Origin of the sequence: Rhodoferax fermentans (genome assembly GCF_002017865.1) — a bacterium.
GTDB lineage: Bacteria > Pseudomonadota > Gammaproteobacteria > Burkholderiales > Burkholderiaceae_C > Rhodoferax > Rhodoferax fermentans.
In genome coordinates, this window is record NZ_MTJN01000002.1 from 4,059,405 (window position 1) to 4,287,562 (window position 228,158).

Genomic DNA, 228,158 nt, shown 5'->3' on the forward strand with positions numbered 1-228,158 from the left:
CGCTGCAGGCTGCTGGCGTCGAGCAGCAGGCCGTCGGGGTTGCGGCCATCGGCGTTCAGCACCAGCTGTTTGATCAGGCGCGCCGCACCGGCACCGGTGGCCCACAGCGCCACCGACATGCCTGCCGCTGGTGTGCCGTGCATGGTGTCCAACACATGTGTACTCAATCCCATGGATGTTTCCTCAAAATAAGGTCAAAGTGTATGGGTCCTGAACGACGCAGCTATCATGCCAGCCAACCCTGTCTGACGCTGATTTCACACCATGAGCCACTACAACAGCACCCTACCCTACCCACGCGATTTGAAAGGCTACGGCCCCCAACCACCCCACGCCCAATGGCCCAACCAGGCGCGTATTGCGGTGCAGTTTGTGCTGAACTACGAAGAGGGTGGCGAAAACTGCGTGTTGCACGGTGACGCAGGCAGCGAGCAATTCCTCTCAGAAATGTTCAACCCGGCCAGTTACCCCGAGCGCCACATCAGCATGGAGGGCATCTACGAATACGGCTCACGCGCGGGCGTTTGGCGCATCCTGCGCGAGTTCGAGAAACGTGGCCTGCCACTGACCGTGTTTGGCGTCAGCATGGCGCTGGAGCGTTACCCCGAGCTGGTGCAGGCCTGCCAGAGCCTGGGCCACGAGATCGCCTGCCACGGTTTGCGCTGGATCCACTACCAGAACGTCCCCGAGGCGGTGGAGCGTGAACACATGGCACGTGGCATGGAGATCCTGACCAAACTCATGGGTGTGCGCCCGCAAGGCTGGTACACCGGGCGCGACAGCCCCAACACCCGCCGCCTGGTGGCCGACTTTGGTGGTTTTGCCTATGACGCTGACTACTACGGCGACGACCTGCCGTTCTGGATGGACGTGAAAAAAACCGACGGCAGCCTGGCGCAACAGCTGATCGTGCCCTACACCCTGGACTGCAACGACATGCGTTTTGCCCTGCCCCAAGGCTACAGCCACGCCGACCCGTTCTTCCAGTACCTCAAGGACACGTTTGATGCGCTCTACGCCGAGGGTGACCCCAATGGCCTGAACGCCCCCAAGATGATGAGTGTGGGCATGCACTGCCGCCTGCTCGGCCGCCCCGGGCGCATCACCGCGTTGCAACGTTTCTTGGACCACATCGGCCAACACGAGCATGTGTGGGTGTGCCGCAGGCTGGACATTGCGCGGCATTGGCGCTCGGTGCACCCGTATGACGCGGCGGTGGTGGCCTGAGATTTGCTTGCCTCCATACCTGCCTGACTGAAAGGTGTTTTTTGGCCTCTGGCCCTGATACCACCTGGATTTAGTGCTCTGATGGATGTAGCGTTTGGACTGCATCTGCCGCTGCCTTAAAGAACCCAAACCATGCCACTCACCCTGGACCAACTCAACACCGCCACCCAACAAGAGGCCTTGCAGCTGCTCGACGGCCTGTACGAACACAGCCCCTGGATCGCCGAGGCGGCACTGCAGCAGCGGCCCTTCCAGTCGTTGGCCCAGCTCAAAGCCTTGCTGGCCGAGGTGGTCACCCAGGCACCGCGCGAGGCCCAGCTGAACCTGATCCGCGCCCACCCTGAACTCGCGGGCAAAGCCATGGTCAGCCAGAACCTCACTGCCGAGTCCACCAACGAACAAGCCAAAGCGGGCCTGACGAACTGCAGCCCGGCCGAATTTGCCAAGCTGCAGCAGCTCAATGCCGACTACAACAGCCAATTTGGCTGGCCCTTTATCCTGGCGGTGCGCGGGCCACGTGGCACCGGTTTGAGCCGGACCGAGATCATCGCCACCTTTGAGCGCCGTCTGCACAGCCACCCGGACTTTGAGCTGCAGGAATGCCTGCGCAACATCCACCGCATTGCCGAGATTCGCCTCAACGACAAGCTTGGTCTCACCCCCACACTGGGCAACGCGGTGTGGGACCAGCAGGAACAACTCGCCGAGTTTTCGGAACCCGGTTACAAAGAAAACGGCCAGCTCACCGTGACCTACCTGACGGATGCCCACCGCGCCTGCGCCGAACACATCCAGGGCTGGATGCTGGAAAGTGGGTTCGATGCTGTGCACATCGACGCGGTAGGCAATGTGATCGGGCGGTATGAGGCGCTTGAAAAAAACAGTAGCAGCTCGCCCTTATCCCATAAGGACCATAGCCCCAAAACACTGTTAACTGGCAGCCACTATGACACCGTGCGCAATGGCGGCAAATACGATGGCCGCCTGGGCATTGTTGTGCCGATGGCCTGTGTGCGTGAGTTACACCGCGCCGGGCGGCGCCTGCCCTTTGCGATTGAGGTGGTCGCGTTTGCAGAGGAAGAAGGCCAGCGGTTTAAAGCCACGTTCCTGGGCTCCAGCGCGCTCACCGGCAGTTTTGATGCCGCCTGGCTGGACCAGTTGGATGCCGATGGCGTGTCGATGCTGGCGGTTTTGCAACAGGCTGGGCTCGGTGGTGCGGACAAAAGCGCCGCTCTGCAAGCCATCAACGCGCTCAAACGCGACCCGGCGCAGTACCTGGGTTTTGTCGAGGTGCACATCGAACAAGGCCCGGTGCTTAACACGTTAAACCTGCCGCTGGGTATCGTCACCGCGATCAACGCCAGTGTGCGTTACCTCGGCGAGGTCACCGGTGTGGCCAGCCACGCCGGCACCACCCCGATGAACCAGCGCTGTGACGCCGCCTGTGCGGTGGCCGAACTGGCGCTCTACCTGGAGCAACGCGCCGCGCAGGACGGCGACTCGGTGGCCACCATGGGCCAGCTCAACGTGCCCAGTGGCAGCATCAATGTGGTGCCGGGGCGTTGTTGCTTCAGCCTGGATTTACGCGCACCGAGTGACCGCCAGCGTGATGCGCTGGACGCGGATGTGCGCGCCACCCTGGCGCAGATCTGCCAACGCCGGGGGCTGCAGTTCTCGCTGCAGGAAACCATGCGTGCCAGCGCCGCCCCGAGTGACGCCCTCTGGCAACAACGCTGGGAGGCTGCCGTGGCGGCACTGGGCCTGCCCGTCCACCACCTGCCCAGCGGCGCCGGGCATGACGCGATGAAATTGCACGAGCTGATGCCCCAAGCCATGTTGTTTGTGCGCGGCCAAAACGCCGGCATCAGCCACAACCCGCTGGAGTCCACCACCAGTGATGACATGCAGTTGGCGGTGGAGGCGTTTATGCAGCTGCTGGAGCAGGTAGTTTGAAACTTTGGCCTTTGTCTGACTTGGCCGAACACAGCGCAGGCTGTGAAGACAGCCTTGATCCAGCGTTTTTGGCACACCCCGCGAGGCGGGGCCTGTGGGCAGCTTCCTCATACCGGGGTACCAGAAATCGTCAGCCACCCACAGGCCCCACCTCGCTCGCAGCCCAGGTGATTCGGACAACCAAGGTCACTCAGATCGAACTGGTCACCAGCCAACTTTTTGAATTGACTTTCGGTATCCACAACCCAAGTAGAACCACCCACAGTTTCGGCGCAGCAGCCGGTGGGGGTGGCCGCCGATTTCTGGTACCCCAGTATGAGGCGGACGCCCCCACCCGCTGCTGCGCAGCGCGGACCAGAAACTCCGGCGAACATGCCCCCTTAAACCGCCAGACAGCGTGCGCAAAAACGTGACGCGACCCACATCACACCGCCCTAGAACATTGAACCCACCCCGAGATACCCATGACCACTGAAAACCAACTCGACGCCTGGATTGACGCCCACTTTGACGAACAGGTGGCGTTTTTGCAGCAGCTCATCCAGGTGCCCACCGACACACCACCCGGCAACAACGCGCCTCACGCTGAACGTGCCGCTGATTTGTTTGAGGCCATGGGTCTGAAGACTGACAAACACCCGGTGCCCGCCTCGGACGTGCAGGCGGCCGGGCTGCAGAGCATCACCAATCTGATCGTGCGCCGCAACTATGGCGACGGTGGCAAAACCATTGCGCTCAACGCGCATGGCGACGTGGTGCCGCCCGGTGAAGGCTGGACACATGACCCCTATGGTGGCGAAATTGTCGACGGCAAGATCTATGGCCGCGCCGCCGCCGTGAGCAAATGCGACTTTGCCACCTACGCCTTTGCCATCCGCGCGCTGGAGGCGGTGGCCAAACCAACCCAGGGCCAGATCGACCTGCTGCTGACCTACGACGAGGAATTTGGCGGTGAGGTCGGCCCCGCCTGGTTGCTCTCTCAGGGGCTGACACACCCGGACCTGATGATTGCCGCTGGTTTCAGCTACCAGGTGATCACCGCACACAACGGCTGCCTGCAGTTGGAAGTGACGGTGCACGGCCAGATGGCGCACGCCGCGATTCCCGAGTCGGGCGTGGACGCTTTGCAGGCCGCGGTGAAGATCCTCAACGTGCTCTACGCACAAAACGACCTCTACCGCGCCACGATCACCTCGCAGGTGGCGGGCATCACCCACCCCTATCTGAACGTGGGCCTGATCTCGGGCGGCACCAACACCAATGTGATCCCCGGCAAGGTGACTTTTAAGCTTGATCGCCGCATGATTCCTGAGGAAGATGCTACACAAGTCGAAGCAGCTCTGCGCCAGTTGATTGCCGACACCGCTGCAGCCTCACCCGGTGTCACGGTCGACGTGCGGCGCATTTTGCTGGCCCAGTCGATGAAACCACTGCCGGGCAACCAGCCATTGGTGGACGCGATCCAGAAACATGGCCAAGAAGTGTTTGGTGAACCGATTCCCGCGCTGGGCACACCGCTCTACACCGATGTGCGTCTGTTTGTCGAGCGCGGCATCCCCGGTGTGATCTACGGCGCCGGGCCACGCACCGTGCGCGAGTCCAACGCCAAACGCGCTGACGAACACCTGGTGCTGGACGACCTGCGCCGCGCCACCAAGGTCATCGCCCGCAGCCTGCACGACCTGTTGTGAGCCGCGACGGCCGTGTCCGGCCGGGCGTTCGACATTCGTCAACTAAAATTGACAGTTTCTCACCTGCGGCGCCAACCGTGTCGCAGGTGCTTGGGCCACCTGCCAGCTGCTAAGGCCAGACTTTTGCCAGACCACCGACCTGATGCGCCAAGAACACGAGATCAACCACAGCTTTGGCCGCGAATCGGTCAACCCCACTGAGCGCCGCGACCGTATCCGCACGGTGTTCACCGCCGTGGCCCCGCGTTACGACCTCATGAACGACCTGATGAGTATGGGCATCCACCGCCTGTGGAAACGCAGATTAGCCCGCTCGGTGCGAGATGTTCAGGGCCAGGTGATTGATCTGGCTGGTGGCACTGGCGACGTGGCCAGGCTGCTGCTTGCACCTGGGCGCCAAGTCACCGTGTGTGACCCCAGCCTAGCCATGATGCAGGTCGGCCAGCAACGCCCCGACATGGTCGGCATCCACTGGCTGGTGGGAGAGGCTGAACAACTGCCGCTGACAGATACCAGTGTGGACTTGCTCACCGTGTCCTTCGGGCTGCGCAACGCGACGCACCTGGAGCAGGCGCTGGCCGAAATCCACCGCGTACTCAAACCCGGTGGCCAGTTTGTTTGCCTGGAGTTTTCGCAACCCGCATTCTGGTTAGCGCCGTTTTACAACCTGTATTCCTTTTTGGTGATTCCGCGCCTGGGTGCGCTGGTGGCCCGCGCGCCGATTGCATACCAGTACTTGGTGGAGTCGATCCGGCGTTTTCCCAACCAGCAGGGTTTTGCCGATCTGATGCGCCAGGCGGGTTTCACAAACATCCGCTGGAACAACCTGTCCTTTGGCATCGCCTGCCTGCACTATGGAACCCGCCCTCAATGAAATCTGAACAGATGCTGGGGGTGCCCTCCTCTCGCCTGCTGGTCTGGTGGACCGCGATTCGCCCGCGCACCCTGAGCATGGCCGCCACCCCGGTGCTTCTGGGCTCGGCCTTGGCCTGGGCCGATGGCGCCGCGCCGCTGTGGCCGGTGTTTGTGGTGACGCTGCTGTGTGCGCTGCTGATCCAGATCGGCACCAATCTGCACAACGATGTGGCCGACTTTGAGCGGGGTGCCGACCGGCCGGACCGCATCGGGCCGTTACGTGTCACCGCCGCAGGCTGGGCCACACCGCAGAGTGTGCGCCGGGCAGCGGCCTTGAGTTTTGGGCTGGCACTGTTGCTGGGCCTGCTGCTGGTGTGGCAAGGGGGCTGGCCGATTCTGGCCATTGGCATCTGCTCGCTGATTGCGGGCTGGGCCTACTCAGGCGGGCCGTACCCGATTTCACACAGCGCACTTGGTGAGTTGTTTGTGCTGGTGTTTTTTGGCCTGCTGGCCGTGGCGGGCAGCCACTGGTTGCAAAGTGAGAGCACCACATTGGCGCCCTGGCTGGGTGGCGCGGTGGTGGGCCTGCCCGCTGCGGCGGTGCTGCTGGTCAACAACTACCGCGACCACGAGGCCGATCTGCGCCAGGGCCGTTTGACCCTGGCCACGCGCCTGGGTGATGCCGGTGCAGCGCGTGCTTATGCGGTCATGGTGCTGCTGCCTTTTGGGCTGGTGCTGGCTTTGGCTTGGGCTGGGCACACCGGCGCCATGCTGGCCTGGCTGGCGATTCCCTACGCGCTCAAACTATTGCCCCAACTACGCCGCCAGGCATCGGGCGCGCAGCTGAACCAGCTGCTGGGCGCCACCGCCAAACTGGGGCTGTTGCTGGGCTTGTTGCTATCGGTGGGGGTGTTTTTGTGAACCCTGCGGTGGTGCAGACCCTGTTGCCACTGGCGCTGGCCTTCATCATGTTTTACCTGGGCCTGACCCTGGTGCTGGCCGATTTCCGCCGGGTGGCGCAGCGGCCCAGGGCGCTGCTGGTGGGGCTGGTCGGGCAGATGCTGCTGGTGCCGCTGGCGGGTTTTGCCGTGGCCACTTTTGCCGGGCTGGACCCGGTGATGGCCGTGGGCCTGATGGTGCTGGTGGCCTGCCCGGGTGGGGTCAGCTCGGGCCTGCTGACACATCTAGCGCGGGGTGACACCGCGTTGTCGATCTCACTCACTGCGGTGACCAGCCTGGCCTCGATGCTGAGCTTGCCGCTGATCATCAACGCCGCGCTGCATTTTTTCATGGGCAGCAGCCTGACAGCGCAATTGCCGCTGTTCCCGATGGTGCGCAGCATTTTCTTGCTGACCACCCTGCCTGTGCTGCTGGGCATGGCGCTGCGCTGGCAATTTCCGAAGCTGGTGGCGCGGCTGGAACCGGTGGCGTCCAAGTTGGCCACCAGCTTGTTCCTGCTGATTGTGCTGGCCACCTTCTGGGACCAGCGTGCCGTGTTGTGGCAACACCTGCCCACGCTGGGCCCGGCCACCTTGCTGCTCAACGCGCTGATTCTGGGCGCGGCCTACCTGCTGGCCACGCAGGCGCGGCTGCAACATACCGACCGCATTGCCATCGTCACCGAATGTGGTTTGCAGAACTCTGCGCTGGGCATTTTTGTCTGCCTGCAATTGCTGGCCTCACCCGCGATGAGCGCCCCCAGCGTGGTTTATGCGCTGCTGATGAATCTGGGGGCGATTGTGTTTGTGCTGGTGATGCGCCAGCGCCGCAGCACGGCACCCGCTTAGTTGGGTGCGGCGCGGCGGCCGTGCCCAAACAGCCGTTTCACCCAGTCACCAAAGTCATCCACCACGGTGAACACCGCCGGGATCACCAGCAGGCTCAGCACGGTGGAGGTCATCAGGCCACCAATCACCGCCACCGCCATCGGGCTTCTAAAGCTGGCATCGGCACTGCTCCAACCCGCCGCAATCGGCAACATGCCTGCACCCATGGCCAGCGTGGTCATGACAATCGGGCGGGCGCGTTTGTGGCAGGCGTCCAGCAATGCGTCCACCCGGCTCATGGGCGCCACCACCGGGTGGCCGTCGCTGCCGTCATGGCCACGGCGCGCCACGATGGCGTACTCCACCAACAGGATCGAATTTTTGGTGGCAATACCCATCAACATGATCAGACCAATCAGCGAGGGCATCGAAAAACTCTTGCCCGTCACCAACAGCATCACAAACGCACCACCCAGCGAGAGCGGTAGCGCCGTCAGGATGGTGAACGGGTGCAGGAAGTTCTTGAACAGCAACACCAGCACGATGTAGATGCACAACACCCCCGCCAGCATGGCCAGGCCAAAACCGGTGAACAGCTCACCCATCACCTCGGCATCACCCAGCGCCAGCTGTTTGACACCCGGTGGCAAGGCACGGATCGAGGGCAGCTGGTCCACCGCAGCGGCCACATCCCCCAGCGGCACGCCCGAGAGTTCGATGTCGAAGTTGATGTTGCGCGAGCGGTTGAGCCGGTCAATCGCTGCCGGGCCGTCGGACAGCGTCAGGGCGGCCACCTGGCTCAGCATCACCGGGCCATGGGTGCCGGGCACACTCAGGCGGCCCAGCAGGGCCAGGTCTTGCCGTGCCGCATCGGTGAGCTTGACCACAATCGGCACCTGGCGCTGGCTCAGGTTGAGTTTGGCCAGGCCCGAGTCGTAGTCGCCCGCCGTGGCAATGCGCAGGGTTTCACCAATGGCGCTGCTGGTGACGCCCAGGTCGGCAGCGCGGGCAAAGTCGGGGCGCACCACCACCTCGGCACGCACCAGGCTGGCACTTGAGGCAATCTGCCCCAGGCCGGGAATGGTGCGCAGGTCTTTCTCGACCGCGTTAGCCGCTATCGCCAGCGCCTGCGGGTCGTCGCCGCTGAGCACCAGCTGGAACTTCTCGCCACTGCCACCCAGGCCGACCTTGCTGCGCACACCAGGCAGCTCAGCCATGGCCGTCCGGATGTGGTCCTCAATACCCTGTTTGAGCGGGCGGTGGCCGCGCTCGGTCAACAACACGGTGAGTGTGGCCTTGCGTACCTCCGCCGCGCTGCCACCCTGGAACGGGTCGGCACCGGCCGACCCACCGCCAATGGTGGTGTAGACACTTTTCACATGCTCCACCTTCATCAGCAGCAAGCGCGCAGTCTCTGCCGCCGCACGGGTCTGCGCCAGGGTGGCGCCCGGTGGCAGCTCCAGGCTGACCTGGGTCTGTGAGTTGTCGTCCGGCGGGATAAAGCCCTTGGGCAAGAGCGGAATCAGCAGCAGCGAGCCCACAAAAAAGACGCCCGCTGCCGCCATGGTGAGCCAGCGGTGATTCAGCGCCCAGGCGCTCCATCGCAGGTAACGCGCCATCCACCAGGGGTCTTTGTGGGCACGCGGGCTGGGTTTCATGATGTAGGCGGCCATCATCGGGGTCAGCATACGCGCCACCACCAGCGAGGCAAACACCGCCAGCGCCGCTGTCCAGCCAAACTGGCGGAAGAACTTGCCCACCACCCCGCTCATGAACGCGGTGGGTAAAAACACCGAGATCAGCGTGAAAGTGGTGGCAATCACCGCCAGACCAATCTCATCAGCGGCTTCCATGGCCGCCTGGTACGGCGGTTTGCCCATGTGCAGGTGGCGCTCGATGTTCTCGACCTCCACAATCGCGTCGTCCACCAGCACCCCAATCACCAGCGAAAGTGCCAGCAGGGTGACGATGTTCACCGAAAAACCCAGGTAAGCCATGCCAATGAACGCGGGCAGCACCGACAAAGGCAGCGCCACTGCCGATACCACGGTGGCGCGCCAGTTGCGCAAAAACAGCCAGACCACCACCACCGCCAGAATGGCGCCTTCGTACAACAGCACCATCGAGGCATCAAACTCCTCGGACACCGGGGTGACAAAGTCAAACGCTTCGGTCAGCTCCATGTCGGGGTGCTGGGTCTTGAGTTCTTGCAGCGCCAGCTGGATCGCCGCGCCCACCTCCACCTCGCTGGCGCCCTTGCTGCGGGTGACTTCGAAACCGACCACCGGCACACCGTTGAGCAAAGCAGCTGAGCGTGGCTCGGCCACGGTGTCGCTGACCTCGGCCACCTGATCGAGCCGCAGCCGCCGACCGTCACTGAGTGAGATCTGCAACTGCGCCAGCTCAGCCGCTGTTTTGACACTGACCACGGTGCGCATCGGTTGCTCGCCGCCACCCAAGTCGGCGCGGCCACTGGCGGTGTCTTGCTGCGTCTGGCGCAACTGGCGCGAGATCTCGGCCGCCGTGGCGCCCAGCGCCTGCAGCTTGATCGGGTCCAGCGCCACCGTCACCTGGCGCGTGACCCCACCCACCCGGCTGATGGCACCCACGCCTTTGACCGACAACAGGCGGCGCGTCAGGGTGTTGTCGACAAACCAGCTCAGCGCCTCGTCGTCCATGCTGGGCACCCGCACCGCAAACGCCAGAATCGGCGAGCTGGCCAGATCCATCTTGCGCACCACCGGGTCGTTGACCTCGGTGGGCAGGTCGGCACGGACACCTTGCACCGCAGAGCGCACATCGTCCACCGCTTCCTGCGTGGGCTTTTCCAGATGGAACTCAACGGTGATCGACACACTGCCGTCGTTCACTTTGGTGTAGATGTTTTTGACACCCTGCAGCGGGGCCACGGCGTTCTCGAGTTTGCGGGCAACCTCGGTCTCCAGCTGCACCGGTGCGGCCCCCGGCAAAGCGGCAGAGACGATGACCATGGGCAAGTCCAGGTCGGGCATTTGCTGCACCTTCATGGACCGGAAAGACAACAAACCGGCAACACTCAGCAGCACAAACAACATGGCTGCCGGGATCGGGTTTCGGATGGACCAGGCGGAGACGTTCATCTTGAATACTCATTAATTGCTAGCTGCTTGCCCTGGTGCTACCTGGGCTGGTGTGCTTTTTTCTTTGGAAAGCGTGGCGCTGGCATCCACCACGCGCACCAGGTCACCCTCGGTCAGGAAACTCACACCACTGGCCACCAGCCGATCCTCCGCCGCAACGCCAGCCAAGATCTCGACCTGCTCACCCAGCCTGCGGCCGGTTTGCACCTTGCGCTGGCTGATCTTGTTGTCGGCCCCCACACGCATCACGTAGCTGAAGCCGTCACGCACCAGCACCGCACTGTGTGGCAGGGTCATGGCGCTGGAGCTGCCCAGCGCAAACTCGCCCCGGGCAAACATGCCGGGTTTGAAACTGGCCGCCACACCTGTCGCCGCATTTCCGGCGCTGCCTCCCTTGGGGGCCGCCAGGTCCACATACACCAGGCCATTGCGGGTCTGGGCGTCCACCGTGGGTGCCACCATGCGCACCCGGCCCTGGGTCTGGGCGCCGCCCGGGGCGGTGACCAGCACCGGGGTGCCCACGGCCACTTGACTCAGTTCGCTGGAGGTCAGCTCGGCGCGCCACTCCAGACGACCCTGGCGGATCAGACGGAACATCTCGGTGCCCGCGCCCAGCACCGCCCCCACGGTGGCGCTGCGGCTGGAGATGATGCCCGCATCAGGCGCCAGCACCCGGGTGTAGCTCAGGCGCAGCAGCTGGGTGTCGAGCTGGGCTTTGGCCGATTCCACGCGGGCCTTGGCGGTGAGCTCCTGCGTCAGGTAAACGTTGATCTGCTGGGCGCTCAAGGCACCTGTGCCTTGCACAGCGCGGGCGCGGTCCGCATTGGCGGCGGCCTCTGCCGCATTGGCCGTGGCTTCACTCAAAGCAGCACGCGCCAGCGCCACCTCGGCTTGTACCGGCTCGGGCGCAAACCTGGCCAGCAGCTGCCCGCGTTGCACACGGTCACCCACCTGCACCAGCAGCTCTTGCACCCGCAGGCCACTGGCCTCGGCGCCAATGCTGGCCTCTTGCCAGGCCGCCAGGTTGCCATTGGCCGTGAGTTTGATCGGCAGGGTGCCCGCACGCGCCTGGGTCAGGGTTACCGTGAGCGCGGGTTTGCTGGTGGCGCTGGGGGCGACGGCATCGGCCGCAGCGGGCTGCAGGGCCAGCAGCACCAGGCCACCGGCAACCAGCAGACAAGCGGCCATCAGGCCCAGGGTGAGGGGTTTGAGTTGGATGAGCTTCATGACAAAAATCGTTGAAATACAAAAAGACGGTGACCGGAACAACGCCGCTTACAAGGCGGTGTGGGTCGTTGCGGGGCTTGGTGTTGGGCTGGGGGTGGACAAGCGGTCGGGCTCGAACCCGCCACCCACAGCGCGGTACAAGGCCACCCAGGCCTGCTGGCGCTCCAGCGCCAGGGTCAAGACGCTGGATTCGGCGGCCAGCGCGCTGCGCCGGGCATCCTCCAACTCCATCAGGCTGGCCAGGCCTTGGTCAAAGCGCTGCTGGGTGGCGGCCAGTGCCTCGGCATACCCTTGGGTGGACACCTCGGCATCCCCCTGGCGGGTCTGCACACTGCGCAGGGTCAACATGGCCTCTTCCACCTCACGCACGGCTTGGCGCACCTTGGCCTGGTAGGTGACCACGGTCGACTGGTAGGCTGCGTAGGCCGCCTGCACATTGGCTGCGCGCTGGCCACCGTCAAACAGTGGCAGGCTCAACGCCAGCGGGCCAAACGACCAGGTCGACACCTCGCTGGTGCCGGCGCCGCTGCGCACACGCAGGTTGCCAATGCTGCCATTCAGGCTCAAACGCGGCCACTGCTGCGCTTTGGCGCTGCCCACCTGGGCGCTGGCCAACACCACATCACGCTCGGCCGCAAACACATCGGGGCGTTGTGACACCACCTGAATCGGCAAAGACGATACGGAAAACATAGCTATCTGCCCTTGTTTCACCTGGGATAGAGCCAGTTTTTGCCTCAAATCAGGCTCAGGCACCGCTGTCAGCGCCACCAGGGCTTTGACATCGAGTTCACACAAGCGGGTTTGCTGGGTCAGGCGGCTGTTGGCCTCGGCGGCGCTGGCGCGGGCTTGCGCCCCCACCGACGGTGCGACAAACCCGGCCTGGGCGCTGATGGTGGTCAGTCGCGCGGTTTCCAGCCGCGAGGCCGCGTCACGCTCGGCCACACCCAGCTGGCGAGTGCAACTGGCAAAGCTGTAATAGGTGTTGGCCACCTCGGCGGCCACCAACACCCGGGCGTCGTGCCACTGGGCCTGGCTGCCTTCCATCTGCGCCTGGGCTGCGCGACTGACCGCGCGGTTGGCGCCAATCAGGTCCAGCTCCCAGGCGGCTTGCACACCAAGCTGCGAGCTGGTGGCCACCGGCACATCGGGCTGGCTGACACCCCGGCTGCTACTGGCCTGGGCGCTCAGGTTCGGGATCAGCGCGGCATTGGCGGTGGCCTGGTTGGCGCGGGTAGTGGCAATACGACTCACGGCCTGCGCCACCGACGGGCTGGCGGCTTGTGCCGCTTCAATCAGCTCGACCAGCAGCGGGTCACCCTGCTGCTGCCACCAGTTCGACAAAGAGGACACGGTGCCCTGGTGCGGCAACGGTGCCTGCCAGGCAGGCGCCACCACCATCGGCACCTGGGCCGGTGGCATCAGGTTGGCGCAGCCAGACAGCGCCAGCACGGTGAGGGACAGGCTGGCAAAAGGCTTGATTCTGAAATTCATGGTGAGGGGGAAACAGGCTGAGGCAATGGACGGGTGGCAGACTCTGCCGTAGTGGCTTGGCAGCTTGATGACATGGGGGGTGAGGCAGCGGTGGCACCCTGGCGACGCCTGGCCTCGGCCTCCACCATGGCCATGCCATAGATGACCAGGCGGTCGCAATACACATCGATCGCCTGTGGTGTGGCCAGCAGCGCGGGCCGGATGGCGGCCACCACGTCGCCCGCCACATGCGGCGTGGTGCCCAGACCCATGAACGTGAACACGAGACGATGAATGTCGTCATCCGCCTCGGCGACACCCAAGTGCTGGCACAGTGCCGCCATCAGCGCCGCGTGCGTCGGTTTGAAGTCGGTCTCGATCTCTTCGGCCCACAAACCGGTGGGTTCCAGCATTTCGCGGAAATGCAATTTCATACAACGCTGCATCGCCTCACCCAGTTTGAGGGGTGCCATCACCCCCCGCAACATACCTTGCAGCGCGGGCTCCAGACCACGCTCGGCGCCGTCCAGAATGTCATTGGTCAACTGGGGGTTGGTGCGCTGATCAAAGTACACGGCACGGTACAGACCGGCCTTGTCACCAAAGTAATAACTGATGGCCGCGACATTGGCGTGCGCCGCCAGGGCAATCTCCCGGATCGATGTCTTGGCATAACCCTTGTCGGAAAACAGCACCAACGCCGCATCCATCAGGCGCTGACGCGCCTCAATGCCATCACTGCGCACGGCGGTGACAGCTGTGGTTGCTGGCGGCGGTGTCCCGGCAAGCCGGGTGTCGGGTGAGTCAGGTGCGTGTTTCATGCAGGGCATTGTAGCCAACTAAATCAAACGTTTGATTTAACTAGGTTGCCAGCAGGGTGAAGGTTTTCCGTTGAGCGGACGCGCTTTGGGGGGCAGGAGATGGGTAGGGGCGGCGGCCTCATACTGTCAAATGCGCAGAAAACGAAGTTTCGGCGCAGCCAAATCGGCCGCCACCCCTACCCATCTCCTGCTGGCGTGCGAGGTTTGAACTCGATACAAGGAACCCAAAGGCAAGGAGAGGCAGATGACCGAGATGCAGCGGGAGCGGTCCTTCACCGTTATCCCCCAAACAGGGGATTTCAAGCGCATATCGGTGGTGTGAGAATTGCTCGATGGTCAGATAACCCTGCTACGCAGGCACTGCCGGGCTTTTTGCTATTTTTAGTGGAGCGAACTACTCATATGGAACAAGCGCATGTGCTGGGTTTTGTGGTGAAAGCAGCTACGTTGTATCGCATGAATTTGCGGTCAATATTACGATGACAATTTCAATGAAGCTTGGCATTCAGTGGAAACTTGGACGGCAAGACTGGCTGATACTGATCGCAATATCAGCCCTGCCATTAGCTTACGTGCCACTCCGTTCGCATTACGGTGAGGGTGTCGCCGTGCTTGTGATGACACCGACCTTGCCATTTGCCCCCATCGGCTGGTTCTTCGCCGAAATGGCCAGCACATTAGCACCATCGCCAGAAATGAAGCCTTGGTTTTATGGTGTTGGTTTCTCGCTCGGCGTGTTGGTCTGTGCTTACATATGCCTAGCCAATTGGCGCTATCACCACTCAAGGAAATAACATGCCTAACATTGCGTTCGTGTGGGACGGCTTCGCCGCCCCACAATTTCAACGTTGGGCCTCTACATGAAGCATCCTCGACCATCGCCGCCGTCAGACGCTCCACCTGGGACGGTTACGCTGGGTGGCCCTATTGGTTGGTTCTCTGCGGCCCTCCATGTCACGGCTAACGAACTCCACCCCGAAGAAGTTTCACGGTTGTTTGGAGTGGAACCGACTGCGTGTCAAACCAAAGATGTTCCGTTGCAACGAGAAGACGGAAGCACAAAGAGAGTGCCAAAGTTTGGTCGCTGGACACATTTACTGAAGTCGGCCCAAACCGATGAATGGGACATTGAAGCAGCAATCGAAGAGCTTCTTGGCCGCCTTCCTCGGGAACTTGAGGTCTGGCGCCAAGTTGCAACCCTTGGTGCACTTCGCATTTCTGTTGGCCTCTCCCTATCTAGCGGGAATGAAGAGTTTGAACTTGGCCCCAAACTCATGCAGTTTCTGGGTGAGCGGAACGTCGGCATCTATTTCGATGTTTATGCAGAGAATGAAGACTAGCCAAGGCCCAACCCATCATTCGAGCGGACCTGCGCGAAAAGCCGCGCAGTCCGCTCAATTCAAACGTTGAGGCTGTAAAAAAAGTGTTTCTGGCACGACGTTTGCGATGAATCCTAGGAAGGAGATCGCGACCCCATGGCCCGCTACAAACCCCAAGATCACAACAGCCTGCTGCTACCAGTTGTCTTGTCTGAACAAATTGTCCCCGGCAGCTTTGCCTTCGCACTGAACTAGCTGGTAGACAACGAACTTGACCTCAGCGCCCTGGATGCGCGTTTCAAGAACGATGAAATCGGAGCCAGTGCCTATGCCCCGCGTGTCATGCTCAAGATCGTCTTGCTGGCCTACAGCCAGGGCCTGATCTCCAGCCGAGTCATTGCGCAAACTGTGCACGCAACGTCCAGTTCATCGCCATCAGCGGCGACAGCCAACCCAGCCACACCCACATCGCCAAGTTCGTCTGCAGCCTGAGTGAACAAATCAAACCCCTGTTTGCCCAAGTCCTACTGACCTGCGACGCCCAAGGCCTGATCGGGCGCAACATGTTCGCCATCGATGGCATCAAGCTCGCCTCCAACGCCAGCAAAGAACGCAGCGGCACCCATGAAGAACTGCGCCACCGCGCGGATCGCCTGGAGCAAGCTGCCACCAAGATATTGACCCTGCACCAAGCCCAGGACAAGCAAGGCAGTGAACAGACGCTGGAGCCAAAGCGCCAAGCCCGTATTGACGCCCTGCGCAAAGAGGCCGCACGCACGCGGGAGTTTCTTGCCACGGCGCCCAAGCGTCTGAACCGCAAAGGCCAGGAACTCAAGACCAACATCACCAACCCTGAGAGCGCCAAGATGGCCACTAGCAAAGGCGTCATCCAAGGCTATGCGGCTCAAGCCGCAGTTGACAGTGCAAACCAGATCATCATCGCAGCTGATGTCATTGGCTCAGGCTCCGAGCAAGCCATGCTGCTACCCATGATTGAGTAGGCCACCCCATTTCGCACGCCTGACACCTTGGTCACAGCTGATGCGGGCTACCACAGTGATGCCAATGTGCAACACCTCATGGCGCACACCATCCCCGCATTGATAGCCGACAACCAGATGCGCAGCCGCGATGAGCGCTTTGCAAAGCAAGACAAATACAAAGGCAAGCCAGACCCGTTGTCGCAGAAGAAAGCAACCGGGCAACCCAAGCCAATCAAGAAGTTTCAACCCAAAGACTTCACCTTCAGCGACAACACCGCCGCCGCCTGCCCAGCAGGGCAACTGATGAGCAGCCCAGGCACCATCTACTTATCAGCAAAGGGGTTGCCGTACCAGACCTACACCGCCAAAGCGGTGGATTGCAATGCCTGCGTACTCAGTGACCAATGCCTGAGGGGCCCCATCAAACCCAATGATGGACGTGGCCGTCAAGTCACACGCTTCGAAGCCAAGGCAGTAGACAACACCCACCCCAGTGAGCGCATGCGCCAGGCCATTGACTCACCTCGGGGCAGGCAACTCTACAGTCAACGCTTTGGCACGGTGGAGCCGGTGTTTGGCAATATCCGGCACAACAAGCGCATGACCCGCTTGAACCACCGAGGGCGTGCCAAGGTCAACACGCAGTGGAATCTTTACTGCATGGTGCACAACATTGAGAAACTGGCCAAGACGGGGTTGGGGCAGACAAGGTGTCAATAGGGTGGAAGGGCCTCGAAAGTGCCGTGAGGCGCAAACCAAGGGCAAATTGCGGCACACTGCAGTCAAGATCTCCCACGCCACAACTTTCGATTTGCCCGCGCTGCTGTACCAGCGGGTGGCGCGTGGAAAACGTGTTTTTTTACAGCCTCGTTACAGCGCAAAACCATAGTATCTGGATGACCGCTGTCTGGAAATATGGAAGTCAGCTATCAGCCTCAAGCTGACTTTCCCCACCCTCAACGCATCCAAAACTGTTGAAGGCGGGTGGTGGGCTAACCGGGCGCAGAACCCATTCGCGTGGTGAGACTGGCGGCGCACCACCCTCATCAACAACACCCCAACAAACGCCCCACCAACACCGTCTCCCGCGAGGGGGCCGGAGAACGGTTACCCCGCCGTCCGCCTGGCGCCACGCGAACCAGCGGTTCAAAACACTACAGAAAAGTTAGCAACCCGCCCTTATAAAACAAGGGCGAGAGAGCATTTTTTCATGCAAGCAAGAACTACCGGATCAAAAACGCCAGCACCTTGTCGGCGAACTTGCCATACGGTGGCCAGAGGAATTTGAGCGTGCTGAAACGCGTCTGGTAGAACACCGGGCGCATTTTGGAGAAGGTCTCAAAGCCTTCATACCCGTGGTAGTGGCCCATGCCCGACTCCCCTACCCCGCCAAACGGCAGGTCGTGCTGGCCGACATGGAACAGCGCGTCGTTGACCGAAACACCGCCACTCATCACATGGTCGATGATGTGCTGCACTTTGGCTGCGTCGTAGCTGAACGGGTACACCGCCAGCGGGCGCGGGCCAGCGTTGATGCTGCTGATCACCTCGTCGAGCCGGGTGTAGCTGCGCAGCGGCAGGATCGGGCCAAAAATCTCGCGTTGCAACAGCAGGCTGTCGGCGGGTGCGTTGAGAACAATGTGTGGCGCGATTTTGCGTGTGGCTCGGTCAAAGGCCGGGCCGTCCAACAGCGGCAGCACCTGCGCGCCCCGGCTGCGGGCATCATCCAAGGCGGAGAGCAGCCGCTCAAAAGCACGCTGGTCGATGATGGATGTGTAGTCGGGGGAGTCCAGGCGCGGGTAACGCTGGGCCACCAGTCCACGCGCCAGGCTCACAAAGGTCTCCACCTTGGCGGCGGGTAACCAGGCGTGGTCCACCGTGGTGCAGATCTGGCCCGCGTTGAGCAGCTTGACAAACAAAATGCGCTCGGCGGCGAGTTGGAGCGGAAAGTCGTCACACACGATGGCAGGCGCCTTGCCACCCAGCTCCAGCGTGACCGGGCACAGGTTTTGCGCGGCAGCGGCCATGACCGCTTTGCCGGTCTGGCCCGAGCCGGTGAACAGCAGGTGGTCGAACTTGAGTTTGGAAAATTCCACACCCACACCGCCGGTTTCGTCAAAAAAATGCAGCTTCTCAGGCGGGAAATAGGCCGGCATGTGCTGGATCAGGTAAGCCGCCAGATGGCGCGAGTTTTCGCTCATCTTGACCATCGCCCGGTTGCCTGCGGCAAAGATGTAAGACAGCGGCACCAGGCTCAGGTTCAGCGGAAAGTTCCAGGGCACGATGACACCCACCACACCGAGAGGCTGCAGGATCACCCGATTGCGCGCGCCCAGAAAGTTGCGCCAGTCCACATGGCGGCGTTGTGGCCGCATCCAGCCACGCAGGTGTTTGAGGATGTGGTCAATGCCATCCACCGCCGGGAACACCTCGGCCAGCAGGGTCTCGTGGCGCGAGCGGTGGCCGTAATCCAAGCTGATGGCCTCACACAGCGCGTCCTGGTGCTCGCGGATGAAGCGCTGCAGCGTGCGCAAATCTCGCTGACGCTCAGCCAGGGTTGGCACAGGATGGGCCAGATAGGCTTGGCGCTGCAGGGCCAAGGTGTCTTGCAGCGGACTTGGCTGGGGGGTGTCAGGGTCGGTCATGGTTTGGCCAGTTTAGGCCGCAACGTCATGCAAGGGAATGACGCGCGACCGGTTTTGAACGCGTCGCTCTAACGACTATTTGGCAGCCAGGTCGCCCCACAGCTTGCTCAGGCGCGCATCACGCCCGCAGCTGCTGCGGTAAAAGGCGTAACGCACCGCGTTTTTCTTGTAGTAGTCCTGGTGGTAATCCTCGGCCGGGTAAAACTCGCTGGCCAGAAGAATCTGGGTCACGATGGGCTCCTTGAACGGTTTGACCTTGTCCAGCGCCGCTTTGGAGGCTTGGGCCTGGGCCAGCTGGGCGCTGTCCAACGCAAAGATGGCGGTGCGGTAGGGTGTGCCGTGGTCGCAGAACTGGCGGTCTTTGGTGGTGGGGTCGATGGTGTGCCAGAAGTGGTCCACCAGCTGGCGATAGCTCAGCTTGGCCGGGTCAAAAACAATTTTGACCGCCTCGGCATGGCCGGTGGTGTGGCGGGACACCTCCTCATAACTCGGGTTGGCAGTTTTGCCACCGGTGTAGCCCGAGGTGGTGGAGATCACCCCGGGCAGCTTGTCAAAGTCAGCCTCCACACACCAGAAACAGCCCCCGGCAAAAATGGCCACCGCCTGGGCAGCTGTCGGAGTAGACGGCGCCGGGGATTGCGCCTGCGCCCGACCGGCACACCACACAGCAGCCCCCAGCAGCAGACAGTTGGCCAGGGTGTGCCAGCTGCGGCGGCGCAGCAGGTGTTGCGGGGCATAGAAAACGCTTGAAACAGGTGTCATGCCAGGTCTTTCCGCAGGCCGAACAGGTGCCGTCGGCATCAGCGTCTGGAAGATACCCGTTTGAAACACCGGCGTGGTTTGTGCCACCCAAAGGCCGTGAGCTGCTGCTGGCTTTGGCCACCAAAAGCCCGGCCGGGCGCCGGGTTTCCAGCACAATGCGGCCTTCTTTTGGCCCACACACCGCGTATGACTGCTTCTGCCCCCCAATCCCCCTGCCCCACCCTGGTTGCCTGGCTGGGTTATGGCGGGCTGATCCCGTTTGTGGCGCTGGCCGCTGCCAGTTGGCTGGACCCGGCCCATGTGGCCACCTGGGTGCCGGGGCTGCTGGCTTACGGCGCAGTGATTCTGAGTTTTGTGGGTGCGCTGCACTGGGCGTTTGCCATGACCCACCCGCAGCTGCAGGATGCACCCAAACACGCGCTTTACCTGTGGAGCGTGGTGCCCTCGCTGCTGGGCTGGCTGGCCCTGATGATGGTGCCCAAGGCGGGCGCCTTGCTGCTGATCGCCGGGCTGCTGGCGCACTACCGGCAAGACCTGCGCCTGGCGCGGGTGATATCGCTGCCCGTGTGGTTTTTGCCACTGCGCCTGCGGCTGACGGTGGTGGCCTGCCTGTGCCTGGCGGTGGTGTTTGTCACCGCCCGCTGATGAACTCTCATCTGACCCGAAGGAGCCCACCATGACCACCGACACACGCTGCTGCGGCACCGGCACCTGCCTGATCAATCCCGAGGGCCTGTGCTGGTGTGGCCAGCGCTGGAACGGTGACCAGATGTGTGGCCCTGGCTCTGAGCCAAATCAGCCTACAGCCCTTATAGATCAAGGGCAAACAGCTGCAGAAGTTGCAGCAAACCAAACCACCAACACCATCACCAGTCCAGGCTGACGCCCATGGCCTACAGCCTGGTCTGGTTCAAGCGTGATCTGCGCCTGCATGACCACGCGGCCTTACACGCCGCCAGCCAGCGCGGGCCGGTGCTGTGCCTGTTTGTGATTGAACCCAGCCTGTGGGCGCAGCCCGATGCCGCACACCAGCACTACGCTTTTTTGCTGGAGACTTTGCGTGAGTTGGCGCGCGACCTCAAAGCCCTGGGCGGGCGCCTGCATGTTCGCACCGGCGAGGTGACCGAGGTATTGGCCCAGTTGCACACGTTGGCACCGTTTGAGCACCTGTACTCGCACGAAGAAACCGGCAACGCCGCCACGTTTGAGCGTGACAAAGCCGTGGCGCGCTGGTGCCGCGCCCAAGCTGTCACCTGGCAAGAGTTGGCGCAATTTGGGGTGGTGCGCCGCCTGAGCGACCGCAACCATTGGCTGCGCCATTGGCAGGCCCACACCACCGCGCCGCAGCTGCCCTGCCCCGAACCCGGCGCGCTGGCGTTTTGGCCCAGCCCCTGGCCCACACAAGCGGTGCCCAGCGCACACGCGCTGGGGCTGGACGCCTGGGACCCGCCGCAGCGCCAGCGCGGTGGCCGCAGCATCGGCCAAGCCGTGCTGGACGACTTTTTGAACCAGCGCTGCCGCCAGTACCGGGGCGGCATCTCGTCACCATTGTCGGCACCCACGGCCTGCTCGCGCCTGTCACCCTACCTGGCGCTGGGCGCCTTGAGCCTGCGTGAGGTGGTGCAAGCCACCCAACACAAGATGCTTCAACTCAAGGAGCAACAAGCCTATGCGGCAAAAGGGCTGGAGGCCTTTTTGAGCAGATTGCACTGGCATTGCCACTTTATCCAGAAGCTCGAATCCGAACCCGAGCTGGAGTGGCGCAACCTGCACCGCGGCTACGACGGCCTGCGTGAGCACGACGTCAACCCCGCGCATTTTGCGGCGCTCACCGACGGCCGCACCGGCTGGCCGATGGTGGATGCCTGCGTGGCCATGCTGCGCGAGACCGGCTGGCTCAACTTTCGCATGCGCGCTTTGCTGGTGTCGGTGGCCAGCTACCCGCTGTGGCTGCATTGGCGAGAAGTGGGCCAATGGCTGGCGCGGCAGTTTCTGGACTACGAGCCCGGCATCCACTGGAGCCAGATGCAGATGCAGGCCGGTACCACCGGCATCAACACCACCCGCGTGTACAACCCGGTCAAACAGGCGCAAGACCACGACCCGACGGCAGTGTTTGTGCGCCGCTGGTGCCCGGCGCTGCGTCGTGTGCCCGACAGCTGGGTGCTGGAGCCCTGGCGCATGCCCGAGAGTGTGCAGCTGGCCTGCGGCGTGACAGTGCGTGCCGATGCACCTGCCGGTGCACCAGACGCCTGGCCGCTGCCGCTGGTGGCACTGGACAGCGCCACCCGCCGCGCCAAAGACCGCCTGCACAGCCTGCGCCAACAGCCCGAGGTGCGCGCCGCCAAGGCCGCGATTGTGGACAAACACGGCTCGCGCAAAGAGCGTGATGGCCGCCCGCCCAGCCCCCGGCGGCGCTTGCCCCCGACCCCGGCCAGCACCCAACTGAGCCTCGGTTTTGATTGAGGCAACAACAGGACCACCCATGAAAATGCGCAAAAAGTCCGACCTGCCCAGCAAACTCTGCCCGGTGTGTGGCCTGCCGTTTGCCTGGCGCAAGAAGTGGGCGCGAAACTGGGATCAGGTGGTCTATTGCAGCGAGCGCTGCCGCCGCTCAGGGCCGACCACACCGGGCGGCCCTGGCACACGGTGACTTGGCGCGCCATTACCAACCCAGCCCCCACATGCCACCCCTGATCTACTGGTTTCGCAAGGACCTGCGCCTGACCGACGCCCCCGCGCTGGCGCACGCCATGCACTTGGCGCAGCGTGATGGGCAGCCGCTGCTGCCGGTGTTTTGCCACGCGCCGCCCAGCACCACACGCTGGGGGTTTGCGCGTGTGGGGCCGCACCGCCAGCGTTATGAACGCGCCACGCTGGACGACCTGGCCGCCAATTTGCAAGCCTGTGGCAGCCGTCTGCTGGAGCTGGCCGGCCCGGCCGCAACCACGCTGCAGGCGCTGTGCCAAACAGTGGGTGCCAGCCACATCGTCTGCGAGGACATCGCCGCGCCCGAAGAGCAGGCCGAGGTGGCCGCCTTGCGTGCCGCCGGTTTGACCGTCCAGACGCTGTGGCAGTCCAGCCTGCTGGCACCAGAGCAGCTGCCGTTTGCGGCGGGTGACTTGCCCGATGTCTTCACCCGCTTTCGCCAGCAGCTGGAAAAGGCCGCTGTGACACCCCCCGCGCCGCTGCCCCAACCCACCACACTGCCTGCCCCGCCCCGGCTGGAGACACCGGCGTGGCAGCTGTTTTACAAGCAATATCAGGCTTCAACCCTTATCCATCAAGGGCCAACAGCTATCAAAAATGGTGTGATCGAGGCACGCTCGTCCTACCCCTACCACCTGCCCGACTGGGCCGGGGGCGAAAGTGCCGCCCTGGCGCACCTACGCCGCTACCTGGCCAACCAACAACCCCACAGCTACAAAGCCACACGCAACCAGCTCAGTGGCACCGGTTTTTCCAGCAAGTTTTCACCCTGGCTGGCCTGCGGGGCGCTCTCGGCACGCACGGTGTACGCCGAACTCAAGGCCTTTGAAGCCGAATGGGGCGCCAACGAGGGCAGCAACTGGCTGTGGTTTGAGCTGCTGTGGCGCGACTACTTTCGCCTGCTGCACCACAAATACGGCGTGCGGCTGTACCACGCGCAGGGCTTGCGTGGGGCGCAGACAGCCCAGGCGGGCGCAGGTGTCGGAGCAGGTGTCGGTACAGCCTGGCGCCCGCACAACCCGCCCCCGCCGCGCGCCACCACCGCTGGGTCGCCTGAGCTTGCACGCTGGTGTGCCGGGCGCACCGGCACACCGCTGGTGGATGCCGCCATGCGCGAGCTGCGTGCCAGCGGCTACCTGTCCAACCGCCTGCGCCAGGTGGTGGCGAGTTTCTGGCTGTTTGAGCTGGGCGGCGACTGGCGCGCGGGTGCGGCCTGGTTCGAGTCCCAGCTGGTGGACCATGACGTGTACAGCAACACCGGCAACTGGCTCTACATCGCCGGCCTGGGCACCGACCCGCGCGGTGGCCGCCTGTTTGACGTGGCCAAACAAAGCCGCGAACATGACCCCGAGGGCAGCTACCAGCGGCTGTGGTTGGCGGACTGATCGGGCACCATGGCCCGCACCCACTGCCCGGTTTCAACCCCAATACAAGGCTAGCCACATGCCCACCACCGCCAACCCGCCAAGCACCCACACCCTGCGCCTGATCCTGGGGGACCAGCTCAACCCGCAGCACCCCTGGTTTGCCCAAGTGGACGCTGGCGTGGTCTATGTGCTGATGGAAATTCGCCAGGAAACCGACTACGTCTTGCACCATGCGCAGAAGATCATTGCCATTTTTGCCGCCATGCGTGCGCTGGCACGCCAGTTGGCGCAGGCTGGCCACCGTGTGCACTACCTGCAGATCAACGACCCGGCCAACCAGCACAGCCTGCCCGCCAACCTGGGCGCGCTGATTGAGCGCTACCAGCCCCGGCAGTTCGACTACCAAGACCCCGATGAATACCGGCTGGACCAGCATTTAAAAGACTTTTTTGCCTCTAGACCTTATGCAGCAAGGGTCAACAGCTCTCAGGTCGATAGCAAACATTTCTACACCCAGCGCCATGAAGCCGCTGAGTTGTTTGCCCAGCGCAAGCAGTGGCTGATGGAGCACTTTTACCGCCACATGCGCCTGCGCCACCGGGTGTTGATCGACGGGATGGACAAACCCGCAGGCGGCCAGTGGAACTTTGACGCCGAGAACCGCAAACCCTGGAAAGGTGCGCCCCCCGAGCCGCCCGACCTGCGTCCGCGCCATGACCACAGCACCCTCTGGGCCAGCATCGAGGCGGCGGGTGTGCAGAGTTTTGGTGAACCCAGCGCTGACAACTTGCGCTGGCCGCTCAACCGCACTGAGGCAGTGCAGCAGCTGGAGCACTTCATCTGCCACGCCCTGCCTCACTTTGGCGACTACCAGGACGCCATGAGCCGCAAGGCCTGGCGGCTGTTTCACAGCCTGCTGTCGTTTGCACTGAACGTGAAGATGCTGAACCCGCGTGAGGTGGTGGAGCGGGTCGAAGCCGAATGGCGCGCGGGCCGCGTTGAACTGGCGGCGGCTGAGGGCTTTGTCCGCCAGATCATCGGCTGGCGTGAATATGTGCGGGGCATTTACTGGGCGCAGATGCCGGGTTACGACCAGCACAATGGCTTTGAGCACAACACGCCGCTGCCCAAGTGGTTCTGGACCGGCAACACGCGCATGAACTGCCTGGCCGCGAGCATCACCGGCTCGCTGCAACACGCCCACGCGCACCACATCCAGCGGCTGATGGTGATTGGCAACTTTGCCTTGCTGGCCGGGCTGGACCCGCAGGCGCTGCACCGCTGGTACCTGGGGGTCTACATCGACGCGTTTGAGTGGGTGGAGCTGCCCAACACCCTGGGCATGAGCCAGTTTGCCGACGGCGGCCTGCTGGCCACCAAACCCTATGTGAGCAGCGCCGCCTACATCGACCGCATGAGCGACTACTGCAAAGGCTGCGCTTATGACAAAAAGCAGCGCCTGGGTGAGGCCGCTTGCCCGTTCAACGCGCTGTACTGGGACTTCTACCAGCGCAACGCCGACCCACTCAAAAAGAACCCGCGCATTGGCATGGCCTACCAACACATCGCGCGCATGGACGCTGACACACTGGCGGCCTTGCAGGCTCGCGCCAGCCAGATCCGTGGGCAGCTCGACGCCTTATGAGGCGACCACGGGCGCCGTGCCGCACTAGCGGGCGCGCCGCTGCTCTCGCAGCATGAACAGGTACAAGCCTTCGACCTTGTCGCGCGCCCAGGGGGTTTTGCGCAAAAACTTCAGGCTCGACGACACGCTGGGGTCCAGCGCAAAACACCGCACTGGAATACGCTGCGCCAAGCCGTCCCAGCCGTAAAACTCGGACAACTGGGTGACCATCATCTCCAGGGTGATGCCGTGCAAGGGGTTACGTGTTTGCGCCGGTGGCGCTTCAGGTTTGGAAGAAGCTTGATTCATGTCAGTATTTTGACGGGTCTTGGTGCTACAATGCCTGCCCATTGACGTTGGACACACCATACCAGAGGCCAGGTGACATGAAAGCATTCCGCTGGGACCCCTGTTTTTTAACGGGCCTGCCCACCGTTGATGAGCAGCACCACTACCTGATCGACATCATCAACCAGTTTGGCGACGCGCTGATGCGCCCTCAGGGTGCCAGCGCGGGTGAGATCGAGTCGCTGTTTCAAGAGTTGCAACGCTACACGGTCTACCATTTCCGTGAAGAAGAAGCGCTGATGGAGAGTTCGGGGGTCTATCCCGGCCACATCACCCACCACCGCCAGCAACACGCCCAGTTTTTGCAGGATGTGATGCACATGCATGCGGGCATGGCCGGTGACAACCGCGAGGCCGCCTCGGCCCTGCTGGGTTTTTTGTCCAACTGGCTGGCCTTTCATATCCTGGGCACCGACCGTCTCATGACCTGGCTCATGGATGCGGCCCGGGCTGGCACCCCGGCCGAAGAGGCGCTGGAAGCCTTCAAAAAAACGCGCGACCCCGCCACACAAGCGCTGCTTCAGGCCATGAGCCAGCTGGTCAGCCAGGTGTCCGAGCGCAGCCGCGCCTTGTATGAGCTCAACCAGTCACTGGAAGCCCGGGTGGCGCAACGCACGCAGGAGTTGTCAGAGTTGAACCAGCGGCTGGAGACCCTGGCCATGACCGATGTGTTGACCGGTCTGCCCAACCGCCGGCTCGCCATGCAGGTGCTGGAGAGCGAATGGCAGGCCGCGTCTGAACACGACATGTCGCTGTCCTGCATGATGATTGATGCCGACGGCTTCAAAACCATCAACGACAGTTTTGGCCACGACGCGGGTGACGCGGTGTTGCGCCACTTGGCGCGCACGCTGCAGCACTCGATCCATACCGACGATCTGTTGTGCCGCCTGGGTGGTGACGAGTTCCTGATCATCTGCCCCCACACGCCGCTGGCGGGTGCCTTGCAAACCGCCGAAAAACTGCGCCGCAAAGTCTCTGCACAACGGGTGACCGCCGGAGATGGCATCTGGCACGGCAGCATCAGTGTGGGCGTGGCCGCGCGCCAGGCCGACATGGGCCAGGCCCATGACTTGCTCAAAGCGGCTGACCAAAGTGTGTATGCCGCCAAAGCCAAAGGGCGCAACTGCGTGGCCAGTGTGCAGTCGGTGGCCGTTGCGTGAACAAATGGCCTGAAACCGGCCCAAACCAACTCTGATCAGCGCCAGTGCTTGGCCTCAGACTGGTGGCGCATCAGCGCCGTCGTCCGCTGCCACAGCGGCCTTGCTGACCAGGGTGAACACCGGGTGCTGGTTGGTCAGCAGCAGAAACATGGCAAAGATGGGGCCTGGCATGTTGCGTGGGTCAGTGGCACTCTCCAGCGCCTGCCAGGTGCGCGATTGTTGGCCGCCCCGACTGCCCGGCTGCACCGGGTAAGCCATCAACAACGCGGCCTCGACCTGGCTCAAGCCGGCCCGGGTGCGCGCCGCCTTGAGTTCTTCACCTGTGGGGTCGGGCATAAGAAGGGGCTGGGTCATGGGTTTCCTCTGTGAATAACTGGGGTGGCGTAGCCGGTGGGTGCGGGCCCTGCAAGCACCTTGGCCAAGTCAGGATGACGTGGCGCCCTGCGCACAAGCAGGCCGATTGTGTTAAACCTACGGCCATGAACGCTACCATCAAAATTGATTTTGTCTCCGACGTGTCGTGCCCCTGGTGCGCGATTGGTCTGAAGTCTCTCGAAACCGCGCTGGACCGCCTGCAGGATGAGGTCCAGACGGAGATCCACTTTCAGCCGTTTGAACTCAACCCGGACATGCCGCCCGAGGGCCAGGACATCACCGAGCATCTGAGCCAGAAATACGGCTCCACACCCCAGCAGCTGGAACAGGCCTCAGAGGCCATCCGGCAGCGCGGCGCTGACTTGGGTTTTGAATTCGGCATGGGCAAACGCGATCGCATCTACAACACCTTTGATGCCCACCGCCTGCTGCACTGGGCCGCGCTGGAAGGGCCAGCGGGCTCGCAACACGCGCTCAAGATGGCGCTGTTTTCCGCCTACTTCACCGAAGGCTTGAGCCCGGCTTCCCATGAGGTGTTGTTGCAAAAGGTGGGTGAAACGGGGCTGGACACCGAACGTGCTCAAGCCATTCTGGCGAGTGATGAATTTGCTGCCGAGGTGCGCGAGGCAGAACACTTCTACACCAGCCACGGCATCCGCTCGGTGCCGGCCATCATCCTCAATGACAAGCATCTGATCTCGGGTGGGCAACCACCCGAGGTGTTTGAACAGGCCTTGCGGCAAATCGCCGCAGAGTTGGCCAGGTAAGCTGCCCCGCCGCAACCAGGCCAGGTGCTGGGCTGCGGTCTGGCACCCACTCACACAGCAGCGGTCACCACCACCTCGATTTTCCACGCCGGGTCGGCCAGCGCCGCATGAACGGTGGCACGCGGCGGTGTGTGACCGGGTACCACCCAGGTGTCCCAGACTGCGTTCATGCCAGAGAAGTCGGCCAGGTCCGCCAGGAAAATCTGGGTCATCAAGATCTTGCTCTTGTCACTGCCAACACGGGCCAGCAGCGCATCCACAGCGGCCAGAACCTGCGCCGTTTGCCCCTGGATGTCCAGGCTGGGATCGGTGGGTACCTGGCCGGCCAGGTAGGCCGTGCCATTGTGGACCGCCACCTCTGAGAGGCGACTTCCAACATCCAGACGTTTGATCATGTTTTCTCCATAGGTGCTTGTTTCAAAACACCTGGAGTTTATTCATTGGTCCAACTGCTGCTGGGTCTGAGCCAGGGGGTGCTGATCAACAACCTGCATCCGAGTCAAAACGTTTCCCAATCCGACTCCGCCCCAGCCGCCGCCTTGGCAGGCGCCGGGTTGTTGCCCAGCGCGGGTTTGGGCGCTGTAGGCTTGCCAGCTGCCGGTTTGACCGAGGCCGCCAGCTTCTTGGGGGCGGGTGCCGCCGCTGCTGCCTTGTGCCCCAGCGAGGGCGCACGTGGTGTGATGTCACGTGGCGGGCGTTGGGCCATGGACAGTGCCTGGCCATCGGTCTTGAACACCGCCACCGCTTGTGCCAGCTGTTCGGCCTGATCACGCAGGCTCTCGGCAGCGGCCGCACTTTGCTCAACCAGTGCTGCATTTTGCTGGGTCATCTGGTCCAGGTTGCCGATGGACTGGTTGATGCCCGAGATCTCACTGCTTTGTTCACCCGAGGCGGCGGTGATCTCGCCAATCACATCGGCCACCTTGCGCACCGATTGCACGATGTCGTTCATGGTGCTGCCCGCGTCCGAGACCAGTTGGGTGCCGGAGGCCACTTTGGTGACCGAGGTGTTGATCAGCATCTTGATCTCTTTGGCGGCTTCGGCACTGCGCTGGGCCAAAGAGCGCACCTCGCTGGCGACCACCGCAAAGCCTCTGCCCTGTTCACCAGCACGTGCGGCTTCCACCGCCGCGTTCAAGGCCAGGATGTTGGTCTGGAAGGCGATGCCGTCGATGACGCCGATGATGTCGCTGATCTTTCGGCTGCTGTCGTTGATTTCTTCCATGGTGCTGACCACCTGGCGTACCACCGCCCCACCACGCTCGGCCACGCTGGAGGCGTTGGCGGCCAGGGAGCTGGCCTGGCGGGCGTTGTCGGCGCTGAGTTGCACGGTCTGGGTGAGGTGGTCCATGCTGGAGGCGGTGGCCTGCAGGTTGCTGGAGGTTTGTTCGGTGCGTTGGGCCAGGTCGTTGTTGCCTTGGGCGATCTCAGAACTGGCGGTGGCGATGCTGTCGGTGCTGTGGCGCACCTGGTTGACCATGGTGCCTAGCGAGGCGTTCATGCTCGAGAGCGATTTCATGAGGTCACCAAATTCGTCACTGCGGCTGGTGTCGATGGCCATGCTGAGGTCACCCTGGGCGATTTTGGCCGCCAGGTCGTTGGCAGTATCCAGCGGTTGGCGGATGGAGCGGATGAGCCAGGCGGCACCCACCAGGATACCAACCACCAGCAGCAGCATCATGGCACCGGTGAGGTAGATCAGGTTCTGGGCGCGGTGGGCAAACTCTTCTTCGGTGGCCAGGAAGGACTTTTCTTGCAGGGTGACAAAGTCGCGCTGGGATTGCTGGTAGGCCTGCATGGCGGGCTGGAAGCTGTCTTTCACAATGGCTGCGGCCTGTTCGGGGCGGCCTTCGGAGCGTTCCTTGACGGCAGCCGTGCGTGCCTCGATCATCTTTTTGCGGTTGGCCGCGATGACTTTCATCTGTTGGCGGTCGTCATCGGTGAGTTCGTCGTCTTCGATGGTTTTCTGGATCTTGCTGATCTGGGCGGTGGTGTCGGCCATCGCTTCTTTGAGGCCCGCTTCGAGTACCGGGTCATTGCTGAGCATGAGCGCCTGAGTACGTGCGGCATTGGTTTGCGTCAGACCGGCCCAGCGCAAGGAGGCTTCGATCCGGCTATTGAGTTTGTGGAGCACCTGCGCGCTCTGCGCGCGGTCTTCGGCGGTGCGGTAGGCCGTGTAGCCCACCACTGTCACCAAGGCCAGCACAATGAGCAACACCGACAGCCACAGCTTGGTGGTCAGGCGCAGGTTTTGAAGGTTCATGATTTTTCCTTAACAAATGAGGGATGGGCTGCACAAAACCCCTGACTGGCACGCAGATGCTGTCATGGCAACTTGGCCCTTTGAATAAAGCACACGACCAGCAACTCGCGCGTCCGTGAAGTCAGTACTGTGGTACGGCACGGTGACTGTCTGATGCATGTACTCACCTCTTTTAAAAACTACAAACATTAATATTTGTCAAAATTATACATAAATTGTAATTTTTTGCTTGCTGATTAGATTTTTGAAGGGCGTTCAACACCCCAAGGGGTATGCAACAGACACGACGCCCCATACGCCACAAGGCGTATTTCCCAAAGCCGCAGGCTTGCCTAAAGTCCAACCATCGCTGCAGAAAAGCCCGTTTTGTTACGTAGGCCAACCACAGCGACAACGGTTTCATCAACTTTGGAGTAGCCCACATGTCACTTTTGAATTCACGTCGTTTCACCCTCAAGGCGCTGTCGGTCGCCGCTGCGTTGTCGACCCTGTCTGCCCTGCCCGCACTCGCAGCTGACACCATCAAGGTCGGTGTGTTGCACAGCCTCTCAGGCACCATGGCGATTTCTGAAACCGTGTTGAAAGACACCGTGCTGATGGCGATTGACGAGATCAACGCCAAGGGCGGCGTGCTCGGCAAGAAGTTGGAGCCCGTGGTGGTGGACCCGGCCTCCAACTGGCCGCTGTTTGCCGAGAAGACCAAACAACTGCTGGGCCAGGACAAGGTCGCTGTGATTTTTGGCTGCTGGACCTCGGTGAGCCGCAAGTCGGTGTTGCCGGTGGTCGAAGAAATGAACGGCCTGCTGTTTTACCCGGTGCAATACGAAGGTGAAGAGCTGTCCAAGAACGTGTTCTACACCGGTGCCGCACCCAACCAGCAAGCTATCCCTGCCGTGGACTATTTGATGAGCAAAGACGGCGGCGCTGCCAAACGCTGGGTGCTGCTGGGTACCGACTACGTCTACCCGCGCACCACCAACAAGATCCTGCGCGCCTACCTCAAGAGCAAGGGCGTGGCTGACAAAGACATCGACGAAAAATACACCCCGTTTGGCCACTCGGATTACCAAACCATCGTGGCTGACATCAAGAAATTCAGCGCTGGTGGCAAAACCGCCGTGGTGTCCACCATCAACGGTGACTCCAATGTGCCCTTCTACAAGGAACTCGGCAACGCTGGCCTGAAAGCCAAGGACGTGCCAGTCGTCGCCTTCTCCGTGGGTGAAGAAGAGCTGCGTGGTGTGGACACCAAGCCACTGGTGGGCCACCTGGCCGCCTGGAACTACTTCATGAGCATCAAGAACCCGACCAACACCGAGTTCATCAAGAAGTGGAGCGACTACGCCAAGGCCAAGAACCTGCCCGGCTCTGACAAACCTTTGACCAACGACCCGATGGAAGCCACCTACATCGGCATCAACATGTGGAAACAAGCGGTCGAAAAAGCAAAGTCCACCGATACCGACAAGGTGATTGCCGCGATGGCCGGCCAGACCTTCAAGGCACCAAGCGGCATCGTGAGCAAGATGGACGAGAAGAACCACCACTTGCACAAGTCGGTGTTCATTGGTGAAGTCAAGGCCGACGGCCAGTTCAACGTGGTCTGGAAAACACCCGGCCCGGTGAAAGCCAAGCCATGGTCTCCGTTCATTGAAGGTAATGCCGGAAAACCGGATGAGCCTGCTAAAAAGTAAAAAAGGCAAAAACTCCCTCTCCCTCAGGGAGAGGGCCGGGGTGAGGGCAGGCATGACAAGGCACACAACGAAGTGAAAGCCACGCGTCAACCCTCACCCTCTCAGGGAAATTGCAGCGTGGGCATGGGCCACCGTGCCCACTCTACAGGTTCTGACCATGTTCAAAAAAATACTCCTATCCACTTTACTTTTGATAGCTGGAAGCGCTTATTCCATAACGGCTGAAGAGGTCAAAAGCATCACAATCGGCGAAACCGACAGCCGCGTCGAGGCACTGGCCAAAGCCATGCTGGCGGCCGACGACAAGACAGCAGCCTTTCTGCAAGCCCTGTCGGACGACGCTGTCAAAGTGGCAGGCGACAAGATTCTGGTGATCCAGGGTGACAAGGTGGTGGATGCGGTCACACAGGCCGAAGTCCCCCTGCCCGATGACGCCGAGGACGTGATCAACAACAACCGCATGCGCGGTGAAATTGACTCAGCGCTGGCGGCGCTCAAGTTGTTCTCCAAAGACGATAAGGTCCGGGCGGCGGCGGTCAAACAATTACAAAGCGACGCGGACGAGACCAAGCTGCCGCTGATCGAAAAAGCCTTGGCCACCGAGTTAAACACCAGCATCAAGGACCAGCTGAATCTGGTGCGCGCTGCCGCTCTGCTCGGTAGCGCCGATAAATCAAAACGCCTGGAAGCCGCCCAACTGCTGGCCACCAGCGGCCAGGCAAATACCAAGACCATGCTGCTGGCCCGGCTGGAAAACGAAACGGATGCCGAGGTCAAGGCCGCTCTGGGTGCAGCGCTGCGCCAGGTGGAATCTGCCCTGGCCTGGGGCGACAAGCTGGGTGCACTCTTCAGCGGCATCAGCCTGGGCTCGATCCTGCTGCTGGTGGCACTGGGCCTGGCCATCACCTACGGGCTCATGGGTGTGATCAACATGGCGCATGGTGAGTTGATGATGATTGGCGCCTACGCCACCTATGTGGTGCAGGGCCTGTTTCACACCTACCTGCCCGGCGCTTTTGACTGGTATCTGTTGGCGGCGGTGCCGGTGGCGTTTATGGCCTCGGCGCTGATGGGCGCGCTGCTGGAACGCAGCGTGATCCGTTTCCTCTATGGCCGCCCGCTGGAAACGCTGCTGGCCACCTGGGGTATCAGCCTGATGCTGATGCAGCTGGTGCGCAGTGTGTTTGGTGCGCAAAACGTGGGGGTGGAAAACCCGTCTTGGATGAGTGGCGGTGTGCAGGTGCTCGGCAACCTGTCTCTGCCCTACAACCGGCTGATCATCATCGGTTTTGCCATTTTTGTGCTGGGCAGTGTCGCCTGGCTGATTGGCAGGACACGCCTGGGCCTGTTTGTGCGTGGTGTCACCCAGAACCGGCCGATTGCGTCCTGCATGGGGGTCAATACCGCAAGGATTGACACCTACGCCTTTGCCCTGGGCTCGGGCATTGCCGGGCTGGCTGGCTGTGCGCTGAGCCAGGTCGGAAATGTCGGCCCAGACCTGGGCCAGGGCTACATCGTCGACGCCTTCATGGTGGTGGTGCTGGGGGGGGTTGGGCAACTGGCTGGCACCGTCTACGCCGCACTGGGTCTGGGCATTCTGAACAAGTTTCTGGAAGGCTGGGCCGGTGCAGTGCTGGCCAAAATCGCGGTGCTGGTGTTCATCATCATCTTTATTCAAAAGCGTCCGCAAGGGATTTTTGCGATGAAAGGCCGCTCAGCGGAAGCTTGATCATGAGTGCCTCTATGAAACCTGTTGTCTCCTTGCCCTCCCCTGCCCCCTTACTCAGTCGCACCGGCTGGGCAGCCTTTCTGGTGGCGTTGATCGTTGTCTGTGCGGTGGCGCCGGTGCTCAATCTGCTGGTGCCAGCAGGCAGTCTTTTCCACCTGAGTGACTACGGCGTTGGGCTGGTGGGTCGCATCATGTGTTACGCGATCTGCGCCTTGGCGATGGACTTGATCTGGGGCTTTACCGGCATCCTGAGCTTGGGCCATGGTCTGTTTTTTGCACTGGGTGGTTACGCGATGGGCATGTACCTGATGCGCCAGATTGGCCTGGACGGCAACTACAAGAGTGAACTGCCCGACTTCATGGTGTTCCTGGACTGGAAAGAACTGCCCTGGCACTGGACCTTTTCCGACAGTTTTGTCGCCACCCTGTTCCTGATCATCGCGGTGCCCGGGATCGTGGCTTTTGTGTTTGGCTACTTTGCCTTTCGCTCGCGCATCAAGGGGGTTTACTTTTCGATCATCACCCAGGCCATGACCTTTGCCGCGATGCTGCTGTTTTTCCGCAACGAGACCGGTTTTGGTGGCAACAATGGCTTCACCGACTTTAAACGCATTCTGGACATCCCGGTGGCCACACCCAGCATGCGTATGACGCTGTTTGTGTTGACCGGTATCACACTGCTGGGCTTCTTTTTGATGGCACGCTGGTTAATCAACAGCAAGTTTGGCCGGGTGTTACAGGCGGTGCGTGACGCCGAAACACGTGTCATGTTCAGCGGCTACAACCCGCTGGGTTACAAACTCACCATCTGGACCATCTCGGCCATGATGTGTGGCGTGGCCGGTGCGCTGTATGTGCCGCAGGTGGGCATCATCAACCCGAGTGAAATGAGCCCGGCCAACTCGATCGAGATCGCGATCTGGGCAGCCGTCGGTGGACGCGCTACCTTGATCGGGCCGATCCTGGGTGCCTTCATCGTCAGTGGTGCCAAGAGTTGGCTCACCGTAGCCTACCCAGAGTTCTGGCTGTATTTCCTTGGCGCGCTGTTCATTGGTGTGACGCTGTTCCTGCCCGATGGTGTGGTGGGGCTGGTCAAACGCCTGGCAACAACGGCGGCCGCCAAATCAGGAGACAAGGCATGACCCCCGAACTGATGGAGCAAAACGCGCGTCACGCCGAAGCCTACCGCGCGGCGCACCCCTCAATCAGCGGCAACACCGAGTCCGGTGGCCGCGAGGCAGGCTTCTCGCGCTTGGCCGTTCCCGGCGAAGTCGACGTGACTCACGGGCGCATCCTGTATCTGGAAGACGTGAGTGTGAGTTTTGACGGCTTCAAGGCCATCAACAAGCTCAGCCTGGACATCGCCCCCGGTGAGCTGCGCTGCATCATCGGCCCCAACGGCGCTGGCAAAACCACCATGATGGACATCATCACCGGCAAAACCCGCCCGGACGAAGGCCGCGTGTTCTTTGGCAGCACCATCGACCTGCTGCGTTACAAGGAGTCCGAAATCGCCCAGATGGGTATTGGCCGCAAGTTCCAGAAACCCACGGTGTTTGAACAACTCAGCGTGTTTGAGAATCTGGAACTGGCGCTCAAAACCAACAAGGCGGTGGGTGCGTCGATGGTATTCAAGCTGGACTCCGCGCAAAGTGACCGGCTGGCCGAGGTGTTGCACACCATCCACCTGAGCGAGTGTGTGTCGCGCCAGGCGGGTTTCCTGAGCCACGGGCAAAAGCAGTGGCTTGAGATTGGTATGTTGCTGATGCAGGACCCCAAGCTGCTGCTGCTCGACGAGCCCGTGGCGGGTATGACCGACGAGGAAACCGAACGCACCGCCGAGCTGTTTTTGTCACTCAAGGGCAAACATTCGCTGATGGTGGTGGAGCACGACATGAGTTTCATCAACACCATTTCGGACATCGTCACGGTGTTGTGTGATGGGTCGGTGTTGGCGCAGGGCACCTTGGCGCAGGTGCAAAGTGATGAGCGGGTGATTGAGGTGTATCTTGGAAGGTAGTGCTTTGTCTTTGTCAGACGGGCTTGCCCTGCCGGGCGGGTGTCGGGATATGCGCCCGACTGCGCAGCTGGTTTTCTCCATTTCGCCTGAGCGGCAAGCGGTTGCCGGGATGTGCGCCCGGCTGCGCACTCACTTTCTTTCGTTTCGCCGAAAGAAAGTAAGCAAAGAAAGGGCGACCCCACTGTCTGCGACCCGAAGCAAAGCTTCGGGCAACCTGAGTGATGCAGGTTTGGCGGGGAACCGCTCGAACTCGCTACGCTCAGACAATCGCGGTTCTCTTTCCCGCCAAACCCGCGCCACTCAGGCGCATACAGAGGGGACCCACAGAATACCGCTCGTGGCGCATGACGCCACATTGCGCGTGCACCCGACCGCTGGAACCAACCAGCGCTGCAATGCCCGGCTAGGCCGGGCGAGCAGTGCTGCGCAGGGCGCCGTGGTGCGTCGGCGAGTAGCGCAGGGATGGGCGGATCAGGGATCGCGATTGTGTGAGGCGAAGCCGAGTTCGAGCGAGACCCCGCCCGGAACGAGCAACGCAGCGTACCGGCACCCCGTGCCGGGCGACGCATTCGGCTCGCTTTTCTTTTGGGCACTTTTCTTTGGCGAAGCAAAGAAAAGTGCCTCGCCCGCCGGGGCGAGACCCGGCCAACCTGCGCAGCAAAAATCAATAAAAAACACCAACCTGACTTCGCTCGCCGCAGCAACACCAGGCCTGCGCAACCAAGAACAAAAAGGATAAAGACAGATGCTGAATGTCACCAACATCAACCAGTACTACGGCGGCTCCCACATCCTGCGTGATGTGAACCTGCAAGCCGAGCTGGGCAAAATTACGGTGGTTTTGGGGCGCAACGGTGTGGGAAAAACCACATTGCTTAAAAGCCTGATGGGCCTGATACCTATTAAGACAGGCGCTATCGAATTTAATAACAAACCAATTCAGAACGCCACCCCCTTCGAGCGTGCGCGGGCCGGTATTGGTTTTGTGCCGCAAGGACGTGAGATTTTTGCGCGCCTCACGGTCGAGGAAAACCTGCGCATGGGTCTGGCCTACAAACCGGCCAGCACACCGATTCCACCCGAGTTGTTCGAGCTGTTCCCGGTGCTCAAACAAATGCTGCAACGTCGCGGAGGTGACCTGTCTGGCGGGCAGCAGCAGCAGCTGGCCATTGCGCGCGCGCTGGCGGCAGGCCCCAAACTGCTGATGCTGGACGAACCCACCGAGGGCATCCAGCCCAGCATCATCAAGGACATTGGGCGTGTCATTCGTATGCTGGCGGACCGAGGCGACATGGCGATTGTGCTGGTGGAGCAGTATTACGACTTTGCCCAGGAGCTGGCCGACCACTATGTGGTGATGGAACGCGGCGCGGTGCGAGCCCAAGGACTGGGCCGCAACATGGAGGCCGACGGCGTCAGGCAAATGGTGGCGATTTAGCAGCCAAGCGACAGCTTGGGTACCATGGCGTTTTCTGGTACCCACCTCTTATGCACGCCACCCTGCTTTTTGCCCACGGCTCACGCGATCCGGCGTGGCACCAACCCCTGCTCAACATCGCTCAGCGCATGGGTGAACTCTCGCCCGGTACCTGTGTACGTTGTGCTTTTCTGGAGCTGACCCAGCCCGACCTGCCCAGCGCCGCCGCCGAGGTGGTGGCACTGGGCGCCAGCCACATCACCGTGGTGCCGATGTTCATCGGTGTGGGCAAACACGCCCGGCAGGACTTGCCGGTGCTGATGGCATCCCTGAAAGACACCTACCCGCAGGTTCAGTGGCGGCTCAAACCCTCCGCAGGCGAGGAGCCTGCGGTGATTGACTTACTGGCCCGACTGGCCCTGGCGTGAGGGTCAGCTAAGCGCTTGCAACAAGGCCTTGGCGGCGGGTTCTGATGAGGCCGGGTTTTGACCCGAGATCAACAAGCCGTCGGTCACCACATAAGGCAGCCAGTCTGCGCCTTTGGAGTACGCCCCACCGTTGTGCTGGAGCATGTCTTCCACCAAAAATGGCACCACATCGGTCAGGCCCACCGCAGCTTCTTCGCTGTTGGTGAAACCTGTCACCGATTTGCCAGACACCACCGATTGGCCATCCGCACTCTTGGGGTGGCGCAACACCCCCGGTGCATGGCACACGGTGGCCACCGGCTTGCCAGCAGCCAGCATGGTTTCGATCAACTGGATGGACAGCACATCTTCGGCCAGATCCCACAGCGGGCCATGGCCACCTGGGTAAAACACGGCGTCAAATTCCTGTGTGGACACTTCCGAGAGTTTGAGTGTGTTTGCCAGATGTGCTTGCGCAGCGGGGTCTGCCCGGAAGCGATGGGTGGCTTCGGTTTGTGAGGCCGGGTCATCACTCTTGGGGTCCAGCGGCGGCTGGCCACCCAGGGGCGAGGCCAGCGTGATCACAGCGCCTGCGTCCTTGAACACGTAATAGGGTGCGGCGAACTCTTCCAACCAGAAGCCGGTTTTGGCACCGGTATTGCCTAATTTGTCGTGCGAGGTCAAAACCATCAGTATTTTTTTCATGTGTTTCTTTCAGAGAGTGAAGTTGGGAGAAGTTTCTGTGTCAATCTTTGGCCACGCGGACAATCAGCTTGCCAAAGTTCTTGCCTTCGAGCAAACCGATGAAGGCCTGTGGCGCGTTCTCCAGCCCGTCAACAAAGTCCTCACGGAATTTGATTTTTCCTTGGGCCAGCCATTGGCCCATCTCCTTGGCAAACTCCGGATAACGGTGCCCGTAGTCGTCAAAAATGATGAAACCTTGCATGCGGATGCGTTTGGTCAGCAAGGTGCGCATCAACAAGGGGCTGCGGTCTGGCCCGTCTGGCAATTGGGTGGCGTTGTAGTTGGCTATCAACCCACAGACAGGCACCCGTGCCGACGTGTTGAGCAGCGGCAACACCGCGTCGAACACTTTGCCTCCCACGTTCTCAAAGTAGACGTCAATGCCTTGCGGGCAGGCCGCTGCCAGACGCGCTGCAAAGTCCGGGCTCTGGTGGTCAATACAGGCGTCAAAGCCAAATTCTTCAACCGCTGCATTGCACTTGCTCGCGCCACCAGCGATACCCACCACGCGGCAGCCCTTGAGTTTGGCAATCTGCCCCACCACGGAGCCCACGGCCCCGGTGGCGGCGGCTACCACCACGGTTTCCCCGGCCTTGGGCGCACCAATGTCCAGCAGCCCCATGTAGGCGGTGAAGCCGGGCATGCCCAGCACCCCCAGCGCCAGTGAGGGCGCGGCCACGGCGGGGTCGAGTTTGGTCAGGCCACTGCCGTCCGAGACGGCATAGTCTTGCCAGCCGGTATAGGCCAGCACCCAGTCACCTTCGCTAAAGCCAGCATGTTGGCTGCTGGCCACGCGGCACACTGTGCCCCCCACCATGGTGGCGCCCACAGCCACCGCCGCGGCATAACTGGCGGCATCACTCATGCGTCCCCGCATGTAGGGGTCCAGCGACAGGAAAACGGTGCGCAACAACAGCTGGCCGGGACCGATGTTCGGCACGCTGGTGTTGGCCAGATGGAAGTTGGCGAGTGTGGGGGCACCCACCGGGCGAGATGCCAGTTGGATCTGGCGGTTGAGCTTGGCGTTTTGGGTCATGTGAGTCTCTTTTGGGATGAATGGGTGGGCTCAGATTGGCGGGCTTATAGCGCCGCCTCGAGCACACGTCGGCTGACTGCCAGGCTCACGTCACCGTGTTCACCCAGCTGGGTCATGCCATGGGCTTGTAATTGCGCCAACACCAAGTCAACGGCGTCCTGGCCCAGGCCATAGGCGCTGAGCCGGGTTGGCAAGCCCATGCGCTCGAAGAAATCGCGGGTGGCCTCAATCGCGGCGCTGATGCGCTGCTCATCGCTACCACTCTGGATACCCCACACACGCTGGCCATACTGCAGCAGCTTGTCGTGTTTTTGGGCGCGCCGCTCATTCAACATGGCAGGTAACACCACCGCCAGCGTTCGGGCGTGGTCGATGTTGTACTTGGCGGTGAGTTCGTGGCCAATCATGTGGGTGGCCCAGTCTTGCGGCACGCCAGCGCCAATCAGGCCATTCAATGCCAAGGTGGCCGTCCAGACCAGATTGGCGCGGTCGTCATAGTCAGGCTCCGATGCACTCAGCAGGCGCGGGCCAATCTCGATCAGGGTCTGCAGCAGCCCTTCTGCAAAGCGGTCTTGCACCGGCGCGTTGACCGGGTAGGTCAGGTACTGCTCCACCGTGTGCACAAACGCATCGACCACCCCGTTGGCCAGCTGTTTGGCAGGCAAGGTGTAGGTCTTGGTCGGGTCCAGAATCGCAAACTGCGGATACACATGGCGGCTGCGAAACGGCAGCTTGGCGCCCAGCGCATGGCGTGTGATGACCGCGCCGTGGTTCATTTCCGAGCCGGTCGCCGGCAGGGTCAGCACCACGCCAAAGGGCAGAGCCTGGGTGATGTTGCCACCAAATTTGAGCAGGATGTCCCAGGCATCTCCCTCAAAGGGCACGGCGGCGGCGATAAATTTGGTCGCGTCAATCACCGAGCCCCCTCCCACGGCCAGTAGGAAGTCAAAACCTTGCGCACGCACCATCTCAACGGCTTTCATCGCGGTCTCAAAACTCGGGTTGGGCTCAATGCCGCTGAAGGTGCTGTGGGTGCGTGCACCTAGAGCCTCACGCACCTGCGCCAGGGTGCCGGTTTTCTCGGCACTGGCGCCCCCCACCAGAATCAGGACTTTGGCCGTGGCAGGTACCAGCTGGGCCAGGTCTGCGATGCGGTCCTTGCCAAAAGCGATGTGGGTCGGGTTGTAGAAATCGAAGTTTTTCATGGGAATGGGTTGGTAGAAGTGGGTGAATGAAGGAAGGTGAAGCAATAAATACAGTAGACCGGTCGACTATAAAGTGGGCAAAAAAAAGCGACTGTGTGGTGTGCCTCTTAACGGGCAGTTGAACCCAACACTTGTTCCGTTGCCATCAAGGCGTGTTCAAAAGGGGATGCATCACGGCGCAATTTGGCCAGCAGGCTGGCGCCCAGCCACAGCTCATAAAGCGTCAGGGCGGTATTGGCCGCATCCAGGGACAAGGCCACAGAACCATCGGCGCGCGCGTCTTCCAGGCACTGGGCAATTCGGCTGACCACACGGTCGGTCCCACCCCGCAAGGTCAGGCGCATGGCTTCGGAAATATCGGCCACCTCGGCACTGAGTTTGACAATCAGGCACTTGCTACCCGCAGCAACAGCATCGCAGCTGTCCGCGCCGATGTCGCATTGGCTGACGTTCCAATAAGACCAGTAGGTCATCAAGCGTTGCCGTGCTGGTGTGCCATCAGGCTTGAACAAGTTATCCAACCGGGCCAGATACGTGTCGATGTAACGGGTCAGCAAGACCTCGCCGAAACGCTCCTTGGAGCTGAAGTAATGGTAGAACGAGCCCTTGGGGATACCGGCCGCGCTCAATATCTCGGACAATCCGACGCCCACAAAACCCTTGTGCGCAATCAAACGCTCACCACAATCCAGGATGTGGTCTTTGGTGCTGTTGGATTCGGTTGCCATGTCGCAAGTGTAGCACAAGTAGACCAGTCGTCTAGTTAATTAATGTCTGCAACTTTTTGGGGTAACACCATGTTGATGCCACCCCCATGACCATGGCATCACCTCAATCGACTGGCACGCACATTGACACCCCAGCCTGACCGCGTTGCCAGCACGGGCTGGCGCTGTGGTGGTCCAGCGTGGGGATGCCGTCCATGCTGATGTTGGCCACCCGGGTGTCAAGCGCTGTGACACCCTGCTTGTCGAGCAACAAGCGCAGCACCCAGCCTTGGCGCTGGCGGGCGTTGTCGGTTTCTTTCATGACAAAGTTGCCCACGCTGTAGATGATGGGTTTGCCCCGGTAGTGTTCAATCTCCTGCGTCACATGCGGGTGTCCGCCAATCACCGCATCCGCGCCCGCCTCAATCATCAGACGAGCCAGCTGGCGCTGGCGCGGGTTGGACGTCAGCTCGTTCTCCCAACCCCAGTGCATCACCGGGATCACCAGATCGGCTTTGTAAGTTGTGCGCGCCTTTTGGATGTCGGCCACGACTTGCTCGTCCTCGCTCCAGGCCACACCGGGGGCGTTGTGGTCAGCCTCGAAACTGCGCGGCATGAATTCGCTGTACCCCAGCAAGGCAATACGCAGCCCCTTGCGCTCAAAAATCAGCGGTGTGTGCGCCTCGGCCAGGTTGTGGCCGCCGCCAAACTGACCCAACTGCACGCCTTTCAACAGCCCCAGCATCTCGGCAAAAGCCTCTCGCCCAAAGTCACCCGAATGGTTGTTGGCCAGCGCCACCGCGTCAAAGTGGCGTTTGAGCACCGGCAAGACACGCGGGTGCGCCCGGAAGGTGTAGTTCTTGTCACCCGCCGAGCCCGTGGTGGCCACCACACATTCCAGATTGCCCAGGCGGATGTCAGCCGCCTTGAAAACACCGGCAAAGTCGGCAAACGGATCACCGCCTTGCGCAATCAGCTCACCAGCGCTGTCGTCCAAAACAATGTCACCAGCAAATACCAGGCTCACCGGTGCGCTGGTGTCCGCAGCAAACCCGACCGAACAGGCCAGCAGCAAAGCCGCTGCCACGGCACGGCGGCAATTGGACATCACAACCCGGCTCATGGCTGGACCCCCTGCAAAGTGCAGCTGTAGATCAACTCACGCTCGACCGGGCCCGCGTACAGATGGTGGGTGCCTGTGAGTGGGTAAGCGGTCTCACCCGTCTGAAACGGCGGCAGATGGATGGCCTCGTGGATCAGCAGCGGCTGTTGGCGGGTGTCCAGGTAGGCGTAGAGCTTGACGTAGTCCACCCGGCTGCCCTGCCCCACCATCACCGGCTTGAACCAGAAACGCCCGCCAATGTCGACGGCAGGCACCGGGTAGGGGTCGGTCACCGGTGTCGCCTCCAGCACATGGGCGCTGCCCGCGTAGGTGACCTCGCAGCGCAGCAGCGGTGTCGCCCAGGCGGTGGCGCCAAACACCAGAGCGGCCATCAGGGCAAGGTGGGTTCTCAAGGGAAAAGGGAGGTGCATGGGGTGCGTTCTCGGGGAATCCAGGGTATCGGATCAAATGGGCCAAACGCTGCCTGTGCAGGCAGCATCAAGGCCCTGGCATCGACCACACGGCTCAGACATGGTTCAGGATCAGGCCAGCCAGCGTCTGACCAGACACCAGCGTGACGCCATGCTCTTTGGCAAAGGACTGTGCCTGCGCAGACACCTCCCCCAGGCTGATGTAGACGCAGATATCAACGTCCTGGCTGCGCCCGGTTGCCAGCAGTTCGCGCAAGGGTTCAACCCCATGTGCGGCGGCTTTCCAGCGTTTGGCACTGACCAGAATGGTGCGGCCCGAGAACGTCAGCTTGAAGTCTGCCGCCGAACCGGGCAGTGGGGTCACCGCATAACCCTGGTGTTCATAGGCCCGCTGCAGCAGCGCTGAGAACTCACGCCAGGGCATCGCCCCTGCGCGTTCCAGCGCCTGTGCCACACGCTTCGAGTTGGGTCCCTGCCCCTGTTGCCACGCGCGGTACAAACCAATGCCCAGAAAAGGCAAGGCTGCCAGCATCCCGAACGGACGGTATTGGGCGGGCAACAGCGCACCACTGGCCAGCACAATCACCAGCACCACCAACATGCTGGCCCACCAGGGCGAGCGCAGCAGAACGGCGTACAAGGAGTTGGAGGACATTTTCCATTTCATGACGGTACCCGGGATCTTTCAAGGAGAAAAAAGGCTGCAGTGTAGAGGGGTCGGGCAGGTTCAGACTTCAGGTCGACCAGATGCGTGGGCTCACCGCAGGCAGCTGCCAGAAATGGGCACGCCAGGCCACCCATACCTGGCGCAGCAGCAACATGGCGGGCTCCACCAGCGGCGACAACACCCGCAGCACCATCACCTGCGGGTTCGGGCAGCTCACACCCGCGCTGGCGTGCAGCGCATGGGCGTCAAGCAGGCTGCGTGCGAGCTCCAGCCCAGCCTCACGGCGATGGCGCTCCAGCGGACTGCCACTCACAAAAAACAGCGAGGCCATACACCGGTGGCCAGCCAGCCCCAGCGGGCCATCCATCAACCGTTTGTCTGTCGCATCGATACGGCCTCGCTCCAGCCAAACACCCGGCACCTCGATATGCTGCAAAAAACTGCCCAACTCAAACGGCAAGGCGGCGCTGGGCAGGCCAAAGGCGGTCACATCCCAGCCCATGAACTCAGCCTGGGGCGCCAGGTTCAACGTCAGGCGGTTTTCGGCACGGCACTGGTTGTAGGCCAATGCTTCCAACGGCAGCCACTCCAAGCGGGCCTGGTCCTGCAGGTCAATCCGTGTGCGCTGCAGCGCCAGCTCACCGGCAGAGCGGTAAAAACGGGTGGCGCCCGGTGTGGTGAGCAGGCCGTGGGCCTTGCCACTGGCGGCCACCGTCATGTCCAGCGTGTCACCACCCACCAAGCCACCGGGTGGGTGCACCAACACGTTGTGGCAAATGCCATCACCTTCCGGGTACAGGCTTTGCAAGATACGTAGCGGGCCATTGTGGCTGTGCCGCGCCACCGTGCGCTCTTGCTCTGAGGTGTAGCGGATGTCGAGTTGGGCGTGCCAGGTCATGGCGCCAGTTTAGGCGGAGCCACCTGGGCAGCCGTCCAGAAACTGCTGTGCAGGGCGGCAATTTCTGCCTCGACCTCAGGCACCGGGCCAATCACGCGAATCGTTTTTTGCCCGGCGGCAAACACCGTGCGGCACGGCAAATCGAGCGTCGGGTTCTCGGCATGGTTGCCAGTCAGGCCCAGCAGGCGGCGCTCGGTCAGCCCAAACACCAGCTTGCCAATGTTCGCCCAGTACTGGGTACCGGCACACATGGCGCAGGGCTCCACGGTGGTCACCAGGGTGCAGTCCCCTAAAAAATCAGGAGCATACTGCCCAGCAGCTATGCGGGCCAGCACCGATTCTGCGTGATTGACCGTGTCGACATTGCCTTGTTCCAGCAGCACCGTCTCCAGGTCAGGCGCGACCAGAATCGCACCAAACGGGTGGTGTCCTTGGTTCATGGCTTGCCGCGCTACCTCGTTGGCGCGCCGCAGGTGGCGGTTGACTTGGTCCGGGCTCATCTGTTGCGCCACGCTCAATGCCCCTGCGAGCCGCGATGTGCCCAGCCGGTGGTGTGTTTTTCGATGACGCTGAACAGCTCGTACATCACCATCGCCATCGCACCCACCACCACCAGCCCGGCAAAAGCCAGCCCCATCTGCATGGACGACCCGGCCGAAATCAGCAGGTAACCAATGCCTTCGTTGGCAGCGGTCATCTCACTGACCGTGGTGCCCACAAACGCCAGCGTGATCGCCACCTTGAGAGAGCCATAAAAATACGGCATGGATCGCGGCAGGCCCACCTTGATCAACACGTCCCAGCGTTTGGCACCCAGCACCCGCAGCACATCTTCCAGCTCAGGCTCCAGCGTCGCCAAGCCGGTGGCGATGTTGACCATGATCGGGAAAAAGCTGATCAAAAACGCGGTCAGGATCGCCGGGCCGACCCCGATGCCAAACCAGACCACCAGAATCGGCACAAACGCGGCTTTGGGCAAGGCATTAAACGCCGTCATCAGCGGGTAAACCGCCGCATAAGCCAGGCGCGAGCTGCCGATCACAAAACCCAGCAACACCCCCACCACAATGGCCAAACCAAAACCCACCATCGTCACCCAAAAGGTGCGCCAAGCGTGGCCAGCGATGACATCACGAAACTCCCAGAACTGCGTCCAGATGCGCCACGGGCTCGGAAAAATGAACTCGGACACGGCAAATGCCGAGCACAACACCTGCCACAACACAAGCACCGCGGTCAGCAGCAGCCAGGGCGACCAGATTTCCATTTGTCTTTTGTTCATAGGGTCACCAGAAGGGTTGGGGGCCAATGTCAGTATTGGGGTCTGTTCTGAGCGTCATGGCACAACGGATGCACCAGTTTGGCGCACAGCACCTATGTGGCCACGCAGTTCGTGCACGATGTCGCCAAATTCCTGGGTGTAGGTGATCTCCAGGTCACGCGGGCGCGGCAAGTCAATCTCCCGGCGCACCACAAACCGGCCCGGGCTTTTGCTCATCACATACACCGTGTCGGCCAGGAACACACTCTCGCGCAGGTCATGGGTGACCAGGATCACGTTGAACTTCTGCTCGGTCCACAAGTCGCGCAAGATGCACCACAACTCTTCCCGCGTAAACGCATCAAGCGCACCAAAAGGCTCATCGAGCAGCAGCATCTTGGGCTCGTGGATCAGCGCACGGCAGATGCTGGCGCGCTGCTGCATGCCGCCCGAGAGCTGCCAAGGGAACTTGTCTTCGTACCCTCCCAGACCGACTTTTTGCAGCAGTTGGCGCGCACGTTCCTCGTATTCCTTGCGTTTGGCTTTGAAGTGGCTGCGGTAGGGTTCCACAATTTCAAGCGGCAGCAGCACGTTGTCCACCGTGGTACGCCAGGGCAACAGGCTGGGCGCCTGAAACGCCATGCCGCTGATCTTGAGTGGCCCGGTCACCGGCTGCTGGTCGATCAAAATTTTGCCCATGGAGGGCATCTTCAAGCCAGTGGCCAGCTTCATGAAGGTGGATTTGCCACAGCCCGACGGCCCGACGATGGCGATGAACTCACCCTGGCGCACCTTGAGGTCAATCGCCTCCACGGCAAACTGGTTTTCCACCAGCAACTCATGGTTGTAGGCCAGCCAGACGTCTGAAAAATCGACAAACCAGGGGGATGGCTCTTTGTGCATGTTGATATAAGAAATAGGCCTCCAGCCCTTTTAATATAAGGGATATCAGCTATTGAATTTGAGTAACACCACCAGCCAGGTCTTGGCCTGCCTGCACCTGGACACACAGTCAGACCGGCCCAGCGACTAGCGCTGCGCCGACCCGTCGCTCAGCACTTATTTCTTGGGCAACACGTCCAGCACGGCCTTGGTCGGCAAAAAGCTGCCGTTCCAGACCTGTTCGGGGTTCACGCGAGTCTTGGTGTTAAAGGCGTCCGACACTTGGCTGGCCATCAAACTCAAGCGTGGGCCGTTGACCTGGCCAAACCCTTCAGCACGGGCGTTGGGGCTGTTGATCACGGTGTCAATCGCGAGTTTGAGGCGGCGGGTTTCCAGCTCCACATTCACGATGCCGTCACGCGCTTTCACATCCGCAATGGCTGCTGCGGGGTTGGTGATCACGTCCTTGGCGCCCTTGGCAAATGCAGCCAGAAAGGCTTTGATCGCGGCCGGGTTGTCCTTGATCATCTTGGGCGAAACGATGATGGCATTGCCATAGAGCTTGACACCAAAATCGGGGTACGGCAGCACCGTCACATCAGCGGCCTTGACACCCCGTGCTTCCAGGTTCAACAGGGAGGTGAAGGTGAAGCCGGTGATGGCATCCACATCACCGCGCACCAGCATGGTTTCGCGCAGCGGCGGGTCCATCGCGGTCCAGGCCACATTGGTCACGGCGTTGGCCTTGGCAAAAATCGGGAAGGCACGGCGGCCCGCGTCAAACACCGGGGCGCCGAGTTTTTTGCCACTCAGGTCAGCCGGGGTTTTGATGCCGGATTTTTTGAGCGCCATCACCGAGGCCGGTGTGTCGTTGTAGACCATCATCACCGCCACCGGCTTGTTGGGTGCGTCGGGGTTGTTGGCGTGGAACTCCATCAGCGCGGCCAAATCGGCAAACCCCATGTCGTACGCACCCGAGGCCACACGGGTCACCGTGCCACCCGAGCCGTTGCCGGCGTCAATCGTCACATCCAGCCCGGCGGCCTTGAAATAGCCTTTGGCAGCGGGGGTCACAAAAAAGGCCGCAGGGCCTTCAAAACGCCAATCGAGCTGGAACTTGATCGGGGTGGTTTGGGCCTGGGCCAGGCCCAGCACCGAGGTGGCAGCCAGGGCAAGAGTCGTTTGGAGAAAAAAGCGTTTGGGCATGGGGACCTCGTGAAGACAGAAGTTGAGCTTCATCAAGATAGCAATATCGGTGCCAGCCGGGCCTGAAACGCGGCATCAGCGCAGCCAGCCCGGTCCCTGCCTTGCAAAAGCTAGTGTTTACATAGCTACATCCCCTTTCCAATTAAGGGCTAGAGGCCAAAAATGCATAAAACCCCAGCAACCCGATCCGGGCGAAAAGCCTAGCGCCGCAGCTGGTTCAGCGTTGTCTCCAGCCACTTCAACACCGCCGGGTTCTGGCTGGTGGCGATGTTCATGCGCATGAAGGTGCTGGGGCTTTGTTGCGGTGAAAACAGCGCGCCCGGCGCCAGCAGGTAACCCGCCTCCAGCGCCAGCGCGGCCAGCGCGATGGTGTCCACCCCGGTGTCAAACCAGCCATGAAAACCGGCCTGCGGTCGACAATAAGGTGTCAGACCAAGTGACTCCAGCCGGGCAAAGGTCGGCTCGCGTAACTCGTCGAGCGCCGCATGCACACGCTGGCAGTGTTTGCGGTAGCTGCCTTCGGTGAGTGCCCGGTGCACGATGCGTTCGTTGATCTCGGGGGTGGCCAGTGAGGTCAACAGCTTCTGGTTACCCAGGGTTTCGGCAATCTCGGCCGAAGCGGCCAGATAACCCACGCGCACATTGGGCACCAGCATCTTGGAAAAACTGCCCAGGTAAATCACCCGCTTGAGCTGATCCAGGCTGGCCAGCCGCGCTGTCGGAATGCCGCTGGGCAAAAAGTCGGCGTAAATGTCGTCTTCCACCACAATCAGGTCATGGGCCTCGGCCACACGCAGGATCTGGTAGGCCGCCGCAGGCGTCAGCAGCAGGCCGGTCGGGTTGTGCAACACGGTGTTGAGCAGCAACATCTTGGGCTGGCAACTGGCCGCCAACTCGGCCAGCGCGGCCACGTCTGGCCCCTGCGGGGTGTAGGGCAGGCTGACCAGGTTGACCCCCATCATCGAGAGCGTGCCCAGCTGCGCCGACCAGGCCGGGTTGCCCACAATCACGCTGTCACCAGGGCGCAGGAACTTGCGCGCAATCAGGTCCACCGCCTGGGTCGCGCCCGAGGTGGTCAGGATCTGTGCCGGGCTGGCAGATATCTCCAGCTCGGCCAGGCGCCGCACGATCTGCTCACGCAATGGCGCGTAGCCCTGCGCCAGCGCCGCGTGTGACAGCTGCAAACCCGCCGTGGCCGCCACCGAACGCAGGCCACCTTTGATCAGCTCACCGCCACACAAATCGGGTGGCAGGTAACCAAAACCGGGCGCCTTGTCGGCGGCAATGCCACTTTGCATGTTGCGGACCAGCCAGCCCATGTCGATGGGCTGGACCCGCGCCGGGGTGGCCCGGGCCCGTTTGGGGCTGGCCGCTTGCTCTGGCTCACGCACAAAAAAGCCCGCACCCCGGCGCGCCTGCAGCCGCCCACGCGCCACCAACCGCTCATAAGCCTCGACCACGGTGAATCGCGAGACACCCCGCTCTGTCGCCAGCTGGCGCACCGAGGGCATGCGCATACCAGGGCGAAACACCTGCTGGCTCATGCGCAACTCGGCCCACTGCACGAGTTGGTCCACCAGCGTGCCCTGCCCGCTCAAGGCGCTGGCGGGATCAGATGACTTGAGGTGTTGCGAGCTGGCCGGATCTGGGGACGTGGTGTTCATGGCCTTGGATTGTATTGGTCAAAAAACCGGGCCAGTTATCTTAACTATCTTGGTCACTGTACTGGTACTGTACAGGTGCAACACCTACAGTGTGGATACCCGTTTTTCCGATGAACCCTCGCCTGCAAGGAGCACAACATGCAACAGATCGAACACTATGAATTGGCTCAGCAACGCGTTGTTGGCCTGACATTGCGTGCGGGCTGCACGCTGCGTGTGGACCACGGGCGGCTGTGGCTGACGCAGCCCGGTCAACACCAAGACATCTGGCTGCAGGCTGGCGAGAGCTGGACACAAGCCACCACCGGACTGGTGTGGCTCAGCGCCGAACCCAGTGCGAAGTTTGAGCTGGTCCATCTGCTGCAGCCCTGGCCAGCGCTGGCACATCTGCGTGCTTGGCTCCCAAGCTGGGTGCGCCGCCGGGCTTGGCCCCGGCAAACCATCCAGGTTTGCCAGTCATCTTAAAAAACATAGCTGTCAGCCCTTGATGTGCTTGGGCCAGAGGCCTAAATAATCCAGAGAATGCCATGAACATCCGTGCCGCCAGCCCCCAAGACGCCAGCACCCTCGCCTGGCTGATCAGCGCCGCCAACCGCGATGTGGCCACACAGTTTGGTTTGACTGTGGAGAACTGCCCCAAACACCCGTCGTTCTGCAGCGCAGACTGGGTGTTGGCGGGCATGGCGCGGGGAGAGTGCTACTTTTTGGCCGAGGACAGCACCGGCCCCATCGGCTGCGTGGCCTTTGAGCCCGCAGGCGCGGGGCTGGCCTATCTGAACCGCCTGTCGGTGTTACCCGCCCAGCAGCGCCAAGGTGTGGGGGCGCAGCTGGTGCAACATGTGTTGCAGGTGGCCAGCGCCGCCGCTTGCCAGCGCGTGAGCATCGGGGTGATTGCTCAGCACATCGCGCTGCAACATTGGTATGGCCAGCTTGGTTTTGTGACTGCCGAGACAAAACACTTTGCACACCTGCCGTTTTCGGTGACCTACATGCACTGCCTGGTGCCACCCCCTTGCGTTACTCGCCGAAACGCCCGTCGCGCATGTCGCTGAGCGCCTGGTAGATCTCCTGCTGGGTGTTCATCACAAACGGGCCGTACTGGGCAATCGGTTCACCGAGTGGCTGCCCGGCGATCAACAGCACCTTGGCATCGGCAGACGCTTCGATCACCACGCCATCGGCTTCCGGGCTGTTGGCCAGCAAGGCCATACGTTGCACCGGTACCGTCTGCCCGGCGATGCTCACCTCGCCCCGGTACACATACACAAAAGCGTTGTGACTAGCAGGCACCACCTGCTCAAAGCGCGATCCGGCAGGCAGATGGATGTCCAGATACAGCGGCGCGGTGGTCTCACGTGTCACCGCACCACCCACACCGTGGCTGTCACCGGCAATCACCGTCACGGCCACACCTTGTTCGGTGGTGAGCTTGGGCAGGTCAGCCGCCTTGAAGTCGCGGTACCACGGGGCCATCATCTTGTCGCGTGCGGGCAGGTTCAGCCAGAGCTGAAATCCTTCCATCACACCGTCTTCCTGCTGCGGGATCTCGGAGTGGATCACGCCGCGCCCGGCGGTCATCCACTGCACACCACCGTTTTCGAGCAGGCCTTCGTGGCCCGCGCTGTCGCGGTGGCGCATGCGCCCGGCAATCATGTAGGTGATGGTCTCAAAACCGCGGTGCGGGTGATCCGGAAAACCGGCAATGTAGTCGTCGGGCTGGTCACTGCCAAAGGCGTCAAGCATCAAGAACGGGTCCAGTCGGCGCTGCAGGTTTTGTGTCAGCACCCGTGTGAGTTTGACGCCCGCGCCGTCCGAGGTGGCCTGCCCGGCCACCAGACGCTCCACGCTGCGCGGATGGGCAACGGTGGTGGTGTGTACTGTGGTGTTCATGGCGTTATCCTTTCATTGATAGCAAGAGGCCCTTGTTTCATAAGGGCTAGAGCCGAATTTTGTTTATGACTCAGGCCAGTGCGGCCTGCAGGTCGGCCTCAGCCTTGGCAAAACCTTTATCGCTGGCCTCAGGGCCCATGGCCAAACCTTCGGCATAGATGAAGTGCACATCGGTCAGGCCCAGGAAACCCAGCACCGACTTCAGGTACGGCACCTGGGAATCGTTGGCCGTGTCACGGTACAGGCCGCCACGGGCCAGCGCCACATAGACCTTTTTACCGGTGAGCAGGCCTTCAGGGCCGTTGGCCGTGTAGCGGAAGGTCACACCCGCGCGGGCAATCGCGTCAATCCAGCTCTTGAGCTGCACCGGCACGCCAAAGTTGTACATCGGCACACCGAGCACGATGGTGTCGTGCGCCTGGATTTCGGCGATCAGCGCATCGTCCAGCGCCACACGGGCGGCCTGCTCGGGTGTGCGTTGCTCGGCCGGGGTGAACAGTGCACCCAGCGCGGCTTCGTCCAGCACCGGGTGGGGTGTCACCGCCAGGTCGCGCAGCGTCAGGGTGGCGCCGGGGTTGGCCACATGCAGGCGGGCCACGATGCTGTTGGCGACACGGGTGGAGTTGGCGCCTTCGCGGCGGGCACTGGCGTTGATTTGCAGAATGTTCATGAAAGGCTCCTTGGCTGAGGTAAGTTGGGGGCGATGGGTGTACTGTATTTGTTACCAATCTCACTGAGAAGACCTCAAACTGGATAACATTGTTGTCATGATGGAACAATCAAGCCCCCACATCGACCCCAACGACCTGCTGGTATTTGCCCGTGTGGCCGACCTGGGCAGCTTCAGCAAAGCTGCCGAGCGCCTGGGCTGGCCCAAATCGACCGTGTCGCGGCGCATCTCGGCCCTGGAGACCCAGCTCGGTGAACGCCTGCTGTTGCGCACCACCCGGCGCCAGACGGTGACCGAGTTTGGCCAGCAGCTGCTGGACCACGCACGCCAGGTGGCGCTGGAGGTGGACGCGGTGGTGGCCCTGCGTGAACAGCGCCAGGCCCTGCCGAGCGGGCGGTTGCGGGTCTCGATGCCGAGTGACTTTGCCAACCTGCTGCTGGCCGACACCCTGGCTGCGTTTGTGGCCATGCACCCGGGCATCTCGCTGGAGCTGGACTTGTCACCGCGCCGGGTTGACCTGCTCGGTGAGGGGTTTGATGTGGCGGTGCGTATTGGCTCGTTACCTGACGACAACCTGCTGGCAGCGCGGCGGCTGGCGGTGTTTTCCAGCGGCCTGTACGCCGCACCAGCGTATCTGGCCGAACACGGTGACCCCCAGACCCCAGCCGAGCTGACCCAGCATGACGCGGTGCGCCTGCTGGGTGGCAATGGCGAGCCAGTCCCCTGGACACTGACCCGTGGTGAGGAGCGCTGGCAGGCGGTGCCACCCGGGCGCGCCACCGCCAATGCGCCCGAACTGCTGATCCGCCTGGCGCGTGCCGGTGTTGGCATTGCGGCGGTGCCGGACTATTTTGCGCTGCCCGATGTGCGGCGGGGTGAATTGCGCCGTGTCTTGCCCGACTGGGTGTTGCCCAGCCCGGTGGCCTGGGCGGTGTTTCCGGGGCGCAAACTCATGCCCGCCAAAACCCGTGTCTTCATCGACATGTTGCAGACCGCGCTGGGTGGCAGCGACAGCGCCTTGGCCGAATGAACATTTGCATGAGGCATACTGCGCCCCCGCCGCAACCCGGCCTGGAACCCTGAGCCCATGACCTTAGACACCCCCTGCCCGTTTGGTGAACGCCGTTACAACGCCTGGAACGAACACGTCAAAACCCGTTACGGCGGGCGCGTGCAAAAGGTCTCGGTGCAGGCCGGTTTCACCTGCCCAAACCGCGACGGCCTGCTGGGCAAAGGGGGCTGCACCTTCTGCAACAACGACGGCTTCACCCCGGGTTACCTCGACACCCAGCAAACCATCACCGAGCAGATCAGCGCCGGGCTCAATTTCCTGCGGCGGCGTTACCCCAACACCCAGCGCTACATGGCGTATTTCCAGAGCTACAGCAACACCTACGGCGAGTTCGAACGCCTGCGTGCCTGTTATGACGAGGCACTGGCCCACCCCGATATCAGCGGCCTGGCCATCGGCACCCGGCCCGACTGCCTGCCCGATGTGGTGCTGGACTACCTGGCCGAGCTGTCACGCCACCACATCATTGAGCTGGAGATCGGCATCGAATCGTGCAATGACGCGGTGCTGGCGCGCGTCAACCGCGGCCATGACTTTGCCTGCAGTGTGGATGCGATCCAGCGCGCCGCAGCACGCGGGCTGGAAGTGACCGCGCACCTGTTGTTAGGCCTGCCCGGTGAGTCGGTGGACAGCATGCTCGACGGTGCACGGCAACTCTCAAACCTGCCGATCCACGCGCTCAAATTACATCAGTTGCAGGTGGTGCGTGGCACCTTGCTGGCGCGGGACTGGCGGCGTGACCCCGAGTCGGTGCCGCTGCTGGGGGAAGATGAATGCATCGGCTTGCTGGCCGACTTCATCGAGCGGCTGGCACCGCACATCCTCTTGCAACGTGTGGGAAGCGAGGTACCGCCTTCGCAAAAACTCGCGCCCGAGTGGAATGTGCGCCTGTCTGAGCTGGCGCCCCGCATCTCTGCCGAACTGACCAAGCGCGGCAGCTGGCAGGGTTGCCGTTACCAGCCGACTCATTAAAAACAATAGCTGCAAGCCCTTTCATTCAAAGGGCTAGAGGCAATTTTTATCTACAAACTCTCACAGCGCCACATAGCGCTCTTTGCGGTGGTTGGTGGCCAGGGTCTGGTTCAGCATAAAAGCGCCCAGCACCGACAGCGCCACATGTTGCCAATCCACCACCGCAAACGAGCACAACAAAATCACCCCGTCCATGGCCATCTGCACCCGACCGGCGCGCCAGCCAAAGTGGTCCTGCAGGTAGAGGGCCAGCAGGTTGAAACCGCCCAGGCTGGCGCGGTGGCGAAACAGGATCAGGATGCTCACCCCCATCAGCAACCCCCCCATGACTGCGGTGAACACCGGTGACAAGGTGTCAAAACTGACCACCCGGGGCAGCAGCGTCACGATCACCGACAGCAGGCCCACCGACAAGGCGGTCTTGAGGGTAAACGCCCGGCCCATGCGCTGCCAGGCCAGCACGTAAAACGGCACGTTCACCACAAACATCACCAGCCCGAAGCTCCAGCCGGTGGCGTAGTGGATCAAAAACGCCACCCCGGCCGTGCCGCCGGTGAGCAGGCCGGTGTGGCTGAACATCAGCACCGCAAACGACATGAACAGGGTGGCGGTCAACAGCGCCTGCACATCTTCACGGGTGCTGTGGCGCAGCGCTTCCAAGGCCTCGGGGCTCAGGGTCGCGGGAGGGACAGCAGGTGTGGGGGCGGACGGTGGCATGGTCGTTGGCGGGAAAGCGCCTGGCAATGGGCAAGGCAGGCATGGTAGGCGCATAACGGCGCAACAGGTTTGCATATTGATGCACTCAATCACACCCAAGTGCATAATTTGTGCATGAAAACTCAAATCAATGACGATTCACTGCTCGACAAATACGATGTGGCCTTGTTGAGTGCCTTGCAGCAAGACGCCAGCGCCACCCACCAGCAGCTCGGCGAGCTGGTGCATTTGTCACCCTCACAGGTCAGTCGACGCATCACCCGGCTGCAGGCCAGCGGCATCATCCGGCGCACCGTGGCGCTGCTGGACCCAGCGCGTATCGGCCTGGGTGTGCGCGCCATCAGTTATGTGACGCTGGCGCGCCACGGTGAAGACGAGGGCGCCGCCTTTGAGCAGGAAATCGCTGCCTTCCCCGAGGTGCTGGAGTGTTTTGCAGTGACCGGTGAGTCCGACTACATCCTGCAGATCGTGGCGGCCAGCTTGAACGACCTGTCCGAATCGGTGTTACGACGCCTGACCCGCATCAAGGTGGTCAACAACATCCGCTCCAACATCGTGCTGCAAAGCATCAAAAGCAGCACCGAGCTGCCGCTGGGGCAGGTGGGGCGCTGAACCTTTGTGCCGGGCGACTTGCTACATGGATTGAAGCGGCTCAGGCTTGTTGTACATGGGCTTGCGGCATAAAAGGCCAACAAGTACCAAGCCGGGTCAGCGTGGTTGCCTAGCCCGCCATCACCGCGCGCATGTCAGCCAGCAAGGCCTCCACCGATTCGGGGGCGGTGTCCCAGGCACACATGAAACGGCAACCGCCACCCGCGATGAACTGGTAGAACTTCCAGCCTTTGGCTTGCAGGGCTGCCACCGCCTCTGGCGGCAACTGCGCAAACACGCCGTTGGCTTGCGGCGGGTGCAAAGTGGTGACACCGGCAATCGACAACATGCCGGTGTAGAGTTTCTGCGCCATGGCATTGGCGTGGCGGGCATTGTGCAACCAGACGTCGTTTTCCAGCAGACCGACCCAGGGCGCAGAGATGAAGCGCATCTTGGAGGCGAGTTGTCCCGCCTGTTTCACGCGCCAGGCAAAGTCTTCAGAGAGTTTGCGGTCAAAAAACACCACCGCCTCCCCCACCGGCAAGCCGTTTTTGGTGCCACCAAAACACAACACATCCACACCGGCGCGCCAGGTGATGTCGGCCGGTGAACAACCCAGGTGAGCCACCGCATTGGCAAAGCGGGCGCCGTCCATGTGCACCCGCAGGTTGTGTTTCTGCGCCATCCAGGAAATGGCACGCACCTCATCGAGGCTGTAGACGGTGCCCATTTCGGTCGCCTGGGTGATGGAGACCACCTGCGGACGTGGGTAATGGATGTCGCTGCGTTTGGTCACCAGGGTGTGGATGGCCTCTGGCGTGAGTTTGCCCAGTTGCGCTGCGGGCGATTGGTTCTCGCCCACCAGCAGTTTGGAGCCGTTGGAGAAAAACTCCGGCCCGCCACACTCATCGGTTTCGATGTGCGCCACCGGGCTGCAGATGACCGAGTGGTAACTCTGGCACAGGGACGCCAGCGCCAGGGAGTTGGCGGCGGTGCCGTTGAAGACGTAGTAGACGTCGCATTCGATGTCAAACAGCTGGCGCAGCATATCGGTGGAGCGCTGGGTCCAGCGGTCATCACCATAAGCGGGTTCGTGGCCGCTGGCATTGGCTTCACCGAGCCAGTGCATGGCCTGAGGGCAGGCGCCTGCGTAGTTGTCACTGGCAAATTGTTGTCGGGCCACACGCTGGGTCGCGGCGGCATGGATGTTCGGGACTGTCACAAAAACATGGCCTTTCTGCCGGCAGCGTCGCCCAAAACCTGTTTGACCGCCACCCTGGCGAAGGCAGACGATAGCAGAACCGCATGCTGCCCTGCCGCAGGGCCGCGCGCTCAGTTGAGCATCATTTGTTTGCCCTGGCGCCGCAGCGACACCGCATCGGCCTGCTCCAAGGTGGCCTCCCCTGCGCGCAAGCGGAACAAACGCAGGGAACTGCGCACAGACTGCACCTGCTGCGACAGCGAACTGGCGGTGGCGGCCAGCTCCTCGACCATGGCGGCATTCTGCTGGGTGATGGTGTCCATCTGCACGATGGCTTCGTTGATCTGGGAAATACCCAAGGTCTGCGCCGCCGAGGCGCGGGTGATTTCATTGAGCACCGTGTTGACCTTGTCCACAGACTCCTGGGCACTGAGCATTCGGGTGAGGGCCAGTTGGGTCTGTTCACTGCCCACACTCACACGCGCGGTGGATTGGGTGATGAGCTGCTTGATGTCTTTGGCAGCCGCCGTGGTGCGCTGGGCCAGCGCCCGAACCTCCGAGGCCACCACCGCAAACCCGCGCCCCTGGTCTCCCGCACGGGCTGCCTCCACCGCCGCATTGAGGGCCAGGATGTTGGTCTGAAAGGCCACCCCCTCAATCAGCTGCATGATGTCGGTGATGCGCCGGGAAGACTCGGAGATATCCTGCATGGACTGGGCGACCGATGCCACGGCCTGGTTGCTGCGTGAGGTGACCTCACTGGTCTCCTGCGCGATGTCAGCACCCTGTTTGGCCGAGGCCGCACTCAGCTGGGCGGTGCTGTTGATCTGCTCCATGGACGCAGCGGTTTCCTCCAGGCTGGCGGCCTGCGACTCGGTGCGGGCGGAGAGGTCATGGTTGCCTGCGGCAATTTCCTGGACCGAGGTGCTGAGGCTGTCAATTTCATCCCGCACATCACTCACAACGGTGCGCAGGTTCACCGACATTTGCATCAAGGCCTGCTGCAAGTTGCGAAATACACCGCTGCCCCGCACAGCCACCTTGTGGGAGAGGTCGCCAGCGGCCAGCTGGTTGGCATCGCCCAACACATCGGACAACGGGCGGATGGTCATGTACCAATTGGTCCACACCAACAGTGCCGCTGCCAGGCCGGCCAGGGGCAACAAGGCCATCCAGCTCAGCCCGCTGGCCGCCGCCAATACCAGCAAGGCCATCAGCGCCACTTGCATCAGCGCGAGCCTGGCCACCAGGCCGGGATTCATCAGACGCAACAAACGGCCGACCACATCTGTTCGGACCACCTGCCCCCGGTGCAACCGCAGGGTCTGTTTGCCCGCCTTGGCTTGTGCCTGCATGCGGGCGTACAACTCTTCGGCGGTCTTGACAGACTCGGGCGAGGGCAAGGTCCGCACCGACAGGTAACCGGTGATCTGCTCACCATCCATCATTGGGGTCGCGTTTGCACGCACCCAGTAGTAGTCGCCATTTTTGCGCCGGTTCTTGACCAGACCACTCCAGGGTTGCTTGGCCTGGATGGTTTCCCACATGTCGCGAAACGCTTCCGCCGGCATGTCGGGGTGGCGCACCAGATTGTGGGGTTGCCCCAGCAGCTCGGCGGTGGCGTAACCACTGACCTCCACAAACGCGCTGTTGCAATACACGATGCGACCCTTGAGGTCGGTGACCGACACCAGGGTCTGGTTAGCTGGAAAGACATATTCCTGCTGGGAAACAGGCAAATTTTCACGCATGTACTGGCTCCTGATTCGAAAACTTCGGAAAACCAACGCGGTATCTTGTTGTTATGACTGAACTTGCTTCAGCCCCAGACAGCACGTTGTCAAGGTCGTGCTGCCGGGTGTGTAACCCCCGGTTACAAGCGGACTGTATCGCAGACTACGTCAAAGTGTTGCCCGGGTACAGCTGTGATTACCCTCTAGTGCTCAAAAAAACCACCCACCACCAGGTGTTGGTCCACGCGGGTTCAGGCCTGATGGACCTGGTTGCGCCCCTGCGCCTTGGCATGGTACAGCGCAGCATCGGCACGGCGGTAGAGCGTGGTGGTGGTGTCTGCTGCACTGACGGCGGCCACACCCAGGCTCATGGTCATCACCCCCAAGGGAAGGTTGCCGCAGTGTGTGATGCCCATGCCTTGAAAGCTGGCACGGATCTGCTCAGCAACAGCACCCGCCTGCTCTGCTGTCACCCCGAGCAACAACACACCAAATTCCTCACCGCCCAGGCGCGCAGGCAAGTCGAGCTCACGGCGCAAACAGCTGCGCAAACACTGGGCCACTCTTTGCAGGGCCTCGTCACCCGCCGGATGGCCATAACTGTCGTTGTATTTCTTGAAGTAGTCCACATCCATGAGGATCAGCGCCGCGGGTACCTGTTGCCGGGCATGCTGCGCCAGCATGTGTTCCAGGCGCTCATTAAAAGCGCGCCGGTTGGGCAGACCGGTCAGGACATCGGTCTGCGACAGGTTTTTGAGTTCCTGGACCTGATGACGCACCACGGCCACCAGTTCCCGGGTGTAGCGCGCCAGCGCCGCCATTTCGTCATGGCCACTGACGGTGACCTCCCCGGTCCAACGCCTGGAATCCACAATCTGCGCCAGTTCTTCACGCAAGCGGTTGAGTCGGCGCACCACCACCCGATCCAGCAACAGGACCAGCAACACCCCGCAGGTCAGAATCAGGGCGATCACCACCGCCTGGGTGGTGTCATAACTGCTGTTGGCCAACTGCGCGTGCCGACGGGGCCAAGACATGCGTACTTGGGCAATGTCGTTGCCAAACAAGCTGGTGATGGGGTAACGCAATTCAATGTCGTGCTCCTGCGCCAGCACCTGCACCAGCTCTTGGCGAAACACGTTGTCCACCACCAGCGGGGATTTCACAATGAGCGGCGCATTGGGCACATCCACAATGCCAAAACGAATGCCGGTGAGTTCAGACACCTTCTGGATCATCTCCTCGTTGAGCCATTGCCCGATCACCAGAAAACCACGCGGGCTCCCTTTGCCTTCGCTGTTGAGCACCAGGCTGAAACACACCAGTGCCACCCGCGACCTGGCCTTGATGGCACCGCAGCCACTGCCTTGGGGCGACAGACTCGCATACCCAGGGTAGGCATATCCGCGCTGCCGGGTTTCATCGGTCACTGGTGTTTCACCCTGCGCACCAGGCACCTCACTCATCTCCACCACCTTGCCATCCGGATCCAGCAGCAGCAGGAAGTCCACATCGGCCACCGTCAGGGCGTCCACTGTCAACTCGTTGTGGCGGAACTCGGGCGAGCGCCGTCGCAGGTGTTCATACAAGGCGGTCCAGTTGGCCCAGGACTTCAAGGTGCCGTTGACCTCCAGCGTGCGAGCCTGCAAGGTGTTCATCAGGCGGTGCAGTTCGGCCCGCGCCTCAATCTCTTCTTGCTGCGCCGCTTTCTCATGGCTGCCCCAGCGCAGAGCAATCAGGGTCAACAAGGCCAACACCGACAGGATACTGACCAGGTAAAGCGAAATTCTTCTTCTCAGCCCCAATTCAATGACTCCCGTCTGGTGTCTTGTGTGTCAATCCGGACACAAACCAACAATTGTCCATCATGTTGAACAAATGCACAAAGCCCTGCCGGCCAGCTGCAAAAAAGTAGAGCAACCGGCCCTTGATTTACAAGGGCTGGAGGCCCAAGATCTTTGCAAGAACACCTCAGCCTGCGGAGATCTGTGTCTGACGCGGTTCATCCACCCTGCCACGCGGTTCAGGCCAGGTGCACCCGATTGCGGCCCTGGGTTTTGGCTTGGTACAGCGCGTCGTCGGCCCGCTGGTACAAGGTCGTGGCGGTGTCTTGGGGCGTCACCACCGCCACACCCAGGCTCATGGTCATCACCATAAGCGGAGGATTGGCGACGTGCGTCAGGGCCAGCTCCTGCATCGCAAGCCGGATGTGCTGGGCCGCCGCACAGGCCTGCTCAGCGCTCACGCCTTGCAACAACACCCCAAACTCCTCACCCCCCAGCCGCGCCGGCAGGTCCAGCTCACGGCGCAAGGCGCTGCGCAGGCACCGGGCAATAACCTTGAGCGCCTCGTCACCCGCCGGATGGCCATAGGTATCGTTGTATTTCTTGAAATGGTCCACATCCATCAGGATCAGGGCAGCAGACAGCTTCTGCCGGGCATACTGCGCCAGGATGTGCTCCAAGCGCTCATCAAATGCCCGTCGGTTGGGCAGGCCCGTCAGGGCATCGGTTTGTGACAGATCCTCGAGCTCCTGCACCTGCTGGCGCACGATGAGCACCAGTTCATGGGTGTAGCGCGCCAGCGCTGCGAGTTCATCGCCACCGCGAATCGAGACCTCGCCCGCCCACCTTCTGGAATCGACAATGCTTGCCAGTTCCACCCGCAGCAGGTTGAGCCGCCGCACCACCACCCGATCAAGCAGCAACATTAGCAGGGCGCCACTGAGGACGATCAAGGTCAGCACCACCATCTCGGTGATGTCACTGCTGGTGTCCACCATTTGTCTCAACCTGCGAGGCCAACGCATGTGAATTTCGGCAATATCCTGCCCCAGCAAGCCGGTGAGGGGGGATCGCAGCTCAAGCTCCCGCTGGCTGTCATGCTCGATGACCTGCACAGCGTCCTTACGAAACATGTTGCTCGTCATTGCCGCTGCGGTTGCCGGTGGCGGCTCCTTCCGGGCTTGGGTGGGAACATCAACGATGTCGAACATCAGGCCTGTCACTTGGGACACCCGCCTGATGGTGTCTTCGTTGACCCATTGACCCAATGCAATGTAACCACGGGCATGCCCTTGGCCCTGACTGTTGAAGATCGGACCGAAACACACCATTGCCACCTGCGTCCTGGCCTTGATCGCACCACAGCCACTGGCGCCCTGCGACGACTTGACATAGGCGGAAAAATACACCGATTGCCTGATCATTTCTTCAGTCGCGGGCAAGTCTCCGCCAACACCTGGCACCTCGGTCATGCCAATCACATGCCCGGACAAATCCAGCAATGTCAGAAAGTCCACACCCGCCTCCGCCAGTTCCACCGCACCCAGTTCCTCTTCGAGAAACCGAGATGTGCTGCGGTCCACAACATAGTCGTACAGCTCGGTCCAGTTGGCCCAGGACTTCAACGTCTCCTTGAGTCCAAGCGTGCTCAACTGAAAGGTGGCCGTCAGCCGGTCAAAGTCATCGCGCGCCTCCGCCTCGTCAAGCTGGTCGGCTTTTTGATGACCGTGCCAACGCAGCGTCACCAGGGTCAACACCGCCAAAATGGACAGGATGCCAACCAGATACAGCGATATCCGCCTTCGTAGCCCCATGTCAGTTGCTCCTGTTATACCTGTATGGCCTTGCTCTGTGGACAAGTTTGAGAATTGTCCCCCATATCAGACGAACGCAATGCGTCAAATACTGGGCCAACCGGCTAGCGCTTGTCTGGATTGACACGGGGGGTGCGTTGATTGAACATGGCAAAGCAGGTGTGACCGACCGCAAGAACTCACACACTGTCTCAATAATCCATCACAGGAAACAACATGACACGTTCCATTCGCGGGCTGCTGCTGGCCGCTGTACTTTCGCTTATAGCGCCACTGGCGGCCCACGCAGGTTTGCAGGCCCTCAACCAGTTGTTTGTGTTTGGAGATTCACTCTCTGATGGGGGCAATTACGCTGGCCCAGGCGGACCGGGCACCTATCCGCCATCACCCTATGCCTCCACCCGGTACTCCAACGGGCCGACCGCGGTGGAATACCTGTGGCAGGCGTATCACCCTAATGACACCAGTTTCAAGCCTTCTAGCCTTGGTGGCAGCAATTACGCGCTTGGCGGCGCCACCAGCGGCAGCAACAACTTCAACGCCATTAATCCCCAAGTTCCTGCGGCCCTGCGGCAATGGTTTGGGTCGCAAGGCGGGGTCGGCAGCCAGGTCACGACCTTCGCCAACAATTGCGACGGGTGTTTTAACCCAGACCAGTCACTTTTTGTGGTCTGGGCCTTCCCAAACGACGTCTTTTACAACTCGGCGCTGGCGATGGCAGGGATGGCTGCGTTGTCACCCGAAGCCGTGATTACGCAAGGGGTAGCGAACATCAAAAGTGCCATTCAGGACCTGATCAGTGAAGGCGCGACCAACTTCCTGATTCCCAATATGCCCGATCTTGGCAACACGCCTGCCTTTCAAGGCAACAACGGCTTGACCGGCCTGACGCTGGCGTTTAACTACGCCCTGTCAGGCGCCTTGGCGGAACTTGACCAGACCATGAACAACAGCGTGGACATCACGCTGCTGGACAGCTTTGGCACGCTCAATGATGTGATCACCAACAAAGACAAGTACGGCATGAAAAATGTCACCCAGCAGTGTGTGCAACATCTTGGTGATGCGAACAATCCCTGCGACCCCGACAGCTGGCTGTTCTGGGATGGTGTGCACCCCACCAGCGCAGGGCACGCGATTCTGGGCGCCCAATTTGCCGCCGCCATCGATGTGCCGGAGCCCGCCAGCCTGTGGCTGATGACACTGGCCCTGGTGCTGCTGGGCTGGCGCTGGCGGGCACACCAGTTGCGTTTTGGCACGCAAGCCGCTTGGCGGCCGAAATCCCTGCCCGCGCCGGCCTGACACATCAAAAATGAGAGCTATCAGCCCTTGATAGATAAGGGCCGGAGGCCAAAAAGACTTGCAAACGCTGCGTTAACCCTCAAACTGCGGGTGCAGCTGTTTGATGCGGCTCATGACCATGGCGGCGGCGGCGGTGCGGGTCTCGACCCCCAGTTTGGCAAACACCCGCTCCAGGTGTTTTTTGACCGTCATCGGGCTGCTGCCAACAATGTCACCGATGTCGCGGTTGATCTTGCCCTTGACCACCCAGTACAGCACCTCGGCCTCGCGCGGGGTGAGTTTGAAGCTCAGCGCGATGGCCTCGATCACACTTTGTTCACTGAGCTCCTGCATGATGATCAGCCAGTCGCCCCCGCCCTCACTGTCACCAATCTGCTGGTGCAGCCGGAAGGTCAGGCGGTTGGCGCCATGCTCGACACTCAGACGTGGCGGCTCGGTCAAAGGCTCCTTGGCTTGCACATGACGGCGCAGCCAGACCAGCACCGGCTCGGGGGTGATCGGTGCGTCGGTGCCGTAATAACGCGCCAGCAGCTCCCGCGCCAGCGGGGTTTGCCACATCAGTTTGCCGTCGCTCACCCGCACCGTGATGCTGGCGTAACCAAAGGCGTCGAGTGCACTGCGCGCCTGGCGCCGCTCACGCGCGCCCTGCAAATGCACCGCCATGCGCGCCAGCACCTCCTTGGGTTTGATCGGTTTGGTGACGTAGTCGACCCCGCCGGACTCGAGCGCGGCCACCAGGTGTTCGGTCTCGGTCAGACCGGTCATGAACACAATCGGGATGTGGCTGGTTTGCGGCAGGCTCTTGAGGCGGCGCGCCACCTCAAAACCGTCCATGCCGGGCATCATCGCGTCGAGCAGGATGATGTCGGGCAAGACCTGGGCAGCGCGTTGTAAGGCAGCCTCGCCGTTGATGGCCACCAGCACGGTGTAGCCTGATTCATCGAGTGCGTCATGCAACACCGCCAGGTTGTCGGGCACGTCGTCGACGATCAGCACCACGTCGCTGTTGGCACGGTCCAGCGTGCGGTCCAGCAACGGGCGCGGCAAGGCGCTTTGCAAATTAGTTTTCGTTGGCATAACTGCTCAGTTGGCCCAACATGGCCTCAAACTGGAACTGCTTGGCCAGCTCACGCATGCCCGCTACAAAGTGGGCGCAATGCGGGTGGTTCAGTTCGATGGTGTCGAGCTGGTTCAAGATGCCGCGGTAGTACCCCAGCACCACCAGCTCACGCAGCGCGTCGACCTGCGGTTTGGGTGGAACCACCAGCTCGGCCACCGGTGCGGCCGTGTCCTCAGCCACCGGCACCGGGTTTTCCAGCCAGCTCAGTTTCAGGCGGCGCTCCAGCCAGTCCAGCAGGTCAATGTGGCGCACCGGCTTGAGGATGAAGTCCTCGCTCGGCACACCCAAGTCGTTGTCCAGCCCACGGTCAAACGCGTTGGCTGAAACAATAGCAACAAATGGCGCAGGATAAGGGCTATCAGCCAATAAGACACGTAAACGGCGGATGGTTTCCCAGCCGTCGATTCCGGGCATGGCCAGGTCCATCAGGATCACCTCAGGCAAGTAGCCAGCGGCCAACAGGTCCAGGCAGTCGTGGCCACTGGCGGCCGTGCGCACCTCAAACCCGAGCGGCTGCAATAACTTGACCAGCACCTCGCGGTCGGCCTCCTCGTTGTCCACCACCAGGATGCGTCGGCGTGCCCCCGCGTAGCCCCGGCGCGGGCGGCGCACAAACAGGCGGTTCTGGTGTTTGGAGGCGGGGGAATACACCGAGTGATCGAGTGCACTGCTGACCTCGGGCAAAAACAGCTTGGCCTTGAAGGTGGAGCCCACACCGGGTGTGCTGCTGACCGTCATCTGGCCACCCATCAGGTCGGTCAACATGCGGGCAATGGTCAGGCCCAGGCCAGCGCCGGGTGCGGCATTACCCGCACCCTGGGCACGTGTGAAGGGCTCAAAAATGCGTGTGAGTTCGGACTCGGACAACCCCGGGCCGGAGTCCTCCACCTCGATCACCGCCATCTCACGGGCATAACTCACTCGCAGCGTGACCTGGCCTTGGGTGGTGAACTTGATGGCGTTGCCCACCAGGTTGATCAGAATCTGACGCACCCGTTTTTCATCAGCACGCACCACGGTCGGCAGGTTGCCGTCCACCTCACAGCGGAAGGTCAGGCCCTTGGCTTGTGCCTCCAACTCAAACAGGCTGGCAATATCGCTCACAAAATCGGCAAAGAGCAGAGGTTTGACCAAGAGGGTGAGGCGCCCGGCCTCAATGTGAGCCATGTCCAGCGTGCCTTCGATCAGGGACAGCAGGTGTTCACCACCGCGTTTGATCACGCTGACCGCCTGTTTGCGGTGCGCCGGGATGCCCGCGTCTTCCCCCATGAGCTGGGCATACCCCAGGATGCTGTTGAGCGGTGTACGCAGTTCGTGGCTGATGGCACTGATGTAACGACTTTTGGCCTGGTTGGCCAGATCAGCGGCGGCGCGCGCCTCTTCAGCCACCTGTTTGGCGCGTTGTAATGCCTCGTCGGTCTGGCGGTGCAACTCGATCTCGCGCAGCAACAAATGGGTTTGCCGGTTGGACTCTTCCTGCGCCACCAGACGGCTTTTGTGCGCCAGCACCACCCACCAGGCCACCAGACCACCAATCAGGATCAGCGCCATGTAGGCCTTCAAGAAACCCGCGCGCAACACATCCATGGCTGATTGCAGCGCCTGTGGGCTGCTCAGGGTCTGGGCCAAGGTTCGGGTTTCCTGGTGGTAGAGCAGCCCGAACACACTGGCCAGCAGCGGCGCAATCACCAGCATCAGCATCAGAAAGGTGCCCAGACCTTTGTCAAGATGCGCCCAGGCAGGTTGCGGCAACAACCAGCGCAGAGCAGCCTGCCACTGGCTGGACAGGCTGGCGTGGGGTTTGCACAGGTCACCACAACGTGCATCGAGCGTGCAGCACAGCGAGCAGATCGGCCCCTGGTAAGCCGGGCAATGGGCCATGTCCGGCGCCTCGTACTCGCGTTCACAGATCACACAGGTGCTGACCTTCAGGCGCTGATAGCTGCCACTGTCTGCCTTGACTCCTTCTCCCTCTGGGAGAAGGTTGGGATGAGGGTTGGGCCGCGCCAAGTAGTATTTGCCACCCGTTGCCCAGGCCAGCAGGGGCGAGGCAAGCAACGCGGTGCCCAGGGCGATCAACGCCGAGAACGCCTGCGCCAGCGGCCCCAGAACACCCAAGTGGGCGGTGATCGACAGGCCAGAGGCCAGCACCATCGCCCCCACCCCCACCGGGTTGATGTCGTACAGGTGGGCACGTTTGAACTCGATGCCCGGTGGCGACAGGCCCAGCGGTTTGTTGATGACCAGGTCCGCCACCACCACCATCATCCAGGCAATCGCGATGTTGGAGTACAGCCCCAGCACCTCCCCCAGCGCGGCAAACACGTTCATCTCCATCAGCATGAAGGCGATCAGGGTGTTGAACACCACCCACACCACCCGCCCCGGGTGGCTGTGCGTCAGGCGCGAGAAAAAGTTGCTCCAGGCCAGCGACCCGGCGTAGGCGTTGGTGACATTGATCTTGAGCTGCGACAACACCACAAACAGCGCGGTGGCCGCCACCGCCCAGCCGTAGTTGGGAAAGACGTATTCATAAGCCGCCAGATACATCTGGTTCGGATCAACCGCACGCTCGGTGGGCACCGCGTTCTGGATCGCTAGGTAAGCCAGCAAGGCGCCGCCCAGCATCTTGAGCACCCCCAGGACCACCCAGCCCGGCCCACCCGCCAGCACACCCAGCCACCAGCGTCGGCCATTGGCTTGGGTTTTGGCGGGCATGAAGCGCAGGTAATCGGCCTGCTCACCCATCTGCGTCATCAAGGCCACCCCCACCGTCAACGCAGCACCAAAAAGCGGCAGATTAAAACCATCCGACGATCCTTTATCACCAATGTAGTGCGTCACCCCGGCAAAAGCGTTCGGGTCGCGCAGCAACACATAGACAAAAGGCACAACCAACATCACCAGCCACAGCGGCTGCGTCCAGACCTGCAGGCGGCTGATGGTCGACACCCCATGGGTCACCAGCGGAATCACCGCCAGCGCACACACCAGGTAACCCCAGCGCGGCGGGATACCCAGCGCCAGCTCGAGCGCATAGGCCATCACCGCTGCCTCCAGCGCAAAAAAGATGAAGGTGAAGCTCGCGTAGATCAGCGAGGTGAGGGTCGAGCCGATGTAGCCAAAACCCGCGCCACGGGTCAGCAAATCCATATCCACCCCATACCGGGCGGCGTAATAACTGATGGGCAGACCGGCCAGGAAGATGATCAGCCCGGTGGCCAGAATCGCCCAAAACGCGTTGACAAAACCGTATTGCACCAGCAGCGTGGCACCCACCGCCTCCAGTATCAAAAATGCAGCAGCACCCCCAAGCGCAGTCTGGGCTACCTGCCATTCCGACCACTTGCGAAAACGCTGCGGGGTGAAACGCAGCGCGTAATCCTCCAGGGTTTCACGCGCGACCCAGCCGTTGTAGTCCCGGCGCACCAAAGTGATGCGCTGGGGCGCTTTTGGTTCGGAATGGGGCACGGCAACAGAAGGGGGAAATACATCGTTTGTCACAGGCCAGAACGTGCAGTTTTCGTGCCACCTGCCATACCAGCCCTGCATACGGCACAGCTTTTGCATAATGCCTCGCATGGAACTCACACCTCGCGTTCGGACCGCATTTGCGGCCGCACGAGCTAATTATTCAAAGCATTGAGTGAAACGAAATAAATGGAATTAACCCCTCGTGTTCGGCACGCATCAGCGGCCGCACGAGCTAATGACCCCAGCAATGAGTAAAACGAAATGGAATTGACCCCTCGTGTTCGACCGGCATGGACGGTCGCACGAGCTAACGACCCCTGGATTGAGTGAAACGAAATGGAACTGACCCCTCGTGAAAAAGACAAACTCCTGCTGTTCACTGCCGCCCTGCTGGCCGAACGGCGCAAGGCCCGTGGCCTCAAGCTGAACTACCCCGAGGCGGTGGCCTTGATCAGCGCCGCCGTCATGGAGGGCGCACGCGATGGCAAAACCGTGGCCCAGCTCATGAGTGAAGGCCGCACGGTGCTGACCCGCGCCGATGTGATGGACGGCATCGCCGAGATGATCCCGGACATCCAGGTCGAGGCCACCTTCCCCGACGGCACCAAATTGGTCACCGTTCACCAACCCATTGTTTAGACACCCTTTTTGGGTTTACTGGAGTAATTCTGATGCGTCCATCCGCCAAATCGGCTCTATTTCTGATCGCTGCCTGCGTCCTGTCCACAGGGGCTAGCGCCCATACCGGCCATGGCACCCACAGCCTGATGGAAGGCCTGGCCCACCCGTTTGGCGCTGACCATTTGCTGGCCATGCTGGCGGTGGGCGTCTGGTCGGTCAGCGCCCTGCCTGCCAGCAAAGCCTGGCAAGGCCCAGCCACCTTTTTGCTGGCGCTGGTGTTCAGTGCGGTGCTGGGGGCCAGCGGGTTCACCGTGCCTTATCTGGAACACGCGATTGCGCTCTCGGTCACGCTGTTTGGTGCCATGCTGGTGCTGGCCAGCACACCGATGCCCAAGGCGTTTGGCTTGACGCTGATCGCGCTCGCAGCCTCGCTGCACGGCCTGGCCCACGGCGCCGAAACGCCCGAGACGGGTTTTGCCGGGTATGCGGTCGGTTTCCTGCTGACCACCGCAGCTCTGCATCTGGGGGGTGTGGGCCTTGGCCTGAGCATCCGGCGCTGGTTGAGTGAACGCAGCACCACCGTGCTGGCCAGCCTGGGTGGCTTGCTCAGCGTGGCTGGCTTGGTCTTGTTCAACCAAGTCTGAGGCTGTAGCGATGATTCCCGGCGAACTTTTCACCGACGAGGGTGAACACCCCCTCAACACCGGCAGGCGCACCGTCACGCTGGTGGTGACCAATGCGTCTGAGCGGCCGATCCAGGTTGGCTCGCACTACCACTTTGCCGAGACCAATGGCGCGCTCAGCTTCGACCGCGCGGCAGTCCATGGCATGCGGCTCAACATCGCCTCGGGGCTGGCGGTGCGGTTCGAGCCCGGCCAGCAGCGCACGGTGGAGCTGGTGGATTTTGCCGGTGAACGCATCGTGCACGGCTTTCGTGGCCTCGTCATGGGTCAGCTCTGATTTTTGGTACTTTTAGCCTCTGGCCCTTTTGCAAAAAGGGCTGATAGCTCTCTTTTTTGAAGGTAACACCATGGCCACGATTGGACGACGCGCCTATGCCGAGATTTTTGGTCCTACCACCGGGGATCGGGTTCGCCTGGCCGACACCGGCCTGATCATCGAGGTCGAGCAGGACTACACCCTGGCCGCAGGAAGCTACGGTGAAGAGGTGAAATTTGGCGGTGGCAAGACCATCCGCGACGGCATGGCGCAGTCGCAAAAGATGCGGTCTGAGGGCGCGGTGGACACCGTGATGACCAACGCGCTGATCCTGGACCACTGGGGCATTGTCAAGGCCGACATTGGCCTCAAAGGTGGCCGCATCGTTGCCATTGGCAAGGCGGGTAACCCCGACGTGCAGCCCGGCGTGGACATCATCATCGGCCCGGGCACTGAAGTGATCAGTTGTGAAGGCAACATCGTCACCGCGGGTGGCATCGACAGCCACATCCACTTCATCTGCCCGCAGCAGATCGAAGAGGCGCTGGCCAGCGGTGTGACGACCATGATGGGCGGCGGCACCGGCCCCGCCACCGGCACCTTTGCCACCACCTGCACACCCGGCCCGTGGAATATTGAACGCATGCTGCAAGCCGCCGACGCCTTCCCGATGAACCTGGGTTTCTTGGGCAAGGGCAATGCCAGCCTGCCCGCCGCCTTGCACGAACAAATCAACGCCGGTGTCATTGGCCTCAAACTGCACGAAGACTGGGGCACCACACCGGCGGCCATCAGCAACTGCCTGGATGTGGCCGACGCCACCGACACCCAAGTGGCGATCCACTCTGACACGCTCAACGAATCGGGTTTTGTCGAGAACACCATTGCTGCGACCAAAGGCCGGGGTCTGTGCGCCTTCCACACCGAAGGCGCCGGTGGTGGCCATGCGCCCGACATCCTGCGCGTGGTCGGTGAAGCTAACTTCTTGCCCAGTTCGACCAACCCAACCATGCCCTACACCGTCAACACGCTGGACGAACACGTGGACATGTTGATGGTCTGTCACCATCTGGACGCTGGCATTGCCGAAGACCTGGCCTTTGCCGAGAGCCGCATCCGCAAGGAAACCATCGCCGCCGAAGACGTGTTGCACGACCTGGGCGCGATTTCCATGATGAGCAGCGACAGCCAAGCCATGGGTCGGGTGGGTGAGGTCATCATCCGCACCTGGCAAACCGCCAGCAAGATGAAACAACAGCGTGGCTGGCTGGCGCCACCGCTGGTGCTGGGCGCGATCCAGTCCGAGGCTGCGCTGGTGGAACACAAAGAGCGCAACGACAACTTCCGCGCCAAACGCTATATCGCCAAAACCAGCATCAACCCGGCGATTGCCCACGGCATCAGCCACGAGGTGGGCAGCATCGAGGTCGGCAAATGGGCCGATCTGGTGGTCTGGAAACCGGCGTTTTTCGGCGTCAAACCGGCGCTGATCCTCAAAGGCGGCTTTATCGCGATGGCCGCCATGGGGGATCCCAATGCGTCGATCCCGACACCACAACCGGTGCACTACCGGCCGATGTTTGGGGCGTTTGGTGGCGCGCTGGCGCGTGGTTCACTCACCTTTGTGTCACAAGCGGGTTTGAAGGCCGGCATCCAGGAACGTTTTGGCCTGCAAAAAACCTTGAGTGCGGTGAAAAACATCCGCGGTGTGCGCAAACAGCACATGGTGCACAACCACTACCTGCCCACCATGGAGATCGACGCCCAGACCTACAGCGTGCGTGCCGACGGCCAGCTGCTGACCTGCGAGCCTGCGGTGAGCCTGCCGATGGCACAACGCTACTTCTTGTTCTGAGCCGCATGGACATCCGTATCGACGATTTGCAAGGCAGCGCGATCCAAGCCCTGCTGCAAGAGCATTTGGACGACATGCACTCAAGCTCGCCGCCAGAAAGTGTGCACGCGCTTGACCTGGCCGCCCTGCGCCACCAGTCCATCACCTTCTGGACCGCCTGGGACGGCGATGAACTGATGGGCTGCGGCGCGCTCAAACAACTCAGCCCGGAGCATGCCGAACTCAAATCCATGCGCACCGCCCGCACCCACCTGCGCAAAGGTGTGGCCCGCGCGATGCTGCGGCATATCCTGGCGGCAGCTCAGGCCAGGGGGTTCCAGCGCATCAGCCTGGAGACCGGCACCCCTGCGCCATTTGTCGCCGCCCAGAAGCTCTATGCCAGCGAAGGTTTTGTGGAATGCGGGCCGTTTGCCAGCTATGTGCTGGACCCGTACAGTGTGTTCATGACCAAGGAGCTTTGAGTGTGGCCTTCTCGGCCTTCACGTTGGACCCTTGACCACGACCAAACCTGCGCTTCAACGCGGCTGCATGTGGGTGCGAATCCAGGCAGCGAACGCGGCTTCTTCGATGTCGCCAGCGGCGACTGAGAGCATGGTGGTGACGCATTCCAGATCCGACGCCACCAGGTCAAAACCATTGAGCGCCAGAGACAGTTCCATCGCCACAAACGCGGTGCGCTTGTTACCGTCAACAAAGGGATGGTTGCGGGAAATGCCATAGGCGTAACTGGCCGCCAAGTCTGCAGCGTCAGGCATGCCGTAGCTTGCCAACTGCTCGGGTCGCGCCAAGGCTGAGTCCAGCAAGTTGGCATCGCGCACACCAGCACCGCCGCCGTGTTCGGCCAATTGTTCGTCGTGTACCGCGTGAATCAAGGCATGGTCGATCCATACCCAGGTTTGGCGTTCGGCACTCATTTGGCCAGTTCACGCAACACGTTACGGCGCTTTTTCATGATCGCCCGCGCCTCTTGCATCTGGACATCCAGCGTGGGGTCGTAGGGTGTCAGCGTGATGCCATTGGCCGCATCGGTCACAAACAAACTATCCCCCTTTTCCAGATTCAGCCGCGCCAAAACCTCTTTGGGCAAGATCACACCCACCGAGTTGCCGATCTGTGTGAGTTTGAGTGCGGTCATGGGGGTCTCCAGTTCAGGTTATAACGATTGTTAGTATATTGACCTGCACCTGAGGAGGCAAGTCTGGGCCAAACATCCACCCACCCACATGGCGGCAGAGCGTCGTGCTGGCGCAAACCCTTGCCAACGCGGTACAGTTATTGCTTTTCATCCGTACGCATTCCTCAGCTCATTTACCCATGATCCACGTCTCCAAACTCATCCCCCAAGGCGCCGGTCTGGCAGCAGTGCTGCTCAAACGTGCCAGTACCGTCGAGCTGGACTGGGATGTCCGCCAGAAAAGCCGTTTTGACGCGACCGACTCGACCGGGCGCCAGCTTGGCATCTTTTTGCCACGCGGCACGGTCGCGCGCGGTGGCGATGTACTGGTGGCGCATGACGGCTCCTTGATCAAGGTCTGGGCCGCGCCGCAAGCCGTGCTCAAGATCACCGCTTGCCCGGACCATGGCACGCCGTTTGACCTGATCCGCGCCGCCTACCACCTGGGCAACCGGCATGTGCCGATTGAGCTCAAGCCCGACCACCTCAAGATCGAGCCCGACCATGTGCTGGCCAGCATGTTGCACGCCATGCACCTGATCGTGACCGAGGTCACCGAGCCGTTTGAGCCGGAAAACGGCGCCTACGCCACCGGCGGCCATTTTGGTGGCCACCACCACGGGCATGAACACGACCACGATCACAGCCATGACCATGTGCACACACCACCGGCCAGCCCGGAGGCGCCTAAGCCCCACGTGCACGGCCCGGGTTGCGGCCACCACCACTGAGCACCGGCGAGGACATCACGCATGCACGACAGCAGCCTGATGCAGCTGATGTGGCTGGCCTCACCGGCCTTGCCGATCGGCGGATTCTCGTACTCAGAATGTCTTGAAGCCGCCGTCGATGCTGGGCTGGTCACTAGCGAAACAGAAGCAGCTGACTGGTTGGTGGAGCAACTCCACACCAGCTTGGCGCGTGCTGATCTGGCAGTCATCGCCCAGGCGATTCCGGCTTGGAAGCAAGCCGACCACACCCGCATCGCCCAGCTCAATGCCTGGGTTTTACAGACTCGAGAAAGCAGCGAATTGCGCGCGCAGACCGAGCAAATGGGCCGCAGCCTGCTGGAGTGGTTACGCAACCACACCACCGCCCAGCCCGAGCAAATCGCCCTGCTGGCCAGCCTTCAACCGACCTACCCGCTGGCCTTTGCGCTGGCTGCAAGTGCCACCGGTGCACCGCTGCGCGACTGTCTGCTGGCCAATGCCTTTGGCTGGGCCGAAAACATGATGCAGGCCGCGATCAAGGCTGTGCCGCTGGGTCAGAGTTCAGGCCAGCGCATCCTCTCTGCCCTGGCAGCGAACATCCCGGCGGCGGTGGACTTGGCGCTGGCTCTGGATGATGAGAACCGCCAGGCCTTCTCCCCCATGCTGGCGATCCTGAGCGCCCGGCACGAATCACAGTATTCAAGGATTTTTAGGTCCTAGCCCTTATATAAAAAGGGCTTGCAGCTTCACTTTAAATAGCACACCAACCATGACCACACCCCTGCACCACGTCCCCAACCGCACCAAAAAACTGCCACCTTTGCGCGTGGGCATTGGCGGGCCGGTTGGATCCGGCAAAACCACGCTGCTCGAAATGCTGTGTAAAGCCATGCGCGACAAATACGACCTGGTCGCCATCACCAACGACATCTACACCAAGGAAGACCAGCGCCTGCTGACCGTGAGCGGCGCGCTGCCGGCCGAGCGCATTTTGGGTGTCGAGACGGGCGGCTGCCCGCACACCGCCATCCGTGAAGACTGCTCGATCAACCTGGAGGCGATTGACCGCATGCTGGTGGACTTTCCCGATGCCGACATCGTGTTTGTCGAGAGTGGTGGCGACAACCTGGCCGCCACTTTCAGCCCCGAGCTATCGGACTTGACCATCTACGTGATCGACGTGGCGGCCGGTGAAAAAATCCCGCGCAAAGGTGGCCCTGGCATCACCAAAAGTGACCTGTTTGTCATCAACAAAACCGACCTGGCGCCGCACGTGGGCGCCAACCTGGAGGTGATGGCGGCGGACACCACCCGCATGCGCAGCACCCCCAAGGGGCTCAAGCCCTTTGTGATGACCAACTTAAAAACCCTGGCCGGGCTCGACGAGGTGGTGCGGTTCATCGAACAACGCGGACTGCTCGTCAACGGCTGAGACCGCGCCAGCGCTGAACCCTGGCAGGCTGGGTGCTATGATTTTGAAAAAGCACCACAAGGAGGCAGCAAGGTGAGTATCCAGCACGGGGCTTTGTCCCCCATCAGGACCCCTCGGTGATCCTGCCTGAGGACGACCTGTCCACCAGCAGCGCGCTGGTGATCGACGCCAACCCCACTTCACGCTCGATGCTGGTGTCGCAGCTGCGAGATTTCGGCATGGGCCGTGTGGTGCAGGCCGCCCGCTTGCAAGACGCCCGACGCCAGCTCGAATTTCGCAACTTTGACGTGGTCTTGTGCGAATTGCATTTTGACAACGAGACCATGACCGGGCAGGATCTGCTCGACGATTTGCGGCGCAACCAGCTGCTGCCATTTGCCACCGTGTTCATCATGGTCACCGGAGAAGCCACCTATGCCAAGGTGGCTGAAGCCGCCGAGTCGGCGCTGGACGGTTACCTGCTCAAACCCCACAAGGCCAACCAGTTGGCCGAGCGACTGCACCAGGCGCGTTTTCGCAAAACATCGCTGCAGGACATCTTCAGCGCCATTGAGGCAGAGGACTTCGAAACCGCAGCCAGCTTGTGCCAACAGCGATTTGAGAGCAAAGGCTTGTTCTGGTTATACGCGGCACGTGTCGGCGCCGAGCTGATGCTGCGCCTGGGCAAAACCGCGCAGGCGCAAAAACTCTACCAGGCGGTGGTGGCGGCCAAGACCCTGCCCTGGGCCAGACTCGGCGTGGCGCGTGCGCTCATGGACGAAGGCCAGGTGACCCGCGCCACCAGCGTGCTGGACAAGCTGATCAGCGAAGAGCCCAACTACACCGACGCTTACGATGTGATGGGGCGCGCCCAGTTCGAGCAGGGTAAGTTTGACGCGGCGCTGAGCACCTACAAACTGGCCAGCGACCTGACACCGGCCTCCATCACCCGGCTGCAAAACCTGGGCTTGATGAGTTATTACTGTGGCGACCGCCAAGGCGCAGAGGCCATGCTGGACCGCACCACCCGCATCGGTTTGTACTCCAAGATGTTTGACTGCCAGACCCTGGTGCTGCTGGCGCTGGTGCGTTTTGAGACGGGTAACCGCAAAGGCCTGCAGCGCTGCCGCGATGACTTTGCCCGCCTCATCAAACGCCGCCCTGGCAACGAACGCCAGGAGCGACTGAGCGGCATTGTGGAGGCACTCCATCTGATCGATCAGGGCCAATTTGTGCAGGCGGTGACGTCGATCCGCAGCCAATGCCAGCGCATCAAGTCACCTGATTTCGATTTTGAATCGGCCGCCAACCTGCTGGCCTTGCTGGCCCAGTTGGCCAACAAAACCATCCAGCTCGACGAGGTGGAACAGGTGGTGGACACGGTGGGCAAACGTTTTGCTGGCACGCGCGCCCTGGCCGAATTGCTGGCAGGTTCGGCGGCGATTTACCCGCCTTATGCCGAGCTGGTGCGCACAGCCCACAGCAGCATCCTCAAACTGACCGAAGCCGCAATGACCATGAGCATGCGTGGTGACCCGCAGGCGGCGGTGATTGAACTGATCCGCCATGGCCAGGAAACACTCAGTGGCAAACTGATTGAAACCGCATATCTGGTGATGCACCGGTATGCAGACAAGATCAAGAACGCCGCCGAGCTGGGCCCCATGGTGCAACAGTTGCGCACACACTACAACACCAAGATCACGCGCGCAGCATTGGGTGAACCCAAACGCCAGGCCGGAGGACTCACCTTGCGCGCCAGTGGCCATGCGGCAACCACAACTGCCACACCAAGCGCCGTGCCAGAGACCCTGCGCTGACGCCATGTCCGGCGGTTCAATCCGCTTCCATATAAATAGCTGTGTCAAAAGATCTGACAAGGGCTAGGAGCCATTTGGCCACATAAAAGTCGGCCAACGTCAACCCCACAGGTCCAGCGGTGGGTCGGTCACCACCGCACGCAGGATGTCCGAGCGCGAGATAAAACCCGCCACCAAGCCCTGATCGTCCACCACCGGCAGGCCCGGCAAACCGGTGTCGAGCAGCACCTGCGCCACCCGGCGAATGTCCGAGTCGGGCGCCACGCTGGGCACCGGTGTGACCATGATGTTGGTGACGTTCTGCAGCATCAGCGCACGCCAGGCCAGCGCGTGGCTATCGGGTGAGGGCAGGCGCTCGGGGTTGAGCAAGTCGGCCCGGGTCAGCAGCCCCACCAAATGGTTGTTGGCATCAATCACCGGGGCTTGGCCAACGCCTTGTTCGCTGAGCACCTGCCAGGCCTGCAACACCGTGGCGCTGTCCTTGAGACTGATGATGCGCGGGCTCATCAGGTCACTGACCCGGGTCAGGGGGTGGCGTACCGTGCTGCCGTCGCGCGTGTCGGTGTAGGCCGACAAGGCGCTGCGGTGGCCGTCATCGCCAGTGGCCTTGTTGGCCGCAGACTCCACAAAAGCGCCAAACGATTCGGCGAGTCGGTCGTCGCCCTGCTTTCCGGTAGGCAACAGTGCACGACTGCGCGTCAGGGCCCCCACACCACCGACTTGGCGCAACTGCTCCAAACTGCCGCGAAACAAACGCCCCTGCATGCCGTAGACCGAAAACATGGTGTGTGCATCTCCAAAACTGCTGCCCTGCGACAGACCCCGCCCAAGGCTGTGGCCCAGCGGCCATTGTGTCTGTTATCGACGCTGACACGCCCTGACTTGACCGATGCGGCAACCAGCACCTCAGGTTTTGGGCAAAAACAGCGCCTGCAGGTCGTTCAAAAAGTCAAAACCACGTGGCGTGGGCCGGGCGTGGGCCAGGTCGCTGGTCATCAGACCACGCGCCTGGGCCTCTTGTAGCGCCGCAGCAATGGCGTTGAGCGACAGGCCGGTGCGTTCGGCAAACAGCGGCAGCGCAAACCCGTCGGCCAGGCGCAGCGCGTTGAGCATGAACTCAAACGGCAACTCAGCACGTTTGACCTCGTTCTCCTGCGCGATGGCGCTGCCCGCCAGCGCTTGCGCCATGTAACGCGCCGGGTCACGCAGGCGCACCTGGCGCAACACGCGGTGGGCAAAACTGAGTTTGCTGTGGGCGCCAGCGCCAATGCCCAGATAGTCACCAAACTGCCAGTAGTTGAGGTTGTGCGCGCAGCGGTGGCCCGGCTTGGCGTAGGCCGAGACTTCGTAACGCTGCAGGCCAGCCGGACCCGTCAGCTCGGTGATCAAGTCCAGCATGTCGGCCGCCAGGTCGTCGTCCACAGCAGCGGGCGGGTGTTTGGCAAAGAAAGTGTTGGGCTCGATGGTCAGGTGGTAGATCGACAGGTGCGGCGGCGCAAACGACAGCGCGGTGGCCACATCGCTGCGCAACTCATCGAGCGTCTGGCCCGGCAGCGCATACATCAGGTCCAGGTTGAAAGTGTCAAAGTTGAGAGCAGCCTCCTCAAGCGCAGCAAGGGCCTGAGACCGATTGTGCACACGACCCAGGGTTTGCAGATAAGCGTCGTTGAAACTCTGCACCCCGACCGAAAGGCGGGTCACACCGGCAGCACGAAAGGCTTTGAAGCGGTCTTTCTCGAAGGTGCCGGGATTGGCCTCCAGCGTGATCTCGGCGTCCGCCGCGAGTTTCAGACGGGCGCGGATACCAGCGATCAGCTGGTCAATCGCTGTTGGTGAAAACAGGCTGGGCGTGCCGCCACCGATGAACACGGTTTGCACACTGCGGCCCCAGATCAGCGGCAGCGCCGACTCCAGATCGGCCATCAGCGCGTTGAGGTAATCCTGCTCGGGCAGGTCGGCCGCGCGCTGCTCGTGGGAGTTGAAGTCGCAGTACGGGCATTTTTTGAGGCACCAGGGCAGGTGCACATAGAGTGACAGCGGCGGCAAGCTGCCCAGTTGCAGCGTGCCGGGACGCATGTAGTGCTGGATGTCGTGCGGCTGCACCGGCTGCTCGGGGCTGCCTGGCTCGGAGTGGATGGGAATCATCTGTTCAGTGGATATGTTTCAGGGCACGGTCAGGATGCGCTTGTGGTGCTTGGGGTTGTGGTGCGCCCCGCGCGGCAGCCGCAGGGGGCGCCCGCCTCATACTGGGGTACCAGAAATCGGCGGTCGCCCCCTGCGGCTGCCACGCGATTCTGTCGGAACGCCAGCATTGGAGGTCCAAAAGCAGAATGCAGGATGGGTGATGACTTCAAAGCCTTGTTCGCTGAGTAGCCAAGCGCTTGACTTGGTGAGCGTCCAGCGAGGCGGGGACTTTGGGCGGCTGACGATTTCTGGTACCCCAGTATGAGGAAGCCGCCCAAAGGCTCCGACTCGCGGGTTGCACCAACGAAGTAGGCCAACAGGGGCAGTCTGGTGCCTCGTGCCCCTGGACTACCAAACAAAGCTCGCCGCGTCCGCACCACTCACAACCAGCGCTCGCGCATCAGCGCCACCATGGCGGCAGCCGCCCTGCCCCGGTGGCTGTGGGCGTTTTTCACCTCGGTGGGCAGCTGGGCAAAGGTCTGACCAAACTCGGGGATGAACATCACCGGATCAAAACCAAAACCGTTGCTGCCCAGGCGCTCACGCGCAATCTCACCCACCACACGCCCCACTGCCACCAGCGGCTCGGGGTCCTCGGGGCTGCGCACCGCCACCAGGGTGCTGACCATCGCGGCGCGGCGATTCTCTATGCCCGCCATCTGCTCCAGCAGCGCGCGCACATTGTTGTCGTCACTCTTGGGGTAACCAAACTGGGTGGCGTAATAGGCGGTTTGCACCCCGGGCAGGCCACCAAAAGCGTCCACACACAAACCGGCGTCATCAGCCACGGCGGGCAGGCCGCTGTGCGCAGCTGCGTGGCGCGCCTTGGTCAGCGCGTTCTCAATAAAGGTGTGGTAGGGCTCAGGCGCCTCCGGGATGCCCAGGCTGCCCTGGGTGATGAGCTCGAACCCAAGCGGCGCAAACATGGCCTGCAATTCAGCCAGCTTGCCGGGGTTGTTGGATGCCAAAACAATTTTCATATAACAAATTGGCCTCTAGCCCGCGTTTATCAAGGGCTGATAGCTATCAAATTAATAAGCAGCCTTTTGCAGTTGGATCAACTCACGGATGCCTTTGTCGGCCAGGGCCAGCAGCTGGTCCATCTCGGCGCGGGTGAAGGCGACACCTTCGGCAGTGCCCTGCACTTCCACATAGTGGCCAGCGCCGGTCATCACCACGTTCATGTCGGTATCGCAGGCCGAGTCTTCCACATACTCCAGGTCCAGCAAGGGTGTGCCCTGCACAATGCCGACCGAGATGGCGGCCACCGGGTTGAGGATCGGTGACTGTGTGATCTTGCCCTGTGCCATGAGCCAGTTCACTGCGTCCTGCGCTGCCACAAAAGCACCAGTGATGGCAGCGGTGCGGGTGCCACCGTCGGCCTGGATCACGTCGCAGTCGAGGTGGATGGTGCGCTCGCCCAGCAGCTTGAGGTCAAACACACTGCGCAACGCGCGGCCAATCAGGCGCTGGATCTCTTGCGTGCGGCCGGACTGTTTGCCCCGTGCCGCCTCGCGGTCGCTGCGGGTGTGGGTGGCGCGCGGCAACATGCCGTATTCGGCGGTGACCCAGCCCTCGCCGCTGCCTTTTTTGTGGCCGGGCACTTTTTCCTCGACCGAGGCGGTGCACAACACCTGGGTGTTGCCAAACGCAATCAGCACCGAGCCCTCGGCGTGCATGGTGTAGTGGCGGGTGATGCTCACCGTGCGCAGGGCGTCAAAGGCGCGTGCGCCTGAGCGTGAAAAATCAGTCATGGCAGAACCTTCTCAATAACAAAAATCAGACTTTTTTCTGGGCCGAGCGGCGGATGGCTTCGTTGATCTCGGCAATCGAGCGCTCGATCGCCTCGTCATCCAGATCGTCTTCGACCGGATCCAGCCAACCGGCCTGCACGGTCGAAGCAAACACACCATCCAGGATCGAGTCGGTGGTGATTGAGCCCCGGGTGGAGGCCAGCTCGTCAGGGGTTTCCCAGGCCAGCGCCAGACAGGTCACATTGTCGGAGCTGGGACCGGCCAGGCGCAAGGCCAGCTCCACCAGGTCGGGCACCGCCACATCCACCGGTTTGTGCAGCAGCTCAGACACCAGGGTGGGTTCGGGCACCGCCGACCACAGGCCATCCGAGCACAACATGATGCGGTCACCCAGTTGCAGACCCAGCGGCCCCTCCACCGCAAACAGCGGTTTGGTGGGTGAACCCAGACAGGTGAACAACACATGGCGGTTTTTGCCTGCCTCAGGCCGCGCGGTGGCGGGTTTGATCAGGTCCTGCTCCAGCAGCGAGTGGTCGCGCGTGCGTGTCAAGAGCTCACCCCGACGCAGCAGGTAGAGCCTGGAGTCGCCGCAGTGGGTCCACGTCAAGGCACCGTTCTGGATCACCGCCACCACAATCGTGCTGCGTGGTGCATCCAACATGGCGCGACCCGTTGCGTAACGCAGGATATGCCGGTGCGCCGAGCGCACCGCGTTGTCCAGAAAGCGGGGCACGTCCGCGAGTTCGGGTTTGGCTTCTTTCTGGAACAGGGCGGCAATGGCCTGAATCGCCAGCTGCGCCGCCACCTCCCCCTCAGGATGCCCACCCATACCGTCGGCCAGCATAAAAATGGCAGCGCTGCTGGTGTAGCAGTACCCCATGCGGTCTTCGTTCTTGTCACGCCCACCTTTGCGGCTGACCTGGAAGACAGAGAACTTCATCTGGATTTTTTGCTCGGCTCGGTGGCCTTGAGCACGGTCTTTTTGGTGCCGGTGACCATGTTGTCAAACTGCAGGCGCACCTTCTCACCCACACTCAGGCGGGTGTAGCGCCGCTCACCCGGGCTGTTGAGCTCTTTCTGCAGCGCAAACACCGACTGCGGCCTGGCCAGCGGGTCCAGCGCCATACACCATTGCACCACCTCGATCAGGTTGTCGGAATACACCCCCTGCAGGCGTTTCCAGGCGGCAGCCATCGGGTCGTTGTTGACACGCTGCGGCGCCTCGTTGGGCGGGTAACCTTGCATACAGGCGAACATGCAAGCGCCAATGGCGTAGATGTCGGTCCACGGGCCCATGGTGCTGTCGCGTCGGTACATCTCGGGCGCGGCAAAACCGGGGGTGTACATCGGGCGGATGAAGTTGCCCTCTTTGCTCAAGACCTCACGCGCCGCGCCAAAGTCGATCAACACCGCCTTGTTGTCGTCGGTGATGAAGATGTTGGCCGGTTTGATGTCCAGATGCAGCATCTTGTGCTGGTGCACGATGCGCAGGCCGCGCAGGATCTCCTCGAACAGCGAGCGGATGGTCGACTCACGGAACACCTTGGGCTGCTTGAGGTCACGCGCGATCAGGATGAAGTCCTGCAGGCTGGCGCCTTCCAGGTAGTTCATCACCATGTAAACGGTGTCGTTTTCCCGGAAGAAATTCATCACACTCACCACCGAGGGGTGAGATATCTGGGCCAGCGAGCGGCCTTCCTCGAAGAAACTCTTGAGCCCCAGGCGGTACAGCGACAATTTTTCAGGCGCCACCTGCGGCGCCAGGTCACCCGGGTCACGTGTGGTCAGCGAGGCTGGTAAGTACTCCTTGATGGCGACCTGCTGGCCGTCGTTGTCGGTGGCCAGGTAGACCACCCCAAAACCACCCGCCGCCACCTTGCGAACGACCTGATAACCACCAATGAAGGTTCCGGGAGGCAGTGGGGAGGGTTTGACCTTGGACATCATTTTTTAATCAGGAAACCGCAAGCGGGGCAAGAACCGGGTTATTCTCAAAAGTACATTTTTTGAAGAGAACCGCAATGTCAGTTTACAGCATGACCGGTTACGCCAGCGCCCAGCATAACCCGGCCAAAGAGGGCGCTGAGGGCGATAACAAACACAGCGCCAACAGCCGATTGGGCATCGAAATCCGGGCGGTCAACAGCCGCTTTCTGGACCTGTCTTTCCGCCTGCCCGAGGAGCTGCGCGCCTGCGAACCCGCCCTGCGCGAGAAGCTCAACGCCAAACTCAAACGCGGCAAGGTGGAGCTGCGGGCGTCCATCGAGAGCACCAGCAGCAGTGTGGTCACCGAGCCGTCGACCCGTCTGTTGCAACGCCTCAACGCCATTCAAGACCATGTCAAAGCCTGGCTGCCGTCGGCGCAGCCACTCAGCGTGGCCGAAGTCATCCGCCTGGCGGGGGACGAATCCCAGCCCGGCAAGGACTGGCAGGCCGAAACACTGCAACTGGCCGACGAGGTGCTCGACGCACTCATGGCCGCGCGCAAACGTGAAGGCACCCGACTGGCCGCCATGTTGTTTGACCGCATCAAGCAGTTGCGGGCGCTGGCGGCCCAGGCCGAGCCGCTGATCCCGCTGCTGGTGACACAACAACGCCAACGTTTTCTGGACCGCTGGGCGCAGGCGATGGAGCTCACCGACGGCCAGGCCAAGTCCGAGATGGCCCAAGACCGGGCGCTGACCGAAGCCACCGCGTTTGCCATCCGCATTGATGTGGCCGAAGAGCTGACTCGGCTGGCCTCTCACCTGGACGAGCTGGAGCGCCTGGTCAAAAAAGGTGGCGACATCGGCAAACGGCTGGACTTCCTGATTCAGGAGCTGCATCGCGAGGCCAATACCCTGGGCTCCAAGTCTGCCGCGCTGGAACTGACCCACATTTCGGTGGACATGAAAGTGCTGATCGAGCAAATGCGCGAGCAGGTGCAAAACATAGAATAAGCGCCTATGGATTACCCCGGAAACCTCTTTGTTGTCGCCGCCCCCAGCGGAGCTGGCAAATCCAGCTTGGTCAAGGCCTTGCTGGAACTCGATTCCCTTGTACAACCTTCGGTGTCACACACCACCCGCGCACCCCGCGGGCAGGAAAAACATGGGCGCGAGTATTTTTTTGTGCCTGACACCGAGTTTGATGCCATGGTGCAGACAGACGCCTTCGTCGAATGGGCGCATGTGCACAACCACCGCTACGGCACCTCGAAAAAGGCGATCGAAGAACGCATGAGCCAGGGCGCTGATGTGATTCTGGAGATTGACTTTCAAGGTGCGTTGCAGATCAAACAAGTGTTTGCCAATGCCGTGACCATCTTCATCCTGCCGCCCAGCTGGGATGAGTTGCGCTCGCGGCTGGAGCGACGTGGTGAAGACACGGCAGCAGTGATTGAAGTCCGGCTGCAGAACGCGGCTTTAGAGATGGCACAGGTCAACCAGTTTGACTTCGTTATAATCAATGAGTTGTTCGACCGGGCTGTGTTTGATCTCAAATCCATCGTCCACGCCCAACGACTCAAGTACCTGGCACAGCGCCGTGCCAGGGCTGAAACATTCAAAGCACTGCATATTTCTTAGTGCGCCCACCTGGTTCTGGAGAAGTCATGGCCCGTATCACTGTTGAAGACTGCCTGGTGCAGATTCCCAATCGCTTTCAGCTGGTATTGGCTGCGTCCTACCGTGCCCGCATGCTGAGCCAAGGCCACAGCCCCAAGGTTGAGAGCAAGAACAAACCGGGCGTGACCGCCCTGCGCGAAATTGCAGCAGGCAAGATTGGCATCGAGATGTTGAAAAAAGTGCCGCTCTGAGTTCACAGGCACGCTGACATAAAAAGCACCGCTCTGCGGTGCTTTTTTGTTTCATTTGTGTCATAGGCTTACACGCAGGCTATATTTCAGGGATGCGCACCCCCGTCCAACCCGTTTCCGTTGTCAGCCACATCCCACCCAAACCCGCGCCCAAGGCGCTCAGTTCGGCGGGCATGAATGCAGCTGCAGCGAGCTTGGCAAGCCTCACCAACAAGCTGGACTATTTGAGTCCGGCCGATCTGGCCAGCGTGCGGCAAGCCTACCGGTTTGCCGACGAAGCCCATCTGGGCCAATTGCGCAACAGCGGAGAGCCCTACATCACCCACCCCATCGCTGTGGCGGCCCAATGTGCCGAATGGAAACTTGACGCCCAGGCCTTGATGGCGGCCCTGTTGCATGACGCCATGGAAGACTGTGGCATTGCCAAATCGGAACTGATTGAGCGCTTTGGTACCTCGGTGGCAGAGCTGGTCGATGGCTTGACCAAGCTGGAAAAACTGCACTTCAACACACGTGAGGAGAACCAGGCCGAGTCGTTTCGCAAAATGCTGCTGGCCATGGCACGTGATGTACGTGTCATCCTGATCAAGCTGGCAGACCGCACCCACAACATGCGCACGCTGTCGGACGCGCCACGCGAAAAATGGGGGCGCATCGCTTCGGAAACGCTGGACATTTACGCCCCCATCGCCTACCGCTTGGGGCTGAACCAGACCTACCGCGAGTTGCAGGATCTGTCCTTCAAGTACCTCAACCCCTGGCGACACAGCGTTCTGACCAAAGCGGTAGCCAAAGCACGAAGCCGACGACGCGACCTGATTCAAAAGGTGCATGCGGACCTGGACAACACCTTTGCGCAACACGACATGCCGGTCAGGATCGCCGGGCGCGAAAAAACCATCTTCTCCATCTACAAAAAGATGGAGGAAAAAAATCTCAGCTTTGCCCAGGTCACCGATATCTACGGATTTCGCATCATCGTCCCGAACCTGGTTGACTGCTACACCGCTTTGGGTATGCTGCACCAGCTCTACAAGCCGGTTCCCGGCAAGTTCAAAGACCACATTGCTATCAGCAAAATCAACGGTTACCAGTCGCTGCACACCACGCTGGTCGGCCCTTCGGGGATCAACGTCGAGTTTCAACTGCGCACCGAGGCGATGCATCTGGTGGCTGAAACTGGTGTAGCGGCGCACTGGTTGTACAAGGAAGCGTCCAACGATGATGTCGGCCAGAACGACCGCATGGGTTCCAAATGGCTGCAGTCACTGCTGGACATCCAGGACGAAAACCGGGATGCCACAGAGTTCTGGGAACATGTCAAGGTAGACCTTTTTCCCGATGCGGTTTACGTGTTCACGCCCAAGAGCCAGATCATGGCCATGCCTCGCGGAGCCACCGTGATCGATTTTGCCTATGCCATCCACAGCAACGTGGGCGACCACACGCTGTCGGCCAAAATCAACAACGAACCCGTGACCTTGCGGACCGAGGTCAAAAATGGTGATGTGATCGAGGTCATCACCTCACCTGACGCTACACCCAACCCGGCCTGGCTGGGATTTGTCAGGACAGCGCGCGCACGTTCCAAGATACGCCAACACCTCAAGACCTTGGCCCAGACAGAGTCGGAGAGCCTTGGCGAAAAAATGCTGATCCAGGCCTTGCGGGCGGAAGGCATCGAGAACTTACCCGACCACTCTGGCGCCAAGGCCGCTGTGTGGGACAAGTTGTTGCGTTTCAGTGGCAACAGGACCCCATCCGAACTGATGACAGACATTGGCCTGGGCAAACGCATCGCCAGCATCGTCGCCAAACGTTTGGCCATGTTGCTTGCTGACAGCGGGGAAAAGCCCGATGCCCTGCTGCTGACCCGGGAACGTTTTGTGGCTGGCGAGAACATCTCCCAGGGCAGTGTGTCCATTGATGGCAGCGAAAGCACCTCGGTACGTTTTGCCCATTGTTGCCGCCCGATTCCTGGCGACAGCATTGTGGGTTACCTGGGCCGTGGTGAGGGGTTAACGATCCACACGGGCGACTGTCAGGTCGCCAAAAAACTGCACCACAAAGACAGCGAACGTTTTATCAGTGTGGAATGGTCCGATGAACCCATGCGGACCTTCGAGACAGGTATTGTTGTCACCGTCACCAATGGCAAGGGTGTGTTGGCCCGTGTCGCCAGCGCGCTGGCATCTGGCGAAGCAGACATCACCCAGGTTGACATGACCAATGAATCTGCGCATGGGGTGATGGAGTTGCGGTTTGTCATTGCGGTGCGTGATTTGAGCCAGCTTGAAACCGTGTTCAAACACCTGCGCCGCACCGCTGCGGTTCTGAAAGTGCAGCGCTCCAAAAACACCTCCCCCATCGCCGCATAGCCAGATTCACTTGGCGCGCGAGTAAAAAATCGCCAGACCCCAATGCGCGGGTGATCTGCGACATCGCGTATTCGGGTGTCACATCACCCGGCATGCAGCGCCAGGTCAAATATTTGAATTCAAAAACGAAAAAGCCCTAGAACATCTCTGTTCTAGGGCTTGTCGTTTGGTGCGGCTGGCAGGAATTGAACCCACGACCCCTTGGTTCGTAGCCAAGTACTCTATCCAACTGAGCTACAGCCGCTAAGCTATCAATTATAGCCTAAAAATTGGCATGCCGCCACAGACTTGAACTTTGGGCCAAAGAATTCTGCGTTTGACTGATTATTCTTGGTACCTCAAATGCTTTCGCTCTATGCACTTCTACAAACAAATCGAGATCGCTTTTAGCCAGGAATAAAGCAACGTGGTTAAGCCAGATGACCCTGTGTGTCATCTCCTGCGCAATGGCTGGCAACCAAACTATCAAAAATTTGACACAGGGCCTCATTTGTAGGCACCAACGACAAAGGCCTGCTGACGCAGGCCTTTGATTGTGTTCATAATTTAATTGGTAGGGCGTCACAGACTTGAACTGTGGACCAAAGGATTATGAGTCCTCTGCTCTAACCAACTGAGCTAACGCCCCAACCGAACCGGCAATTGTAGGGGCTACTTGTGGTGGCTCAGCGCGTTGCTGACCAGTTTGGAGGTGATGTCCACAATCTGGATCATGCGGTCATAGGGCATGCGTGTGGGCCCAACCACACCGAGGGTACCGACCACCTGGCCATCGACCTCGTAAGGGGCACTGACAATGGACAGGTCCTCAAACGGAATCACCTGGCTTTCGCCACCGATAAAAATGCGCACACCTTCGGCGCGTCCGGTCACATCCAGCAAACGCATCAACTGGGCTTTTTGCTCAAACAGGTCGAACGCACGGCGCAAATGGCCCATGTCATTGGCAAAGTCACTCACCGACAACAGATTGCGCTCACCGGCAATGATCACCTCGTCGGCGGTTTCAGACAGCACCTCGGAGTTGGCAGCCACGGCAGCGTGCATCAGGCTGGCAATCTCTGCACGCAAGGACTCCACCTCGTTTTTCAGCCGCTCGCGCACCTGCTCGATGTCCAGACCGATGTAATTGGCATTCAGGAAGTTGGCCGCCTCGACCAGCTGCTGCTGCTCGTAGTCGACCTCGGTGAAGATCACGCGGTTTTGCACATCCCCTTCCGGCGAGACGATGATCACCAGCAAGCGCCGCTCGGACAACCGCAAGAACTCAATGTGCCGAAAAACCGTGGTGCGCCGCGGCGCCACCACCACACCCACAAACTGGGACAGACTGGAGAGCAGATTGGCCGCGTTGGAAATCACCTTCTGCGGCTGGTCGTGGGCCAGACTGTGTTCACCAAACGGGTTGCGCTGGACCGTCAACATGGTGTCCACAAACAAGCGGTAGCCGCGTGCGGTGGGAATGCGCCCGGCCGAGGTGTGTGGGCTGACGATCAGACCCAGATCCTCCAGGTCTGACATCACGTTGCGGATGGTGGCGGGTGAAAGCTCCAGCCCGGATGCCTTGGACAAAGTGCGCGACCCCACCGGCTGGCCATCAGCGATGTAACGCTCAACCAGCGCTTTGAGTAATAACTTGGCACGGTCATCCAGCATGCTGTCATTTTACGGACATCTTGTCAGAGCCAAAGACCAGGAAAGAACACCCTTGGTACCGCTTCAAACAGGGATGCTGTATGCCAGTGTTGTCCGTGAAGCTGGTTTTTTCAAAGGCGTCACCGGCCTGCCATGGCTTTGGTGTTGTAATTTGCAGATGGATTCCAAATTCAAGCTTGTTGCACTGATCGGCAAATACCAGACCAGCGCCGGTGTTGCCGCCGTTGCCAGCGCGCGCGCGGCACTGGACGCGGTGGCGCATTTTCTGCACGACCAGGGCTGTGATGTGGTGCTGGAGCGTGACACGGCGCTCAACATGGGGATGGTGACCCACCCGACGCTGACCGTGCCACAGATCGGCGAACAATGTGACCTGGGCCTGGTGGTGGGGGGTGACGGTACCATGCTGGGCATTGGCAGACAACTGGCCGCATATGGTGTGCCGCTGATTGGCATCAACCAGGGCCGTCTGGGCTTCATCACCGACATTCCCTATGGCAACTTTGCCGCCTGCCTGAGCCTCATGCTGCGTGGTGAATATGTGGAAGACCACCGCAGCCTGATGACTGGCCGGGTGATGCGCGATGGGCACTGCGTCTACAACGCCACCGCGCTCAACGATGTGGTGGTGAACCGTGGTGCCACCTCGGGCATGGTGGAGTTGCGGGTGGAGGTGGATGGCCACTTTGTCGCGAACCAGCGTGCTGATGGACTGATCATCGCGACACCCACCGGATCAACTGCTTATGCATTGTCATCGGGCGGGCCTTTGTTACACCCCTCCATTCCCGGCTGGGTGATGGTACCGATTGCCCCACATACATTGTCAAATCGGCCGATAGTCCTTGCCAACACATCGCATATAGCTATTGAAGTAGTAGCTGGCCGGGATGCCAGCGCGAGTTTTGACCAGCAATCCCTGGCGTCCCTGATGCATGGTGACCGGATTGAAGTCACCCGGTCCAACCACCATGTGCGGTTTTTGCATCCCAAGGGCTGGTCCTACTTTGATACCCTGCGGGAAAAACTGCATTGGAACGAAGGAGTAACCTCAACGTGAGTCTCAAACGCATCGTCCTGCGCGACTTTGTCATCGTCAGCGAACTTGACCTGGAACTGGCCAACGGCTTCACCGTGTTGACCGGTGAGACCGGCGCTGGCAAATCCATCCTGGTGGACGCCTTGCAGCTGGTGACCGGCGGGCGTGCCGATGTCAGTGTGATCCGTGAAGGTGCGACACGCACCGACGTCAGCGCCGAGTTCGAGGCCACAACCAGCGTGGCCAGCTGGCTGGACGAGGCCGGGTTCGAGCACGACAGCAGCCTGCTGCTGCGTCGCACCGTTGACGCCCAGGGCAAAAGCCGCGCCTGGATCAACGGCAGCCCCGCCACCGCCACCCAGTTGCGCGCCTTGGGGGAACTGCTACTCGACATCCATGGGCAACACGCCTGGCAAAGCCTGACACGCCCGGAGTCCGTGCGTGGCCTGCTCGACGCCTACGCGAAGGTGTCGACCGATGGCGTGGCAGCACAGTGGCAGCTGTGGCGCACCGCCCAGGACCAGCTGGCACAGGCCCGCACCTCGCAGGACTCTTTGCTCAACGAACGTGAGCGCCTGAACTGGCAGATTGGTGAGCTGGAAAAACTCGCACCGGCAGTGGACGAATGGCCCGCCTTGAACGCCGAGCACAGCCGCCTCTCCAACGCCCAGGCCCTGTTGGACGCTGCGCAATCGGCCTTGCAGGCACTCGATGAGGCCGACAGCAATGCCTGTAGCCTGAGCGGCAGTGCCTGCGAAGCACTTCAAAAACAAGAGCATATTGAGCCCGTATTTAAAGGGCTGAGCGAGGTTTTGACATCCAGCCTGGCTCAGTTGGAGGATGTGGTGCACTCACTGCGTGTCTACCTTCGCAAAACCGAGCTGGACCCGGATCGGCTCAGCGCGCTGGATGAACGCTTGGGCCTGTGGATGGCACTGGCGCGCCGTTACAAACGCAGCCCCGAGGAGCTGGTGGACCTGTTGTCTGGCTGGAAAGCTCAGCTGCGTGCGCTGGACGCTGCGGCCGACCTGCAGGCGCTGGAGAGTGCGGTGGCCTCTGCCTGGCAAAGTTATCAGGTAGAGGCTGGTAAGCTGACCCGAGCCCGGCAAAAGTCAGCCCCCAAGCTGGCCCAGACCATCACCCTGGCGATGCAGGGGCTGGGCATGCAAGGCGGCCAGTTCGAGGTGGCCATCCAGCCTGCAGGCCAGCCTTTGATGACGGGGTTGGAGGACATCCAGTTTCTGGTGGCAGGCCATGCGGGCAGCACCCCGCGCCCGGTCAACAAAGTGGCTTCAGGAGGTGAGTTGTCACGCCTGGCGCTGGCGATTGCGGTCACCACCAGCCAGCTGGGTACCGCCCAAACCCTGATTTTTGACGAGGTCGACGCCGGTGTCGGTGGTGCAGTGGCCGAAACCGTGGGGCGGCTGATGCGCCAGCTCGGCGTTGACCGGCAGGTGCTGGCCGTGACCCATCTGCCGCAGGTGGCCGCCTGTGCCGACCAGCACCTGGTGGTCAGCAAACAACTGGCGGGCAGCGCCACCGTGAGTTCGGTCACCCCGGTCAAAGGTGAAGATCGCGTCACCGAACTGGCCCGCATGCTGGGTGGTGAACGCATTCTGGCCAGCACCCTGACCCATGCACGTGACATGCTGCAAGTGCAGGGAGCCTGACACATGAATACCAGCCCCAATGTGCAGATTGTGCTGATCACCGGCATGTCCGGCTCGGGCAAATCGGTGGCCTTGCACGCGCTGGAAGACCTGGGTTTTTATTGTGTGGACAACCTGCCGCCCGAGCTGCTGATGCAGCTGGTGGATCTGGAGCATGCCCACCATGCCAAACATCTGGCGATTGCCATCGACGTGCGCAGCGCCAGCTCGCTGCCACTGGTGCCAGAGCAGTTGAAACAGCTCAAGGCGCGCGGGCTGCAGGTCGATTCCATCTTTCTGGATGCCACCACCGACACGCTTATTCGCCGCTTTTCAGAAACACGCAGGCGCCACCCTTTGTCCCGGGGCGGGCCAGAAAACGCCCTGCTGGACCAACGCCATGCGCTGGCCGACGCCATTGAGCTGGAGCGCAACCTGCTCAGCGACCTGCGCATGCAGGCCCATGTGATCGACTCCAGTGTGATCCGTCCGACCCAGCTGCAGAGTTATGTCAAAGCCTTCATCGCCGCGCCCGGTGAACAGTTAACGCTGGTGTTTGAATCTTTTTCGTTCAAACGCGGCATCCCGAGCGACGCCGATTTTGTGTTTGATGTGCGCATGTTGCCCAACCCACATTACGAGCCCGAACTGCGTGCTCTGACCGGGCAAGATGCGCCGGTGGCCGACTACCTGAGGCGGCAACCCGAGGTGCAGCGCATGCTGGACCAGATTCACACCTTCCTGAACAACTGGATGAACGATCTGGCGCAAAACCACCGCAGTTATGTGACCGTGGCCATCGGCTGCACCGGCGGGCAGCATCGCTCGGTGTACCTGGTGGAACAACTCACCGCCTTGTTTGCACCGCACTGGGTCACGCTCAAGCGGCACCGTGAAATGGATGCCCGTTTTAGCACGTCAGCAACTTCCTGATCGGTGCCGGCAGCCCCAGGCTTGGCCAGCGTTCAGCCTCCACCCAGGCGCCGGCCACATCCGGTGGTGAGCCCGTTGGCAACACCACAGATACCGGATGCAAATACAAGTCCTTGTGCGTCAACACATGCTTAATCACCGGCTGGTCTTGCAGCTGACTGTGTCGCGCCGGTGGCACACTAGCCAGCAAGGCTTCCCGGTTTTCAAACAGAGGCAGGCAATACAGACCCGCCCAGACGCCCGGTGTGGGCCGTTGGCTCAGCCAGACTGCAGCGTCGTCCGACACTGCCCACAGTAACCAGATCGTTTGCGCCGTTCTCTTGAGTTTGCGGGTCTTGACCGGAAAACTCTCCTGGCGCGCCAAGGCCTCAGCCCGGCAGTCGCCATGGAACGGACAAGCCACACAAGCGGGTTTTCTGGCGGTACAGACCGTGGCCCCCAGGTCCATGATGGCCTGGGTGTAACGTGGCATGGTGTGGGCCAGATCATGCTCTGGCAGCAGGCGATTGGCCTCCTGCCACAACTGCCGCTCGTTGGCAGAGAGCGCCAGATCAGCCTCAAACCCCAGGAAACGTGTCAGCACCCGTTTGACGTTGCCATCCAGAATCGCTACGCGTTCGCCAAAACAGATCGACGCCACCGCCGCCGCCGTGGACGGGCCGATGCCCGGCAGGGTCTGCAACAGCGCCGCAGTGCGGGGAAAGGCACCACCGTGCACCGCCATCACCTGCTGCGCACACAGGTGCATGTTGCGGGCGCGACTGTAGTAACCCAGACCACTCCACAGGCCCAGCACATCATCCAGCGGTGCCTTGGCCAGCGCCGCCACGTTTGGAAAGCGCGCCACAAACCGGGTGAAGTAGTCGCGCACGGTGACCACCTGGGTTTGCTGCAGCATGATCTCGGAGAGCCACACATGGTAGGGCTCGCGCGTGGCCTGCCAAGGCAGGTCGTGCCGACCGTGGGCACGCTGCCAGTCCACCAATCTCTGCGCAAAGTTCTGCGCGATCAACTCAAGAGGCATGCACGGCCACCCCAAAACGCGCGGGGGTGGTCATCTGCAGCAGCGAGTCGGTCAACTCCACCAGCTTGAGTTCAACCTGATCCAACTCAGTGCTGCGTGCATGGATGTCCTCAATGCGTTCGTCGAGTCCACTCGATGCCTGGCCGATACGGTCAATCGCTTCGAGCCGCCGCACAAAATTCTTGCGTCGTTCGCGCAGCTGCGAGTCGAGCTGCGACGCAGCCGATTTGCTCCAGGCCTCAATATCCCCCAGCACGGTCTCATTGACGGCACGCATGCGGGTGCTCAACGCCCGCACCAGACGATCCGCAAACTCGGGCTGCGCCAGCCTGAAAGCGTTGCCGATGCCGAGGTATTGCACATGGCTGCGCTCAATCAGGTCCAGGTCACTCAGATATGGCGCCATCTGGGGCTCATCAGGCACCTGCAGCGAAAAGCCGTATTCGGTGTTGAGTTGCAAAAAGGTGGCCGCCAACATGGCGTGGATGTCGAGCCCCTTGGCATGCACCTGGCGCAAATTAGCACGCAGGCGCTCGAAGGTTTCGCCATATGAGCGCTTGATACCCAGCTTGAAGCCTTTTTGCTTGAGCGCCGCGGTCAGTTGCGCCATCTCGTCCTTGAGAGTCTTGGGACCAAGCAAACCGAATATTTCCCGGATCAGTTTCAGGTGCACCGAACGCACCGCGTGAATTTTGACGCCAGCCGCATCAAATTCGGCCTGCTCCTGCGCCACCCGCGCCCGCATGTTTTTGATCACAGGTTGGTTCTTGCCCTGCAGACCTTTGAGTTCCAGCAGCTGCTCGGTCAGGTCGCGGCGGCGGATGTGCACACAGCGGCCGGTTTCACCGCGCAGGGCAGTGATGCCACGGCTCACCGCAGCACCCAGAATTTTTTGCCGCCGCCCCATGATGTCCTGGCTCAAGGCGTCTTCCAGTTGCTCCAGGCAACTGCGTTTGAGCAGCGCTGCGTCATTCTTGACCTTGGCAAGCAGGCCTTTCTGGGCCGACACCGCCACCACTTGGTCTGCGGGAATACCCAGAATCTCGGCCGAACCGCGTTTTTGCCGCTCAATCTGTGCCTGAACCTCCTGCGGGCTGTCCAGTGCGTCCCACAAGGTGTCGATCTTGTTCAACACCACCAGGCGTGTGGACAGGTCTTGCCCGTCTTCCACCAGGTGTTCACGCCAGATCGACAGGTCGGATTGGGTCACCCCGGTGTCAGCGCCCAGGATAAACACCACCGCCTGCGCTTGCGGGATCAGGCTGACCGTGAGCTCAGGCTCGGCACCAATCGCATTCAAGCCCGGTGTATCCAGAATGACCAGGCCCTGCTTGAGCAAAGGGTGGGCGATGTTGATCAAGGCGTGGCGCCACTTGGGCACCTCCAACAGGCCATTGGCATCAGGCACTGCATTGCCGTCGTCGCTGTGCCAGAAGCCCAGGGCACGCGCCTCGTCCTGCGTGACACGACGGGTTTCTGCCACTTTGGCAAAAGCTTCGGCCAGTTGTTTGGGGTTGTTGACCTCCAGCTCCAGCCGCTCCCACTTCTCGGGTGCCAGGCGCCACTCCATGAGGGACTGCGGCTGCAGGCGGGTCTCGATGGGCAACAGGCGCAAACACGGCGGCACCTCCGGGTCATAGGCCATCTCGGTGGGACACATGGTGGTGCGCCCGGCACTGGCAGGCATGATGCGCCGACCATAACCCGCAAAAAAGATCGCGTTGATCAACTCCGACTTGCCACGCGAAAACTCTGCCACAAAGGCCACCGTCACCTTGTCGACACGCACCTGGGTTTCGAGCCGGTGCAAACGGTCCTCCACCGATGCATCCAGCAAATCTTGGTCCTTCAACCATTGGGACAACAGCTTGAGGCGCAAGGCAAACTCACGCCGCCAGGCACTGTGCTGGTCAAATTTGTCGTTGAATGAAGTTCCCAATCTGCCTCCAAAACGTGGGTCGTCGATCAATATAGCACCCTCGCCAACGTGTCCCCTGCGCGACACCTGTCAAGCTTTTTGACAGGTCGGGCAGTAAAACGTGGATCGCTGGCCCTGGCGCAGCAGTTTGATGACCGTGTCACACCGCTTGCACGGCAAACCCGCGCGACCATAAACCATGGCTTCCAGCTGGAAGTAGCCGGGTTTGCCGTCACTGCTGGAGAAATCACGCAAGGTGCTGCCCCCCTGCTCCACCGCCCTAGCCAGCACATCACGTATGGCCGCATACAACCTGGCCGCCTTGGGGCGGCTGAGTGTATGGGCCGGGCTGGTAGGTCGGATACCTGCCAGAAACAAGGCTTCGGACGCATAGATGTTGCCCACCCCCACCACCAGTTCGCCCGCCAGCAACACCTGTTTGATCGGCATCTTTCGTCGCTTGAGGCCCTGGGTGAACAGGCCAAGCTCAAAGGTTTCCGACAGCGGCTCCATGCCCAGACGCCCCAGCAGCTTGATGGCCAGAGGGGAGCTCAAACTCTCCACGTACACCACCGCGCCAAAACGGCGTGGGTCGTTCAAGCGCAGACAACCGCGCGTGGTGACCAGTTCAAAATGGTCATGGACACCCGGCGCAGGCAGATCTGCGGAAAAACGCAGGCTGCCCGACATGCCCAGGTGCACCAGCAACCAACCCTGACTCAGTGCAATCAACAGGTATTTGCCGCGCCTGTCCACGGTTTTGACCGATCGGCCCACCAGTTCCTGGGGCAGACAAGACAGTGGCCAACGCAGCGGTTTGCCCAGGGACACCGCCAACACCTGAGCGCCCTCAATGGCATCCACAAAACTGCGGCGGGTAACTTCTACTTCAGGTAATTCAGGCATGAGACAAATATCCTTGGGGCTTGGATTATTATGAATGGATGCGACTCACATCCGTCCTCTTGCCCCTGCTGCTGTCCTGCTCGCTCGGGGTTCATGCCCAGTCCACCGGTTCCTCAGAGCCCGTCTCCAAACGCTCTGCACTGGACGCTCCGCTGTTCTACGAAATCCTGCTGGGTGAAATCAACGCCCGCGTGCAGGAACCGGGAGCGGCTTTTTCGCTGCTGCTGGATGCGGCGCAAAAAACCAAAGAGCCCGCGCTGTTTCGGCGTGCGGTTCAGGTTGCTTTGCAGGCGCGCTCGGGTGACTCCGCACTGCAGGCCGCCAGAGCCTGGAGCCAGGCCATTCCCGACTCCAGGGAAGCGAACCATTTTGTCGTGCAGATTCTGCTCGGTTTGAACCGCGTGGCCGACACCCAGGAGGTGCTCAAACGCGAGATCAGCTTGGCACCCGCCAAAGAGCGACGGGATTTGATCTGGTCTCTGCCGCAAGCATTTGAGCGCATGAGTGATCGGCCACTGGCGGCCTCCACCGTCCAGAAAGCCCTGAACCCTTGGCTCAGCGACCCAGGCTTGGGCGCCACCGCATGGGCCGTCGTCGGACGTTTGTGGCAAGCCGCCAATGACAACACCAAGGCCTTGGATGCCGCTATCAAGGGCATGGCCATGGACCCACGCTCCGAACACCCGGCGCTGCTGGCGCTGTCGCTGATGCAGCCGCAAACACCCCAAGCCGAGAGTCTGGTCAAAAAACATCTGCCCAGCGCCCGGCCAGAATTCCGCATGGCCTACATCAAGGTTCTGCTCAAAAACCGACGCGAAGACGATGCACAGCGTCAGTTGCAAACCATCCGGACCGACACCCCCGACTACCCCGATGCCTGGCTGATTGACGGCGCCTTGGCCATGCAGGCTGGCCAGTCTGCCTTGGCTGAAAAGCAATTCCAGCGTTACCTGGAGCTAGTCGACGCCCAACCTGCATTGCAACAAGCAGCAGAAACCAAACGCGGCCGCTCACAAGCCTTTTTGTCCTTGTCGCAGCTGGCGCAACAGCGCAAGGATCTCCAAGCCGCCGAGGCCTGGTTGCAACGGATCGACAACCCGGAAGATGTGTTGCGCGCACAGGTCCGCCGGGCCGCGTTGATCGCCAAACAAGGCCGGGTGGACGAGGCCATCAGCTTGATCCAGAGCCTGCCCGAAAACTCGGATGCCGATGCCGGGCTCAAACGCTCAGCCGAGGTGCAGCTGCTGCGGGATGAAAAACTTTTCACGCGCGCCCGCGACCGCTTGCAGCAACTCACCCAACAGTTCCCTGATGACCTTGAACTCCTCTACGAATTGGCCATGGCCCATGAAAGATTGGGCAACCTGGCCGAGATGGAACAGCTGCTGCGTACGCTGATCGCCGCCAGACCGGATGACGCCAACGCCTACAACGCCCTGGGTTATTCACTGGCCGATCACAACATGCGCCTGCCCGAAGCCATCGCACTGATCAAAAAAGCCCTGGAGCTCTCGCCCAACAACGCCTTTATCACCGACAGCCTGGCCTGGGCCGAGTTCCGCAGTGGCAACTTCACCGAGGCCGTGCGGCTGTTGCGCAGCGCGTACAAAGAGCGGCCAGACGCTGAAATTGCCGCCCATCTGGGCGAGGTTCTGTGGCAAGCGGGTCAACAACAAGAGGCCATCCAGGTGTTTCGCGACGGTCTCAAAATCAATCCCGACAACGACACCCTCAGCGAAACCATCCAACGCCTGCGTGTTCCGCTGTGAAGAACCGCCGCGCCGTACTTGCCGCGAGTGCGTTGTCAGCTATTTTTTTACTAGCAGGATGTGCAAGCAATACAAGGGCCAGAGGCCAAAATGGTCTTGAACCTCTGATCTGGCGCGGGCGTTTGTCCTTGCGTGTACAGGAGGATGCCAGCGCCATCTCACAACAGAGCCAGTCCTTCAGCGCAGCCTTTGAATTACAGGGCAACCCGGCGCAGGGCGAGTTGCAGTTCTTCACCCCACTGGGCAGCACAGCTGCTGCTTTGTCCTGGTCGCCCGCTGGTGCACAGCTACAGGCCAGGGGCGAAACACGTGAGTTCAGCGATCTGACACAGTTGCTCACCTCCTTGCTGGGCACCGATGTTCCGGTGGCCGCCTTGTTTGCCTGGCTGAACGGCCAGCCACAGGTGGAGCCTGGCTGGCAGGTGGATCTGTCGCAAAGAGCGCAAGGCAAAATCCAGGCGCGCCGCACCTCACCCGAACCCGCGGCTGAACTGCGGGTGCTGCTCGACGACTGACCTCCAGGCTTTTTCCCTTGCCACCATGAAATCCATCTACGACATTTGCGCGCCTGCCAAGCTCAACCTCTTTTTGCACATCGTGGGGCGCCGCCCCGATGGCTACCATTTGCTCGAATCGGTGTTCATGCTGATCGATTGGAGCGACACATTGCACGTCGAGTTACGCCAGGATGGCCAGATCAGCCGGGAAGACCTGAGCACACCCCTACCGCCCAACGACCTGATCGTGCGCGCTGCGCAGGCGCTGCAACAAGCCAGTGGCACAAGCTACGGCGCACATATTTGCATCGATAAACAGATACCCGCGCAAGCCGGCATGGGTGGTGGCTCGTCCGATGCTGCCAGCACCTTGCTGGCCTTGAACCGCTTATGGGGTCTGAACCTGAGCCTGGCGAGCCTGAAGGCCATTGGCCTGAAACTCGGGGCGGATGTACCTTTTTTCCTGGGGGGGCACAACGCCTGGGTGACCGGTATCGGCGAGATCATGACCCCCGTCGAGGTGCCTTCGGCACGGTTTGTGGTGGTCAAACCAAACCAGGGTTTGGAAACTCAGAGAATTTTTTCTCATCCAGATTTGAAAAGGGACACCAAATCCGCTATACTTTCAGGCTTCGCTGCAGACGCCTTTGGCTTCGGTCAAAACGACTTGCAGAGTGTTGCTGAGAAGTTATGCCCTGAAATCAGCCAAGCTTTGGATTGGTTAAAGACTTCAGGACTGACTGGTCGGATGACTGGCTCTGGAAGTGCGGTGTTTGCGCAAACGTTGCATAATTTTGAGACGCGCAGTGCGCCTGGGTCGTTTCAAGTCAGGTTGTGCAACAACCTGCCAGCACATCCCCTGCAAGGGTGGGCTGTCTAGGATAGGTTTATCGGTGTGTCATGCTGCATGATGCACCCGTGTAGGGGAGTCGCCAAGCTGGTTAAGGCACTGGATTTTGATTCCAGCATGCGAAGGTTCGAATCCTTCTTCCCCTGCCAAATATTCTTGCATGTTGTTTGGCAACATGCCGAAGTAACAGCGATCTACCAGTTGGGAATACCATGCAATCCGATCAACCGCCCGAGTTCATGGTTTTTACCGGCAATGCCAACCCCGCGTTGGCAGCAGACATTGCCAGCCATCTCAAAACCGGTGTGGGTGCTGCAGAAGTGGGTCGCTTCTCGGACGGTGAAGTCACCGTTGAAATCAAACAAAACGTGCGTGCCCGCGATGTGTTTGTGGTGCAGAGCACTTGCCAGCCGACCAACGAAAACCTGATGGAATTGCTGATCATGGTCGATGCGCTCAAGCGTGCATCGGCCGAGCGGATCAGCGCGGTCATCCCCTACTTTGGTTACGCCCGGCAGGACCGTCGCCCGCGCTCCAGCCGCGTGCCGATCTCGGCCAAGGTGGTCGCCAACATGCTGCAAGCCGTGGGTGTGGCCCGGGTGCTGACCATGGACTTGCATGCGGACCAGATCCAGGGCTTTTTTGACATCCCGGTGGACAACATTTACGCCTCACCGGTGTTGCTCGGTGACCTGCGCCAGAAAAATTACGATGACCTGATTGTGGTCTCGCCCGACGTGGGTGGTGTGGTGCGTGCCCGTGCGCTGGCCAAACAGCTCGGTTGTGACCTCGCCATCATCGACAAACGCCGTCCCAAGGCCAATGTCAGTGAAGTGATGCACGTGATTGGTGAAATTGAAGGTCGCAACTGCGTCATCATGGACGACATGATCGACACCGCGGGTACGCTGGTGAAAGCGGCTGAAGTGCTCAAACAACGTGGTGCCAAAAAGGTGTATGCCTATTGCACCCACCCGATTTTCTCCGGCCCGGCGATCGACCGCATCAGCAACGGCCAAGCCCTGGACGAAGTGGTGGTGACCAACACCATCCCGCTGAGCCCCAATGCCCTCGCCTGTCACAAGATACGCCAGCTCAATGTGGCACCGCTCATCGCCGAAACCATCCACCGAATTGCCCTGGGCAAGTCGGTCATGAGTTTGTTTTCTGATCAGGACAACCTGTTCTGACCGGAATCTCAAGTGGCCCGTGCGCCCATTCGGGGTGCCGGGCTTTTTTAAATCAGGGTCGCACTGGTCGCGGTCGGCCCCATCAGGAGTTAGAACATGAAATTAGTCGCTTTTGAGCGCGCCAAGCAGGGTACGGGTGCGAGCCGCCGTCTGCGCATCACCGGTCGCACGCCCGGTATCGTTTACGGTGGTGCCACCGAACCCCAACTGATCGAGTTGGACCACAACGCCTTGTGGCATGCCCTGAAGAAGGAAGCCTTCCACGCCAGCGTTCTGGACATGGACATCGGCGGCAAAGAACAAAAAGTTCTGCTGCGCGACGTGCAAGTGCACCCGTTCAAACAATTGGTTCTGCACGTGGACTTCCAGCGCGTGGATGCCAACACCAAGCTGCACATGAAGGTGCCATTGCACTTCGTGGGTGACGACCAGTCCGTGGCCGTCAAGTCTGAAGGTTGTATCGCCAACCACGTGATCAGTGAACTCGACGTGTTGTGCCTGCCCGCTGACCTGCCTGAATTCATCACCGTGGACCTGAGTGGCCTGCGCAAGGGCAGCTCGCTGCACCTGCAAGACCTGCCCCTGCCCAAGGGTGTCAAGGCCGTCTCGCACGGTAGCGACAAGAACCCGGTGGTGGTGTCGGTGGTGGTGGTTGCCGCTGCCGAAGCACCCGCCGCCGAAGCAGCACCTGCTGCTGACGCTGCAGCCAAGCCGGCTGGCAAAGCTGGCGCCAAGCCTGCTGCCAAGAAATAAGTCCTCTGCGACTATGCAAGAGCCCACTTCGGTGGGCTTTTTTTATGGCTCGCTTGCATAATTCACACCATGATTCGACTCTTTGTTGGCCTCGGCAACCCCGGGCCGGACTATGAAGCCACCCGCCACAACGCCGGGTTTTGGTGGCTTGACGCTGTCGCCAAGGCACTCAACACCTCGCTGGTGTTTGACAAAGGTTATTACGGCCTGACCGCGCGCACCGTGGTCAACGGCCAAAACGTCTGGCTGCTGGCGCCCCAGACCTTCATGAACCTGAGTGGCAAATCGGTGGCCGCGCTGGCCAACTTTTTCAAGATCAGCCCGCAGGAGATGCTGGTGGCGCATGACGAACTGGACATCGCGCCAGGAGAAGCCAAGCTCAAGTTGGGTGGCAGCCACGCCGGCCACAATGGTCTGCGCGACATCCACGCCCAGCTCGGCACCGACCAGTACTGGCGCCTGCGCCTGGGTGTGGGCCACCCGGGCAACAAGGCAGAGGTGGTGCACTGGGTGTTGAAAAAGCCCTCCCCCGACCACCGCATCGCCATCGAACAAACCATTGACCGCGCGCTCAAGGCCCTGCCACAGCTGCTGGCGGGTGACATGGAACAGGCCACCCGTTTGATCCACACCAGCAAGCCCCCCCGGCCAAAAATTCCCCGCCCTGCGCCGCCCGCAGCCTTGCCCCCCACAGACGCAGACCCCAACAGCTCCGTCATGAAAGTGGCCACACCATGAACACCCAGCGCTGGTCAATTGCTTTAATAGTTATAGCTACCAGCGCTTACTGTACTTGGGCTAGAGCCGAAAATGTCTATAAATGTGGCACAAGCTACAGCCAGTCTCCGTGCCCGGGCGGCAAACTGCTGGACGTCAACGACAGCCGCGACCCACAGCAGAAAAAACTCAAGGACGACATCACCCAGCGTGATGCCAAGTTGGCCCGGGACATGGAACAAGACCGGCTGGCCAAGGAAAAAGCGTTGCGTGCGACCGACGCCAAACGCCCCTTTGCGCCCTCACCCCCTGCTAAGGTGGTGGTGGTTCGAGAAGAACCTGTGCTCGTTCACCCCAAACGTTTGAAACACAAAACCGCCAAACAACTGGGTTTTGTGGCCGAGGTGCCCGAGGCTCGGAGCCCGCCCACCCACAAAAAATCTGCCAAAAAAACGGCGCAAAAAGACCAACCTTAGGCCAGTTTGGACACCACCCGCTCAGCGCGCACGGTGCGACACAGCCAGCAGCCCGGTGATCAAGACGACGCGGTACTCACCCCAACCGCAAGCACCTGCAAACGGCGGTATTTTTGCAGCAGGGTCTCGCGGTCTTCCACAAACGCCGGATTGACCGGAATGCAGTTCACCGGACACACCTGCACACATTGGGGCTCATCAAAATGGCCGACACACTCGGTGCACTTGGCCGGATCAATCTGGTAAAAATCCGGCCCCATCGAGATCGCCTGGTTCGGGCACTCGGGCTCACACACATCACAGTTGATGCATTCGTCTGTGATCAGCAATGCCATGCGCTGGGTCCTGGGTACACGTGAAAATGCGCGCGCTTCAAGCCGTCAGCTCAGCCTCGAGGTCTTCCGTGGCTTTCACAATCACCACCGGCACACCGGCGGCGTGCAACAGCTCGTTGGACACCGAACCCAGCAAAGCACTGCGCAAGGTGCTGGTGCCGCTGGCCCCCATCACCACCATGTCGCAGCCGTAGTTTTCCAGAATGTCCACCAGGGTGTGTGCCGGGTCGCCAGTGCTGACCTCGCTCTCAAAGGCAATGCCCGCATCCTCCAGCAGCGTCTGAGCGGGTTTCAAGGTGTTGGCACCCGCATCGGCGCTGACCTGCTCGATCACCTGCGGGTCATGGGCCACCATCAGCTCATACAGGCTGGCGTGCTCCTGCACATTGGCCAGCACCACCGAGGTGTTGAGCCCGTCACCTGCCAGACGAATGGCAAACTGCACAGCCTCCAGCGCGGCGGCCGAGCCATCAAAAGGCAAAAGAATCTTCATGGTGTTCTCCAGTTAAACAGGTCAGGCGGCAGACACACCGCGCACTTTGGCCAGCAGCCGCTGGTTGACACCCGGCGACACAAAAGCGTCCACCTCACCACTCAGGGTGGCGATCTCGCGCACCAGGGTGCTCGATATGAACTGGTATTTGTCGCTGGGTGCCAGAAAAATGGTCTCCACCTGGGGCATCAGGGTGCGGTTCATGCCCGCCAGCTGGAATTCGTAATCAAAGTCGGTCACCGCGCGCAGGCCACGCACCATCACCTTGGCGCCCCGGCTGATGACAAAGTCACGCAGCAGGCCGTGAAACTCCGCCACCTCAACACCCGGCACATCGGACAAGGCGGTGTGCGCCATCTCCAGCCGTTCCTGCACCGAAAACATGGCTTTTTTATGGTGCCCGGCCGCCACCGCGACGATCACCTGGTCAAACAGCTGGGAGGCACGCCGCACGATATCTTCATGCCCCAGGGTGATCGGGTCAAAGGTGCCGGGGTAAATCGCTATCAGGTGGGGCATGGTTCAGATTTTTTGCCAAGAGAAGAGGTCGATTATCGTGCCGCCCTGCCCCGGGCTGGCCGCCTTCAAAATGCAATCACCCCACTGCGACGCAGCAAATGGGCGTGCACCGCACCCGCTTTGAGATAACGGTAAACCTGCAGCCCAGACGTTTGCAGCTGTTCATCGGTCCAGCGTTTGGGCGCTTCCAGATAGACAAAACCGTTATCTGTCACGGCTTGGCCTGCGGCCAGCACCGCTGCCTCAAACACATCCGAGTCAAACGGCGGGTCCAGAAAAATGGCATCCAGGCTGTTGGGGCTGGCACGTTTGAGCGCAGACACACCGTCCGCACGTTCGATGTGCACCGTGTCGATCTTCAAATGGCTGGCCGTGCGTTTGAGCTGATCCACCAAGGCCGCGTCGTTTTCCACCAGCCGCACCTCTTTGGCACCACGCGAGACCGACTCGAAACCCAGCGCGCCAGTGCCGGCAAAAGCGTCCAGACAGCGCCAGCCGCTCAGATCCTGGCCGAGCCAGTTGAACAAGGTCTCGCGCACCCGGTCTGGCGTCGGACGCAGTCCAGGTTTATCAGCGACCGGCAGTTTGCTGCGTTTGAACAAGCCCCCAATGATGCGAACCTCATGGCTTTGGACGGCGCGGGGACGCACAGGTTTGCGGTAGGGAGCGGGTGGGTCTTTTTTCATGGATCAGGGTGGGGGGAATCAAAACAGTGCGGGCATGTTATCCGGTGTGGCCGGGCGTTTGACCTGTCAGCGGCCACCGAGTACCACGGTGACCATGCGATCGGGTTGCAGCTTGCGGGCAAACGCGGCCTGGATGTCGGCCACCGTCACTTTGTCGATTTGCCGCGTCCAGGTATCAAGGTAGTTCAAGGGCAAGTTGTTCCAGGCAATGTTGGCCACATTGCCCAGCAGTTTGCGGTTGCTGTCAATCAACAGCGCAAAACCACCCACCAGGTTGGCTTTCGCGGCCTGCAGTTCGGCCTGGGTCGGCCCCTGGCTGACAAAGTTGGACAGCACCTCGCGCACCACCTTGACCGCCTCATCCGCCTGGTCAGGCCGGGTTTGCAACCCAATGGTGAAGGCCCCGGCGTGTTGGCCCGGCGCAAAACCGCTGGACACGCTGTAGGTCAGGCCACGCTTTTCACGCACCTCATGGGTCAGGCGCGAGACAAAACCACCCCCACCGAGGATGTAGTTACCCACGGTGAGCGCAAAGTAGTCCGGGTCGTCACGTTTGAAACCGGGCTGGCCAATCAGCACATGCGCCTGGGCCGAGTCAAAGGCGATGCGCTGCTCGGAGGCGGCAGACAGCGGCAACACCTCGGGCACGGCGGGCAAAGGTGCACAACCCGCCTTCTCGTCCACCGGTAGCTTGCTGAGCAGCTGCTTCACCAAGCTGTCAGCCTGCACCTTGCTGACTGCGCCCACCACCGTGACCTTGGCGCGACACGGTGTGATGGCCTGGCGGTACAGCGCCTGCATGTCAGCCACCTCGATCTTGGCCAGGGTGGTTTCGGTCATCTCGTAACCGTAAGGGTGGCTGCCATAGACAGCCTGGGCAAAGGCACGTCCTGCCAGCGTGCCCGGGCGGGTGTTGGCCTCTTTGAGGGCCGATTGCAGGCTGCTGCGTTCACGTTGCCAGATGTCGACCGGGAACGCGGGCTGTGCCAGTTGCCGCGCAGCCAGTTGCACCGCCCGGCCCAACAGATCCGGGTAGGTCAGCGAGCGCAAGGCAAAGCTCATGCGGTCGTTGCCAGCGCCAGCCGAGAAACTCGCGCCGAGGTCGGCCCAGGCCTCACCCAGGGCGTTTTCATCCAGCGCGGGCTCGTCCGGGCCAGACCCAGCCAACACACCATGGCTAACCATGCTGGCGGCCACACTGGCCAGCCCCGCTTGGGTGGCCGGATCACGGCGCTCACCGGCGTCAAAGTCGATCTGCACATCCACCATCGGGATGGCCGGGCTTTGCACCAGGTAGACCTGGGCGCCGCTGGTTTGGGTCCAGTGTTCGATGGGAAGGGCTGCCCACGCGGAGTTTAGAAGAAATAGGCCTGTAGCCCCCGTCCATAAAGCGCAAGAAGCTATTTTTTTAAGAGTATTCATAAGGTGATCGTGCAAACTGTCTCAATGTCTGGCGCCAGTCGGCGGCGTGCGAGTTTTGCGGTTTTTGTCAGGCGGCTGGGGCAGCAGTTGCGCCACGGTGAGTTGGTCGTCACCAAAATAACGCGCCGCCACGGCCTTGACCTGCTCAGCGGTGACGGCACGCAGGCGCTGCACCAGCACCTCACCGGCGTCCACCGGCAGGCCTTGCGCCCACTGGCTGCCCAGTTCACGGGCCTGGTTGAACAAAGAGTCGAGTTTGTAGACCTCGCTGGCGACCCACTGGGTTTTGACCCGCGCCAGTTCGGCCTCGGTGACGCCCTCTGAAGCCACCCGCTGCACTTGCGCGCGTAGCGCCTGTTCCACCTGCTCGGAGGTTTTGCCTTGGGTGGGCACACCCATCAACACAAACAGCTGCGGCCCGCGACCCCACAGGCCGTTGTAAGCACCCACACTGTCGGCCACTTTGTCCGGCCCCTGGGTCAGGGCCCGCTCCAACCTGGCGCCCTGGTAACCATCGAGCACGGCGGCCAGCACGGTCAAGGCCAGGGCATCGTCCTGCGCCTGCACATCGGTAGACCATTGCAGGCTGGGCACTTTGAAGGCCAGCGTCACCTGGGCCTGCTCAGCCGGGGCCTTGAAGCTCAGGCGTTTGATGCCGCTTTGCACCGGCTCCAAGCGTGGTTTGCGCTCGGGCACCGCGCGGGTTGGCAAGCTGCCGTAGTACTTGTCGGCCAGCGCACGCACCTGCGCCACGTCCACATCACCGGCCACCACCACGGCGGCGTTGGCAGGCACATACCAGCGCTGGTAAAAAGCGCGAGCGTCAGCGGGGGTCAAGGCATCGAGATCACTCATCCAGCCCACAATCGGTCGACGGTACGAAGATGCTACAAATACAGTAGCATTGAGCGCTTCATTCATAAGGTCCAGAGGGTTATCTTCTGTGCGAAGGCGGCGTTCTTCCTTGACCACCTCAAGTTCTTTTTTGAAGGCCTCGTCCGACCACTGCATGTGGGCAAAACGGTCCGACTCCAACCGCATCACGTCTTCCAGGCGTTGTGACGGGATCATCTGGTAATAACCGGTGTAGTCACGGCTGGTGAAGGCGTTGTCGCGCCCACCCAATGCCGCGACCCGGCGTGAGAACTCCCCCTCGGGCACACTGGGTGTGCCTTTGAACATCATGTGCTCCAGCACATGGGCGACACCGGAGGTACCGTCCACCTCGTCCATCGAGCCCACACGTACCCACAACATGTGGACAGCGGTAGGTGCACGTCGGTCGGGTTTGACGATCAAGGTCAGACCGTTGGCCAGGGTGAACTGCCGGGCACGGCTGGCCTCGGCGGTGGCTGGTGGGGCGCTGGGTGGTGGAGCGACTTGCGCCAGAGCGGTGTGGCTGACAAGCGCTGCCATCGACAGGGGCACCAGGTAACGCGAGGCGACACAAAAAAGCGTAGCAAGAGAGGTTGGACGTTTCATAGAATGCTGTGATACCACGAAACCCCAAAATGTTCAGCTTCTTCAAAAAAAAGTCCGTAGCACCTCCCCCTGCATCACCCGCACCTGAGGCGGGTCTGCCAGCCGCCGCTGTGGCGGCCCCATCGGTGCAGACACCGGCATCCCCATCACCAGAGCCGCTGCCACCGGCATCTGCACCTGTCGTAGCGAGCGCCCCTGCCGAAACACCGGCGCGTACCTCCTGGCTGGCCAAACTCACGAATGGTCTGCGCAAAACCGGCGCCAGCATCACCACGGTGTTCACCGGCACCCGGATTGATGATGCACTCTACGAAGACCTGGAGTCAGCGCTGCTGATGGCCGACACCGGCGTCAAAGCCACTGAGCATCTGCTGGAAGACCTCAAGCGCCGGGTCAAGGACAGCAAAACCACCGACCCAGCAGCGGTCAAGGGGCTGCTGGTGCAGTCCCTCACCGACCTGCTGCTGCCGCTGCAAAAACCGCTGTTGATTGGCCAATTCAAACCCACGGTGATCATGGTGGCCGGTGTCAATGGCGCGGGCAAAACCACCTCGATTGGCAAACTCACCCGGCATCTGGCCAGCGACGGTGCCAGTGTGCTGCTGGCAGCGGCCGACACCTTTCGGGCGGCGGCACGCGAACAGCTGGGTGTCTGGGCTGACCGCAACACGGTCGACATCATCAGCCAGGACGGCGGTGACCCGGCGGCGGTGTCCTTTGACGCGGTCAGCGCCGGCAAGGCACGCGGGCGCGATGTGGTGCTGGTCGACACCGCTGGGCGCCTGCCGACCCAGCTGCACCTGATGGAAGAGTTGAAAAAGATCAAACGGGTGATCCAGAAGACCGGCCCGCTGGCGGATCAAGCGGGCGAGTCCGGTGCCAGCAGTATCCCGCCGCACGAGGTGCTGCTGGTCATTGACGGCAACACCGGCCAGAACGCACTCAACCAGGTCAAAGCCTTTGACGACACCCTGGGGCTGACCGGCCTGATCGTGACCAAGCTGGATGGCACGGCCAAGGGCGGCGTGCTGGCAGCGATTGCCCGCGAGCGGCCGATTCCGGTCTACTTCATCGGGGTCGGGGAAAAGCTTGAAGACCTGGAAACCTTCAACGCCCAGGAGTTTGCCCAGGCCTTGCTGTCCTAGGCACCCACACCGTGAACGATGCCGCTGACAGCCTCAATAAGTCGCATATTTGCCAACTCAGACACGACCAAGTCACCCTGAAAAGTTATAACCCGCCATCCAGGTAGTACATTCTCACCTTATGTCCATCACCGAACTTATGCCGCTCAGCATGCCCGCCAGCAACCTGCCTGGCCTGGGGCGCACGCTGGTGATGGCCGGCAAGCTCGATCAGAAATCTGCCGAAGACATTTTCCGCAAAGCCCTGGCCAAGCGTTCCAGCTTCATCGCCGAGATCACCGGCTCGGGCGCGGTGTCGGCCACAGACCTGGCGCACACCTTGTCACTGGCGTTTGCCGTGCCCATGATTGACCTGGACGCGGTCAACCCGCTGCTGCTGCCGCGTGGCCTGCTTGATAGCAAAATCTGCCAAGACTACCGTCTGGTGGTGCTCGGAAAACGGCAAAACCGCCTGATCGTCGCCACGGCCGACCCGTCTGACCAGCAGTCGGCCGAGAAGATCAAGTTCTCAACCCAGCTCAGTGTCGACTGGGTGGTGGCCGAGTACGACAAGCTGCTCAAACTGGTGTCCACCAACTCACTGTCGGCCACGGAGTCGATCGACAACATCATTGGTGACAACTTCGAGTTCGACGAGCTGATGTCCGAGCAGGTGAGCGACAGCGCGGCGGCGGCCTCCTCCGAGGTGGATGACGCACCGGTTGTCAAGTTTTTGCACAAGATGATGCTCGACGCGTTTTCCATGCGCGCCTCGGACTTGCACTTTGAGCCTTACGAGCACAACTACCGCGTGCGTTTTCGCATCGACGGTGAGTTGCGCGAAATTGCCTCACCACCGATTGCCATCAAAGAGAAACTGGCATCGCGCATCAAGGTGATCTCCAAGATGGACATCTCCGAGAAGCGGGTGCCGCAAGACGGCAAGATGAAGCTCAAGGTCGGGCCTGACCGCGTGATCGACTTCCGTATCAGCACCTTGCCCACCCTGTTTGGCGAGAAAATCGTGATCCGGATTCTTGACCCCAGCACCGCCAAGATGGGCATTGACGCGCTGGGTTACGAGCCAACAGAAAAAGAGCGGCTCATGCAGGCCATCGGTCGGCCCTACGGCATGATCCTGGCCACGGGCCCGACCGGCTCGGGCAAAACCGTGTCGCTGTACACCTGCCTGAACCTGCTCAACAAACCGGGCGTGAACATCGCCACGGTGGAAGACCCGTCCGAAATCAATCTGCCTGGCGTCAACCAGGTCAATGTCAATGAGAAAGCCGGGCTGACCTTTCCGGTGGCGCTCAAGTCCTTTCTGCGGCAAGACCCCGACATCATCATGGTGGGGGAAATCCGCGACTTGGAAACGGCTGACATTGCCATCAAGGCCGCACAGACAGGGCATTTGGTGCTATCAACTTTGCACACAAATGACGCCCCATCGACCCTCACGCGGATGCGCAACATGGGTGTGGCGCCGTTCAATATTGCGTCGAGTGTGTTGCTGATCACGGCACAACGTCTGGCTCGCCGTTTGTGCCCCAGCTGCAAAAAAGCGATAGAGATACCCGACAAAGCCCTGCTCGAAGCGGGTTTCCATCCCGAAGACCTCGATGGCAGCTGGAAACCCTACCACCCGGTGGGTTGCAGCGCCTGCAACAACGGTTACAAAGGCCGTATTGGCCTGTACCAAGTGATGCCCATCAGTGAAGAGATCCAGCGCATCATCCTGCGTGACGGCAGCACGCTGGACATCGCCGAGCAGGCCCGGCGTGAAGGTGTGAAAACCATGCGCGAGTCTGGCCTGCACAAAGTGAAGATGGGTCTGACTTCTCTTGAAGAAGTTTTGGCTGTTACCAACGAGTAAACCACCACAATCGGCGCACATGGCAACCGACAAAACGAAACCCAAAACAGTCAAGGAATTTGTCTTCGAGTGGGAAGGCAAGGACCGCAACGGCAAACAAGTGCGCGGAGAGACACGCGCCGCCGGTGAAAACCAGGTCACCGCCGCACTGCGCCGCCAGGGGGTGATGCCCACCAAGATCAAAAAGCGCCGAATGAGCGCTGGCAAACGCATCAAGCCCAAAGACATTGCCATCTTCACACGCCAACTCGCCACCATGATGAAAGCCGGTGTGCCGCTGCTGCAGGCGTTTGACATTGTGGGCCGGGGCAACCCCAACCCGAATGTGACACGCCTGCTCAATGACATCCGCAACGATGTGGAAACTGGCACCTCGCTGTCGGTCGCGTTTCGCAAGTACCCGCTGCACTTTGACGCGCTCTACTGCAATTTGGTCGAAGCGGGTGAAGCCGCCGGTATCCTGGACCAGCTGCTGGACCGCCTGGCGGTCTACATGGAAAAGACCGAGGCGATGAAGTCCAAGATCAAGTCCGCCTTGATGTACCCGATTGCGGTCTTGATCGTAGCCTTTGTGGTCACGGCAGTCATCATGATTTTTGTGGTGCCGTCGTTCAAGGAGGTGTTCACCAGTTTTGGTGCCGACCTGCCCGCACCCACGCTGGTGGTCATCGCCATGAGCGAGTTTTTTGTGGCCTACTGGTGGCTGATTTTTGGTGGCCTGTTTGGTGGTTTTTACTTTTTCATGCAGGCCTGGCGGCGCAATGTGAAGGTGCAGATCTTCATGGACCGGCTGATGCTCAAGCTGCCGATCTTTGGCGTGCTGGTGGAGAAGTCCAGCATTGCACGCTGGACGCGCACCCTCTCGACCATGTTCGCCGCTGGTGTGCCGCTGGTGGAGGCGCTGGACTCGGTGGGTGGCGCCGCCGGTAACTATGTGTTTGAGTCAGCCACCCTCAAGATCCAGCAGGAGGTGTCTACCGGTACCGCCCTGACGGCCGCCATGACCAATGCCAACCTGTTCCCGTCGATGGTGTTACAAATGTGTGCCATTGGTGAAGAATCAGGCTCGATTGACCACATGCTGGGCAAAGCCGCCGACTTTTACGAGTCCGAGGTGGACGACATGGTGGCCGGCATTTCCAGCCTGATGGAGCCCATCATCATCGTGGTCCTGGGCACCGTCATTGGCGGCATTGTGGTGGCGATGTACCTGCCTATCTTCAAGCTCGGTCAAGTGGTTTAAAGGCCTGTTGCCCGTCTGGCAGCGCCAATCTCCTGTCATGTGCCCACCACATCGGGCACAGCCGCTCGCATGATGTCCACAAAACAGCGCAGCCGCGCCGGATAAAAAGACGCGTAGGGGTAGACCAGGTACACCGGCAAGGGCGCCGCTTGCCATTGGGGCGCCAGATGAAGCAGCCGCCCGCTGGCCAAGTCATCGGCCAACACCCAGGCCGAACCAATCGCCACACCCAGACCTTGTAGTGCGGCACTGCGCAAGGCGTACAAACTGTCGGTGCTCATTCTGGGCGAAATCGTCAGGCGCTGGAGCTCGCCTGTTGCCCGATGCTGCAGCACAACCTCGTTCTGATAAAAAGTTCTGAGTGCAAGCCAGGGCAACGCGGCCAGATCACTGGCCTGTTCGGGCAAGGTCGCGCCCGTCAACACCGAAGGAGCTGCCACCACAATGCGCGGCACCTCGGCCAGCTTGATCGCCACCAAGGCCGGGTCACTGACCGCACCCACCTGAACCGCACAGTCCACGCCCCCGGCAATGAAGTCCTGCAACACACTGTCGTCGTGCAGCAACCATTCCACACGCATCTGGGGATAACGGCCCAGGTAGTCTGCCAGTGGTTGGATTAATCGATCTTGCCCAAAAGCATGCGGCACCACCACCCGCAACATACCTTGTGGCGCATCACCGGCACCACGCAAGTCCGACTCAAAGGCGGCCCAGCTCGCCAACAGATCCTTGGCGCGCTCGTAACAACGTTGTCCATCCTCGGTCAAGCGCATGGCATGGGTGGATCGCTGCAATAGACGCACACCCAGGGAACGCTCCAGGGTTTGCAAACGGCGGCTGACGGTGGGTTGTGTGGTGCGCAGTTGGGTCGCCGCCGCCGACAGGTTGCCAGCCTCGACGATCCGCACAAAGGTCTGCATCAGTTCAATGCGGTCACCTGCGCCAGACAACACAGCGGGGCTTGTGGCTACAGCAAGAGAGGGCGCAACAGGCTTGTTCATGCACACAATGTATAACAAATTTGCGGTACGTGGGGCTACCGCTGCACTGGCAACCCGAGAAGAATCGATCCCAACACCAACCATTCAGGATCACACCATGTCTTCTATCCAAAATATGCATGACAAAGGCGCCCCCACCACACCGATGGGTGACCCAGCCCCCGCCGCCCTGGTGCTGTTGCTGGCCAGTGGTGCCGGCTTGGCCGTGGCGTCGCTCTACTACAGCCAGCCCATGCTCGGCATCCTGGCAACCGACATGGGTGCCAGCACCGTGGATGTCGGCTTTGTACCGACGCTGACCCAACTCGGTTACGCCTTGGGCATCCTGCTGCTGGCGCCGCTGGGCGACCGCCATGACCGCCGCCAGATCATCCTTATCAAAGCCTTGCTGCTGGTGGCCGCCTTGCTGGCAGCGGCTTGGGCCCCCTCCTTTACCTGGCTGCTGGCCGCCAGCCTGGCCATTGGCCTGACAGCCACTTTGGCCCAGGACATCGTGCCAGCAGCGGCCACCCTGGCCCCGGCGGCACGGCGCGGCAAAGTGGTAGGCACCGTGATGACCGGGCTGTTGCTGGGCATTCTGCTGTCACGTGTTGTCAGTGGCTTTGTTGCGGAGCACTTTGGCTGGCGCAGCATGTTTGTTGCCGCCGCAACCGGCGTGGCGATCATTGGTATCGCGGTGTGGCGTGGCCTGCCCCGCTTTGCCCCTACCACCACGCTGCCGTACCGGGCTTTGCTGGGCTCACTGTGGGCGTTGCTGCAACGCCATGCCAGCCTGCGCCAGGCGGCCCTGGCTCAGGGGCTGTTGTCGGTGGGTTTCAGTGCCTTCTGGTCCACCCTGGCGGTGATGTTGCACGCCAAACCGTTTGAGATGGGCAGCGCCGTGGCTGGTGCCTTTGGTCTGGCAGGTGCGGTAGGTGCTTTGGCCGCACCCCTGGCTGGCCATTTGGCTGACCGACGTGGTCCGGAGCTGGTGACACGCCTGGGTGCAGGACTCACCACCCTCTCCTTTGCTGTGCTGTGTCTGAGCCCGTTTCTGTCCACCACGGGTCAACTGTGGTTGCTGGTGATCGGCACCGTCGGCTTTGACCTGGGTGTTCAAACCGCCCTGATTGCGCACCAGACCATCGTCTACAGCATCGACCCCGGGGCCCGCAGCCGACTCAACGCGGTGTTGTTTGTGGGCATGTTCATGGGCATGGCCCTTGGCGCGACTTTGGGCAGCGCCGTGCTGGCCCATGGGGGATGGCTGGCCGTCACCGCCATGGCCACCGCGTTTTCTCTGGCCGCCTGGGTGGTACGCTGCTGGCCAAGTGCGTCAAAACGCACAGCCTGAGGCACCAACTGCCAGCGGCTGGCGCGAAGACGGGGTGTTTGGTGATACAACACCCTACCCCTCTCCTTCAGGATCTGTGATGTTTGTTGAACACTGGCGGATGACCCATTTGCCCCTGCTGGGTGCAGCCACTCTGTCGCTGTTGCTGGCCAGTTGTGCGGCACCCCAGACCGGGCAAAACCAACAGTTCAGTGCTGCAGACACGGCTTACCAGCAGGTCAATCACCTGACCTGGGGCGCCAACACCAGCGCGGTGGAGCACTTCAGGCAACAGGGTGCTGAGCAGTATCTTCAGAACCAGTTGCACCCGGCCCGCTGTCCCTTGGCGCCGGAACTGCAGCAGCAAATTGACGGCATGCGCATCACTACCACACCGCTGCTCGAACTGGTCCAACAGATGGAGCAGCAACGCAAGGAAGCCGACGCGCTGGGCAATGACGAAGCCAAAAAGGCCGCCCAACAAGCCTACCAGCAGGAGCTCAACCGCCTGCGGCGCGAGTCGACCACGCGGCACATCCTGCGGGCTCTGTACTCACCGTGTCAGGTGCAGGAACAAATGACCTGGTTCTGGCTCAACCACTTCAGTGTGCACCAGGGCAAGGGCAACCTGCGTGCGATGCTGGGTGACTACGAGGAGAACGCCATTCGCCCCCATGCCCTGGGCAAGTTCCGGGAGCTTCTGGGCGCGGTGGCCACCCACCCGGCCATGCTGCGTTATCTGGACAACGAACAGAACGCCGCAGGAAAAATCAACGAGAACTTTGCACGTGAACTGATGGAGCTGCACACCCTGGGTGTGGATGGTGGTTACTCCCAGCACGATGTGCAGGAACTCGCCCGGGTGCTCACCGGCGCAGGCATCAATTCAAACGCCAGCAACTCGCTACAAAAGAAAGAGCTGCAAGCCCTTTATGTACGCCGGGGAGCGTTTGAATTTAGCCCAAACCGGCATGATTTTGGCAACAAGTCCCTGCTCGGCCAGCCGCTGCAAGGCAAGGGCCTGGCCGAGTTGAATGAAGCCTTGGACCGCCTGGCAGCCCACCCCGCCACGGCGCGCTTCATCAGCCACAAGCTGGCGGTGTACTGGCTGGCCGACGAACCTCCGGCGGCACTGGTCAAGCGCATGGCCGAGGCCTTTCAGAAGAGCCAAGGCGACATCGCAGCGACCCTGGCGGTGCTGCTGAACGCGCCGGAATTTGCACAGGCCAGTGGCCGCAAGTTCAAGGACCCGATGCGTTATGTGGTGTCTGCCGTGCGGCTGGCCTACGACCAGAAGCCCATCCTCAATACCGGCCCGATCCTGAACTGGCTCGAGCGCATGGGCGAGCCGCTCTACGGGCGGGTGACACCGGACGGTTACCCCTTGACCGCCAATGCCTGGGACAGCCCGGGCCAAATGAGCACCCGCTTTGAAATTGCCAAAGCCATTGGCTCCGGCAGTGCCGGCCTGTTCAAGAGCGATGGCCCTCAGCCCCAGGAACGTGCGGCCTTTCCGCAACTGGCCAATGCCTTGTATTTCCAGTCCATGGCGGCCACGCTGTCCCCAGCCACCCTGCGGGCGCTGGAGCAGGCAAGCTCTGCCCAGGAATGGAACACCTTCCTGCTGTCATCCCCCGAGATGATGGTCCGCTGAGCCACGGCCCCGACCCCTGAAAGACCACCATGCACCGTCGCCACTTCCTCAGCTCGGCCCTGGCCTGGCCCCTCGTGTCGGGACCCACCCGTTTGTATGCGGCAGCCAACAGCCCCGCACGTTTGCTCTTTGTTTTTTTGCGGGGGGCGTATGACGCGGCCAGCCTGCTGGTGCCGATCTCGAGCAACTTCTACTACGAGTCGCGACCCGACATCGCGCTGGCACGCCCCTCGGCCGACCTCGCATCCAGTCTGCCGATGACGACCGACTGGGGTTTGCACCCGGCTCTGCGCGACAGCCTCTACCCGCTGTACCAGCGCGGTGAGCTGGCCTTTGTGCCGTTTTTCGGCACCGACGACATCAGCCGCAGCCATTTTGAAACCCAGGAAAGCATCGAGCTGGGCCAGCCGCTGGTGGGCCACAAGGACTACAGCTCCGGCTTTTTGAACCGCCTCAGCACTGTGTTGACAGGCTCGGCACCGATGGCGTTCACCAACCAGCTGCCCAGCATCTTCAAAGGCCCGGCCCAGGTGCCCAACACCGCCCTGAGCACACTGGCCAAACCCGCCATCGATGTGCGCCAGAGCGACATCATTGCCAGCATGTACAGCGGCACCCGGCTGGCCTCGGTCGTGCAGGAAGGGTTTGTGATGCGCCAGGAGCTGATGCGGGAGCTGGCAACCGAGATGGATGCCGCCAGCCGCCAGTCGATCAGCGCCAAAGGCTTCGAGCTGGAGGCCCGGCGCATCGGCAAACTCATGAAAGACAGCTACCGGCTGGGTTTTGTGGACGTGGGGGGCTGGGACACCCATGTTGGCCAAGGTGGTGCCACCGGCTATCTGGCCAACCGTCTAAACGAGTTGGGCCAGGGCCTGGCGGCGCTGCCCCAGGAGCTGGGCCGTGCCTGGAAAGACACCGTGGTGGTGGTGGTGAGCGAGTTTGGCCGCACCCTGCGCCAAAACGGCAGCCGGGGCACCGACCACGGGCATGGCAGCGTGTTGTGGGTCATGGGTGGCAGCGTGCGTGGTGGCCGGGTGGTTGGGGAGCAGATCGCGGTAGAGCGGACCACGCTGTTCCAGGACCGTGATCTGCCGGTGCTCAATAACTACCGGGACACCCTAGGTGGCTTGTTCCAACGCCAGTTCGGTCTGAGCCAGACCCAGCTGGCCCAGGTGTTTCCGGGTGCCAGTGCGCGCGACCTGGGCTTGTTGTGAAGCAAAGGGCAGCACAGAAACCCCAACAAGTTGGCATTCACCCTGTATTTCAGCGCCTGCGGTTCACCCATGCCTGTCTTTTCCGAGGCGGCTGTGAGCGCAGTGGCTTGTCAGCATCGTAAGATCGCGGCCAACCATTTGCCGGGGACCGCTTGGCAAAATCTTTAGCGACAAGACAGACACATGTGGCGGGTTCAACAGCCGTCTTTTGATCAGAAACAACAGGGCTTTATGAATTTATCGGGTGTAACGCAATGATGGGCGATTTCCTCCATGTGTCTCAAGGACTGGACGCCAGCCTGATGGGTCTGCTGGGGCTGCTGCTGGGCAGTTTTCTCAATGTGGTGATCTACCGCCTGCCGGTAATGCTGGAAGCGCAATGGAAGGCCGAGTGTGCCGACCTGAGCGGCCAGGCACAACCCGCCACCGAGCCCTTCAACCTGATGTTGCCGCGCTCGCGCTGCCAGAAGTGCAGCCACACCTTGTCCTGGTTTGAGAACATCCCGGTGCTGAGTTACCTGGTGCTGCGGGGCAAGTGTCGGCATTGCGGCACCGCCATCAGTGTGCGTTACCCGCTGGTGGAGCTGGTGACCGGTGCGCTGTTTTTCTATTGTGCCTGGCGCTGGGGCCTGACCGCCACCGCACTGGCCTGGAGCGGCTTTGCGGCGGCCCTGGTCTGCCTGGGCATGATCGACTGGGACACCACCTTGCTGCCCGACAACATCACCCTGCCCCTGGTCTGGGCCGGGTTGATTGCCACCACGCTGAGCTGGACAGCCATCCCCCTGACCGAGTCGCTGTGGGGTGCGGTGGCGGGTTATTTGTCGTTGTGGCTGGTGTACCAGGCGTTTAAGCTGGCCACCGGCAAGGAAGGCATGGGTTTTGGCGACTTCAAGTTATTTGCCGCGCTGGGCGCCTGGTTTGGCTGGCAGGCGCTGATACCGATCATCCTGATGGCCTCGGTCATTGGCGCGGTCATTGGCATCCTCATGAAATTCACCAGCGGGCTGCGCGAGGGTGGTTACATCCCGTTTGGCCCGTTTCTGGCGGGCGCCGGTCTGACCGCTCTGGTGTTTGGCCCGCAGGCGATATTGAACGCGGTGGGTTTCTGACCCATGGCGCGTGTGGTCCGTTTGGGGCTCACCGGTGGCATTGGCAGCGGCAAAAGCACGGTGGCTGCTTGTCTGGCGGAGCTGGGCGCGGCGGTCATTGACGCAGATGCCATTGCCCGTTCGGTCACTGCGGCAGGCGGCCCTGCCATTGAGCCCCTACGTGCAACTTTTGGTAACAAGATGATCACGCCAGACGGCGCTTTGGACCGCCAACAAATGCGCAGCCTGGTTTTTGCCGATGCCAGCGCACGGCAGCGGCTGGAGGCCATTGTCCACCCGCTGGTGGGCCAGGAAACCCGGCGCCAGACCGAGACCGCCGTGGCGGCAGGTCACCGATGCCTGGTGTTTGATGTGCCGCTGCTGGTGGAGTCGCCCCACTGGCGCAGCCGGGTCGACCAGGTGCTGGTGGTGGACTGCAGCGAACCCACCCAGATCAGCCGTGTGGTAGCACGCAGCCAACTTGACCCGGAGGCAGTGCAAGCCATCATGCAAGCCCAGTCACCCCGGCTGCGGCGGCTGCAGGCGGCCGACGCGGTGATCTGGAATGACGGCATCAGCCTGACGGATTTGCGCACCCAAGTGGCGGCATTGGCGGCTACCTTCGGGCTATCATTGGCAAACACCACTGTAGGCCCCCATTAGCGTGATCCTTTACGAATACCCCCTGCACGAACGCATCCGCACCTATCTGCGGCTGGAACACCTCTTCTTGCGCCTGCAACAGCTGGTGACACGGGTGGACGCGCTGGACCACCACTTTGCGCTGGTCACCCTGTTCGAGATCATGGACGTGGCGGCCCGTGCCGACCTCAAGACCGATCTGCTCAAAGACCTGGACAAACAAAAACACCTGCTCGAGGCCTACCGCGGCAACCCGGCCATTGCCGAGTCAGTGCTGGACAAGGTCATCGCCGACATCGAGTTGTGTTACGCCGCACTGAACAACCAGCAAGGCAAGTCCGGCCAGCCCTTGACCGAAAACGACTGGCTGATGAGCATCCGCAGCCGCATCAGCATTCCCGGCGGCACCTGCGAGTTTGATCTGCCCTCGTACTACGCCTGGCAGCACAAGAGTGGCGCCATCCGCCAGGCCGACCTGCTGCAGTGGATTGGCACACTCACCGCTTTGTCCAACGCGGTGCAGCTGCTGCTCAAGCTGCTGCGCGACTCGGGTACCCCGCAAAAAGTCATGGCCAACGGTGGCCAGTTCCAGCAAAACCTGCCGCAGGGCCGCACCTTCCTGCTGCTGCGCTTGGCGCTGGATGCAACACAAGACCTGACGCCAGAGATCAGCGGCAACCGCCTGATGGTGTCGGTGCGGCTGATGCAGCTCGGTGACGACCAGCGCCCACACCTGGTCAACGAGGATGTGTCGTTTGAACTGGCGCTGTGTTCATGAGCGCCGCCAGCCCCCCCCCTGAGATCCCGGAAAAATGGGTCAGCTGCCCGCAGTGTGGCGGCCCCAGCCTGTATGCCGCCAGCAACCGCTTTCGACCGTTTTGCAGCGAGCGCTGCAAACAGATTGACCTGGGCGCCTGGGCCAGCGAGCAGTTTGCGGTGCCCACCCAGCCGGGTTCAGACGACTTGCTGGCCGAAGGCCACTAAGCGGTCTTATACAAGACATTGGCCTCTAGCCCTTATATATCAAGGGCTGATAGCTACTCTTTAAGCAGCATATCTGGCTGCAACAAAGCGACTTTCCCAACACCTCAAGCAAACGCATCCCAAAGAAGCTTGAGCCCGGTCAGCAGCATGCCTGCGTAGAGGCAGCCATAAAACAGCCGCTGGCTGATGCGCCGTGCCAGCCAGACACCCACCCAGACCCCAATCGGCGCAATCGGCAGCAGCACCAGCGAGGTCGCCATGTTGCGCCAGTCCAGCAGGCCCAGCCAGGCATACGGAATCCACTTGGACAGGTTGATCACAAAGAAGAAAAACGCCATCGTCGCGGTAAAACGCACGGGTGACAGGCGCATCGGGATCACATAAGCGTTGATCGGTGGTCCGCCCGCATGGGCGATGAAACTGGTGAACCCCGAGGCGGTCGTCAATATCGCACCCAGCCACTTGGGTGGCGGCGGGCTGTTGGGCTTGGGGGGAAACAACAGGCGTTGCGCCAGAAACAGCAGCGTGAAAGCACCCACCAAGCCGGCCACCACATGGGCGTTGAGCAACTTGAACAGCAAGGTGCCCACCACAATGCCGACCAGCCCCCAGGGCAGCAGAAAACGCAGCAGCTTCAGGTCAAAGTCTTTGCGAAAAGCCGCCATGCCCAAGATGTCCATCACCAGCAGCACCGGCATCAAAATGGCTGCTGCCTGCGGCACCGTGACTGCCAGTGCCATCATCGGCACCGCCAGCGAACCAAAACCGGCGCCAAAACCGCTTTTGCTCAGGCCCATCAGCAACACCGCCGGGACGGCCACCAGGTAGAAATAAGGATCAGTGATCAGGGGAAAAACATCTAACAAAGGCATAACGCGACAATTCAGGCATGCAACACATTCAACAATGGGGCGAAACACTCCGACTGCTGGTCGAACTGGCGGGAACCGCCGCGTTCGCATTGTCCGGGGTTTTGGAAGGCGCCCGCAAAAAACTCGACGCTGTAGGCATCTTTGTGGTCGGTTTTCTGGCCGCGTTTGGTGGCGGCACGCTGCGCGATCTGTTGCTCGACCAGCGCCCGTTTTTCTGGGTACGGCACGTCGAAATGTTGTGGGGGGTGATGCTGATCTGTTTGTTGTCTATGCTTTTTATGCGCAGCCAACACATTGAGGTCACCCAGAAAACCATCGCCATCCCCGATGCGCTGGGCCTGGGCCTGTTCGCCGCCACCGGTGTGGACCAGGCACTGGGGGCCAATATGCCCGCCCTGGTGGTGGTGCTGATGGGGGTGATCACCGGTGTGTTTGGCGGGGTGCTGCGCGATATCGTCTGTAACGAAATCCCGACCACCTTCCGCGACCACCAGCCCTATGCGGTGTGTGCTTTTGTCGGTGGCTGGGCCTACCTGGGCGTGTGGGAACTGGGCGCACCGGGCTGGCTGGCCTTGCTCACCTGCCTGCTGGTTACCGCTGGCCTGCGCGGCCTGTCCCTATGGCGCCAATGGCGCCTTCCGGTCTGGCTGGGTTGAGCTGGACGTCTTTTATATTTTTTCAAGCTGTTTATGTTTAATCCCTCGCAAGCCGATGTCCGCCATTTTTTTTGCTCTGTTTACGCCAAAGCCAAGGCAGGGCAAGCGATGGAAGCTATTGAGACCATAGCGTCGTTGTGGATCAACGAGCACCCCGAGTACCACGCCGAACTGGCCGACGAGGCCGCCGCATTGGCCAGCATGGCGGTGCCAGAGGACGGCAAAAGCAACCCGTTTTTGCACCTGTCCATGCACTTGTCAATCACCGAGCAGTGCAGCATCGACCAGCCACGTGGTATCCGCCAGGCGGTGGAGCTGTTGACGGCCCGGCTTGACTCCCTGCACGACGCCCACCACGAGGTGATGGAGTGCCTGGGCCAGATGTTATGGGAGAGCCAGCGCGCCGGTCGCCCGCCCGACGGCAATGCCTACATTGCCAATGTACAACGGCGCGCCACGCAAGACTAAAACCCGCGCTAAGCTTCAACACCTCTGTCCACAGACCACACCACCATGAAATTCCAAGGCACCCAAAACTACGTCGCCACGACTGACCTGATGCTGTCGGTGAATGCCGCCATCACCCTGCAGCGCCCGTTGCTGGTCAAGGGCGAACCCGGCACCGGCAAAACCATGCTGGCCGAGGAAGTGGCCAGCGCGCTGAACCTGCCATTGCTGCAATGGCACATCAAAAGCACCACCAAGGCGCAGCAGGGTCTGTACGAGTACGACGCGGTGAGCCGCCTGCGCGATAGCCAGCTCGCCGATGTGGAAGGCGGCGAACGCGTTAAAAACATCCACAACTACATCCTCAAAGGGGTGTTGTGGCAGGCCTTCACGGCGGACCAGCCAGTGGCCCTGCTGATTGATGAAATCGACAAGGCCGACATCGAGTTCCCGAACGATTTGTTACGCGAGATCGACCGCATGGAGTTCTACTGCTACGAGACACGTGAGCTGATCCGTGCCAAACACCGGCCGCTGGTGTTCATCACCTCCAACAACGAAAAGGAGTTGCCCGATGCGTTCCTGCGCCGTTGTTTCTTCCACTACATCAAGTTCCCCGATGCGGCCACGATGCAACAGATTGTGGATGTGCACTTTCCGGGCCTCAAGGCCGAGTTGTTGCAGGCGGCGATGAAAACCTTTTTTGACATCCGCAACCTGCCCGGCTTGAAGAAAAAGCCGTCCACCAGCGAACTGCTGGACTGGCTCAAATTGTTGATGGCGCAGGATATTCCCGCGTCTGTGCTGCACACCGAGGGCGACAAGGTCGCGGTGCCGCCGTTGGTGGGGGCGCTGCTGAAAAATGAGCAGGACGTGACGTTGTTTGAGAAGCTGGTGTTTATGCAGCAGCGCAACCGGTGAGGTGATTTGAAACATGCCGGTGTTGACGAAGAGTCAGGTTTGACATCCTGGACTCAGGCATGAGAGGTTTTCGCTACGCGAGAGCCAGTGGGGGCATCCCCCTCATACTGGGGTACCAGAAATCGGGGGCCACCCCCACTGACTCCCGCGCGGAGATTCTGGTCAGGCGGACTTTGTTTTTGTGACTACCTGTTTTATTTGGAGTGGTTGAATGTCTTTTGTTGAACCCGTTTCCCTGAGCGCCCGTGGCATCACCCTGCTGCCCCTGAGTCTGGACCACGAAAATGGCGTGCGTGCCGCCGCTGCCGATGGTGAACTCTGGAACATCCGCGTCACCTCGGTGCCCGAACCCGAGCACACCCGCAAATACATCGAAGACGCTTTGGCCATGCGTGAAGCGGGCAACCGCTTTGCGTTTGTCGTGACTGAAACTGCAACGGGTAAGGTGCTGGGCAGCAGCAGCTACCACGACATCCTGCCCGCCGTGAAACGCGTGGAGATTGGCTACACCTGGTACGCCAAAAGTGTGCAGCGCACCCACGTCAACACCACCGCCAAGCTGCTGTTGCTGACCCATGCGTTTGAGGTGCTCGGCTGCCATGTGGTGGGCTGGCGCACAGACAATTTCAACTTTGCCAGTCAAGCTGCCATTGAGCGCCTGGGCGCCAAAAAAGACGGCGTGATCCGTGGCCACGCCCTGCGCCGCGATGGCAGCATCCGCGACACCGTGATGTACAGCCTGCGCAGCGGGGAATGGCCCGAGGTCAAAGCGCAGTTGCTGTATTCGCTGGACAAACCGCGCGCCTGATCTGGACACGGCAACTCAGCGTATATACACTCACAATATACACAAGGAGGTGCTCATGAACGCTCGTTTACCCAGCAAAGCCATTCCAAAACGCAGCCTTGTGGAAACAACGGTGTTTCAGTCCGGCAACAGCCAGGCCATTCGTATTCCCAAGGAGTTCCAGTTACACACCAAGCGCGTGGAAATATTCCGGGAGGGCAATGCCATCGTGCTGCGCCCTCTGCCAACCACCGCGGCCGAAGCACTGGCCGACCTCGCGCCCCTGAGCGCCGCTGAAGGCCTTGCGCTGGATCAGGCCATGGGTCATCTGGACGACCTGTTGGCGCTGGATGAGCCACCTGCTGCCCCGGCGCGCCGCCGCACCAGCACCACAGCGCGCAAATCCGGCACAGCATGACACCGAGTTACCTGCTCGATACCGATGTGTTCTCGCTGATGGTCAAGGGCCAGGACGAGGCGCTGAATGTGCGTATGCAAACCCTGACCAAAGGTGAAGCCGTGTTGTCGGTGATCACCACGGGCGAGTACTTTTATGGGGTGGCCCACGCGCCGGTATCGGCTCTGCGCGAAAAACGCGCCCAGCGGCTGATGGACTTTTTCGGCGTCTTGCCGCTGGATGCCGAGGTGAGCATCAGCTACGGCGCCATCCGCGCCGACTTGCGGGCCAAAGGCACCCCCATTGGCCCCAATGACCTGTGGCTCGCCGCCCAGGCAACAGCCCACGGTCTGGTTCTGGTGACACGCAACACGCGAGAGTTCAAGCGTGTTAAAGGCCTGAAAGTCGAGGACTGGATCTCGCCATGAAGCAAACGTCAGAGAACCACAGTGCCTCGCTCGGTGAAGCAACCTGGCTGCATCGGCTACCAGTGATTGCGGGCGTTTTAGCGCTGCTGTTGATCATTGGCTACGCATTCACGTTCAAGGCGCTGCCAGCGGGTGAAAACCCGGCAGCCTGGGGAACATTTGGTGACTACATCGGTGGATTACTCAACCCACTCATTTCATTGTTCACGCTGATGGTGGCGATGCAGGTATGGAAACTGCAAAAGACGGAACTGTTGGAGACACGAAAGGCTGTTGAGGAGCAGGGAAAGACAGCAGAGCAGCAGCGCAGAGAACAGCGATTTTTTGATTTGCTTAATATCTATCAACGCACGATCGACTCAATCGGAGTGTCGCTACCAGGTAGAACCGACCGCCCAGAAGCTCAGTTTCAAGGTAAAGCTGCCCTTAATGCGTGGTTTAGAAACAGGATGCCGGACGACCTGAGGAAATTTAGCCGTCATGGACTTGATGCCAAATGGCCTACCCCAACGGGGGAGCGAACCATCGATAGGACTACGCTTGAACAAACGTGGCAACAAGAGACATCCACCGGGACTTTTGATCATTACTTGCGCGTCATCTACCGATTGCTGATGGACTCAGAATCCTTGTTGGGAGAACAGCACTACCGTCACGTCAAAATTCTTCGAGCCCAACTCAACCGAAACGAATTGCTGTTGCTTGCCTTCAACATGTGGCTGGACGATGAAGGGGAGAAAATGATCCCGCTGGCAGCAAAATATGGGCTTCTGAAACACTTACCCCAAGGGCATTTGCGTACTCAGCTTGAGAAAGAGCTTTCACCCGAGGTCTTTGGCCGGAAGTTTGCAAAATCGCAAGCAGACCTCAATTCTTCCGAAGCTGCCCCATGCTGATCGACTTCTTCTACACCCTTCGTGCCGCCAAGTTACCGGTCTCGGTCAAGGAATTCCTGACCCTGCTGGAGGCGCTCAAGCTCGGGGTGGTCGGGCCCAAAACGCCGCAGGCTGAGGATGACGAGACAGGTGATGCGCCGCAAGGCTACAAGATCGAGGACTTCTACTTTTTGAGCCGCGCCACCTTGGTCAAGGACGAAAAACATTACGACAAGTTCGACAAGGCGTTTGCCGCCTACTTCCACGGCGTCGAGCTGATCACCGACATTACCCAAGACATCCCGCTTGACTGGCTCAAAAAGACGTTGGATATCCACCTGACGCCCGAGCAGAAAGCCGCCATCGAGGCCATGGGTTGGGACGAGTTGATGGAAACGCTCAAAAAACGCCTCGAAGAACAAAAAGAGCGCCACGAAGGTGGCAGCAAGTGGATTGGCACCGGCGGCACCTCACCTTTTGGACACGGTGGTTACAACCCCAAGGGCATTCGTATTGGCGGGCCGGGTCAGAATAAGAGTGCGGTCAAGGTTTGGGAGCAACGCGCCTACCGCGACTATGACGACACCCAGGAACTCGGCACCCGCAACATCAAGGTCGCGCTGCGCCGCCTGCGCAAGTTCGCGCGCGAGGGCCATGTGGAAGAGCTGGACCTGGACAACACCATTCGCAGCACCGCCACCAACGCCGGTTACCTGGACATCAAGATGCGCCCAGAGCGCCACAACAACGTCAAGGTGCTGCTGCTGATGGACGTGGGCGGCACCATGGACGAACACATCGCGCGGGTCGAGGAGCTGTTTTCTGCGGCCAAGACTGAGTTCAAACACCTGGAGTTTTATTACTTCCACAACTGTGTTTACGACTTTGTCTGGAAGAACAATCGCCGCCGCTTTGCCGAGAAGTTCCCGACCTGGGACATCGTGCGCAAGTACAACAAGGACTACAAACTGATCTTCATCGGTGACGCCACCATGAGCCCGTATGAAATTTTGCAACCCGGCGGCAGTGTGGAGTACGGCAACGAAGAAGCCGGTGCCGAATGGCTGGGCCGACTCACCCACGCTTACCCACAGTTCGCCTGGATCAACCCCGAGCCGCAAGGCGTCTGGCAGTACCGCCAGAGCATCAGCATCGTGCAGCAACTGATGGGTGGGCGCATGTTCCCGATGACCCTCAAGGGTCTGGAAGAGGCCATGCGATTGCTCAGCCAATGAGCACACGCTGGTACCAAAGAGCCCTTGGGTTTGGGGCCGTGCTGTGGCTGGCCCCGCTGCTGGTGGCTGCCCAAACCCTGCCAGATCCCGATGGTGCGGCGCCCGCCACACCACCCGAGGTCATGGCCACCCTGCATGACAGCGCGGCCAGCAGCCCCGCTGCCATGGATGACAGCAGCGCCACACCCGCTTTCACACTGACCATCAGCGCCCCCGATGACATCAAAACCCTGCTGGAGCGGCACCTGGAGTTGCAACGCTATCGCAGCCTGAGCGACCTCAGCAACGACGAGCTGGACCGCCTGCTCGACATGGCCAAGCTCGATGCCAACCAGTTGCTTGCCACCCAGGGTTATTTCTCACCGCTGGTCACCGTCAGCCGAAGCGGTGAGGCACAAACCAGCGCCACCCGAGAGGTGCAGATGGTGGTGGTGCCCGGTGAGCCGGTGCAGGTCAGCCAGGTTCGGATGCAGTTCAGCGGCCCGATCACCACCGACCCAGAAGACGCGGCACAACGGGCGCTGATCACCGGCACGTGGCTGCTGCCCGCAGGCAACCGCTTCACCCAGGCCGCCTGGAGTGCGGCCAAACAGCAGGCGCTCCAGCAACTCAGCAGCCAGCGCTACCCCACCGGCACCGTCAGTGTGTCCGAGGCCGATGTGGACCCCGAAACCCACAGCGCCACATTGACCCTCACACTCGACTCCGGCCCCGCCTTTCGCCTGGGCGCGATGATCCCCACCGGCCTCAACCGGTATGACACCGAGCTGGTGCGCCGGCTGGCACGCCTGCCCGAGGGCAGCGACTACGACCTCAAAGAGCTGGTGGCTGCCCAGCAGCGCCTGACCCGCAGTGGCTACTTCAACACCGCGTTCATCCGGCTGGACACCAGCGCAGCCGACCCACAAGCCGCCCCCGTGCTGGTGACGCTGCGCGAAGCCCCGCTGCAAAAAGTCACGATTGGTGTGGGCGCCAGCAGCGACAGCGGCGCCCGTTTCAGCGCCGAACACTTACACCAGATGCTGCCCGGCCTGGGCTGGCGCGCGCTCAGCAAACTCTCGCTTGACCAAGACACCCAGTCGCTGAGCACCGAGCTGACCGCGCCCCCCAACGAGGCAGGTTGGCGCTGGAACACCTCGGTGCTGTTGCAAAACGAGACCAGTGGCAGCACCGAGGTGAGCAGCCAGCGCTGGCGCGCCGGTGCCAGCAAAGAGCAGGAGCGCATCGACCGCAGCTACTACCTCGAATACAACCGCGCCGACAGCATCAGCAAGGACAACACCCCATCGAACCAGGCCGAGTCGCTCAGTGCCAACTACGCCTTCACCCTGCGTGAATTTGACGCCCTGCCGTTCCCGACCAGCGGCTGGGCGCTGGGGCTGGAGGTGGGCGGTGGCACCACCCTGGGCAATGAACACATTCCTTTTGGCAGGGTGTTGGCACGCTGGCAGGCCTATGTGCCGCTGACGCGCGCCGACGACAGCGGCCTCACCGACCTGCGTGCCGGGCGGCTGGCGCTGCGCGCCCAGCTCGGTGCGGTGGTGGTCAAGGACGGCACCAGCCTGCCCTCGACCCTGCTGTTCCTGGCCGGTGGCGCCAGCAGTGTGCGCGGTTACGCGCTGCGCAGCATTGGCATCACCGAGGCCGATGGCACGGTGAATGCCGGGCGTTACCTGGCCACCGGCACGGTGGAGTGGCAGCGGCCCATCACCCACAACGGGCGTTTGACCGACTGGGAGGGCGCGCTGTTTGTCGACGCCGGATCGGTGGCCAACAAAGCGGCCCGCCTGGATGCCCAGGTCGGTGTGGGGGGTGGTGTACGCTGGAAAACGCCGGTAGGCCCGCTGCAGATTGACCTGGCTTACGGTGTGGCGCTGCAAAAATGGCGGCTGCACCTCAACGTGGGGTTTGTGTTTTGAAGCGCGCGTTGCGCCGCAGTGTGTGGACACTGGCTGGCCTGTTGTTGGCCACGCTGGGCTTGCTGGCAGGGTTATGGTTCTGGTCTGGGTCAGACGCCTCGCTGGCGGCGGCGCTGCAGCAGGTGCAGCGGCTGTTGCCCACCGGGCAAACGCTGGAGACCCGGGACGTCCGTGGCTCGGTGCGTTTTGGCGGGCACATAGGCTGGTTGCGCTGGCAGCAGGGTGATCTGAGTGTGGTGGCGCAGGATGTGGATCTGGCCTGGGAGCCGGTTGCACTGCTGCAACGTGAGTTGCGCCTGAGCCAGCTGCGCATCGGGCAGCTGACTATCCAGGACCAGCGCGCCCCCACACCCGCCGCACCCAGCACCCCACCGACCGATCTGGGCCTGCCGTTCCAGGTGGATGCGCAGCTGCAGGTGGATGTGCTGGAGTGGGTGGGTGTCAGCACCCAGCGGGTGGACAAGCTCGCAGCACACTATGTTTTTGATAACAAGCAGCACAAGATAGATAAGGGCCAGGGGCAGTTTTTATCGAATAATGTCCAGTTTTCAGGCCAGTTACAAGCCAGCGGCCCGATGGCATTGGACGTGCAGGCCGGGGCCACGGTGGCAGCGAGCGTGCCGGGCCGCGCCGAGCCGTTGCCACTGCGAGCCCAGGCCACGCTGCTTGGCAACTTGGCCGGGCCGCAGGCCGAGCTGACATTACAAGCCGACCTCCAACCCGCCAGCAGTTCCCCTCTGCCAGGCAAAGGGGACAAAACCGCCGAGATGCAAGCCAGCCTGTCGGCGCAGATTGCCCCCTGGCAGGCGCAAAGCATTCTCAAAGCACAAGGCCAGTGGCAAGCCCTGAACCTGGCCAGCCTGTGGCCACAAGCCCCCCAAACCGGCCTGAGCGGCCAGGCCCAGGTGCAGCCCCAAGGTGCAGGCTGGCTGGCCGGTGTGACACTGAAAAATAGCTTGAGTGGTCCGTGGGACCAGCAACGCCTGCCATTACAACAACTCCAGGCCGAGCTGGCCTACAGCGGCGGCCACTGGCTGCTGCAGTCCCTGCAGGCGCAGGGTGCAGGTGGTCACATCCAGGGCCAGGGTGACATCGACGCCAAGGTGGGTGACAGCACCGGCCTGTGGCGTGGTCAGATCCAGCTGCAAGGCATCAACCCGGCGGCCATCGACTCCAGGCTGATGCCGGACGTGATCACCGGCAACATCAGTGCACGCCAGACCCTTGCCAAACAGCCCCCATCCCCAGGCAGCACCAGCCCGGCCCCCGACACCGCCTTTGTGTTTGAGGCCGCGTTGCAGTCCAGCGCCCAACGCACGACATCAACAGCCAAAGCCTCCAACGACCTGCTGAGCAACCTGCAGTTGCGCCAGCTCACGGCCCAGGGCAGCTGGGCCGCGCCGCTGCTGACCCTGAACAGCCTGCAGCTCGACGCCCAAGCCGCCAAGTTGCAGGGCCAGCTCAAGCTCAACACCAGCAGCCTGGCCAGCCAGGGCCAGCTGAGCCTGCAGCTGCCGGGCTTAAAAGCAGAGGTCAATGGCCAGATGGCCCCGTCAGACGGGCTTGGAACACTATCGATTCAGGTGCAGGACGCGGCCCAGGCCAGCCAGTGGCTGGCGCATGTCCCGCAAATCAGGACACTGCTCAACGGCAACCAGCTGCGTGGCACCGCCGCGCTGTCGACCCGCTGGCAAGGCGGCTGGCAGCAAGGTGCCCAAGCGATGGTGATCACTACCAGCCTGCGTGCGCCCGAACTCGACTGGATCCCCCCTGCGGCCACCGCCAGGCTGCCATTGCAGCTGCGCGATGGCCAGCTGGACCTGTCCGGCCCGGTCAGCAATTTACAACTCAGCAGCCAGGGCCAGCTCACACGGGGCACACAACAAACCCGCTGGCAGCTCCAAGCCACTGGTGGGCGCGCCAAAGACGCCAGCTGGCAGGCTAGCCTGCAACAGCTGGCGCTGAGCCTGCTGCAGCCCGGGCAGTCTCAACCCTGGCGCTTGCAGCTGGGGACTGGCAACGACGCGGTCAGCAGCCGCAGTCCCGCACAAGCGGTCACGCTGCGCTGGGTGCCAGGCGCCAACTCCAACACCCTCACGGTGTCAGGTGGTGCTGTGCGCCTGCTCGGGCCCGTGCCCGGCACCGGTGGCATCAGCTGGCAGCCACTCCAATGGTCCCAACCTGTGAACCCAGCCAAAGGTGGCCAACGGCTGGCGCAATGGCGCAGCCAGGGTCGCATCGACGGCCTGCCACTGGCCTGGCTGGACGCTTTCACGGCCCAGCCGATGGCCGAGCTGGGCATCAGCAGCGACCTGCTGCTCTCGGGCAGCTGGGACGCCGCACAAACCGACAGCCTGCACCTGAGCGCCACCCTGGCACGCAGCGCGGGGGATGTGCGCCTGCAGGCCGATGCCGGGCGCTCCACACCCCTGCCTGCGGGCATGCAAGAGGCTTGGTTGCAGGTCAACCTGGATGGTGAGGCACTGTCAGGCTCCTTGCGCTGGGACAGCCAACGTGCGGGCAAGGCCCTGGCCGCGTTCAGCACCCGGGTTAAAAACGACCACAGTGGCTGGCGCTGGCCGCAGGACGCACCGCTGGGTGGCAGTGTGCAGCTGCAGCTGCCCCCGGTGGACGCCTGGTCGGCCCTGGCGCCACCGGGCTGGCGCCTGCGAGGCACGGTGGACAGCCACATCGACCTGAAAGGCACCCGCAGCCAACCGCAGTGGGAAGGCACGCTGCGCGCGCGTGACCTGGCGGTGCGCTCGGCGGTGGACGGCATCGACTTCAGCCAGGGCACCCTCGACGCACGCTTACACGGCCAGCAACTCGACATCCAGAGCTTCACGCTGCGGGGTGCGGGCACACCGCAGAACGCGGCAGCAGGTGGGCAACTGAGCATCACCGGCTCCGTGATCTGGTTGCCCGAGGCGGGCCAAGCCAATATTCGCCAGCGTGTCCAAATGGCGCTGCAGGGCCAGCTCAGCGCGCTGCGCCTGAGCACCCGCCCGGACCGGCGGCTGGTGGCCTCGGGCCAGTTACAGGCCGAACTGAAGGACGCCAAACTCTCCCTGCGTGGCAACCTCAGCGCCGACAGCGCGCTGATCACCCTGCCCGACGACAGCACGCCCACGCTGGACGAGGATGTGAAGGTGCGCAGCCAGCCCAAACCCGGCAGCACCCCAACGGTCCCCGCCAGCAGCAGCCCGACCGGGGTGCAGATCACGCCTGATGTGTTGGTCAAACTCGACCTGGGGCCAGACTTCCAGCTGCGCGGGCGTGGGCTGCAGGCGCGCCTGGTCGGCAAGCTGGAACTCAGCGCCGTGGGCGCGGCCACACCAGCGCTGATGGGGCAGATCCGCACGGTGAACGGCACCTACCAGGCCTATGGCCAACGCCTGCAAATCGAGCGCGGCCTGATCCACTTCTACGGCCCAATCGACAACCCGGCGCTCGCGATTCTGGCGATCCGGCCCAAACTCAGCCAGCGTGTGGGGGTGCAGGTGAGCGGCACCGCACAGTCGCCCGTGGTGTCGCTGTACTCCGACCCCAGCCTGCCCGATGTGGAAACCCTGACCTGGCTGGTGCTGGGCCGCTCCGGCAGTGCCGGTGGTGCCGAGGCCGCACTGATGCAGCAGGCTGCATTGGCGCTGCTGGGTGGCAACGGCAAAAGCCTGTCTGACCAACTGACCCAGGCACTGGGCCTGGACGAGCTGAGTTTTCGTGGTGCCAGCGAGAGCAGCAACAGCAACAACACCGCCAGTGCCGCATCGATCACCCTGGGCAAACGCCTGTCGCAGGACTTTTATGTGGCCTACGAGAGCAGCCTGGGTGGCGCCATGGGTGTGTTCTACATCTTCTACGACCTGAGCCGCTACCTGACGCTGCGTGCCCAGACCGGGGAACAAAGTGCGGTCGACCTGATCTGGACACGAAGTTACGACTGAGCCAACGCCCACCAGTTGCCCTGCCAATTGCCCCACCAGTTGCCCTGCCAATTGCCCCACCAGCGGCCTTTACAATCCCTCGTCCCTCGCCATAGTTCAATGGATAGAACGAGTGCCTCCTAAGTGCTAGATGCAGGTTCGATTCCTGCTGGCGGGACCATATTTGAAGCCGGAACGGTTTGAAGCCGTCCGGATTTTTTCTTTTTCCCTATGAAAACCCGTTTTTGTCGTTCGCTAGCGTCCGTCATAGTTTGCCACGTTCCAACCAAATGCGGGGGCACATTCGGGGGCATGTTTTCATAAAATGGGGGCATATGCATCAAAAGATGCCCATAGGCGGGATGGTGTGACGGGCTTTCCCAGGGTTTCGCCTTGGGCGTTTTCGCTGGGCAGAGCATGAATTATTCGGGGATGCACGCACAAATGCCCCCAGATCAGGGGGCATTTGCTGCCAAGCTCGGGGGCATAAACCAATTATTTGCAGCCAGACAGGCTATCTAACCCCCAGGGGGTAGTTTCGTGTTTCCATAAAAATCATCCTAACCGGTCGGTTTCCGGCGGGCAATCGCTGGACTTTTGACCCGCCCCACCCCTTGGACTGGATCACCAGCCACCAAGGCAGCAGGGCGAACCCCTCCCCCTGCCCATTACGCGGCGTTGCGCACAAAAGTAACCGATCGGTCTAGGGCCTATGTCGCCCAGACTTTTGACCACCCCCCGGCCACCCACACGCGGCCCAGATCAGCCCAGGCGCTGCGCACCGTGGCAGGCTGGCGCCACCGTGCAGGCGTGTGCCGCGTCGGGCCGGGCGGTCAGTCTGTGGCAGTTGGTGCGCCAGCGCTGGGCGCATCGGTGTCACGGTGCCAGGTGGTCGCGGTGCTGGCCACCAGCTCACACCAAGCGGTGCGCAACATGTCGAGGTGATGCCGCAAGCGGCCACCCACCCCCACCCGCCAAGCTGATTTGGCCAGGCTTTGGGCTGGTCTTTCTTCGGGGTGTCGACCTAAAAAAGTGGGGGCACTGGGGGCAAACAACAAGAACACTTGTAAGTCGTTGTCACCATTGAATAAATCTGCCCCCGAACCAAGTGGGGGCAGATCGTTTTTGAGTGGGGGCACTGGGGGCAGTCGAGGCTGTGAACGTCCGTTAACGTCCGGTGGCTTGTTGGTTTGGTGCCTGGTGCCTACATCGCAGCGGCTTTTGTAGCGCGGAGGAAGCTCACCCGCCCGCCCCCTTTGGGCGGCCCGGCACCCGCTCACGCGGGGCTGTTGCGGCTCACAGATCAAGCTCAAAGATTGCGGGTGTCACCCGGTAGCACCAGGAATTGCCCAGCCCAGGAAGGCGGGCCTTGCAGTCAAACGCCCGGCCCTTGTCGGGTGCCAGGCAGCCGTTATCCAGCAGCACGCGGGAAACGGCCTTGTAGTCGAAGCCTTGGCACACCTCACCCCTGAAGCTTTCAGCAAGGATGAAGTATTCAAACGACACGCCTTCACCCAGGGCAGGTGGCATCCGTTCGCCGTACTCTCGCTGATGGTCGCTGTCGGTCTTGATGGGGTTGCCATCGGCGTCCAACATGCGCCGCACACCGGCACGCTGCAGGGTCTTGGGGGCGTGGTCATCGCTGCCCCGGTGCCACATGGCAAAGCGGCCCTCACCGTGCGTTTCCAGAAAGCGGCGCACCTGTCGCAACATGGCCACGATCTCACCGTTACCACTGCCACCCCGGCCCAATAGCCAGGATTCAAAGCAGGCACGGGCGGCCCGTTCGCTCTCACCGGCTGGCCAGCCAGTCAGCCCCGCCGCCGTGGCCAGCTCACCGGCTGCCCCCACCAGCGCAAAGCGTGCCCCCACGCGTTCCACTTGCCCGCTGGCGTTGGCTGGCATCATGGCCGCCGCCAGGGTGTTGGATGCGGTGCGAATGCTGGCCTTGAGGGTGTCGGCATGGTCCACCAGCCATTGCAGCCAGGCACGGCCCGGGGCGCCGTAAACGCTTTGGGCCTGCCCGGTGATGTGTTTGGCAAAGGCGGCGCCGCCTGCCATGCTGTGCAGTTGCTCGAACGCACCCAGGCCAGCGCCTGCATCGGCGGCAATGTCGACCATGCGCACTTCCTGCCCCACGCGGGTTCGCTTTTGGCCCTCTGCCATGTGGTCGGCCAGGCCCAACTCACCAGCGGACAGGAACAACAACCGCCAGGCCTGGCGGGCGCGGGGTGTGCCGGTGCGGGTAGCACGGGCCTTGCCCGATTCGTTGGCCAGCATGTAGGCGCATTCGCCCGCCGTCTTGGGGTCGATCTGTGCCAGTTCATCCAGGATCAGCAGGCCGTCACAGTGTTGGGCGGCTATGGCCTCCAGGGCGTTGTCAGTGGCTCGCCAGCGTTGCAGGTAGTTGGCACCGCCGTACACGCTGGCGGCCAGCTTCAAGGCGGTGGTTTTTCCGCTGGAGCTGTCGCCCCGGTAGTGGAACCCGCCCGACTCCATACCCGCCGGGCGCAACAGCGGCCCAGCAAAAGCGCAGGCTACGGCAAACACCAGCCGGGAATTGCCAGCGCACAGCGCCCCCACCTTGTCGCGCCATTGCTCGGGCGGGCCCTTGGCTTTGAAGGTGTTTTCAATCGGGGCGTCTGACTGGAAAACAATGCGCTCGGCATCCGTGCCACTGGTGACTGTTTCACGGGGCAGCACAAAGGCGGCACCGTGCCAGCCGATGCGGTCGGTACAGCTGGCGAATTCTTCAGGCTGGCGGCTCTGCAGGTACTGGGTCAACAGGTTACGGGCGCGGGGTGTAGTGCCAATGCGCAAACCCATATTCAACAGCGTGGCGCGGTATTCGCCACCGTCAGCAGACAACATGCGGGCGGGCATGGCCCAGTGCTTCTGCACGCCCAATGGATCAGCAAACGCCAGGTAGTAGCCCCAGCCGCCGCCGTCTTGGTCGCGGGTGAAAGCCTCTACCGTCAAGGGGCTGCAGATCCATTCGGGCGGCTTGCGTTTGCCGTCCTGGTCAGCACCACAGAACCACACGCCCGTTTCATCAATGACGAAGGGGTCATAAACCCGCTCGGTATCGCCAGGGGTGGCACCGGGGCCAGCATTGGCCCCGTTGGGCTTGTCTTGGCTGCGCTGGGCACCGTTGGCAGGCTTGGGCGCGGTCGTTGACTGTACGGGCGTTTTGGCCTGCTGCTGGGGCGGCTCAAAGTAGTCAATCGCCTGGCTCACGATCAAAGCCACCGCGTCATAACCGGCGGCCTGGTGCAAGTCGTTGAAGTCGCTGGAACCATCAGGCAGCGGCTCAGGAAACACCGCCAGGCCAGCCACAGCACGGGCGGCCGCTGTGGCTTTCTCGCGGCCAGGGTTGCGCCCGGTGCGGGCTTGGGTGGCGGCATCATCATCACCACAGATCACGATCAGCGCCGCCGGGTGTGCCTGGTGCAGCGCTTTGGCCACTGCTGGCAAATTGCCCGCGTCAAACGCCACAGCGCAGGGGCGGCCCGTGCATGCGTGCAAACTGGCGGCGGTGGCATAGCCTTCAGCCACCAGCAGCGCAGCGGCCCCGGTCGGATCGCCGCACCAGTGAAACAGGCCGGACTTGCGCCCACCCTTCAAAAACAGTTTGTCAGTGCCACCGCCCGCCGGGCGGGCGGGTGCAATGCGTTGCAGGTTCCACAGCTTGCCCGCACTGTCACGCAAGGGCACCAGCAGCCAGCCCTCAGGCGCAAAGCGCAGGCCGTGGGCTTGCACACCCTTGCGGGTCAGGTAAGTGCTTTCGCCTGTCTCGCTGGCCTGTTCCCACAGTAGCGCAGCCTCACTGGCAGCGTGTTCGTGGGCGGCCTGCTGCTGGGCTTGGTCGGCTTGTTGTTTGGCAGCCCGCTCGCTGGCCAGGCGTGCCACCGTGGCGGGGTCGGGCTGGGCTGGCGCCTGGTCGGGCTTGGGCAGGGTAAAGCCGTTTTGTTTGGCCAGGTGCAGCAATGTGCCAATGGCCACACCGCCGCCGGGCTTGATGCTCTGCCAGGTGGACCGGGCGGCCTTGAGGTCAAAGCCGTCCGCTGTGGCGCTCCAGTCGGTGAACAGGTCGCGGCCTGTTTCATCTGGGAATTCGCTTTTGATGGCCATGCCCACGCGTGCCCATTCGTCGCGGGGCAGGTTCGCGGGGATGTGTTGCAGGGCGGCCCGGATCAGGTCGGGGGTAATGTTGGTTTTCATGGATTGGGGAATAGGTCGGGCTGGGCTGTTGGGCGGTACAGCAACACATAGGTGCGCACCTCTCGCGTGCGCTGGCCGTTGGCACAGGTCACACGCTGCCAGTCCTTGCCCAGGCCGTACCCCAAGCGGGGCATGTCTGAAAGCACTTTTGTGATGCAACCCGTATCACATGCGGCGTCAATCTGTTTGGCGGTGCTGTTGGGGTGCAGCTCCAGAAAATCAGCCACTCGGGCCGCTTGGGCCGGGCGGGTGTCAGAGTGCAGGCTGTCCATCGTGCCCGCCTTGTGAGTGGCCACCAGCAGCACCCAGGGCAGGCACAGGGGGCATAAAGCCGGGCCGCAAAACATCGGGCCGCCCCGGTGCGGACTGTGCCAAAAGTTCGCCCGTGTCAGGGTCAACCACTGACAACACGCCGGGCCATTCCAGACGCACAAAAACCGATGCACTGCCCTTGCCCATGCGCCGCTGAAACAACGGGTTTTTGATGTTCAAGGCGACAAAGGTCGCGGCCCTTTTGAGGTGGTTTTCAGACGACTTTAAGGCTTGGGCTTTGAAGTATTCGGGGCCAAAACTCATGACTTGACCCCCACGGCTGAACGGCTTTCGATCCATGCCAAAACCTCGGACAAACGCCAGCCCACAGCGCGGCGTGACAGGGTGACACGCTTCGGAAAATCAGGGATGCTGTAAACGCTCGATTTGCCCAAAGCGGTCAACTCGCAAACCGTTGGTAGGCGAATCAGGCGGTCAGGGTGTGCAGGGGTCAGGGATGCACGGGATGTGTTGGGTGTGGGCTGGGTTCCGTGGGTGTGCGGTGTGGTGGTGTGGGGTGGGTTTGGATGCATTGAACGCCTCATTTGGTTGTGGTCGTTCAATCATCGAAGCGCAGCTACAAAACAGCCAGAAAAAACAAAAGCCCCGGTCAAAATTGACAGGGGCCTCTATTTTGGTCTGGCTTGGTTGTCAGTACATCAGGACACGATACCCGCCGTCCTGCATCTTTAGCGCCGCCTTGTATGCGGCCCTGATTCGCTTGTCTCGCTGCTTTTCTTCTGGCGTATTTGCTGCACCTGGTGAAAGAACTTCACCGATGTTTTGAATGGATTCACCCGCTGCAATGCCGTCGAGGATTCGCAGGTATTCGATGTAAACAGCCTTTGATAACACCCGGTTCGTGGCAGGGTCAACAGTTCCAAGCTCGATACCCATGCCGCGTAGATAGCGGATGTGATTCTCAGCCTTTTTTAGCACCACTTCCAACGGCTCGGAGAGGTCGACTGGTATCAAGACGCGAGGCCCTTTAACTCGGTGAAATTCGACGCGTTCAAAGGTTTTCGGCTCATCAAATGCGGACAAAACTATGCCCTCGCCATGCCAGTCTTGCTCAGTACAAATCGGGCAATTCAAGCCCCACTTTTCTCTGAACAACTTCGACCAAAAACCAAATCTATCAGGCTGCCCGAATTCGAAAAAACCGACTACTGACCAGAACCAAGTTGGTATTTCACCATCATCCAGCAAGTTAACAAATTCTTCCGGATGTTTACGACAAAACGCCAGAATCTCAGCAAGGTATGAATCAACATCAGTTTGATAATCGGGATTTCTCCGGATAAATTCCCAAGCGATACCGCCATGCAAATCCAAAGTCAGGCTTTCGCGATATGACTTTATGTCTTTCCAATCCGGTCTAACAAACATCGCCACCCCTTCAGGTGCGGCCTTCAAAGGGAGCCAGCGCCAGGCGGGTGAAGGACTCCCGCTTTTCGCCCTTGGGGATCAGCCGTGGGCTAGGCGTGGCAAAACTGATTCAAACGCCTCTAGTCTCGCGATTGTGAGCGTTTGCCATACTCATCAAGAAGGCCAGCCCTTGAGCCCACTCGGGGCACGGCGTGCCTTCCATGAGGATAGCCCGTTCAACAGCACCAGCAGGCGTACCCGGCGGCTTGTTCGCCAGGCGCAACCCAACGCGGATAGCCCAGGCAAAAAAAGCAGGGTCAGCCAACGCGGGCGGCTCAAATTTGGGCGCGTTGGCAGCGGGTAAGGCATTGGCAGTCATTCGTGAATTCACCTTCAGCATGGTAGGCGTGGCAAAAATGGATGCTATGCAGAAACAAGCGTCAGTGTGGGCTTTGCGGTGGATTTAGCCGATGCATGCGTGTGCACCTCCATGATTTCGCCGTGGGTGTAAATCACGTCAAAAATGCCCTGATACGCGGTTTCCAATTTTTGGTGAAATTCAGGTGTCATCTGAAAGCGCCTATCTCTGGCCAATGGCTTGTAATCTGTCGCCCTCGGATCAGCCGCTAGGCGAACAAATGGTCCTTCTAGGCCGCCATCCTTAGTCCAAGCCCACAGGTCTTTCGTCATCATCCTCGCAAGCTCAACAAGCGCAGGATGCGTGCCTTGCATGTATGGCCTGATGAAACCCCAATCAATCTCCAACTCGAAAATAGCTCCAGTTTGGAGCATAGAACCTTTCAGAATCTCTCTATTGCCAGTACAGCAAACATTGATGGTCTGGATTTGAAAAGTCTTTTTCGCTTTGGTTGTGGGGAATGCCTCATCAGGTATGCCAGCCAGCATCAATTCTTGCCGTGTCCCACGGTACACCGTCATGTATCCAGAAGATGCACATTGTTCCGTCATCAGTTTTTTTAGACACATGTTGGCAGCATCAATGCTGATTACTTCTCTTTGCGAAGCCCGCCTTGGAGTTCGTCCAGGTTTTCTGGGTTTATTCTGCATGGGGGTTATAGCGTCGGCAGCCATGTTTGAACTCGCTTTCAACTTTGGTCAGATGCTGGCTGTGTTACCGCACACACCGGCACCGCCTTTTTTACCCCGGTCAAACCGCGCCAGGGCTTCGCGTTAAATCAGTCGCTGGCGCTGGCACTGGCCGCCAACCTAGGCCGGGCGACGTGCAGCAGGTCGAGGTGGTGCGCCTTCATTGGCCTACCCCGCTCTTTTTTCGTGCTGGGCTTGTTGCGGGGTTTCGTGGCAACTTTATTTCATAACGGTCACATAATTCTTTGATGATCCGTGCCGCGATATCGCGGGCGGTGTCCGCGTGTTTTGCATCGCCCATGGCCTTGATTTGATGTGCCAGCCCAGCTAACAGCACAGAGGTGCTTGCAGTGCTCAGGTTTTCATGCGCCATGCTGGCACCCTCGCGCCGCCGGTTGCGGTAATTGGCGGCCCGCAACTTGTCGGGCATGGCCTGCCCCAGCTTGGCAGGGCGTCCGGGCTTTCGCTTTTGGGGTTCAGGCGCTTGCATGGTGGTGGTTTGTTTTGTGATTGTCACGTAATTATGTTTTGTGATGATCACAAAATCAAGTATTGTTGAAAATTGCCGCCCGGGTGGCTGGTTCCAAGGGGATAGCCCCTCGCGCTCAAATCCAGTAGCGTTTGCAATAGTCCGGCAAAGTGCGCAGCGAGCCGGGGTGGGCGCTGGGCAAGGGGACAAGGGAATAGATAGAGTGAATGAATCATTTTCATCATCTAAAAACGTCCCCACTTTGCCCCCACTCTGACCCCACTTTGTCCCCACTGCCAAAAGCGCCGCAAACCCGCATGGCTGCTGGGTTTCGCCCATTTGCCCCCAGTGTCCCCACTTTTTCAGCGGGTAGCAGCCTGGAAATTTGGCAAAGCGTGCCGGGCGTGGGCATCAGGCGGCCCGCTTTTTCATTTTCAGCACCTTGCCAGCTTTGCGCCCGTCAAGGTAATCAGCCCACCACTGCATCAGCTTGGCGCGGTCATCAAGGTAGGTTGAACGGTGGTATGCAGCCCGCACGCCGTTGCGCTCCACGTGGGCTAGCTGGCGCTCGATAGCGTCGGGGTTCCAGTTGCACTCATTGGCCACCGTGGAAAACAGCGCCCGGAAGCCGTGGGCGGTCGCGCTTCCCTTGAATCCCATGCGTGCCAGGGCTGAATTGAAGGTGTTCTCGCTCAGGGGTTTGCTGGGATAGAACGGGCTGGGGAACACCAGATCACGATCACCGCTCAGGGTGTGCATGGTGCGCAGCACTTCCACAGCTTGGCGTGAGAGTGGCACGCGGTGCTCCAGGTGCATTTTCATGCGGGCTGCAGGGATGATCCACAGCGCCGCGTCAAGGTCAAACTCTGACCACAGCGCCCCGCGTGTTTCGCCGGGCCGGGTTGCGGTCAGCATCAGCAGTCGCAAAGCGTGCACGGTGTGGGGGTCGCCGTCATAGGCTGCCAGTTTGGCCAGGAATGCAGGCAGGTCGCTATCAGCCAGGGCTGGGCGGTGTGTCACATGCCGGGGTTTGAATATCTCACCCGGCACCAGATCGACCATGGGGTTTGATTCGATGCGCTCATGCGTCACCGCCCAACGGTAAACCGCCTTGACTCGCTTTAACACCCGGTCGGCTTGGTCGGCTGCGCCGCGTGCCTCTACCGTTTTGACCGCCGCCATGATCTCGCCTGGTTTGATGCTGGCAATGGGTCGCGCCCCCAGCGTCGGGAAAATGTCGGCCTCAAGGGATGCCCGGATGCGGGCCAGTGTCACGGGGGCCCAGCGGGCCGTTTGGTGTTTCAGCCAGTCACGTGCCACCGCCTCAAGGGTGTTCACGGTTTCATGCACTACCTTGGCTTTTTCGGCTTTGCGCAGTGCGCCAGGGTCGCGGCCATCCTTGATCAGGACGCGGGCCGCGTTTGCCTTGTCACGGGCGGCCTTGAGTGTCACCGCTGGATACACCCCCAGCGCCAGGCGCTTTTCTTTGCCGCCGTGCCGGTACTTCAAGCGCCAGTAGCGCCCGCCCGCCGGGGTCAGTTCCAGATAGAGGCCGCCGCCGTCAAAGTGTTTGCCGGGTTCGGTCAGGTTGCGTAGTTGGGCATCGGTCAGGGGCATGGTGGGCATCCTTAGCAATTTGGGGGCACATTTGGGGGCATTTTCTGCCAGCGTGCGACAAAAAGCTAGGTTTCATGCGGGTTTGCAGCCGTTTTGTGATTCCTGCTGGCCCCATCCAACAAAAGGGCCTCTGGCCCTTTTATATATTGGGGCAATCACTCTCAATAGCAGAGCTCCATGCCCTCACGCCGCCTGCCGACTGCGGCCTGACCCGGCGCCAACAACAAGTCAACATCCGGGGTGAATGAACCCGCTTTTTAGTCGACTTTCTGCCTGATGCTGCCAGAGGCAAAGTGTTAAGGCAACGCTGAACAAGTAGAGTCAAAGCAGGCCCCAGCGGTATCGAGAAACCGAAGTTGTCGAAATTGCGACCAGCTGAGCTCGCTTTTGCCCCCTTTGAGGCTGTTTCAGGGGGAATTCACCCCCTATTGCGCCCTCATGGACGCACCTGTGCCATCAGCCTTTGTCGGCAGAGATAGATGTTGGCCAGCGCCAAAGCAGTAAACGCCCGCGTGGCGTTCTTCTGCAACCCACGGTAACGCACCTTGCCAAAGCCCCACAGGCGCTTGACCACAGCAAATACATGCTCCACGCGTGAGCGGATCTTGGATTTGTTGCGGTTCTTGGCGCGAATGCCTTCATCGACCACACCAGAGCGGCGACTGCGCTGGTTGGTGAAGTCTTTGGCCTTGGGTGCTGCACTGCGGATCAGCTCCTTCTGGCTGGCGTAGGCACTGTCGCCATAGACGCGTTGCTCCTTGCCATGCAACAAACTGGGCAGTGGGTGTTTGTCATGCACGTTGGCTGCTGTGACCACCGCATGGTGGGCCAGACCACTTTGGCTGTCCACACCGATGTGCAACTTCATGCCAAAGTACCACTGTTGGCCCTTGCGGGTTTGGTGCATGTCCGGGTCGCGCGCCTTATTCGCATTCTTGGTGGAACTCGGTGCACCAATGATGGTGGCGTCCACAATGGTGCCGGTGTTGAGCTTGAAGCCCTTGCTTTGCAAGACAGCGCCTACTTGGGCAAACAGGGCTTGGCCAAGTTTGTGCTTGTTGAGGAGTTTGCGAAAGTTCAACACCGTGGTGGCGTCCGGCACAGATTCACGCCCCAGGTCAATGCCCACGAAGCGACGCAGGCTCACGCTGTCGTACAGAGCTTCTTCACAGGCCAGGTCTGCCAGGTTGAACCAGTGCTGGATGAAGTGGATGCGCAGCATACGCTCAAGCCCGATGGGGGGACGCCCATTACCGGCCTTGGGGTAAAACGGCTCGATGACTTCGCACAGAGCGGCCCAGGGAACGATGACTTCCATGGTCTTCAAGAACTCATCGCGCCGCGTGGGCTTGCGGTAGGTCTCAAAGCTTTGTTGTTCGGCCATGGCCAGAGTTTGTTGTTTCATCTGCATCTCCTGCTTGGGATGCCACGAACCATGCAAGTCATGGGCCAACTGGGGACTTGATCAGTGTTGCCTTAAGCTGATTCCTACATCGGAGGAATGACAAGACCACCCAGCATATCGCCCGTTTTCACCACCACGCAGCCCGCTCAGACTCAAGCTTCAACCGACACCGTCACAACAGGACTTTTCATGAACTTACTCCAAAGTATCAGTGGCCGCCTCTACCTGGTATCGCTTGCACTCATCACCGCGCTGACGGCACTGGCCGTCAGCACCTGGATTCAGCTGGCCAATGTGCACGACATGGCCCAAAATGCCGGCGGCGTGAAGGTGTTGCAGCTCGAACTGATTGCCAGCACAGAGCTGAGGGTAACGCAGGTGATGTCCTCCATGCGCCACGCGCTGTTGATGAAAACCCCCCAAGACACCGACCTGGCGATCCAGGACATCCAGGCCAAGCGGGCCCAAATCTCCAAGAACGATGCCGACTATCTGAAAGAAATCACGACCCAAGAGGGCAAGGACGCCTTCCAACGCGACTGGCTCCAATTGCAGGCGGTGACCTGGCCGGTGGCTGAGGCCAACATGCAGTTGCTCAAAGACGGCAAGGCCGAAGAAGCACAGGTCATGTTGCTCGACAAAACCATTCCAGCCTACGCCAAGATGCAGGACTGGCTGGGTGAATCACGCCGCGCACAGGGCAAGGAGTTGGCCAAGGAAGTGGACACCATTGGTGCCGCCACCAGCAACATCCGTATCTACCTGGCGGTGCTGGTGGCCGCCATTGCTGCGGGTTTACTGGTTTTTTCTTGGTACATCGCCCGCACCTTGCGCAGCCGGGTGAGTTTGTCGCAAGAAGTGGCCGACCGAGTGAGCCAGGGTGACTTCACCGTGACCGTGGACGACCCGGCGCGTGACGAGTTCAGTCCGTTGTTGCAGTCCTTGTCGCAAATGCAAACCTCCCTGACACAGGTGGTGTCCTCTGTGCGCCAGGGTGCGGAACGGGTGTCAACCGCCTCGGCCGAAATTTCGTCGGGCAACCATGACCTGTCGGCACGCACCGAGTCTCAAGCCAGCGCTCTGGAAGAAACCGCCGCCTCCATGGAAGAGTTGAGCTCCACCGTCAAACAAAACGCCGACAGCGCACGCCAGGCCAACCAGTTGGCGATGAACGCCAGCACCGTGGCGGTACAAGGTGGCGAGGTGGTGGCCCAGGTGGTGGAAACCATGAAGGGCATCAACGAATCGAGCCGCAAGATCAGCGACATCATCAGCGTGATTGACGGCATTGCCTTCCAGACCAACATCCTGGCGCTCAACGCCGCCGTGGAAGCGGCCCGTGCCGGTGAACAGGGTCGAGGTTTTGCGGTGGTCGCCAGTGAAGTGCGATCCTTGGCCGGTCGCAGCGCCGAAGCCGCCAAAGAAATCAAGAGCTTGATCAGCGCCAGCGTTGAGCGGGTGGAACAAGGCTCAGCCCTGGTCGACCAGGCGGGCACCACCATGACCGAAGTGGTGAACTCGATCAAACGGGTGACCGACCTGATGGGTGAGATCAGCGCCGCCAGCACCGAACAAAGCCAGGGTGTGAGCCAGGTGGGTGAAGCCGTCACACAAATGGACCAAGCCACCCAGCAAAACGCCGCCTTGGTGGAAGAGATGGCGGCAGCGGCGAGTAGCCTGCAATCTCAAGCTCAGGAGCTGGTCCAAACCGTGGCGGTGTTCAAACTCAGCACCCAGGATGGACTGCGCCTTGGTGCCACCGCGCCAGCAGCACGCGCCCTTCCCCCCAAAGCCAGCGCCGCACTCAAAAACCCCGAAAAACGCGCAGCGGCGATCCCCCAAGGGGCTGCGGCACGCGCCTCCAACAAACCGGCCCCTTTGCCTGCGCCAACACCCAAAACCACTGCACCACAACCAGCTAGCGGCAGCGCTGAAGGAGACTGGGAGTCGTTCTGAGCCCCTGCGCGGGGCTGGCCTTGCACCGCTGCGCCAACCTCAGACCATCGCCAACCATGCACAGGCAACACGGCCTGCGATCCCGTGGTGTGTCAGTGTGACTGGGTGCGACCAGTGCCCATGCAGAAGTCCATACTGCAGCCAGTGTCAGGTCTGTTCAAGGGCCTTGATGCCTTGTGTCGGGTGTGTGAACAGGTCTGCTGGCTGAGCCCAACGGGCGCAGGCTAAGTTAGAGTGACATCTCGCCATTCACCCAAAGTCCCGACCAATGGGCCGGACACAACCCAGGAAACAAACCATGCAAGTACAAGTCAACACGGACGACCACATCCAAGGTGGTGAGTCTTTGGCCCAATGGATTCAGGACGAGGCTGGCGCACGCTTGGCCCGCTTCAGAGAAAACATCACCCGTCTGGAAGTTTTTTTGACCGATCTCGACGGTGCCAAGTCTGGTGCAGATGACAAACGCTGCCGACTGGAGGCCCGCGTGGTCAGTCGACAGCCAGTCACCGTCACGGCTGACGCGGACAAGATGGCCAGCGCGTTCATTTCTGCGGTTGAAAAACTGGCGCGCGCCCTGGACACCGACCTGGGTCGTGTCAAGGACCGCAACGGGCGCGACACCATTCGTACCGTGCAAGATTAATTCCGCTTCAAAACCAGTCCGCCAAAAAGCCTGGGTCGACAAAGACTCAGGCTTTGTAGAAGCAAGCCCCATCGCATTGCGGAGTTGACCGGATTCGATGCTTACAACAGCAGGCTGCGCAGCAACTCGCTCAACCCGTCCCACACAATCTGCACGCCCAGGCACAGCAGGATGAAAGCAGACAGGCGCAAGAAAATCACGCTACCGGCCTCGCCCAACGGCTTGAGCAACTGCTGGGCATAACGGAACGCCAGGTAAAGCAGCAGACCAATCGTCAGCAACGCCAATACGCCGCCTCCCATGCGCACCAAGGACAGCGATAGGCGTGTGTCGTTGAGCGCCACGCCCACGGTGATGGCTGCGGCAATCGAGCCCGGCCCGCAGCTGATAGGAAAGGTGAGCGGGTAAAACGCCTGACGCCGAGCCTGCTCAGGCGTGTACGACTCAGCCAAAGCCGAGCGACTGTCGTCGCTGACATGGTTGGCATTGAGCAGGCGCCATGCCGAAGCAGCCACGATCAGCCCGCCACCCACGCGCACGATGGGCAGCGAGATGCCGAAGAACTCCAGTACATAAGAGCCCACCAACATCGAACCCACCATCAGCGCAAACATGTTGCGCGCGATGCGCCTCGCCAGCAACGCCCGTGTGCTGGGCGAGGCACCTTCGGTCAGCCCCAGAAAAATTGGTGCCGTCGCGGCCGGATTCAGTATGGGTAGGATGGCTGCAAACACAAACAAGAAACTCTTGCCAAAAGCCAGTGCGAGTTCATAGCTCATGGGCGCCACTCAAAAATCACCCCAGCAGGGGTGGGCAAGATGCAGCGAGGGGTCATTTCAATACCTCCCGTATACGCCGGCGAAGTGCCTTATCACGCTTTTGTTCAGCATCCCAATCTTCACGCACACCGCGCCACAGCGCCACCGCCATGAGCACGATCACCAGCGTGAACGGCAATGCAAACACAATGGTGGCGGTCTGCACAGCCTTCACTCCGCCAGCCAGCAGCAGACTGATGGCGATACCCGAGACCAGCAGGCCCCAGACAACCTTCACGCGCGCGCTCGGGTTGGCATGGCCGCCGGTGCTCATCATCCCCAACACCAGGGTGGCGGAGTCGCCTGAGGTCACGAAAAACAACAAGACCAGCACGGTGGCCAACCCTGAGAGCAGCCCGCTCATGGGCAGGGCATCGAACAAAACGAACATGGCCGTGGACACGTCCGCACCCACCGCCTCGGCCATGGGCAGACCCCGAATGATCTCCATGTTGAGGGCAGTACCGCCAAACACAGAAAACCAAATGAAGGCCGCCAGCGTTGGTGCAAGCACCGTGCCCAAGATGAATTCACGGATCGTGCGACCACGCGAGACGCGCGCGATGAACAGGCCAACGAAGGGTGACCAGCTCACCCACCAAGCCCAGTAAAAAACCGTCCAGCCACTGATCCAGCCGCTATCGCGGAACGGTGTCATGCGCAAGCTCATGCGCACAAACTCGCTCACGTAACTGCCCAGCGTGCTGGTGAAGGTGTCGATGATGGCCACCGTCGGCCCCATCAGAAACACGGCCAGTGTGAGCAACGCGGCCAGCGTGAGGTTGATATTGGAGAGCCACTTGATGCCCTTGGTCACCCCTGTGACAGCCGACGCGAGAAACAACACGGTGGTGATCAGGATGATGGCCACCTGTGAGGTGTTACTTACCGGCAGGCCCATCAGCGTATTGAGACCGCTGTTGATCTGCAGCGCACCCATGCCAAGGGATGCCGCCACGCCGAAGGCCGTGGCGATCACGGCCAGCACGTTGACCACTGGCCCGAGCTTTCTCATAGGTGCCCAGGGCAGAGATTCAATCGCCGTGCTCACCAGGGCAGAGCCCCCCTTTCGAAACTGAAAGAAGGCGATAGCCAGCGCCACGATGCTGTAGACCGCCCAGGGATGCAGACCCCAATGAAAGAAGCTGTATCGCATGGCGGCGTTGGCCGCCTCAGGCGTGTTGGCCACGATGCCAGGCGGCGGTGCGCCGTAGTGAGAGATCGGCTCTGCCACGCCCCAGAACACGAGGCCGATACCCATGCCGGCGGCAAACAGCATGGCAAACCAGGACCCGATGGAGAACTCAGGCTCGTCATCTTCCGCACCGAGCTTCAGGTCACCATAACGACTGAAGGCCAGCACCATGGCCAGCACCACCAAGCCCAGCACCACCCAGAGGTAGAGCCAGCCGAAGTCACGTGTGATCACCGCCAGCAGCGTGTCAAACACCCCGCCAAGCGAGTTGGGAGCAACAATGCCCCACAAGACAATGGCCAGAATCAGTCCGGCCGAGAAGTAGAGTTGCATGAAGGAATTTCCAGTAAGGGTTAAAACGCTGAGAAATTCAACCGCATCAGGTCAAATCCCAAACATTGACGATGGGCTACGCTGAGCCAGACCCGCTCGGCAGCAGGTCTGGTTCACACCTTGGCTCAGTCAATAGTTGACTCGGCGGCCAAGCTTTTGTCCTGGCACAAGTTGCGCCACCCGGTCACCGTCTGCCTCGAATTTAACACCCTCACCCATCTGGGCATCACAGTCCGCCCTCAGCCACACCTCAAGCCGGCACCAACACCTGTGCCCGCCCCGCTGCGTCGGTGAACAACAACCCCTCGGCCGGGTCGATCAGGAACGCGCCGTCTGGGAACTCCTTGCGCAGGCGCGCCAGTTTGCTGCCAATCGACAGGTCGACCGCACCGTCAACACCCTGCACCACCTCCACCCGGGCCTTGAGCATCACCGCCATCTGCTCCTCCAGCTCGCGGCGCTCGTTGAGCGACTTGGACCAGGCCTGCACCGCCTGGCGCCAGGTGGCCTTGACGCGTTCGAGCATGCCTTTGGGGTCACCGGTGGCAGCCAGATGTTTGCCGAGTTTTTGCAGGTTTTCTTCGGTGGCTTTTTCCTTGAGCAGGCGCTCGTCCAGTGCCTGCAATTGCGCTTGCAACTTGGCATTGGCACCCAGTTTGACCACCGTGGTGCCGGCCTTGTTGGAGCCCAACAAGGGCACCCGCAGCAGCATCATGGCGGTGGCGCTGCCGCCCACCAGACAGCCGCGCTGGGGCAGTTTGTCCCCAATCACAATTTGGTTGAGCGACTCCAGCTCACAGCCCAGAGCCATGTCATCGATCGAGATCACGGTGCCAGCGTGGATGCTGCTGGCCTCGGCAAACCGTGCCGACACCGCGCCCTGCGACCGCACCTGCGATTTGGCAATGATGCCGCCGGTCACATGGATGTCACCTCCGGCCTCCAGCAAGGCGCCGTCCACTGCACCATTGACCACGATGTCGCCGCTGGCCTGCACTTTCATGCCGTGGGTGACGTCGCCCTCCACCTGCACCGTGCCTTCAAAATGGATGTTGCCGCTGGCCATGTTGACTTCGGCGACACGCAGCACGGGCTCAACGATGACACCATGCTCCACCAGCACGGGCTGCCCGGCCACAGCGGCCTCCAGCAGGTTGGGGTCGCCACTGGCGGGTTGGGCACCCTCCAGCTGCGAAGAAAACGACAGATCCAGCCCCGGGCGCGGCGACAACTCCCGGCCCTTGACGGTGTGGCCGGGCACACCATCGGTGGCGGGGGTGCGCCGCATCAGCGGCTCGCCAGGACGCACCACCACAATGCCGCTGTGTTCGCGGTAGTCGATCAGCCCACTCTCGTTGAGCTTGGGCGCGCGGTCTGCCGTCAAGTCAAGCAGCGCATCAAACGCAGCATCCTGGCCATCTTGGGCGGGCTCGCCACTGGCCACCGGCCAATGCGCGATCTGGCCCAGCCGACAGGCGTGGATCAAGGCGGCCTCGTTGATACCAAACACCACCCCCGCCGCCTTGAGCACCTCGTGAATGTCTTCCAGGCTGATGGCTTTGCCACCCTGGGCTGGGCTCAGGCTGACCTGCACCACCATCTCGTCGGGTGCAATCTCCAGCTCCAGACTGGCATCACGCCGCTCGGCCACCTGCACCACAAACGGCGTTTTCACGGTGTTGCAATCCACTGCGCTGGCGGCGATGACCTCTTTGTAGAGCAGGCATTGGCCAAACCCGGCCTCCTGCAACAGGCTATGGAGCACAGTCGCATCCACAGGTGGGCGGTCCGCTGCAGCTTGGTGGTGCAGAAACACCCGTCCATCGGACTCGGTCAGAGTTATGCCATTCAGGTTCATGATCCGCTATCCGCCTTTTTTTGTGTGGGTACAGGCCCAGAGCCCCAACGACAGGGCCGCCAACGCGACGGAGTTTAGGGGTGTCAAAGCAGACCGGAATTGACAAATGACAGACGGCATGGAGACAGTCAGGCCCTCAGCCACGCATCTGTGCTGGCCTCTCGCCTGTTGCGAAACCACCACCCGGGTTCTGGACCGGTGCACTTGGCCTATCCGCCTTGGGGACCGCAATCCGCCAGCGGCATGCGCCCGCCCCGCCCATCAAAAAACGGAGCACACTTCCCTTATGCCATCAGGGCCGGAGCCCCATTTCATTCTGAAAAAAAAAGGGCCTTGCGGCCCTTTTTTTCAGACAACCCAGCGCAGCTGGGTGGAGGTTTTAACCCTCAGCGCGTTTTTGCAGGATCTCGAACGCGGGCAGGGTTTTGCCTTCCAGCACTTCGAGGAAAGCGCCACCACCGGTGGAGATGTAGCCGATGTCTTTTTCGATGCCGTATTTGGCAATCGCAGCCAGGGTGTCGCCACCACCGGCCAGCGAGAAGGCAGCCGATTCAGCAATCGCCATGGCAATGGTTTTGGTGCCGTTCTCAAACGCGGGGAACTCGAACACACCCACCGGGCCGTTCCAGACGATGGTACCGGCAGCCTTGAGTTGTGCAGCCAGTTTGGCGGCGGTGACCGGGCCGATGTCCAGGATCATGTCGTCATCAGCCACGTCGGTGGCGGCCTTGACGGTGGCCACGGCGTCAGCGGCAAAACTCTTGGCGCAGACCACGTCGGTCGGGATCGGCACGTCGGCGCCGCGGGCCTTCATGGCAGCGATCACGGCGGTGGCTTCACCCACCAGGCTGGGTTCGGCCAGGCTCTTGCCAATCTTCATGCCAGCAGCCAGCATGAAGGTGTTGGCAATGCCGCCACCGACGATCAGGTTGTCCACATTCTTGGCCAAAGCTTGCAGGATGCTGAGTTTGGTCGAGACCTTGGAGCCCGCCACAATCGCCACCAAGGGGCGTTTCGGGTTGGCCAGGGCCAGGTTGATCGCGTCGATTTCAGCCGACAACAAGGGACCAGCGCAGGCGATCGGTGCAAACTGGGCAATGCCGTAGGTGGTGCCTTCGGCGCGGTGGGCGGTGCCAAAGGCATCGTGCACAAACACGTCGCACAGGGCAGCCATTTTTTTGGCCAACTCTTCGTTGTTTTTCTTCTCGCCCTTGTTGATGCGGCAGTTTTCCAGCATCACCAGTTGGCCGGGTTTGACGTCCACGCCGTCGACCCAGTTGGCGATCACAGGAATCTCGCGGCCCATCAGTTCACCCAGTCGCTTGGCCACAGGTGCGAGGGAGTCTTCGGGTTTGAATTCACCTTCAGTCGGACGGCCCAGGTGGCTGGTGACCATCACAGCGGCACCAGCGTCGAGTGCCATCTGGATACACGGCACGCTGGCGCGGATGCGGGTGTCTTCGGTGATGTTGCCGGCATCGTCCTGCGGCACGTTCAAATCGGCACGGATAAACACACGTTTACCCTTGGCAGCGCCACTGGAAATCACATCGGCAAAACGTACAACTTTCATACTCTAGGCTCCTTGAAAAAATGGGATGACATACGCCCTGTCTACGGCGTGATGTGCTCGCGTCATCTTGCTGATTGTCGCGCGACTCGCCCAACAAAATAACAAGGCCGTAACATGCGCACCCCTGCCATCCGCGGGGGTGTGGCAGCCCCCTCTGAAAACAGGGTCAAATAGGCTTCTATCCCTTTATCCAAAAGGGATAGCAGCTATGCATCCAATAGCACCGAGATGTCAGCAATCACACGGTCTGGCGCACAACTTTGCACGTTTTGCCCCATGTTGTAACCATAGGGCAACAGCCACACCGGCACCTGCGCCGCGCGGGCCGTGGCGGCGTCGATGCTGGAGTCACCCACAAACAGGGCGCGCCCAGGTGCCACGCCAAACTGGGCCAAGGCATGGGCCACCCCGGCCGGGTCGGGCTTTTTGGTGGGGAAGGTGTCACCGCTGATGACCAGGTCAAACAGGCTGGTGAGACCATGCACGTCCAGCACCACCTGGGTGTAGCGGCCTTCCTTGTTGGTGACCACGGCCAGCTTGACGCCCCGCTCACGCAGGGCCACCAGGGTTTCCAGCACCTGCGGGTACAGGTGGCTGCGGGTGCCGCAACGCGCGTTGTAGGCCAAGTTGTAGACCGGCAGGATCTGCCCCAGCAGCGCACTGCTGCGCACCACGGCGGCCTCAACACCTGTGACCTGCGCCAGCGCCTTCACCAGCAGCTCGAGCGTGCCGTGGCCGATCCAGTCGTCGACCTGTTGCTGGTTGACCTCGGGCAGGCCAAAACGCCGCAAGGCGTCGTTGACCGCGTCCAGAATCTCGGGCGCGGTCTCCACCAAGGTGCCATCCAGGTCAAACATGACCAGATCAAAACCAGCCATGGTCAAGCCTCAGTTGTAGGACGGAACCACCGTGTCGGGCAGAGCCTCGGCATGTTTGTTGGCGGCCCGGTGCACGATGGTGCGCACGGTGCTCACCACATGGTCCACGGTGATGCCAAAGTGCTGGTACAGCTGCGGCGCCGGGGCCGACTCACCAAAAGTGGGCATGCCAATCACCACACCGTGGCGGCCGACGTATTTGCGCCAGAAGTCCGGGTGCGCCGCCTCAATCGCCAGCGACGGGGTGTTGAACGGGATCACCATCTCTTGGTAAGCATCGGTCTGGCGGTCAAACACATTGGTGCAAGGCATGGACACCACACGGGTGGCAATACCCAGGGCGGCCAGTTCGGCCTGCGCCTTCATGGCGATCTCGAGTTCGGAGCCGGTGGAGACGATCACCGCCTGCGCGCCTTCCATGTCTGACAGGATGTAGCCACCCTTGCGGATGTTCTCCACCATGCTGACATCGGTCAGGCGCGGCAGGTTCTGGCGCGACAGGCACAGGGCGCTGGGGCCGTCCTTGCGCTCCACCGCACTGGCCCAGGCCACGGCGGTTTCCAGACCGTCGGCCGGGCGCCACACGTCCAGACCGGGGATGATGCGCATGCTGGGGATATGTTCGATGCTTTGGTGCGTCGGGCCGTCTTCACCCAGGCCAATGCTGTCGTGGGTGAACACATGGATGACACGGATCTTCATCAACGCGGCCATGCGGATGGCGTTGCGGCTGTAGTCGCTGAAGGTCAGGAAGGTGCCACCGTAAGGGATGTAACCACCGTGCAGGCAGATGCCGTTCATGATGCCGGCCATGCCGAACTCACGCACGCCGTAGCTCAGGTGGTTGCCCCATTTGTCACGACCGGCGCGGATGCAGCCCTTGAAGTTGGTCAGGTTGGAGCCGGTCAAGTCGGCGCTGCCGCCAAAAAATTCGGGCAACAGCGGTGCAATCGCGTCGAGCGCGTTTTGGCTGGATTTGCGGGTGGCGATCGAGGCCGGGTTGGCGGCAATGGCCTCCAACAGACCGGGCAGTTTGTCGGCGTAGTCAGCAGACAAATCACCGGCCATGCGGCGTTTGAACTCGGCGGCCTCGACCGGGAAAGCAGCGCTGTAGGCGGCAAACTTGGCGTCCCAGGCATGTTCAGCAGCGACACCACGCGCCACGGCGTTCCAGGCGGTGGCGATGTCGGCGGGGATTTCAAAAGGCGCATAGGGCCAGCCCAGCGCTTCGCGGGTGGCGGCCACTTCGGCGGCGCCCAGCGCGGCACCGTGCACATCGTGGGTACCAGCCTTGTTGGGGGAACCCAGGCCAATCACGGTCTTGCAGCAGATCAGGGTGGGTTTGCCATCGGCCAACACGGCCTGGGCCTTGGCGGCTTTGACGGCGGCATCCACCGCAGCCGGGTTGTGGCCGTCCACACCGGCAATCACGTTCCAGCCATAAGCATCGAAGCGTTTGGGGGTGTCGTCGGTGAACCAGCCTTCGACGTGGCCGTCGATCGAGATGCCGTTGTCGTCGTAAAACGCCACCAGCTTGGACAGGCGCAGCGTGCCCGCCAGCGCGCAGGCTTCGTGGCTGATGCCTTCCATCATGCAGCCGTCACCCAGGAACACATAAGTGAAGTGGTCGACGATGGCGTGGTTGTCTTTGTTGAACTCGGCAGCCAGCAGCTTTTCGGCCAGCGCCATGCCTACCGCGTTGGAGACACCTTGGCCGAGCGGGCCGGTGGTGGTTTCAACACCCGGGGTCACACCGACTTCGGGGTGGCCTGCGGTTTTGCTGTGCAGTTGGCGGAAGTTCTTGAGTTCGCTCATCGGCAGGTCGTAACCGGTGAGGTGCAGCAAGGCATATATCAGCATGGAGCCATGGCCGTTGGACAGCACAAACCGGTCGCGATCAGGCCAATGGGGGTTGGCCGGGCTGTGTTTGAGGTGGCGGTTCCACAACACTTCAGCAATGTCAGCCATGCCCATGGGGGCGCCGGGGTGGCCGGACTTGGCTTTTTCTACGGCGTCAACTGCCAACATACGGATGGCGTTGGCCATCTGCTTCGCGAATTCGGGAGTGGGTGTAGTCATGGTGTTTCCAAAAAACTGAGGGGTAGATTTTGACATTTTTGCAAGCGGCCACTCAAATGTTCAAAAGTCTGGCAAAGCGGGTGGTCGCGGCCCGTCGCAACAACGCGGCGCAGCACCAGCGGACGCTGGACCGCAGACCGGCGCGGCAGGTGCAACCAGCTTTCGGGGTTTACGCGGCTTTCTTCTTGCGCTCGAGCATGCGCCAGACAAAGGGCGTGAAGATCATCTGCATGGCCAGCTCCATCTTGCCGCCGGGCACCACGATGGTGTTGGCGCGGCTCATGAAACTGCCGTCGATCATGCTGCGCAGGTAGGGAAAGTCGATGCCCTTGGGGTTGGCAAAACGGATCACAACCATGCTCTCGTCAGGGCTGGGGATGTCGCGCGCGATGAAGGGGTTGCTGGTGTCGACCATCGGCACCCGCTGGAAGTTGACATGGGTGTGCTCAAACTGCGGGCAGATGTAGTGCACATAGTCGGGCATACGGCGCAGGATGGTGTCGGTGACGGCCTCGGTGCTGTAGCCGCGCATTTTCTTGTCGCGGTAGAGCTTCTGGATCCATTCCAGGTTGATGACGGGCACCACACCCACCAGCAGGTCGGGGTGTTTGGCGATGTCCACCGTGTCGGTGACCACGGCGCCATGCAAGCCCTCGTAGAACAGCAGATCGGTGTCGGAGGGCACGTCTTCCCAGGGGGTGAAGGTGCCTGGCTCTTGGTGGTAGGGTGCGGCTTCTTCGGGGTCGTGCAGGTACTTGCGGCGCTTGCCTGTGCCGCTGGCGGCGTAGTTGGCAAACAGCGACTCAAGTTCGGCGAACAGGTTGTTTTCGGGGCCGAAGTGGCTGAAGTGTTTGTTGCCGGCGGCCTCGGCCTCGGCGGCTTTTTGTTTCATCTCCTTGCGGTCGTAGCGGTGAAAGCTGTCGCCTTCGATCACGGCGGCCTTGACCTTTTCGCGGCGAAAGATGTTCTCGAAGGTGCGGGTCACCGAGGTGGTGCCCGCACCGCTGGAGCCGGTGATGGCAATGATGGGGTGGCAAATGGACATGGCAAACGTCTCCTGAGGAAAATAAACTCGGTGATTTAGCCCTCTAGCCCTCATAAATCCTGGGCTAGCAGCTATCTAATTTGCAGTAAGCCGACCCCCATCAGTCACGGAACAGGCTGCGTTCGGCAAACAGGGGGTTGGTCAGCTCGGCCTTGGCTGTGGGTTCGTGGTGGTAACGCTCGATGCGCTCGACCTCGTTTTTGGAGCCAAACACAAAGCCGATGCGCTGGTGCAGGCTGGTGGGCTTCACCTGCAGCATTGGCATCTCGCCGGTGGAGGCGCGGCCACCGGCCTGCTCCATGATCATGCCCATCGGGTTGGCCTCGTACAACAGGCGCAGGCGCCCGGGTTTGCTCAGGTCCTTGGTGTCACGCGGGTACATGAACACACCACCACGCATCAGGATGCGGTGCGCCTCGGCCACCATCGAAGCGATCCAGCGCATGTTGAAGTCTTTGCCACGCACACCCGTTTTGCCCGCCAGACACTCGTCCACATAACGCTTGACCGGCACTTCCCAGAAGCGCGCGTTGGAGGCGTTGATGGCAAATTCCTGGGTGTCCTCAGGGATACGCAGTTTGGGGTGAGTCAGCATGAACTCACCAATGTTGGGGTCCAGCGTGAAGCCGTTGACACCGTCGCCCACAGTCAGCACCAGCATGGTGGTGGGCCCATATAGCGCGTACCCCGCAGCCACCTGTTTGCAACCGGGCTGGAGGAAATCGGCCTCCAGCACGTCGCGGCCCGAGTCGATGACCTCTTGTGGCGCGCGCAAGATGCTGAAAATGCTGCCCACCGACACGTTCACGTCGATGTTGCTGGAGCCGTCCAGCGGGTCAAACACAATCAGGTAGTTGCCACGCGGGTACTGCTTGGGGATCTGGTAGGGCGCATCCATCTCCTCTGATGCCATACCCGCCAGGCTGCCCGACCATTCGGTGCGCTGCATGAAGACCTCGTTGGACAAGACATCGAGCTTTTTCTGGGTTTCACCCTGCACATTGACAGAACCACCCTCGTCGGCCGCATGGTTGCCCATGACACCGGCCAGTTCGCCAAAAGCGACTGCCTTGGCGATGCCTTTGCAGGCCAGGGACACATCCAGAATCAGCGAATTGAAGTCCCCGCTGGCACTGGGAAAACGACGGCGCTCCTCGATCAGGAATTGGGTCAAGGTCGAACGGTTGGAACGAAGGGTCATAGGCATGGCGAAACTCCCGATTGTTTAAATTTTGTAGTGCCAGAGGCTTATGCAGCAAGGGCTGCAGTGCGCAAGGCCTGCATGACCGTTTTGTAACCACCGTCTGCATCGGGGGCGCCAAATACAGCGCTGCCCGCGACAAAGGTGTCGGCCCCGGCTTGTGCAATGTCACGGATGTTGTCGGTTTTGACGCCGCCATCCACCTCGAGCCAGATCGGCTGGCCACCGGCTGCCACATAGGCATCGATGCGGGCGCGCACCAGGCGCAGTTTGTCCAGCGTGCTGGGGATGAATTTCTGGCCGCCAAATCCGGGGTTGACACTCATGAGCAGCACCATGTCGAGCTTGTCCATGACGTGGTCGAGCACACTCAGCGGTGTCGCCGGGTTAAGCACCAGACCGGCTTTGCAGCCCAGCTCGCGGATCATCGACAGACTGCGGTCCACGTGTTTGGACGCTTCGGGGTGGAAAGTGATGATGTTGGCACCGGCCTTGGCAAACAGCGGGATGATCGCGTCGACCGGCTCAACCATCAGGTGCACGTCGATCGGGATGCTGACATGCGGGCGGATCGCTTCACACACCAGCGGGCCAATCGTCAGGTTGGGCACATAGTGGTTGTCCATCACGTCAAAGTGCACCAGGTCGCAGCCTGCGGCCTCGATGGCACGAACCTCTTCCCCCAGGCGGGAAAAATCGGCGGACAGGATGGACGGTGCCAAACGCAGGATGGGGCTGGAGCTCATGAACAGACTTTCGGGAAGTTAAAAAAGAGGATGCGGGCTGGTATCAGGCCGACTGGTCATTCTGCCAGCCGACCAACTGCGCCAGCGTGACCTGGCTCAAGTCCGGCACCACCCGCAGCGCCCCCTCAAAATTGTGGTGTGCGGTGAACGGGTTGGGGGTGATCACGGTGGCCAGACCGGCAGCCGTGGCGGCACGCAGACCGTTGGCGGAGTCCTCAAACGCGATGCACTGGTTGGCGGGCAGCTGCAGGGCGTCGAGCATCTGCAGATACACCTGCGGGTGCGGCTTTTTGAGGGGTGCGGTGGAGGCGTCTCCAATCGCGCTGAAATGTTGGCGCCAATTGTTGCCGACGGCCTGGCGCAACAAAGCCGCGATGTTGACAGGCGAGGTGGTGGTGGCAATGGCGAGCCGCAGACCAGCGGCCAGTGCCTGGTCCATCAGCTCCAGCACGCCGGGGCGCAACTTCACCACCCCCGTGTTGATGGCATGTTCGTAGGCGGCGGTCTTGATCTCGTGGATGTGGTTGATGCGGTCTTGCAGCGCGTGGGCATCCATCTCCTTGATGTCGGGGTTGACCTGGCGCCAGTAGTGCAGGATGCGCTCTTTGCCACCCGAGATCTCCAGCAGCTCAATGTACATGTCTTCGGTCCAGACCCAGTCCATGCCCATCTCGGCAAACGCATGGTTGAACGCAGCCATGTGCACACTCTCGGTGTCAGCCAGTGTGCCGTCCACATCAAAAATCAGTGCCTTGAGTGAGCCAGTGACCATGGGAATGTCCTTTTTCCAAGGGTTTACAGCCGAATACCGTGCCGTGAGCATTTACTTTAATCGCCTTGACTCATAAACTCTAATCACGTTTTATTGAAAAATCATCAGCAACGACTGATGAGACAAACGGAGTCCGTGATGCGCCCCTACACCTTCAAACAAATCCAGACGTTCATGGAGGTGGCGCGCCAACGCTCGGTGTCCAAAGCGGCCGAACGCCTGTTTGTGACCCAGCCCGCGGTGTCCATGCAGATCCGCCAGCTCGAAGACGCGTTTGGCCTGCCTTTGGTGGAGCCGCAAGGCCGCAACATCCAGCTTACGGCGGCCGGTGAGGCGTTTCTGACCTACGCCACCAACGCCATGAGCCAGTTCAAGGATCTGGAAGCGCTGATGGCCGAGCACGTGGGCCTGAAAAAAGGTCGACTTGACCTGGCGGTGGTGAGCACCTCCAAATACTTCATCCCGATGCTGCTGGTGCGCTTCAACCGTCTGCATCCGGGCATTGACGTGCAGCTCAACATCGACAACCGCGAAAACATCCTGGGCATGTTGTCGCGCAGCGAGGCCGACCTGGTGGTGATGGGCCGCGCACCGAGCCACATCGACTGCGAGGCAATCCCCTTTGCCACCAACCCGCTGGGGGTGGTGGCGCCACCGGAACACCCGCTGTCGCGCCGCAAGAACCTGAGCTTCAAGGACCTGGCCGAGTACAGCTTTGTGGTGCGTGAAGACGGCTCAGGCACCCGCGCGGCGATGGAGCGGCTGTTTGAAGAACACAACACACCACTCAACATCTTCATGGGCCTGCCCAGCAACGAAACCATCAAACAGGCGGTGATGGCGGGCATGGGCCTGAGTTTTTTGTCGATGCGCACGATTCGCCACGAACTGGCCAGCGGCCACATTGCCCTGCTCGATGTGCAAGGCCTGCCGCAGATCAACCACTGGTATGTGACGCATCTGCGTCACAAAAAACTGTCCCCGGCAGCGCGCTCCTTCAAGGAGTTTCTGATCGAACAGGGCGGCGCCTTGATGGACGCCTGGAGTTAGTCGCGCGGCCTTGTCACGTTGCGGCAAGGATGACCGTCGGCCCAAGGGCACGTGCCACCTGGTTGCGCCCATTGCGTTTGGCCTGGTAGAGCGCCTCGTCAGCCAGGTTATAGGCGTCATCAAATCGGCCGCCCGCAGGAAACCAGCTCACGCCAAAACTGGCGGTGATGCCACTGCCATCGGGCAAATCAAAGGCATGCACCTCAATCGCCTGGCGAACGGCTTGCGCCACTTGTTCAGCCGCCTCAGCACTGAGCCCTGGCAGCAGGACGGTGAACTCTTCCCCCCCCACCCGGCCAATGGACGCGGTGGCGGGCACCACACGCTGCAGGCAGTCGACCACCCCCACAATGACCCGATCTCCCACCGGATGGCCAAAGCTGTCGTTGACACGTTTGAAGTGGTCGATGTCCAACACAATGAGCGCCAGATCCTGGTTCACAAAATGCCGGTTGACCAGGTCGATGATGGCGGCCCGGTTGAAGATGCCGGTGAGCGAGTCGTGGGTGGCGCGGTACTCGAGCTGGCGGGTCAACTCCTGCAGCTGGTGGTTGAGCTGCGTCATCTCGAGCTCGGCGCGGTCGCTGCGACGCACCAGGCGGCGGGTTTCGCGCAGCAGCCGCTCATAGGCCGTGAGCAGACGCCCCAGTGCCTGGTGACAGCGGTCCGGCGCCGCCGCAGAACAGCTGTCGTAGGTGGCTTGGGCGGCCAGCAGCGCACGGTGCTCGGCCTCAAACAGATCGGGCGGTACGGTACAGGTGTCCATTCAGCTTGGCCTCACCGCATGGCTGGAGAACGCGATGGCAGGAAAGTCTTCGCTGAGCTCCTGCCCGAACTCCAGGATGGTGTCATCGTCTTCGTCGTGGTACCAATGCAGATTGACCTGACAGCCAGCTTCGACCGCCGCATGCAGCGCCTCGATCAGGTTGAACAACATTTTGGTGCTGGAGCTGTTGAAGTAGGCCAGGGCGATGTTGACTTCAATTTTGCCGCCTTGGTGCCGGGCCAGGTAGTCCTTGAGCTGGGCGATGATCCCGCCATAAAAAGCGGCGGCATTTTCGGGGTAGGACTCACCACGCAAGCTCAGCACATGGGTATCGAATTGAAAGTCCACTTCCGGCGTGGTGGGCGTGGGTGCAATGTAGAGGTTGTCCATCCTGGGTCTCGATTCCTTGACTGGGTTGGGCGGCTCAGATCGCCGCCTTCAAATAAAAGACCGGGGTTTGTCCGGCGCTGTCCGTCACGTCAAAATCAAACTCCAGTGGCTCACGTGCATCGCGGGCGACGGTGAGCAGGCCGATGCCAGCACCTTTGCTGCCCAGGGGTGTTTCCTCACGCAAGGTCTGGCGGTAAGCCTGCTTGATCTCGTCGAGCGTCATCTCGCGCAAGGCCTCCAGTTTGCCGCGCAAATCGTCCGCCACCGCCTGCTCCACCGGGTTGGCGCACAACAGCAAAAAACTGCCATCACACTCCCGCCGGATACAGACCGACCCGTGGCGCAATTCGCCGTCGTCCTGTTTTTGCGGGGTCAGGGAGACGGCCGAGTAGTGGATGATGTTTTGCGCCATTTCCACAAAGGACGAAAACAGCTTGCGGCGTGTGGGGCCGGCCACCCCACTGACCTCCAGCTGTAACTTGACCGCCTCGGCCATGGCGGCCACGATGTTCTGGGAAAAATAGCCCACGTAGTAGAAGATCACCTGGTGCTGGCGCGCCAGGTTGAAAAAGCTGCCGTATTTTTCGGCGATCAAAGGTGTCAACATGGGAGTGTTCTAGGTTCTGAAACAAAATAAAGTCAGGTCATCGCGGCGGTGATGTTCACCCTGCCAGAGGCGCAAGGCATCCAGCACCGCACCGTTCACCTGCGCTGAGTTGGACCCACGCTGAGCCAGCAGCAACTCGCGCACACGCCGTTTGCCAAAAGCAATCGCGCGTGGGCTGCCCACCTGGTCGATGAGCCCATCGGTGGTGATGAACACCAGGCTGCCCGGTGGCAACACCAGCTCCTGGTTGTGCCAGGTGAAATCAAATTCGGTGTCGACGTAGCCCACACCTTTGCGCTGGCCCTCGACCAGCTCAACCTCATCGGCACCGGGGCGCAACACAAACAGGGCCAGGCGGGCTCCGGCAAACAGCAGGCGGCCATGCTCTGGCTCAAACCAGAAACAGGCAGCGTCCATGCCGTCATCCGACCCCGGGGTGTCACCCTGCCGGTCGATCTGCCCCAGCATCTGTTGGATGCTGCGGTTGACACAGCCCAGCAACAAGGCCGGGTCGCGGGCACCATGTCGCTCAATCGCCTGGTTCATGCTGGTCGACGCGATCAAGGTCATGAAGGCGCCGGGCACCCCATGGCCAGTGCAGTCGGCCACGGTGGCGAACCAGCCCTGGGGGTTGTTGCTGAACAGGTAGAAGTCCCCACCCACCACATCGCGGGGCTCCCAGACCAGGTCGGCATCCGGGCAAGCGCGGGCCAAGACCTCACGCGAGCTGCGCAGCGTGGCTTGCTGGATCACACTGGCGTATTCAATGCTGTGCATGATCTGGCGGTTGCGCGCCTCTTGCAGCTCGGCCACCACCCGCATCAACTGCAAACCACCACCCACACCAGCGTAATTCCCAGCCCGGGTGATGATGAAGCCGTCGGACAAGGCCTTCTCGCCGTACGAAATCGCTTTCAGCGTGAGGGTCTCGATGTCCATGGCAGCATCCACCACCAAGGGCTCCTTGTCCATGAAGGCAATACAGCTTTTGCGGCCGTAAATCTCCATGCGGTAAGGTTTGCTCATCTGCGACAAGAAGATGTCACGGTTGATGAGCCCAATGGGGCGGCTGCCCTCAAGCACGGGCAGACTGGTCAGGTCACGGTGCCGACTGAAGACATCGAGCACTTTTTCGTTGGTCTCGTCCGTGGTCATGGACGGCGCCTGGGTGCACAGGTCACCTGCTGCGGGCTGGCGAAATCGCGGGCGACAGTCGCGCAGGTACTCGTTGTTGTCTGACATGGGGGAAGCGGGAGGTGGGGTGTCCCTGGATGCTATGACAGACATATTGAGTTTTTGTGACAGTCCCATCCTGATCACCTGCCACCGTGGTCAGAACTGGGCACCGCGCAGGTCTCGATGTCACAAGCCAGGTGATGGAACACCGCCACATGCCCCTCGGGTACGGTGTCAAGCAGCGTGTTGACCACCCGCAGGCCATAGGACGGGCCACATTTCTCCACAATCAGGCGCACTGCCTGCGCCACGTTCTGGATGAACTCGACCTCCCCCTGGCTGCTGTGCAGACAGGCAGCCATCGACGACGCCTCCAAATCGCGCAACAGCTGCAACCGGTCAACGATGTACATCTTGGTGCCTGCCAAGGAACGGCGGGTACGTGGCGCCTGAGCCTGATCTTCTGTCTTGGGCAAGGCTGGCAAGCGGCCAACACCCGCAGCAGCTGCGACAGAAGCCAGAGGTGTGTCGTGAGGGGCTGTCACACCGTGTGCACACTCCTCCAGATAACCGGATGCCAGCAGGCGATGCAACTGCGGCCCGATGTCACGCGCCAGCAACTGCTGCAGCGACACGCGTGAATGGCTGCCATTGGCCAGGATCACGATCTGGCGCTCGCGCGGCGCCAGATGGGGGTCGCGGCTGCGCAGCGCCTCCCTGCCTTTGTCGGTCTTGATCAGTTTCATGCCCCTCGCTCTCGCAACAAACAACAGGGGGCAACCGTAACACCTCCAGATGAATCGCCTGTGACACCCCGCACAGCGGCGACTGGCCACTCGACCACAACAGCACAACCCAAACAGCGAATGGCTCTGGGGGAATGGGTTCTGAACGGTACGTAACCAGTACGTACCCAAGCCAGCCCCATGGGTATTAGGGTAAACCCTATACTGCACCGCAACAAAGCTTTTTTAGGAGGAAATCATCATGACTGACACCGTTCTGTACCCGTCCCGCTTGGCCCAAGACGCCAACTCCGTGAGTGATGCCCTGCGCGAGCTCGGCACCGCTGCCCGCCGGTTGCTGGCTGCCGTGTTCACATCCGTCCTGAGGATTCGTCCGGCCAGCCAAATGACCACCGCGCAACAAGAAGCCGACAAGCTGCGCGCCTACGCCGACAGCCTGTACCGCACCGATCCGCGTTATGCGGACGACCTGTACGCTGCCGCCAACCGCCACGAAATGGCCGTGGTGTCTGCGATGGCGCCGCTGGCCCAATAACCGAGCCAAGGCCCTGTGGTTGCTTCCTGCCACAGGGCTTGACCCTGACAACAGCCGACAACATAGCCATGTTGCCGACCCATTTTTCCGGAGGACGCACCATGTCCCCTTTTGACACTTTTGCCAAAACCACCAGCCAACTGCTGAGTCTGCCTTTTGACCTGGCCCGCGCCAACTACGCCGCTGCCGTGCGTTTGGGTTTGATCAAGAACTCTTTGCTGAACTCCGCCCGCTTTGAGCAACGGCTCGGCGCAGCCGAACGCCTGACCCTCGGCCCCTGGGCACGCAAGGTTTAAACACGCTTCGGCGCTGATGTGGTCCAGCCAGACTGGGCCGTGCGCCACACCACTTCTTCATCGCCAAATATGGCTCTAGCCCTTGTATGTAAAGGGCCGACAGCTATCAATTCAGACACCTTGCGTCAACCAGATCAGGTGTTCTCAAGCTGCACAAGCGCAAGACTTGATTGAGCTGCCCCGGATGGGTGAGTGCCTCAAGCCCTCGGTTTGAGCTATCCTCAACGCCCATCACCCGTTGTTGTTTGGGGCATGCATGGATTGGTCACGCGAAGAAGTTGAAGCCATCGTTGCGGACTACTTGACCATGCTCACCTTGGAGCTGGCGGGCCAGAGTTACAACAAGACCCAACACCGCAAGCTGTTGCAGGCCAAGCTCAATAGTCGGTCTGATGCCGCCATCGAGTTCAAACACTGCAATATCAGCGCAGTGATGATTGAGCTCGGGTTTCCCTACATCCGGGGTTATCAACCCCGATCCAATTACCAAACACTGCTGGGCATCGTGGCCGAGGAACAAGTCCGTGGCACCAGATCTTTGGATGATGCCGCACTCGCGGCGGTGCAACAGCCGGCCATCACCCCTGTGCAAACCGACTTTAGAAAAGTCAAAACCACAGCACCCTCCAGGCATGACCCACATGTCTTGCACGAGCCGCGCAACCCTTTGCTATTCAAGGCGGTCAAACGGGACTACCTTGAGCGCGAAGCGCAAAACCGCTCGCTCGGGCTGGCGGGTGAAGAATTTGTCGTCTTGTTTGAACATTGGCGACTCAACGCGCTGGGCCAAGCACGGCTGGCCGACAAGGTGGCACACGTCTCCCAATCCAAAGGTGACGGCCTGGGCTACGACGTGTTGTCGTTTGAGTCGGATGGCAAAGAGCGTCTGATTGAAGTGAAAACAACCACTTTTGGGCGGGACACACCGTTCTTTGTGTCACGCAGGGAGTTGGCACTGTCACAGGATGCCAAAGACCAGTTTCACCTCTACCGACTGTTTGAGTTCAGGCAAGCCCCCCGGCTGTTTGACCTGCCCGGCGCGCTGGACCAACACTGTGTTCTGGACCCAGTGAGCTACCGGGCCAGCTTTGGTTAATCACGGTCAAATCGGCTCCCAGCCCAATGAATACAAGGGGTAGCAGCTATCTATATTGATGACTCTTGGATTTCCAGGCGCCCGAGCCCAAAACGCTAAACACCGTCCGGCAGCTTGGAGGCCATCATCTTGCGGCGGTCGATCCTGCGTCCGTCCACAATGAAGCTGCCGTCACCAACCGCGTGAACCATGCGTTTTTCCTGGCGTTCAGTGTCGAAATAGGCGGCCACCCCCTCCAACACAATAATGTTGTGTTTCTTGACGATGTCGATGACCTGGCACTCGATGTTGGCGAGGCACTCCTTGATCAAGGGTGCCTTGACCAGCTTGCCCGACTCAGGCGTGAGTTTGAACTTGGCAAATTTGTCGGTGTCTGCCCCGGAACAGGTGCCGATGCCAACCACGGTGTCGAGCATGTCTACCGTGGGAAAAGCAATCACGCACTCCCGGCTTCTTTTCAGTGCCACAAAAGAGTGGTTCCACGCCCCCGTGGTGATGGCAAAGACCGGTGTGAAATCCATCACCATGGTCCAGGAGATCGTCATGATGTTGTTGCTCTGCCCGTCATGGGTGGCCACCAGGACCACCGGCCCAGACTCCATCAGGGTAAAGGCCTTGCTCAGTTCCAACGCCTGCATGAGAGCACCTCTTGATTTTCCGTTGACCGAACGTCGGCTCAAGCGCACTCGCTTCAAGCCATGAGGCACCCATCATGCGCTTTCAGAGCGCTCAAGCAGGGTGTGTCTTTGGCCAATAGAAAAAATCAACCGTCACGCCCGCAAGCCGTCATGCAGTTCGATCAGCGCGAGTGTGATTTTGTGGCTGGGGTCCAGGTAAATCATGGGTTTGGACTGCTCGTGTGACTCGCGGATACGCACCGATGACGGCAGGTAAGGCTGCAGCACCGGCAGGCCTTCTTCAATGAGCTCGGCCACCATGCGCTGCGGCAGGTTGGCGCGCGGCTGGAACTGGTTGACCACAATGCCTTCCACCTGCAAATCCGGGTTGTGATCGGCGCGGATCTCGGCCACGTTCTCCAGCAAGGTGTAAAGCGCCTGGCGCGAGAAGCTGTCGCAATCAAACGGGATCAAGCAGCCGCTGGCGCCGATCAGCGCGGCGCGGGTGTAGAAGTTGAGTGCGGGCGCGGTGTCGATGTAGATGCGGTCGTAGCTGTCGGCCAGCTTTTGCAGGGCTTCGCGCAGCTTGTAGATCTTCTGGCGCGATTCGAGCTTGACCTGCAACTCGCTCAAAGCCGGGCTGGAGGGCATCAGGTCCAGGTTCTCAAATGGCGTCTCGACCACAAAATCAGTGGGTGCCTTGCTCTTGAAACTGTAGCTCAGCGTGTGTTCAAAAAAATCCGCCACTGTGGGCTGACCCTCACCCGCCGGAGCCCCCAGCAGGTAACTGGTGGAGTTGCCCTGCGGGTCCAGGTCAATTACCAGGGTACTCAGGCCCTGGCTGGCGCTGATGGCCGCCAGGTTGCAGGTGATGGTGGATTTGCCAACGCCGCCTTTTTGGTTGAACACAACAATCGGCATGAACGGCTCCTTGGGTCTGCAGTCTGAGGAAGAAAGGGCAATGATTGCCGGTGAATCTGTCCAGGGTCTGACAAGCTCACAACGGCATGGCCGATCCAGCGTCGGCATCCAGCAGCCTGTCACTTACTCATCAGAAAATTCTGATCAGACCGGCAATTTATTTGAATTTTCATGATGAATAAGCCTGTCTATAGTCCACCCATTCACAACGCAACATCATCACCCCGAAGGAGAGACTGCATGGATCAATCGAACCGTTATGCCGACCTGAGCCTCAAGGAAGAGGACCTCATCGCCGGGGGCAAACACATTCTGGTGGCGTACAAGATGGCGCCCAAAACGGGCTACGGTTACCTGGAGGCAGCAGCGCACTTTGCCGCCGAGTCCTCCACCGGCACCAATGTAGAGGTGAGCACGACCGACGATTTCACGCGCAGTGTGGACGCACTGGTGTATTACATCGACGAGGCCACCGAGGACATGCGCATTGCGTACCCGATTGACCTGTTCGACCGCAATGTGACCGATGGCCGTTTCATGCTGGTGTCCTTCCTGACCCTGGCGATTGGCAACAACCAGGGCATGGGTGACATCAAACACGCCAAGATGATCGACTTTTACATGCCCGAGCGCGTCATCCAGATGTTTGACGGCCCGGCCAAGGACATCTCTGACCTGTGGCGCATTCTGGGCCGCCCGATCAAGGACGGTGGCTACATTGCCGGCACCATCATCAAACCCAAGCTGGGCCTGCGCCCGCAGCAGTTTGCCGATGCGGCCTACCAGTTCTGGCTGGGTGGTGACTTCATCAAGAACGACGAGCCGCAAGGCAACCAGGTGTTTGCGCCGATCAAGAAAACCCTGCCGCTGGTCTATGACTCGCTCAAACGCGCTCAGGATGAAACCGGCCAGGCCAAGCTGTTCTCGATGAACATCACCGCCGACGACCACTACGAAATGTTGGCTCGCGCCGACTTTGCGCTGGAAGTTTTTGGCCCGGATGCTGACAAGCTGGCCTTCCTGGTCGACGGCTACGTGGGTGGCCCCGGCATGGTGACCACAGCCCGGCGTCAGTACCCCAGCCAATACCTGCATTACCACCGCGCGGGCCACGGCGCGGTCACCAGCCCAAGCGCCAAGCGCGGTTACACCGCTTTTGTGCTCGCCAAGATGAGCCGCCTGCAAGGCGCATCCGGGATCCATGTGGGCACAATGGGCTACGGCAAGATGGAAGGTGAAGGCGACGACCGCGGCATTGCCTACATGATCGAGCGCGACGAGTGCCAGGGCCCGGTCTACTTCCAGAAGTGGTACGGCATGAAGCCCACCACCCCAATCATCTCGGGTGGCATGAACGCGCTGCGCCTGCCAGGCTTCTTCAAGAACCTGGGCCACGGCAACGTGATCAACACCGCTGGCGGCGGCTCCTACGGCCACATTGACTCGCCCGCAGCTGGTGCGGTGTCACTGCGTCAGTCGTATGAGTGCTGGAAGGCGGGTGCTGACCCGATCGAGTTTGCCAAGGAACACAAGGAATTCGCCCGCGCGTTTGAGTCCTTCCCAGGGGATGCCGACAAGCTGTTTCCGGGTTGGCGCGAGAAGCTCGGTGTGCATAAGTAAGCACGGGTTCAAGCTATCGGAGGCCTTGGTGGACTGGCCCGTTGCACAGGCTGCCTTATTCGACGTTTGTGGAAGGCATGTTGCGACAGGGTGCCCTGCGCCGCGAATGTCCCCCGAAAGTGGCCTACAGCCACTTTCTCCTCCTTTATTTCGCTTTGCAGGACGCCCCATCACAACATACCCAAAATGATTTCAGCGTTCAAGCACGGCAGGCAAACCAACACCGCCAAGCAGCGTGCGTTGGGTGTCTGACGCAGCGAGGACTTGGGGTTTTGCCAAATAAAGGAGGAGGTTCGGGCAAAGCCCGAACCGGGGGACATCCGCGGAGTCGGATACCCAATGCGCGCTGAGGGTTCGACCAAGAATGCTGACAACCAGGACTTCGGGTCTACCATCCCTTCTTCGATGTCACCTATCCCAACCGTGACCCCACAGGAAAGCACCATGACCAACTTGGCAGAGCAATACCGCGTCACCCAAGAGCCGTTCTACCAGCCGCAAGCCAACGAAGTTGCACTCTACGAAGCAGCTTACAACGCCCGCCTGCCAGTCATGGTCAAAGGCCCCACCGGTTGTGGCAAGTCGCGCTTCATCGAATACATGGCTTTCAAACTCGGCAAACCACTGATCACCGTGGCTTGCAACGAGGACATGACCGCTTCCGACTTGGTGGGTCGTTACCTTTTAGAGGCCAACGGCACGCGCTGGCTCGACGGCCCGCTGGCCACGGCGGCACGCATTGGTGCGATCTGTTACCTGGACGAGATTGTCGAAGCCCGGCAGGACACCACCGTGGTGATCCACCCGCTCACCGACCACCGCCGCCAGTTACCACTCGACAAAAAAGGCGAGCTGATCCAGGCGCATCCGGACTTTCAGCTGGTGATCTCCTACAACCCAGGCTACCAGAGCCTGATGAAAGACCTCAAACAAAGCACCAAACAGCGTTTTGTCGGTTTTGACTTTGATTACCCGGCTGCAGATTTGGAAGCAAGCATCATCGCCACCGAAACAGGCGTCAACAAAGCCGATGCAGTGCGGCTGGTCAAAGTGGGCGCTGCCGCGCGGGCACTCAAAGGGCATGGTCTGGACGAAGGCATTTCCACCCGCCTGCTGGTCTATGCCGCCACGCTGATCCAAGCCGAGGTGAACCCACTGGACGCCTGCCGCATGGCGCTGGTGCGCCCGATCACCGACGATGCCGACATCCGCGCCACACTGGACCACGCCATCGACGCCATTTTTGCCTGAACCCATGAGTGCGCTGGCTGACACCCCCAGCCCCACCGGCCTGCAAACCGAGCAACTGGTGGCCTGGCGCAAGCAATTGGACTGCGGTTTTGCCCAGATCGACGACATCTTCGAAGCCTGTCTGGCCGAGGCGTCCGCCAAACTCAGCTCGGCAGGGCTGGACGAGTATCTGGGCCAGGCGCGTTTTCTGGGCAAGATGGGCCGGGGGGTTGAGCCGGTGTTGATCTTTCTGCAGGAGTGGCCACCGGTGGCCCAGACCGTGGGCGAAGAGGCCCTGGACGCGGTGATGGCGATGGTGCGCCTCATCAACAAGTCCCCTAACGGCAAGGCCATCGCGCCGTTTTTGCAAACCCTGGCCGCCGTGGCACGGCGCCTGCCCACGGCAAGCCAGCTGCAGCACTACATGGACCTGAGCTTGCTGCTGCTGGAGCGCACCAGCGGCTCGATCCACGGCATCCACAAAACTTACCCGAGCCCGAGCCTGATCGTGTTTTTTGAGAAAGCGCCGCAGCTGCTGGAGGTGCTGAGCCTGCAGGGCTTGGGCAACTGGATCAACTACGGCATCCGCAACTACAGCCACCACCCCGAACAGCAGCGCGATTTTTTCAGCCTGAGCTCCGCCGACAGCCGCGCGGTGTTGCAGCGCGAGCGCCACGGCACCCTGCTGATGGACCACATTCGCGTGCTCGACCTGTACCTGCGTGCGCTGTGGCAGGACGGGGACGTGCTGGTGCCCTACTCCACCACCTTTGATGTACAGCGCCAGCCAATGCCCTACTTCGACGCCTACGGCATACGTCTGCCCGATGTGTACGACGAACGCGCGGGTGTCACAGGCATCGACCGCTACCGTGCCGCACTGGCCCACATGGCGGCGCACCGGCGCTGGAGCACACCGATTTTTGCCGACAACTTCAGCCCGGCGCAGCGCCTGGCCATCGAGTGTCTGGAAGACGCACGCATCGACTTGCTCACGCTGCGGCGTTACCCCGGCCTGCGGCGGATTTACTCGGCCCTGCACCCAACACCCCAAGCGGGCGCCTGCAACCCGGCCACCCACTCCTGCCTGCGCCATCGGCTGGTCATGCTGTCACGCGCGCTCTTGGACCCGCCCAAACGTTTTGAGACACCGCAACTGGCCGAGTGGGTGGATCGTTTTCACGCCCTGCTGGCCAACGGCGAGTCCAGCACCACCGAGATCGCGGGTTTGGCCCTGAGTTACCTGGCCAAAACCCGCCAGCAAAGTGACCAGTTGCCCGACACCTGGTTTGAGGACACCGAGGTCGATTACCGAGACGACAACCGCCACCTGTGGCGCTTTCACGAGCTCTCAGACGACGAAGAGACATTTAGCAACCCGGACCAGACACCACCCAAGACGGAATTGCACAGCCTGCCGCCACGCCACTACCCCGAGTGGGACTACAGCAGCCAGACCGTGCGGCCAGACTGGGTCAGCCTCTACGAGCGCCTGCACCCAAGTGGCAACCCAGCTGACATCGACACCCTGCTGGCCAAACACAGTGCCTTGGCCAAACGCCTCAAACGCCTGCTGGATCTGTTGAAACCGCAGGACAAGGTCCGCGTGCGTTTTCAGGAAGACGGCAGCGAGCTGGACCTGGACGTGGCGATCCGCTCGCTGATCGATTTAAAGAGTGGTAACCAGCCCGACACCCGCATCAACATGAGCCACACCACCAATGGCCGCAGCATTGCAGTCACGCTGCTGCTGGACTTGTCGGAGTCGCTCAACGAGACCGCGCGTGGCTCCGAGCAGACGGTGTTGCAACTGAGCCAAGAAGCGGTGTCGCTCTTGGCCTGGGCGATTGAACAGCTCGGTGATCCTCTGGCGATTGCCGGGTTTCACTCCAACACACGCCACGATGTGCGTTACTTTCACCTCAAGGGGTTTGGAGAACACTGGAGCGACACGGTCAAGGCGCGGCTGGCGGCGATGCAAGCGGGTTACAGCACCCGCATGGGCGCGGCGCTGCGCCATGCGGCCCACACTTTGGCCAGCCAGACGGCTGACAAAAAACTGCTGCTGGTGCTGACCGACGGGCAACCGTCGGACATTGATGTGAAAGACGAACGTCTGCTGATCGAGGACGCCAAAGTGGCGGTGCGCGAGCTGGACCACCAAGGGATATTTAGCTACTGCATCAGCCTGGACGCGGGTGCCGACGCCTATGTGCGTGACATCTTTGGCCAGCACTACACCGTGGTGGACAACATCAGCCGACTGCCCGAACAACTGCCCAAGCTGTTTTTGGCGCTAACCCGTTAACGCTATTTCTTAGATAGCTACCAGCCCTTATTTAATAAGGGCTACAGACCATTTTGATACACAACGCTCCCACCCACCAGCGTGCAACGCACCCGCCCGGGCAGCTCGTAGCCTGAGAACGGCGTGTGTTTGCCCTGGCTCACCAGCGCATCGGCCTTCACCGTCCAGGCGGCTTGGGGGTCAAACACACACACATCACCCAGCCCACCCACGGTCAGATGGCCGGTGCGGCCTTGGCGTGAACCCAGCGCCTTGCCGAGCAAGGCGGCAGGGCTATCCGTCACCACCGAGAGTGCACGTTGCAAAGCTGCGCCGCTGTCCAGGTGCCACTTGTAAGCCAGGCTCAGCAGCAGCTCCAGCCCGGTGGCGCCCGGTTCACTCTCGGCAAACGGCAGCATCTTGGCGTCATCATCCACTGGCGTGTGGTCGGACACCAGCGCGTCAATCGTGCCGTCGAGCAGACCGGCACGCAGCGCGTCGCGGTCACGCTGCTGGCGCAGCGGCGGGGTCAGGCGGGCGCGGCTGTCAAAGTAACCCATGTCGGTGTCGGTCAGGTGCAGCGAGTTGATGCTCACATCACAGGTCAAGGCCAAGCCCTGTGCCTTGGCCTCGCGCACCAGCTCCACGCCAGCCGCGCTGCTGATGCGGCACAGATGTACGCGTGCGCCGGTGGCACGCATCAGCTCAAAAATCGTGTGCATCGCAATGGTTTCGGCCATCACCGGCACACCACTGAGGCCCATGCGCGTGGCGAGTGGGCCGCTGGCGGCCACACCCTGCCCCAAGAAACCGTCCTGCGGACGCAGCCAGACCGCGTAGCCAAAGGTGCTGGCGTACTGAAAAGCGCGCTGCAGCACCTGGGTGTTGGAGAGCGCCACCTCGGCCTGGCTGAAGGCCACACATCCGGCGTCGGTCAGTTCGACCATCTCGGTCAGCACCGTGCCCTGCAGGTTGCGCGTCAGAGCGCCCAGCGGGTAAACGCGGGCCTGTTGCAACTTTTCAGCGCGAAAACGCAGCATCTCGACCAAGCCGGACTCGTCAAGCACCGGGTCGGTGTCGGGCTGACAGACCAGGCTGGTGATGCCACCGGCCACCGCCGCCGACATCTCCGACTCCAACATGCGGGCATGCTCGTAACCGGGCTCACGCAGGCGCACCGCCAAGTCCACCAGGCCGGGCAACACCAGGCAGCCAGTGGCGTCGATGGTCAGTTCGGGCTGGAAATCGGACGCTACATTTCCAATAGCTACCACCGCATTACCGGCAAGGGCTACATCGGCTTTTTCATCAAATGCTCGAGCCGGATCAATAACCCGCCCGCCACGGATCAGCACAGTTTTGGGTGTGTTCATATCAGTCTTTTTAATCAAAAAATGCGGTTCAGGGCTCGTTGCCGGCCACGATGCTCATGACCGCCATACGCACCGCAATACCAAAGGTGACCTGCGGCAGAATCACACTGTGTGCGCCATCGACCACCGCCGAGTCGATCTCGACGCCACGGTTGATCGGGCCGGGGTGCATCACGATGGCATCACTCTTGGCCAGTTGTAACTTCTCGGGCGTCAGGCCAAAACTCTTGAAAAACTCCTGGCTGGACGGCAGCAGTGCACCACTCATGCGCTCGTTTTGCAGGCGCAGCATGATGATCACGTCGCAGCCCTTGATGCCTTCTTCAAGCGTGTGGCAGACGCGCACACCCATTTGTGCCATGTCGCTGGGCACCAGGGTTTTGGGGCCGACCACGCGCACCTCGGCGCAGCCCAGGGTGGTGAGTGCATGGATGTCGGAGCGCGCCACCCGTGAATGCAACACGTCACCCACAATGGCCACAGTCAGGTTGGAAAAGTCTTTTTTGTAGTGCCGGATGGTGTACATGTCCAGCAGACCCTGGGTTGGGTGCGCGTGGCGGCCGTCGCCAGCGTTGACCACATGCACATGCGGCGCCACATGCTGGGCGATCAGATACGGCGCACCGGACTCGCTGTGGCGCACCACAAAAATATCGGCGGCCATCGCGGAAAGATTCGCGATGGTGTCGAGCAGCGACTCGCCCTTGGAGGCAGACGACTTGGCAATGTCGAGGTTGATCACGTCGGCGCTCAGGCGTTTGGCGGCAATCTCGAAGGTGGTGCGGGTGCGGGTAGAGTTCTCAAAGAACAGGTTGAAGACACTTTTGCCACGCAACAGCGGCACCTTTTTCACCTCGCGGTCACCCACCGAGACGAAATTGGTGGCGGTATCGAGCACATGGGTCAGCACACTTTTGGGCAGTCCCTCGGTGGACAGCAGGTGGATCAGCTCGCCGTGTTTGTTGAGTTGTGGGTTGTTTTTGTACAGCATGGTCAGCGGACCTTCACGTTGAAACTGAAACGGCCTGAATCGTCGCGCGCCAGGCTCAGCGACTGGTTGGCCGCCAGGTGGATACGCGCGGCGTAAATGTCGGGCGAAATCGGCAGCTCGCGCCCACCCCGGTCCACCAGCACCGCCAGTTTGATGCTGGCCGGACGGCCAAAGTCGAACAACTCGTTGACCACGGCGCGGATGGTGCGCCCGGTGAACAACACGTCGTCGAGCAGCAGGATGTGGGCGCCATTCACATCAAACGGGATCTTGGTCTGGGCCGCGGTGGTCATGCCCCGGCTGGCGTAGTCGTCTCGGTGCATGGCCGAGGAGATCACACCAATCGGCTCATTCAAGCCCAGGTCTTGCTGCAGGCGCTGCGCGAGCCAGGCACCGCCCGAGGTGATGCCCATCAGGCGCATGCCGGGTTTAAAAACGGTTTTGACACTGGCCAGCAAGTCGCCGTAGAGGGCTTCGGCATCGAGTTCGAGCATGCTCATGGGGGGAGATTCCTTAAAAACTGTTCCAGGATGATGCAGGCGGCTGCGGCGTCGGCATCACGGGCGCCATCAGAACGCGCCTCGGTGGTGGTGTAACGCTCGTCCACCTCAAACACCGGCAGCTTGAAGCGGCCGTGTAATTGCCGGGCAAAACGTCTTGCTTTCGCTGTGTTTTCATGCGCGGCGCCGTCCGGGTGAAATGGCACACCGACCACCAGCGCGTCGGGCTGCCAGGTTTTGAGTTGGGCGGCAATCTTGACAAAACGCGCATCACCTTCGGCGGTGATCGTGCCTTGTGGCTGGGCGGTGCGCATCAAGCGGTTGCCCACGGCAAAACCTGTTCGTTTGACACCAAAGTCCAGCGCCAGAAAGGTCATCAAGCCAGGCGCTACAAAGGCGGTAGCTACTGGGGCTTGATCTGTCTGGGCTAGAGCCATTTTTTACCAAATAGTGTGAATGTGTCAGGCATGGCCAGCATCGGGCGTCAGCATCCAGGCTTGCAGGCCCAGCAGTTGCAGGGCTTGTTCGTAACGCTGGTCAATCGGGGTGTCAAAAATCACCCGCACATCGGCTTCCACGGTGAGCCAGCTGTTGTCGATCAGTTCAGATTCGAGCTGCCCCTCGCCCCAGGCCGAGTAGCCCAGCGACACCATCACCTTGCGTGGGCCAGAGCCCGAGGAAATGGCCTCCAGCACATCACGCGAAGTGGTCATCTCCAGACCGCCGGGAATGATCATGGTGGAGGAATAGACCGGGTCGGCGGGTTTGTCCGCGTCTTTGAAAATCGCCTCGTGCAGCACAAAACCACGCTCGGTCTGCACCGGGCCGCCCAAAAACACCGGGTCGTCACTGAGGTCGGGGCGCATCAGCGGCAGCTCGACCTTGTCAAACAGGCCCTTGAGCGAGATGTCGCAGGGTTTGTTGATCACCAGCCCCAAAGCACCGCGTTCGCTGTGTTCACACAAATAGACGACACTGCGCGCAAACAGCGGGTCCTCCAGCCCAGGCATGGCGATCAGAAAGTGATTCGTCAGGTTGGTGGAGGCAGAATCAGAGGACATCAAACGATTTTAGCGATGAACACAAGCCACGAATACGAGACCGGATTGATGTGGTTCCGGCGCGATTTGCGCAGCAGCGACAACGCCACACTGCATGCAGCCTTGACCCGCTGCCGCCAGTTGCACTGCGTGTTTGTTTTTGACCAGGCCATTCTGGAGCCCCTGCCACGGGTTGACCGGCGCGTGGAATTCATCCGCGAATCCTTGGTGGAACTGGATGAGGCGCTACGGCTTTTGAGCAAACGTCCAGATGCTGGCCTGATCGTGTGCCACGCAGTGGCCAGTGATGAGATTCCCCGACTAGCGCGCCAGCTCCAGGTCCAGGCCGTGTTCGCCGGGAATGACTACGAACCACAAGCCATCGAACGCGACACGGTTGTCGCCAACGCACTGCAAGCTGATGGCATCGCGTTGCTTACCTGCAAGGACCATGTGATTTTTGAGCGCCGCGAGATCCTGACGCAAAGCGGCGGCGTCTACGGCGTGTTCACCCCGTACAAGAACAACTGGCTCTCGCGTCTGGCCCCCGAACACCTGGTGGACCACAATGTCAACACGCTGGGAAACCGCTTGGCGCCACGACCACCCGAGTTTCAGACACCGGTTCCGACTCTGGCCGACATCGGTTTTGAGCCCAGCAACCTGGGGCAGCTCAAGATCCCAACCGGCATGTCCGGCGGCGCACGCCTGTTTGAGGACTTCTTCGAGCGCATGGACCGATATGACCGCACCCGCGATTTCCCGGCCATCAAGGGGCCGAGTTACCTGAGTGTGCACCTGCGTTTTGGCACGGTGTCACTGCGCCGCCTGGTGACTATTGCCTGGCAACGCCAGCTGGCGGGCAGCGCGGGCGCTGCGGTGTGGCTCAGCGAACTGGTCTGGCGCGACTTTTATGTGGCCATCCTGGCCAATTTCCCCCATGTGGCCACCCAAGCCTTCAAACCCGAATATGACGCGATTTCTTGGGAGACTGGCCCCGAGGCCGAGGCCCTGTTCGCCGCCTGGTGTGCCGGTCGCACCGGCTACCCGCTGGTGGACGCGGCCATGGCACAGCTCAATCAGACCGGCTACATGCACAACCGCCTGCGCATGGTGGTGGGCAGCTTCCTGGTGAAAGACTTAGGGCTTGACTGGCGCTGGGGTGAAGCCTACTTTGCCAAACACCTCAATGACTTTGATTTAAGCGCCAACAACGGCGGCTGGCAGTGGGTGGCCTCCAGCGGCTGTGATGCGCAACCCTACTTTCGCATCTTCAACCCCATCAGCCAGAGTGAAAAATTTGACCCCGAGGGCAAGTTCATCCGGCGCTACCTGCCGCAACTGGCGGCCTTATCGAACAAAGCCATCCATGCCCCCTGGCTCGCCAAACCGCTGGAGTTGCAGGCCGCAGGCCTCAGCCTGGGTGGCAACTACCCGCAACCACTGGTGCAACACGACGCGGCGCGGGCCCAAACCCTGCTCCGATATGCGGTGGTGAAAAAAGCCCCAAGCGCTTGAGTCACCCGCCTGGGGTGAAGCAGCGCTGGGTTGTCAATAATTTTGATAGCTATTAGCCCTTACTTCATAAGGGCTAGAGGCCTATTTGACTTGCAAACCGGCGTCACAATAGCCACGCACCAGCGCCAGCAGCTCGTCTTCTGGATAGGGTTTGCCGAGGTAGTGATCGACCCCGAGCGCACGCGCGTAGTCGCGGTGTTTTTCGGCGATGCGTGAGGTGATCATGATCACCGGCAGGTCTTTGAGCCGGTCATCCGCGCGGATGTTGCGCACCAGGTCAAAACCGTCCATACGCGGCATCTCGATGTCGGCCAGCACCACCACCGGTTTCTCCAGCTGCAGCTGCTCCAACGCCTGCAGACCATCGGCGGCCAGGGCCACCCGGTAACCTTCGCGCTTCAAAAGTCGCTGCGTGACACGCCGCACAGTGATCGAGTCATCCACCACCAACACCAGCGGCACCTGGCTGGCCGGTGAGACCTGGTCAGACGGCGTGACACCCTGTGTCTCGGCAGCAGCTGAAGCAGCACCCGCATGGGCTGCGGTGTAAGCCTGCGCCTGTTCACCATAAGCCCCCGCCAGCGCCACCGGGTTGTAGATCAGCACCACCGCGCCAGAGGCCAGTGCCGACATGCCCACCAGACCCGGCAGGCGTGACAACTGTGGCCCGAGGTTCTTGACCACCACTTCCTGGTTGCCCAGCACCTCGTCCACATGCAGGGCGACCAACTGGCCCGCGCTGCGAAAGACCGCCACCGGCGCCGTTTTGGCGGAAGGCTCGGTACTGGCGGCAGAGGTTTGCAACAAGGCCCCGGCCCAGTAAAAGGCCAATCCCTGACCGTTGTAATCAAAGCGCCCCGATTGATAGGCCGCCTGCAGCACCGCCTGCGGCACCCGGCGCACCAGCTCGATCTGGTTGGCGGGCACGCCCATCACCAGTTCGCCAAAACGCAGCAGCACCACCTGGTTGACCGCCGTGGTCAAGGGCAGCACCAGCTTGAAACGGCTGCCCTGACCGGCCTCGGTACTGAGCTCCACCCGCCCCCCGAGGGCATTGACCTCGTTGCGCACCACGTCCAGGCCAATCCCGCGCCCGGCCATCTCGCTGAGCTCGGGTGCGGTAGACAGGCCTGAGCTGAAGACCAAATGGGCCACCTGGGCCTCGGTCAACACCTGATCGGCGTCGATCAGTCCCTGGGCCAGCGCTTTGTCACGGATACGCACCAGGTCCAGGCCCACACCGTCATCGGCAAAACTTACTGCCACGTCGTTGCTTTGCTGCTCCACCGTGAGGGTGATGACTCCGACTTCGGGTTTGCCAGCGGCCAGACGGGCAGCCGTGGGCTCGATGCCATGACCCACCGCGTTGCGCAGAATGTGTTCGAACGCCGGTACGGCGCGCTCCAGCACACCACGGTCCAGTTCGAGAGAGCCCCCTTCGATCTCCAGTCGGGCGGCTTTGCCAACGTCCTTGGACGCCTGGCGCACCACACCGTGCAGGCGCTCGGCCACACTGTCGAACTCGACCATGCGGGTGCGCAGCAGATCACGCTGCAAATCACGCGTCTGCCGACCCTGCGCGGCCAAGTCGTCTTCAACACCGGCCACCGTTTGCTGCAGCGTGCGCTGCAAAGTGGCCACGTCGTGCACCGACTCGGCCATCATGCGGGTGAGCTCCTGCACCCGGGTGAAGCGGTCGAATTCGAGCGGATCAAAACCCTGCTCGGAGTCCTTGGCCAGCGCCATGCGCGACTGCATCTGTGACTCGGACTGCAGCTCCAGGTCGCGCAACTGCCCACGCAGGCGCGACAAGTTGCTGGTCAGTTCCCCCAGCGAGCCATGCAACTGGCCCAGGCGCGACTCCAGCCGAGAGCGCGAGATCATCACCTCACCGGCCTGGTCCACCATGTGGTCGATCAGCTGGGCCTTGACCCGGATGGTCTGGTTGGAGGCGCGGCGCAGTGGCGGCGCGGTCAAGGGCGTCAGGCCCGCCAGCGAGGGCGACAGATCACGGACAGCAGGCGCAGCCGACGGGTCGGACTCATCATCCAGCGCCGACCCCTGTTCAACCGCCATGGTGGGCGCCAGCTCCGGCAACACCAGCTCGGACAATGGTGTGGCGCGCAAGGCCTCAAAACGCTGGGTGATGGCATCGAGTTGCGCCAGTAAGGGTGTCACCTGGCTGGTGTGTGCGGTCTCGGCATCGATCAGTTCAACCGCCGACTCCATGCGGTGTGCCATCTCGCCCAGGCCCATCGCCCCGGCGAGCCGGGCACTGCCCTTGAGGGTGTGCAAAACGCGCAAGACCTCCTGGCGGGCACCGAGGTTGTCGGGGCGCAAACTCCACTGCCGCAGCGCACCACTGAGTTGTGGCAACAGTTCCAGGGCCTCTTCTTCAAACACCGAGAACAGGTCCACATCCAGCGTATCCAGCACCTCGCTGACCCCATCGGAAGCGGCCACAGGCAGCTCGGGCAGCTCGGGCAGCTCGGGCAGCTCGGGCAGAGAGGGCAGAGAGGGCAGAGAGGGCTCAGGCTCGGCCACCTCAAAGTCGATATCACCCAGGTCGATCTCGGAGACCGGTGCCTGCTCTGGCGGCTGGGCTAGCAGGTCAGCGTCAGATGGCGCCAACACGTCGTCAAAATCCAGATCCAGTTCGGGCGGCTCCTCGTCGAGCCAGGACAGTGGCGAAACCGGTTGAGACAGGTCGCTGTCGAGCACCGACTTCAGGGCAGCCAGGACCTCTGGGTCCGGTTGTTTGAGGAAACCCGCCGCAAACTGGTGCAGCAGGCGCCGGATGTCCTCGGCCGCGTCGACAAACAGCTGCGCGTGTTCAGGCTGACCACGATCACCCAGGTGGGTGTGTTCCAGCGCATGTTCCAGCGCCCGCGCCAGTTCCGACAGGGCCAGGAAACCCACGGTGGCCGAGCTGCCTGCGAGCGAGTGCGCCAGGCCAATGGCCGAATCGGGCACCGGCTGCGCCAGCTCCATCGACCACTCGGTCAGCTCGGTCAACAGACGGCGTGACCATTCGTCGGCCTCGTTGAGGTACACGTTGTAGAGCGGGATGCCAATCCGCAAAGTACCAATCACCTTGACTTGTTCTTCAGCCGGCTCCGGTGGCAGCATGCCCTGATCAACAGGGTCTGGCAACACCACGTCTGCCTCTGCCTCTGCCTCTGCCTCTGCGACGGCTGGCTCTGCGTGGGTGTCGGGCAACATCAAGGTGATCGGATCTTCGCTGTCCGGTGCCGACTCGGCGGGTGCCAACACATCGTCCAGAGGCACCCCGAGCGATGCCAGCGGGTCCTCCGGCACCTCCGGCTGATCTTCGGAAAAGTCTGCAAAGTTGCTCAGCAGGGTTTCGCTGAAGTCCACCAGCTGTGTTTCGCTGAAATCCTGCTTCGCCGGGGTGGCAGCGTCCGTCAGCTCCTCTGCGGCCACCGGCTCCTCATCCACAACAGGGGGCTCCATGGGCGTGACCACGGGCGGCAACAGATAGTCCAGGACATCGGGCTCAGCCAATTCGTGAGGCGCCGCATCCGGCGCGGGCACCGGTGCCTGCACCGCACTGCCATGCAGCAACAACTCGGTCGCGATACCGTCGACGCGCAGGCTATCGGCCGCGCTGCGAAACGGCGCGGCACTCCAGGCAGGGTCGTTGTGGCCCGCGATGTCGTTGATCCATTGGCCAAACCCTTGCAAAGCCTGGTGGGCCAGGTGCACCAGTTCCGGGCTGGCAGGCAACTGCTGTGGCAACCAGGCATTGAGCAACTGCTCCATGGCCCAGGCCGCTTCTCCAAACTCGGTCAGGCCTACCATGCGGGCACTGCCCTTGAGGGTGTGGAAAGCACGCCGCAAGCTGGTCTGCTGGTCCATCGCGGCCGGGTCGTTGTGCAAAGCCAGCACCGCGCCCAGCCCGGTTTCGATCACCTCCTGGGCCTCTTCGAGGAAGATGTCGCGCAACTCAGCGTCATCATCCACATCGTCCACCATGGGTGCAGCCGCTTTGGCCGCCAGATCTTCCAAGGGCGCCACAACCGGCGCTGCCGGTGTCGGCTCTGGTGGGGTTGGCGCAGGGCTGGCAGGCAACGCAGCTGGCGTCGGCACCAACAGCGGCGCAGAAGGCTCGTCCGCAGCCTGCGTCTGGCGCCCCATGACCGAGCGGAACTCACCGCTGACCTCATCGTAGACAAACAGCTTCTTGGCCAGCTCGCGCTGGTAACTGAGCATGTCAACCAGGAAACCCAGTGCCCCGAGGCTGTTGCCAAGTTTGTCGAAATCTGCCGTGTGATCCTGGGGGCTGGTCTCGCCACTGATCAGAAAGCGCTCCACACTGTCGCGCATGCGCAAGGACGCCAGCGCGGCCTGGTCCAGCCCCAGCACCGAGAACACGCCGCGCATCTGCGCCAGCCGCCCCGGCACCTGGTGCAGCGGCAAGGTGTCCGCAGGCTGGCGGAAAAATGTGTCCAGCGCAGACTCCACCTCACCCAAGGTGCTGCGTAACTCATCGACCACACTGCCCATGACCTGGCGGTCACTGACCCGCCGGTACAACTCTTCCATCCAGCTGTCCATCGGCTCGGGTTGGCCACCCGTGTTGACATGGTCCAGACGCTGGGCCAGACGGTTGCCGCGTGCCACCGTTTGGGCACTGTCCGGGTCCAGCTCCTCATACGCCGACTCCAGGTACAACACGGAGGTAGCTACTTCCATCGCCAGCGACACATCGGGCGCGGCACCGGATCGGGTGACACTGTCAAGCGCACGCAGCAAAGCGGCGGCCAGTTCACGGTTGTCGGGGTGTAACTTCACCACAGAATCGGCCACCAAGGCAAACTGGTCGGCCGCCGTCTTGATCCGGCTGACATCGCCGCCACTCAGGGATGACCAGGTTTCTGCCGCAGCGGCCACGCGTTTACGCGCCTGCGCCAGCACCACCGGATCAAACAGACCAAACTGGGGGGTCTCGTAGTCCACCCGGACCGGTGCGGCAAAGCCCCAGGCCAAATGCACCGCTTGCAAAGCCGGTGTCTGCCCAGCGCTCAGCGGTGCCGCCTGGGCACAAAAGAACAACAGGTCACGGGCCAGCCGCTCGGAAATTTCGGGCTCACCCCGCGCCAGCGTGCGGTATTGCAGCAGCACATGGGTTGCCGCACGTTTTTCATACACATCGCTGGCACACAGCTGGTACCCGACTGCTTCAAAATAAGCAGCACATACCATCCACCAGGTACGGGAGTTGAGCTGTTTTTGTGCTGCCGCAAAACCCAGACTGATGTCGCGCATGGCCAGTGCCGAAGGCACATGCGCGGCCTTCACCACGTTGAGAATCAGGCCGTCAATGCGCGAGCGCGCCACCGCGTCGTAAGCCAGCGGCACAACAGCGGCGGGCACCGGCACATCCACCCAGTGCCAGTCATGTGCCCACAGGTCTGCAGGATGGATGCGTTCGTCACCGGTTAAGGCCAACACCTCGCGGTATTGCGGAAACAAGGCCACCGAGGACAGCGGTTTGCCCTTGAGCACCCCTTCCAGATAGTCGGTCAGCGCAAAACTGGCGCGCTCGACCCGCTGCGCCGCGTCGTCGCTGCAGAACTCGGGGCGTTGAACAAATTTCTGCACCAGCGCTTCCATCGCGCGCAACATGGTGGCGGGTGCTTCCAGCCCCACCATCTCCAGTGCACCCACCGCCTGATGCAACTGCTGGCGCGCAATACGCAGGTGGCTGGCGTCCAGCGCGGCCAGGTCAGAGCCCCGGGACAGTTCGGCATCACGCACAAAGCGGCGCAATGCCTGCGTGGCGCCATCCAGGGATTTGCGCAACTCGTCGAGCACCCAGGCCAGCGGCCCCAAATCGGGCTCAAGGTGGCGGATGTCGGTAGGGGTTGCAACAGCTAGCATGGGTCAGACAATCCAATCAATGGGGGTGAAGCCGGTCAGACAATTCGGAAACGCGCCACCGATTGCCGCAACTCCTCAGCCACCTTGGACAACTCGCGCACCTGCGCCGCCGTGGCCCGGGTACCTTCCCCGGTCTGCTCGGTCACCGCAAAAATGTGCTGGATGTTGCCGGCCACCTCGTTGGCCATGTTGGCCTCGTGCTGCGTGGCCCCCGAAATCTGCTCGATCAGTTCAGCCAATCGACGTGACACTTGGTCAATCTCGGACAAGGCTGAACCCGCGCTGTCGGACAGCTTGGCTCCCTCCACCACCCCCTGGGTAGAGCGCTCCATGGCGCCAACCGCGTCCTGGGTATCGGTCTGGATCGCCTTGACCAGGGCCGAAATCTGCCGCGTGGCGTCGGCTGAACGCTCAGCCAGACGCTGCACTTCTTCAGCCACCACGGAAAAGCCCCGCCCGGCCTCACCGGCCGAGGCGGCCTGGATCGCGGCATTGAGCGCCAGCACATTGGTCTGCTCGGTGATGTCGGAAATCAGCTCGGTGATTTCGCCAATCTCCTGCGAGGACTCACCCAGGCGCTTGATGCGTTTGGAGGTTTCCTGAATCTGGTCACGGATGGCATTCATACCGCCAATCGTGTTCTGCACCGCCTGCAGACCTTCGGCCGCGGCCTTCAAGGACTGGCGCGCCACATCAGCTGACTGCTGTGCCTGCGCCGACACCTGGTTGATGCGCTGGGCCATGTCCACCACCGATTGGCCGGTTTCTCGGATTTCATGCAACTGTTCTTGGGAGGCCGCCAACAACTCGGTCGAGGCCATGTCGACTTCGGCGGTGGTGGTGGCCACCTTGGTGGCGGTGTTTTGCACATTACCCACCAGAGAGCGCAACTCCTCGACGGTGTAGTTCACCGAGTCGGCGATGGCGCCGGTGATGTCTTCGGTCACTGTGGCCTGTTGTGTCAGGTCGCCTTCAGCCACCGTCTGCAACTCGTTCATGAGCCGCAGAATGGCCGCCTGGTTGGCATCGTTGACCCGTTTGGCGTCCTGCTCCTGCTGCTGCGCTTCCAGGCGCAAACGTTCTGCACTGGCCTGACGCTGGCGGCTGTCAAGCAGCTGCACCCGTGACAAACCAACCGCACTGAGCAAAGCCAGCAGCGCCGCCACCACCAGCACCCCCAAGGCCACACGACTCAAACCGCCCTCTGACGACAGCGCCGCTTGCAAAGTACCCAGTTCCTTGCGCAATACCTCAGCGTCAGCGAGGACGTTTGGCTGCACGGCATGGGCCGCCACCAACCCCTGCTGGTTATCACGTAGTACCACCGCCTGCGCAAGAATGTTCTCGGACAACTTGATCAACGCCGCCAACCGTTCCCGTGCGGCCGTGTCGGTGGCCGCAGACAGATTCAGCTCTGAGCTGCCATCCAGCAGGCCGCGCGCGATCTCAAGGTACAAAGCCAGATCCCGACCAAACAGAACCACCGCCTCAGGACCGACACCTTGCGCCAGCGTCAGATCACTGGCCGCTTTGCCAATGTTCTGCGCCAAAACCAGCAATTGACGCGCCACGGCAATATTCACTGCAGATGCGTTTTGCTGCACCATCAGGGTCGGCATATCCTGGGTTTTGTCCAGCAACTCGGAGGGCTGACGCGCAATCACATTCAAGGCGGAGCCGACCTGGATCAAGGACTTTTGCTGCGCCAACAAGGTGGCGATGTTTTTGTCGGTGCGCTCCACCGCCGGGCTGATGATGGCCAAGCTGGCCTGATGAACCTCCCCGAGCTGATCCACCCGTAGTTCCGAATCACCCTGGGCCAGGCCACGCACCGCGCGCGTCAGCACCTGGGCACTCTGTGCCACCTCGGGAAACACCTTGGCCTCACCCAGCAGCGCTTGCGACATCAAGCGGACGAGGCGCTGAGACTCCAGCTGGGCCTGGGTGGTCGCCGCCACTTGGCGCGCCACCTGATCACTACCGCTCAAACCAAACAACACCGCCCCCACCAGCAACACCAAGGCCAGCCCCATCAGGATGGACAGGGTGCGCTGGTGTTGCGCCACCGTTTTTTTGCCCAGCGGTGCCAAGTTGATCAGGTCAGCGGCCACCGGCTCTTCTTCCTGCCCCGTCGTCGGCTGGTCATTGCCCTGAGGCAGCGGCAGCGGTTCGTTGGACACCAGCTCCGGCGGCGCCTGGTAAGTCGACCCATCGGGCATACCCAGACTCAGCCCCGAGTCCAGGTCAGCGTCCTGGGGTTTCTTTTTGAAGAGGTCTTTGAAGCGATCAACAACAGCCATAAGGTCAACCCGGTAAAAAAATCAAGCACCAATGCTTAAAAAAGCAGTGGTCTGGGACAAGGCGTAGAGGTCAATTTCCTGCCACACCTGGCCATGTGTATCTATCAAACGATGGCCAAACCAGGCAGGAGAACCGTCCGGCGCGGGCTCAACACCTGTGAAAGCCTCCTGGCGGCGCAGCCCCATCAAACCGTCCAGCACCAGGGCACAGTTGAGCCCCGACTCGGCATTCAGGGTGACCAGCCGGACCTGGGCCCAGGCCTGCTCACTGCGTACCGCTGCGTCACCCATCAGCGCCAGCAGGTCCACCACAGCATACAGCCCCCCACGCAGGTTGGCCACACCACAAAACCAGGCCTGGGTATAAGGCACCTGGGTGATGCTGGGCAAGGGGAAAATCTCGCCCGCTTGCGACAGCGGCAACAGGTAGTGCGCCTCACCCAAGCGCACCGCCAGCCAGGCCACAGACACCGACTGTCCCTGCGCTGACTGGAGTCTGTCAGCCAGCCGGGTTTGCAGGTCCCTGAGGGCTTGTTTGTTGCTCATTGACGTTTGGAGGGTCCGCCCAGCGCCTTGATTTTGTCCATCAGTTCCTGGGCGTTGACAGGTTTGGTGATGTAGTCACTGGCGCCCTGACGCAGCCCCCAGACCCGGTCGGTTTCCTGGTTTTTGCTGGTACAGATGATGATCGGAATCTCGGCGTACTCAGGTGTTCGGTGGATCGAGCGCGTCAGCTGGAAGCCGTTTTGCCCGGGCATGACCACATCCATCAGGATCAGGTCAGGCTTGGCATCGGCCAGGCGTTGCAAGGCTTCGTCACCACTCTCGGCGGTACGCACCGACAGGCCGTTGTCCTGCAACAGGGTGCTTAGAAACATCAACTCGGTTTTGGAGTCATCAACAATCAATACTTCACGAATAGTCACGCGGGATCCCCTTCTAGGGTGGCAGCATATTGCGCCACAGCTTTGAGCAATTGGTCTTTGGTAAATGGCTTGGTCAGGTAGTCTTGTGCACCCACCATGCGGCCACGCGCCTTGTCAAACACACCGTCCTTGGATGAGAGCATGATCACCGGCACACTGGCAAACTTGGTGTTGCGCTTGATGATGGCACAGGTCTGGTAGCCGTCCAGGCGGGGCATCAGGATGTCGCAAAACACCAGATCGGGCTGATAGTCACTGACCTTGGACAAGGCATCAAACCCGTCTTCAGCGAGCATCACATCATGCTGGCCCGCTTTGAGGAAAATCTCTGCACTGCGCCGGATGGTGTTGCTGTCATCCACCACCAGAATTTTCAAGTTGGAACCGGTTGTGTTCACCCGATGCATCTCCAGAGTTGATGTTGGAAAACGGTATCCAACGAGGTGTCAGATCCGCACCATCTCAAAATCGTCCTTGCGGGCGCCACATTCAGGGCAGGCCCAGTTCAAGGGCACCTTGTCCCAGGGTGTACCCGCAGGCACACCGCTGTCAGGGTCACCCACGGTTTCATCATAAATCCAGCCGCAGATCAAACACATCCAGGTTGTTGACGAAGTCACGGGTTAGGCACCTTTGCAAAGATCGGAGGAAAACCTGTCCGCCGCCCTGCGCGGCAAGCCACTGGCTCGCTATTCTGCCTCAAGAAATTTGCAGCTAGATGCTTTTATCCCTGAGCTATGTCAGCCTTCTGACTGTGTGGAGAGAGACAATTCAAGAAGCGTGACTTAGTGGGCACTATCTGCGATTGGCAGTGAACCCCTTGCCCCGCTTTTTTACCCGATCTTTTCAAGAAGCGCACTTTTCATGACCACTCACACCGACCTCAACCAGACCTTGTTCGAACGCGCCAAACACGTCATCCCCGGCGGCGTCAACTCACCTGTGCGGGCGTTCCGCGCGGTAGGCGGCACACCCCGCTTCATCAGCCGCGCACAGGGCGCCTACATCTGGGACGCCAACGGCCAGAAGTACATCGACTACATCGGCTCCTGGGGCCCGATGATCCTGGGCCACGGCCACCCGGCGGTGGTGGAGGCGGTGCAAAAAGCGGTGCTGGAAGGCTTTTCCTACGGCGCCCCCACCGAACGCGAGGTGGAACTGGCCGAAGAAATCCTCAAGATCATGCCCAGCATGGACATGGTGCGCCTGGTCAGCTCCGGCACCGAAGCCGGCATGAGCGCGATACGCCTGGCGCGCGGTGCCACCGGCCGCAAAACCATCCTCAAGTTCGAGGGCTGTTACCACGGCCACGCCGACGCGCTGCTGGTCAAGGCCGGCTCGGGTCTGGCCACCTTTGGCAACCCCACCAGCGCTGGTGTGCCGCCTGAGGTGGTGCAACACACCATGGTGCTCGAATACAACAACGTCGAGCAGATCGAAGCCGCGTTTGCCGAGCATGGCCAAGAAATCGCCTGCATCATCATCGAACCGATTGCCGGCAACATGAACTTTGTGCGCGCCAGCGTGCCCTTCATGAAACGCTGCCGCGAGCTCTGCACCGCCAACGGCGCACTGCTGATCCTGGACGAGGTGATGACCGGTTTCCGTGTGGCACTCGGTGGTGCACAAAGTGTCTACGCCAAAGCCATCCCCGGTTTCGAGCCCGACATCACGGTGATGGGCAAGGTGATTGGTGGCGGCATGCCGCTGGCGGCTTTTGGTGCCAAACGGGCGGTGATGGAGCACCTGGCGCCGCTCGGTGGTGTCTACCAGGCCGGCACCCTGTCGGGCAACCCGATTGCCACCGCCTGCGGTCTGGCCACGCTCAAAGAGATCAGCAAACCAGGCTTTTATGACGAACTGGGCCGCAAGACCCAGTCTCTGATCAGCGGCCTGAAAAGTGCAGCGGCAGCAGAAGGTGTGGCCTTCAGCGGTGACAGCCAGGGCGGCATGATGGGCTTTTTCCTGCTGGACACCCTGCCCAGCACCTACAAGGAAGTCATGACCACCGATGGCGCCAAGTTCAACCAGCTGTTCCACGGCTTGCTGGACCGCGGTGTCTACATCGCGCCAGCCCTGTACGAAGCCGGGTTTGTGAGCGCCGCGCACACCGATGAGGACATCGCCGCCAGCGTTGCTGCCGCGCACGATATCTTTAAGTCACTGTAAAGCCGATACATGTGGTGCTTGCAAAACAAGCGCCACATGCTCGTCTCACCCGCATGACCTGGCACAGGCAGGCGGCCAAGGCTTAATCAGTAGCCTGTTTTTGCAGTGGCTTGCCAGAAGGCGTCATCAAGCAGCAGTTCATGTGTGCTCGGCTGCTGGCCAGGATTTGCCAGCAACACACGCAGACGCGGCGCCCCTTGGGCCGGGACGGCCACAATCCAAGAAGCCATCGTGTGTTCACGCCCACTACGCCACAAGCTGTTGTTGGCTCCGTCATGTTGGTCATGGCTGAAAGCCGAGAATTGATCCAGCGTGTAGAGCTCTGTCTGTTGCCCCAACAAGGTCTGGATGCGATTCAGCCGTGTGGCGCTGCTGGTGCCGATTTTCTGGTTGTAAAGCGCCGCCAGCGCAGGGTCAAGGTAGTGATTGGTGTGCGCCAGTGAACCACTGTCACGGCTCTTGACGCTGAATGTGCCATCCAGCCCAACCTCCACCTGTACCACCATGCGTCGGTCAGAAAGCATGAAAAAATTGGCCCGCGATTTTGAAAACAGGAGCGCCGCATCATCCAAAACCGCCCGCACAGTGCTGTAGCCGCTCAAGACTTGAACCATGATGCCATGTTTGTCCGGCTGGGCCTCGCGCACCGAACGCGGGATATTGCTGGATGCCGAAACAATGCTCAAGCCGCGTTCATTCACGCCCGCCTTCAGCCCTGGGGCATTGTTTCCCTCAGCGTACAAGCCCAAGAACTTCAGCCCGGTTTTGGGACTCACTTTTTTGAGGTACTGCCAGTGATCGGGCACCCAATCCCGGTTTTTGGAAATCAGCGTGCCACCACCCGCCTGAGTCCCTGCCACCGCCCACAAGGTACAAGCCCATGCACTCCATGGCGCCAGCAGCACCGACCACACCAGCAGCAGAATTCGCCCTCGCATGTTGCCTACACCTCAGGTCAATGCAAAACCGCGTTAAGAAGTTGCGCCAATCGCAGACCAGCCTTGGCGATTTGCTTACGAATGACGGGGGCTGCCTGTTGCTGGTAGGCCAGATCGAGCACCACCGGTCCCTGTAAGTCAACGCCACAACTGAACCCCGCCAAGGGATCAAAGACAAATTGGCGGGACAGCAAACGTGTTTCGCGCATCCACTGCGTGGGTGCGTCTGCCGCTGGTGCAGCGCTGAAATCTGGCAAAGGAGTCAGCACCAACGGACCGCTCTGAAGTGCGAGCTTGGCCAGCGTGTTGTCCCAGGCCCAGTGCAAGGCGGCGTCAGGTCGAGGCGATTGACCTTCGAGGCTGACCGCAATGTTCTTGCCATGCACACCCGAATGCATCGGCATATGCAGGTCACCCACTAGGTGCACCACCCATTTCAGGGCTTCGTTGCGCGCTCGGGGTGTTTGACTCGGGTCTTGCAAAATCTGGGCATAGTGGATGATGAGTTGGTCCACACAATACCCGTCCTTGCAGGCGCCCAGTGCCTCGGAGCACACCGGATTGGCCCGTGTGTGCCAGCCTTGGTAGGTGCCCGCAGGCGCAATTTCCCGGATTTCGTCGGGCCAAGAGGCAATCTGGGCCAGCGTGGTTCGACCCGAAGGCTGCTGGTCACGATCAAGATCGTTTTTTAACAAGCTGCTCACCTGCACCGTGGCCGCTGGCGTCAGTTGGGTCGCGGCGATCTCTGCCACGGTGGCGTGGCCCAGCTTACCCCACGACCAACCCAACACCGGGCAACTGGCCAACAGGCCCCCGATCAGCAGTGTGCGCAGCCACAGGGTTCCAGCAATCCCATGGGCAGGTGCGGGGAGCATTTAATGCCTGAAATGCCGCACGCCGGAAAACACCATGGCCACACCACGTTCGTTGGCGGCGTCGATCACTTCCTGGTCGCGCATGGAGCCACCGGGCTGGATGACGCAGGTGGCGCCTGCGTCCACCACCACGTCCAGGCCATCGCGGAACGGGAAGAAGGCGTCGCTGGCGACTGCAGTGCCGACCAGGCTCAAACCAGCCGCCTGCGCCTTGATGCTGGCGATGCGGGCCGAGTCCAGGCGGCTCATCTGGCCAGCGCCCACACCCATGGTCATGCCGCCTTTGCAGAAGACGATGGCGTTGCTCTTGACGAACTTGCCGATCTTCCAGGCAAACAGCAGGTCTTGTAACTGCTCGGCGGTGGGTTGCACTTTGGTGACCACTTTCAAGTCGGCCAGCGTGAGTTCATGGTTGTCAGCGGTCTGCATCAGCAGGCCGGAGCCGACGCGTTTGATGTCCACGGCGTTTCGGCCATTGGCCCAGTCGCTGGCGCCACCCGGTGGCAGCGCGATCTTGAGGATACGCACATTGACCTTGGTCTTGAACACCGCAAGTGCCTCGGGCGTGAAGTCCGGGGCCATCAGCACCTCGATGAACTGCTTCGACATCTGTAGCGCAGCAGCCTCGTCCAGCGTGCAGTTGATGGCAATGATGCCGCCAAACGCGGAGGTCGGGTCGGTCTGGAAGGCCTTGCTGTAGGCCTGCAGCGCGTCCACACCCACAGCCACACCGCAGGGGTTGGCGTGTTTGACGATGACACAAGCGGCGCCGTCTTTGGTCGCGTCAAAACTCTTGACACATTCCCAGGCGGCGTCGGCATCGGCGATGTTGTTGTAGCTGAGTTCCTTGCCTTGCAGCTGCACCGCAGTCACCAGCGAGCCGGGCGCCGGGTACAGATCGCGGTAGAAGGCGGCGCTCTGGTGCGGGTTTTCGCCGTAACGCAGGTCTTGCAGCTTGATGAAGTTGCTGTTGGCTTGCGCCGGGAACAGCGCGGGCACCGGGGCACTCACCGCTTCATCAAAGCTGATGGCGGACAGGTAGTTGCTGATGGCGGCGTCGTACTGGGCGACACGGTTGAAGGCCGCCACACTCAGCGCAAACTTGGTGGCCAGGGTCAGCTTGCCGTCGGCTTGGAGTTCGGCCAGCACCTGCGGGTATTGGGATGCGTCGGTCAGGATGCCCACGTCTTTCCAGTTTTTGGCAGCGCTGCGCACCATGGCGGGGCCGCCGATGTCGATGTTCTCGATCGCGTCTTCAAGCGTACAACCGGGTTTTGCCACGGTGGCTTCAAACGGGTAGAGGTTGATCACCGCCAGGTCGATGGTGTCGATGGCGTAGGCCTTGAGCGCGGCCATGTGTTCGGGCAGATCGCGGCGCGCCAGCAGGCCACCGTGCACCTTGGGGTGCAGGGTTTTAACACGGCCATCGAGCATCTCGGGGAAACCGGTGACACCCGCCACCTCGGTCACCGGCAAACCGCTGTCGGCCAGCAGCTTGGCGGTGCCGCCGGTGGAGATCAGCTTGATGCCCAGCGCGTGCAAGGCCTGGGCAAATTCGACGATGCCGGTTTTGTCGGAGACGGAAAGAAGTGCGTTCATGGTGTCGGGGTGGTTGGAAAGGAAAGTGGCTTGAATTGGAAGGAAAAACAGGCTCTAGCCCTGATGTATAAAGGGCTGGCAGCTATCAATCGATGAGTTTGTGTTCGAGCAGTTTTTTACGCAAGGTGTTGCGGTTAAGACCCAGCCACTGGGCTGCTTTGGACTGGTTGTTGTCGGCGCGTTGCATCACCACCTCCAACAGCGGTTTCTCGACCACACTGATCAGCATGTCGTACATGCCGTCGGGCTCGCTGCCGCCCAGATCACACAGGTAGCCTTCGACGTTGCTGCGCACACATTCGGCGATGTGCATGGGTTTCATGGTGTCTTCTCCAGATTCAAACGGTTTCCTTCGGGGGTGGCGCGCGCGGGCAGCCGGTCCATGCGCTCGTGCAGCGCATCAAAAAAGTAGGCAACGGCGGCCAGCTGCTGGGCGCCGTCATCCAAGGTGTTCATGTGGGCACAAAACACATCGCCACCGGGCAGCGCCTTGACATACCAGCCGATGTGTTTGCGCGCGGTGCGCACGCCCAGGTACTCGCCATACAGGCTGTAATGGTCTTGCAGGTGGTCCAGCATCAGGTGCTTGACCTCGCCCACCAGAGGCGGGGCCAGCAGCGTGCCGGTGCCCAGAAAGTGGGCGATCTCGCGGAAGATCCACGGCCTGCCCTGCGCGGCGCGGCCAATCATGATCGCATCGGCGCCGGTGGCATCCAGCACAGCGCGCGCTTTGTGCGGGCTGTCGATGTCACCATTGGCCACCACCGGGATCGACACGGCGGACTTGACCTCGGCAATGGTGGCGTATTCGGCCTGGCCTTTGTAACCCTGCTCGCGGGTGCGGCCGTGCACGGTGAGCATCTGCACCCCGGCCTGCTCAAAGGCACGTGCCAATGGCACCGCGTTTTTGTGCGCCTGGTCCCAGCCGGTGCGCATCTTGAGGGTGACCGGCACCCCCAGCGGGGCACAGGCCTGCGCCACCGCCTCCACAATCTGCAGGGCCAGGGGCTCGTCTTGCATCAGGGCCGAACCGGCCCATTTGTTGCACACCTTTTTGGCCGGGCAGCCCATGTTGATGTCGATCACCTGGGCGCCGTGGTCGATGTTGTAACGCGCGGCATCGGCCATCATGGCGGGCTCGGTGCCCGCAATCTGCACCGCGATCAGCCCGGTTTCACCGGCGTGGTTGACACGGCGGCTGGTCTTGGCAGAAGCCAACAAATCGGGGCGGCTGGTGACCATTTCGCTCACCGCGTACCCCGCGCCCAGGCGTTTGCACAGCTGGCGAAACGGGCGATCGGTAACGCCTGCCATGGGCGCCACAAAATAAGCATTGGGCAGCAAATAAGGGCCGATGTTCATGCTGGCAAAAAAAGAAAAACTGGGGAAACGCCAATGATTGACCGGCAAGACATGTCAACCAGCGTGGGGCTGGGCGCAGGTACTTGCCGGGATGGACAGGCATTCTAGCTGCTTAAAAAAGCGGCACCCAAACACCAGGCAGCGCGCCAGGGCGCAAACCCATACCGGCCAAGGCCAATCCGGGCCTTCCTATACTCGGCCACCCATGGACGCCTGGATCGACCCCCTTCTCAGCTGGCTTGCCCTGCCACAGTACGGCCTGAGCAGTGTGTTTGTGGTGGCCTTTGTGTCGGCCACATTGCTGCCCATGGGCTCCGAGCCAGCGGTGTTTGGCCTGGTTCAGCTCAACCCGCATCTGTTCTGGTCGGCCATCGGGGTGGCCACACTGGGCAACACCCTGGGTGGCGCGTTAACTTGGTGGATGGGCCTGGCCTCACACAAGGTGGTGGACCGTTACCAGCATTCACCCCACCACCTGCGGGCGCTGGCTTGGCTCGAAAAACTTGGCCCCAAAGCCTGCCTGCTGGCCTGGCTGCCGGTGGTTGGTGACCCTCTGTGCGCGGTGGCGGGCTGGCTCAAACTGCCGTTCTGGCCCTGCCTGGTCTACATGGCGATTGGCAAGTTTGCCCGCTACCTGACGATGACGGCGGTGCTGGTGGGTGCGTTTGGCGGCTGAGCCACCATCACATACCGCTACACACCTGATAGCTTCCAGCCCTTATCGATAAAGGGCCAGAGGCCGATTTGGCTGATAAAGATATCAGGAACTGAACAAGAAGTTCATCACGTCGCCATCCTTGACGACATAGTCCTTGCCTTCGGCGCGCATCTTGCCGGCATCCTTGGCGCCTTGTTCACCTTTGAAAGCGATGAAGTCTTCATAAGCGATGGTCTGGGCACGGATGTAGCCCTTCTCGAAGTCGGTGTGGATCACACCGGCGGCTTGCGGCCCGGTGTCGCCCTTGTGGATGGTCCAGGCGCGCACTTCCTTGACACCGGCGGTGAAGTAAGTTTGCAGGCCCAGCAGGTCGTAGGCCGAGCGGATCAGGCGGTTCAGACCCGGCTCGTGCAGGCCGAGCTCTTCCAGGAACATCTGGCGGTCCTCGTCACTCATCTCGGCCATTTCGGCCTCCAGCTTGGCGCTGATTGCCACCACTGGGGCGTTCTGTGCGTGGGCGTAGGCGGTCAGCCGGTCCAGCAACGGGTTGTTGGTGAAGCCGTCTTCGGCCACATTGGCGACAAACATCGCGGGCTTGGCGGTGATCAGGAAAAACTGCTTGAGCAGCGGCAATTCTTCCTTGCTGAAGTCGAGTGTGCGCACCGGCTTGGCCTCGTTGAGCGCCACTTGGCACTTTTCAAGAATCGCCACAAGTTTGGCCGACTCTTTGTCCCCCGAGCGTGCCAGCTTGGTGACACGGTGCAGGGCTTTTTCAACGGCGGCCAGGTCGGCCAGGCACAACTCGGTCTGGATCACCTCGATGTCGGAGATCGGGTCCACCTTGCCGGACACGTGCACCACGTTGTCGTCCTCAAAACAGCGCACCACGTTGATGGTGGCATCGGTCTCGCGGATGTGGGCCAGAAACTTGTTGCCCAGACCCTCGCCGGTGCTGGCGCCAGCCACAAGGCCCGCAATGTCCACAAACTCGACGATGGCGCGCTGCACTTTTTGCGGGTTCACGATGGCGGACAAGGCGTCCAGCCGCGCGTCCGGCACTTCCACAATGCCTACATTGGGCTCAATGGTGCAAAACGGGTAGTTTTCCGCAGCAATGCCTGCCTTGGTGAGTGCGTTGAACAGGGTCGATTTACCGACGTTGGGCAAGCCCACGATGCCACATTTCATAAAAATCCTAACGAGTTGGGGGCGCTCTGGCGCAGGGCCACACTGGCGCAAGCGGCCAGACTGGCTAAACCCTGGATTATCCATGAGGCCGCCGGGGCACTTCTACAATCATCCGCCATGAAACACCAATATGACATCTGCATCCGGGGCGGCGGCATTGTGGGCCACACCCTGGCCCTGTTGCTGGCACGTGAGCGCCTGAAGGTGGCCCTGGTGGCCAAGCCACCGGCCCAGCCCGCAGCCAGCGCTGCGGATGTGCGCGCCTACGCCTTGAACGCCAAGTCCAGGGCGCTGCTGGAGTCGGTGCGCTGCTGGCCAGACGCGCAACACGCCACCGCCGTCACCCACATGCAGGTGTTGGGTGACGATGGCGGTGAGGTCAACTTCTCGGCACCAGCGCTGGATGTCCCCGCCCTGACCTGGATTGTGGATGTGCCGCTGCTGGAGGCCCGGCTGGCCGAGGCGGTGCGTTTTCAGCCGCAGATCGAGCTGCTGGACAGCCCGGCACCCGCCAGCCTGATGGTGGTGTGTGAAGGCAAAAACAGCGCCACCCGGGCCGAGCTGGGTGTGGCGTTTGAGACAACACGCTACAGCCAGCGTGCGATTGCGACGCGCCTGAGCACCGAACAGGCCCACGGCCAGACCGCACGCCAGTGGTTCACGCAAGGCGAGATCCTGGCCTTTTTGCCACTCGGGGGTGAACAGGGCCACAGCGTGGGAATCGTCTGGTCGGTGCAGGAGAACCGGGTGGAGGCCCTGATGGCAGCCAGCGACGATGACTTTTGTGCCGAGCTGGGGCAAGTCAGCCAGCACTGTCTGGGCCAGTTGAAACTGGCCAGCCAGCGCGTGGCCTGGCCCTTGCAGGCCGCACAAGCCAGCCGCTGGATCGGCCACACGGTCGACGGCCAGGCCTGGGCGCTGGCCGGTGATGCTGCTCACGCGGTGCACCCGCTGGCCGGGCAAGGGCTCAACCTGGGTCTGGGTGACGCGGCCGAACTGGCGCGCATTCTGCAAGGCCGCGCCTACTGGCGCCCGGTCAACGACCCCAAGCTGCTGCGCCAGTACGAGCGGGCTCGCCGTGCCGAGGTGGGCACCACCGCACTGGCCATGGACGGCCTGCAGCGTCTGTTTTCCCGGAACAGCCCCAACTGGCAGGCCCTGCGCAACTGGGGCATGAACGGTTTTGAGCGCAGCGGCCAGGCCAAACAATGGGCGGCGCGTTACGCCATGGGCCTTTGAAAATCTCTACCGGAACCACAATGAAACGACTCTCTCACCTGATCACCTGCGCCGCGCTGCTGGCCACCTGCACCCTCACCAGCGCCTTGGCGCAAGAGGCGGCCATCCGCAAAAACCTGGGTGAGCGTGTGCCCCAACTCGGCAAGATTGATGAAGTCAGCAAAACACCCATCGCCGGTGTCTACGAGCTGCGCATCAACGGCACCGACATCCTGTACACCGACGCCCAAGGCGACTTCCTGATCCAGGGCAACCTGATCGACACCAAACAGCGCCGCAACCTGACCGAGGAGCGGGTGGACAAACTCAGCGCCATCCAGTTCGACAGCCTGCCGTTCAAGGACGCCTTCACCATCGTGCGAGGCAACGGCAAACGCAAGCTGGCGGTGTTTGAGGACCCCAACTGCGGCTACTGCAAACGGTTCGAGGAAGGCCTGCAACAGATCAACAATGTGACGGTCTACATGTTCCTCTACCCGGTGCTGGGGCCGAACTCGGTCGACAAGAGCAAAACCATCTGGTGTGCCAAAGACAAAGCCAAAAGCTGGAGCGACTGGATGCTCAAAGGGGTGGAGCCCAGCAGCGCCAAATGTGACAGCACTGCGGTGGACCGCAATGTGCAACTGGGTAAAAAACACAAGATCAACGGCACCCCCACCCTGATTTTTGCCGACGGCACCCGGGTGCCGGGCGCGATTGGCCCAGACCAGGTGGAAAAACAACTCGACCAGGCAGGCAGCTAACAGAGACAACCCATGCAAGCCATCCACTACCAGATCAGCGCACACGACTTACACGCCCACCTGTTTGACATCACCCTGAACATCCCTAGCCCGGCCGCCCAACAGGTGGTGAGCCTGCCGGTATGGATTGCCGGCAGTTACCTGGTGCGCGAATTTGCCAAACACCTGCAGAATTTGAGCGCCCGCCAGGGTAAAAAGGCCGTGGCCATCACCCAGCTCGACAAAAACAGCTGGCAAATCGATTGCCAGGCCGGCAAACCACTGAGCCTGAACTACCAAGTGTATGCCTTTGACAACTCGGTGCGCACCGCCTGGCTGGACGCCCAACGTGGTTTCTTCAACGGCACCAGCCTGTGCCTGCGGGTGCATGGCCAGGAAGACCAGCCTCAGCAACTAACCCTGTCCAAAGACGGTCTGCCCGCTGACTGGCAGGTGGCCACCGCGTTGCGGCCAGAAAAAACCACACCCAAAGGTTTTGGCAGCTACCTGGCCGAGAACTACGACGAACTGGTCGATTCACCGGTGGAGCTGGGCGCCTTCTGGAGCGGCAGCTTCAGCGCCGGCGGGGTGGAACACCGTTTTGTGGTGGCCGGTGCCTGCGCCAGTTTTGACGGCGCACGCCTGCTGGCTGACACCCAGGCCATTTGTGAAGCCGAAATGACCTTCTGGCACGGCAAACCAAGCAAAGGCAAGCCACGCAGCACCAAAAACCGCCCACCGCACGACCGGTATGTCTTCATGCTCAACGCGGTGGACAACAGTTATGGCGGGCTGGAGCACCGCCACAGCACCGCGCTGATCTGCAAACGCTCTGATCTGCCACGCATTGGGCAAAGCCGCAACTTGAGCGCCACGGACGGCTACACCAACCTGCTGGGCCTGATTTGCCACGAGTACTTTCACACCTGGAACGTCAAGCGCCTGCGCCCGGCAGAGTTGACCCGTTATGACTATGGACGCGAGAACTACACCGAGCTGTTGTGGTTTTTTGAAGGCTTCACGAGTTATTACGACGACCTGCTGCTGCGCCGCGCCGGGCTGATCGACAACGCCACCTACCTGGCGCTGCTGTGCAAAAACATCAATGTCGTGCAACAAAGCCCGGGGCGCCTGGTGCAAACAGTGGCGCAGGCCAGTTTTGACGCCTGGGTCAAATACTACCGGCAGGACGAAAACAGCCCCAACGCCACCATCAGTTATTACACCAAGGGCGCGCTGGTGGCACTGTGCCTGGACATGAGCCTGCGCCAGGGCGGCAAAACCAACCTGGACGCGGTGATGCGGACCCTGTGGCAACGCTGCCAAGGCGGCCCGATGACCGAGGCCGACGTGCTGGCCGTGTTACAGGAACTCTCGGGCGAGTCCTACGCCGAACGCCTGGCAGCCTGGGTGCACAGCACGGCCGAGCTGCCGCTGCAGGCCCTGCTGCGTGCGCAGGGGGTGGACTATCTGGAAGAGGCTGCGAGCCTGGCCGATCAGTTGGGCCTCAAGCTCACCGAGTCAGGCGGCATCCGTATCAAGACCGTGTTACGTGGCAGCGCCGCCGAGACGGCCGGGTTTGCGGCGGGTGACGAATGGCTGGCGGTGTTGCCCGCAGCGGGCAAAGGTCAAACGGCTGGCGGCTGGCGCCTCAACAAACTGGATGAACTGCCGCTGTACGTAGACCTCACCCATCCATTTCAGGCCCTGGTCGCGCGTGACCAACGCCTGATGCACTTGCCAGTCCGTTTGACCAAAGGCGTCACCCAGGTCAAACTCTCGGCCAGCCCGAGCCAACAGCTGGAGGCCTGGCTGGAAACACAAAAACAATAGCTATCAGCCCTTTTGGAATAAGGGCTACAGGCCATTTTCTTATTCAAGTGTTTGTATTCACCAAGGAGTCGGCATGAGCTACGAACTGATCACCGTGCGTGTGGAAGCGGGCAAGGTTGGCATCATCACCCTGAACCGGCCCAAACAGCTCAATGCGCTCAACGACCAGCTGATGAGCGAGCTGGGCACGGCGTTGCAGGCCTTTGACGCGGACAGCGCCATTGCCTGCACGATCCTCACCGGCAGCGAAAAAGCCTTTGCCGCCGGTGCCGACATCGGCGCCATGGCCAGCTACAGCTTTGCCGACGCCTACAAGGGCGACTTCATCACCCGCAACTGGGAACAAATCCGCAGCGTGCGCAAACCGGTGATTGCCGCAGTGAGCGGTTTTGCGCTGGGCGGCGGTTGTGAACTGGCGATGATGTGTGACTTCATCATCGCCGCCGACAACGCCAAATTTGGCCAGCCCGAGATCAAACTCGGCATCATCCCCGGCGCCGGTGGCACACAACGCTTGCCGCGTGCAGTGGGCAAGGCCAAAGCCATGGACATGGCGCTGACCGGCCGCATGATGGATGCGGTCGAGGCCGAACGCGCCGGGCTGGTCAGCCGTGTGGTGCCGCTGGACAAGCTGATGGACGAGGCCCTGGGCGCGGCCCTGATGATCAGCGAGTTCTCGCAGATCGCGGTCATGGCGGCCAAGGAGTCGGTCAACCGCGCGTTTGAAGGTAGCTTGAGTGATGGTGTGATGTTTGAGCGCCGCCTGTTCCACGCCTTGTTTGCCACGGCCGACCAGAAAGAAGGCATGGACGCCTTCGTCAACAAACGCAAAGCCAACTTCAGTCACCAATAACGGACAACCCAGTTTGCCAAAAGGCCATTTCTTCCCGCTATAATCTTGCCTCGTTGGTGATATAGCTCAGCTGGTTAGAGCGCAGCATTCATAATGCTGATGTCGGTGGTTCAAATCCACCTATCACCACCAAGATTTTTCAGGAAACCTCAAAAACCCGCACGCTCTCCAGCCTGGCGGGTTTTTTGTTGTCTTACGCCCAGTCCATGGCGTTGCTCTACATCGGAGGTATTGGGTTTGTCTGATCGGAAAAAAAGGATAGGTGCCAGCGGCTGGTTGGGCGTTGTTCTGCTGGCTGCTGTGGGGGCGGCCGCATGGTTCAGGCAGGAGCTTGTGCCGGTCTGGGCCTTGGCCCAACCCACCATCGAGCCGCTGTGGCAACACCTCAGAACCCCTTCACAGTGGCCCAACTGGGTGGCCTACCTGGTCAGCATCCCGTCGGTGCTGGCCGTGTTGTTCCTGGGCTGGCGTTACCTGCAGTACCGGAAAAGCAGCCGACGCCTGTTCAAGCAGCTGAGTTATCTGGGCTCGGTCTGGCGTTGGAACAGCCCGGCAGACCTGCCCATGGCCTTGAAACCCTACTGCCCCAACTGCAACGCCCTGCTGGTCTACGAAGAACTGGGCGGACGAGCTGGCAACCAGTCGCAATCGGTGGCGCTGCACTGTGAAGCCTGCCAGACCATCCCGACCGAACAACCCGGCACCTGGAAATACCTGCAGGCGCGCGCCGCGCGCGAGATCGAGCGCCTGATCCGCACCGGTGAATGGCGGCAACATGTGCCAGGCCATTAAAGCGGTGAAACCAATCGCCCACCCGCTCTTGCGGGGCCTGCGGCTCTGATACCCTTGTGGCCAAACCACCACCGCAGCAACCAAGCCAAAACTGATCCATGAAACCCCACCTTGGTCTGTTGTTTGCGGGTCTGTTCACCACGCTGTGTGCCCAGGCGCAGTCGCCTTCGCTGACGTTTGAGTCGGCCTGGGATCGTCTTCAAGCCGGCTCTGACCAGCTGGCTGCGGCCCAAGCCGGGGTGGACAGCAAAGCCCTGCAGTCCCAAGGCCTCCAGGGCCTGGGTGGGCCGGTGGTGCAGCTGAGCGCCGCTGCGTACGCCTACAACCTGAACCTGGATGTGAATCTGGACACGGTCAACAAAAGCCTGTCCCAGATCGGCCAGCAGCTGCCCCCATCACTGCACGCCATCGGCATCAGCCTGCCGCAGTTGCCGTCGAGCTACAGCTACAACCGATCGGACACCGGCACCACCAAAAACATCTCCTTCGTCTGGCCGATCTACACCGGTGGTGTGACCGACGCGGTGCGTGGTTTTGTGCAGGCCCAAGGCGATGAAGCCCGTGCCGATGCCGACAAAACCGGCCAGGCGCTGATGACCCAACTGGTGCAGCGTTATTTTGGTGCCCAGCTCAGCGCCCGGGCCGCTGGTTTGCGCCAGGCGGCGCTGGATGACATCAGTCAACACGATGCGGCGACCGCCAAGATGCTGGCCTCAGGCGTGATCTCGCGGGTCGAACGGCTGCAAGCACAGGTCGCGCTCGAAGAAGCCCGGCGCCAGGCCCAGAAAGCCCGCAGTGATGCCGAACTGGCTGCCGTGGCGCTGGCACGCACCCTGCAGATGGAGGCGCTGGTGACACCGGCCACTCCGCTGTTTGTGTTGACCCAGCCGGTGGAGCCGCTGGCCCATTTTTTGTCGGAGGCGCTCTCGCGCCACCCCGGGCTGGCCAAGGTGGCTGCCAAACAGGCGCAGGCCGAGCAGTTGCACCAGGGCCAGGAAGGTTTGCGCAAACCCCAGGTGTTTGCCTTTGGTCAACGTCAGTTGCAAACCGGCCAGGCCGATTGGGTGGCCGGGGTCGGGGTGCGCTGGACGCTGTTTGATGCGGTCGACCGCGACCTGTTGGCCGCCGCCTCAGCCAAGCAGATTGAACAAGCTCAGCGCACCGAGCAACAAGCACGCAGCGACATCAGCTTGCTGGTCGAGAAAAACTGGCGCCAGCTCGAACAGACACGGCGCCAGTTTTTGGCCACCGAGCCCGGTGTGACCCTGGCCAAAGAGGTGCTGCGCCTGCGCCGCGCCGCCTTGCGCGAAGGCACCGGCACCGTGCTGGAGCTGATGGATGCCGACGTCAACCTGGCCAAGGTGGAAACCGAACGCGCCCAGGTGGCCTACGACTATGTGCTGGCCCTGGCCAGTTTGCTCGAGAGCTGCGGCCTGTCTGACAGCTTCAGCCGTTATGCCAGCCGCGCCGATGTGAGGATAGAGGGATCATGACAACAAGCCGACCCGTGAAAAATGTGGCACTGGGCGTTGCGGCCGCTGCCGTGGTGGCCCTGCTGGCCTATGGTTTCTGGCAAGCCAGCCAGCCCGCACCGGAAGTGTTCCAGGGCCAGATGGAGGCGCATGAAACCGACATCGCGCCCAAGGTCACCGCCCGCATCGCCGAGGTGTTAGTCCAGGAAGGTGACCAAGTTCAGGTAGGCAGCACGCTGATGCGCACCAACAGCCCCGAAGTAAGCGCCAAACTGGCCCAGGCCACCGGCGCCCAGCTGGCGGCCCAGGCCCTGTCTGACAAGGCCCAGAACGGTGCCCGCCCGCAAGAGATTGAGATGGCTCGGCTGCAGTGGCAGCGCGCCCAGTCAGCCGCTGAGCTGGCCGAGGTCTCGTACAAACGGGTGGCCGGTCTGGCCAAAGACGGTCTGGTGGCGGACCAAAAACGTGACGAGGCTTATGCCAACTTCAGCACCTCACGCGACCAGGCGCTGGCCGCCAAAGCCCAGTACGAGCTGGCACGCGCGGGCGCACGGGCCGAAGACAAGGCTGCCGCCAAGGCCCAGGTGCAACAGGTCAGCGGTGTGGTCGCCGAGGTGCAAGCGGCCCAGGACGAAACCGCGTTGAAAAGCCCGGTGGCCGGTGAGGTGGCCAAGGTACTGGCCAAGGTGGGCGAACTCTCCGCCCAGGGTGTGGCGGTGGTCACGGTGGTGGACCTGGCCGACCAATGGGTGGTGCTCAATGTGCGTGAAGACCGTCTGCAGCGTTTTGCCAACGGCAGCGAGTTTGACGCGGTGCTGCCTGCGCTAGGCAATCGGCAGGTGCGCTTCAAGGTGTTTTACACCGCTGTTTTGCCCGATTTCGCCACCTGGCGCGCCACCCGTGCCGGGCAAGGTTTTGATGCCCGCACCTTTGAGGTCAAGGCCCGGCCGCTCGCACGCATCGAAGGCGCTCGCTCCGGCATGAGTGTGCTGGTGCAGTGAACCAACGGCCCGGCAGCGTGGCATGACCAGCTTCTGGCGCACCCTGCTCAGCAGCGCCCTGCGCGAGGCCAGGCGGTTGCGCGCTTGCCCTTGGGACTTGGCCATGGTTTCCTGGGTGCCGTTGCTGGCCTGCGCGGTCATGGCTTGGATATTCTCCGCTGGCCTGCCACAACAGTTGCCGATTGGCCTGATGGACCAGGACCATTCGACCCTGTCGCGCCAGCTGGGCCGTTTTTTATCGGCCACACCGGGCTTGAAGCTGGTGACCAGTTACGACGACACCGCCCAAGCCACGCAGGCGCTGCGCCGCACCGAGGTCTATGCGGTGGTCAGCATCCCTGCCGACTTTTCACGCCAAATCAAACTCGGCCAGGCAGCGCAGGTCACCCTCTTGCACAACGCCCAGCTGGGCACGCATTCGGGGCTGATCCAGCGCGATGTGCGCACCGCGGTAGCCACCCTCTCGGCCGGTATCGAGATGAGTGCACGCAACAAACGTGGCCAGCCCGCGCTGACCACGCGGGTGGCGATGGAGCCGATCCAGACGCAGCTGGTGACGCTGTTCAACGTCTCACTCAACTACGAACAGTTTCTGGCCGCCGCGCTGATCCCGGCGCTGTTGCACATCCTGGCCATGACCGCCGGTGCCTGGGCCGTGGGGCGAGAGCTGCGTGATGCCACGCTGGGTCAGTGGCTGGGTGATTCACCGGGCTGGTCAGGCGCCAGCGCCGCGCTGCTGGGCAAACTGGCCTGGCCCTTGCTCAGCCTGGGTCTGGTGAGCACGGCCAGTTTGTTGGGACTGACTTGGGGGCGTGGCTGGTTTCCGCCGGGCTCATTGGCCTGGGTGCTGTTGGGCTTGTGGGGCCTGCTGGCCTTGTCCCTGGTGATGGGCGCAGCAGTCGCGGCGGGTACGCTGTCTTTACGCACTGCACTTTCGGCCACCGGCTTTATCACCGCGCCCGCCTTTGCCTTCAGTGGTGTCGGGTTTCCGCTGCAGTCGATGCCGGTGCTGGCGCGTGGCTGGGCTGAGATGTTGCCTTACACCCACTACATCCGGCTGCAGATGGAGCAGCTGCAGATGGGCGCGCCGCTGCGCTACAGCAGCCTGAGTTTGGCCGGCCTGTGGCTGGCCACCGCTGTGCTGGGGGCTTTGTCGGCGCTGCTGCTGGTACGGGCAACGCGGCAGCCAGCGCGTTGGGGTGGCCGCTGATGAACGCGTTGTCCAGACTGTGGCAGGCCTGGCTGGCCACACTCCAAACCATCGCGCGTGACAAAGGCGTGGTGCTGATTTTGGGCCTGGCGCCGCTGATTTATGGCTTTTTTTACCCCTGGCCTTATGGCACCCAGGTCGTGACCCGCGTGCCGGTGGCGGTGGTGGACCTGGACCACAGCAACCTGTCGCGCCAGATCACACGTTATGTCCAAGCCAGCCCACGTGTTGAGGTGCGCCTGATCACAGGCGACGAACATGCCGCGCAACAAGCCCTGTGGGCCGGTGAGATCGAAGGTTTTGCTGTTCTGCCGCGCGACCTCAAACGCAGCGTGTTACGTGGCAGCCCGGCCGTGGTCACGGTGCAAGCCAACGGCAGCTACGCGCTGCTCAACAAAGCCGTGTCTTACGGGTTCTCAGAAGCCATTGGCACCGTGTCCGCCGGAGTTGAGATCGCCAAACTGGAGGCCGCTGGGCAAGGCAAGCTGCAGGCCCAGGCCAGCCGCAACCCGATCAGCACCCAGCTGGTGGCTTTGTTCAACCCGACCGAGGGTTATGGCAGTTATGTGGTGCCCGCCGTGGCCTTGCTGATCCTTCAACAAACCCTGCTGATGGGCGTGGGCATGCTGGTGGGCCTGTGGTGCGAAACAGGTCAAAAACGTGCTGACGCCTTCACCTGGCTGGGCCGACTGCTCGCATTTTGCACAATCGGCTGGGCCAACGGGCTGCTGTACTTTGGCTGGATTTACTGGCTGCAGGACTTCCCACGGGGCGGCAACCCGGGTGGTGCGCTGTTGCTGCTGGCCTGTTATGTGCCGGCCATCTGCACCCTTGGCGCCTTGCTAGGGGTGTGGTTTGGCAACCGCGAGCGGGCCCTGCAGGTGTTGTTGTTCACCGCGCTGCCGGTGATTTTTGTCTCGGGCTTTTCGTGGCCCAGTGAGTCCTTGCCCCCACTTCTGCAGCATCTGCGCTGGCTATTTCCGAGCACCGCCGGGATTCAGGCCTCGCTCAAACTCAACCAGATGGGCGCACCGCTGGCCGACGTGGCCGGGTTGCTGGGGCTGTTGAGCCTGTTGGCGCTGGGTTGTGGCGGCTGGCTGCTGCGGGTCACGCGTCTGCGCCAATTCTGAGCAGCTATTTCAAGGACTCAATCGTCCAAAGACGGCTCGCCGCCGCTTTGGTCAGAGGGCGCACGTGCCTTGCGCACACCCGGTTTGGCGAGCAACTCCAGGTAAAAAGCATCTGCACCGTCTGACGCTGCCGCGTCGATCAGGGCCGTGATGTTGGCCACATGCACGGCCTCGGCACTCTCTTCACTGCGGCCAAAGCGGCAGTCAAAGTCCCAGAAATCGACACCCTCGGGCAAAGCCTTGTTGCGCTCGCGCTTCATGTACTGGCGAATGTCGTGTTTGGTGGCGTCCAGCACACGGTCGCGGTTTTTGCCTTCGATGTTGATTTTGAATGTTTTTTTCACGGTGTCCTTTGCATCAATCTGAACCCGAGCCCCACAGGCTCACAGGATTCGCAGGGGGTCGATTATGCGGCTTGCCCCCACATCGGTGGCCCAAACACCGTCTGCATGTGTTACACCTGCGCCCTTGATGCTGCGCCATCCCTCGGCCCGCCACCCTTTTTGACTCTTTGAGCACACCATGACGTTTCCCTCCCTGGGCCTTTCGCCCGCCCTGCTGGCCGCGCTTTCCCAACTGGGCCACAGCAGCCCGACCCCGATCCAGCAAGGCGCGATTCCTCCCGCCCTGGCAGGGCAGGATGTGCTGGGCTCGGCGCAGACCGGCTCCGGCAAAACCCTGGCCTTTGCCCTGCCGCTGTTGCAGCGTTTACAAGCCAGCACGAGCCGGGTGCGCCCCGCACAGGCCCTGGTGATGGTGCCCACGCGGGAGCTGGCAACCCAGGTCGGTGAGGTGATCCAGTCGCTGGCGCAGCACTTGCCTCAGCGGGTCAAGGTGTCGGTGTTTTTTGGCGGTGTCTCGATCAACCCACAAATGATGGGCCTGCGCGGCGGCACCGACGTGGTGGTGGCCACACCGGGTCGGCTGCTGGACCTGGTGGCACACAACGCCCTCAAACTCGACCAGGTCAAGCTGCTGGTGCTCGACGAGGCCGACCGCATGCTTGACCTGGGCTTTGCCGAGGAACTGGCCCAGGTGCTGGCGCTGTTGCCACCCCAGCGGCAAAACCTGTTTTTCTCAGCCACCTTCAGCCCAGTCGTACAAGCCCTGGCCAACACGCTGCTGCACAACGCGGTGCGGGTCGAGGTGGATGCCAGCCAGCAACAGCCCGTGGAAATTGTCCAGCGCGCCATCCGTGTGGACACACCCAGACGCACCCAGCTGCTGCGCCACCTGATCAAGCAGAACAGATGGGAGCGCACCCTGGTGTTTGTCGCCACCAAGTTTGCCGCCGAGATCGTGGCCGACAAGTTGCGCAAGGGTGGACTCACCGCCGAGCCCTTCCATGGTGAACTGAGCCAGGGCAAACGCAGCCAGGTGCTGACCGACTTCAAGGCAGAGCGCCTGCAGGTGGTGGTGGCCACCGATGTGGCCGCGCGTGGGCTCGACATTGTGGGCCTGCCAGTGGTGGTGAACTATGACCTGCCGCGTTCGACCCAGGACTACACGCACCGCATTGGCCGCACCGGCCGCGCCGGTGAGCCCGGGCTGGCGCTGAGTTTTGTTTGCGCCGAATCCAGTGCGCACTGGCGGCTGATCCAAAAGCGCAATCAGTTGCAAGTGACGCTGGAAAGTGTGCCCGGCTTTGAGGCGCAAGAAATTGCCCCACCCGAATCGAGCGCACCCGACGCCCCGGGCAACGGTGGCATCAAAGGCAAACGCCCGAGCAAAAAGGACAAGTTACGCGCTGCCGCCGGGTCCGGAAAGTGACCCATTAAAATCCGGGCTTTCTTTCACAGCCTCTGGATGTACACCATGAAACGCTGGCTTCTGCAGTTCAAAACCCCCTTGCTGGTGCTGGCCTTGTGCCTGATGGGCGCCGCCTGCCTGCTGCCCGGTGTGGCCGAGGCGCAGGGCCTGGCGAAGCGCGATTTCCCACCCAAGGCATTGCGGGGTTTGCTGGAGGTCACCGCGCCGCCAAACATCCTGCTTGACCGCAAACCGCGACGCCTGTCGCCCGGCGCACGCATCAAGGACACCAAAAACCTGATCGTGATGTCGGCCAGCCTGGTCGGCAAAGAGCTGCTGGTGAACTACGTGGCTGACCCACAGGGTTTGATCCACGAGGTGTGGATCCTGACGCCGACCGAGGCCCAAGAAAAACGTGCCGGTTTGGAGACCTTGACCAACATCCGCTTCGGATCGGACCTGGACCGCACGGCCCGCCATCCCGAGCCAGCCGCCAGCCAGTAGCCAAACGGTGCCCAGGGCCAGGCACACCGCGCCAGCAGGTGGCGCCCGGCCTTTTATTTCATTGGTCAAATTGGCCTCTAGCCCTTATGCGGTAAGGGCTGATAGCTACAAACAACATAGTTTTTACCGGATACCCGAACCATGAGCAAAAAAGTCTTTATCAAAACCTACGGCTGCCAGATGAACGAGTACGACTCGGACAAGATGAGCGACGTGCTCGGCGCCGCACAAGGTTACGAGCCCACCGACAACGTCGAAGAAGCCGACCTGATTTTGTTCAACACCTGCTCGGTGCGTGAGAAGGCGCAAGAGAAGGTCTTCTCTGACCTGGGCCGGGTCAAACACCTCAAGAAAAAAGGCGCGCTGATTGGTGTCGGCGGCTGTGTGGCCAGCCAGGAAGGCGAAGCCATCATCGCGCGCGCGCCCTATGTGGACGTGGTGTTTGGCCCGCAAACGCTGCACCGCCTGCCGCAGATGCTTGACGAGCGCGCCCGGCTGAACCGCTCGCAGGTGGACATCAGCTTTCCTGAGATCGAGAAGTTTGACCACATGCCCGCCGCGCGCGTGGACGGTGCCAGCGCCTTTGTGAGCATCATGGAAGGCTGCTCCAAATACTGCAGCTACTGCGTGGTGCCCTACACCCGCGGCGAGGAAGTGCACCGCCCGTTTGAGGACGTGCTGGTGGAAGTGGCAGGCCTGGCCGACCAGGGCGTCAAGGAAATCACCCTGCTGGGCCAGAACGTCAACGGCTGGCGCGCGCCGATGGGCGACACGAGCGAGATGGCCGACTTTGCCACCCTGCTCGAATACGTGTCTGACATCCCCGGCATCGAGCGCATCCGTTATGTCACCAGCCACCCCAACGAGTTCACCCCGGCGCTGATCGCCGCCTATGACAAGTTACCCAAACTGGTCAGCCACCTGCACCTGCCGGTGCAACACGGCTCGGACCGCATCCTGATGGCGATGAAACGTGGCTACACCGCCATGGAGTACAAAAGCACGGTGCGCAAGTTGCGCGCGATCCGGCCCAATATGGCGCTGAGTTCCGACTTCATCGTCGGTTTTCCGGGTGAAACCGAGGAGGACCACAGCAAACTCATGAAGCTGATGGACGACATCGGTTTTGACAACAGTTTCAGCTTCATCTTCAGCCCACGCCCGGGCACACCGGCCGCCAACCTGGCCGACGACACCCCGCACGACGTGAAACTGCGCCGCCTGCAACAGGTGCAGGCCAACATCAATGACAACATGGCACGCATCAGCGCCAGCCTGGTCGGCACCACACAACGCCTGCTGGTGGAAGGCGCCTCCAAACGCGACGGTGGTGAGTTGATGGGCCGCACAGAATGCAACCGCGTGGTCAATTTTGTCGGCCAACCCCGCCTGGTGGGCCAGATGGTGGATGTGGCCATCACCGAAACGCGCACCTACACCCTGCGCGGTGACGTGTTGACCAGCGAGTCCGCGACCGCCTGATTGCTATATAAACTAAAGCAACCTGCCCAACCCCAACAAGGGCTGGTGGCCTATTTTTCATTCACCAAGGACAACACACACCGCGTCCTTGTGTACCCAGAGCAACAGGCTGTGCAGGCGTAGGGAGCCCAGCGCAACACAGCCCAGGACAGGGCGCGCCACCCTCGCTAGAATTTGCGGCACCCCCCTTCTTTTGGCTTGCTGATGAAACCCTGGCGCCATGTTTAAGACCTCGCACCGTCTGCCTCGGCTTGCTTCGCTGGTTCTGGCGACCACCTGCCTGTGTGGCCTGAGCCTGCCAGCAGGTGCCGGGCCGGTTGTTTTGCAGGACGGCAAAGCTCCCGCCGATGCCATGGTCGACACCAGCAAGCTGGTGACGCTGGAGCACCAGGACACGATCCCGGTCGATGAGCTCATCCACTGGGACAAGCCAGCCGCAACCGCCTCTCAAGGCCGAGCCTCATCGGCCACAGCAGCCCAGGCCGCAGCCTCCTCCCCTGCCAAGCCAGCACAAGCGGCTGCCAGCGCGGCCACAGCGGCAAGCACCCAACAGCCCACCGTGGGCGACGAGCTGCGCAAAAACATCAAGGAGAGCGTGCGACCGGTGTATGAGCAACTGCTTGAGTCCGGCGCCATCGATGCCGTGCACGATGTGAAAGAAAGTCTTGGGCTCAACAAAGGCCAGTGGAACGACCCAGCCCAGGCCAGCGGCCAACCCAAGGCGACCAACCAATGGGACACACCCGAAGCCTTCCAGCCACCCAGAACCGCGGCCCAGGCGCAGATGGACCGCGAGCTGGCGGGCATGATGCGCGAGAAACTGATTGACCAGATCACCCCGTGGGTGATTGGGCTGGTGGGCTTGTACATCCTGGCTTATCTGACCAAGCTGCTGTACGGTTATGTGCGCTGGAAGTCGGCCCGCCGTGTCGAACAACGCATCCATCGTGCCAAACGCCAGGCCGCACGCAGCCAGCGCAGCGCCCGCGCGCCCGGCAGCCCACCCACCCACCAGGCACCGCTGGAGTCCGACAAGCCGGTTTGACTCGGTTGTTGTCGCCAGGGCAACTGTCTTAAATAGTGCAGCGGCTTTCCTTGATCCAGCACAGGTTCGACGGCCAGAATCAGGGTCAAAATGGCGCCCGATTGACACTCAGGAGCCCCGACATGAGCCCAACGGACTCGCAACTTGCCGCCTTCAAAGCCATCCGACAAGAAGCCCAAAGCCTGATGCGGACCCGCCTGACCAGCGAGGTGCGCGACAGCCTGGAACGCATCCTGCACATCACCCGCGTCCAGATCAATGCGGGCAATGCCGCGCTGCAGGCACAGGACAACCCCGCCCCAGCCAAACCCCAGGGACTGCAGGAGCGGCTGAGTCAGACGCCCTCGGAGAAACGCTCCAGAATCATCTGGGTGGTGGTGATCGCGCTGTGGGTGGTGGTGGGCTACATCGGTAGCCAGAACATCAAACAAATCCTGCAAATCCCACCTGAGACCGCGCAGGCGGCAGAGGCTGATCCCGCTGTCGAGGCACCAGCGACCGCGCCCCCTGAAGCGGCAGCCGAACCCGCTCAAAAGACTTCCAAATAAATAGCAACCAGCCCTTATTCAATCAGGGCTGGAGGCACAAAACCCTTCAACAGGGTCAGAACGGCATCTTGGGCATGCCGCCCATGCCCTTCATGCCACCCAGGCGCTTCATCATCTTCATCATGCCGCCGCCCTTCATCTTTTTCATCATGTCCTGCATCTGCTCAAACTCCTTGAGCATGCGGTTGACCTCCTGCACCTGAACGCCCGCACCGGCGGCAATACGGCGCTTGCGGGTGGCTTTGATCAGCTCGGGTTTGCGCCGCTCCAGCGGCGTCATGCTGTGGATGATGCCTTCCTTGCGTTTGATGTCTTTCTCGACCCGGCCCATGTCGACCTGACCGGCCTTGGCCGCCATCGCGGTGGGCAACTTGTCCATCAGGCTGGACAGCCCCCCCATCTGTTTCATCTGCTGGATCTGGCTTAAAAAATCATTGAGGTCAAAGCTGGCACCACTCTTGACCTTGGCCGCCAGCTTCTGCGCGCTGGCCATGTCCACCCCGGCGGTCACCTGCTCCACCAGCGCCAGGATGTCGCCCATGCCCAGCACACGGCCGGCATGGCGGTTTGCATCAAACACCTCCAGGCCGTCGAGTTTTTCGCTGGTGCCAGCAAACTTGATCGGTGCACCGGTGATCTGGCGCACCGAGAGTGCCGCACCACCACGTGAATCACCATCGAGCTTGGTCAGGATGATGCCGGTCAGCGGCAGTGCCTCCTTGAAGGCTTTGGCGGTGTTGATCGCGTCCTGGCCTTGCATGGCATCGACCACAAACAGGGTTTCCACCGGGTGGATCCCCGCGTGCAACTCACGGATTTCGCGCATCAAGGCCTCGTCAATCGCCAGGCGACCGGCGGTGTCGACCAGCAGCACGTCGAAGAAGTGTTTTTTGGCGTAGTCGAGTGCGGCCAGGGCAATGTCCACCGGCTTCTGGTCCGGTGTGCTGGCAAACCACTCGGCACCGGCCTGTTTGGTCACGGTCTTGAGCTGTTCAATCGCAGCCGGGCGGTACACGTCACCGGAGACGGTGAGCACCTTCTTGCCACGCTTCTCCATCAAATGTTTGGCCAGCTTGGCGGTGGTGGTGGTTTTACCCGCACCCTGCAGACCCGCCATCAGGATCACTGCTGGCGGTTGGGCCGCCAGGTTGATGTCGGCCACACCGTCGCCCATGGTGGCGGCGAGTTCCTTGTTGACGATGGCCACCAGCGCCTGACCCGGGGTGAGTGAACCCAGCACCTCCTGGCCCAGCGCCTTCTCCTTGACCCGGGCAATGAAGTCGCGCACCACCGGCAAGGCCACATCGGCCTCGAGCAGGGCCATGCGCACTTCGCGCAACATGTCGGACACATTGGTCTCGGTAATGCGGGCCTGTCCGCGGATTTCCTTGACCAGGCGGGAGAGTTTGTCGGTGAGTGCTGAAGCCATAGGGGTGAATCCGACAAGCGGAACCTGAGTTGGCGCCATCAGGGGAAATGGCGGGTGACAAAACGCTAAACTGTAGCCATGATTTTACCCAGTGCTTCTCCTCTGACGTGGACACTGTCGCTGGCGGCGGCGGCGGCCTATGCGGTATCTGCCACGGGCGCCTCACGTGTCAACCAGATCTTGCCACGCATCACCGTCTGGCTGGCTTGGACCTTGCACGGCTGTTTGCTTGCCTGGGGCCTGTGGGGGGGTGAACGGCCGCTGTTTGGTTTTGCGCCAGCCTTGTCGATCACCGCGTGGTTGGTCGGGCTGGTGTATGCCGTGGAAAACGTGGTGTTTCCGCAGCTCAAAACACCGTGGATGTTGTCGGGCGGGGGTGCGGCGGCGGTGTTGCTGACGCTGGTGTTCCCGGGTGAGCCACTCAGCGCCCACCTGTCAGCCTGGCTGCCGTTGCATTGGGCGCTGGGCATCGCCTCCTATGGCCTGTTTGCGGTGGCGGTGATCCATGCTTGGATGATGACGCGTGCCGAGGCCCGCATCCGCAGTGCCTCGGGTGGTTTTGACGGCATGCCCCTGCTGACCATGGAGCGCCTCACCTTCCGTTTTGTGAATGTGGGTTTTGTGCTGCTGTCGGCTACCCTGATCGCTGGTTTCTTCTTTGGCTCACACCTGTACGGCAGCGCCCACGCGCTCAAGTGGGACCACAAGTCCATCTTCTCGGTCCTGTCCTGGTTGACCTTTGGTGTGCTGCTGATCGGGCGCGCACGCTTTGGCTGGCGGGGCCGCAAGGCGGTGCGGGTGTTGTATGTGGGTTCCGGTCTGCTGCTGCTGGCCTATGTGGGCTCACGCTTTGTGCTTGAGGTGATGCTGGAGCGAAGCTTGTGAAAGCCCTGCTCTTGCTGGCCGTGCTGCTGGCAGGCGTCTGGCTCTGGCGCCAACGCGGTGCAGCAGCCAACCTAGCCCAGCCACCCAAGACGCCCCTGCAGCAGGACATGCTGCGCTGCCACCAATGTGGCATGCACATTCCCAGTAGCGAGGCCGTCACCGGCGAGTTGGGCAGCTACTGCTGCGCAGAACATCTGCGCCTGTCCGAACCCTGACCCGCACATCTGCCAGTGACGCCCCTCTGGCTCCCTGTTTCACCCGCCGCTGACCCAGGCGCAGACCACCCGCAGGAATTCGAGCGTTTGTGGCGCGGCTTCATGACCGCCCGCGCCACCCTGGGTGGGGTGCTGGTGGCGTTCCAAGGCAGTGTTTGGGTGCTGCTACCGCAGTCGGGCAGCACACTGTTGTGGATTTGTCTGGCCTATTTTGCCGCTGCCCTGACGGTGCGCTTGACCACCCACCCGCAGCAGTTGCAACCGGCACTGGACGCACAATGGCTGCGCACCGTGGGCGTGGATGTGCTGACCTTTGCCGTCTTGCAGATGTTGCAAGGTGGGGCCATCAATTACGCGCCCTTGTTTGCCTTGCCGGTGCTGATGGTCAGCGTGCTGGGCTCGATGCTGCTGGCCATGGCCACGGCCGCCTGCATCACCCTGCTGCTGTTTGCCCATGCGCTGTGGTTGCTGCTCCAGAACACGGGTGATGTTGGCACCATTTTTCTGCAGGCAGCCCTGACTGGTGCGGGTTGTTTTGCTATTGCTTTTATATCAAACCAGCTCGCCACACGGCTCGCCAGTGTCGAGCTGCGGGCGCAACGCAACCAACTGGCTGCTACCGAACAGCGCCAGGTGAACGAGCTGGTGATCCAGTCGCTGACCGAAGGTGTGCTGGTGGTGGACGAACATGGCAAGGTGCGCTCGGCCAACCCGGCGGCCTGCCTGCTGCTCGGCACCCAAGCCCCGACCAGTGAACTCGACTTGGGCCACCATCCGGGCGCGCAGGCGCTGATGCAGCTGATCGAGACCAGTTTTGTCAGCCAAGCGCCGCAGCAGGCAGACATCAGCCTGCGCCAGCCCGGGCGCAGCACACGAAGGCTGCGGGTACGCACCCAGCTCACAGACAGCTCGCAGGACCGCGCCATGGGATTGTGTGTGGTGTTTTTGCAAGACCAGCGTGAGGTGCAGGCGCGCATACGTGCCGAAAAGCTGGCGGGCATGGGGCGCATGTCGGCCGCCGTGGCGCATGAAATACGCAACCCCCTGGCAGCCATCACCCAAGCCAACGCGCTGCTGGCCGAGGAACTGAGCGACCCGGCTCAGCAACGCCTGGCACAGATGGTGGGGCAAAACGCCTTGCGCCTGGAAAACATCGTCCAGGATGTGCTGCACCTGACCCATGCGGATGCGGCAGGCGGCAACGACTCGGCGCAGCCGCTGGACCTGTGCGAGAGTACCGAGCGGATCTGTCGCGACTGGCGCAGCCAGCATGCGGTGGCCGACAGATTGCGGGTGAGCCTGCCAACTGACCTGCCCAAGGTCTGGTTTGATGTGGAGCATTTGCGCCGGGTGCTGATCAACCTGCTGGACAACGCGCTGCGTTATGCCAGCTCCCAGCCTGCCAGCATGCAGGTGAGTGTGGCACTGACAGAGCCCGGTTCGCCGCAACGCGGGGTGATGCTGCGGGTGTGGAGTGATGGCGCGGGACTGGACAGCTCGATGGAGCAGCATTTGTTCGAACCCTTTTTTTCAACCGAGAGCCGCTCCAGCGGGCTCGGGTTGTATATTTGCCGGGAGCTGTGCGAAAGTCACGGCGCAAGCATCTCCTACGAACGCAGCGAAAGACCCTTGGCCCATCAGACCCAGCCCGGCAATGAATTCAGTGTCACCTTCAGGTTGGCACCCAGCCCTATCAGTACACCATGACCATCTCAGTCAGTCCGGCCCACATTCTGGTGGTTGATGACGAGCCCGATCTGCGCACGCTGTACGAGTTGACACTGCTGCGTGAAGGGCATCGGGTCGACACCGCAGACAACCTGCAGCAGGCGCAAGCACTGCTGGCCACACACCACTTTGATGTGGTGATCACCGACATGCGCCTGCCTGATGGCTTGGGCATGTCCTTGCTGCACCACATCAAAGCGCAGGGGCGCGAGGAACGCAGCATCGTCATCACCGCTTACGGCTCAGCACAAAACGCGGTAGAGGCCCTCAAGGCCGGGGCTTTTGATTACCTGACCAAACCGGTGGACCTGAAGCAGTTTCGCGCGGTGGTGACCTCGGCCATCCGCAGTGTGGCCGAGGTCACCACAGACACCGCTCCCTCCAGCAGGTCAAACGTGGGCGCAGCGGCCGGGGCCCTGGGGCAGCGGGCGCTGGACCGGCTGATTGGGCAATCAGACTGCATGCAGCAGATCAAGGCCCGTATCCTGAAAGTGGCCACCAGCATGGCGCCGGTGATGGTGACCGGTGAGTCTGGCACCGGCAAGGAACTGGTGGCTTACGCCATCCACGCCAACAGCCACCGCGTCAAAGGGCCTTGGGTCGCGGTGAACTGCGGCGCCATCCCCGAGACCCTGCTGGAGGCCGAGTTTTTTGGTGCCCGCAAAGGCGCCTACACCGGCGCCACCCAGGACCGTGAGGGCTTCTTCCAGGCCGCCCGTGGCGGCACCCTGTTTCTGGACGAGATCGGCGACCTGCCACTGCCGATGCAGTCCAAACTGCTGCGTGCGATTCAGGAACGGCGCATTCGCCCCCTGGGTTCCAACCAGGAAGAGGTAGTGGACGTGCGCATTGTCAGCGCCACCCACAAACATCTGGCGCAGGAGGTTCAGAACGGGAACTTCCGGCAGGACCTGTTTTTCCGGCTCAATGTGATTGACCTGGTGATCGCCCCCTTGCGCGAACGCACGCAGGATCTGCCCGAGCTGTGCCAGGCCCTGCTGACACGGATTGCGCAGGAATCAGACATGCCAACCCCCGTTCTGTCCAAGGAGATGCTGCGCGAGCTCTCAAGCCTGCCCCTGCCGGGCAATGTGCGGGAGCTGGAGAACCTGCTGTACCGTGCGGTCGCCTTGGGGGATGGTCAAAGTTTGCAGCTGGATCGGCCCATGCAGTTCTCGCCCGCCGTCAACGACTCGACACTGGATGCCCCCGAGTTTGATCTGCCATCACCAGACCTGTCTGAGACTGGCAGATTGGATCAACGCCCCGACGACCTGCAAACCCAGCTCGACATGCTCGAGCGTGCGTTGCTGGTGCAGGCGCTGCAAGCCACACAGTTCAACCGCACTGCGGCAGCCGCCCGACTGGGTCTGAACCTGCGGCAAATACGCTACCGCATGGCGCGGCTCAAAATAGATGCCCCAAGCAACGACGAGCGCACAGATGACAGCCTCTGAGCCTGTGCTGAGCCAGCCTGACGACCGTTTGTGGCGCGATGGTTGGTACCGTTTTGCCGCACACCAACCCTCTCCGAACTACGGCCCTCGCCCCAGCGGCAGCTGCATCGATCTGATTGTGTTGCACTCCATCAGCCTGCCACCAGGCCAGTATGGCGGTGATGAAGTGCAGCAGCTGTTCACCAACCAGCTGGACTGGCAGGCACACCCTTATTTTGAGAGCATCCGCGGGCTCACGGTGTCGTCCCATTTTTTCATCCGACGCAGTGGTGAACTCTGGCAGTTTGTCAGTTGTGATGACCGGGCTTGGCATGCTGGTGTCTCCAGCTACCGGGGGCGCAGCAACTGCAATGACGACAGCATCGGCATCGAGCTCGAAGGGCTGGAAGGTACACGTTTTGAACCCGCGCAATACGCCACGCTGGCGGCTGTGTGTGCCAGCATCCTGCAGCATTACCCCGTCCACCATCTGGCCGGACACGAGCACATTGCACCGGGGCGCAAAGGCGACCCCGGCCCTGGCTTTGACTGGTTGCATCTGCAAAAAACACTGGCCCTGGGTTCAAGTTATTTGCCTCAGGGGCTTCAAGGCTGAAGCGGTCCGCAGGTAAAGCTGTGCTGATGCGCAACAATGTCAACTTCCTGACAGTTTGATCCCTGAATTTCTTTCCATTTGCCGTGTCAGCTCTCATAATTCACGGATTGGAAATGACTATGCTGTTCTGGGACAAAAAAGTTTTACACCCCGCCAGTTTGCTTTCGCTTTTGGACCTGCCAACGTCGCCTGCGGCAGCACGTCTTTTGGCACCCTTTGTCGCCTTGCCCACCAGCGCAAGCACCGCCAAAACCCAACCCGATTTCACAACACAGGCTTGCGAAACTCTCGCGCCATGGGCTTGTGCACCCCTATTCACAGCGCTGGGCTTGACCCAGGCAGATGAATCGCTCTATGCCCAATCATTGGCATAGTGTGTCCTTTGCATCTCGACCAAGGAGAAGACGATGGCAACTGCAAAAAAAGCACCCGTAAAGAAAGCTGCTCCAGCAGCCAAGGCCACCGCGGCCAAGGCACCTGAGGCAATCAAGAAAGCTGCGCCGGTCAAAGCCGCCGCACCAGCGGCAAAGGTCGCTGCACCGGCCAAAAAAGTAGCCGCAGCGCCCAAACCGGCCGCAGCCGCCAAGAAGGCCGCCGCCCCTGCCAAAAAAGTGGCGCCCGTCGCCAAAACCGCACCGGCCAAGAAGGCAGCTCCAGCTAAAAAAGTAGCCGTCGCACCTGCAGCCGTCAAAAAGGCAGCGCCCAGCAAAAAAGCTGCGGCCCCCGTCAAAGCAGTCGCTCCCGCCAAGAAAGCCGTGCCAGCCAAAAAGGCAAGCGTTGCAGCAGCACCCGCAGCGGCCAAAAAGCCAGCTCCGAGCAAAAAAGCGGCTGCACCTGCGAAGGCTGCAGCACCTGCTGCCAAAGCGGCCAAAACCAGCGCCAGCAAACCCGCTGCCGCCTCAAAAACCAAACTCAATCCGCAAGCAGCCTGGCCTTTTCCGACAGGCAACAAGCCCTGAGTGGTGTGAGTGCGATCCAGCCCAGCCTGCAGCCTTCTGGCTGCAGGCTTTTTTTTGTGGGTCAGGGATAAAAAGCCAGCAAACGGTAACCCACCACCGCTGGTGCAGAAGTCTCAATTTGGAGACGCAGGTTGACCCGTACTGGCCACTCTGCGTGGGCTGTCAAATGGTCGGCAGTCGCAGCAAGCTCAGCTGGCGACAACACCCGGCGCACCACCGCTTGCTCTTGCGCGTCGGTCAGCGTCAACTCGACACTGGGCATGGCCAGCCTCAAGTCAGAGGTGTTTTTGAGGGTAAAACTCAAGCGGTAGTGGTCTGACGCCCCTTGGCTGAACACCGCCGAGTCAATGGCAATGGACTCAATCTGCGCCAAGGGCGCCACAGAACACTGCAAGAGCTTGCAGACCGATTCCAACGCGGGTTGCCACGGAGGTCGTGCAGCAGCCAGCCGATCATGGTCCTGATACACCCATTGGCCAGCCAGCACCAGCAACAACAAGCCACCCAATCCAGCCCACACCCCCCTCGACCAAGCATAGACCCCGACCGATGATCGGGCGCTATCACGCATAAAAGACAGGGGCAAGACCGGGTCCTGAGTGGCCTGTGCCACTGAACCATCAGGCGGCGCTTGAACCTCTGGAACCAGCTCGTCGGCATCCAGACTTGAGGTTGTCTCCTCGGGTATGGACACATTGGAAGAAGACAGCTGCGCTGACTCTGGCACCAGCGCAACATCGTCTTGTGAGACCGCAGCGTCCAAACTACCCAGTCCGCTTGCTTGACCCATGGCCGGACCGATGTGCTGCTCCGGCTCCGGTTCTGGTTCTGGTTCTGGTTCTTGGAGATCGTGAGGCTGCTCTTGGTCTTGTTCGCCCCCTTGCCCCAAAACGTCTTGCACGGGTGCTTCTGGAGACAGATCTACGGACTCCGAAGCCGCGTCGTTGACCCGAAGCTCGGGCTCGGTGGAAGCCTCCATCAAATGTTGGGTGGCGTCAAAAATCTCGCCACATTGGCCACACTTGACCCAGCCTTGAGAAATTCGCAGCTGATCTGGCACCACCTTGTACAAGGTGGTGCAGGCCGGGCAACGTGTCAGAAGGCTCATGAACGGTGAGGATAGTGACCGTTGCGCCAGGCTGTCAACGCGCGGCGGTCATCAGTATCCAGCCATCCTCTTGGTCCGCCACTTGCAGGGCGCAATAAGGCGCATAGGCGGCCTTGAGTTCATCCGCCTGGCGCTCCAGAATACCGGCCAGCACCAGGTGCCCGCCTTCAGCCACGCGCGACCACAACAGCGGGGCCAGCACTTTCAAGGGTGTTGCCAGAATGTTGGCCAACACTGTCTGATACGTGCCTGAGACCATTTCCGGCAGACCGGCACGCAAGCTGACCTGGTTGGCCTGTGCGTTCAAATCCGTGGCATCCACCGCCGCCGTGTCAATGTCGACCGCATCCACGTCTGTGGCACCGAATTTGGCCGCACCCACGGCCAAGATGCCGGACCCACAGCCGTAATCCAGCACCCGGGACAAAGCGGCGCTGTTGCAATGGCGCGCAATCCAGCGCAGACACATACGGGTGGTGGGGTGTGTGCCGGTGCCAAATGCCAAGCCGGGGTCAAGCCGGATCACCACCCGCGCCTGTGCAGGCGGTTCGTGCCAGGTCGGGACAATCCAGAACTCAGGGGTGATCTCCACCGGCGCAAACTGGGACTGGGTCAACCGGACCCAGTCCTGCTCGGGGACATGGTCGATGCCCAGCAACTCACAACCTGCAAAAAAGTCCTGGGCCTGCAAGAGTTGCAAGGCGCTTTGTGCCTGGGCCTGCTCATGAAACAGCGCCAACACCCGTGACCGCTGCCAACCGTCTTTGGGTGGTGGCATGCCGGGCTCACCAAACAAGGCCTGTTCGGCGTCCGTCTGAGCGTCCGCATCCTCCACACTGACACTCAGGGCGTCGAGTGCATCGAGTGCGTCACTCAGCAGCTCAACCCGATCTTCCGGGCACATCAATCGCAACTCAAACATGCACAACCTTCATTTGCGGGCGTGATCGGCCAACCAGCCTTCGAGGTAGTGGATGTTGGTACTGCCCTCCATGAACTTGGCATCCACCATCAACTCACGATGCAAGGCGATGTTGGTGTTGATCCCTTCCACCACCGTCTCACCCAGCGCCGTGCGCATACGCGCCAGTGCTTGTTCACGGGTATCACCATGAGCAATCACCTTGCCAATCATCGAGTCGTAATTCGGTGGCACAAAATAATTGGTGTACACATGGGAGTCGACCCGGATGCCCGGACCACCGGGCGGGTGCCACATGGTGATGCGCCCAGGTGACGGCATGAAGTTGTAGGAATCTTCCGCATTCAAACGACACTCGATGGCATGGCCCCGAATCTGGATCTGACGCTGGGTGAACGGTAGTTTCTCACCAGCGGCCACCATGATCTGGGTCCGCACGATATCGACACCGGTGGTCATTTCGGTGACCGGGTGCTCCACCTGGACACGGGTGTTCATCTCGATGAAGTAAAACTCACCGTCCTCGTACAGAAACTCGAACGTGCCAGCGCCACGGTAACCAATGCGCTTGCAGGCCGCCACACAACGTTCCCCAATGCGCTCGATGACCTTGCGCGGGATGCCCGGCGCGGGCGCCTCTTCAATCACTTTTTGGTGGCGCCGCTGCATCGAGCAATCGCGCTCACCCAGGTACACCGCGTTCTTGTACTTGTCGGCAATGATCTGGATTTCGATGTGACGCGGGTTCTGCAGGTATTTCTCCATGTAGACCGCCGCGTTGTTGAAGGCCGCACCGGCCTCGGCCTTGGTCATCTGCACCGCATTGACCAGGGCAGCCTCGGTGTGCACCACCCGCATGCCACGCCCGCCACCGCCACCGGCGGCCTTGATGATCACCGGGTAACCGATGGTTTTGGCCATGCGTTTGATCTGCACCGGGTCATCCGGCAGCTCGCCTTCCGAGCCTGGCACACAAGGCACACCCGCCTTGATCATGGCCTGCTTGGCAGAGACTTTGTCACCCATGATGCGGATGGACTCCGGCGTGGGCCCGATGAACTGGAAACCACTGCGCTCCACACGTTCAGCAAAGTCGGCGTTTTCGCTCAGAAACCCGTAACCCGGGTGGATGGCCTCGGCATCGGTCACCTCGGCGGCCGAAATGATGGCGGGCATGTTCAGATAACTCAAGCCAGATTGCGCTGGCCCGATACAAACAGCCTCCTCGGCCAACTTGACATACTTGGCTTCGCGATCTGCCTCCGAGTACACCATGACCGCCTTGATGCCCATCTCTCGACAGGCACGCTGGATCCGCAAGGCGATTTCGCCACGATTGGCGATCAGAATTTTTTTAAACATGGGTGACGCCCGGCATCATTCGATGATGAACAAGGGTTGACCGTATTCCACAGCCTGACCGTTGTCAGCGAGGATGCGCTTGATCGTGCCACTCTTGTCGGCTTCAATTTCATTGAGGATTTTCATCGCCTCAATGATGCACAAGGTGTCACCTTCTTTGACGGCGTCGCCAATTTCCACAAAGGACTTCGCACCAGGTGATGCCGAACGGTAAAAAGTGCCCACCATCGGCGACTTGGTCACATGACCTGTTTCAGCCACCTCGGCTGGCGCAGCAGGACTGGCCGACTCCACAGACACAGCAGGTGCCGCTGCGGGCGCCATCGCGGTCGGCGCAGCGGTTTGAACATACTGAGGGACCATCGTGCCGCCCTTGACAATGCGGACTTTGCCTTCGGCCTCGGTGATTTCGAGTTCTGAGACGTTTGATTCTGACACCAGGTCGATCAAGGTTTTGAGTTTTCTAAGGTCCATGACTTCTCCAACGAACGGTAAGGAAATTTGGTTGACAGAGCTTCAATTTCCACTAACTCATTGCAAATTGCTGTCAAATCAACCCAAGACACACTATTTTACAACCAGAACAGCGTGCTCACGATGACTCAATCTGCCGCCATGCGGCCAGATCCCTGGGGGTTAACTGGCCTATTTTACGGTGCCGCACATCGCCTGCAGGCCCAAACACCACAGTAAATGGCAATCCGCCACTCACATTGCCCAGTGACCGACTCAGGTCTGTGCCCTCAAAACCGGCCATGGCAACCGGAAAAACCAGGGGACTGCGAGCCAGAAATCGCTTCACAGGTACCAGCTGATCCACAGCCAAACCCAGAACTTGCCAACTTTTGGAAACATTTTCTGCATAGAAGGCATTCAGTAGCGGCAACTCAGCCAAACAAGGTGGGCACCAAGTGGCCCAAAAATTCACCACCAAAGGTTTGCCCTTGAACCCCGCCATGGCAAGGGGCGAGCCGTCCACCTGCTTGAACTGCAACTGCCAGAAAGCTTGCTCTGCGGAGGTCAAGGACGGCTTGACCTCTGTTGTGCGCCCCATGACGCCAGCTGCACCACCTGCCGCCAATATCACGCCCGCCGCCGTCAGCCAGGACCTGCGCGAACAACCCGTCGACTGCAGCGGGGTCATGCCACCACCTCCCCAAGCAAGCGACGCAAAGCCCGGATATCACCACGTGGTGCACGCCCTTTGGCGTCGGGCAACAAGGCACCACGCACATCGTCACGGTCGTAAATCATCAAATGCACACCCACTTCTTCGTTCAAATCAGCACAAAACGCATGAACACTCAAGGCCTCCACGCTGTCACCGTTGAAGCCCGTCACTGTGCGCGGCACATAACTGACCCGTTTGTCGATCAGCGCAATTTCGGCAGATTTGCAATCGTCACAAAACAATTGCAAGTAAATGTCGGACAAACGTGTGGCCGTGCCAAGCCACACCGCCCCGCCCAGATGGGGACGAAATTCCTGCAAACGATCCATCCAGACCAGCGCCAAACGGCGCAGCGCCAGCAGCTCCTGCGGCTGGGTGTCGGCACAGAACACCGCGATGTAATCACGCACCGCATCCTCCACCAGCTCGTTGCCTGGCAACGCCACCCTGGCAGGCAAACCCATGGTCTTGACCGCACGGCGCTTGGCCGGGCCATACTCCAGACCCTCCTCCACCACCCAACGCGCCGCTTGTGCGGCGATCTCGCTTTGAACATCATTCATAGAAGGTGGATTCTGCCCTGATTCAAAACGCTGCCAGATTGTGGGGAGAGCAAGTGCCTGTGTACGGGTCTTTAAAATCCACCGATGCACATTCATATTCTGGGTATTTGCGGCACATTCATGGGCGGCTTGGCCGCCTTGGCGCGGGAGGCGGGTCACCGGGTTACCGGTTGTGATGCGGGGGTCTACCCCCCCATGAGTGACCAGTTGCGCGCCCTGGGCATCGAGCTCATCGAAGGTTTTGGCGCCGAACAACTGAGCTTGCAACCAGACCTGTTTGTGGTGGGCAATGTGGTCAGCCGCGCCCGCCTGGGCGACGGCACCCCGAAATTCCCGTTGATGGAAGCGATCCTGGACGCTGGTCTGCCCTACACCAGCGGCCCACAGTGGCTCAGTGAACACATTTTGCAGGGACGCCATGTGGTGGCGATTGCGGGCACCCACGGCAAAACCACCACCACCGCCATGACCACCTGGATCCTGGAACAGGCGGGCTTGATGCCCGGTTTTCTGGTGGGTGGGGTGCCACTGAATTTTGGCGTCTCGGCCCGACTCGGCCAGGGCAAGGCCTTTGTGATCGAAGCGGACGAGTACGACACCGCGTTTTTCGACAAACGCAGCAAGTTTGTGCACTACCGCCCGCGCACTGCAGTGCTCAACAACCTGGAGTTCGACCACGCCGACATCTTTGAGAATCTGGCGGCGATTGAGCGCCAGTTTCACCATTTGGTGCGCACCGTCCCGGGCACAGGTGCCCACGGCAGCGGTCGGGTGGTGGTCAACGGGCTGGAGGAAAGCCTGGCCCGGGTCTTGCACCAGGGCTGCTGGAGTGAAGTGCGCAGCTTTGGCGCGGCAGTCAGCGACTTTGCCGCCGCTGGCCCGGCGCATGACTTTGATGTGTTGCACCAGGGCCGGGTGGTCGGCCATGTCAGCTGGGGCCTGACCGGTGTGCACAACCAGCTCAACGCGCTGGCGGCGATCGCGGCGGCCGAGCATCTGGGCGTGGCGCCCGACACAGCAGCAACAGCACTGGGCAGTTTCGAGAACGTCAAACGGCGCATGGAAGTGCGTGGCACCGTGTCGGTCGGTGATGCAGGCAAGGTCACGGTGTATGACGACTTTGCGCATCACCCAACCGCCATCCGCACCACCCTCGACGGTCTTCGCAGCAGCTTGAGCCCCGGAGAACGCATCCTGGCGATGTTCGAGCCGCGCTCCAACACCATGAAACTCGGCACCATGAAGGCGCTGCTGCCCTGGAGCCTGGAAAGTGCCGACCTGTCGTTTTGCCACAGCGCCGGGCTCGGCTGGGATGCCGCGGGTGCCCTGGCGCCGATGGGTGACAAGGTCCTGGTGAGTGACCAACTCGACGAGCTGGTCAGCGCCGTCGCGCGCGTCGCCCGCGCGGGCGACCACATCGTGTGTATGAGCAACGGCGGCTTTGGTGGCGTGCATACCAAGCTGCTCAAAGCACTGCAAGAAAAATAGCTACCAGCCATTGATACATAAGGGGCAGAAGCCAAAAATGCATTGGTCTTGATGCACAAAGGCCTGACACGCCCGCTGCACCCCAGCAGATACATCCCGGAGTTTTTTTGCTGAGCGGGCGCCACACCCGCCTCAGCACACGATACCTTGTCAGATCAGCGTGCGCGGCGTTGCAACACCGCTTGCGACAACACTTCCAGCGTTTGCAGGGAATCGTCCCAACCCAGGCAGGCGTCGGTGATGCTCTGACCATAAGCCAGTTTGTCGGTCTTGTCCTTGCCTGGGGTGAACTTCTGTGCCCCCGCATTCAGGTGGCTTTCGACCATCACACCAAACACTTGCCGGGAGCCTGAGCTCAACTGCGCAGCAATGTCGCGTGCCACCTCCAGCTGTTTCTCGTGTTGTTTGCTGCTGTTGGCGTGGCTGCAATCCACCATCAGCGTCTGCGGCAACTTGGACTTGGCCAGCTCGGCACAGGCCTGGGCCACACTGGCGGCGTCGTAATTGGGCGCCTTGCCACCACGCAGGATCACGTGGCAGTCCTTGTTGCCCTTGGTCTGGACAATCGCCACCTGACCGTTTTTGTGCACCGACAAAAAGTGGTGGCCACCGGCGGCGGCGTGGATGGCGTCGGTGGCAATCTTGATGTTGCCGTCGGTGCCGTTCTTGAAACCAATCGGCGCCGACAGGCCCGAGGCCAGCTCGCGGTGCACCTGGCTCTCGGTGGTACGCGCACCAATCGCGCCCCAGGAGATCAGGTCACCCAGGTATTGCGGGGAGATCACATCGAGGAACTCGCTGGCGGCGGGTAGGCCCAGGCGGTTGATGTCGATCAACAACTGGCGCGCGATACGCAGGCCTTCGTCAATGCGGAAACTCTCGTCCAGGTACGGGTCGTTGATCAGACCCTTCCAGCCCACGGTGGTGCGGGGTTTCTCAAAATAGACCCGCATCACAATTTCGAGCGAGTCGGCGTATTTGTCGCGCTGCACTTTGAGCTTGCGGGCGTACTCCAGCGCTGCGGCCGGGTCGTGGATGGAGCATGGGCCAATCACCACCAGCAGCCGGTCATCCTTGCCGCCCATGATGTGGTGAATGTTGCGCCGGGTGGTGCTGATCATCTTTTCCACCGGTGTGCCATGGATTGGGAAAAACCGGATCAGGTGTTCTGGGGGAGGTAACACGGTGATGTCCTTGATGCGTTCGTTGTCGGTCTCACCGGTTCTGTCGGTGGTGTTCACGTTCAAAGAACTGGCCCAGGCATCCTGGTCGGGAGAAGCAACAGCTTTGGCATTCATGGAAGGTTTCCTTGCAAGGTTGACATCAAAAACACAAAAAAAAACCGCCGGGTTGGCCGGCGGTTGGGAGGAATCAGGACGTTTTATCTGGGTACGTTCAGGACTCTCGGCCGCCGAAAGGGCTGGAGAACCAAAAGTAGCTAAAGAAAAAGGTCACAGATAACATGGTCAAGACTGTAGCACAGTCGCCAGGGGTGTCAGGCGGTGCCGCCCACGGTCAGGCCGTCGATGCGCAAGGTCGGTTGCCCGACGCCCACCGGCACACTCTGGCCTTCCTTGCCGCAGGTGCCCACACCGCTGTCGAGTTTCATGTCGTTGCCGATCATGCTGACGCGCTTGAGGCATTCCGGCCCGCTGCCCACCAGGGTCGCGCCCTTGACCGGGTACTGGATCTTGCCGTTCTCCACCCAGTAGGCCTGGCTGGCAGAGAACACAAACTTGCCCGAGGTGATGTCCACCTGCCCGCCGCCAAAGTTGGTGGCGTACAAGCCTTTTTTGATGCTGGCGACAATTTCCTCAGGCGCTTTGTCACCACCAAGCATGTAGGTATTGGTCATGCGCGGCAGCGGCACATGGGCGTAACTCTCGCGCCGACCATTGCCGGTGGGCGCCACACCCATCAGGCGCGCGTTCATCGCGTCCTGGATGTAGCCTTTGAGGATGCCGTCTTCAATCAGCACATTACACGCGCTGGCATTGCCTTCGTCGTCCACATTGAGGCTGCCACGGCGGTCTGCCAGGGTACCGTCGTCGAGCACGGTCACACCTTTGGCGGCCACGCGCTGGCCGATACGGCCGCTGAACGCGCTAGAGCCTTTGCGGTTGAAGTCGCCTTCGAGGCCGTGGCCAATGGCTTCATGCAGCAGGATGCCGGGCCAGCCCGGGCCCAACACCACGGTCATTTCACCAGCCGGTGCCGGACGGGCTTCTAGGTTGGTCAAGGCTGCACTAACCGCCTCGTCCACATACTTTTCAATCAGGGCATCATCAAAATAGGCAAAACCAAAACGACCGCCACCACCGGCCGAGCCAACCTCACGACGGCCTTTCTGCTCGGCAATCACCGTCACACTCAAACGCACCAGCGGGCGCACATCGGCGGCCAGGGTGCCGTCGGCACGCGCCAGCAACACCACATCGTGTTCGGCTGCCAAGCCAGCCATGACCTGCGCCACGCGCGGGTCCTTGGCGCGGGCGAGTTTTTCCACCTTTTCCAGCAGGGCCACCTTGGCGGCACTGTCCAGGCTGGCAATCGGGTCTTGGCCACCGTACAACGAGCGCGAAGACGCTATTTTTTTGGAAGCTACTCGTGCCTTCCTGCCAAGGGCTGCAGCTGAAATGGTCCGTACCGTGTTGGCGGCATCCATGAGCGAGGCCTCGGAGATATCGTCCGAATAAGCAAAGGCGGTTTTTTCGCCACTGACCGCGCGCACACCCACTCCCTGATCGATGGAGAACGAGCCGGTCTTGACAATGCCTTCTTCCAGGCTCCAGCCCTCGCTGCGGGTGTACTGAAAATACAGGTCGGCTTCGTCGACCTGGTGCGCCTTGATGGCCGCCAGGGCCCGGCTCAGATGGGTTTCATCGAGCCCAAACGGGGTCAACAACAGAGACTTGGCAACGCCCAGGCGTGCAATGGTGGGTTCACGTGAAATCATGCCCTGGATTCTAGGGCTTGGGGTCCTGGGCGGCCGACGCCGCAAGTCCGCAACCCCAAGGACCTTGCGGCATCCCTCAGGACTGGACCAGCCGACGCGACTTGGCAATCGACATCAGAATGCCCAGGCCCAGCCCGAGTGTCACCATCGCGGTGCCACCATAACTGATGAACGGCAGTGGCACCCCCACCACCGGCAAGATGCCGCTGACCATGCCCATGTTGACAAAGGCGTAACAGAAAAAAATCATGGCCATGGCACCGGCCAGCAGCCGGGTGAACACGGTCGGGGCTTCGAGGGCGATGGCCAGCGCCCGCAGCACCAGGAAGATGAAGGCAGCAATCAGCAGCAGGTTGCCGACCAGGCCAAATTCTTCGGAAAACGCGGCAAAAATGAAATCGGTGGTGCGCTCTGGGATGAACTCCAGATGGGTCTGTGTGCCCTGCATGAAACCCTTGCCCCAGACCCCGCCCGAGCCGATGGCGATCATGCCCTGGATGATGTGAAAACCCTTGCCCAGCGGGTCGCGCGTGGGGTCCAGCAGGGTGCAAATCCGTTGCTGTTGGTAGTCGCGCAACATCACCCAGCGAACCCCGTCGGCGCACAACTGGGGCTCATACACCACCAGCAAGGTGATGCCAACCAAGCCCAGCAACAGCGGTGGCGCCACCAGCTTCCAGCTCAGTCCCGCAAAAAAGATCACCGACATGCCGGCCGCCAGCACCAGCAAGGAAGTGCCCAGGTCTGGCTGCTTCATGATCAAACCCACTGGCAGCGCCAGCAACAGCCCGGCCACCAGAAAGTCCAGTGGGCGCAACTGGCCTTCTCGCCGCTGGAACCACCAGGCCAGCATCAAGGGCATGGCAATCTTGAGGATTTCACTGGGCTGGATGATCACCCCGACATTGAGCCAGCGTGTGGCGCCTTTTTTGGTGATCCCCATCACGGCCACAGCAAGCAGCAGGGACACCCCCACCACATAGAGCGGCACCGCCAGACTCATCAAACGCTGCGGCGGTACTTGGGCCACCACAAACAAAATGGCACCAGCAATCAGCATGTTTCGCCCGTGGTCCATAAAACGGGTGCCGTGGTCATAACCCGAGGAGTACATGGTGAGCAGCCCCGCGCAGGCCAGCAAGATCACCCCAAAAGCCAACAGACCGTCAAAACCGGCCACCCAGGGGGCCAAGCGACGCAGCAGCGAGGGACGTTCAAAAGCGAAGGACATGTTGGGATTATCCGGTGCCAGAGCAGCTCACGCCGGCATGCGCAGCGGAATCGTGACAGGCCCGTCGTTCACCAGATGGACCTGCATGTCGGCACCAAACTCACCGGTCTGCACCACCGGGTGCAAACGGCGTGCCTGCGCCACCACATGCTCAAACCAGCGCCGGCCCTCATCGGGAGACGCGGCAGCGCTGAATCCTGGCCGGTTGCCGCCCGAGGTATCGGCGGCCAGCGTGAACTGGCTCACCAGCAACAGGCCCCCGGCATGCCCCTGACCGTCCATGTCCTGCAGGCTGTGGTTCATCTTGCCAGCGGCATCGCTGAAGATGCGCAACTTGAGGATCTTGGCCAGCATCCGGTCACACACGGCGGCGTTGTCGCCGGGCTCGGCACACAGCAGCACCAGCAGGCCAGCGTCAATCGCACCAATCACCTGACCAGCCACTTCGACACGGGCCGAGCGCACCCGCTGCAACACCGCGATCATGGGCGCCAGGCTTTCATCACACGCCATCCCATCCGCATGGCGCGGCAGGTGTTGGCAAACGTTTTGGAGGGATCAGTTGGGGTCTGCATGAGGGAGGCGTGTCGACAAGCTTTGGCAACGAAAGTTCTGGGAGGCAAACGAAACACTATATTTTATATAGCTTCTATCCCTTATCCAATAAGGGCTAGAGGCACAAAACACTCGCAACACAGCGCCCCATCCAAGCCCTTAGCCCAGGGTTACCCGTGCGAACTTGCGTTTGCCCACCTGCAGCACATAGGTGCCGGCGCCCAGCTTCAGGCCCTTGTCGCTGACCACA

Annotated in this window: 219 protein-coding genes and 5 tRNA genes (2 of these 224 cut by a window edge); 112 read left to right on the forward strand and 112 right to left on the reverse strand. The window is 61.2% G+C overall.

All coding sequences use genetic code 11. The annotated features are described in order from the left end of the window. Positions 1-173, reverse strand: the 5' portion of a protein-coding gene (uraH, locus tag RF819_RS18865) for a hydroxyisourate hydrolase (protein ID WP_078366381.1). It extends 181 nt beyond the left edge of the window; 173 of the gene's 354 nt are visible here — the first part of the coding sequence; the start codon lies at positions 171-173; its stop codon lies off the left edge, out of view. Positions 174-264: 91 nt separating this feature from the next. Here uraH and puuE point away from each other — a divergent pair, with 91 nt between their 5' ends. From puuE to RF819_RS18895, 6 genes are all read left to right on the forward strand, one after another. Further along, positions 265-1,227, forward strand: coding sequence for an allantoinase PuuE (puuE, locus tag RF819_RS18870; RefSeq protein ID WP_078366382.1), 963 nt, complete (start codon positions 265-267; stop codon positions 1,225-1,227). A gap of 132 nt (positions 1,228-1,359) precedes the next feature. Beyond that, on the forward strand, positions 1,360-3,180 hold the full coding sequence (gene uraD, locus RF819_RS18875) for a 2-oxo-4-hydroxy-4-carboxy-5-ureidoimidazoline decarboxylase (RefSeq protein WP_078366383.1): 1,821 nt from the start codon (positions 1,360-1,362) through the stop codon (positions 3,178-3,180). Positions 3,181-3,644: 464 nt separating this feature from the next. Beyond that, positions 3,645-4,871, forward strand: a complete 1,227-nt coding sequence (locus RF819_RS18880; RefSeq protein ID WP_078366384.1) for a M20 family metallopeptidase — start codon at positions 3,645-3,647, stop codon at positions 4,869-4,871. Between the two features lie 142 nt (positions 4,872-5,013). Further along, entirely contained in the window at positions 5,014-5,745 is a 732-nt protein-coding gene (locus RF819_RS18885) for a class I SAM-dependent methyltransferase (protein WP_078366385.1), read from the forward strand. Beyond that, positions 5,742-6,647: a 1,4-dihydroxy-2-naphthoate polyprenyltransferase gene (locus RF819_RS18890; protein WP_200224381.1), complete on the forward strand. Its 906-nt coding sequence runs from the start codon at positions 5,742-5,744 to the stop codon at positions 6,645-6,647. The genes RF819_RS18885 and RF819_RS18890 overlap by 4 nt, the downstream gene beginning before the upstream one ends. Next, positions 6,644-7,513: a bile acid:sodium symporter family protein gene (locus RF819_RS18895; RefSeq protein WP_200224378.1), complete on the forward strand. Its 870-nt coding sequence runs from the start codon at positions 6,644-6,646 to the stop codon at positions 7,511-7,513. The genes RF819_RS18890 and RF819_RS18895 overlap by 4 nt, the downstream gene beginning before the upstream one ends. On the opposite strand, the gene RF819_RS18900 is transcribed toward RF819_RS18895, so the two are convergent. Genes RF819_RS18900 through RF819_RS18915 form a run of 4 tightly spaced genes read right to left on the reverse strand, consistent with a single transcriptional unit; the run spans position 7,510 to position 14,132 of the window. Continuing rightward, positions 7,510-10,611 (reverse strand): efflux RND transporter permease subunit, encoded by a 3,102-nt coding sequence (locus RF819_RS18900; RefSeq protein ID WP_078366386.1) that lies wholly within the window; start codon positions 10,609-10,611, stop codon positions 7,510-7,512. The genes RF819_RS18895 and RF819_RS18900 overlap by 4 nt on opposite strands. 12 nt (positions 10,612-10,623) lie before the next feature. Beyond that, on the reverse strand, positions 10,624-11,838 hold the full coding sequence (locus RF819_RS18905) for an efflux RND transporter periplasmic adaptor subunit (RefSeq protein ID WP_078366387.1): 1,215 nt from the start codon (positions 11,836-11,838) through the stop codon (positions 10,624-10,626). A 48-nt stretch (positions 11,839-11,886) separates the two neighbouring features. Next, positions 11,887-13,332 carry an efflux transporter outer membrane subunit gene (locus RF819_RS18910; RefSeq protein ID WP_078366388.1) on the reverse strand — a complete coding sequence of 482 codons (1,446 nt, stop codon included), beginning with the start codon at positions 13,330-13,332 and terminating at the stop codon, positions 11,887-11,889. Beyond that, the gene (locus RF819_RS18915; RefSeq protein ID WP_078366389.1) at positions 13,329-14,132 is read right to left on the reverse strand and encodes a CerR family C-terminal domain-containing protein; all 804 of its coding nucleotides are present in this window, start codon (positions 14,130-14,132) and stop codon (positions 13,329-13,331) included. Before RF819_RS18915 ends, RF819_RS18910 begins: the two co-directional genes overlap by 4 nt. A gap of 491 nt (positions 14,133-14,623) precedes the next feature. On the opposite strand from RF819_RS18915, the gene RF819_RS21155 reads away from it, so the two are divergent. From RF819_RS21155 to RF819_RS21570, 5 genes are all read left to right on the forward strand, one after another. Beyond that, positions 14,624-14,926, forward strand: coding sequence for a hypothetical protein (locus RF819_RS21155; RefSeq protein WP_143541769.1), 303 nt, complete (start codon positions 14,624-14,626; stop codon positions 14,924-14,926). 66 nt (positions 14,927-14,992) lie between these two features. After that, positions 14,993-15,472 carry a DUF4279 domain-containing protein gene (locus tag RF819_RS18920; protein ID WP_078366390.1) on the forward strand — a complete coding sequence of 160 codons (480 nt, stop codon included), beginning with the start codon at positions 14,993-14,995 and terminating at the stop codon, positions 15,470-15,472. Positions 15,473-15,706: 234 nt separating this feature from the next. Continuing rightward, positions 15,707-15,943 (forward strand): transposase, encoded by a 237-nt coding sequence (locus RF819_RS22060; protein ID WP_420853882.1) that lies wholly within the window; start codon positions 15,707-15,709, stop codon positions 15,941-15,943. Positions 15,944-16,014: 71 nt separating this feature from the next. Continuing rightward, the gene (locus RF819_RS21565) at positions 16,015-16,452 is read left to right on the forward strand and encodes a hypothetical protein (protein ID WP_200224370.1); all 438 of its coding nucleotides are present in this window, start codon (positions 16,015-16,017) and stop codon (positions 16,450-16,452) included. Positions 16,453-16,479: 27 nt separating this feature from the next. Further along, entirely contained in the window at positions 16,480-17,154 is a 675-nt protein-coding gene (locus tag RF819_RS21570) for a transposase (protein WP_078366391.1), read from the forward strand. 503 nt (positions 17,155-17,657) lie between these two features. Here RF819_RS21570 and RF819_RS18935 read toward each other — a convergent pair. Then, a complete protein-coding gene (locus tag RF819_RS18935) occupies positions 17,658-19,079 on the reverse strand; it encodes a coniferyl aldehyde dehydrogenase (protein ID WP_078366392.1) in 1,422 nt (473 codons plus the stop codon). Positions 19,080-19,154: 75 nt separating this feature from the next. After that, positions 19,155-19,841 carry a peptide-methionine (S)-S-oxide reductase MsrA gene (gene msrA, locus RF819_RS18940; protein WP_078366393.1) on the reverse strand — a complete coding sequence of 229 codons (687 nt, stop codon included), beginning with the start codon at positions 19,839-19,841 and terminating at the stop codon, positions 19,155-19,157. Positions 19,842-20,027: 186 nt separating this feature from the next. Here msrA and RF819_RS18945 point away from each other — a divergent pair, with 186 nt between their 5' ends. The 6 genes from RF819_RS18945 to RF819_RS18970 are packed head-to-tail and all read left to right on the forward strand — an operon-like array spanning position 20,028 to position 25,562. After that, on the forward strand, positions 20,028-20,486 hold the full coding sequence (locus tag RF819_RS18945; RefSeq protein WP_078366394.1) for a DUF3429 domain-containing protein: 459 nt from the start codon (positions 20,028-20,030) through the stop codon (positions 20,484-20,486). A gap of 31 nt (positions 20,487-20,517) precedes the next feature. Then, complete coding sequence (locus RF819_RS18950) at positions 20,518-20,724, forward strand: hypothetical protein (protein WP_078366395.1); 207 nt, start codon at positions 20,518-20,520, stop codon at positions 20,722-20,724. 5 nt (positions 20,725-20,729) lie between these two features. Continuing rightward, the gene (locus tag RF819_RS18955) at positions 20,730-22,307 is read left to right on the forward strand and encodes an FAD-binding domain-containing protein (RefSeq protein ID WP_078366396.1); all 1,578 of its coding nucleotides are present in this window, start codon (positions 20,730-20,732) and stop codon (positions 22,305-22,307) included. Between the two features lie 19 nt (positions 22,308-22,326). Continuing rightward, positions 22,327-22,494, forward strand: a complete 168-nt coding sequence (locus tag RF819_RS18960; RefSeq protein ID WP_200223921.1) for a DUF2256 domain-containing protein — start codon at positions 22,327-22,329, stop codon at positions 22,492-22,494. Positions 22,495-22,525: 31 nt separating this feature from the next. Further along, positions 22,526-23,935 (forward strand): DASH family cryptochrome, encoded by a 1,410-nt coding sequence (locus tag RF819_RS18965; protein ID WP_078366397.1) that lies wholly within the window; start codon positions 22,526-22,528, stop codon positions 23,933-23,935. 58 nt (positions 23,936-23,993) lie between these two features. Beyond that, a complete protein-coding gene (locus RF819_RS18970; protein ID WP_078366398.1) occupies positions 23,994-25,562 on the forward strand; it encodes a cryptochrome/photolyase family protein in 1,569 nt (522 codons plus the stop codon). 24 nt (positions 25,563-25,586) lie between these two features. Here RF819_RS18970 and RF819_RS18975 read toward each other — a convergent pair whose 3' ends face one another. Further along, entirely contained in the window at positions 25,587-25,850 is a 264-nt protein-coding gene (locus tag RF819_RS18975) for a VF530 family protein (protein ID WP_078366399.1), read from the reverse strand. Positions 25,851-25,927: 77 nt separating this feature from the next. Between RF819_RS18975 and RF819_RS18980 the strand changes: the two genes are divergently transcribed. Next, the gene (locus RF819_RS18980) at positions 25,928-27,052 is read left to right on the forward strand and encodes a GGDEF domain-containing protein (protein WP_078366400.1); all 1,125 of its coding nucleotides are present in this window, start codon (positions 25,928-25,930) and stop codon (positions 27,050-27,052) included. 54 nt (positions 27,053-27,106) lie between these two features. Here the strand turns inward: RF819_RS18980 and RF819_RS18985 are convergent, their stop codons facing one another. Beyond that, on the reverse strand, positions 27,107-27,406 hold the full coding sequence (locus RF819_RS18985; RefSeq protein WP_078366401.1) for a RodZ family helix-turn-helix domain-containing protein: 300 nt from the start codon (positions 27,404-27,406) through the stop codon (positions 27,107-27,109). 125 nt (positions 27,407-27,531) lie between these two features. Here RF819_RS18985 and RF819_RS18990 point away from each other — a divergent pair, with 125 nt between their 5' ends. Next, the gene (locus RF819_RS18990; RefSeq protein WP_078366402.1) at positions 27,532-28,194 is read left to right on the forward strand and encodes a DsbA family oxidoreductase; all 663 of its coding nucleotides are present in this window, start codon (positions 27,532-27,534) and stop codon (positions 28,192-28,194) included. 50 nt (positions 28,195-28,244) lie between these two features. Here the strand turns inward: RF819_RS18990 and RF819_RS18995 are convergent, their stop codons facing one another. Together RF819_RS18995 and RF819_RS21940 are read right to left on the reverse strand one after the other, a co-directional pair. After that, positions 28,245-28,589: a RidA family protein gene (locus RF819_RS18995; RefSeq protein ID WP_078366403.1), complete on the reverse strand. Its 345-nt coding sequence runs from the start codon at positions 28,587-28,589 to the stop codon at positions 28,245-28,247. Positions 28,590-28,693: 104 nt separating this feature from the next. After that, complete coding sequence (locus tag RF819_RS21940; RefSeq protein ID WP_078366404.1) at positions 28,694-30,457, reverse strand: methyl-accepting chemotaxis protein; 1,764 nt, start codon at positions 30,455-30,457, stop codon at positions 28,694-28,696. A 422-nt stretch (positions 30,458-30,879) separates the two neighbouring features. Between RF819_RS21940 and urtA the strand changes: the two genes are divergently transcribed. The 7 genes from urtA (at position 30,880) to RF819_RS19030 (ending at position 37,745) form a co-directional block, all read left to right on the forward strand. After that, a complete protein-coding gene (gene urtA, locus RF819_RS19005; protein ID WP_078366405.1) occupies positions 30,880-32,151 on the forward strand; it encodes an urea ABC transporter substrate-binding protein in 1,272 nt (423 codons plus the stop codon). 157 nt (positions 32,152-32,308) lie between these two features. Then, complete coding sequence (gene urtB, locus RF819_RS19010) at positions 32,309-33,880, forward strand: urea ABC transporter permease subunit UrtB (protein ID WP_078366406.1); 1,572 nt, start codon at positions 32,309-32,311, stop codon at positions 33,878-33,880. 14 nt (positions 33,881-33,894) lie between these two features. Beyond that, entirely contained in the window at positions 33,895-35,022 is a 1,128-nt protein-coding gene (urtC, locus tag RF819_RS19015) for an urea ABC transporter permease subunit UrtC (RefSeq protein WP_078367070.1), read from the forward strand. Further along, positions 35,019-35,900, forward strand: a complete 882-nt coding sequence (gene urtD / locus RF819_RS19020; RefSeq protein WP_078366407.1) for an urea ABC transporter ATP-binding protein UrtD — start codon at positions 35,019-35,021, stop codon at positions 35,898-35,900. Before urtC ends, urtD begins: the two co-directional genes overlap by 4 nt. Before the next feature lie 553 nt (positions 35,901-36,453). After that, entirely contained in the window at positions 36,454-36,639 is a 186-nt protein-coding gene (locus tag RF819_RS21160) for a hypothetical protein (protein WP_143541770.1), read from the forward strand. A 6-nt stretch (positions 36,640-36,645) separates the two neighbouring features. Next, positions 36,646-37,338, forward strand: a complete 693-nt coding sequence (gene urtE, locus RF819_RS19025) for an urea ABC transporter ATP-binding subunit UrtE (protein WP_078366408.1) — start codon at positions 36,646-36,648, stop codon at positions 37,336-37,338. Between the two features lie 50 nt (positions 37,339-37,388). Further along, positions 37,389-37,745, forward strand: a complete 357-nt coding sequence (locus RF819_RS19030) for a sirohydrochlorin chelatase (protein ID WP_078366409.1) — start codon at positions 37,389-37,391, stop codon at positions 37,743-37,745. 3 nt (positions 37,746-37,748) lie between these two features. Here RF819_RS19030 and RF819_RS19035 read toward each other — a convergent pair whose 3' ends face one another. The 13 genes from RF819_RS19035 to RF819_RS19095 all read right to left on the reverse strand — a co-directional run bounded on the left by RF819_RS19035 (position 37,749) and on the right by RF819_RS19095 (position 49,527). Then, entirely contained in the window at positions 37,749-38,429 is a 681-nt protein-coding gene (locus RF819_RS19035) for a type 1 glutamine amidotransferase domain-containing protein (RefSeq protein WP_078366410.1), read from the reverse strand. A gap of 40 nt (positions 38,430-38,469) precedes the next feature. After that, positions 38,470-39,504, reverse strand: a complete 1,035-nt coding sequence (locus RF819_RS19040) for an NADP-dependent oxidoreductase (RefSeq protein ID WP_078366411.1) — start codon at positions 39,502-39,504, stop codon at positions 38,470-38,472. A 44-nt stretch (positions 39,505-39,548) separates the two neighbouring features. Then, entirely contained in the window at positions 39,549-40,709 is a 1,161-nt protein-coding gene (locus RF819_RS19045) for an iron-containing alcohol dehydrogenase (protein WP_078366412.1), read from the reverse strand. A 107-nt stretch (positions 40,710-40,816) separates the two neighbouring features. After that, complete coding sequence (locus RF819_RS19050; protein ID WP_078366413.1) at positions 40,817-41,437, reverse strand: TetR/AcrR family transcriptional regulator; 621 nt, start codon at positions 41,435-41,437, stop codon at positions 40,817-40,819. A gap of 103 nt (positions 41,438-41,540) precedes the next feature. Continuing rightward, positions 41,541-42,524 carry a CapA family protein gene (locus tag RF819_RS19055; RefSeq protein WP_078367071.1) on the reverse strand — a complete coding sequence of 328 codons (984 nt, stop codon included), beginning with the start codon at positions 42,522-42,524 and terminating at the stop codon, positions 41,541-41,543. Positions 42,525-42,535: 11 nt separating this feature from the next. Then, entirely contained in the window at positions 42,536-42,949 is a 414-nt protein-coding gene (locus RF819_RS19060; protein WP_242473278.1) for a hypothetical protein, read from the reverse strand. Positions 42,950-43,043: 94 nt separating this feature from the next. After that, positions 43,044-43,604, reverse strand: coding sequence for a restriction endonuclease (locus RF819_RS19065; RefSeq protein ID WP_078367072.1), 561 nt, complete (start codon positions 43,602-43,604; stop codon positions 43,044-43,046). 79 nt (positions 43,605-43,683) lie between these two features. Next, positions 43,684-44,514 (reverse strand): urease accessory protein UreD, encoded by an 831-nt coding sequence (locus RF819_RS19070; protein WP_078366415.1) that lies wholly within the window; start codon positions 44,512-44,514, stop codon positions 43,684-43,686. Continuing rightward, the gene (locus RF819_RS19075; RefSeq protein WP_078367073.1) at positions 44,511-45,014 is read right to left on the reverse strand and encodes a nucleoside deaminase; all 504 of its coding nucleotides are present in this window, start codon (positions 45,012-45,014) and stop codon (positions 44,511-44,513) included. The genes RF819_RS19070 and RF819_RS19075 overlap by 4 nt, the downstream gene beginning before the upstream one ends. A 14-nt stretch (positions 45,015-45,028) precedes the next feature. Next, the gene (locus RF819_RS19080) at positions 45,029-45,796 is read right to left on the reverse strand and encodes an ABC transporter permease (RefSeq protein ID WP_078366416.1); all 768 of its coding nucleotides are present in this window, start codon (positions 45,794-45,796) and stop codon (positions 45,029-45,031) included. 54 nt (positions 45,797-45,850) lie between these two features. Beyond that, entirely contained in the window at positions 45,851-46,678 is an 828-nt protein-coding gene (locus RF819_RS19085) for an ABC transporter ATP-binding protein (protein ID WP_078366417.1), read from the reverse strand. A gap of 156 nt (positions 46,679-46,834) precedes the next feature. Further along, positions 46,835-47,863 carry an ABC transporter substrate-binding protein gene (locus RF819_RS19090; RefSeq protein WP_078366418.1) on the reverse strand — a complete coding sequence of 343 codons (1,029 nt, stop codon included), beginning with the start codon at positions 47,861-47,863 and terminating at the stop codon, positions 46,835-46,837. A 200-nt stretch (positions 47,864-48,063) separates the two neighbouring features. Next, positions 48,064-49,527: an aminotransferase-like domain-containing protein gene (locus RF819_RS19095; RefSeq protein WP_078366419.1), complete on the reverse strand. Its 1,464-nt coding sequence runs from the start codon at positions 49,525-49,527 to the stop codon at positions 48,064-48,066. Between the two features lie 138 nt (positions 49,528-49,665). Here RF819_RS19095 and RF819_RS19100 point away from each other — a divergent pair, with 138 nt between their 5' ends. Together RF819_RS19100 and RF819_RS19105 are read left to right on the forward strand one after the other, a co-directional pair. Then, positions 49,666-49,992 (forward strand): DUF2917 domain-containing protein, encoded by a 327-nt coding sequence (locus RF819_RS19100; protein ID WP_078366420.1) that lies wholly within the window; start codon positions 49,666-49,668, stop codon positions 49,990-49,992. Between the two features lie 62 nt (positions 49,993-50,054). Beyond that, positions 50,055-50,579, forward strand: coding sequence for a GNAT family N-acetyltransferase (locus RF819_RS19105; protein WP_078366421.1), 525 nt, complete (start codon positions 50,055-50,057; stop codon positions 50,577-50,579). On the opposite strand, the gene RF819_RS19110 is transcribed toward RF819_RS19105, so the two are convergent. Both RF819_RS19110 and RF819_RS19115 read right to left on the reverse strand, forming a co-directional pair. Next, entirely contained in the window at positions 50,545-51,417 is an 873-nt protein-coding gene (locus RF819_RS19110) for a pirin family protein (protein ID WP_078366422.1), read from the reverse strand. The genes RF819_RS19105 and RF819_RS19110 overlap by 35 nt on opposite strands. Before the next feature lie 70 nt (positions 51,418-51,487). Further along, the gene (locus tag RF819_RS19115) at positions 51,488-52,087 is read right to left on the reverse strand and encodes an FMN-dependent NADH-azoreductase (protein ID WP_078366423.1); all 600 of its coding nucleotides are present in this window, start codon (positions 52,085-52,087) and stop codon (positions 51,488-51,490) included. 97 nt (positions 52,088-52,184) lie between these two features. Here RF819_RS19115 and RF819_RS19120 point away from each other — a divergent pair, with 97 nt between their 5' ends. Next, positions 52,185-53,117 (forward strand): LysR family transcriptional regulator, encoded by a 933-nt coding sequence (locus RF819_RS19120; RefSeq protein ID WP_242473280.1) that lies wholly within the window; start codon positions 52,185-52,187, stop codon positions 53,115-53,117. Between the two features lie 57 nt (positions 53,118-53,174). Continuing rightward, positions 53,175-54,131 (forward strand): tRNA modification radical SAM protein MnmL/YtqA, encoded by a 957-nt coding sequence (mnmL, locus tag RF819_RS19125; RefSeq protein ID WP_078366424.1) that lies wholly within the window; start codon positions 53,175-53,177, stop codon positions 54,129-54,131. 60 nt (positions 54,132-54,191) lie between these two features. On the opposite strand, the gene RF819_RS19130 is transcribed toward mnmL, so the two are convergent. Next, positions 54,192-54,848, reverse strand: coding sequence for a YitT family protein (locus RF819_RS19130; RefSeq protein ID WP_078366425.1), 657 nt, complete (start codon positions 54,846-54,848; stop codon positions 54,192-54,194). 114 nt (positions 54,849-54,962) lie between these two features. Here RF819_RS19130 and RF819_RS19135 point away from each other — a divergent pair, with 114 nt between their 5' ends. After that, positions 54,963-55,460: an Lrp/AsnC family transcriptional regulator gene (locus RF819_RS19135; RefSeq protein WP_078366426.1), complete on the forward strand. Its 498-nt coding sequence runs from the start codon at positions 54,963-54,965 to the stop codon at positions 55,458-55,460. Between the two features lie 109 nt (positions 55,461-55,569). On the opposite strand, the gene RF819_RS19140 is transcribed toward RF819_RS19135, so the two are convergent. The 4 genes from RF819_RS19140 to RF819_RS19155 all read right to left on the reverse strand — a co-directional run bounded on the left by RF819_RS19140 (position 55,570) and on the right by RF819_RS19155 (position 61,971). Further along, entirely contained in the window at positions 55,570-56,568 is a 999-nt protein-coding gene (locus RF819_RS19140) for a threonine aldolase family protein (protein ID WP_078367075.1), read from the reverse strand. Between the two features lie 203 nt (positions 56,569-56,771). Then, on the reverse strand, positions 56,772-58,391 hold the full coding sequence (locus RF819_RS19145; RefSeq protein ID WP_078366427.1) for a methyl-accepting chemotaxis protein: 1,620 nt from the start codon (positions 58,389-58,391) through the stop codon (positions 56,772-56,774). A gap of 233 nt (positions 58,392-58,624) precedes the next feature. Then, complete coding sequence (locus RF819_RS19150) at positions 58,625-60,121, reverse strand: diguanylate cyclase domain-containing protein (RefSeq protein WP_143541771.1); 1,497 nt, start codon at positions 60,119-60,121, stop codon at positions 58,625-58,627. Between the two features lie 275 nt (positions 60,122-60,396). Next, complete coding sequence (locus tag RF819_RS19155) at positions 60,397-61,971, reverse strand: diguanylate cyclase domain-containing protein (protein WP_078366429.1); 1,575 nt, start codon at positions 61,969-61,971, stop codon at positions 60,397-60,399. Positions 61,972-62,187: 216 nt separating this feature from the next. Between RF819_RS19155 and RF819_RS19160 the strand changes: the two genes are divergently transcribed. Next, on the forward strand, positions 62,188-63,273 hold the full coding sequence (locus RF819_RS19160; protein WP_078366430.1) for an SGNH/GDSL hydrolase family protein: 1,086 nt from the start codon (positions 62,188-62,190) through the stop codon (positions 63,271-63,273). A gap of 72 nt (positions 63,274-63,345) precedes the next feature. Here the strand turns inward: RF819_RS19160 and RF819_RS19165 are convergent, their stop codons facing one another. After that, positions 63,346-64,350, reverse strand: coding sequence for a response regulator transcription factor (locus RF819_RS19165; RefSeq protein ID WP_078366431.1), 1,005 nt, complete (start codon positions 64,348-64,350; stop codon positions 63,346-63,348). Further along, positions 64,334-67,945, reverse strand: a complete 3,612-nt coding sequence (locus tag RF819_RS19170) for an ATP-binding protein (RefSeq protein WP_078366432.1) — start codon at positions 67,943-67,945, stop codon at positions 64,334-64,336. The genes RF819_RS19165 and RF819_RS19170 overlap by 17 nt, the downstream gene beginning before the upstream one ends. Before the next feature lie 258 nt (positions 67,946-68,203). On the opposite strand from RF819_RS19170, the gene RF819_RS19175 reads away from it, so the two are divergent. The 5 genes from RF819_RS19175 (at position 68,204) to RF819_RS19195 (ending at position 71,743) form a co-directional block, all read left to right on the forward strand. After that, positions 68,204-68,506 (forward strand): urease subunit gamma, encoded by a 303-nt coding sequence (locus RF819_RS19175; RefSeq protein WP_078366433.1) that lies wholly within the window; start codon positions 68,204-68,206, stop codon positions 68,504-68,506. A gap of 32 nt (positions 68,507-68,538) precedes the next feature. Continuing rightward, positions 68,539-69,132, forward strand: coding sequence for a HupE/UreJ family protein (locus RF819_RS19180; protein ID WP_078366434.1), 594 nt, complete (start codon positions 68,539-68,541; stop codon positions 69,130-69,132). Between the two features lie 10 nt (positions 69,133-69,142). After that, a complete protein-coding gene (locus tag RF819_RS19185) occupies positions 69,143-69,448 on the forward strand; it encodes an urease subunit beta (RefSeq protein ID WP_078366435.1) in 306 nt (101 codons plus the stop codon). Between the two features lie 70 nt (positions 69,449-69,518). After that, on the forward strand, positions 69,519-71,282 hold the full coding sequence (gene ureC, locus RF819_RS19190) for an urease subunit alpha (RefSeq protein ID WP_078367076.1): 1,764 nt from the start codon (positions 69,519-69,521) through the stop codon (positions 71,280-71,282). A gap of 5 nt (positions 71,283-71,287) precedes the next feature. Further along, positions 71,288-71,743, forward strand: a complete 456-nt coding sequence (locus tag RF819_RS19195) for a GNAT family N-acetyltransferase (protein WP_078366436.1) — start codon at positions 71,288-71,290, stop codon at positions 71,741-71,743. 54 nt (positions 71,744-71,797) lie between these two features. Here RF819_RS19195 and RF819_RS19200 read toward each other — a convergent pair whose 3' ends face one another. Together RF819_RS19200 and RF819_RS19205 are read right to left on the reverse strand one after the other, a co-directional pair. Then, complete coding sequence (locus RF819_RS19200; protein WP_078366437.1) at positions 71,798-72,196, reverse strand: type II toxin-antitoxin system death-on-curing family toxin; 399 nt, start codon at positions 72,194-72,196, stop codon at positions 71,798-71,800. Continuing rightward, the gene (locus tag RF819_RS19205) at positions 72,193-72,417 is read right to left on the reverse strand and encodes an AbrB/MazE/SpoVT family DNA-binding domain-containing protein (RefSeq protein ID WP_078366438.1); all 225 of its coding nucleotides are present in this window, start codon (positions 72,415-72,417) and stop codon (positions 72,193-72,195) included. Before RF819_RS19205 ends, RF819_RS19200 begins: the two co-directional genes overlap by 4 nt. 179 nt (positions 72,418-72,596) lie before the next feature. Between RF819_RS19205 and ureE the strand changes: the two genes are divergently transcribed. From ureE to RF819_RS19225, 4 genes are all read left to right on the forward strand, one after another. Beyond that, positions 72,597-73,187 carry an urease accessory protein UreE gene (gene ureE / locus RF819_RS19210; RefSeq protein ID WP_078366439.1) on the forward strand — a complete coding sequence of 197 codons (591 nt, stop codon included), beginning with the start codon at positions 72,597-72,599 and terminating at the stop codon, positions 73,185-73,187. A gap of 21 nt (positions 73,188-73,208) precedes the next feature. Beyond that, positions 73,209-73,886 (forward strand): urease accessory protein UreF, encoded by a 678-nt coding sequence (locus RF819_RS19215; RefSeq protein WP_078366440.1) that lies wholly within the window; start codon positions 73,209-73,211, stop codon positions 73,884-73,886. A gap of 49 nt (positions 73,887-73,935) precedes the next feature. Beyond that, on the forward strand, positions 73,936-74,598 hold the full coding sequence (gene ureG / locus RF819_RS19220) for an urease accessory protein UreG (protein WP_078366441.1): 663 nt from the start codon (positions 73,936-73,938) through the stop codon (positions 74,596-74,598). A gap of 116 nt (positions 74,599-74,714) precedes the next feature. After that, on the forward strand, positions 74,715-76,397 hold the full coding sequence (locus RF819_RS19225) for a response regulator (RefSeq protein ID WP_078366442.1): 1,683 nt from the start codon (positions 74,715-74,717) through the stop codon (positions 76,395-76,397). Positions 76,398-76,496: 99 nt separating this feature from the next. Here the strand turns inward: RF819_RS19225 and RF819_RS19230 are convergent, their stop codons facing one another. From RF819_RS19230 to RF819_RS19255, 6 genes are all read right to left on the reverse strand, one after another. Further along, a complete protein-coding gene (locus tag RF819_RS19230; protein ID WP_078366443.1) occupies positions 76,497-77,180 on the reverse strand; it encodes a CBS domain-containing protein in 684 nt (227 codons plus the stop codon). A 123-nt stretch (positions 77,181-77,303) separates the two neighbouring features. After that, positions 77,304-78,542, reverse strand: coding sequence for a radical SAM family heme chaperone HemW (hemW, locus tag RF819_RS19235; RefSeq protein ID WP_078366444.1), 1,239 nt, complete (start codon positions 78,540-78,542; stop codon positions 77,304-77,306). A gap of 419 nt (positions 78,543-78,961) precedes the next feature. Further along, entirely contained in the window at positions 78,962-79,561 is a 600-nt protein-coding gene (rdgB, locus tag RF819_RS19240) for an RdgB/HAM1 family non-canonical purine NTP pyrophosphatase (protein ID WP_078366445.1), read from the reverse strand. A 51-nt stretch (positions 79,562-79,612) separates the two neighbouring features. After that, on the reverse strand, positions 79,613-80,335 hold the full coding sequence (gene rph, locus RF819_RS19245; protein WP_078366446.1) for a ribonuclease PH: 723 nt from the start codon (positions 80,333-80,335) through the stop codon (positions 79,613-79,615). A gap of 25 nt (positions 80,336-80,360) precedes the next feature. Beyond that, entirely contained in the window at positions 80,361-81,275 is a 915-nt protein-coding gene (locus RF819_RS19250) for a PP2C family protein-serine/threonine phosphatase (protein WP_078366447.1), read from the reverse strand. Further along, a complete protein-coding gene (locus tag RF819_RS19255) occupies positions 81,272-82,279 on the reverse strand; it encodes a serine/threonine protein kinase (RefSeq protein ID WP_078367077.1) in 1,008 nt (335 codons plus the stop codon). The genes RF819_RS19250 and RF819_RS19255 overlap by 4 nt, the downstream gene beginning before the upstream one ends. Before the next feature lie 77 nt (positions 82,280-82,356). Between RF819_RS19255 and RF819_RS19260 the strand changes: the two genes are divergently transcribed. The 4 genes from RF819_RS19260 (at position 82,357) to RF819_RS19275 (ending at position 86,509) form a co-directional block, all read left to right on the forward strand. After that, on the forward strand, positions 82,357-83,274 hold the full coding sequence (locus RF819_RS19260) for a YicC/YloC family endoribonuclease (RefSeq protein WP_078366448.1): 918 nt from the start codon (positions 82,357-82,359) through the stop codon (positions 83,272-83,274). 6 nt (positions 83,275-83,280) lie between these two features. Further along, positions 83,281-83,901, forward strand: coding sequence for a guanylate kinase (gmk, locus tag RF819_RS19265; RefSeq protein WP_078366449.1), 621 nt, complete (start codon positions 83,281-83,283; stop codon positions 83,899-83,901). 26 nt (positions 83,902-83,927) lie between these two features. Further along, the gene (gene rpoZ, locus RF819_RS19270; protein ID WP_078366450.1) at positions 83,928-84,131 is read left to right on the forward strand and encodes a DNA-directed RNA polymerase subunit omega; all 204 of its coding nucleotides are present in this window, start codon (positions 83,928-83,930) and stop codon (positions 84,129-84,131) included. A 92-nt stretch (positions 84,132-84,223) separates the two neighbouring features. Then, a complete protein-coding gene (locus RF819_RS19275; protein WP_078366451.1) occupies positions 84,224-86,509 on the forward strand; it encodes a RelA/SpoT family protein in 2,286 nt (761 codons plus the stop codon). Positions 86,510-86,676: 167 nt separating this feature from the next. Here the strand turns inward: RF819_RS19275 and RF819_RS19280 are convergent. From RF819_RS19280 to hrcA, 3 genes are all read right to left on the reverse strand, one after another. Continuing rightward, a tRNA-Arg gene (locus RF819_RS19280) sits at positions 86,677-86,753 on the reverse strand. Between the two features lie 307 nt (positions 86,754-87,060). Next, a tRNA-Ile gene (locus tag RF819_RS19285) sits at positions 87,061-87,137 on the reverse strand. A 23-nt stretch (positions 87,138-87,160) separates the two neighbouring features. Further along, entirely contained in the window at positions 87,161-88,165 is a 1,005-nt protein-coding gene (gene hrcA / locus RF819_RS19290) for a heat-inducible transcriptional repressor HrcA (RefSeq protein WP_078366452.1), read from the reverse strand. 157 nt (positions 88,166-88,322) lie between these two features. Here hrcA and RF819_RS19295 point away from each other — a divergent pair, with 157 nt between their 5' ends. From RF819_RS19295 to rapZ, 3 genes are read left to right on the forward strand one after another with little or no spacing between them, the layout of a single operon-like run. After that, positions 88,323-89,225, forward strand: coding sequence for an NAD kinase (locus tag RF819_RS19295; protein WP_078367078.1), 903 nt, complete (start codon positions 88,323-88,325; stop codon positions 89,223-89,225). Next, positions 89,222-90,874, forward strand: a complete 1,653-nt coding sequence (gene recN, locus RF819_RS19300; protein WP_078366453.1) for a DNA repair protein RecN — start codon at positions 89,222-89,224, stop codon at positions 90,872-90,874. The genes RF819_RS19295 and recN overlap by 4 nt, the downstream gene beginning before the upstream one ends. Positions 90,875-90,877: 3 nt before the next feature. Beyond that, on the forward strand, positions 90,878-91,786 hold the full coding sequence (rapZ, locus tag RF819_RS19305; RefSeq protein ID WP_078366454.1) for an RNase adapter RapZ: 909 nt from the start codon (positions 90,878-90,880) through the stop codon (positions 91,784-91,786). Here rapZ and mutY read toward each other — a convergent pair. The 3 genes from mutY to mutM form a co-directional block, all read right to left on the reverse strand. Next, on the reverse strand, positions 91,764-92,810 hold the full coding sequence (gene mutY / locus RF819_RS19310) for an A/G-specific adenine glycosylase (RefSeq protein WP_078366455.1): 1,047 nt from the start codon (positions 92,808-92,810) through the stop codon (positions 91,764-91,766). The genes rapZ and mutY overlap by 23 nt on opposite strands. Then, positions 92,800-94,749 (reverse strand): dynamin family protein, encoded by a 1,950-nt coding sequence (locus tag RF819_RS19315; RefSeq protein WP_078366456.1) that lies wholly within the window; start codon positions 94,747-94,749, stop codon positions 92,800-92,802. The genes mutY and RF819_RS19315 overlap by 11 nt, the downstream gene beginning before the upstream one ends. 69 nt (positions 94,750-94,818) lie before the next feature. Continuing rightward, positions 94,819-95,634, reverse strand: coding sequence for a bifunctional DNA-formamidopyrimidine glycosylase/DNA-(apurinic or apyrimidinic site) lyase (gene mutM / locus RF819_RS19320; RefSeq protein ID WP_078366457.1), 816 nt, complete (start codon positions 95,632-95,634; stop codon positions 94,819-94,821). A 38-nt stretch (positions 95,635-95,672) separates the two neighbouring features. Between mutM and RF819_RS19325 the strand changes: the two genes are divergently transcribed. The 8 genes from RF819_RS19325 (at position 95,673) to RF819_RS21165 (ending at position 101,886) form a co-directional block, all read left to right on the forward strand. After that, positions 95,673-97,403 (forward strand): tetratricopeptide repeat protein, encoded by a 1,731-nt coding sequence (locus tag RF819_RS19325; protein WP_078366458.1) that lies wholly within the window; start codon positions 95,673-95,675, stop codon positions 97,401-97,403. A 122-nt stretch (positions 97,404-97,525) separates the two neighbouring features. Beyond that, positions 97,526-97,918, forward strand: coding sequence for a lipoprotein insertase outer membrane protein LolB (locus RF819_RS19330; protein WP_242472697.1), 393 nt, complete (start codon positions 97,526-97,528; stop codon positions 97,916-97,918). Between the two features lie 25 nt (positions 97,919-97,943). Beyond that, the gene (ispE, locus tag RF819_RS19335) at positions 97,944-98,780 is read left to right on the forward strand and encodes a 4-(cytidine 5'-diphospho)-2-C-methyl-D-erythritol kinase (protein WP_078366460.1); all 837 of its coding nucleotides are present in this window, start codon (positions 97,944-97,946) and stop codon (positions 98,778-98,780) included. 42 nt (positions 98,781-98,822) lie between these two features. Beyond that, a tRNA-Gln gene (locus RF819_RS19340) sits at positions 98,823-98,899 on the forward strand. Positions 98,900-98,962: 63 nt separating this feature from the next. Further along, on the forward strand, positions 98,963-99,940 hold the full coding sequence (locus RF819_RS19345) for a ribose-phosphate pyrophosphokinase (protein WP_078366461.1): 978 nt from the start codon (positions 98,963-98,965) through the stop codon (positions 99,938-99,940). Positions 99,941-100,036: 96 nt separating this feature from the next. Further along, positions 100,037-100,693 carry a 50S ribosomal protein L25/general stress protein Ctc gene (locus RF819_RS19350; protein WP_078366462.1) on the forward strand — a complete coding sequence of 219 codons (657 nt, stop codon included), beginning with the start codon at positions 100,037-100,039 and terminating at the stop codon, positions 100,691-100,693. A 69-nt stretch (positions 100,694-100,762) separates the two neighbouring features. After that, positions 100,763-101,431: an aminoacyl-tRNA hydrolase gene (pth, locus tag RF819_RS19355; protein WP_078366463.1), complete on the forward strand. Its 669-nt coding sequence runs from the start codon at positions 100,763-100,765 to the stop codon at positions 101,429-101,431. After that, complete coding sequence (locus tag RF819_RS21165) at positions 101,428-101,886, forward strand: hypothetical protein (protein WP_143541772.1); 459 nt, start codon at positions 101,428-101,430, stop codon at positions 101,884-101,886. Before pth ends, RF819_RS21165 begins: the two co-directional genes overlap by 4 nt. A gap of 59 nt (positions 101,887-101,945) precedes the next feature. Here the strand turns inward: RF819_RS21165 and RF819_RS19370 are convergent, their stop codons facing one another. The 6 genes from RF819_RS19370 to RF819_RS19395 form a co-directional block, all read right to left on the reverse strand. Continuing rightward, positions 101,946-102,221 (reverse strand): YfhL family 4Fe-4S dicluster ferredoxin, encoded by a 276-nt coding sequence (locus RF819_RS19370; RefSeq protein WP_078366466.1) that lies wholly within the window; start codon positions 102,219-102,221, stop codon positions 101,946-101,948. A gap of 37 nt (positions 102,222-102,258) precedes the next feature. After that, on the reverse strand, positions 102,259-102,714 hold the full coding sequence (locus RF819_RS19375; protein ID WP_078366467.1) for a universal stress protein: 456 nt from the start codon (positions 102,712-102,714) through the stop codon (positions 102,259-102,261). Positions 102,715-102,735: 21 nt separating this feature from the next. Continuing rightward, positions 102,736-103,233: a pantetheine-phosphate adenylyltransferase gene (coaD, locus tag RF819_RS19380; RefSeq protein ID WP_078366468.1), complete on the reverse strand. Its 498-nt coding sequence runs from the start codon at positions 103,231-103,233 to the stop codon at positions 102,736-102,738. 65 nt (positions 103,234-103,298) lie between these two features. Then, complete coding sequence (rsmD, locus tag RF819_RS19385; RefSeq protein WP_078366469.1) at positions 103,299-103,919, reverse strand: 16S rRNA (guanine(966)-N(2))-methyltransferase RsmD; 621 nt, start codon at positions 103,917-103,919, stop codon at positions 103,299-103,301. Positions 103,920-103,985: 66 nt separating this feature from the next. Beyond that, entirely contained in the window at positions 103,986-105,341 is a 1,356-nt protein-coding gene (locus RF819_RS19390; protein WP_078366470.1) for a M16 family metallopeptidase, read from the reverse strand. A gap of 21 nt (positions 105,342-105,362) precedes the next feature. Next, entirely contained in the window at positions 105,363-106,823 is a 1,461-nt protein-coding gene (locus RF819_RS19395; RefSeq protein ID WP_078366471.1) for a M16 family metallopeptidase, read from the reverse strand. A 29-nt stretch (positions 106,824-106,852) separates the two neighbouring features. Between RF819_RS19395 and ftsY the strand changes: the two genes are divergently transcribed. The 3 genes from ftsY to RF819_RS19410 all read left to right on the forward strand — a co-directional run bounded on the left by ftsY (position 106,853) and on the right by RF819_RS19410 (position 111,066). Then, positions 106,853-107,968: a signal recognition particle-docking protein FtsY gene (gene ftsY / locus RF819_RS19400; RefSeq protein ID WP_078366472.1), complete on the forward strand. Its 1,116-nt coding sequence runs from the start codon at positions 106,853-106,855 to the stop codon at positions 107,966-107,968. A 121-nt stretch (positions 107,969-108,089) separates the two neighbouring features. Beyond that, a complete protein-coding gene (pilB, locus tag RF819_RS19405; RefSeq protein ID WP_078366473.1) occupies positions 108,090-109,823 on the forward strand; it encodes a type IV-A pilus assembly ATPase PilB in 1,734 nt (577 codons plus the stop codon). A gap of 19 nt (positions 109,824-109,842) precedes the next feature. Beyond that, the gene (locus RF819_RS19410; RefSeq protein ID WP_078366474.1) at positions 109,843-111,066 is read left to right on the forward strand and encodes a type II secretion system F family protein; all 1,224 of its coding nucleotides are present in this window, start codon (positions 109,843-109,845) and stop codon (positions 111,064-111,066) included. 35 nt (positions 111,067-111,101) lie between these two features. Here RF819_RS19410 and RF819_RS19415 read toward each other — a convergent pair whose 3' ends face one another. Beyond that, positions 111,102-112,070: a LysR family transcriptional regulator gene (locus tag RF819_RS19415; RefSeq protein ID WP_078366475.1), complete on the reverse strand. Its 969-nt coding sequence runs from the start codon at positions 112,068-112,070 to the stop codon at positions 111,102-111,104. Between the two features lie 97 nt (positions 112,071-112,167). Between RF819_RS19415 and RF819_RS19420 the strand changes: the two genes are divergently transcribed. The 7 genes from RF819_RS19420 to RF819_RS19450 all read left to right on the forward strand — a co-directional run bounded on the left by RF819_RS19420 (position 112,168) and on the right by RF819_RS19450 (position 118,967). After that, positions 112,168-113,403: an MFS transporter gene (locus RF819_RS19420; protein WP_078367079.1), complete on the forward strand. Its 1,236-nt coding sequence runs from the start codon at positions 112,168-112,170 to the stop codon at positions 113,401-113,403. 79 nt (positions 113,404-113,482) lie between these two features. Next, positions 113,483-115,036 (forward strand): DUF1800 domain-containing protein, encoded by a 1,554-nt coding sequence (locus RF819_RS19425; RefSeq protein ID WP_244899934.1) that lies wholly within the window; start codon positions 113,483-113,485, stop codon positions 115,034-115,036. A 29-nt stretch (positions 115,037-115,065) separates the two neighbouring features. Then, positions 115,066-116,250: a DUF1501 domain-containing protein gene (locus RF819_RS19430; RefSeq protein ID WP_078366477.1), complete on the forward strand. Its 1,185-nt coding sequence runs from the start codon at positions 115,066-115,068 to the stop codon at positions 116,248-116,250. 254 nt (positions 116,251-116,504) lie between these two features. Further along, positions 116,505-117,362, forward strand: a complete 858-nt coding sequence (locus RF819_RS19435) for a prepilin peptidase (protein ID WP_200224244.1) — start codon at positions 116,505-116,507, stop codon at positions 117,360-117,362. A 3-nt stretch (positions 117,363-117,365) separates the two neighbouring features. Continuing rightward, on the forward strand, positions 117,366-118,004 hold the full coding sequence (gene coaE, locus RF819_RS19440) for a dephospho-CoA kinase (RefSeq protein ID WP_078366478.1): 639 nt from the start codon (positions 117,366-117,368) through the stop codon (positions 118,002-118,004). A 1-nt stretch (position 118,005) separates the two neighbouring features. Then, a complete protein-coding gene (zapD, locus tag RF819_RS19445; RefSeq protein WP_078366479.1) occupies positions 118,006-118,761 on the forward strand; it encodes a cell division protein ZapD in 756 nt (251 codons plus the stop codon). Next, a complete protein-coding gene (locus RF819_RS19450; protein WP_078366480.1) occupies positions 118,758-118,967 on the forward strand; it encodes a DNA gyrase inhibitor YacG in 210 nt (69 codons plus the stop codon). The genes zapD and RF819_RS19450 overlap by 4 nt, the downstream gene beginning before the upstream one ends. 104 nt (positions 118,968-119,071) lie before the next feature. On the opposite strand, the gene RF819_RS19455 is transcribed toward RF819_RS19450, so the two are convergent. Beyond that, a complete protein-coding gene (locus RF819_RS19455; protein ID WP_078366481.1) occupies positions 119,072-119,839 on the reverse strand; it encodes a sulfite exporter TauE/SafE family protein in 768 nt (255 codons plus the stop codon). 17 nt (positions 119,840-119,856) lie between these two features. On the opposite strand from RF819_RS19455, the gene RF819_RS19460 reads away from it, so the two are divergent. The 11 genes from RF819_RS19460 to RF819_RS19510 all read left to right on the forward strand — a co-directional run bounded on the left by RF819_RS19460 (position 119,857) and on the right by RF819_RS19510 (position 131,608). Then, a complete protein-coding gene (locus RF819_RS19460) occupies positions 119,857-120,495 on the forward strand; it encodes a trimeric intracellular cation channel family protein (protein ID WP_078366482.1) in 639 nt (212 codons plus the stop codon). A 33-nt stretch (positions 120,496-120,528) separates the two neighbouring features. Further along, entirely contained in the window at positions 120,529-120,963 is a 435-nt protein-coding gene (locus RF819_RS19465; protein WP_078366483.1) for a DUF1841 family protein, read from the forward strand. 45 nt (positions 120,964-121,008) lie between these two features. Then, complete coding sequence (locus RF819_RS19470; RefSeq protein WP_078366484.1) at positions 121,009-121,863, forward strand: AAA family ATPase; 855 nt, start codon at positions 121,009-121,011, stop codon at positions 121,861-121,863. A gap of 211 nt (positions 121,864-122,074) precedes the next feature. Then, a complete protein-coding gene (locus tag RF819_RS19475) occupies positions 122,075-122,671 on the forward strand; it encodes a GNAT family N-acetyltransferase (protein WP_078366485.1) in 597 nt (198 codons plus the stop codon). Between the two features lie 55 nt (positions 122,672-122,726). Further along, a complete protein-coding gene (locus tag RF819_RS19480) occupies positions 122,727-123,068 on the forward strand; it encodes an antitoxin (RefSeq protein WP_078366486.1) in 342 nt (113 codons plus the stop codon). Beyond that, positions 123,065-123,475: a type II toxin-antitoxin system VapC family toxin gene (locus RF819_RS19485; RefSeq protein WP_078366487.1), complete on the forward strand. Its 411-nt coding sequence runs from the start codon at positions 123,065-123,067 to the stop codon at positions 123,473-123,475. The genes RF819_RS19480 and RF819_RS19485 overlap by 4 nt, the downstream gene beginning before the upstream one ends. Continuing rightward, on the forward strand, positions 123,472-124,371 hold the full coding sequence (locus RF819_RS19490; protein WP_078366488.1) for a putative phage abortive infection protein: 900 nt from the start codon (positions 123,472-123,474) through the stop codon (positions 124,369-124,371). Before RF819_RS19485 ends, RF819_RS19490 begins: the two co-directional genes overlap by 4 nt. Next, positions 124,365-125,585, forward strand: coding sequence for a vWA domain-containing protein (locus RF819_RS19495; protein WP_078366489.1), 1,221 nt, complete (start codon positions 124,365-124,367; stop codon positions 125,583-125,585). The genes RF819_RS19490 and RF819_RS19495 overlap by 7 nt, the downstream gene beginning before the upstream one ends. Beyond that, the gene (locus RF819_RS19500) at positions 125,582-127,504 is read left to right on the forward strand and encodes an autotransporter assembly complex protein TamA (protein ID WP_078366490.1); all 1,923 of its coding nucleotides are present in this window, start codon (positions 125,582-125,584) and stop codon (positions 127,502-127,504) included. Before RF819_RS19495 ends, RF819_RS19500 begins: the two co-directional genes overlap by 4 nt. Continuing rightward, positions 127,468-131,448, forward strand: coding sequence for a translocation/assembly module TamB domain-containing protein (locus RF819_RS19505; protein ID WP_143541773.1), 3,981 nt, complete (start codon positions 127,468-127,470; stop codon positions 131,446-131,448). The genes RF819_RS19500 and RF819_RS19505 overlap by 37 nt, the downstream gene beginning before the upstream one ends. Before the next feature lie 85 nt (positions 131,449-131,533). Next, a tRNA-Arg gene (locus RF819_RS19510) sits at positions 131,534-131,608 on the forward strand. A gap of 652 nt (positions 131,609-132,260) precedes the next feature. Here RF819_RS19510 and RF819_RS19515 read toward each other — a convergent pair. The 10 genes from RF819_RS19515 to RF819_RS19565 all read right to left on the reverse strand — a co-directional run bounded on the left by RF819_RS19515 (position 132,261) and on the right by RF819_RS19565 (position 141,926). Beyond that, positions 132,261-132,566: a hypothetical protein gene (locus RF819_RS19515; RefSeq protein ID WP_143541717.1), complete on the reverse strand. Its 306-nt coding sequence runs from the start codon at positions 132,564-132,566 to the stop codon at positions 132,261-132,263. Positions 132,567-132,723: 157 nt separating this feature from the next. Next, the gene (locus tag RF819_RS19520) at positions 132,724-135,648 is read right to left on the reverse strand and encodes a DUF927 domain-containing protein (RefSeq protein WP_078366492.1); all 2,925 of its coding nucleotides are present in this window, start codon (positions 135,646-135,648) and stop codon (positions 132,724-132,726) included. Next, positions 135,645-135,920, reverse strand: coding sequence for a hypothetical protein (locus RF819_RS19525; RefSeq protein ID WP_078366493.1), 276 nt, complete (start codon positions 135,918-135,920; stop codon positions 135,645-135,647). The genes RF819_RS19520 and RF819_RS19525 overlap by 4 nt, the downstream gene beginning before the upstream one ends. After that, positions 135,901-136,260 (reverse strand): hypothetical protein, encoded by a 360-nt coding sequence (locus tag RF819_RS19530; protein ID WP_169906413.1) that lies wholly within the window; start codon positions 136,258-136,260, stop codon positions 135,901-135,903. Before RF819_RS19530 ends, RF819_RS19525 begins: the two co-directional genes overlap by 20 nt. After that, positions 136,221-136,505: a helix-turn-helix transcriptional regulator gene (locus RF819_RS19535; RefSeq protein WP_342351597.1), complete on the reverse strand. Its 285-nt coding sequence runs from the start codon at positions 136,503-136,505 to the stop codon at positions 136,221-136,223. Before RF819_RS19535 ends, RF819_RS19530 begins: the two co-directional genes overlap by 40 nt. 106 nt (positions 136,506-136,611) lie before the next feature. Further along, complete coding sequence (locus RF819_RS19540) at positions 136,612-137,376, reverse strand: transcriptional regulator domain-containing protein (protein WP_143541774.1); 765 nt, start codon at positions 137,374-137,376, stop codon at positions 136,612-136,614. Between the two features lie 375 nt (positions 137,377-137,751). Next, positions 137,752-138,420, reverse strand: a complete 669-nt coding sequence (locus tag RF819_RS19550; RefSeq protein WP_143541775.1) for a hypothetical protein — start codon at positions 138,418-138,420, stop codon at positions 137,752-137,754. A 175-nt stretch (positions 138,421-138,595) separates the two neighbouring features. Beyond that, positions 138,596-138,976: a hypothetical protein gene (locus tag RF819_RS21365; protein ID WP_078366498.1), complete on the reverse strand. Its 381-nt coding sequence runs from the start codon at positions 138,974-138,976 to the stop codon at positions 138,596-138,598. Between the two features lie 339 nt (positions 138,977-139,315). Then, positions 139,316-140,521 (reverse strand): tyrosine-type recombinase/integrase, encoded by a 1,206-nt coding sequence (locus tag RF819_RS19560; RefSeq protein WP_078367082.1) that lies wholly within the window; start codon positions 140,519-140,521, stop codon positions 139,316-139,318. A gap of 436 nt (positions 140,522-140,957) precedes the next feature. Beyond that, complete coding sequence (locus RF819_RS19565; RefSeq protein WP_078366726.1) at positions 140,958-141,926, reverse strand: IS5 family transposase; 969 nt, start codon at positions 141,924-141,926, stop codon at positions 140,958-140,960. A 189-nt stretch (positions 141,927-142,115) separates the two neighbouring features. On the opposite strand from RF819_RS19565, the gene RF819_RS19570 reads away from it, so the two are divergent. Together RF819_RS19570 and RF819_RS19575 are read left to right on the forward strand one after the other, a co-directional pair. Continuing rightward, on the forward strand, positions 142,116-143,882 hold the full coding sequence (locus RF819_RS19570) for a methyl-accepting chemotaxis protein (protein ID WP_078366499.1): 1,767 nt from the start codon (positions 142,116-142,118) through the stop codon (positions 143,880-143,882). Positions 143,883-144,180: 298 nt separating this feature from the next. Further along, positions 144,181-144,528: an HPF/RaiA family ribosome-associated protein gene (locus tag RF819_RS19575; protein ID WP_078366500.1), complete on the forward strand. Its 348-nt coding sequence runs from the start codon at positions 144,181-144,183 to the stop codon at positions 144,526-144,528. Positions 144,529-144,629: 101 nt separating this feature from the next. On the opposite strand, the gene RF819_RS19580 is transcribed toward RF819_RS19575, so the two are convergent. The 10 genes from RF819_RS19580 to RF819_RS19625 form a co-directional block, all read right to left on the reverse strand. After that, on the reverse strand, positions 144,630-145,307 hold the full coding sequence (locus RF819_RS19580; protein ID WP_078366501.1) for a MarC family protein: 678 nt from the start codon (positions 145,305-145,307) through the stop codon (positions 144,630-144,632). 52 nt (positions 145,308-145,359) lie between these two features. Next, positions 145,360-146,874 (reverse strand): BCCT family transporter, encoded by a 1,515-nt coding sequence (locus RF819_RS19585; protein WP_078366502.1) that lies wholly within the window; start codon positions 146,872-146,874, stop codon positions 145,360-145,362. 250 nt (positions 146,875-147,124) lie between these two features. Then, entirely contained in the window at positions 147,125-148,732 is a 1,608-nt protein-coding gene (locus tag RF819_RS19590) for a flagellar assembly protein A (protein ID WP_078366503.1), read from the reverse strand. Positions 148,733-149,111: 379 nt separating this feature from the next. Next, on the reverse strand, positions 149,112-150,305 hold the full coding sequence (locus tag RF819_RS19595) for a phosphoglycerate kinase (RefSeq protein ID WP_078366504.1): 1,194 nt from the start codon (positions 150,303-150,305) through the stop codon (positions 149,112-149,114). Between the two features lie 206 nt (positions 150,306-150,511). Beyond that, positions 150,512-151,183 (reverse strand): HAD-IA family hydrolase, encoded by a 672-nt coding sequence (locus tag RF819_RS19600; RefSeq protein ID WP_078366505.1) that lies wholly within the window; start codon positions 151,181-151,183, stop codon positions 150,512-150,514. Between the two features lie 9 nt (positions 151,184-151,192). Next, complete coding sequence (gene tkt, locus RF819_RS19605; RefSeq protein WP_078366506.1) at positions 151,193-153,262, reverse strand: transketolase; 2,070 nt, start codon at positions 153,260-153,262, stop codon at positions 151,193-151,195. A 169-nt stretch (positions 153,263-153,431) separates the two neighbouring features. Next, positions 153,432-154,307, reverse strand: coding sequence for a phosphoribulokinase (locus RF819_RS19610; RefSeq protein WP_078366507.1), 876 nt, complete (start codon positions 154,305-154,307; stop codon positions 153,432-153,434). 100 nt (positions 154,308-154,407) lie between these two features. Next, the gene (locus RF819_RS19615) at positions 154,408-155,508 is read right to left on the reverse strand and encodes a class 1 fructose-bisphosphatase (RefSeq protein ID WP_370528165.1); all 1,101 of its coding nucleotides are present in this window, start codon (positions 155,506-155,508) and stop codon (positions 154,408-154,410) included. Positions 155,509-155,555: 47 nt separating this feature from the next. Then, on the reverse strand, positions 155,556-156,254 hold the full coding sequence (rpe, locus tag RF819_RS19620; RefSeq protein ID WP_078366509.1) for a ribulose-phosphate 3-epimerase: 699 nt from the start codon (positions 156,252-156,254) through the stop codon (positions 155,556-155,558). A gap of 43 nt (positions 156,255-156,297) precedes the next feature. Beyond that, positions 156,298-157,026 carry an HAD-IA family hydrolase gene (locus RF819_RS19625; protein WP_078366510.1) on the reverse strand — a complete coding sequence of 243 codons (729 nt, stop codon included), beginning with the start codon at positions 157,024-157,026 and terminating at the stop codon, positions 156,298-156,300. Between the two features lie 117 nt (positions 157,027-157,143). Between RF819_RS19625 and RF819_RS19630 the strand changes: the two genes are divergently transcribed. Beyond that, a complete protein-coding gene (locus RF819_RS19630; RefSeq protein ID WP_242472692.1) occupies positions 157,144-158,076 on the forward strand; it encodes a LysR family transcriptional regulator in 933 nt (310 codons plus the stop codon). 13 nt (positions 158,077-158,089) lie between these two features. On the opposite strand, the gene RF819_RS19635 is transcribed toward RF819_RS19630, so the two are convergent. The 5 genes from RF819_RS19635 to RF819_RS19655 all read right to left on the reverse strand — a co-directional run bounded on the left by RF819_RS19635 (position 158,090) and on the right by RF819_RS19655 (position 161,761). After that, positions 158,090-158,842, reverse strand: coding sequence for a GGDEF domain-containing protein (locus RF819_RS19635; RefSeq protein WP_078366512.1), 753 nt, complete (start codon positions 158,840-158,842; stop codon positions 158,090-158,092). Beyond that, positions 158,843-159,232, reverse strand: a complete 390-nt coding sequence (locus tag RF819_RS19640; protein WP_078366513.1) for a DUF1987 domain-containing protein — start codon at positions 159,230-159,232, stop codon at positions 158,843-158,845. A 34-nt stretch (positions 159,233-159,266) separates the two neighbouring features. Further along, positions 159,267-159,839, reverse strand: a complete 573-nt coding sequence (locus tag RF819_RS19645) for a SiaB family protein kinase (RefSeq protein WP_078366514.1) — start codon at positions 159,837-159,839, stop codon at positions 159,267-159,269. A 9-nt stretch (positions 159,840-159,848) separates the two neighbouring features. Beyond that, positions 159,849-161,081 (reverse strand): SpoIIE family protein phosphatase, encoded by a 1,233-nt coding sequence (locus RF819_RS19650; RefSeq protein WP_078366515.1) that lies wholly within the window; start codon positions 161,079-161,081, stop codon positions 159,849-159,851. A 74-nt stretch (positions 161,082-161,155) separates the two neighbouring features. Continuing rightward, entirely contained in the window at positions 161,156-161,761 is a 606-nt protein-coding gene (locus RF819_RS19655) for a hypothetical protein (RefSeq protein ID WP_078366516.1), read from the reverse strand. Between the two features lie 241 nt (positions 161,762-162,002). Here RF819_RS19655 and RF819_RS19660 point away from each other — a divergent pair, with 241 nt between their 5' ends. From RF819_RS19660 to RF819_RS19670, 3 genes are all read left to right on the forward strand, one after another. Continuing rightward, on the forward strand, positions 162,003-162,296 hold the full coding sequence (locus RF819_RS19660) for a hypothetical protein (protein ID WP_078366517.1): 294 nt from the start codon (positions 162,003-162,005) through the stop codon (positions 162,294-162,296). A gap of 101 nt (positions 162,297-162,397) precedes the next feature. After that, positions 162,398-162,592, forward strand: coding sequence for a hypothetical protein (locus RF819_RS19665; RefSeq protein WP_078366518.1), 195 nt, complete (start codon positions 162,398-162,400; stop codon positions 162,590-162,592). A gap of 256 nt (positions 162,593-162,848) precedes the next feature. Next, positions 162,849-163,688: a protein NO VEIN domain-containing protein gene (locus RF819_RS19670; protein ID WP_200223980.1), complete on the forward strand. Its 840-nt coding sequence runs from the start codon at positions 162,849-162,851 to the stop codon at positions 163,686-163,688. A 95-nt stretch (positions 163,689-163,783) separates the two neighbouring features. Here RF819_RS19670 and RF819_RS19675 read toward each other — a convergent pair whose 3' ends face one another. Beyond that, positions 163,784-164,326 (reverse strand): flavin reductase family protein, encoded by a 543-nt coding sequence (locus RF819_RS19675; RefSeq protein WP_078366519.1) that lies wholly within the window; start codon positions 164,324-164,326, stop codon positions 163,784-163,786. A gap of 132 nt (positions 164,327-164,458) precedes the next feature. Next, positions 164,459-165,226 carry a ParA family protein gene (locus tag RF819_RS19680; RefSeq protein ID WP_078366520.1) on the reverse strand — a complete coding sequence of 256 codons (768 nt, stop codon included), beginning with the start codon at positions 165,224-165,226 and terminating at the stop codon, positions 164,459-164,461. Here RF819_RS19680 and RF819_RS21370 point away from each other — a divergent pair. The 4 genes from RF819_RS21370 (at position 165,225) to RF819_RS19695 (ending at position 170,384) form a co-directional block, all read left to right on the forward strand. After that, positions 165,225-165,401, forward strand: a complete 177-nt coding sequence (locus RF819_RS21370; protein WP_158081317.1) for a hypothetical protein — start codon at positions 165,225-165,227, stop codon at positions 165,399-165,401. The genes RF819_RS19680 and RF819_RS21370 overlap by 2 nt on opposite strands. A gap of 65 nt (positions 165,402-165,466) precedes the next feature. Beyond that, on the forward strand, positions 165,467-166,846 hold the full coding sequence (locus RF819_RS19685; protein WP_078366521.1) for a ribulose-bisphosphate carboxylase: 1,380 nt from the start codon (positions 165,467-165,469) through the stop codon (positions 166,844-166,846). Between the two features lie 444 nt (positions 166,847-167,290). Then, positions 167,291-168,097 (forward strand): CbbQ/NirQ/NorQ/GpvN family protein, encoded by an 807-nt coding sequence (locus RF819_RS19690; RefSeq protein WP_078367084.1) that lies wholly within the window; start codon positions 167,291-167,293, stop codon positions 168,095-168,097. A gap of 4 nt (positions 168,098-168,101) precedes the next feature. Then, positions 168,102-170,384 carry a nitric oxide reductase activation protein NorD gene (locus tag RF819_RS19695; RefSeq protein WP_078366522.1) on the forward strand — a complete coding sequence of 761 codons (2,283 nt, stop codon included), beginning with the start codon at positions 168,102-168,104 and terminating at the stop codon, positions 170,382-170,384. Positions 170,385-170,425: 41 nt separating this feature from the next. Here RF819_RS19695 and RF819_RS19700 read toward each other — a convergent pair whose 3' ends face one another. From RF819_RS19700 to RF819_RS19720, 5 genes are read right to left on the reverse strand one after another with little or no spacing between them, the layout of a single operon-like run. Beyond that, positions 170,426-171,736: a dihydroorotase gene (locus tag RF819_RS19700; RefSeq protein WP_078366523.1), complete on the reverse strand. Its 1,311-nt coding sequence runs from the start codon at positions 171,734-171,736 to the stop codon at positions 170,426-170,428. Between the two features lie 28 nt (positions 171,737-171,764). Continuing rightward, on the reverse strand, positions 171,765-172,727 hold the full coding sequence (locus tag RF819_RS19705; protein WP_078366524.1) for an aspartate carbamoyltransferase catalytic subunit: 963 nt from the start codon (positions 172,725-172,727) through the stop codon (positions 171,765-171,767). A 2-nt stretch (positions 172,728-172,729) separates the two neighbouring features. After that, complete coding sequence (gene pyrR / locus RF819_RS19710; RefSeq protein ID WP_078366525.1) at positions 172,730-173,227, reverse strand: bifunctional pyr operon transcriptional regulator/uracil phosphoribosyltransferase PyrR; 498 nt, start codon at positions 173,225-173,227, stop codon at positions 172,730-172,732. After that, positions 173,224-173,664, reverse strand: a complete 441-nt coding sequence (gene ruvX, locus RF819_RS19715; protein WP_078366526.1) for a Holliday junction resolvase RuvX — start codon at positions 173,662-173,664, stop codon at positions 173,224-173,226. Before ruvX ends, pyrR begins: the two co-directional genes overlap by 4 nt. A 24-nt stretch (positions 173,665-173,688) precedes the next feature. Beyond that, the gene (locus RF819_RS19720) at positions 173,689-174,288 is read right to left on the reverse strand and encodes a YqgE/AlgH family protein (RefSeq protein ID WP_078366527.1); all 600 of its coding nucleotides are present in this window, start codon (positions 174,286-174,288) and stop codon (positions 173,689-173,691) included. 15 nt (positions 174,289-174,303) lie between these two features. Here RF819_RS19720 and RF819_RS19725 point away from each other — a divergent pair, with 15 nt between their 5' ends. Then, positions 174,304-175,785, forward strand: coding sequence for a cryptochrome/photolyase family protein (locus RF819_RS19725; RefSeq protein ID WP_078366528.1), 1,482 nt, complete (start codon positions 174,304-174,306; stop codon positions 175,783-175,785). Positions 175,786-175,866: 81 nt separating this feature from the next. On the opposite strand, the gene RF819_RS19730 is transcribed toward RF819_RS19725, so the two are convergent. From RF819_RS19730 to RF819_RS19755, 6 genes are read right to left on the reverse strand one after another with little or no spacing between them, the layout of a single operon-like run. Then, positions 175,867-181,689, reverse strand: a complete 5,823-nt coding sequence (locus RF819_RS19730; protein ID WP_078366529.1) for a hybrid sensor histidine kinase/response regulator — start codon at positions 181,687-181,689, stop codon at positions 175,867-175,869. 35 nt (positions 181,690-181,724) lie between these two features. Beyond that, positions 181,725-183,989 carry a methyl-accepting chemotaxis protein gene (locus RF819_RS19735; protein ID WP_078366530.1) on the reverse strand — a complete coding sequence of 755 codons (2,265 nt, stop codon included), beginning with the start codon at positions 183,987-183,989 and terminating at the stop codon, positions 181,725-181,727. 21 nt (positions 183,990-184,010) lie between these two features. After that, positions 184,011-184,535 carry a chemotaxis protein CheW gene (locus RF819_RS19740; RefSeq protein WP_078366531.1) on the reverse strand — a complete coding sequence of 175 codons (525 nt, stop codon included), beginning with the start codon at positions 184,533-184,535 and terminating at the stop codon, positions 184,011-184,013. Next, positions 184,532-184,915, reverse strand: coding sequence for a response regulator (locus RF819_RS19745; RefSeq protein ID WP_078366532.1), 384 nt, complete (start codon positions 184,913-184,915; stop codon positions 184,532-184,534). Before RF819_RS19745 ends, RF819_RS19740 begins: the two co-directional genes overlap by 4 nt. Continuing rightward, on the reverse strand, positions 184,912-185,313 hold the full coding sequence (locus tag RF819_RS19750) for a response regulator (RefSeq protein WP_078367085.1): 402 nt from the start codon (positions 185,311-185,313) through the stop codon (positions 184,912-184,914). Before RF819_RS19750 ends, RF819_RS19745 begins: the two co-directional genes overlap by 4 nt. A 48-nt stretch (positions 185,314-185,361) precedes the next feature. After that, positions 185,362-185,535, reverse strand: coding sequence for a rubredoxin (locus RF819_RS19755; RefSeq protein ID WP_143541778.1), 174 nt, complete (start codon positions 185,533-185,535; stop codon positions 185,362-185,364). 244 nt (positions 185,536-185,779) lie between these two features. Here RF819_RS19755 and hemL point away from each other — a divergent pair, with 244 nt between their 5' ends. Further along, a complete protein-coding gene (gene hemL, locus RF819_RS19760; RefSeq protein ID WP_078366534.1) occupies positions 185,780-187,084 on the forward strand; it encodes a glutamate-1-semialdehyde 2,1-aminomutase in 1,305 nt (434 codons plus the stop codon). An 86-nt stretch (positions 187,085-187,170) separates the two neighbouring features. Here the strand turns inward: hemL and RF819_RS19765 are convergent, their stop codons facing one another. The 5 genes from RF819_RS19765 to dusB all read right to left on the reverse strand — a co-directional run bounded on the left by RF819_RS19765 (position 187,171) and on the right by dusB (position 191,858). Next, positions 187,171-188,022, reverse strand: a complete 852-nt coding sequence (locus tag RF819_RS19765) for a carcinine hydrolase/isopenicillin-N N-acyltransferase family protein (protein WP_078366535.1) — start codon at positions 188,020-188,022, stop codon at positions 187,171-187,173. A 17-nt stretch (positions 188,023-188,039) separates the two neighbouring features. Further along, the gene (locus tag RF819_RS19770) at positions 188,040-188,897 is read right to left on the reverse strand and encodes a S1/P1 nuclease (RefSeq protein ID WP_078366536.1); all 858 of its coding nucleotides are present in this window, start codon (positions 188,895-188,897) and stop codon (positions 188,040-188,042) included. After that, positions 188,898-190,496 carry a bifunctional phosphoribosylaminoimidazolecarboxamide formyltransferase/IMP cyclohydrolase gene (purH, locus tag RF819_RS19775; RefSeq protein ID WP_078366537.1) on the reverse strand — a complete coding sequence of 533 codons (1,599 nt, stop codon included), beginning with the start codon at positions 190,494-190,496 and terminating at the stop codon, positions 188,898-188,900. Positions 190,497-190,581: 85 nt separating this feature from the next. Then, on the reverse strand, positions 190,582-190,818 hold the full coding sequence (locus RF819_RS19780) for a helix-turn-helix domain-containing protein (protein WP_078366538.1): 237 nt from the start codon (positions 190,816-190,818) through the stop codon (positions 190,582-190,584). Continuing rightward, positions 190,815-191,858 (reverse strand): tRNA dihydrouridine synthase DusB, encoded by a 1,044-nt coding sequence (dusB, locus tag RF819_RS19785; RefSeq protein WP_078366539.1) that lies wholly within the window; start codon positions 191,856-191,858, stop codon positions 190,815-190,817. The genes RF819_RS19780 and dusB overlap by 4 nt, the downstream gene beginning before the upstream one ends. 205 nt (positions 191,859-192,063) lie before the next feature. On the opposite strand from dusB, the gene RF819_RS19790 reads away from it, so the two are divergent. Beyond that, positions 192,064-192,534 carry a YqaA family protein gene (locus tag RF819_RS19790; RefSeq protein ID WP_078366540.1) on the forward strand — a complete coding sequence of 157 codons (471 nt, stop codon included), beginning with the start codon at positions 192,064-192,066 and terminating at the stop codon, positions 192,532-192,534. Positions 192,535-192,618: 84 nt separating this feature from the next. On the opposite strand, the gene ychF is transcribed toward RF819_RS19790, so the two are convergent. Next, on the reverse strand, positions 192,619-193,710 hold the full coding sequence (gene ychF, locus RF819_RS19795) for a redox-regulated ATPase YchF (RefSeq protein WP_078367086.1): 1,092 nt from the start codon (positions 193,708-193,710) through the stop codon (positions 192,619-192,621). Positions 193,711-193,821: 111 nt separating this feature from the next. Between ychF and RF819_RS19800 the strand changes: the two genes are divergently transcribed. From RF819_RS19800 to RF819_RS19845, 10 genes are all read left to right on the forward strand, one after another. Continuing rightward, positions 193,822-194,943 (forward strand): FAD-dependent monooxygenase, encoded by a 1,122-nt coding sequence (locus RF819_RS19800; protein ID WP_078366541.1) that lies wholly within the window; start codon positions 193,822-193,824, stop codon positions 194,941-194,943. Positions 194,944-194,963: 20 nt separating this feature from the next. Beyond that, positions 194,964-195,686: a DsbC family protein gene (locus RF819_RS19805; RefSeq protein ID WP_078366542.1), complete on the forward strand. Its 723-nt coding sequence runs from the start codon at positions 194,964-194,966 to the stop codon at positions 195,684-195,686. Between the two features lie 12 nt (positions 195,687-195,698). Beyond that, complete coding sequence (locus tag RF819_RS19810; protein ID WP_078366543.1) at positions 195,699-197,498, forward strand: M61 family metallopeptidase; 1,800 nt, start codon at positions 195,699-195,701, stop codon at positions 197,496-197,498. A 73-nt stretch (positions 197,499-197,571) separates the two neighbouring features. Next, positions 197,572-198,351, forward strand: a complete 780-nt coding sequence (locus RF819_RS19815; RefSeq protein ID WP_078366544.1) for an enoyl-CoA hydratase — start codon at positions 197,572-197,574, stop codon at positions 198,349-198,351. Between the two features lie 55 nt (positions 198,352-198,406). Continuing rightward, positions 198,407-198,483, forward strand: a tRNA-Met gene (locus RF819_RS19820). 144 nt (positions 198,484-198,627) lie between these two features. Then, positions 198,628-199,143, forward strand: coding sequence for a hypothetical protein (locus tag RF819_RS19825; RefSeq protein ID WP_078366545.1), 516 nt, complete (start codon positions 198,628-198,630; stop codon positions 199,141-199,143). Between the two features lie 98 nt (positions 199,144-199,241). Further along, the gene (locus RF819_RS19830; RefSeq protein ID WP_078366546.1) at positions 199,242-200,636 is read left to right on the forward strand and encodes a TolC family protein; all 1,395 of its coding nucleotides are present in this window, start codon (positions 199,242-199,244) and stop codon (positions 200,634-200,636) included. Further along, positions 200,633-201,616 (forward strand): HlyD family secretion protein, encoded by a 984-nt coding sequence (locus RF819_RS19835; RefSeq protein ID WP_078366547.1) that lies wholly within the window; start codon positions 200,633-200,635, stop codon positions 201,614-201,616. Before RF819_RS19830 ends, RF819_RS19835 begins: the two co-directional genes overlap by 4 nt. Positions 201,617-201,638: 22 nt before the next feature. After that, complete coding sequence (locus RF819_RS19840) at positions 201,639-202,826, forward strand: ABC transporter permease (protein WP_078366548.1); 1,188 nt, start codon at positions 201,639-201,641, stop codon at positions 202,824-202,826. Then, positions 202,826-203,956 carry an ABC transporter permease gene (locus RF819_RS19845; protein ID WP_078366549.1) on the forward strand — a complete coding sequence of 377 codons (1,131 nt, stop codon included), beginning with the start codon at positions 202,826-202,828 and terminating at the stop codon, positions 203,954-203,956. Before RF819_RS19840 ends, RF819_RS19845 begins: the two co-directional genes overlap by 1 nt. A 17-nt stretch (positions 203,957-203,973) precedes the next feature. Here the strand turns inward: RF819_RS19845 and RF819_RS19850 are convergent, their stop codons facing one another. Next, the gene (locus tag RF819_RS19850) at positions 203,974-204,300 is read right to left on the reverse strand and encodes a DUF6172 family protein (RefSeq protein ID WP_078366550.1); all 327 of its coding nucleotides are present in this window, start codon (positions 204,298-204,300) and stop codon (positions 203,974-203,976) included. 178 nt (positions 204,301-204,478) lie between these two features. On the opposite strand from RF819_RS19850, the gene RF819_RS19855 reads away from it, so the two are divergent. The 5 genes from RF819_RS19855 to RF819_RS19875 all read left to right on the forward strand — a co-directional run bounded on the left by RF819_RS19855 (position 204,479) and on the right by RF819_RS19875 (position 209,284). Beyond that, positions 204,479-205,726: a DEAD/DEAH box helicase gene (locus tag RF819_RS19855; RefSeq protein ID WP_078366551.1), complete on the forward strand. Its 1,248-nt coding sequence runs from the start codon at positions 204,479-204,481 to the stop codon at positions 205,724-205,726. 45 nt (positions 205,727-205,771) lie between these two features. Next, positions 205,772-206,209, forward strand: coding sequence for a hypothetical protein (locus tag RF819_RS19860; RefSeq protein ID WP_242472691.1), 438 nt, complete (start codon positions 205,772-205,774; stop codon positions 206,207-206,209). A gap of 141 nt (positions 206,210-206,350) precedes the next feature. Further along, positions 206,351-207,691, forward strand: a complete 1,341-nt coding sequence (gene miaB, locus RF819_RS19865) for a tRNA (N6-isopentenyl adenosine(37)-C2)-methylthiotransferase MiaB (protein WP_078366552.1) — start codon at positions 206,351-206,353, stop codon at positions 207,689-207,691. 220 nt (positions 207,692-207,911) lie between these two features. Further along, positions 207,912-208,736 (forward strand): hypothetical protein, encoded by an 825-nt coding sequence (locus RF819_RS19870; protein ID WP_078366553.1) that lies wholly within the window; start codon positions 207,912-207,914, stop codon positions 208,734-208,736. A 122-nt stretch (positions 208,737-208,858) separates the two neighbouring features. Further along, positions 208,859-209,284, forward strand: coding sequence for a hypothetical protein (locus RF819_RS19875; RefSeq protein WP_078366554.1), 426 nt, complete (start codon positions 208,859-208,861; stop codon positions 209,282-209,284). A gap of 55 nt (positions 209,285-209,339) precedes the next feature. Here the strand turns inward: RF819_RS19875 and ffh are convergent, their stop codons facing one another. Beyond that, the gene (gene ffh, locus RF819_RS19880) at positions 209,340-210,713 is read right to left on the reverse strand and encodes a signal recognition particle protein (RefSeq protein WP_078366555.1); all 1,374 of its coding nucleotides are present in this window, start codon (positions 210,711-210,713) and stop codon (positions 209,340-209,342) included. Between the two features lie 78 nt (positions 210,714-210,791). Between ffh and RF819_RS19885 the strand changes: the two genes are divergently transcribed. From RF819_RS19885 to RF819_RS19915, 6 genes are all read left to right on the forward strand, one after another. Beyond that, positions 210,792-211,598, forward strand: coding sequence for a cytochrome C assembly family protein (locus RF819_RS19885; protein WP_078366556.1), 807 nt, complete (start codon positions 210,792-210,794; stop codon positions 211,596-211,598). After that, positions 211,595-211,813: a PP0621 family protein gene (locus tag RF819_RS19890; protein WP_078366557.1), complete on the forward strand. Its 219-nt coding sequence runs from the start codon at positions 211,595-211,597 to the stop codon at positions 211,811-211,813. The genes RF819_RS19885 and RF819_RS19890 overlap by 4 nt, the downstream gene beginning before the upstream one ends. 15 nt (positions 211,814-211,828) lie before the next feature. Next, positions 211,829-213,520: a sensor histidine kinase gene (locus RF819_RS19895; RefSeq protein WP_244899935.1), complete on the forward strand. Its 1,692-nt coding sequence runs from the start codon at positions 211,829-211,831 to the stop codon at positions 213,518-213,520. Beyond that, positions 213,517-214,998, forward strand: a complete 1,482-nt coding sequence (locus RF819_RS19900; protein ID WP_078366559.1) for a sigma-54-dependent transcriptional regulator — start codon at positions 213,517-213,519, stop codon at positions 214,996-214,998. Before RF819_RS19895 ends, RF819_RS19900 begins: the two co-directional genes overlap by 4 nt. Next, entirely contained in the window at positions 214,985-215,593 is a 609-nt protein-coding gene (gene ampD / locus RF819_RS19905) for a 1,6-anhydro-N-acetylmuramyl-L-alanine amidase AmpD (RefSeq protein WP_078366560.1), read from the forward strand. The genes RF819_RS19900 and ampD overlap by 14 nt, the downstream gene beginning before the upstream one ends. Positions 215,594-216,000: 407 nt before the next feature. After that, positions 216,001-216,552, forward strand: a complete 552-nt coding sequence (locus tag RF819_RS19915; RefSeq protein WP_078366562.1) for a histone — start codon at positions 216,001-216,003, stop codon at positions 216,550-216,552. Between the two features lie 61 nt (positions 216,553-216,613). Here the strand turns inward: RF819_RS19915 and RF819_RS19920 are convergent, their stop codons facing one another. The 6 genes from RF819_RS19920 to RF819_RS19945 form a co-directional block, all read right to left on the reverse strand. Further along, the gene (locus tag RF819_RS19920) at positions 216,614-217,660 is read right to left on the reverse strand and encodes a zinc-ribbon and DUF3426 domain-containing protein (protein WP_078366563.1); all 1,047 of its coding nucleotides are present in this window, start codon (positions 217,658-217,660) and stop codon (positions 216,614-216,616) included. A 34-nt stretch (positions 217,661-217,694) separates the two neighbouring features. Continuing rightward, positions 217,695-218,582 (reverse strand): 50S ribosomal protein L11 methyltransferase, encoded by an 888-nt coding sequence (gene prmA, locus RF819_RS19925; protein ID WP_078366564.1) that lies wholly within the window; start codon positions 218,580-218,582, stop codon positions 217,695-217,697. Positions 218,583-218,591: 9 nt separating this feature from the next. After that, positions 218,592-219,944, reverse strand: a complete 1,353-nt coding sequence (gene accC, locus RF819_RS19930) for an acetyl-CoA carboxylase biotin carboxylase subunit (RefSeq protein WP_078366565.1) — start codon at positions 219,942-219,944, stop codon at positions 218,592-218,594. Between the two features lie 15 nt (positions 219,945-219,959). Continuing rightward, positions 219,960-220,418: an acetyl-CoA carboxylase biotin carboxyl carrier protein gene (gene accB / locus RF819_RS19935; protein WP_078366566.1), complete on the reverse strand. Its 459-nt coding sequence runs from the start codon at positions 220,416-220,418 to the stop codon at positions 219,960-219,962. Positions 220,419-220,536: 118 nt separating this feature from the next. Further along, a complete protein-coding gene (locus tag RF819_RS19940; RefSeq protein ID WP_078366567.1) occupies positions 220,537-221,088 on the reverse strand; it encodes a TlpA family protein disulfide reductase in 552 nt (183 codons plus the stop codon). Next, entirely contained in the window at positions 221,085-221,678 is a 594-nt protein-coding gene (locus tag RF819_RS19945; RefSeq protein WP_078366568.1) for a hypothetical protein, read from the reverse strand. The genes RF819_RS19940 and RF819_RS19945 overlap by 4 nt, the downstream gene beginning before the upstream one ends. A gap of 84 nt (positions 221,679-221,762) precedes the next feature. Between RF819_RS19945 and mpl the strand changes: the two genes are divergently transcribed. Continuing rightward, the gene (mpl, locus tag RF819_RS19950) at positions 221,763-223,166 is read left to right on the forward strand and encodes a UDP-N-acetylmuramate:L-alanyl-gamma-D-glutamyl-meso-diaminopimelate ligase (protein ID WP_078366569.1); all 1,404 of its coding nucleotides are present in this window, start codon (positions 221,763-221,765) and stop codon (positions 223,164-223,166) included. A 155-nt stretch (positions 223,167-223,321) separates the two neighbouring features. Here mpl and RF819_RS19955 read toward each other — a convergent pair whose 3' ends face one another. The 5 genes from RF819_RS19955 to tyrS form a co-directional block, all read right to left on the reverse strand. After that, positions 223,322-224,464: a 3-deoxy-7-phosphoheptulonate synthase gene (locus RF819_RS19955; RefSeq protein WP_078366570.1), complete on the reverse strand. Its 1,143-nt coding sequence runs from the start codon at positions 224,462-224,464 to the stop codon at positions 223,322-223,324. A 197-nt stretch (positions 224,465-224,661) separates the two neighbouring features. After that, the gene (tldD, locus tag RF819_RS19960) at positions 224,662-226,122 is read right to left on the reverse strand and encodes a metalloprotease TldD (RefSeq protein ID WP_078366571.1); all 1,461 of its coding nucleotides are present in this window, start codon (positions 226,120-226,122) and stop codon (positions 224,662-224,664) included. 76 nt (positions 226,123-226,198) lie between these two features. Beyond that, positions 226,199-227,353 (reverse strand): rod shape-determining protein RodA, encoded by a 1,155-nt coding sequence (gene rodA, locus RF819_RS19965; RefSeq protein WP_078366572.1) that lies wholly within the window; start codon positions 227,351-227,353, stop codon positions 226,199-226,201. A 27-nt stretch (positions 227,354-227,380) separates the two neighbouring features. Further along, entirely contained in the window at positions 227,381-227,839 is a 459-nt protein-coding gene (gene dtd / locus RF819_RS19970) for a D-aminoacyl-tRNA deacylase (protein ID WP_078367088.1), read from the reverse strand. Between the two features lie 228 nt (positions 227,840-228,067). Continuing rightward, positions 228,068-228,158: the 3' end of a tyrosine--tRNA ligase gene (gene tyrS / locus RF819_RS19975; RefSeq protein WP_078366573.1), read on the reverse strand. The gene runs 1,154 nt beyond the window's last position; the window shows 91 of its 1,245 coding nt (coding positions 1,155-1,245); its start codon lies off the right edge, out of view — the gene reads right to left on this strand; it ends in the stop codon at positions 228,068-228,070.

Bases quoted from the DNA above. Each gene is read 5' to 3' on its own strand.
- puuE (WP_078366382.1), top strand. From the start codon at position 265: ATGAGCCACTACAACAGCACCCTACCCTACCCACGCGATTTGAAAGGC.
- uraD (WP_078366383.1), top strand. From the start codon at position 1,360: ATGCCACTCACCCTGGACCAACTCAACACCGCCACCCAACAAGAGGCC.
- RF819_RS18880 (WP_078366384.1), top strand. From the start codon at position 3,645: ATGACCACTGAAAACCAACTCGACGCCTGGATTGACGCCCACTTTGAC.
- RF819_RS18885 (WP_078366385.1), top strand. From the start codon at position 5,014: ATGCGCCAAGAACACGAGATCAACCACAGCTTTGGCCGCGAATCGGTC.
- RF819_RS18890 (WP_200224381.1), top strand. From the start codon at position 5,742: ATGAAATCTGAACAGATGCTGGGGGTGCCCTCCTCTCGCCTGCTGGTC.
- RF819_RS18900 (WP_078366386.1), bottom strand. From the start codon at position 10,611: ATGAACGTCTCCGCCTGGTCCATCCGAAACCCGATCCCGGCAGCCATG.
- RF819_RS18905 (WP_078366387.1), bottom strand. From the start codon at position 11,838: ATGAAGCTCATCCAACTCAAACCCCTCACCCTGGGCCTGATGGCCGCT.
- RF819_RS18910 (WP_078366388.1), bottom strand. From the start codon at position 13,332: ATGAATTTCAGAATCAAGCCTTTTGCCAGCCTGTCCCTCACCGTGCTG.
- RF819_RS18915 (WP_078366389.1), bottom strand. From the start codon at position 14,132: ATGAAACACGCACCTGACTCACCCGACACCCGGCTTGCCGGGACACCG.
- RF819_RS21155 (WP_143541769.1), top strand. From the start codon at position 14,624: ATGAAGCTTGGCATTCAGTGGAAACTTGGACGGCAAGACTGGCTGATA.
- RF819_RS18920 (WP_078366390.1), top strand. From the start codon at position 14,993: ATGAAGCATCCTCGACCATCGCCGCCGTCAGACGCTCCACCTGGGACG.
- RF819_RS21565 (WP_200224370.1), top strand. From the start codon at position 16,015: ATGTTCGCCATCGATGGCATCAAGCTCGCCTCCAACGCCAGCAAAGAA.
- RF819_RS18935 (WP_078366392.1), bottom strand. From the start codon at position 19,079: ATGACCGACCCTGACACCCCCCAGCCAAGTCCGCTGCAAGACACCTTG.
- msrA (WP_078366393.1), bottom strand. From the start codon at position 19,841: ATGACACCTGTTTCAAGCGTTTTCTATGCCCCGCAACACCTGCTGCGC.
- RF819_RS18945 (WP_078366394.1), top strand. From the start codon at position 20,028: ATGACTGCTTCTGCCCCCCAATCCCCCTGCCCCACCCTGGTTGCCTGG.
- RF819_RS18950 (WP_078366395.1), top strand. From the start codon at position 20,518: ATGACCACCGACACACGCTGCTGCGGCACCGGCACCTGCCTGATCAAT.
- RF819_RS18955 (WP_078366396.1), top strand. From the start codon at position 20,730: ATGGCCTACAGCCTGGTCTGGTTCAAGCGTGATCTGCGCCTGCATGAC.
- RF819_RS18960 (WP_200223921.1), top strand. From the start codon at position 22,327: ATGAAAATGCGCAAAAAGTCCGACCTGCCCAGCAAACTCTGCCCGGTG.
- RF819_RS18965 (WP_078366397.1), top strand. From the start codon at position 22,526: ATGCCACCCCTGATCTACTGGTTTCGCAAGGACCTGCGCCTGACCGAC.
- RF819_RS18970 (WP_078366398.1), top strand. From the start codon at position 23,994: ATGCCCACCACCGCCAACCCGCCAAGCACCCACACCCTGCGCCTGATC.
- RF819_RS18975 (WP_078366399.1), bottom strand. From the start codon at position 25,850: ATGAATCAAGCTTCTTCCAAACCTGAAGCGCCACCGGCGCAAACACGT.
- RF819_RS18980 (WP_078366400.1), top strand. From the start codon at position 25,928: ATGAAAGCATTCCGCTGGGACCCCTGTTTTTTAACGGGCCTGCCCACC.
- RF819_RS18985 (WP_078366401.1), bottom strand. From the start codon at position 27,406: ATGACCCAGCCCCTTCTTATGCCCGACCCCACAGGTGAAGAACTCAAG.
- RF819_RS18990 (WP_078366402.1), top strand. From the start codon at position 27,532: ATGAACGCTACCATCAAAATTGATTTTGTCTCCGACGTGTCGTGCCCC.
- RF819_RS18995 (WP_078366403.1), bottom strand. From the start codon at position 28,589: ATGATCAAACGTCTGGATGTTGGAAGTCGCCTCTCAGAGGTGGCGGTC.
- RF819_RS21940 (WP_078366404.1), bottom strand. From the start codon at position 30,457: ATGAACCTTCAAAACCTGCGCCTGACCACCAAGCTGTGGCTGTCGGTG.
- urtA (WP_078366405.1), top strand. From the start codon at position 30,880: ATGTCACTTTTGAATTCACGTCGTTTCACCCTCAAGGCGCTGTCGGTC.
- urtB (WP_078366406.1), top strand. From the start codon at position 32,309: ATGTTCAAAAAAATACTCCTATCCACTTTACTTTTGATAGCTGGAAGC.
- urtC (WP_078367070.1), top strand. From the start codon at position 33,895: ATGAAACCTGTTGTCTCCTTGCCCTCCCCTGCCCCCTTACTCAGTCGC.
- urtD (WP_078366407.1), top strand. From the start codon at position 35,019: ATGACCCCCGAACTGATGGAGCAAAACGCGCGTCACGCCGAAGCCTAC.
- urtE (WP_078366408.1), top strand. From the start codon at position 36,646: ATGCTGAATGTCACCAACATCAACCAGTACTACGGCGGCTCCCACATC.
- RF819_RS19030 (WP_078366409.1), top strand. From the start codon at position 37,389: ATGCACGCCACCCTGCTTTTTGCCCACGGCTCACGCGATCCGGCGTGG.
- RF819_RS19035 (WP_078366410.1), bottom strand. From the start codon at position 38,429: ATGAAAAAAATACTGATGGTTTTGACCTCGCACGACAAATTAGGCAAT.
- RF819_RS19040 (WP_078366411.1), bottom strand. From the start codon at position 39,504: ATGACCCAAAACGCCAAGCTCAACCGCCAGATCCAACTGGCATCTCGC.
- RF819_RS19045 (WP_078366412.1), bottom strand. From the start codon at position 40,709: ATGAAAAACTTCGATTTCTACAACCCGACCCACATCGCTTTTGGCAAG.
- RF819_RS19050 (WP_078366413.1), bottom strand. From the start codon at position 41,437: ATGGCAACCGAATCCAACAGCACCAAAGACCACATCCTGGATTGTGGT.
- RF819_RS19055 (WP_078367071.1), bottom strand. From the start codon at position 42,524: ATGTCCAATTGCCGCCGTGCCGTGGCAGCGGCTTTGCTGCTGGCCTGT.
- RF819_RS19060 (WP_242473278.1), bottom strand. From the start codon at position 42,949: ATGCACCTCCCTTTTCCCTTGAGAACCCACCTTGCCCTGATGGCCGCT.
- RF819_RS19065 (WP_078367072.1), bottom strand. From the start codon at position 43,604: ATGTCCTCCAACTCCTTGTACGCCGTTCTGCTGCGCTCGCCCTGGTGG.
- RF819_RS19070 (WP_078366415.1), bottom strand. From the start codon at position 44,514: ATGACCTGGCACGCCCAACTCGACATCCGCTACACCTCAGAGCAAGAG.
- RF819_RS19075 (WP_078367073.1), bottom strand. From the start codon at position 45,014: ATGAGCCCGGACCAAGTCAACCGCCACCTGCGGCGCGCCAACGAGGTA.
- RF819_RS19080 (WP_078366416.1), bottom strand. From the start codon at position 45,796: ATGAACAAAAGACAAATGGAAATCTGGTCGCCCTGGCTGCTGCTGACC.
- RF819_RS19085 (WP_078366417.1), bottom strand. From the start codon at position 46,678: ATGCACAAAGAGCCATCCCCCTGGTTTGTCGATTTTTCAGACGTCTGG.
- RF819_RS19090 (WP_078366418.1), bottom strand. From the start codon at position 47,863: ATGCCCAAACGCTTTTTTCTCCAAACGACTCTTGCCCTGGCTGCCACC.
- RF819_RS19095 (WP_078366419.1), bottom strand. From the start codon at position 49,527: ATGAACACCACGTCCCCAGATCCGGCCAGCTCGCAACACCTCAAGTCA.
- RF819_RS19100 (WP_078366420.1), top strand. From the start codon at position 49,666: ATGCAACAGATCGAACACTATGAATTGGCTCAGCAACGCGTTGTTGGC.
- RF819_RS19105 (WP_078366421.1), top strand. From the start codon at position 50,055: ATGAACATCCGTGCCGCCAGCCCCCAAGACGCCAGCACCCTCGCCTGG.
- RF819_RS19110 (WP_078366422.1), bottom strand. From the start codon at position 51,417: ATGAACACCACAGTACACACCACCACCGTTGCCCATCCGCGCAGCGTG.
- RF819_RS19115 (WP_078366423.1), bottom strand. From the start codon at position 52,087: ATGAACATTCTGCAAATCAACGCCAGTGCCCGCCGCGAAGGCGCCAAC.
- RF819_RS19120 (WP_242473280.1), top strand. From the start codon at position 52,185: ATGATGGAACAATCAAGCCCCCACATCGACCCCAACGACCTGCTGGTA.
- mnmL (WP_078366424.1), top strand. From the start codon at position 53,175: ATGACCTTAGACACCCCCTGCCCGTTTGGTGAACGCCGTTACAACGCC.
- RF819_RS19130 (WP_078366425.1), bottom strand. From the start codon at position 54,848: ATGCCACCGTCCGCCCCCACACCTGCTGTCCCTCCCGCGACCCTGAGC.
- RF819_RS19135 (WP_078366426.1), top strand. From the start codon at position 54,963: ATGAAAACTCAAATCAATGACGATTCACTGCTCGACAAATACGATGTG.
- RF819_RS19140 (WP_078367075.1), bottom strand. From the start codon at position 56,568: ATGCACTGGCTCGGTGAAGCCAATGCCAGCGGCCACGAACCCGCTTAT.
- RF819_RS19145 (WP_078366427.1), bottom strand. From the start codon at position 58,391: ATGCGTGAAAATTTGCCTGTTTCCCAGCAGGAATATGTCTTTCCAGCT.
- RF819_RS19155 (WP_078366429.1), bottom strand. From the start codon at position 61,971: ATGGGGCTACGAAGGCGGATATCGCTGTATCTGGTTGGCATCCTGTCC.
- RF819_RS19160 (WP_078366430.1), top strand. From the start codon at position 62,188: ATGACACGTTCCATTCGCGGGCTGCTGCTGGCCGCTGTACTTTCGCTT.
- RF819_RS19165 (WP_078366431.1), bottom strand. From the start codon at position 64,350: ATGCCAACGAAAACTAATTTGCAAAGCGCCTTGCCGCGCCCGTTGCTG.
- RF819_RS19170 (WP_078366432.1), bottom strand. From the start codon at position 67,945: ATGCAGGGCTGGTATGGCAGGTGGCACGAAAACTGCACGTTCTGGCCT.
- RF819_RS19175 (WP_078366433.1), top strand. From the start codon at position 68,204: ATGGAACTGACCCCTCGTGAAAAAGACAAACTCCTGCTGTTCACTGCC.
- RF819_RS19180 (WP_078366434.1), top strand. From the start codon at position 68,539: ATGCGTCCATCCGCCAAATCGGCTCTATTTCTGATCGCTGCCTGCGTC.
- RF819_RS19185 (WP_078366435.1), top strand. From the start codon at position 69,143: ATGATTCCCGGCGAACTTTTCACCGACGAGGGTGAACACCCCCTCAAC.
- ureC (WP_078367076.1), top strand. From the start codon at position 69,519: ATGGCCACGATTGGACGACGCGCCTATGCCGAGATTTTTGGTCCTACC.
- RF819_RS19195 (WP_078366436.1), top strand. From the start codon at position 71,288: ATGGACATCCGTATCGACGATTTGCAAGGCAGCGCGATCCAAGCCCTG.
- RF819_RS19200 (WP_078366437.1), bottom strand. From the start codon at position 72,196: ATGAGTGCCGAACGCCAAACCTGGGTATGGATCGACCATGCCTTGATT.
- RF819_RS19205 (WP_078366438.1), bottom strand. From the start codon at position 72,417: ATGACCGCACTCAAACTCACACAGATCGGCAACTCGGTGGGTGTGATC.
- ureE (WP_078366439.1), top strand. From the start codon at position 72,597: ATGATCCACGTCTCCAAACTCATCCCCCAAGGCGCCGGTCTGGCAGCA.
- RF819_RS19215 (WP_078366440.1), top strand. From the start codon at position 73,209: ATGCACGACAGCAGCCTGATGCAGCTGATGTGGCTGGCCTCACCGGCC.
- ureG (WP_078366441.1), top strand. From the start codon at position 73,936: ATGACCACACCCCTGCACCACGTCCCCAACCGCACCAAAAAACTGCCA.
- RF819_RS19230 (WP_078366443.1), bottom strand. From the start codon at position 77,180: ATGTTTTCGGTCTACGGCATGCAGGGGCGTTTGTTTCGCGGCAGTTTG.
- hemW (WP_078366444.1), bottom strand. From the start codon at position 78,542: ATGATTCCCATCCACTCCGAGCCAGGCAGCCCCGAGCAGCCGGTGCAG.
- rdgB (WP_078366445.1), bottom strand. From the start codon at position 79,561: ATGAAAATTGTTTTGGCATCCAACAACCCCGGCAAGCTGGCTGAATTG.
- rph (WP_078366446.1), bottom strand. From the start codon at position 80,335: ATGACTGATTTTTCACGCTCAGGCGCACGCGCCTTTGACGCCCTGCGC.
- RF819_RS19250 (WP_078366447.1), bottom strand. From the start codon at position 81,275: ATGAAGTTCTCTGTCTTCCAGGTCAGCCGCAAAGGTGGGCGTGACAAG.
- RF819_RS19255 (WP_078367077.1), bottom strand. From the start codon at position 82,279: ATGTCCAAGGTCAAACCCTCCCCACTGCCTCCCGGAACCTTCATTGGT.
- RF819_RS19260 (WP_078366448.1), top strand. From the start codon at position 82,357: ATGTCAGTTTACAGCATGACCGGTTACGCCAGCGCCCAGCATAACCCG.
- gmk (WP_078366449.1), top strand. From the start codon at position 83,281: ATGGATTACCCCGGAAACCTCTTTGTTGTCGCCGCCCCCAGCGGAGCT.
- rpoZ (WP_078366450.1), top strand. From the start codon at position 83,928: ATGGCCCGTATCACTGTTGAAGACTGCCTGGTGCAGATTCCCAATCGC.
- RF819_RS19275 (WP_078366451.1), top strand. From the start codon at position 84,224: ATGCGCACCCCCGTCCAACCCGTTTCCGTTGTCAGCCACATCCCACCC.
- hrcA (WP_078366452.1), bottom strand. From the start codon at position 88,165: ATGCTGGATGACCGTGCCAAGTTATTACTCAAAGCGCTGGTTGAGCGT.
- RF819_RS19295 (WP_078367078.1), top strand. From the start codon at position 88,323: ATGGATTCCAAATTCAAGCTTGTTGCACTGATCGGCAAATACCAGACC.
- rapZ (WP_078366454.1), top strand. From the start codon at position 90,878: ATGAATACCAGCCCCAATGTGCAGATTGTGCTGATCACCGGCATGTCC.
- mutY (WP_078366455.1), bottom strand. From the start codon at position 92,810: ATGCCTCTTGAGTTGATCGCGCAGAACTTTGCGCAGAGATTGGTGGAC.
- mutM (WP_078366457.1), bottom strand. From the start codon at position 95,634: ATGCCTGAATTACCTGAAGTAGAAGTTACCCGCCGCAGTTTTGTGGAT.
- RF819_RS19325 (WP_078366458.1), top strand. From the start codon at position 95,673: ATGCGACTCACATCCGTCCTCTTGCCCCTGCTGCTGTCCTGCTCGCTC.
- ispE (WP_078366460.1), top strand. From the start codon at position 97,944: ATGAAATCCATCTACGACATTTGCGCGCCTGCCAAGCTCAACCTCTTT.
- RF819_RS19345 (WP_078366461.1), top strand. From the start codon at position 98,963: ATGCAATCCGATCAACCGCCCGAGTTCATGGTTTTTACCGGCAATGCC.
- RF819_RS19350 (WP_078366462.1), top strand. From the start codon at position 100,037: ATGAAATTAGTCGCTTTTGAGCGCGCCAAGCAGGGTACGGGTGCGAGC.
- pth (WP_078366463.1), top strand. From the start codon at position 100,763: ATGATTCGACTCTTTGTTGGCCTCGGCAACCCCGGGCCGGACTATGAA.
- RF819_RS21165 (WP_143541772.1), top strand. From the start codon at position 101,428: ATGAACACCCAGCGCTGGTCAATTGCTTTAATAGTTATAGCTACCAGC.
- RF819_RS19370 (WP_078366466.1), bottom strand. From the start codon at position 102,221: ATGGCATTGCTGATCACAGACGAATGCATCAACTGTGATGTGTGTGAG.
- RF819_RS19375 (WP_078366467.1), bottom strand. From the start codon at position 102,714: ATGAAGATTCTTTTGCCTTTTGATGGCTCGGCCGCCGCGCTGGAGGCT.
- coaD (WP_078366468.1), bottom strand. From the start codon at position 103,233: ATGCCCCACCTGATAGCGATTTACCCCGGCACCTTTGACCCGATCACC.
- rsmD (WP_078366469.1), bottom strand. From the start codon at position 103,919: ATGAAAAAAGACCCACCCGCTCCCTACCGCAAACCTGTGCGTCCCCGC.
- RF819_RS19390 (WP_078366470.1), bottom strand. From the start codon at position 105,341: ATGAATACTCTTAAAAAAATAGCTTCTTGCGCTTTATGGACGGGGGCT.
- RF819_RS19395 (WP_078366471.1), bottom strand. From the start codon at position 106,823: ATGAAACGTCCAACCTCTCTTGCTACGCTTTTTTGTGTCGCCTCGCGT.
- ftsY (WP_078366472.1), top strand. From the start codon at position 106,853: ATGTTCAGCTTCTTCAAAAAAAAGTCCGTAGCACCTCCCCCTGCATCA.
- pilB (WP_078366473.1), top strand. From the start codon at position 108,090: ATGTCCATCACCGAACTTATGCCGCTCAGCATGCCCGCCAGCAACCTG.
- RF819_RS19410 (WP_078366474.1), top strand. From the start codon at position 109,843: ATGGCAACCGACAAAACGAAACCCAAAACAGTCAAGGAATTTGTCTTC.
- RF819_RS19415 (WP_078366475.1), bottom strand. From the start codon at position 112,070: ATGAACAAGCCTGTTGCGCCCTCTCTTGCTGTAGCCACAAGCCCCGCT.
- RF819_RS19420 (WP_078367079.1), top strand. From the start codon at position 112,168: ATGTCTTCTATCCAAAATATGCATGACAAAGGCGCCCCCACCACACCG.
- RF819_RS19425 (WP_244899934.1), top strand. From the start codon at position 113,483: ATGTTTGTTGAACACTGGCGGATGACCCATTTGCCCCTGCTGGGTGCA.
- RF819_RS19430 (WP_078366477.1), top strand. From the start codon at position 115,066: ATGCACCGTCGCCACTTCCTCAGCTCGGCCCTGGCCTGGCCCCTCGTG.
- RF819_RS19435 (WP_200224244.1), top strand. From the start codon at position 116,505: ATGATGGGCGATTTCCTCCATGTGTCTCAAGGACTGGACGCCAGCCTG.
- coaE (WP_078366478.1), top strand. From the start codon at position 117,366: ATGGCGCGTGTGGTCCGTTTGGGGCTCACCGGTGGCATTGGCAGCGGC.
- RF819_RS19450 (WP_078366480.1), top strand. From the start codon at position 118,758: ATGAGCGCCGCCAGCCCCCCCCCTGAGATCCCGGAAAAATGGGTCAGC.
- RF819_RS19455 (WP_078366481.1), bottom strand. From the start codon at position 119,839: ATGCCTTTGTTAGATGTTTTTCCCCTGATCACTGATCCTTATTTCTAC.
- RF819_RS19460 (WP_078366482.1), top strand. From the start codon at position 119,857: ATGCAACACATTCAACAATGGGGCGAAACACTCCGACTGCTGGTCGAA.
- RF819_RS19465 (WP_078366483.1), top strand. From the start codon at position 120,529: ATGTTTAATCCCTCGCAAGCCGATGTCCGCCATTTTTTTTGCTCTGTT.
- RF819_RS19470 (WP_078366484.1), top strand. From the start codon at position 121,009: ATGAAATTCCAAGGCACCCAAAACTACGTCGCCACGACTGACCTGATG.
- RF819_RS19475 (WP_078366485.1), top strand. From the start codon at position 122,075: ATGTCTTTTGTTGAACCCGTTTCCCTGAGCGCCCGTGGCATCACCCTG.
- RF819_RS19480 (WP_078366486.1), top strand. From the start codon at position 122,727: ATGAACGCTCGTTTACCCAGCAAAGCCATTCCAAAACGCAGCCTTGTG.
- RF819_RS19485 (WP_078366487.1), top strand. From the start codon at position 123,065: ATGACACCGAGTTACCTGCTCGATACCGATGTGTTCTCGCTGATGGTC.
- RF819_RS19490 (WP_078366488.1), top strand. From the start codon at position 123,472: ATGAAGCAAACGTCAGAGAACCACAGTGCCTCGCTCGGTGAAGCAACC.
- RF819_RS19495 (WP_078366489.1), top strand. From the start codon at position 124,365: ATGCTGATCGACTTCTTCTACACCCTTCGTGCCGCCAAGTTACCGGTC.
- RF819_RS19500 (WP_078366490.1), top strand. From the start codon at position 125,582: ATGAGCACACGCTGGTACCAAAGAGCCCTTGGGTTTGGGGCCGTGCTG.
- RF819_RS19505 (WP_143541773.1), top strand. From the start codon at position 127,468: ATGGCGGCTGCACCTCAACGTGGGGTTTGTGTTTTGAAGCGCGCGTTG.
- RF819_RS19520 (WP_078366492.1), bottom strand. From the start codon at position 135,648: ATGAAAACCAACATTACCCCCGACCTGATCCGGGCCGCCCTGCAACAC.
- RF819_RS19525 (WP_078366493.1), bottom strand. From the start codon at position 135,920: ATGGACAGCCTGCACTCTGACACCCGCCCGGCCCAAGCGGCCCGAGTG.
- RF819_RS19530 (WP_169906413.1), bottom strand. From the start codon at position 136,260: ATGGATCGAAAGCCGTTCAGCCGTGGGGGTCAAGTCATGAGTTTTGGC.
- RF819_RS19535 (WP_342351597.1), bottom strand. From the start codon at position 136,505: ATGAGGCGTTCAATGCATCCAAACCCACCCCACACCACCACACCGCAC.
- RF819_RS19550 (WP_143541775.1), bottom strand. From the start codon at position 138,420: ATGGCTGCCGACGCTATAACCCCCATGCAGAATAAACCCAGAAAACCT.
- RF819_RS19560 (WP_078367082.1), bottom strand. From the start codon at position 140,521: ATGCCCCTGACCGATGCCCAACTACGCAACCTGACCGAACCCGGCAAA.
- RF819_RS19565 (WP_078366726.1), bottom strand. From the start codon at position 141,926: ATGAAACAACAAACTCTGGCCATGGCCGAACAACAAAGCTTTGAGACC.
- RF819_RS19570 (WP_078366499.1), top strand. From the start codon at position 142,116: ATGAACTTACTCCAAAGTATCAGTGGCCGCCTCTACCTGGTATCGCTT.
- RF819_RS19575 (WP_078366500.1), top strand. From the start codon at position 144,181: ATGCAAGTACAAGTCAACACGGACGACCACATCCAAGGTGGTGAGTCT.
- RF819_RS19580 (WP_078366501.1), bottom strand. From the start codon at position 145,307: ATGAGCTATGAACTCGCACTGGCTTTTGGCAAGAGTTTCTTGTTTGTG.
- RF819_RS19585 (WP_078366502.1), bottom strand. From the start codon at position 146,874: ATGCAACTCTACTTCTCGGCCGGACTGATTCTGGCCATTGTCTTGTGG.
- RF819_RS19590 (WP_078366503.1), bottom strand. From the start codon at position 148,732: ATGAACCTGAATGGCATAACTCTGACCGAGTCCGATGGACGGGTGTTT.
- RF819_RS19595 (WP_078366504.1), bottom strand. From the start codon at position 150,305: ATGAAAGTTGTACGTTTTGCCGATGTGATTTCCAGTGGCGCTGCCAAG.
- RF819_RS19600 (WP_078366505.1), bottom strand. From the start codon at position 151,183: ATGGCTGGTTTTGATCTGGTCATGTTTGACCTGGATGGCACCTTGGTG.
- tkt (WP_078366506.1), bottom strand. From the start codon at position 153,262: ATGACTACACCCACTCCCGAATTCGCGAAGCAGATGGCCAACGCCATC.
- RF819_RS19610 (WP_078366507.1), bottom strand. From the start codon at position 154,307: ATGTCCATTTGCCACCCCATCATTGCCATCACCGGCTCCAGCGGTGCG.
- RF819_RS19615 (WP_370528165.1), bottom strand. From the start codon at position 155,508: ATGACCCTTCGTTCCAACCGTTCGACCTTGACCCAATTCCTGATCGAG.
- rpe (WP_078366509.1), bottom strand. From the start codon at position 156,254: ATGAGCTCCAGCCCCATCCTGCGTTTGGCACCGTCCATCCTGTCCGCC.
- RF819_RS19625 (WP_078366510.1), bottom strand. From the start codon at position 157,026: ATGGTCACTGGCTCACTCAAGGCACTGATTTTTGATGTGGACGGCACA.
- RF819_RS19630 (WP_242472692.1), top strand. From the start codon at position 157,144: ATGAGACAAACGGAGTCCGTGATGCGCCCCTACACCTTCAAACAAATC.
- RF819_RS19635 (WP_078366512.1), bottom strand. From the start codon at position 158,842: ATGGACACCTGTACCGTACCGCCCGATCTGTTTGAGGCCGAGCACCGT.
- RF819_RS19640 (WP_078366513.1), bottom strand. From the start codon at position 159,232: ATGGACAACCTCTACATTGCACCCACGCCCACCACGCCGGAAGTGGAC.
- RF819_RS19645 (WP_078366514.1), bottom strand. From the start codon at position 159,839: ATGTTGACACCTTTGATCGCCGAAAAATACGGCAGCTTTTTCAACCTG.
- RF819_RS19650 (WP_078366515.1), bottom strand. From the start codon at position 161,081: ATGTCAGACAACAACGAGTACCTGCGCGACTGTCGCCCGCGATTTCGC.
- RF819_RS19655 (WP_078366516.1), bottom strand. From the start codon at position 161,761: ATGAAACTGATCAAGACCGACAAAGGCAGGGAGGCGCTGCGCAGCCGC.
- RF819_RS19660 (WP_078366517.1), top strand. From the start codon at position 162,003: ATGACTGACACCGTTCTGTACCCGTCCCGCTTGGCCCAAGACGCCAAC.
- RF819_RS19665 (WP_078366518.1), top strand. From the start codon at position 162,398: ATGTCCCCTTTTGACACTTTTGCCAAAACCACCAGCCAACTGCTGAGT.
- RF819_RS19670 (WP_200223980.1), top strand. From the start codon at position 162,849: ATGGATTGGTCACGCGAAGAAGTTGAAGCCATCGTTGCGGACTACTTG.
- RF819_RS19675 (WP_078366519.1), bottom strand. From the start codon at position 164,326: ATGCAGGCGTTGGAACTGAGCAAGGCCTTTACCCTGATGGAGTCTGGG.
- RF819_RS21370 (WP_158081317.1), top strand. From the start codon at position 165,225: ATGAACGGCTCCTTGGGTCTGCAGTCTGAGGAAGAAAGGGCAATGATT.
- RF819_RS19680 (WP_078366520.1), bottom strand. From the start codon at position 165,226: ATGCCGATTGTTGTGTTCAACCAAAAAGGCGGCGTTGGCAAATCCACC.
- RF819_RS19685 (WP_078366521.1), top strand. From the start codon at position 165,467: ATGGATCAATCGAACCGTTATGCCGACCTGAGCCTCAAGGAAGAGGAC.
- RF819_RS19690 (WP_078367084.1), top strand. From the start codon at position 167,291: ATGACCAACTTGGCAGAGCAATACCGCGTCACCCAAGAGCCGTTCTAC.
- RF819_RS19695 (WP_078366522.1), top strand. From the start codon at position 168,102: ATGAGTGCGCTGGCTGACACCCCCAGCCCCACCGGCCTGCAAACCGAG.
- RF819_RS19700 (WP_078366523.1), bottom strand. From the start codon at position 171,736: ATGAACACACCCAAAACTGTGCTGATCCGTGGCGGGCGGGTTATTGAT.
- RF819_RS19705 (WP_078366524.1), bottom strand. From the start codon at position 172,727: ATGCTGTACAAAAACAACCCACAACTCAACAAACACGGCGAGCTGATC.
- pyrR (WP_078366525.1), bottom strand. From the start codon at position 173,227: ATGAGCATGCTCGAACTCGATGCCGAAGCCCTCTACGGCGACTTGCTG.
- ruvX (WP_078366526.1), bottom strand. From the start codon at position 173,664: ATGGCTCTAGCCCAGACAGATCAAGCCCCAGTAGCTACCGCCTTTGTA.
- RF819_RS19720 (WP_078366527.1), bottom strand. From the start codon at position 174,288: ATGTCCTCTGATTCTGCCTCCACCAACCTGACGAATCACTTTCTGATC.
- RF819_RS19725 (WP_078366528.1), top strand. From the start codon at position 174,304: ATGAACACAAGCCACGAATACGAGACCGGATTGATGTGGTTCCGGCGC.
- RF819_RS19730 (WP_078366529.1), bottom strand. From the start codon at position 181,689: ATGCTAGCTGTTGCAACCCCTACCGACATCCGCCACCTTGAGCCCGAT.
- RF819_RS19735 (WP_078366530.1), bottom strand. From the start codon at position 183,989: ATGGCTGTTGTTGATCGCTTCAAAGACCTCTTCAAAAAGAAACCCCAG.
- RF819_RS19740 (WP_078366531.1), bottom strand. From the start codon at position 184,535: ATGAGCAACAAACAAGCCCTCAGGGACCTGCAAACCCGGCTGGCTGAC.
- hemL (WP_078366534.1), top strand. From the start codon at position 185,780: ATGACCACTCACACCGACCTCAACCAGACCTTGTTCGAACGCGCCAAA.
- RF819_RS19765 (WP_078366535.1), bottom strand. From the start codon at position 188,022: ATGCGAGGGCGAATTCTGCTGCTGGTGTGGTCGGTGCTGCTGGCGCCA.
- RF819_RS19770 (WP_078366536.1), bottom strand. From the start codon at position 188,897: ATGCTCCCCGCACCTGCCCATGGGATTGCTGGAACCCTGTGGCTGCGC.
- purH (WP_078366537.1), bottom strand. From the start codon at position 190,496: ATGAACGCACTTCTTTCCGTCTCCGACAAAACCGGCATCGTCGAATTT.
- RF819_RS19780 (WP_078366538.1), bottom strand. From the start codon at position 190,818: ATGAAACCCATGCACATCGCCGAATGTGTGCGCAGCAACGTCGAAGGC.
- dusB (WP_078366539.1), bottom strand. From the start codon at position 191,858: ATGAACATCGGCCCTTATTTGCTGCCCAATGCTTATTTTGTGGCGCCC.
- RF819_RS19790 (WP_078366540.1), top strand. From the start codon at position 192,064: ATGGACGCCTGGATCGACCCCCTTCTCAGCTGGCTTGCCCTGCCACAG.
- RF819_RS19800 (WP_078366541.1), top strand. From the start codon at position 193,822: ATGAAACACCAATATGACATCTGCATCCGGGGCGGCGGCATTGTGGGC.
- RF819_RS19805 (WP_078366542.1), top strand. From the start codon at position 194,964: ATGAAACGACTCTCTCACCTGATCACCTGCGCCGCGCTGCTGGCCACC.
- RF819_RS19810 (WP_078366543.1), top strand. From the start codon at position 195,699: ATGCAAGCCATCCACTACCAGATCAGCGCACACGACTTACACGCCCAC.
- RF819_RS19815 (WP_078366544.1), top strand. From the start codon at position 197,572: ATGAGCTACGAACTGATCACCGTGCGTGTGGAAGCGGGCAAGGTTGGC.
- RF819_RS19830 (WP_078366546.1), top strand. From the start codon at position 199,242: ATGAAACCCCACCTTGGTCTGTTGTTTGCGGGTCTGTTCACCACGCTG.
- RF819_RS19835 (WP_078366547.1), top strand. From the start codon at position 200,633: ATGACAACAAGCCGACCCGTGAAAAATGTGGCACTGGGCGTTGCGGCC.
- RF819_RS19840 (WP_078366548.1), top strand. From the start codon at position 201,639: ATGACCAGCTTCTGGCGCACCCTGCTCAGCAGCGCCCTGCGCGAGGCC.
- RF819_RS19845 (WP_078366549.1), top strand. From the start codon at position 202,826: ATGAACGCGTTGTCCAGACTGTGGCAGGCCTGGCTGGCCACACTCCAA.
- RF819_RS19855 (WP_078366551.1), top strand. From the start codon at position 204,479: ATGACGTTTCCCTCCCTGGGCCTTTCGCCCGCCCTGCTGGCCGCGCTT.
- RF819_RS19860 (WP_242472691.1), top strand. From the start codon at position 205,772: ATGAAACGCTGGCTTCTGCAGTTCAAAACCCCCTTGCTGGTGCTGGCC.
- miaB (WP_078366552.1), top strand. From the start codon at position 206,351: ATGAGCAAAAAAGTCTTTATCAAAACCTACGGCTGCCAGATGAACGAG.
- RF819_RS19870 (WP_078366553.1), top strand. From the start codon at position 207,912: ATGTTTAAGACCTCGCACCGTCTGCCTCGGCTTGCTTCGCTGGTTCTG.
- RF819_RS19875 (WP_078366554.1), top strand. From the start codon at position 208,859: ATGAGCCCAACGGACTCGCAACTTGCCGCCTTCAAAGCCATCCGACAA.
- ffh (WP_078366555.1), bottom strand. From the start codon at position 210,713: ATGGCTTCAGCACTCACCGACAAACTCTCCCGCCTGGTCAAGGAAATC.
- RF819_RS19885 (WP_078366556.1), top strand. From the start codon at position 210,792: ATGATTTTACCCAGTGCTTCTCCTCTGACGTGGACACTGTCGCTGGCG.
- RF819_RS19900 (WP_078366559.1), top strand. From the start codon at position 213,517: ATGACCATCTCAGTCAGTCCGGCCCACATTCTGGTGGTTGATGACGAG.
- ampD (WP_078366560.1), top strand. From the start codon at position 214,985: ATGACAGCCTCTGAGCCTGTGCTGAGCCAGCCTGACGACCGTTTGTGG.
- RF819_RS19915 (WP_078366562.1), top strand. From the start codon at position 216,001: ATGGCAACTGCAAAAAAAGCACCCGTAAAGAAAGCTGCTCCAGCAGCC.
- RF819_RS19920 (WP_078366563.1), bottom strand. From the start codon at position 217,660: ATGAGCCTTCTGACACGTTGCCCGGCCTGCACCACCTTGTACAAGGTG.
- prmA (WP_078366564.1), bottom strand. From the start codon at position 218,582: ATGTTTGAGTTGCGATTGATGTGCCCGGAAGATCGGGTTGAGCTGCTG.
- accC (WP_078366565.1), bottom strand. From the start codon at position 219,944: ATGTTTAAAAAAATTCTGATCGCCAATCGTGGCGAAATCGCCTTGCGG.
- accB (WP_078366566.1), bottom strand. From the start codon at position 220,418: ATGGACCTTAGAAAACTCAAAACCTTGATCGACCTGGTGTCAGAATCA.
- RF819_RS19940 (WP_078366567.1), bottom strand. From the start codon at position 221,088: ATGACCCCGCTGCAGTCGACGGGTTGTTCGCGCAGGTCCTGGCTGACG.
- RF819_RS19945 (WP_078366568.1), bottom strand. From the start codon at position 221,678: ATGAATGATGTTCAAAGCGAGATCGCCGCACAAGCGGCGCGTTGGGTG.
- mpl (WP_078366569.1), top strand. From the start codon at position 221,763: ATGCACATTCATATTCTGGGTATTTGCGGCACATTCATGGGCGGCTTG.
- RF819_RS19955 (WP_078366570.1), bottom strand. From the start codon at position 224,464: ATGAATGCCAAAGCTGTTGCTTCTCCCGACCAGGATGCCTGGGCCAGT.
- tldD (WP_078366571.1), bottom strand. From the start codon at position 226,122: ATGATTTCACGTGAACCCACCATTGCACGCCTGGGCGTTGCCAAGTCT.
- rodA (WP_078366572.1), bottom strand. From the start codon at position 227,353: ATGTCCTTCGCTTTTGAACGTCCCTCGCTGCTGCGTCGCTTGGCCCCC.
- dtd (WP_078367088.1), bottom strand. From the start codon at position 227,839: ATGATCGCGGTGTTGCAGCGGGTGCGCTCGGCCCGTGTCGAAGTGGCT.